This is a genomic window from Legionella sp. PATHC035, from assembly GCF_026191115.1.
GTDB lineage: Bacteria > Pseudomonadota > Gammaproteobacteria > Legionellales > Legionellaceae > Legionella.
This window is the reverse complement of record NZ_JAPHOT010000001.1, coordinates 692057-922742: the sequence shown is the minus strand read 5'-3', so window position 1 is coordinate 922742 and position 230686 is coordinate 692057. Positions and strand designations below refer to the sequence as shown.

Here is a 230686-nt window from a genome sequence, read left to right as displayed (position 1 = left end):
CTTCTAGATGGGGAATCAGTTCCTTGCAATGTCTCATCACCCGTTGTTCTTCTGGAGGTAACTGCAAATAATCACCATATTGTTGAATCAGGAACGCTTCGGCGTTACGAGGGATATTAAATTCTTTAGTTTCAAAAGAGACGCGCTGCAATGGATAAATTTCTTCTTTTTTAATTAAATTTTTGCCTACGCAATTATAACCTCGCCCTATATATGGGCTATGACTGGCATTTGCCTGATGAATGATTTTCTGCAAACCCCACTCGAGCAGAGGCTTTGGAAAAAATGAGGCGATTAATTTATAGAGGGTAGGATAGTGTCCTATTTTTACTTTACTGTATTTTGTGCTTAATAAACGGGAGAGCTTTTTGGCATAGAATTTGTAACGCTTACGTTGTTTTGGGTCTACGGGCATCCTGTCATAGACAAATACATCAATAAAGATACCTTGAACGTATGGCTCGTTACCTTTTTCGTGTTTTTCAATAAAACGACTGGCACGATCTCTGATTTTTAAAGGCGTAGCCATATTAAAATAGCCTGGGTCACTATGGATTGTTTGCAACCACATCCAGTTTGGAATCTCTGATGGAGCGACACGTAGAAATTGTTCATAGCTGGCGCGTGGCATGGCAATATCCACATCATCATCCCAGGGAATAAACCCTTGATGGCGAACAGCACCTAAAAGAGTACCCGCATCAAGCCAATAATCCAAACCATGTTTTCTGCAGATAGAGTCTATGACTTCCAGCATGGTGAGCATTTTTAGCTGCGCTTGGCGTAATCGGCCATCTTGAAATGCAGTATCTGCTGAATAGGGATTTGAATTTTTTGCTAATGTCATAAATTATTCTTCTTATAATGACAACGGCCGTTATATTAGCAAAATAATTTTGAATCATTAACCATTATGGAAAAAAAATTATAGGTAGTGGCTTAAGACATTGAATTTAAATTAAATTGTGAAAAAATCTGTTAGCAGGCTTTAATCTCACATAATTGATTAAAATTCTTTTCCATTTTGGAGGCTCCTGCAGCGGATTCTGTTTGATTAAAAAATCGAAACCGATCCGTTGCAAGATAATGAATAAAGCCGACTAAGGGGTAGAGAACAATAAGAGAACACAGGACTACCCCAATTTCTGCCCAAATGTAGTTGCAGTCTCGATGAATATTAAGCAATTCTTGATTTTGATCTAAACTTTCCTTGCATTGTATGCTGCATGCAGCGAAAGCGTCTCTTTGTTGTAAAGGAGGCATCATAGCGGCTTGATAGGTTTTCTGTCTTAAGTTGTGGGCCAGTTCACAAAGTGCATTTCCCTCATGTTCCTGATCATAGGACATCAGGAGTTTTCCTTTATTTTCGAGATGCCTGAGATAGGCATAAATTTCATTTAACTGTTTTTGTTTCTCTGCATTTTCCGTAAAAACTGGATAAGGAAAACCACAAAGATCAATATTGTGTTTGATTAGAGACTCTTTGCATTGTTCGACAGCTTGTTTCATTGGCGTCAAATTACTCGCATCAGATTGTTTTACTGCACCCATTAAACGATGTCGCAATTCGTTTGCTAATCCGTCGTCTGTTTCTGCCAATTGCCTTAGGTAGGCAAGCATGCGATCCAATGGCTTTTGGGATTTTAGTGTGGGGGCGATCACCACTTCATCAAGCAGTAAGTAATCACTGAAACGAATAGATCGCATATTGATTAACGCGTTGATAATCTCAGGTCTATCCGGTTCATTCGACCATATCGCGTAGAGGAAATCCCCTAATGCCCTAACATCATAATTGAGCCAACCGATATTTAATCTTGGGGAATAATACGCCAGGCCGTAGTCAATAACACTTACGGTAAATAGGTTTTGTGATGACAGGGGATCGTAATGTATTAAAATATTATTTCCATGAAGATCCTTATGAATGATTTTTCTATCAATAAGCTGTTCTTTGATTGCATGGGTTATTGCTTGAGTTAATTCTAATTTTTTCTTTCGGGTTAGCGTTCGATCGTATTGATGTAAAAAACTAGCCAACGTTTGCCCCGGCATTTCCCGCATTACCAGGTAAGACTGGGTCGGCGCTTTCATATGTAAATGTTCGGCATAATGTCCTACGTTATACTCGCGCAAGGCATCATTAGGATCGAGAAACTTTACAACTCGATGTTTATCTTGAACCTGGAAGGTATCTGCTTTACCACGACTGATTGTGCAGGAAATGCGGTATACTGCTCCATATTTTCCTGCGCCGAGACGCTTTGAGGATGGCATTTCATAGGCGTAGCCATGAGCAGGATTTTTTCTTTTTCTTACAAAAACAGGTTGTTGAATGGTAAACGAAGCGCCGTTATAGGTAAATTCTTCATTCGGCTTCCAAACTTCCTTTCCTTGGAGACGTTGATTTTCTAGAAAGTTCCAAATCCATTCATTTTTGGCAATATTTTGCGAATCGATAACAAAAGGCATAATAAAGGAATAAATTTATCCAGGCTGTATTATAATTTAATTCTTACACAATGTATTAATATTTTTCATTTTTGTTATAAATTGACCCTGATAAACATCTGATAAGGAACAATCCCTGTGCAATTATTTACTGATATTGGTCCAATGTTGATTCAATATAAAGGAGCGAACACCCAAGGCCGACGAGCCATGATGGTCGATAAAATGGCAGAGCTCAAAAAACTTGCGAATGAAGTAATTGATACGAGCCAAGTAAAGGCACGTTATAAAGAGTTAGCGTATGCCGCCACACTCATTAATTATGCTGATGTGTTGCAACGCATGGAAAATCAGCGCTATTTTGACATTTTATTCGATTTTTATAATATGGAGATGGATGACGCATTAAATGCCTGGTTTGAGTTTGGTAGTACCCCGGGGCAAATGCGATTGAAACTGCCAATTCCTGAGTATACCCCAGAAATCTGGGAAAAATTTCGTGATGCTCAAAAAGCCCACTTAAGGAGAACGAATAAAGCGCATCTTTTTAATTTGGATCAGCTCAATATTGCCCATCCCCCCGCCAATCAACTCTATCCAATTCAGATTCAAATGGGTGGTTCTCTTAAAAATGAAGCGGTGGATAGAATTCATGTCGATGCACAGGGGCGAATTCGTTTTGCAAATCATCACGGTTTTTATCTTTTACCTGGGGGCGGGATGATTGAAATAAACAACGCCACCAAAATGGATGATTGGGAGCGAAAAATGCTGGAGGAGCACCTGGAGGAAGAGCATGCGAATCTCTATTTAAAGGCAGCTGAACTCTATGATCGATTAACCCCAGATGATTTCAATGCTGCATTAACCAAAGTATTTTCGAGCAAGCAAACTCAATCTTTATCTGCCGAGTTATGCAGTTGGTTACACGATCAAATGGTTACCAAAGGAAAAAATTCTGTTCGTCTGCACAAGATTGTAGTTGAACTCGATAATCAAATAGAGACGATGAAAAAGGAGATACTTACTTCGCGCAATAAGACTGCAGAAAATCAAGTAAAACAACAAAATAGACTTAGATCATTGGTGGAGTTACGTGCTCTAGTTCAGGTGCAAACTTTCGAATTATGTCCATTATTTACTGAAGCCTTGGAATACATAAAGAAAAACTCAATTTGTGTTGATATTCAGCAATATTTAGATACTCGAGTACTTGGCGGTTCACAAATTTCCCATAGCTTTATTATGAGAGGAAAGCCTTTAGAAGAGTGGTTTGCCGCGAAATTTAAAGGCATTGATGGAGAATGTGGGGATGATCTATCTGGCGCTGAAATTGAGCGATTGACTTTATTTGAAGCGTTGAGCAAATTTAGAAAAATTAAATTCTCCCATTTATTAATTGGATTAGCTGCTTATCAAGAATATCTCGATATGGGAATATTACTCGTCGAAAACATTTGGGATGAGACGCAATTTATCAAAGCCCGCAAAATCATACTTAACGAATTGGCCAACTTATTTCCAACGTCATCGCAAGTGTAGGGAGAGATCTCTTATCCAATAGCACTGTTCTCAGATAGGGAGATCCCTCGATAGGCTCATGATGAGGGGATTTTTTTAATTAGGGAAGCATTGATTTATCAAAAATTAAAAACGAAAATAACCCTCCAACTTTTCTCGAGCAATTATTGTGTGAAATGAGTCTTCTATGTCAGACCCTTTAAATCGTTATTATCTACAGGCTATGGGAATCGATCTCTGGGAGCTACGAAGAGCGCATCCCTCTTGTGAACAAGGATTATCTGCTTTAGCCAAAGAGGTGGCTGCATGCACGCGATGTTCTTTACATAAAACCCGCACGCAAACTGTTTTTTTTCGTGGCAGTCCGAACGCAAAATTAATGATTATTGGTGAGGCTCCAGGCTTTTATGAGGATCAGCAAGGTTTACCTTTTGTCGGTAAAGCAGGAAATTTATTGAATCAAATGTTGCACAGCATTGAGATGCAGGAACACGATGTCTACATCGCCAATGTTTTGAAATGTAGGCCACCCGATAATAGGGATCCTCAGATCGAGGAAATTACTCAATGCAGTTCTTATCTTGCACGGCAAATTGAGCTGATTCAGCCGCATTTGATCCTGGCTTTAGGACGCTTTGCTGGTCAATTTTTACTGAATCAACCATTGCCCCTGAAACAATTGCGAAACACACTCCATCATTACAATAATATTCCTTTTATCGTCAGCTATCATCCTGCTTACCTTTTACGAAATCCAGCCGATAAGAAAAAAGCATATCGTGATTTATTAACGGTAAAACAGCTGTTAATAAAACAGTAGGCTTAAATGTTTTGTATAAAAAATTGATTATTTGGTGCGTATTTTTACGTATTGATGTAATTTGAATGCGTTTTTATACTATGAGTAGATTCAAAGCTTATTGGAAGCCACGCATGGGAGAAAAATGATGAATCAACCTAAACGTATTTTTATTGTCGGTCTACCTGGTGCAGGCAAGGGCTTATTCGCAAAGCTTCTGGCTGAAAAACTGGGCTGGGAGTTTATCGATGCGGATCTTGGAATCGAATATCATATAGGGCGTACTTTGCATGAGATTTTCGGCGCCGAGGGACAAAAAAATTTTTACCAATGCCAAAAAGAAGTATTGATGGGGTTACGCGCTAAAGAAAATATTGTAGCAACCACTGATGCCAGCATTATTGATGATGAAGCAATTCAAGAATTGTTGTCTTCGGAGTTTGTCGTATTTTTACAAGTCAGCACTGACGTACAACTAGGACGAATTTCACGAAATCCGCTGCCATTATTAACGACTGACCTCAAAACTTTTTTTGATTCGCTGCATAGCAAGCGCGATCACCTATTTGAAAAGGTAGCGAGTATCTCTCTTGATACGGATGATAATGCCTTGGAAGAACATGTATTTAATACTCTTAAGTGTGTTGCTGAAAACGAAACAGAACAAGCAAAACCAGTCTCATTAAATGAAAAGGATATGGTGCTGTTTCATAAATCGTCCCATTTACCCATGCGCTTAACGGGGCAGCAAGCCGTCTGTGTTAGATTACTTGCTCAGGGAAAAAGTTCCAAAGAAATCGCCCGAGATATCAATATCTCTTACCGAACTGTAGAAGGGACTTTAGCTAAGACAATGGAATTATTAGGTTGTTCTTCCAGTAAGGAGTTGATTGTTTTATATCATGATAAGCCATGATCATGGCTGTTAAAAATGAACTTCCAATTGTAACCTAGGTGTTTTTGTAGTCCTGACCAGCACACCCTATTCGGCAATCTTTGCATATCACTCCTAGGTTATAGTTACAGAAGACAGATTTTTTATCTCAATTTATTAGTTTAACATTAAGTCAATAAATTTATTGTCCGAACAAAAAGACAATATATATCAAATCACATAGAGCGAAATAATGGTGAGAATAATTATGACTCCACAAAGATTACAACAAAAGAAAGAAGTCACAGTTGGATTTTTTGGGGAGGTTGGGAGCGGGAAGACCCAACTTGTTTATGTGTTGATCGGGGATGGTTTAAAGGATAGTTCAGTTGGAGTTAGAGTCAGATCGACGATTAGATATTAATGAAAAGAAATGACACCCATGCAAGAGTACAACCCCAAGTTAACCACATGGATCGATTATATCTTTGAGTAAAGAAACATACCCATCCGGCAATTAAACTGACTATCAGTTCAATTGGAAACAGCATGAGCATCAATACGGCTAGAGAGCTCAGTATGCCATTACACGAAGATGGAGTATCGCAAGCCATAGGAGCTAGCATAAATCCCACTCCACCTCCTGAAAGTACGAGGACGGCTCCACCCATTACGGTAAATAAAATCAGAAACAGCAAACTAATGCCTTTATTATGTGCGTCATTTGTCATAATTGAATACGTTATAAAATCATGCCCTTTAGCTCAATCTAGCGAATTGTAGACAGATCCCTGGCATTTTTAGAATCTATATTTTGTTTTGTGACATATACTGAATGGCCTGAATGAATGCTTCATCAGAGCAATTTTTCTGAGGGGCATCCACTTCCTTACATAAACCACTATGAGGCATTAGTCCTTTACCCCGCTTCATGCTGTATAATAAATAATCCATAGCGGTTTTATATTCTGTAGGATTTTGTTTCGCCTCCAGCTCTGCGTTTTTAAAACGTACACTCCATGCTTTTTTATCAAAGGCGGCAGGAGCTTTCATTCCAACTGCAAATTCAGCTGCATGACAATTTTGACATGATATCTGATAAGTTGTTTTACCCAAATCTTCAGCAAATGACGCAGTATGAACGGCATACAATAAAATAATCCATAGTTTTTTCATTTTTTTCCCTGTTTGGTTTATTCCTTAAAGCATACTCTAATATCAGAACTACTCAAAATTTCCTTGTTGCCTTTCTCTATTTTTATAATTCACGCACGCTATTTAAAAATAATACTATAATTTATAGCAAAACCTTATTTTTCACCCAATCAATGCTGGAAAGTCCCCAAGGATATTGACCATGAAAGGAACTGAGAAAACAAACGCTTCAACTCGACACCTAAAGATTCAATCTACTTATCCAGCCGAGAGTGCGGCTAAGCCTCAGTACGAAGTATTTAAGAATCAGTTGGATGATTTTTTTTATTATATTAATAAATTATATCAGGCGAATCTTGGTAAGATTACGATGGGAATGAGCCCCGCTGTAATCGGTACTTCTCATTGTGCTTGGCTTTTACAATTAGCCCAATCACCAGGGCATTTGTTGGCACTGGCTTTTTTTCACATCACCCATTCCGATGAATTTCTGACGCATCTGTTGTGTGATAAGCAACCAGCACAAGGGGCTGACGTTCGTTTTCATAAAGAGAATTGGCAATTGATGCCTTGGCGATTTTATGCAGAAGTTTTTCTGCAGAGTGAAGAGTGGTGGCGATATGCGACACGAAAGGTTCCTGGTCTTTCAGGTCGAGCAGAGCGTACGGTTTCGTTTTATATTCGCCAGTTACATGATGCTTTATCGCCCTCCAATTTTGTATTGACCAATCCTGATCTTTTTTATGAAACGATTCGCTCCGGTGGAGTCAATTTGATTCAGGGTACAGAGCTGGCGATTGAACATAGTTTAAGAAGATTAGTCGGTCTACCTCCCCCGGGGGCTGGAAAGTTCAAACCGGGCAAGAATGTTGCAATTACCCCGGGTAAAATCGTGTTTACTAACCATTTGATTGAATTAATTCAATATGAACCCCAAACAGAAACGGTTTTTAAAGAGCCGATACTTATATTACCCGCTTGGATCATGAAATATTACATTTTAGATTTATCTCCTGGAAATTCTCTGGTTAAATGGCTTGTGGGGCAGGGACATACGGTATTCATTATCTCATGGCGTAATCCAGATGAGAAGGATCGGGATTTAGGAATGGATGATTATTATCGCCTTGGTGCAATGGCAGCAATCGATGCCGTGAGTACTATTTTAGCGAATACTAAAATTCATTTAATGGGATATTGCCTGGGCGGAACACTCGCGATGATTACTGCTGCCGCGATGGCACGAAATAAAGATCATCGCCTGAAAACCCTTTCTCTTTTGGCTGCCCAAGGTGATTTTACTAAAGCAGGCGAGTTGATGCTGTTCATTACGGAAAGTGAAATAGCATTTCTCAAAAATATGATGTGGGAAAAAGGTTATCTTGATCCCAAACATATGGCCGGTTCTTTTCAAATGTTAAGGACTTATGATCTCATTTGGTCAAAAATGATTGATGATTACATGACGGGCAAAAAACGGGGGATGATTGATTTACTGGCCTGGAATGCCGATTCAACTCGAATGCCCTATAAAATGCATACAGAATATCTTGAAAAATTGTTTTTGCATAATGATTTTGCTGAGGGACATTTTAAGGTCGAAGAGGAAGTAGTAGCGCCCAGAAATGTTCATTTACCTATTTTCGCAGTAAGCACAGAACATGACCATATTGCTCCTTGGGAATCCGTATATAAAATCCACCTGATGATGCACACGGATATTACCTTTGTGTTGACCAGCGGCGGTCACAACGCAGGAATTGTCAGTGAGCCCAATCATCCCGGACGTTATTATTCTATTCTTGAAAGCAAAAAGAAAATGCCTTATGTAGGACCGAAGAAATGGCTCAGTAAAGCAAAAAGAAGAGAGGGTTCTTGGTGGATTGCATGGCATCATTGGTTGGTAAACAACAGTTCGCAAAGACTTGTTTCACCTCCAGAACTTGACTCTTCGTTACCCCCTGCACCAGGAACTTATGTGCTGCAAAAATAAAGTCACATCAAAAACTTGCAAACAGCTCTTGGTTGTTGGAATGGAGTGTGTTAAATTTGGTTTTTAACACTTTTTATAATGCTCTATGATGAATAAAATTTCAATTGCAACAGCCTGCGTGATCGCATTTATTTCCATCAACACCTTTGCACATACCCCCAACTTCAAGATCAACTTTAAGAAAACCTATTGTGGTAATGTGGAATATTTAGGGAATGCAGGAAACAAACGACCCCATTTACATTGCGGTGAAACCTTTATTTCCTACAAAAAAGCAAATGGTGATCATTTAAATCTCACCGAATTCGGCTCTTGTGGGCGAACCAATTCAGTTTTTGACGATGTTAAGGAGAATAGGAATGCATTTGCAGATTATCAAGGAATATATAGTGCATTAGTTTCTTACCATCAATCGGGCTGCCCTAATCAATTGACTTCCAATTAGCAGGATGGCCAAGACAGTGACCCTCATCAATAATCGCCTAGCTCATTGGTGATGTTTTTGAAAAACTGGATGTCATTGCTGCCTTAGCAGCAATGACATCCAGTGTGACAATATTCTTATTCTTCCAGGCTATAACGGGACCCACTTGGGAGTTGGGTGTAATTTCCTCATAGTCCTTGTTGTGCACCTTCCTTATAGCGAGCAGGCATAAATTTAGGCTGATGGTTAAATATTACTCAAGTAATTCCAGGACTTTCTCGGGAGGGCGACCTATAACTGCTTTGTTTTTGTAAGTGACAATGGGACGTTGCATTAATATGGGTTCTTTCACCATCGCACTTAACACTTGAGTTTCATTATCCAGAGATAATCCCAGTTCTTTAAAAACGTGCTCATCGGTACGAACAAAATCCTTTAGAGCAAAGTGGCTCTTTAATGCGTTTAATTGCTGCAAACTAAGAGGGGTTTTAAGGTATTCAATAATAATCGGTTTAAACCCTTTACTTTGCAGAAGCGCTAGAGTTTGTCGTGATTTGGAGCAACGAGGATTATGATAAAGAGTCATTTCTTGCATATTTTTTTTCTCATGGTTACTGAGATTCGATTTTGCACTATAACATGTTCTCAGCACTTTATCTTTAGCTTTGGCGGTCCGTTTTACAAACTTGGGGCAATTGTTTATTGACTCAATAAAGAATCTCCTTTTTACTTATCCCATGGTTGATTATTGAATCGATTCTTATGCAATATACTATTGTTCCCATCGAAGAAAAACATATTGAGGCTTTTTGGAAGGCTGTAGATAGTGTGGCTCGTGAACGTAAATTTTTAGCTTTTTTAGAAGGGCCTCCCATCAAACTCACTCAAGATTTTGTTTTAGAGCATATTAAAGAGGGGTGGCCTCAAGTGGTCGCGATGCATGAGGATCAGGTGATTGGCTGGTGTGATATCAGCCCGCTTGATCGACCTGTTTTTGCCCATGTTGGTGCTTTGGGGATTGGTGTGCTTGCACCCTATAGAGGACAGGGAATAGGTGAGCAATTATTAAGCACGGCATTGCAAATGGCAAAATTAAAGGGGTTGACGCGGATAGAGCTTACTGTGCGGGAACATAATTACGCGGCAATCTCCTTGTATGAAAAATATGGTTTCGTCAAAGAAGGAGTCCATAAAAATGCGGTCCGTATTGATGGAGTATATGAAAATCATATTTTTATGGCATTACTCTTTGAATAACGATTGCCATTTAATGAGTTTCAGTTACAGGTCGCAAGCCTCAATGCTGTGATTTGACGTACTGTGTTACTCACTACCACGTCATCCCTCGCTAGGCTCGCAATGATGTGAGTCTAATCATCGAGTTTGTCATTATTTAAGGGAAGAGGAATTGGTTTGGTATAGTGTTTATAAATGTTCCACCTTTTCTCCGAAAACTCTTTTGGAGTCGTTTTTAATAAAAGGAACGTTAAAAACTCAGCGCACACTGTGGGAGCTATCAAGGTTTTTTCTTGATATGCTCTCTTAAATTCATCAGCTAATGGAAATAATTCTACAGGACATTCCCGTAAATTTTTTTGCATACCGGTATCTACTTCACCTGGAATAACATCAGTCGCCACTATTCCCTGGGGTAATTCAGCCTGTAAGACCTTCGTCCACATGTTGAATGCCGACTTCGAAATGCAATAAGCGCCAGCTCCTGCAACCGCCTTTTCTCCAGCAACGGAAGTGATATTTAAAATGCGGCCTCCTTGCTTGGAGAACAAGGGAAGCATACTTTGAGTAAGTAACATGGGGGCAATAAGATTGGTTTCAATGATTTTTCTTATATCAGCTGCCGTCGCCTTATGTAATAAGCCCAGCGGGGAAATAATCCCTGCATTATGAATCAAGTAATTGATATTCAATGATTGCATTTCATTGGCAATTCTTTTTAACCCTTCATCAGTAGTAATATCTGCAGGTATGGTTTTGATTTTTTCTGGGTGTTTGTCTTTTAATTGAAGCAACTCCGAATTATTTCTTGCAATCGCAATTACGGTAATGCCTTGAGAGACTAATTCTAAAGTTAATGCATGCCCGATACCACTGCTCGCTCCAGTAATCACTGCAATGTGTGACATTGAATGCTCCATCACTTGATTTGAATGAAAAAATCCTTAATACTTACCTTACAAAACCATAGTCAGATTTCTCATCATCATAGTGTGGATTTAGTTCATTTTTTAAACTGGTCAATTGGGTTTTCAAATCAATCACTATCCTTTTGACATGGGTCAGTGTTTGGTCGTAAAAGCCCTTTCTCGATAAATTATTGATTCGTGTGATTTCATTATCAAAAATCTTAACAACTTTCGTATAAAAATTATCGTTCGTAACATTGGCTTTATTTATAAGACCAATAATCCTATGCTCTCTTGGGACCATATCATCTAAGTCACAAAAACATTTATCTAGAAGCACATCACAAACTTGTACATCCATTTCAGAAATTTCATCCTCTTGAATGGCTTGAATCTTTTTTTCAAACATATCAAGACACTCTATTTGAAAGGATGGGACTTTATTTTGAAGAGAATTTCTTGTTCGATTTAAAATTTTTAATAACATTTCTCTTGAGTTGGGCATGATTTTATACCAATCCATCGGTTAATTTCGTGTGCAAAGCATAACATTGCTGAATGTAATTTTCACTGCGATAAGCAATTGATTTTTTTAGATCGTTTAACGAAGGGGAGTAAGCATCTCATTTAGCGTGTCGTGAAAATAATTTTTAAAAAAAATCTTTTTGTTAATCAATCCTTAAGCTTGCTTGTTTTACACTGATAAAAAGCGAAAAAGGAGACGACCATGTCAAACAAAAAATTAACTGAACGTTTGAACTATGAGCTTGATGAATTGGGTGTTCCTGAATTAATGACAGAGCGTGTTCAAGCATGTTCAAAGATGTTTCAGTTACCCAAGTTTAAAATTGAAGCGCTCCTGCATGGTGTTGTGGCATTCGATGACAACACGAAGCAAAGAATTGCTGATGAACTGGAGGTGAGCACGGATTGGCTGTTTGGAGACGCAGCTAAAGAAAAGACAAGGCACTAAATGAACGGATTAAAAAAGATCCCGTATCGAGCTTGATACGGGGTTTCAGGCTACGCTTCACAAGCTGTAACTAGGTCATTTATCAATCGGCGCGTCACCTCCGCAATTGCTCTTTCCATCGGAGGGGAAAGCGTGTCATCCAGCGTAATTGCATCAATTTCGATTCCATAAAATAAAAGGTTAGCAGGTAGCTCATTCAGAGCACGGGCTAGATGAAGTGTTTGGAGGATGCTGATACCATGGGTCGAGAATCTACTTTCTGAATCGAGGATCGACTCATTTTCAAATCGATGAATGGTACCAATGGCACTCCCTGATTTGACTGCATCAATGATAAAAACAGTATTAAATCCACTCATTAGCTCAATGAGTCGCACACCGGGCCGATCATGGCTTTCAATGAGTAAAAAGGGGGCAAGATGAGGATTTTTTGATAGACTTTGGTGTAACGCGTTGGCTACCTTCCAACCGACCTGATCATCACCAAAAGGAGAACCAATTCCTAGAACTTTGATGATTTTCATTCTCGATTCACTTTAATCGTTAAAAAATGAGTGGAACATGAAATACAGGGATCATAATTGCGAATGATCATTTCACTGTAAGCACGTAGTGAATCCGCATCCTGATCAAGGCCATATTGCATTAAAGAGCGATGTAAGTCCTCCTCTATACGTGCCTGATTTTGACTGGTTGGTGGCACGATACGTGCGGATTTTACTTGTCCTTGCTCATTTAGGTGAATATGTTGCCACAAAGTCCCTCTAGGGGCTTCAGTACACCCAAATCCTATTCCGGCACGTGGTTTCACTTCAGGATGCGATTCTTTGGGAATTGTGTATTGTTCCATGATACGTATCGATTCTAAAACACAAAAATAGATTTCAACGGCGCGTGCAAAAATACTGTGATACATATTTTGGGAGGGAAAGTTTATTTTTAATTCCTGTAAAAGAAGATGGATAGGCGCTGGCAGGTGACCAAAACAATGGTTCACTCGTGCTAGAGGTCCTACCAAGTAAGGCTTATTTTGTAATAAACAATGCAAGGCGGTAGAGTAGGGGACTTGGCTTTCTTTGAAATAGGCATCAAATTCTTCGATGCTGATATTTAATCCATGATTGGAGACCAGTCTGCCTTCATTGAATGGATATTCTGTAGGATGATAAAGTGATACATAGGTAAACTCATGAGAATTATCTGGAAAGGAACGTTCTGCCAGCCAGCGAATTAATGCCTCGCAATCTTCAATGCGTGCTTTTGCCTTTTCCAATAGAGCAGTGATTTGCGGCTGAGAGGGTGCTTTATAAAATCCGCCTACACAAGCGCCCACCGGATGAACCGAACGGCCACCAAATAATTTGATCAAATCATTACCAAACGATTGCAAACGAATGCCCCGTCGTACCTCTTCAGGATAACTTTTTGCCATTTCAGGTGCTGATTTAAACCCCAAAAAATCGGGTAATGCTAAAAAATGAATGTGCATGCTATGACTTTCCAGCCATTCACCGCAGTAAAAGAGGCGGCGCATCTCGCGTACCCAAGGGGAAGGTTGTATACCAAAGCACTGTTCGATTGCTTGGGTTGCGCTCATTTGATAAGCAACAGGACATATTCCACAGATCCGTGCTACAAGATCCAGAACCTCAGCATAACTTCTCCCTTCGAGAAATTTTTCAAACAATCTTGGCGGTTCATAAATTTTTAATTGGAGTTTGCTGATTTTACTGTGACGAATGTGCAGTTCAAGTGCTCCTTCACCTTCAACGCGCGCCAAAATAGGAACATTAATGGAAATGGTATTACTCATTGCTGATTTTAATTCCCTTAAAATAAGCTCCTGCCTGGTTAAATGCAGGAGCTTGATTATTAATATGCAAAAATTTTTGCGCAATGGCTTCCTTAGATAAGCCCAGTTGCTCAAACCAGTTACCCAAAGAGTGGGGATTTGGATTTTCTTTTGGGCCATAGCACGCATAACATCCTCGTCCTACTGAGGGACAAAGAGAACCGCATCCTAATTGGGTTACAGGGCCCATACAGGGTTGTTTTTTGGTAACTAAAACACAAACATTCCCTTTGCGTTTGCATTCCATACATTCAGAGTCGTGTTTGATCCGTGGTGTCGTATTGGATAATAAAAAACGAATTGCTTCTAATACTTGATTGCTGTTTACCGGGCAGCCCCATAACTCCCAATCCACTTTTACATGATGTGAAATGGGCGTGGAAGTGCTTAAGCTTTGAATGTATTTTGGTGAGGCATAAATACTGCTGACCCATTCTTTGGAATCCGCAAAATGACGTAGAGCCTGAACGCCTCCTGCGGTAGCACAAGCACCAATGGTAATGATGAATTGACTGTGTTCACGAATTTTTTTAATACGTAGTGCTTCCTCTGGAGTAGAAATGCTGCCTTCAACAAAGGCAATATCTACTTTTGCTTCAAGATCGACTGCTCCAGCTTCCGAAAAATGAACCATATCCACTAATTCAGAGAGAGTGAGTAAGGCCTCTCCGGCATTTAAAAAGGCCAATTGGCATCCATCGCAGGATGTAAATTTATGTACCGCTACTCGTGGTTTCATCATCGCTAAAACCCTGGTTCATTAAATAATTCTTTGATTTCTGAATAGGCAAATACAGGGCCATCTTTACAAATAAAAACCCCTCCATATTGGCAATGGCCGCATTGCCCGATACCACACTCCATGTTTCGTTCCATGCTTAGATAAATATCATGTTCTGAAATTCCTCGTTGTGTGAGTATCTTGACTGCATTATTCATCATCATTTCCGGTCCACACATCATCACGAGGGTATTTACTGGATTTAGATTAAGTTGATTAATCATATCCGTAACATAACCTACAGCCCAGGGCCATTTAGGTCCGGCTTGATCTGCAGCGATATGAATTACAGTATTGGGTGATTTTTGCCAAATTGCATACTGTTTTCTAAAAATAAAATCATCGCTGTGCTTCACGCCTTGCAGGATGCTTAAATGGCCGTATTGTTCTCGGCGGGCCAAAATGTATTCAATAATGGAAACCGAGGGAGCACAACCTAGTCCCCCTGTGAGTACCACAACATCTTTGCCTTCGGCTTGAGCAAGTGGCCAACCTCGTCCATAAGGTCCTCGCACTCCTATTCGATCTCCGGGTTGAAGTTTTTGTAATGCTTTGGTCACTCTGCCAATAGCGCGAATGGTATGCGTTAAACTATTCTTTTTTTCGGGATCAGAGACAATGGAAATTGCGACTTCCCCGACGCCATACAGATAGAGCATATTGAATTGACCTGGGTAAAAGAGAAATCCTTCCTGATGTAATGGGTCAAGAAAACGCAAATGCAAGGTAAAAATTGAAGCAGATTCCTCCCTTTTTTCGACAATGACCGCTTCAAGTGGAACATAGGGATCGGGAATGAGTTTAGTCACTTTCTTTAATCCTTATATTGGATTCACCAGAAATCGCTGCGAGTTCTTCGGTAATATCAATACCAACAGGACACCAGGTAACACAACGGCCGCAACCTACACAACCACTGGTATCAAACTGATCAAACCAACTACCTACCTTATGAGTCAACCATTGTCTGTAGCGTTTATGGGTATCGTCACGAATGACTTTACCGCTTAAATAGCTATGGCCTGCGGTAAAACAAGAGTCCCATTCGCGCTGATGTTCGCTGCTTGTGCCATCTAAACTGGGCTTTTCTACCTCACTATGACAAAAACAGGTAGGGCACACTGAGGTGCAATTACCACATGATAAACATCTTTCTGCTACATCGTCCCATCTTGGGTGATTTAAATTGGCAAATAATAAATCCCGTAAACCCTGCTTATTCTCTAAGGGAATTCTTTTAGTTTGCATTGCTGCCGCGTGTTCCACATGGTGACTGGCTGTTTTACATTGTTCGGCTTTCGCTTTGGGTAAATGTAAATTGGCAATTATTGCTTGGCCTCGTTCACTGCCAGTTTGGATCACGAATCCATCATCGATTTCAGTCATTAGAATATCAAAAGGATTTCTGACTTCAGGTCCAGTTCCTGCGGAAACACAAAAACAATTATTTGAAGAGTATGAACAATTGACCGCAATAATCAATAACTGCTCACGACGCTTTTTATAACGAGGATCGGGATGTGCGCTCTCAATAAACACTTTATCTTGAATACTCATTGCCGCTAAATCACAAGAACGAGCGCCAATAATCGCAATCGGTTGTTCTTCTGCTTGATGTGGTTGAAAAATTAATTTTCCCTCCTGGTTACGTTCTACTCTCCATACGGTTTCTTGGGGCTTGAATAGAAGCGGTTTAATTGATTGCGGACCATTTGCAAAGGCAAATGCTTTATGTTCCTTAATTTCTTCTAATTGATAACTACCCGGGCTTTGGTGTTCACGGATGCCCCAAGGTAATTGATCGGCATGATGTAACACATCATAAACAATCGCTCCATCGCGAACTTGAGGGCCTACACAGGAGTATCCTGCATCGCGCAGTGTGTCCAAAAACTTCTGCAATTTCAAATAAGGCATGAAATAGCTTATTTTATTTGCTGTCATAAAATTCCTTTAACCTGGGTGCAGCATAATGTCACTGCCGTTAAATCGAAGAGATCCCTTCTGCCACTTCGGGGAGAGGGTTGGGGGTGAGGGCTCATTTAATCGCAAGTAATCCTCATCCGCCCTCAAGAGCCCCTTTTCCTCTAGGAGAGAAGGGATATTCCCTACACTAATTAACATTAACAAATTCGTGGTAATTGTTCACCCGCTAACCAATCGACAATTCTCATGCCTCCAAGTTTTGTTTTAAGCTGCACAAAATGGTGCGGATCTTCAATCACTTCCCCTATGATTTCAGTATGCACTCCCAGAGGATGTGCTCGCATTACTGCTAATAATCTATCGGCATCATGGGCAGCGCAAACGGCAACTAATTTCCCTTCATTGGCGACATACAAGGCATCAAGCCCTAATAACTCGCATGCACCGGCAACTTCTGTGCGAATAGGGATTTTATTTTCCTCAATCATAAATCCAACTTTCGATTGTATCGCCAATTCATTTAGTGTGGTTGCCAGACCCCCGCGTGTAGGATCACGTAAACAATGAATGTCAGGTACTGCATCAATCATGCAGGAGACCAAATCATGAAGTGAGGCACTATCGGAGTGAATTTCGGTTTGAAATTGCAAGTTATTTCGATGGGCCATAATCGCAACTCCATGATCACCAATAAACCCGTTAAGCAATACCCGATCACCTGGTTTGGCTTTGTCTCCGGAAATATGAACTCCCTCAGGAACTATGCCTATTCCCGTAGTGGTAATAAATACACCGTCTCCTTTTCCTCGTTCGACTACTTTTGTATCGCCTGTAATGATGGCAACATTCGCTTGTTGCGCTGCGACAGCCATCGCTTCGACGATCTTTTGTAAGTCCGCTAATGGAAATCCTTCTTCGAGGATAAAACTGGCAGATAAGTACAAGGGTTTGGCGCCAGACATCACCACGTCGTTTACTGTTCCATGCACCGATAAAGAGCCAATATTGCCCCCCGGGAAAAATAAAGGAGAAATGACATGGGCATCTGTTGTCATGACCATTCGACCTGCCGATATTGAAAAACAGGCTTGATCATTTCTTGCAGCAAGCCACTGATTATCGAAAGCCGCTAAAAACATTTGCTCAATTAATTGAGTCATTGCACGTCCACCGCTCCCATGAGTTAAATTAATCACTCCTTCTCGAACATTGAGTTTCGGTGTTTTTGGTGTATTCGTTATGATTGCTTCAGTCATCCATTCATCCGTCCATAAGCATATACTGCGGCACATGCACCTTCCGAAGACACCATACAGGATCCCAGTGGATTCTCTGGGGCACATACTTTGGCAAATAATTTACATTCCTTGGGTTTTTTTACGCCGCGAAGTACGTCACCACAAATACACTGTTTGTGTTCTTGAGAGACAAAATCAGGGATATGATAACGTTGCTCCGCATCGAACTCAGCGTATTCTGCTCTGATTTTTAAAGCACTTTGAGGTATAAATCCTAAACCGCGCCACTCAAATTGATCACGTAATTCAAATACGTCAGCCATTATTTGTTGCGACAGTAAATTTCCTTCACGATTTACCGCACGAGTATATTGAATTTCTACCTCACACCTTTTTTCATTGATTTGTTGAATTAACATTAAAATGGAGTGCAGTAAATCCAGAGGTTCAAAGCCGGAAATCACGATGGGTTTATTGTATTTTTTGCACACTGATTCATAAGATTGACTGCCAATGATAATGCTGACATGAGCTGGGCCAACGAATCCATCGAGTGTGACGTCATTCGATTGCAGCAGATGATCCATTGGGACCGGTGTTAAAACATGATTACAAAAAACGCTAAAATTTTTGAGGTTCAATTGTCGCGCTTGCTGGATAATAACGGCTGTGGGGGGCGTTGTAGTTTCAAAGCCGATCGCAAAAAACACGATTTCCTTTTGCGGATTTTCTTTGGCAATTTTAAGTGCATCACTTGCCGAATAGATCATCCGCACATCAGCTCCCGTTGCCTTGGCGTGTAGTAGATTTTTTTGTCCTGAACCCGGGACTCGCAACATGTCTGCATAACTGCAGAGAATAACATGGGGTAATGATGCCAATGCCATGGCTTTGTCTGTGATTGCTATGGGTAATATGCAGACCGGACATCCTGGGCCATGGATCAGTTCCACATTTTTGGGAAGTAAACTGGGTATCCCATACCGATGAATGGCGTGGGTATGCCCCCCGCAAAACTCCATAAACTGATAATGTCGATCCGGATCAACGTGTGCAGCAATTGCTTTGGCCAATGCTTTTGCAAAATCGGCATTCCTGAATTCTTCGATATATTTCATAAGGATTCATCCTTCGCCATTTGCGCAAATAAATTTAAAGTGTTCTGAGCTTCCTGCTCATCGAGCCGTGTTAAAGCGTAGCCAACATGAATAATGACATAATCTCCTAGAACGACTTTGTCTAATAATGCAGTTGAGATTTCTTTAGTGATGCCACCTATATTCACTAGAACTTTGTCATCATCAAGAATTTGAGTAATTCGTGCAGGTAACGCCAAACACATAATTTATCCTTTTTTTATAATATCTTAACCTTCATCTTCCCGGTGGGCAGCTTCTCCCCAAGCTTCGTCATCCCGAGCGTTGCCAGGGCTCCCTTGCTGTGGCAGCGTGTTTCCGATGGAGATCCCTGGCTACGTTCGAGATGACGAGGATAAAGGAAAGGGAAAAGCTCTTAGAGCCCTGTTCGGGTTATAAATTCCCAGCAATCCACGCTTGTCCGAGGGAAATTCCTCCATCATTGGGTGGAAGAACACGTGGTAAAAAAGAGGTGATATCTGATTCACTTAACGTGGTGATTAATCCTTCGGCTAATATTGGATTTAAAAAACAACCTCCGCTTAATATTACCACATCAATTTTTCTTTCTCGACAGATTCCCTTAATCCATGCTGCAAGACCAGCAATGAGTGTTCCATGAAAAAGATTCGCACCAGTTCTCGGCTCACATCGATTAGCTAATACGTTTAGGGTAGGCATCATATCAAAAAATCCCTCGTTTATTTGCCATCCATTGGTGAGTATTTGTACTTGAGTGACCATGCTTTCTAAACGCATTGCAGCCTGACCTTCATAGTGCGAAATCAATTGAATTCCCAATAACGCACTTACTGCATCAAACAAGCGGCCACAACTGCTTGTGCTCGGGCTATTTATTCTTTTATTCAGCAGTTGATGGATAATGTGCGCTTGGGGATGATTTGAAAATCGTTCGCTTATTTCATCGCTGCGGCCTAAATGATGCAAAACGCTGGCTGCCATTCGCCAGGGCTCCCGTGCTGCAATTTCTCCACCGGGTTGTAAAAGAGGTAAAAAAGATCCCAACCGAGTACAGGTTGAATGTTCTAATAGAAAAAGTTCTCCCCCCCAAGCTTCACCATGGATACCGTATCCATAACCATCAAGCGCAAGTCCTAAGGCCTTTTGTTTCACCCCGTACTCGGCTATGACTGAGGCTAAATGCGCATGATGATGTTGAATAGCAAACGTAGGAACTCCATAATGTTGGGCAAAATGGGTGGTATAAAAATCAGGGTGTAAATCATGAGCAATTCGTTCTGGGGTTACATCGAGAAAACGCAGCAAATGCTTTAATGATTCATGAAAGAACTCAATAGTTGCTTTATTGTTTAAACTGCCAATATGTTGAGAAACAAATGCTTCATCACCACGAGTAATACAGAAGGTATTTTTTAAATGTCCGCCTACTGCCAAAGTGGGTGGAATTTCATGCGAGAGCTGGATGGGAGTTGGAACAAAACCTCGAGAACGACGAATAAATAAAGGCCCATGACTTACTACGCGAAGCACCGAGTCATCGGCACGAGTGATAATTCGGCGGTTATAGGAAATTATTTTATCGGCGATGTGATTGAGTTGCTGCTCGGCACTATCGTCTTCAATAATGAGGGGGTCGCCGCCTAAGTTGGCACTGGTAATTACTAATATGGCATTGTGATACTCATTCAACCATGCACAACCGTTTTTATTTCCAGCAAGAGCATTGAACAGTAAATAATGTAATGGAGTATATGGAAGCATAATTCCCAAGGTATTCAATCCTGGAGCAATTGCAGGACTGTACGTATTCAATACATCATTTTTTTTCAGTAATACAATGGGACGCGCAATACTCTCTAATAAATCACGTTCTTGCTGATTCATTGTGACAAGCCGTTCCGCACTCAAGCTGTTGGCGACCATGAGGGCAAAAGGTTTCTCGTCCCGGTGCTTTCTGATGCGCAGCTTGGCTACTGCTTCTTCATTACGCGCATCACAAATGAGTTGATATCCGCCTAAACCTTTGAGGGCAATGATGTCGCCTTGTGTAATACATTGGGCAATCGCCTCCACGGGTAATGAAAGTTGAGGACCACAATGCATACAGGCTGTCGGTTGGGCATGGTAGCGTCGGTTTTCAGGATTGTTGTAATCTGCTTGGCAATCCCGACATAAAGGAAACAAATCCATCGAGGTTTGATGGCGATCATAGGGAAGATTTCGCGTGATGGTGAACCGGGGGCCGCAATGCGTACAATTCAAGAAAGGGTAGCGGAAATAGCGACTTTGAGGATCAAACAGTTCCTCTAAGCATTGGGTGCAAATGCTCGCATCAGGACTAATAAGCGTATTGACTTTACCTTTTTGACTTTCAATAATTTCAAAGACTTTTTCATTGTGTTTTAAGGGAATCGTTTCAGATTGAATATGATTTACTTTAGCAAGCGGGGGGAGATTTTCTTGTAAATGAGCAATAAATTGATAGACCAATCCCCCTTGTACTTCAATCAATACGCCCTCAGCATTGTTTTGGATCCAACCTGTGAGCGCAAGTTGTTTGGCGATTCGATACACACAGGGTCTAAAGCCAACACCTTGGACTTGTCCTTGAATGATTATTCTTAAACGGTCCATTGATTCCCACGGGTATCCATTTGTTTGTTCCTGAGCCATTCGTACCAGGCTTCTAAACCATTGCCATTCACCGTTGAGAGGGTTATTGTCTCAATGGAGGGCTTAATTCGACGGGCGTACTCAATACATTGGTCCAGATCAAAATTCACATAAGGCAGTAAGTCCATTTTTGTGATGAGCATTAAGTCGGCACAACGGAACATATCGGGATATTTTAGTGGTTTATTGTCGCCTTCGGTCACTGAAAGAATAACCACTTTAAATTGTTCTCCCAAGTCAAATAAAGCAGGACAAACAAGATTGCCTATATTTTCAATAAACAAGAGTGAATTTTCTTTTAAAGGGAGATCTTCTAAGGCATGGCCCACCATATGCGCATCCAAATGACACACTTTTCCTGTATTGATTTGTAAGGCATTACCCCCACTGGCTTTAATTAATTCTGCGTCATGATTGGTTTGCTGATCACCAACCACAACGGCAATATCGACTTCATTTTTTAAATCCAGAATGGTTTTTGCTAAAAGGGTTGTTTTACCAGAACCTGGGCTTGACATAATATTCAAGGCCAAAACAGTTTTAGCGGTTAAAAAATTTTTATTGGCGCGAGCAAATTGTTGGTTCTTGGCTAAAATATTTTGCTCCACCTGGATTAGATGTTCATCATGGCTGTGATGCATCGATTCATGATGATGTTCATGATGCTCCATTTCATTATGTTCTTCAGTACAGCCGCATATTCCACACATTTTTATTCAACCACCATTGATTTAATTTGTAATTCTTCACCTTGAATGACCTTTAATGCATGACTTCCACAAATTTGGCAAGCATCGTAAAAGTGTTTCAAAGGACTTCGTTTTTGACACGATTCGCAAAGTGCTTCACCTGGAATCTCGATGATATCAAGTTCTGCATGCTCCGCGATGGTTCCTTCTGTAATCACGTTGAAACCAAAAGTCAGGGCGTCTTTCTCAATTGCTGCAAGCTGGCCAATCTCTAAAATGATTTTTTTTACACGAGTACACTGTGTTGCAGCTGCTTTTTGCTTAATAATTTCAAGAATACTTTTACATACCCACAATTCATGCATTGAACGACTCTAATGATACATTTTGATAAAATTAATCATACCAATAATCAGACTAAATGACGCAATCATAAAGCCGGCCAGACGCGAAAGTAAAAGAGATACTGAATCGGCACGTTGGATTAAAGTGGAAACAAGTAATCCATTCAATCCGTCTGAAACCATCATCCCAAACATAAAAATGAGGCCAAGCATCCCTGAGAATAACCATCCTGCCATCGCCCGAGCAGAAAGGGAAAATAAGACCACTTGACTTACGGTATCAAAGGACAGGGCAAAGAGGGCACCAATCAATACGATAATAAAAGGGTTAGCCTGCCTGCCGATTAATTTTTTTGAGAAATAGTTTTTGAAACTGGTTGGAAAAGGCGATTGGGCTGGATCTCGGAAAATATTCCAAAGATTGAGTAATCCAAAAATCAATAAAAAGGTAATGGATATACCATTGCCAAGCCCATCGAGCCATTTGGGAACGAGTACAGGCTTAACCCCATTGCCAATAATTAAGCTGATTAAAATGACCACTAAACCATGTCCGAAGGAAAATAAAAATCCTACAAATTTTGCTAGAGTGCGACGGCCACTGACTATTCGCGCGACGGAATCTATGGTTGCCAGATGATCCAAATCAAAACCATGGCGGATACCTAGCAAAAAGGCCATTGCGATTAAAAATAATTGGGTATTTTCCATGGTGTATTCTCTAGTTTGCTACTTCGAAATAAAAAAAATCCCTTCTCCCACGAGTGGGAGAAGGGTGAGGGGGTTAGTCAGTTACCCGCATCTGCCCTTATGGGCACCATCGCCCTCCCTTCAAGGGAGATGGTCAAATTTAATTTAATTACAATTCCCATTAATTACACAGTTAACCAAGCTGGTAGCAAAGTGATAGTTGTTGCTTTCGTCATGAATAACTTCCCAGTCAAACACTCCTCCAAATCCTGGATAAGTCCGTGGTGGAATGTAGGTATCACAACTGGATGCGCCGGCAACTCCAGTACGTAAACATTGTATGGCTCGTTTGATTGTACCAATAACTGCTGCAGGTGAGCCATCGCTTTGTCCTGATGCATTAGGTGCAGGATAACCTAATACCACTTGAGAAGGGGTTAGATAACTTATGTAAGGTTGGAACCCAGTTTGCTGTCCAGAACTGGTGACCGCAGGCCAATTTTCAAGTAAATCGGTGGCCATAGCCACAGAAGCGTTTGGACTGCTGGTATTGTTCGGATCATAACAAATCAGGTCTATGCCATACGTACAACCCGCATTATACATTTGAATACCGACCCATGCTAATGATTGATGGGTTTGCATCACCAAAGAGGCATAATTACCCCACGTTGCATCAAAACCTGAGGTAGCGGCGATATTCGCAGTTTGTGGTACTAAAGTAAGAAGCAAATTGGGATGATTCGCATGCATTGTATTGATAATATTCGCTAAAACAGCGATATCACCTGTAGGATTGCTAAAAGTTCCACTCGCATTTAATCCACTTTCAATATCAAAATCAAATCCATCAAAATGGTATTGAGTGAGTAGGTTTTCTAAGGAACTAATGAACGTTTGTTCAAATACTGTCGGTGAAGAGGCTGCTGATAATACTTGATGAAAATCTACCGTAGTATTCGCAATACTCGATGATGCGCCACCTAAGGACAGTAATACTTTAATGCCCGCATTGTGCAAGGACTGAATGTAACTTGCTGAGACGGTATCGAATGCAGAGGTGATTTGGCCAGGATTGGTAGTACTAAAGACTCCAAATGCTACGAGGATGTGAGTATAACCCGCATTGGCCAAAGCAGTAGCAGATGGTGGAGTCTCCCAACCAGGCAAGTAACCTATAATTCTGCCTCCGGTAGTTGTGTTTTGAGTATAAGTAATGGTTTCAGTAGCAGAGGATGATGCAGTTAAAGGTTGGGGAGCATAAGTGACTGCATAACCATTTATTGATGTTGCGCTTACAGTGTAAACCATCCCATCGGTTAAGTTTACTTGAGCTGTTCCAGTTCCGTTGCTTAATGAAATGGTTTCATTCACTGGAGTACCATTGCCGCTCGGAGTAAAGGTTACATTAATGGAGGAAAGAGACGAAGGTGCTCCTGTTATGGTTACGGGAATACTGTCTTGGGCTATTTGAACGCAATTATAAGTGAGTTGCACTGTGGGAGCAGTCACTGCAGCAACAGCTGATGTTGGTGTAAAGGTCGGAGTACAGTTGTATCCATTATAGGTGATTACTGGAGTAGAGAAAGCATAGCTGATCCCATTGGATAACTGGCTGATTACGTTAATTGTGTTCCAACTCACTTGAGCATTGGTTGCACTTTGAGTGTCCATGCGGGTTAAGGTCACAGTTGGATTGCCTGTATAACCCGATAATTGGGAAGGCAGTGCAGTTAAATTGATGTTGATGTTTCCTATTGTTTGCATTGCAGCATAGTTAATTGTGGAAGAAACAGTAGTGCCTGCTGAAACGGTTAAGCTTGCAGGATTTGCTACCCCTTGATACACGACTCCATTACTATCCGTTACATTCGTAGGCGAAACGGTATAAGTTCCGGCAGCGAGGCCAGATATCTGTTGTTGTCCAGACCAAGGAACCTGTGCGCTCACTGTTTGACCATTTAAAGTTAAATTAACCAGTGCATAAGTTTGAGCTACATTGGCGGGTTTTGCTGTAGCGTTAATTAAATTGATATTGCCTGTAGATACTGGAGAATTTAAATAAACAGAGACGCTATTGGCTATGTAATCTGCGGTTGGTTCCCCGTAAATAATGGTAAAAGAACTTCCTTTTGGAAGTTTACTGTTGGCTCCTTGATAGGTGGGAAATTGTAATGAGAGCGAGGATAAATAGGTACCGCTTTGAGGTTGTGACGTAATTTGCAATGTATTGACTGGATAAGATAAGGGAGAAAAATTTCCCCAAAAAGAGGTATTCAGATTGCTGCCATTAGAAAAAGTAATGGTCGAGTTTTGAAAATCAACAGTTTGACTGCAATTGTTGGTTATTTTCAATGAAACAGTTTGCCAGCTACTTGTACCAGTTGAGCTGAAGCTGCCTGTAATACAAGAAGTTGGTTGGGGGGCAATAATGGGCGTTTTGGCAAAGCCGTTATTTAAGAAAAACAAGAAACCAACTAATAGTCCTACTTTTTTCATAAATTCCCTTAATTTTCATTCGATTAGTGATTGGGGGTTAAACAATAAAGAGCTTTAAGATTTAATGCAAGAATTTTTTTTGTAATAAAAAAGCACAGTCCAGGTTGTGTTTTAGTTATCATTCCAGTCTAAAAAAAACTGCTGTTGCTAATGTAAATAGACGCGGTTTTATCCCTTATTTGAGACGATTGTTGATCCGCTTTTTTAATGTTGCCTGAAATATCTTTTGCCCAAATAGCCTGAATTTGTTTATTCAGATTAAATAAGCAGCACCATGATGCATGACGACTTGATTTCTACTTCCTTCTAATGGCCCACTTTTTTGTTGATAGGAGACAAGGTCATAAGCTTGCTCTCCAACCTGCTTGATTGAGTTATCTGAGAGTAAAGAGCAGCTGCTCTAGTGGAAGTCATTGTAATCCATCGCCAGTAATTGTGATTCTTTGTTGTAGTTTTCCGAAAATGAAATCAGTTCAGATAGATTTTTTTCACACCAGCGAACCGCTGTAATTGTAGGTAAAGTATCCTTATTGTTTTGCAAAGACCATTGAGCATGTTCCAACAACAGGCTGGCTGCATAAGTTTGTGTTAATGCATACGCAAGTTGTCGTGCACCAGTTTGTTGTGCTTCAATACTCATCTTAGGCATAGAATGGATGTAGTTTTTTATTTTTTGTGCGGTGTGCTGGGTGTTCACTTTAGACTGTATCAGCTCCTTATGATCGATATGACTCAGTCGTTGTTGCATGTCGTCAAGAAAAAATTCTGCTGCATTCTCTTTATGTATCGCGCGCAAGGCATCAAGACTGAGAATGTTCGTTGTTCCTTCCCAGATAGAGAGTACTTGCGCATTTCTGAGTAATTGAGGTAGACCAGTATCTTCGATATAACCGGCTCCACCAAAAGCTTCCAAGGCTTCGCTCGTCAGTGCGATTGCCTGTTTTGCTGTATACAGTTTTGCAAGAGGGGTCAAAAGCCTCAACACAGCCTGTTCGGCTTTTGTTGCTTCACCTAACTCGTCTTTTCCCAATAGTTCAATGGCATGAAACACCAGATGGAACGATGCAGTAAATTCCAGTTGCATATTCGCCAATGTTTCTAGATGGAGCACATGCTTTGACAAGGTGTGGCCAAATGCGACACGTTTTGTTGCATAATCACGGGCCAGTGCGATAGCGCGTCTCATATAACCAACGGCACAACAGGCATTGTAAATGCGGGTAATATTAAATAAAGATGAAATTTTTTTAACGCCATCACCCGCTGTACCTACCAATAAGGCAGGCGCATTATCCAGAGTTAATTCTGCAGTAGGTAGGGCACGAGTACCCAACTTGTCTTTTAAGCGATTGATGCGAATTCCATTCAGTCTACCCATTTGATCCCTAAGCTCTACGTAAAACAAACTTAAACCTTTACTTCCCTCAGGATCGCCTTCAATACGGGCAAGGGTCATGGCGATTTGGGACGTGGTGGCAGAAGTAAACCATTTGACTCCGCTAAGACGAAATCGGTTGCCATCTGGTCTGGCAATGGTTGATGTGCCACTGACATCAGAGCCTCCTGTACGTTCAGTCATCCATTGACCGGAAGTCCAGAAGTAGTTGGGATCTGCAGAAATTAAATGGGAAAGCGCGTGTTTTTTCAAAGATTCATCAGCATACAGTTCCAATGCCCGCGCGGCACCATCGGTCATGGCGAGAGGACAGGTATAAATTGCTGATGAAGGATGAAATAAATACAATTTGGCAAATTGATGTATACGCGATAAAGCGCCATGCTGGCGCTCATAACCTATGGCAATTAATTTTTCTTCCGCCGAAATTCGATCGAGTTCTTTCCATGCTTGAGAAACCTCTATGTGATCAATGCGCTTTCCCCATGGATCATAGGGTATATGTCGAGGTGGATTTGCTTCCGCTTCTTGTCCTAATTTATGAATATCTTCAACGACTCGTTGGCCGAGGTGATGCAATTCAGGTTGAATTTCGGTCAGCATGGAGGGAGGAAGCTTCCATTCTAAATATGTTTTTAAAACCCGATCTTCATCATATTGATTACCCAAACGAGGGGGAGTTTGGAAAAAGTCACTCATCAATCCAGTCCTTTAGATTGTTACATTCTATCTATAGTAACCGGACTAAAGACAGTGAGCAATCCAGGGTTATTGATGCCCCTTACCACAAAAAACTGCTCAAGAAAAATAAAAATAAATTTGAACTTTTTGCATAAATCTGACAAGGTAATTGCTGAGTTTTAAAAACGAAGCGCACTGAAATGAAGAAAGGAGTCTAAGGTGAGTAATTCACGTTTATTAAATAAGGAATTTGCGGTTGCTCTTGTAATGGGTCAATTTTTTGTTGGCTTGCCGGTATTTGCAGGTGGCTTTCAGTTAAATGAGACTAGCCCCAGCCTGCAAGGTTCGGCAATGGCCGGTTCTGCTGCGGCTAATAATGATGTTTCTGCATTATTTAACAACCCTGCAACATTATCTACATTACAGAAAAACCAGATATATGTTGGAGCGAGCGAATTTATTCCTGAAATTAGCATGTATGATGGAGCAGCTACTCATACGTTTAATGTCCCGGGCACGCCACCATCAAGCATTGTTGGTCGCGTACAAGGGGATGCATCAGAGCATAACATCAGTAATGCGGTGTTTATTCCTCAAGGTTATGTTGGTTGGCGAACTCCTATGGATAAGTTAACCTTGGGTTTAGCAGTTGTTGAACCATTCTACCTCTATAACAAATATTCGGAAGACTCCGTTTTACGCTATGCATCGGTCAAGACCGAGATTAACTCTGTTGATATTAATCCTTCTCTGTCCTACCAACTTAATGAAAAACTGTCTGTGGGCGCTGGTTTTCAAGCTCAGTATTTAAAAACAATTTTTTCTCACTTTGATGGAATTAACACTGGAGTTCCTCCCATTGATGCGTTAATTGCAGCCACAGAACCAACTCATTTAAAGAGTGATGGCTGGGGTTATGGCTATACCGTGGGTGCCTTATATCAGATGGACCAATTTACTCGTATCGGATTGAGCTATCGTTCAGAAATTTCTACCAGACTGAGTGGTCATGGCGAACAATATACGATTATTGGTGATATAGTTCCTTCGCCTGCAACGACTTTTTTGTTTAATAATGAAACCTCTGTGAGCAATACGCTGAGAACTCCTGGTGTATTAACCATTGGTCTTGCTCGTGATATCAATGAGTGGACGCTGAAAGCAACAGCACAAGTGAACTTCTGGGATTATTTGGGTGATATTGTTGTTTCAACCCCAGATGCTTTTGAGACTGTTTATGTTGTTCCAATGAAATGGCACAATACCTTTTTCGGATCGTTAGGTGCTGATTATCGTTACAACTCTGCTTTGACACTACGTGGCGGATTTGCATGGGATCAGTCGCCGATAGATTCTCAAAACCGTACGCCGCTCATTCCTGACTCCGATCAATATTGGTTAAACTTTGGATTGAGTTATTTGGTAAACGACCATTTCTCCATAGATGGAGCCTATTCGCACATTTTTATTCATAAGCAATCTGTGAACATCACTCAGGTTAATGAAGGTGTTCCTGGCTTGGTCGCACCATTAGAAATTAATCAGGTTAGTGCTGATTATAAAGGAACCAATAATATTGTATCACTGGGACTACGTTACAGTTGCTAAGGCCATATAAGGAGATAATTTAATGTTAGCCAAAATTAGAAAAATGATATTACATGCCAAAACGCAATTGATGATATTGGTTGGTATGTTTTCGTTATGCTGTACTTTACCCAATATCGCGCAGGCAGTTCCATTCAGTGAAATTAGCCAAATGGTGTTTTTTGGTGATAGTTTAACGGACAGTGGCTTCAATAATACGTTTACACTTATAAATGGGATTCCTGATAAAGCGCCTACCTTCACAACCTTTGATGGCTATACCTGGTCTCAGTATATTGCGCATGATATCTTAGGTGTTCCTCTTCTTCCTCCTGGCACCTTATTCCCATCAGCTGATGATAAGATGACCAACAATACAACGCCTATCTATGTTGATCCAACCCGTCCTCCAGCACCACCAGTCGTGCCGCTTAATGGGTTTAATTATGCGTGTGGCGGAGCTAGAACTGTAGCGGAGCCTGGCATTAATTTTTATTGGGCGCCATCCGTTCAACGACAAGTTCAAAATTATTTATCTACTGCACCAAAAGTACTGGATCCCAAAGCAATGTACTTCATTTGGTCCGGCGCAAATGACATGCTTTTTGGTATTTCGTCACAACTGAATCCAATTGCGTTTATGCAGTTGATCGACGTGACCACAACCCAGATTGTCCAACAGGTTGAAGCACTTGCCGCAAGGGGCGCAAAGAGAATTGTAGTCCTATCTTTGCCTAACATCGGTGTGACCCCATTTATCACTCGACTGGCCGTAACCATAGGGGATCCATCGCTTCCTGGAAATATAAAAAATCTCAGCTATATGTTTGATTCACTGTTAAATCAAAAGCTCGGTGCAATTGTGAAGCGTTATAAGCGTCATGAAGTCAAGATTTTATATTTTGATACTTATATGGCTTTGGATAATCTAATCCTGAATGCAGAAGCAGGGGAGCCAACAGTCGTAAGTGGTGTATCTTTCTTATTTCAGAATGTTACTGATCCAGTTTGTACTGCTCCATTGGCTATTTTATGTCAGCAAACCTCAAACAATTATCTTTTTGCTGATTCAGTTCATCCTACTGATATGGCTCACCGAGCATTATCGTTGGAAGTGGAAAATCAAATCAGACAATGGGCATAAGATAACCCTCACCCATAGCCCCTCTCCCATCGCTGGGAGAGGGGAAACTATTTTTGAATCCTTTCTCCCCATAGGGGAGAAGGTGCCCGCTAGGGCGGATGAGGGACTCCTCCATTTATCCCAAACACTAATTATAAAACGAGCTCGTTCTTAACTTCCTGCCCATCCTCTTTAATTTCTTGTTTACTGCTGGAGGCAAAAAATCCTAATTTAGTACAAGTCGCTTCATAATAAAGGCGAGCTCTTTGATATTGCCTGCATACCATTTCTTGTACGGCGGTGGGTAGCATTCCGATGGTGCCATAAACTTTAACATTTCCGGTAGGTTTTTTGTCAGCAGGATATTGTTTTACCGCAGTTATGGCCTCACCAAGATCGCTAATAAATTTCTCCTCAAAGTGCTCAACCAATGTATGCACATGGGTTAAACATAAATGAAAACCATCGGGTTTTTGTAATAGATTAAGTTTCCAACCCCGCTTTTCTAACTCATCTGCAATAAAATGGGGATTTAATGTATCACTACGGAAACCCAATATGGACCATTGAGGATTTCCAAAAATAGTGACGTCTCGCATTCCTAATTCATTAGGTGTGTATAATTCTTCAATTTTATTTTGCAGTCGTTGGCGCAGGGCTACAATATTTTCAGAAATTTCCTGATACTTTTGACGGCCGTAGTAGGACAATGTGGCATATATTTCTGCAACGCGGGCACCACTGGTTGAGCCATCTAAAATACCCGGAGTAGTATAAAGCCCGCCAGACCAGTTCAAGGCAGCGTATACGGATAAAGCTGGAGAGTCTTCGCTAAATAGACATACAGAGGTTCCTTTCGGACAGCAACCATACTTATGCAAGTCTGCTGAAATGGAGGTTACCCCTTTAACGCGAAAATCCATAGGCTTTTTTGAAGTATCTAGAAATGCAGTTAAAAATCCGCCTAAGCACGCATCGACGTGGAATGGAACCCCTTTTTCTTGAGCTAATTGTCCTAATTCTTCGATAGGATCATTAATTCCATTCATAAAGGATGGTGCTGAGCCAACTAGTACGGCCGTATTGCTGGAAATGTATTTTCTCATTTCATTTGCGGTAACTGCGCCGGTTTTAGGATCGACTGGAACTGTAATGAGTCGGGCTCCGGTCAAATCGGCTGCTTTTTTAAAAGCGGCATGGGCGGTTTCAGGTACTACGATCTCAGGTTGTTTCACTCCCTTGGCTCTGGCGTGAATGACATAAGCAGCCATTGCTTCAATAATGCTTGTCGAACCGCCATGAGTAATGAGCCCATAACCCTCTTTAGAACCACCAAATAAATCCTGGCACCAGCGGATAATTTCAGCCTGCATGGCAATAATGCGAGGCCATTTGTCATGCAATGGATTGGTTAAAGCAGTTTTGTCATATACTTCCTTGAGTAATTCTTTAAGTTCTTTAGGATGAACTGCATAAAGTGCACCTGAATCCTGACCATCTCCCTGTTGGACCGTAAATTGTCGTGCTGTATCGTTATCTGTTACGCCTGCAAAATTAAAAAGACATTCCTCGGGGTTGATGCCAAATTCTTTTAAAATGAGGCCTGGCGAAGTGCTTTCTTCAGGAATTTTATCTTGTAGCGACATCTGAGCGCGTAATTCCTTTAATTTGTCTTTGGTGCTTTGGAGGTCCTTGTTCAATTCTTTATCGAGATAGGCTTTTACTTGAGGTAAATTTTTCCCCAAACTATAGGCGACATCAATCACACTTTGTTTGTAAGTTGTATTATTTCGGGAACGATAAGCTTGAGCTATTGCGGGGTAGTGTTGCCAGAGAAGAAAAAGCGCTGCGGTAGCAAAAACGATCTGATGGGCTGGAGTGTCTTTAAACGTTTCATCAAATCCTTCAAGCCCACTGCTTAAGAGTTGAGTAATATAAGTCAACATAATGATACATCCTTTTATTTAAATCGGATGAGCATATTAAACTCTTTTAATAATTCATGTCACGATCTAAGACTTTGCTTCGAGATAACAGTCACGTTACACTGTATTTTTTAGGTAGGGAAGCATTGATGAAACTGAGAACATATAATCTTTTAACCTGGATTCCTCATCTTTTCTTGTTTTATAACGAAAAAGTTTTTCGAAAATTATTACCCATAACCATCATTATCGTTATCTATGCGGTAATAATTGCTTATTTTTTTGAAAATGCCACTCGTTATAATTTAGGCCAATTTCATCTGATTTTTAGCTTCATCCTGACTATAGTCATTGGTTTTCGAGTGAACACCAGTTATTCACGGTGGTGGGAGGGAAGAGTTTTATGGGGTTCAATTGTAAATAATTGTCGAAATTTAGGTCTAAAATTCGATACTTATCTGGGTTTGCAGGAATATCCTGAGTTTTATGAGTTGTTGAAAAAATTACCGGCTATTATTAAAGCCCATTTACGAAAAGACAGTAGTGAGGTTCAAACCGAGTTGCTTTCTTTGTGCATTCATGAATTTGAGGGAAAGCAACCGGTCCTATTAGTCACTAAAAAAATGTATCGTATGTTGAATCAGCTACGCCAAGAAAATAAATTAACACTGGAACAATATCTGGTTTTGGACAATCATTTGGCCAATTTGATTGATATGGCTGGGGGCTGTGAACGAATCGCAAATACCCATGTCCCGCCTGCCTTTGCCTTTTTTGTAAAACAAGCATTACTTTTTTATGCGATTATGTTCCCCTTTGGTTGGGTAGATACATTCGGATTTATGATTATCCCGATGATGGTGATGATTGTATATATTTTATTGGGTTTGGAAATTTTATCGGAGGACTTGGAAGAACCTTTTGGTAAGGAAGATAACGATTTACCCTTAAGCGCTATCGCAAAAAATATTGCCCGAAATATAGATCAAATCGCCGAGCGGTAGATGAGGTTAAGCGCTTACCTCTCTCAAGCAGAGAGGGTATGCTCTTGAAAAATATAAATATATGGGTTAATTTTTTAGTAAAAATAATTACCCGTACTAGGGTTCCGTTTGGTCAAGAGGGTAGAAATGCAAACTGAGCCTATAAAATTCATATAAGTTGAAGCAACAGCCGAAAGAGCAAACTTCAAATATAATTCCCCCAACCGCATATTCATCATGAAATAAGGAGATTCAAATGGTAAGTGAAAATTCATCGGTTCGAGAACATTGCCACATACACCCTAATAAACGCATTTCTTGGACAGCAGTTGTTGCTGGCGCATTAACTGCATTAGGTCTCAGTTTTTTATTGAATCTCTTCGGAATTGCTATAGGACTAAGTGCCTTTAAAACTATGAGTAATGGCTCAGTTATAGTCGTCGTTGGCGGAATGTTGGGAATTATCATAGGTGTTGTTATTTCTTCGCTTGTTGCCGGATATACTGCTGGTTATTTGGGCCGCTTGTATTGTCCTGAACGTAATTTGGGAATGATTTATGGCTTTATTACCTGGGTTATGGCATTAATTTTAGGTGCTGTATTGATAGGACTTTTAAGCCAATCCGTAGCAACCTATACCAATTCTATCTCCCGTACTGTCGTCGCAGTTCCAGTTACAGTAAATCAAATTTCAACTCCGATGGGTACTACCAAAATTTCTTCTGCAATGAAAAATGGTCAAAATGAAGCGGTGGTAGAGGTTAATGTGACTCCCGCTAATTTGACCTCAGGGGCATTTATTATGTTCACGCTCTTTTTCTTAGGGGCTATTTTTACTTGTGTAGGATCACGTTGGGGAATGCGTTGTAAGAGAGATGATGACACATTATAAATTCTTAACTCTTGCCCTAAATGAAAGTCCCCTCTCCTACTAGTGGAAGAGGGGTAGGGTGAGGGCTCATCAGCTGCCATCAATCATCGAACCAAAGAGAGCTCTGCTGATCGTGACACGAGTATAGGGCTCTCTCTTTCTTCGGAATGACGAGAACAAGGGAGAAGGAAAATTCTCTACCTTAATTGCAATTAAAATCATAAGGAAAGACTACAGAAACACTGTTATCTGAACCATTTAACATGACTGGTCCCGCTTTTAAAACACATTGACCAATGATCGGTCCATGTAACAAAGAATGAGTTGGAGTTGAGTATAAGGTGGCACTGATGGTTACAGGCGCAGGAGAACAAGGTAGTTTATCGATAAATTGAGGTGCTTTGCCTCCGAGCAGGGTAAGTGATTTGCTGAGTCCGAATTCATTAGTCACATTAAATGCTACATTTTGATCAAATTGCACTGGTGGGGTAGCAACAGCAACCTCAACTTTACAGCTCAGATCTTCATTGGCATAGGCAGGAAGAAAAACAGAGAAATTGATAATAGACAGTGTAGCTACAATCACTTTTTTCAACATAGTAAACTCCTCGTCGGTTTGGATTTAATTGAATCGAACAATGATACTCTTTAATACACCTAGAACTCTAAAATGATTTATTCACGTTACAGTGAACTGTTATCATGTACCATAATATGCACAATAAATCCACAAAATTAGCAGGGGAAAAGGATAATCCGTCGAGGAAGTTGATTTATAAATGAATACTTACTTATCCTAATTGGAAAGTTTTTTGAACCTGCTATATTAATTCACTTAAAATCATAAGGGATAATTGGGGCAGAACCCTATTAAATTAAAGAAAGGGAAATAATGGCTACCACCACCATTTTTAAAAACAACCTATTTGTGCGATACATTTTCATGATGCTCATTGGAATGATCGGTATGGTTCAAGCATATGCATTACCCAATACCAGCAAGCCCCTTCATGCAGTGCCTTCGGCAGCACAAGTTAAACCGGCACCTAATCGGGAAATCATCGTGCTAATTCATGGTTTGATGCGCACATCCCTTAGCATGTGGCCATTGAAAAATTATTTGAAAAGACAAGGCTATGAGGTTTATTCCTACAGTTATCCATCTCCAAAATACAGTATTCAAGAGCACGGAATTATTTTAAATCAATTTATTAAAAATTTATTAGAAAAAAACCCAGGGGTAAAGGTTAGTTTTATAACGCATAGTCTTGGTGGAATTATTACTCGTCAGGCATTATCTACTTGGTCGCAAGAACAATTAAAACAAATCGGTTGTCTCATCATGCTGGCTCCCCCAAATCAAGGCTCAAAACTGGCACAATTGTCTTCCAAAATATTTCCTATGTTTACTTCCCCAATAAAACCCCTGGCTGAACTGAGTTCTGAGCAAACATCGTATGTACATCGCGTCCCCGTGCCAAACATTAAAATTGGAATTATAGCAGGGCGCTATGATGCGAAAGTTCCTCCTGAATCAGCTCGTTTACAAGGACAAAAGGATCCAATTATTGTTAACTCCAATCATACATTTATTATGAATAATGCGAAAACCAGACAATTGATTATGAGCTTTCTCAAAACAGGATCATTTGCACAGGTGGTGCAGCAGTAGCTTGTGAACGTATGCCCGCAAAAGCGGGCGCTATTTTATTTAGGATTACAATGAATTTTCGGGCATGCTCATCATAAATGAGTATCATGTTGTGCATGAGTTCTAGCAAATGGTCATTGCCGCTGCTAGATCCTCTTCTTCGTTATCCCCACCCCAATCGTAATCTGTTCCTTCATCATAGCCTCGAATCATAGAACTTAAGGTACGGAGAACAAAAATAACAGGGTGAAGGGTAATACTGACCGCACTGAGCGCAAAACCCACCAAATCATCGATAAGATTCAAGGTATGACCTGGTATACTGGGCCAAGAAAAAGGATTCAAAAGATAAAATGGGGTAATTAACACGCGTAATAGAAATGCACTTAAATCATATAGTGCTCGCAGTATATGACAAAAAAAACTGGTGATCGCATCGAGATGAAAGCCAAAATTATAATAAGGGTAAAGTTTGAGCTCAGCGTAAATCGCGTAGGCTGCGATGCGTGTTGCATTAAAAAAAGTACTCAGAATAACCCTCCTGAGAAACAATGGCTACCGTTGATAATAACGCTGTTTTCAAAAAATACAGAAACAACAAAACGCCATCATATACCATCTGGTTTTAGGATTCAAACGTAAATTTTTATACATCGAAACAGCTACTTATCATAAGAAAATTGGAACATCATTTTATTTAAAGAGATGAGAGAAAAGAAGAGTGAGGTACTATTTTGATGCCCCTAAACGGTTTGACATGGTATTGGTTTTTTCAAAAATTAATTCAGTAATCGTGGTACTTAAAAGATTGCGCACTTCTTGTTTTTTTTCTGCAGTAGGAAACTTGATTTCAGAGAATAAATCTTTATATACGTCGTGCTCATCGCTCAATGAGCCTTGACAAAAGCCATTGATTTCTCGAAGTTCCTGGCATAAATAATTCATTGCCTCTCCTCGTTCATTATGCGGTAATACACTTTGAAACTCCTTTTCGAGTTCTTCGGCTTGAGCATAGGTTGCTAAAAGCAATAAAGTATCAAATACTTCAAGACGATTTTTTCTCTCAGATTCATTTTGAGTTTTCGAAAAAAAATCACGCATCCAATCAATAAAATGTTCTATTTTATTTTTCTCTCGCTCAATTTTTTTTAATAAGTGCTTCATTGTATCTTCCTTTCGATTGAGTAATGGATTACATCTATTATTTTCATATTCTATACATTGTAGATGCAAAATGTTTTTTAAAGGGACAATCCCCCGTTGCTTTCAGCGGTTTTTTTTGTTTGAGATCGGGTATCAATTATTTGTTCTACAATTAAATCAATATCTTCATGCATCAAACATTCCTTTTGAACTGCCTTCAAACTACCCAGGTGCCCGTACAATAAAAGCATTTGTAGTAGAGGTTTTTCAGCTTGATTTTCCTGAATTTTACTTTTCACCTGTTCTGGATCGAGAATCTCCATAATTACTCCATCGCCGTTCTTGCCAATGGTTAAACAGGTACTGTTCTTCTCGCCTAGCAACACAATTTTAAATCCATACTCCATTACTGAGAATAATGAATCGATTTGGAATTCGGGTTGTTTTAATTTTTCTAAAAAGAGATGTTGATCACTTTTAGCCCCTACATTGACGCGCGCTTTATTGAAAAAAGAAGCTAAATACATTAAGGAGCCTTTGTTATGATTAATTGTGAGTGTTTTTTCTCCATGAGTATCGACCCTTGCAATTAAAGGAGGAGTGACACCTCGTGGCACATTCGTATTGTAAAAATCTATTTTTGTATTCGGTGCACAATGAACTAATAAGTTGAGGCTTGCCGTTTTATGCATGTGGAGTAAGCTGGTGGTATTGACATATCGTCCTTTATCTGCTGATCCACTTTCCTCTTGTCTTGCTCTATCATAGCAACGCTTAACCACTTGGGACATATCATCCAAACAAGCACAGACTACAATAGAATTATTATTTTTTTCGACCAAAGCTTTTTGGGATGGTTTGTAGGTCACCCCATCAATGATTACATTAGGCCTTTTATCCCTCTGGGCATGCATTCGTTCTTCAACAAGCTCACTGATTAAATAGGCGCTGTCTTGGGTGCGAATAAATGCTTGATCAGTTTCTCGTTTTTCAAATTCTTCTGTAAATGGCAAATAAATGCCTCGATAATCATCGGTGGCCAAAGAAACATAATCTTTTCGTTCTTCTTTTTTAATATATTGACTGGAAATGGTGCTCTTACCACTTGCTGCTGGACCTAAAAAAACAAAATCATGATTATCAGCGAATGGATAAGCAGTTTTTTTCTCCAGTTTATATTTTTGAGCAAAAGCATCCAGATTTTTATCCAAAAACTCGGACATCGTTTTGTTGACTAATTGTCTTTGGATTTTATTCTGCTCCATCACCAAGCATGAGTTAAATTTGAAGACATACTCGCTACTGTCTTTGCTCAAGGAGGGGTACAATTGCTCCATCCGCTCATGCGCTCTTTGCATACAAGAGCGATGTACTTCTTCTTTATTCAGGGACTCATGAATTTTTGACCAAAAAGTCATTAGTTTCAAACCGCTCTCTTGTAATCCCAGGATATCATGGAATAATTTTTGAGCGAGCTCATTCACCTCTTCAGTGTCAACTCGATAATCGGTTATTAAGCGTGCTGCGATATGAAGCATTAACGCCGTTTGCAATTTGGGCACCAGTACATCAGTTAACCATTCTTCATGAGCTATATTGGCATGTGTTAATTGCTCTTGGATATCACCTTCCATAAAATTAGGCTGTAAAATACGATTATAAGTTTCCTGCAATTGTCTTTCTTGAATACTCCATCGGTTAAAATCTTTAAGCGTTAAAACATGCCGCAGGTTGAAATGAGCTACTGCTGCCTCTCGTACCTCACTTAATCTTCCAGGAACTAATTTGAATGTTCCCTCTGGAAGATCTAATTTTTCGCTGCTTGGCTCCATGGCCTCTGCTTCCGAGCGTAGGGTTTCTAATGACAGCATTTTATGGCCTTGATGAATGCCTCGGGTGATTCTGATGCTGTCTAATTTTTTTTCAGCAGACTGTGTGACAACTGCGGGAGTTAATTCTGTTTTATGAGCGTGAAGAATATCAATTAAGGGTTTCTTTTCAGGCAAATGAAGTGTTGCCATCTGTTTTTGACCGGAAGAGGGGAGCTTCACTACAGGTTTGGAAGTCAACGAGTGATCTTGTTTTTTATTATAAAACTCAATGCCTGAGGTAATGACTTCTCTGGTAAATTCACTTACCCCCTGAATTTCCCCGCTCAAATTTCCAGGGATTACATCAAGAATTTCATTATGGCGGTTATAAAGGATGGTCATGATATAATCATGAGGGTTCAGGTGGGTATAAGCTATTTCACCCAATTTTGTTTTGCCTACAATTTCTGCAAAAGGGTGTGAATGAAATGATTCCTTACCCCGAACGATATAGAGAATCTTTACCTCGTTCATTCCACCAAATTTGATTGCCACATCAAATTTGTCCGTAACAGAACGTGTTCCATCAACCCCAGTAGCGGCTAAGGTAGATGCTGTTCCGGAGCGAATTTCGTGCTTTTTAACATTATTTTCTTGCCCAGCTAATAAATGACTGTCCGCAGAATACTCACCAGTTCGCGTCATTTTTTTTGCAAACTGTATTGTTTCACCTACAGAGTCAGTAAAATGTCCACCTCTAAAAACAACAGGTGCTGGGGTCATATTTAATTTATCATTTTGATAGCTCTGTACGGTATGATAATGATGAACATCGTTTTTGAGATAGGCTGTAAGCCTCTGTTTTAGTTGTTCTCTAAAAACAATAGAAGGGTTTACAACGAATCCTGATTCATCGGTTAAAAATGACTGTTCGTTTTTATTCTTTACATCACGAACCGAAACAAAATTTCTGTTGTTCACTAATCCACTAACTAGACTCACCAAATTTAATTTCCAGGTTCGGTCTTTCTCGTGACTGTCTGGCATGTATTGAATTAATTTATCACCAGATGAGTTGAATAGAATTTTTTTGATGAACTGCTCAAAATGACCTGTTGTGGAGGGTAATGTATCTCCAGGATTTAAAAAGGGGGTGTTGCTGTAGAATTGTTTTAGGGCTTTTAAATGGAGGAGCAGTGAAGTGATTTTATTATCTAATTCTTTATCTTGTGCATGCGGATCATCATCAAGAGTCGCGATTATTGCAGTGATTTCTTTCATTAAGTCACCGACGGCATCAATCTCGTGTTGGAATTCCTCATTTATTTCAGTGGGAGCTTTCATCTCTTTTATCCAGGTGTCAAGTTCCTGGTTATAACGTTGGCAAGCCCCCAAAACCAATAGCTCGTTTAAACGCTTCAAATTTCCCTGATTTAACCACTGATACAGAATAAATTGATATCCTTCGTCTTTGACGAGATCGACTGCGGGTAAATGGGATAAAAATAAACTCGTACCCACATCGCTTTCTAAAAAATCAATTCCCTTATCTCTTAACGCTGCAGTGCTATTAAGGGCGATGTCCCCAGTGTGACCTCTTTGCGAGGTGATTTTCAACAGTTCAGGTAAATGACTTCTTAACTCTTCTTCGGTAGTTTTTTCGTCTAGGGTAAAATCAAGTTCATTCAAATTGATTGTGGCGTAAATCTCATTCCCAGAGAGATCAATGACCGCATAGTTGAGCTTGTCATGAAGTAATTCAAGGTACAAGGTATTTTTTTGTAGGGGGCTGGATTTTGGAAATTGGAAACTGAAATCATAACTAATGGACTGGAAAAATTTTAAGAGAGTTTTGCTATCCATTTCTTCAGGAACTACAACCTGATTATTTTTTTCTCTATTTTGATTAAATTCGGCGGCAAGATATTGGGTAAATGCCAAAAGGAACGATTCATACAACGGTTCATTTGCAATAAAAGTAATGAATTGATAAAAATCATCTTCCTCAGTTATTTTTTTGAAATTAGGAAAGCTCTTGGTTAATTTTTTTTGTGTGTATAAAAATTTAGTAAATACTTCATCGAATTGCTCGAGGCTGACAATTCCTGCCGATTTTAAATGCTCTAGAGTAAGCTCTGTAAATTTGTTCCCAGTACTATGTAAGGCTAATTTTTGAATAAATAAAGAGTAATTGGGATTGTTTTTTAATTTTTCTATCGCTCGTTGCAGCCGTGCCTCATTAAACGCCTCAATTCCCATGCCTTGAATCACTTCGTCTTGGATATTAATTTTTTGTTTTTGAGCATCTTGAAGAATTACCAGTGCGATTTCTGGTGCGATATTATCCCATTGATAAATCACCCCATCACTCGTTCGTTGTTGTGAATAGCTCGTAGCAGATAAATCAATTGCCTGACGTAAAGTTCGATGATACTCATAGCGAGGCAGATCCTGATCAGTCAACAAATCGAAATTTATACGCTGCTTGGAGTATGGTTTGGGCATATTTATATCAATATGTGTATTTAACGGCTAGTAATTTATAGCATAAGATTATTAAGATTTTATTAATAGGAGCCTTGATTTACCGCAGGAGACAGCAGTTTCTCCCAACAGTGGTTTGAAGAGTGAATTCGAATGAATTAAGTGAAGCAGAATAAAGTGAATTTATCAAATCAAGAGTAATTTTTAATTGATACTAAATCTTTATTTTTTAACCTCTAATTAGCAATACAGGGGTTTTGGAAATTCGAATGACCTCCTCGGCTACACTTCCTGTCAATATATGATGGATTCCGCGACGACCATGCGTCCCAATAACAATTAAGTCAGCAGAAAAGCTTGTTGCTTCATCAACGAGTTTTTCTGCAATTTGAGCCTTAGAAGGGATTAATTCAGAAAGTTTCATTTCAAACTCTACTTTTGCACGACTCAGTATTTTTTTCATTGAATTTAAAACTTCCTGTCCTTGTTTTCTGGTTAACTCAACAAATGATTCGCGATCGACATCACCTTCATACAAAGTATCAATTATGTGAATCACGCGAAGTTTGGAGTTTTGATTTTTTGCAAGTTTAATGGCCTCCTTTAACGCCAAAGTCGAGGCTTTAGTATCATCCACAGCGACCATAATTTGTTTGTACATAGATGAGACCTCCTTGCGATTAAAAATGATTTATTCAATAATCCATTAGCTTGCTTGCAACATCAAATTCTCTATATATCTGGGCGTTTAATCCAATTGATAATCCATTTATCTTCATCCATTCGCTCAAGGCAGGTGATAGTTCCCGGAACAAAAGCAACTAGCGCTCTGTCTTCATCGTTAACAACAAGTTTGCCTACCAATTTGCTCATGAAAGGCATATGCCCCACAAGCATGATATTGTGGTGTTGCTGATTTATTTCAGTTGCTACGGGGTTCACATCATCTAGAGGCGCAAGCCCTTGATGAAATTCGATCTCCCCGGAGAAGGCCAAATTGGATGTGAGTATTGACGCAGTTTGCTCAGCTCTACGTTTGCCACTGTGAAACATCCGAGCGATTTCTATTTTGTTATGACTCAGAAAATGCCCTAAATGCTCCATGTCAGCTACTCCTTGCTTACTCAGTGATTGCTGGGGATCTATTTCTTTTCCCAGACTTTGTCCATGCTGAACCAGATATATTTTCATGGTGGTTCCTTCCTAACTGAAATTATAGCCTAATGAAGGCAAACTGAGTCTATTCTAACCGATTAATTCCAAGCATTTTCAAAAGTAATTGCTTCATGCGAGCGCCAACCTTTCCCGACCCAAACGTTGGATGGAACAAATTGGAAAGAGTCAATCTCATGGGCTAAAGTGATTTTATGGGTTGTTTCAAGTTTGGCTCTGAGGGCGTTGACAGTTGAGACACCAATTCCAGCCCCTTTAACGATGATGTGAGCCATACTCATATCCTCCCTGATTCAATCTTGTCTATTTGCAACCGACACCAAATCGATTCAAAATTTTTTCTAAAGGACAAAACTGAGTAAATCCACTTTGAAATAAATTGGCACCTACAAAAACAGTAACCCAAAGAAAATAGTTACTGAGATAAAGCGGGCTTTGTGGAACACCAACTGCCAGAGAGAGTAAAATAAATGTTCCCGCAACAATGCGAACAATACGTTCAGTGTTCATCAGAGGCTCCTTGTCAGCATGCTAAGAATTACGCCATTTCCACCAACCCAAATAAATTAAAGGAATGAGGAATAATGTAAGTATAGTTGAAGCAAATGCCCCAAAAATTAATGAAATGGCAAGCCCGCCAAAAACAGGATCAGATAACATCACAGCGGATCCTAAAATAATGGCAAAAGCGGTTAACAGAATAGGCAAGAGACGAACTACGCCCGATTCTGTGACTGCAGATTCGATTGAATACCCGGCGCGCTGTTTTTCTAAAATAAAATCGATAAGTAACAGAGAGTTGCGTACAACAATTCCTGCCAGAGCAATTACCCCGATCATGGAGGTGGCTGTAAACGGTTGATGCATAATCCAGTGACCGGGGAATACGCCAATGATTGTGAGTGGAATAGCTCCCATAATAATCAGAGGGATGAAAAAGGACCGATAAAATCCTGTCAGTAAGATATAAATAAGTACGATTGCGACTATAAATGCAGAGCCCAAATCACGAAATACGTCTAATGTTAAACGCATTTCGCCAAGCCAAAGTAATTGATTTTTAGTAATATTCTGCGGTTGCTCTTCTGTAAATCCAAGATTTCCAACGGTTAAATGGATGTCATGAGGCAGTTTTTCATGGGGCAGCATCTGGGTGATGGTTGCTACCGCGTAGGCTGGGCTGGAGCGCAGCATCTCGCCTGTAACGTAAACGACTTGATGTTGATCGCGGGTGAAAAGGGGTTTTTCTTGGATTACATTTTTGAAATCAACTACCCTTGATAGGGGGATAAGTTGATTTTGCTGATTTAATAAATACAATTTTTTTAGAGATGTAATATTATTCCGCGTGATTCTGGGCAAGCGAAGGATGATATTTTCTGGTTCAAGAAGGCCTGGTCTATGTCCACTACCTACATTAACTCCTTTAAAATAACTACGTATCTCGTTAGCCAGTGCATTAGGAAGCAGACCTGAAAACACAGCAGCATTTCGATTAATCAATAGGTTGTACTCCGTTAAATCCTCAGTGACAGAATTATCAATATTGATCATCCCATAAATTTGGGGATAGAGAGTGTTGCTGATGTATTGTCCCAGTTCTCTTAGATGATTGTAATCTGGTCCATACAATCCCGCTTCCATTTGTGAACGAACCGGAGGTCCTGGAGGACTTTCAAAAAGTTTGATATGGGCCAAGGGATATGTATGACGGACTTCAGACAATGAATCATAAACCTGTTGTGCAATTTCATGAGATCCAATAGTTCGTTCATGTTTGTTGATTAAGTTAACGCGAATTTGTGCATAATGGGGGCCAGTATTCATGGCATCCCCTCGAACCATAGCTGCAAAATCTTCGGGGGCTGCTTGACCCAAAAAGAGCTGATAATTGGTTATAAAATGATTTTGGGCAAGAACGTTTGAAATATCATCTGCAATCTTTAGGGTCTGCTCTAGGGAGGAACCAGCTCCAGAGTTCACTTCAAGTAAAAAGGTATTCACATTATCATCAGGAAGCATTTTCAGTTCAACGCCTAGGGGACTCAACGGGCCATTGGTTCCTGAGGGCCGGATGAACTGCCATAAAGGTTGCAACATCACCAGAAATAAAAGCGCAAAAATAAACGCGTAAAATGAATATCTTATCCATCGAGATTTTAAAAGCGCAGTAAAAAGATAAATATAAATTTTATGGATCAAGCTTAAGTGGTGTTTTTCTTCAGAGATGGGTGTTTGATTCCCTGAGTGCAAATAAGCGCGGTGTTTTGTTTTTAGCCATTGATAAGCCAAGTAAGGAACAACGGTATAGGCAATAATCAGTGAAGTAAGCATCGCTAAAGGAGCATTAAAAGGGATAGGCGCCATAAAAGGGCCCATCATGCCTGAAACAAAAGCCATGGGAATCAAGGCAAGAATGACAGTAAAGGTAGCAATGATGGTTGGTTTGCCTATTTCATTTGCTGCATAAACAATCAAACGAGTGAGGTTATGTTGCGCTTTTTGCATCATATGACGATGGATATTTTCAATGACAACGATACTGTCATCTACCAATAGACCCAACGAAAGAATTAATGCAAATAAGGTGATTCGGTTAATTGTTTGTCCTGATATCCATCCTATCCCTAATACAATACAAAGTATCAGGGGGATGGAAAAAATCACTATGGATGCTTCACGCCAACCTAAAAACAGCATTAAAAGAAGCACTACAGAAGTGATTGCAATTCCTAAATGCTCAATCAATGTATTGACGGCATCATTCGCATCATCACCATAATTGCGGGTCACAGTAGTTGTTACATCGCTGGGTATTAGATGATTTTCTTTAACGAGTTTTAACCGCTCCAGTATGGCATTGGCGACAACGACCCCATTGCTTCCTTTTTGGCGTGCCAGCGCAAGCGTCACTGCAGGTTTGAGCACCCCTGTGGGCTGATTAGAGGTGCTTGGGCCGAAGGCTAAATAGGAACGAATTTGTTCATCCGCGGGTGCTAACTCAACTCGAGCAACTTCTTTTAATAAGACAGGCTTACCATTATCTACTCCAATAATGATTTGATTTAGATCCTCCGCGGAGATGAGATTTCCCTCGATACGTAAGGGAACTTCACGCAGGTCAGGCTCCAATTTTCCAGCATTCAGGCTGATATTATTCATCTCCAATGCTTGCTTGATTTTTTGCAATGGAATGAAATGCGCAGCCATTTTATCAGGATCTAACCATACTCGCAGTGCAGAAGGTGATGCACCCATCACCCAGCTTTTACCTACTTGAGGTACCCCGCGTAATTGCTCGAGTACTTTGGTTGCCATGCTCTGCAATTGAGTTGAGCTGTATTGAGAGGAGCTCAGTGTAATTGTCAATAGAGGGACATCATACAGACTGATTGATTGTATCAACGGCATTAATGTGCCCGAAGGCATTTTATCCATATTGCTGTTGATTTGATTGTAGACTTTAACCAGGCTGTTTTCTTCGTTCTCGTTTACTTTAAATCGTACTGTAACTAATGCATTGTCATTTATGGCCATGCCATAGGTATGATCCACTCCCGGTACAGATGCCATAAGTCCTTCCAATGGCCTGACGATTTGATGCAACATTTCTTGAGCATCACTTCCTGGGCGACTCACGGAAATTGCAACAACGGGCACTACAATTTCAGGATTATAAGTTCGTGGTGTGAGCTCTAATGCAAGTGCACCAAACAGGAGGGAACTAAGAATAATGAGCAGCGTGAGTTTTGAGTGAATAAAGGCTCTAGCCATCTGGCCAGCACTGTTTAATAGTGGTTTATGTGAGATATTTTTATTCAAAATCCATGTGCTCCGATGCATTTTTTTGTTGAAAGTGTTGTGACAACATCTTTTTATTAGCAACTCTCATTTGTCCAATAAATGACACTATTTTATTTCTCTGATGGAATTAACTCATTCGTTAGCATTAACAATCGTCCTCGGGCAAGAATTTGATTGTATTGTGATTGAATACACTGATTTTTTGCTTGAGCCCATTTCATTTGGCTTTCCAACAATTGCCCAAGTGGAACTAATCCACGCCCATATCTTTTGCTTAGATGGCCTACCACTTTTTTTGCTTGCATTGCATTAGCATGATTTGCTTCATATTGAATTGCTGCAACTTCTTCAGCGCGTCGTGCCTGGATAAGTGCAAGACGCAGTGCATTCGCAGTATCCTCTAATTGAAAGGTAGCTTGTTTCACCTCTGCAACGGCTTTTTGAACTGCTCCTGAATGTTCACCTGAGCTAAATAATTCCCAATTGACACCAAGGGCGATGAGATTTGATGGAAGTCCAGCGCCAACAGTATTCCCATTCCAATCCTGCCGCAATTGTAAGTTAACCTGCGGCTTGTTTGTTGCATTGACTGCATCAACATTGGCGCGACCCGCCTCTATAGTTGATTTAATTGCACGCAATTGTGCGTTCCGGATGAATGCCTTTTGTGTCAGAGCGGCAATTGATCTTTTTGTTGTTGGAAACTGGACGGAATTTTTTGGAACATACAAACCTTCCTGATGGCCAATTAAGCTGCGGAACTCATCGAGATGGTTTTGCAATTGTACTTGTGCTTCTATTAAAGATGTTTTTACTGTCCTCAGATAAGTATCCGCCAGTAACAAGTCACTTTCTATGACCAGCGATTGTTTGAAAAGGGTTTTTGTTGTTTTGAGATATGCGGTAGCGGCATTGAGCTCTTCTTTCGCAACAACTACGAGTTTATTGGTAGCAAGAACAGCCTCGTAAGCTTGGAGAATTTCATAAGCTAATTGCATACGCGCCACTTGATCGCCGTGTTGCGCAGCTCGCATTAGGGCATTGGTATTCCTCAATCTTGCGATGGTTTCACCCCCTGAGTAAATGGGGACGATTAATTTAAATCCTGCATTGTAATTACTGTAATACCCTGGTGAATCCAATGCCTGTGGTCTTACATTAATTGATCCGGGACCTGTGAATTGCCCCAGGCCAAAATCAGCAAATGAAACATTGCCCTGACTTAATTTATAACTAAACACGTTTAAAGGATTGTCGCTGCGAGCAGCATTCATTTCCAAACCCAGCTTGGGTAAGCCAGCTCCCCTGGTTTCGATAATGGCTGCTCTAGCTGATTCAATTTGGGCTTGGCTTGCACCAATACGAGGATTGCTACTGAGTGAAAGTCTCACTGCTTCAATATAACTGATTGGTTTTACTCTCTCAGCGCTTGCTAAAAAAGAGGCGAGCAATTGACAAAGTCCTAATACAATCAATTTTTTGGGTATAATGGTGCGAATCATCGTACTACCAATACCTTCTGATAATCATGTGCTTGAGCTGACCAACTCTCCAAATCATTTTTTTATTTCCTTAAATTTGATGTAAAACGCGTTGGAGACGGGTTTTTACTTCTTGGGCTAGCTGTTTGATTTCCGGTTTATTAACTAATTGGAGTATGGCTTCAGGGTCCATAAATTCTACGTGGACTTGTTTTTCATCATCTTGTCGGACAACTACATTGCAAGGAAGTAATAAACCAATTGAGGGATCAGTTTCAAGAGCACTCTGTGCTAAATGAGGATTACATGCCCCAAGGATACGATACGGTGGAATCTCTTTATTCAATTTTCGCTTCATGGTTGCGGAGACATCAATCTCCGTAAGAATTCCGAAGCCTTCTTTTTGTAGTTCATTAGCAATTTGCTGAAGGGCTTGCTCAAATGAATAGTTGACTTTTTTGCCAAACCCGTATGAATTTTGCATGGCCAATCCTTGGTATTCAAGATGATGTTTTTATTGTAAACGATTTGGATATCAAGTTGAAAGGTTAATATGATGCTAGCTCATATGTGCTTAAGAGAGGTTGGGGAAATTTATTGATCGATTATTGTTTGTTTATGACATCTGTAGATAATCTTGCCTGTGGCCAGTTCAATAATTTCTCCTTCCGCCCCGGAGTGTTCTAAATCACATTGTTCGCTTAGATGTACCTTTAACGCGTCGATGCTTTGTCCTGTTGTTTTAGAGATAATTTTTTTTTCAATTGTAACTCTGGCCTCATAAGGATCATTCTGTTTGAGCGAGTTCATATCCCATACCTCCAATTTTCATGTTCCTATATACATTATAGTTAAGCTAGTACAAATAAATGACCATTGGAGGGAAAATTGTTTGTCGACTGTCGACACCATTTAGCTGGCAGAAACAGGGGGTAAATCAATTTTAATTTTGCCACCCCATGCAAGCCTGAGCGCATTAACAATAGCAAGTGCATCAATTACTTCTTGAAGAATGGCACCTGTGACGGGAGTGATATAACCTATAGAGGCAAAACTCATCCCAATAACACTCAGTAGCATTCCTCCAACAGCGCTTTGTAATGCAATTTTGCGGGTACCCAAACTCAGGTGAATTAATTCATCTACTTTATTTAAAGTATTTTCCATGAGGACGACACCGGCTGCCTCGGAGGTTATATTGCTGTATTGTCCAAAGGCAATGCCAACTGTTGCTGCGGTGAGCGCTGGAGCATCATTAATACCGTCCCCCATAAATAGGGTGGGCGCTTTTTTTCGTTCTTCACGAACAATGGCAAGCTTTTGTTCCGGACTTTGTGAGGCATGAATTTCTTTCAAATTTAATTGGGAAGCTAAATATCTTACCTCAGACTCTCGATCCCCTGATACCAGCATTATTTTTTTAAATTGGTGGGAAGGGGATAAATGACTGATAAAAGATTTCCCTTCTTTACGTGGCGCATCATGAAAAACTAATGAACCTATAAATTGTTCATCATAAAGAATAATACATTCTAATCCTGGAGATTCAGGTGGAAGCTCGTTGGTGGATTCAGGTTTATTAAGCAGAAATTTATTACGACTGGTCACATGAATCTGATGATGTCCGATAATACCACTTAGCCCTTGTCCTGGTTTTTCAGAGACGTGAGAGGCCTCAAGCAATTTTAAATGGCGCTCTTCAGCAGCTTTGAGGATTGCAGGAGCAAGAGGATGCTTTGAATAACGTTCCAAACTTGCTGTGTATTGCAAAATGTGATCTGAATTCAGGATTGTGTTTTTGGCAACATGGATTTCTGATAATGCGGGTTTACCATAGGTTAATGTTCCTGTTTTATCGAAAATTGCAGTACGACAGGTTGGTAATCGCTCAAGAACTGTTGGATCACGAATAATAATACTTTGTTTTGCTGCCATAGAAATCGCACTGATCAAGGTAATTGGAATGGCAATGAGTAAAGGGCAAGGTGTTGCAATGACGACTACTGCGAGAAACCGCATCGAATCTCCAGTGAAATACCAGGCGGCACATGCGAAGATTAAGGCTAATGGGGCAAAAATGGCGCCAATCTGGTCTCCTAATCGTCGTAAAGATGGTTTTTTTTGTTCTGCTTCTTTAAGTACTTCAACAATTGCTGCATAACGTGAATCGGAGGGGAGTCTGGTTGCCTGGATAGTTAGCGGGGATTCGCCATTGATTGCGCCCGAAATTACAGAGGTTCCTGGCGCTTTGGAAATCATATAAGGTTCACCGGTCAGATAGGATTCATCCATCATGCCATGCCCCTCCACAACGTTGCCGTCGACGGGACAAATTTCATAGGGATAGATAACAAGGTCATCACCGATACCAATATCATCTAATGTGATGTCTTCAATTCGTTCTTTTGATTTTCGATGTGCTTTAGTAGGCATACGTGCGGCTAGGGCCATTAAGACAGAGGACGCTTGACGCATGGCATATAGCTCTAACGTTTGCCCGCCAGCCAACATGAGAATAATGAGCGCAACAGCTAGGTATTCGTGGAGAAGGGTACCGGTGACTAATGCAATAGCAGCTAAGGAGTCTGCCCCTAAATTACCTTGAAACAGTTTACTTACGATTTGTAAAAATAAAGGGATGCCTCCAATGATTATGATGATCACTAAAGGAACTTCAGCCAATGGGACATTCATTATTTTCATAATGAGATATAAAACAATAGCAATCAGTGATAGGAAGACCAAAATCATTTTCCATTTCGATGCTATGGGAAAAGAGAATAGATTCATTGTCTTGAGTTAGGGAGGGTAATATTTTTAATAATAGTTAAGTAGATACGGGGATTCAAGATTTATATCGAGGTTCGCGTTGTAGGTAGCCCGGATTAACGCAGCGTAATCCGGGCTACAAGGATTAGCGAAAATCCCCTCGCCCCTTTGGGGAGAGGGTTAGGGTGAGGGGGAGTACCCCACACGATCAGTTACATAAACTTTTATAAGCTGCAACCAAACTGTTGGGATTCGAAACCGGTAAGTCGGTATCAGCACTCCACATAATGGCGCCTTTAAGTTGCTTGTTTTTGATAAACCGGCATACCTCCTTAACTACCTCTGGAGATTGATAGCCAATAAATTGTTTGGCGGTTGCGTTGTAGAGATAAGAACCCGTAATCAACGGGGTATTGTTCTCATCATAGGCATGGACTCGATAGCTCTTATAATCGAGTTGATTTACCAATTTATCTACTGATTTATAAGGGAGCAGACCATCTTGTATTGAATATTCAGCAGCAAAATGACTTGCCCCCGTCCATGGTTGTTCAAAACCAGGTAGATCAGGGTTGTCACCAGCTGCTACCCCAGAAAATCCTCGGCCATAGGCCGCAAGACCCACTTGCAATTGTTCCTTGGGCATACCGTATGCAAGAACTTGTTCTGTGATGGAATCTGTTGCATAGTTAATGGCAAACTCATCTTTATGACTGGTTTCTGGTTGCTTTAAATAGGCATGAACTGCTGTATAGGGATCACTACTTTGTGACCAAGGACCATGTAAATCATAAGTCATTAAATTAACACTGTCGGCATAACTTGCAATTTGTTTAAACCAACCCCCCTCAACGGATTGATTGATTTGCTCCAAATACTCTTTATTCACGGTGATGGTTACAGAGATATAAGCATCTTTCCCTAAGGTTTGTCGGCTGGCTTTGACTAAATCAAAAAGATGTTTGTAGTCAGCCAGAGTATTTGCATCTGGAGGTAATTGGCCGCCTGTTTGCAAATCAATAGGGGGTTCAAAATCGTAGTCAATTCCCTTTAAGTTTTTAAAATGATTCATCCAGGATTTAAATTGATTTAAAAATTTATCTTGATGGGCGAAGATGGCGGCGAATGTAGCGGTGCTGATTCCCTTATTTTCAACCGTGTTGGCCCCACCAATTGCTATGATCCGTTTTGCTGTATATTTATTGGAGTGAATAAAGGCACCAAAGCTATTCAGTTGCCCCACACCTTTTTGATCTGTGTAATTGAATAATTCTTTTTGACCGGTGTTGCCATTCATTTGTATGGAACTGCATGCACCTTGATTTGCGGTACAAAAATCGAGGAAATCTCTTGTTTCTGGTGGTAAAGGTGAGATCCAGGAGCCTTCTAAAGGCAGCTCGCCCCAGAGATCTGCAAAATGCATTAAGCCATCCCAGCTGGAGGGGATTTGATATTGGGCTTGATTGGGATCTTTGCTGTTCCATACTTGTAAAAAACTCCAGGCGACTACATCCGCTTGATTGAATTGAGCGACCATGTCCGGATTATACACATAAGCTAACTGTCCATATGGCCGACCTATTTTGTAAGCTCCATCATACTCGTAAGGAATTTGGCCATACATAGACCAATTGGTTGTGTATAAAGTTAAGCTTGCATTGGCTCCTACAGGAATTAGGGAAGCAGTAATCGTAGTTAATTGAATAATTCTCTTAAAAAAATTCATTATGTATCTCCAATGAACAGGAAGATAAATTTTAATCCTGTCAATTGGTCATTAACCACTGTCAATTGTGACAGGGGGATCATAAGACTAATAATTGATATTCTAAAGCCTTAGCCAAGGATTGATATTTATTCTTAGTGCCTAATTTTTTATTGATTTTTTGGATATGGAAATTAACCGTCCGTTCACTGATTTCAAGCCGTTGAGCGATTTCTTTGACGGAGTGTTGTTCCGCGATCAGCAGCAAGCATTGAATTTCACGCTGGGTTAAATGAAAAGCTTCTTTCTCACTAATTTGATCGAGAAGATGAGTTTGGATGTAGTGATAGTAGAGATGCGCGGTAACAAAAAAATCATATTGTGCACGGTTATCCTGTAAATTACAGTGCTGATTTTGCATTTGCACCAATAACAAAATGGCAAAATTATTATGTGGACCATGGATAGGGATTGATAAGCCTGCTTCTGCGCCAAAGGCAATAGAGTCTTCACGCATTTTACGTTCTGATTCACTGGCCGCTTGTGCCAATTGCTGTTTTAAATTCCAATAAATTGGTAAATGATTGTTATAGACAAAACTCAGTGTGCTATCAATATTTTGGTATTGTTCTGCAAGGTAATGTTGATGCCAGACTTTGAAATTGGCGGAACACATATCATATTTTAAATGATTGGCTGAATTGGGGTGATAGGCATAATAAGTAAATGAAAACGTGGTAATCCCTTTTTTATTCAAATAATAACTCAAGGCAAGATCACAATCAGCAAGCGAGCGTGCCTGTACTAATTCATTCTCTAAGTTTATCAGTAAGTCAGTCATACTTATTCATCATTCTAAAAGTTATTATGACAAGCATTATGTTTGCTGTGAAAATATAAAGAAAGAAAACAGAATAACCCAGTTGTTGCTCCATCCAACCACTCAGTGCACCAAAAAACACATAACTTGAGGCCATGATGGAGGTACAAACAGTGTACATGGACATTGGGTAGGCGCTTTTGTTGGCTGCTTCCAACAGATATCCCATATAGGTACCATTGGCCAAACCTACGGTGAGTTGATTGAATAGAATAACCAGATAAAGTAGGTAATGGTTTGCATTAAAAAGAGGAAATAAAAGATAGAGCGAATGACCAAGAAGCAAGAGTACCGTTACCTTTTTGATACAGAGTTCCAGTTTATAATGAGTAATAAGCCAGCCCGACATAAAAATACCTAACATCAATAAGGTACTTCCAAAAATCCCATAGAGCTCTCCAACTTGATATAAGTTGAGTGCTAAGCCCTCTTGATCCAATAAAAATAAAGGAATGATTTTTTGCATTTGGGCTTCGGAAAAATTATATAAAAAAATAAAGAGCAATGTAGGATAGATTTTTTGATTAAAGAAAAGCGTTTTAAATATTTGGTGATAGTTGGAGTGAATCGATTCGGTTCGTGAGTCGTTTTCTGGGATTTTAACTTTATGGTAATAGGTAAGCAGAAGCCCTATGACAAATAAGCTCAGAAAAAATATTCGCCATACATTCAATTGATAGTGCAACGCAAGGCCGCCAATAAGGGCCAATAAGCCTCCTTTAATAAGTAACCTTCCCATTTGATAAAAGAAACTGCGCCAAGCAACGTATCTTTTTTGTTCCTCATTATTTAAAAGTAAGTAAATACCATCAGAAACAATATCATGAAGTGAAGAAATAATGGCAAGACTTGCAAAACCTAATGAACTCAATATAAGAAAATAGGGCGTATCGACACCAAATGCCATGAACATAAAAAGCAAACTCAAGGTGGCTTGTGCATAAAGGGTTAATTTTTTTTTGCTCGCACGATCTTCCAAAAAAGGGGTAAATAGCGGTTTAATGGTCCAAGGGATCATAAATAAACTGGTTAAAAACGCAGCTTGAGTATTGGTCATCCCATATTGTTGAAACATGATGGTTGCAATTAACGTGACGACCACATAGGGTATACTTTGAAAAAAATAGAGACTGGCTATCCATTGATAATTCTTTGGAGATGTTAAGGAAGACACGAGCTAATTCCAATCTAATGTTGCTCATATTGTAACATAATTGGTCATTAATGAAAGATAATTGTTCACACGAAGATGCATAGCCATGCGCAAAATACTGCAGTCTTTTGGTGGCTGCGTTGCGCAGAGCCTCCATTGTATCTTAAATCCTTAAGTAGGCATTCATTTGACGCGTCTTAAGAGGGCTCTGTTACAGGATAAAATTCATTATCACACGCTACTTCTATTCTCATCCTAGAAATATAGCTCTCTAACGATTCGAATTGTTCTTCAGGGTGCTGACTTACTATTTTTTCTATTCGTTTTGAAACATGGAGCATGTCTCTGGAGCTTATCGATTTGATTGTGTATTGAAAACTCATATTCTCATTAATGTATGAGACCATGTCTTTCATGTTCGCGGGAACTTTTACATCGACGATGGGTTTGGCAGAATATAACTCAAAATAGAGGCTTTCTTTCTCTAAATTAGAAACAGCAGGATTAATCAGTCGCGCTAATTTTTGCACATGTTCCGACAGATTGGTTTTACACGACTTCGCATCCATCAGCCATGCTGCAAGGGAAAAAGCATTATCTTCCATGTCATACGCTACGTTGGATTGATAAATATACCCCCAAACTCCTTCCAATTTTTTTTCACAAGCCAACATGACATAAGAATGTCCGGGTATATCAATGCGGATAATTTTGGGCAAATCGTTTTCAAGTGCCTGAATGAGCGGGGTAAGCGATAGAATGCCCTTTTTTCCAGTGATCATGATATCACCAGTCATCAGCTTACAAAATGCATTTGCAATATCACCACATCCCACTGGTGCAAAAATAGCTTCGGCTATAGGTGTCGTCAGCAGTCCCGTTTTTTCCATTGTTAAGAGTATTTTGACTGTGGATTCTAGGTCTACTCCGCATATTGCTAAATAAAGTCGAGCATCTGCCACGCTATTAAAACGCTTCGCATAGGCATCTAAGACTATTTTTCGAAAGACGTAATCAAAGTTATCTATTGAAAAATAGTAATTAGAAGCGAAAAATGCAGATTTGCTATGCATGAAAATGGAATAAAGTTGTAAGTTATTATACAATATTGCAACTTTTTGTTATGTGTTGCAAGAATCGAAAAACATTATTATGCGTGAAACTAAAAATTATAAATTTTTTACAGAAGTTAATACTTTTAAGATCCATGTTCAAGCGATACTTAATCGTCTAAGAAAGCAAAAGGATGCCAGCCATATCGTTTCTGCGATTAATCTTATTCTTGAGGGAGAACTCAATAAATCGGTATCTTCGGCAGAAATAATTACTCTAGATTCTCTTTTGCATCATCCAGAGCAATATATTAAAAATATGGAGCCAAATGCCAAAGAAGCCATCCATTCTGAAGTTGAAAACATGCTGAAAAATTTTGTCACTGAATTTAATGAAGATACAGTTTGCTCAATGACTGCACCAAGAGCTTGAGAACGGGGGGCTCAGTTCATGGTGTTGGTGGGTACAGTTTTTCTCAACTCTTTTCATCTTCTTCAATCCAGCAGTCACTAGGACCACCTGGAGGTTTTGGGCGGTTTGGTAATGGCGATGGATGAAATTTTGCTCCCTTTTCATGTTCAGTAGAGCGAATGGCTTCTTTTTTTCGATGTGAATTGATAACCCGGTTTAAGGTATCAATAAGATTTTGATTTTTAAATAGAAAAAAGAGATCGTTATCTTGTACCGTTTTATCTAATTCGCACTTATTCTCTATAAATAAATCGGCATCAATTTTCTCGCTAAAGCGAGCAATCTCACTTTTTTCCTGTACGCTTTCTGGCTTACTCAGCACCATGAATGGAAGCTGGATGATATTAAGATCTCCATTACCTTCTGCATATTTTGCATAGGCTACAGAGACATTTTCATTATTTAACACATCCAATAAATCAGAATCATCGTAGATTCTATAAATAATTTTTTGCTTTTCATGAGCTGAATTGGCGACCTTTTTTGTAAGGAATAAATTTATATTTTTTAACTCATTGAACTCAGCAATGAGTTTTTCTTCGCCGCGCGCAAATTGCTCTGTAATTTTATATCGCATCATCAAAGATCATTAGTTACACAATAAATTATATCATAAATTGCTCAAAACCAAGCCTTTCTGCCTGTGTCTAGATCATTTTACCTCAATGTACTGGAGCCTCATTACGGCGTTAAGCTTTTTTAATTATCTGCACATAACTCTTTCCATCCTCTCCAGTGACAACACCATGAATTTCAGTTGCAAAACCTGGTAGTGCCTCTCCTATATCATCCAGCATAAGGAGAAAATCAAGAATCAGTTCGCTCTCATCTGTAATTTGTTCTCCTGGCATAATTAAAGGAACCCCTGGTGGGTAAGGCAGGATCATTGTGGCAGAAATTTTATCTTTCAATTGGGATAGGGGGATCAATTGTGTTTCTTGCCGAATGAGTTTTTGGTAAGCCTGATGAGGTGTCATGACGATTTTAGGTAATGTATCAAAAGCATGATACATCACTTGCGGCAAATTATGTTTTTGCATTAAACCGTGGATGGCTTTAGCCAACGATTGAATGGGCATCTTTTCATAAAATTCAGGATGTTCTTGATGCAACTGAGGGAGTAAGATTTTGACCGGTACATTTTCATCATAAAGTTGTTTAAATTTATTTAAAGCAGCCAATAATGCCATTGATTTTGCGCGAGTAATTCCCAAACTGAATAAAAATAACATGGAGTAGGGGCCTGTTTTTTCGACAATAATTCCATGCGATGCAAGAAATTTTTCCACAATGACCGCTGGAATTCCCCAATCATCGAGCTCATCATTTTTGATTCCTGGTAAAAGCACGGTTACCTTCACTGGATCTAAAAACAAATGATCCTCATCGACGTTACGAAAACCATGCCATTTTTCATTGGGTTTTAAGGGAAAGCAGGATGATTTTTTTTCTAAGGTCGGTTGCCATACGTCAAAATACCAATCGGTACTTTGTTTTTTTAAGCGTTTTACTTCCATGCGAAAGTCCAATGCTAATTCAATCGCTTCATTGATTAAATCATATCCATGATTACCGGCCATCATTGCCGCGGAGACCTCACAACTGGCGACAAGAGGGTAAAAAGGAGAGGTACTCATATGCATCATGTAATTGGCATCAAGAGTGGCTGCATCGAAAGAACCCTTAATGTGGATCATCGATGATTGACTGAACGCTGCCAATAATTTGTGCGTTGACTGCGTTTCAAAGATCACTTGATCCTTTAGGGGCGTTAAACTAAGTCCAAATTTTTCAGCGTAAATGGGATGAAAATTGGTATAGGGGACCCACGCACTATCAAAATGCAAGTGTTTTACCTTGAGTTCGTTTTGGATGTTTTCAACTTTATAAAGTATGCCGTCATAGGTCGAGTTAGTAATGACCGCGTAAGTAGGCCACGCAGTTGCCTCTGGATGCCCAAGAATTTTATCGTGGATCGCTTGTTCTGAGTATTCTGATTTAGGGATCCCACCAAGAATACCATAAGTATTTCGCGTTGGTTTTAGATAGATGGGGATAACATCGACCATCATCAGAAAATGGGCGATCGATTTATGACAGTTACGATCAATCACTACAGTATCCCCGGAAGTCGCCGAATACATTCCCACTATTTTATTCGATGTTGATGTGCCATTGGTTACAATTAATGAGCGATCACTTTTAAAGATATTGGCGATAAACTCCTCTGCATCACGTTGGGGTCCTGAATGGTCCAGTAAACTTCCAAGTTCTTCAATTGAAATGGATAGATCGGCACGAAAAATATTTTTACCAAAAAAATCATAAAATGCGGCACTGGTAGGATTTTTTTGAAACGCCGTACCTCCTAAATGCCCGGGGGTACAAAACGCATAATTCAATTCGTGCACGTAATGCATCAACGCTTTGGTAAATGGAGGTAAAATTTCTTGTTGATATTTTTCTATGGCAAGTAATATGCGTTTAAAATCATCATGTGCTAAGTTTGCATCATATTGCAAAAAGTCGAGAGTGAGATCAAAATCACTTAGGTTTATGTCAATGGAGGCATGCTGATCCGCCATTGCAAATATAGGTAACAATTTATTATGATTTGAAAAATGATGTAAATCATCAAAGCCGAAATCATCCCAATCATAAAGAATCGTAACAATTCGTGGATTTAAGCTGCTCACAGCGTAAGCATCTTTTAATGAGGTACATACAGTGAGCTCATAATTTCTTTGCCTTAAAAAACCTTCGAGTACACTGATAAAATGTTTTTTGTATGCTTCAATTTGTTGCTGATACACAATAAGAATATGATTCATTTGTACTCCTTTACATCGATTAGATCCATGAAATGTACTTTAGCTCATAAGAAAGCAAAGAGTATTTTGTGGGGGTCTTTTATCTCATCCCCTATATTGTCCAAGACTCCAGAGCAAAACAGAAGTGCTTTAACGACTTGAGTCTCAATGCATCAGAGTTCTCTTACATCACCATTTAGTTGGGGATAAATCCAAGTTTTTTAGGCTTTGTATATCATTTGATATTATGTATAAGAATTATACTATAATTTACCGAAAATTGGTTTTAAGCCCCGTTGGGTTGAAGCCTAGTATATAAAACGAGAAGAGTTAATGCCAAGTGTCTGTGTTGTTATGTTGAAAGGGTGTTTCTGGCTTTATTTTCTATCCGATGCGATTTATTTCAGACATCGTTCATTTTATCCACAGTATCCATTTTTTTCTAATAGAGGAAATTGCCTACGCGAATAAATCATTACCGAAAAGGATTCCTTGTTTTGAATCAATTTAACATTTAAGAAAATTATATAGATTTAAGAAGGTAAGCCATGACCATTGAACTGCTTTTAACTAAAATCTGACTTAATCTGCATGAATGAACTCCCTAGAACAGGCACTGTGATTCCTTCCTTATCAAGTGCTCAAGCCGATGATGTCGCTTTTGCAATATACCTCGTCGGGTTCTACTGGGTTACCCAAAGGGGTAATAGTGACCCATAGAAATCTCCGTCAAGGCTCGACTTTCCTTTGCTATCTCTCTCTATAAATCAAGATCAACAAAAACCCATTAAACTAAACTATACTTACCATACAATTTGTATATTTGTTGATCTTGTTGAGTAAATAATTTCAAGGAGTGGTTATGCTATCAAAAAAAATTATGTTGATTATCGTGATGAGCGGCTTTATATCTAACTCTTTTGCCTGGGGATATCACCGAAGTTATACCGTCTGTCGTGGAGGCGATTGTCACCATACGAGTGTGAATAAAGGTTGTTTTAACGGTCATTGTGGTACCACACGATGGGGATCTAGCTGGCATAGATAATGATAATAAGCTGGTTGGGTCCTTTTGATCCAACCTTCTAGACTTTATACACATCCACATCATCCTTGAGCTGCTTGGCAATCTCGTCCAAATGATGAATAAAGGTCATCATTTCTTTGATGCCGCTGGAAAAAGTGGAAGTTGTGCGATTTATCTCATTCATGCTTTCAACGATTTGCTCGATTCCGACTGCTTCTTGACGAATGGCTACCTCAATGTGTTGACTTGCTATAGAGGCATCATTAATCATTTGGCTCAGTGTTTGAATGATTTTACCTGCATTCTCAATCAATTTTGCTCCTAAATCCAATGTCTTAGTCCCTTCTTCGGTAACAATAACCGCTTTTTCGGTAGCGCGACGAATGTCTTCAAGAATTTTTTGTACTTGTACTGTTGATTGTTCAGATTGTTCGGCGAGATTTCTTACTTCTTTAGCTACTGCTGCAAAGCCTTTTCCTGATTCTCCAGCTTTTGATGCTTCAATTGCAGCATTCAATGCCAACATCTTTGATTGTTGCGCCAAAGTATTGACCACTGAGGTGATGTCACCGATTTGTTGGGTGTGATTATTTAAATCCAGTATGGTTTGGGCAATGAGTTTCATTTTTTCTTCTGAAGCTCTAATACCCAGAATGCTTTGTTCTACAGATTGCGTACCTAATTTCCCTTGTTCATAAGTATTCTTAGCTACCTCCCGCAACGTTTGAGCTTTTTCCATGGTTTGTTTCGAGCTTTTATCCATTTCTTCCAGTGAAGCGCTGATTTCATTAATAGCGGAAGCTTGTGAGGTAATACCTTCTGCTTGCTCTTCTGCAGAAGTCTTCACCGTGTTTACCATAGTGACTATGTTCGTACTGACTTCGGTAATATTTTTAGTAATGAATGCCAAACCATCGGTCATGGAATTTAAATCACGGCCTAAATCGTGCAATATGTCTTCTTGATCAAGTTTAAGTCGCTCTTGAAGATCCCCTGCAGCAACTTTGCTGCTGAATTCGCTGAATTTTTTTGATGAATTGACTAGTTGTTCATATAATTCTCGAGTTTCCCATTCTTTCGCACGCAGCGCCTCATCATTTGCTGCAATTGCTTCTTGCATGGCCTTAAGTGCTATAAACAAGTTCCCAAGCCTACCTGTTGAGCGAAGTTGAATTGGAACATTACGCTCACCCGCAGCAATTCGTTTCGCAATATCAATAGCAAAATCCACGGCGGCTAATATCGATTTTTGGGTCACAAAAGGCACAATCAGAGTTAGAGCAATCGCGAAAGCAAGTAACCCATAGGCCGATTTTTTTAAAGAACTTAAGCTTTCATTTATTCTATTAGTACTTTTGGCAATTTCTGATGATATTTCATTAAAAAAGCCTCCTATTCTTTTTCCTTCCTCAGAGGAATAGGGACCATCAATAATATCAATCATTGCATTTTGAATTTGTTTTGTATTATTTCTACTGTTTTCTACATTATTAGGATTATTCGGATCTCTGGGGGCATTGATTATTTTAGATTGGATTTCATAAAGAGGCTGATACAAGTTTTGAAGTTTGTCCCATTTTTTCTGTAACTCAGTATTATCCAGCTCGCTGGAGTGCATAATCTGATTCCATTGACTTCGAGTTTCATTAATTTCTCTCCACATATGCGCAAAAGAGTCTTTATCCTTGGGATCTCCTGTCATTGCCCAATGTTCGAGAATATCTTGGGCCTGATAAATTTGGGTATCAAGAATTTGAGGTAAACTTTCGCGATTAATTAATTGGCTCAATTGCATGATGCAATTTATTTTGGGGAGCAATAGCATAATTGATATCAATAAGGGCAAACAAAGCGTTGCAAAGCCAATAACTAATCGGCTACGGATAGAAAGAATAAAACCGTCTTTGGGAAGCTTGTCCATATCTCACTCCTATTTTCTATAATTCTAGAATTTTTTTTTATAAATAGCTCTATAAAAAGAGATAGTTCCAGTGCCTCACTTATTAAAAACGTTAAGAAAATCCGGAGTAGGGTTGGGGACATGCAAACTCATGTGAATGAGTAAGATAGGTCAATTTATGAGTTTCTCCCAGAGGCAAGGTAAATCTGATGGGCAAAATGCCCGATCAGATTAAAGATTCTGCTCACTATCTAATGAGAAACAAAAACGCCGACGCTTAGCTAGGTAACCTTTTAGAGGTGCGCAGAGCAATTGCAATGAGTATATAAGTCCAACCACTCACTATCATGTCAATTGCAATAAACAGTCCGATTACCCATAATCCACTCATTGGCCAATGTAATAAAATTAGAATCCCAAGAACTAGGGAGCTCAATCCTGCAAGTAAAATCCAACCCCAGCCTGTCGTATGCCGTAATGAAATGGACATGATAATACGAGTAACGCCGATAACGATAAGCGTCCAAGCCAATAATGCTGTAATGATAGTTGAGGCTAACAACGGATCATAGAGGATGATACCTGCTCCAATGAGGTACAATATGCCAATACAGACTTTCCAAATGGCACCCTCCCATTTTCTGTATTTAAATGCATCAGCAATGTGGGATAGCCCGGAAACCATAAGTAGCACTGCAAAAAAATACATACTCACTATGGTTAATGCGATTTCCATGCCTAAACCAATAAAACCCAGGATTAACAGGAGCACTCCGAAACCAAAGAGCCAGCCGCGATGATGTTGTAACGTTTCTTTTTCATGATGATGAACAACATTATTTGTAGTAGCCATATCAGTTCCTTTTGATTGTCTCACTTTAATATAGCTTATTTTTTATGTCGGTGCGGTCAATTATATTGAATTATCCAAGAAAATTTTTTCCTGTATATTAAGAATCAGTATGCTCCTCTGTAAAGGCATGGATTTCCGGGATAATGATGTTGCGGAATTTTTTGCCGTTGAATAATCCATAATGACCTACTCCTTCAGCAAGGAAATATTTTTTCATCGTATCAGGTAGATTCTTGCACAAACTGAGCACCGATTTTGTTTGTCCTACGCCCGTGATGTCATCGCGTTCCCCTTCTATTGCCAGAATAGAAGTATTCTTTATGTCTTGTAAGCGCACATTATGTCCGCGCGATTTGTAGCGCCCGGTTGTTAGTAGTTTTTCTTGAAAAACCGTGTTGATAGTTTGCATGTAAAATTCGGCAGTCAAATCCATCGTTGAAAAATATTCAAGGTAGAACTTGATTATCTTAAAGGCTGCTTCTTTTTGGTTATCGGCATATCGATCGACTGCTTTTTGCAGTGATTCCACATGACGTTGAAAATTCATACTCATAAAACCTGCAAGTTGCATAAACCCAGGATAAACCAGACGCATTGCACCCGGAAAACGAGAGGGCACAATCGAGATGACATTTTGTTGAAACCAATCGTCTCCTCTGGAAGACGCTAATTCATTGACCGAAGTAGGTGATTGACTCGTATCAATAGGCCCCCCTAGCAATATCGCTGTGCGAGGAAGGTTCGGTGAATTATTGGTGGACATTAGAGCAACGGCAGCTAAAACCGGGACTGTCGGCTGACATACCGCCATGACGTTTAAATTGGGTGCAAGTAAATTAAAATAAGAAATGATGTAATCGATGAAATCATCCAAATCAAACGAACCTTCAATTAAGGGCACATCACGAGCATTTTTCCAGTCAGTAATATAAACATCGTACATTGGAAGTAAATTTTTGACGGTATCCCGCAACAAAGTGGCATAGTGTCCGGACATCGGTGCAACGACGAGTAATTTGGGTAAATTCAGGTGTTCAGCATTTACTTTTTTAAAACGAATCAGATTGCAAAAACTTTTTTTATTGATAATTTCTTCTTGAACATCGTAGTACTCATCATCGATTTTCACTTCGTTAATATCAAATTGGGGTTTATCGTAAACATTCGTAACAATGTGAAATATGTAGGAGTAACCAGATAACCTACGAAAATAACCTGAAGAGGAATCCAATATTCTTTTTAACACCTCTTGTCCTTCATTGGGCATATATGGAATGTTAACGGGCAAATTAATATTGTCAGACACTCTGCGAAGACGTTTTGCCAGATTGTCAAAATAATCGGAGTAAGGCTGAAGTAAACGCATATTGAAATCATAGATATTATAAAGATAACTATTATCAAGAGGGTTAAAAAGCATAGAATGCCTCACATATTTTAGAAGGATGAGAAAAAATGGTGCATCACGATATTAAATTAATACACACAAAATTCTAAAATAGCAAATTCCAATTGAGTGGATTGATGAACGATGCAGTTCCTTTAAGGTTTTACCCAATTTTGGGAATAATAGTAATAGTCTCTGATTTCCTGTTGAATCTCAGTTGCCGAGATGCCAACCTTAAATTGCATGAGAAGCATTTTGACGCTATGAAGACGTTGCGGAAGAATAGTCACTAAAGCATGTGCGTTTTTTTCTGGCTTCCCATAAAATTCAGCATTAAGATGAGATTTCAAATCTTTTGTTTGTATCGAGGAATCTAAAGTAATTGCGTTCAATGATTGGAGCAAGGCGTTTTCTAATAAATGAGGATCTTGAGTCATGTTTTTCTCCGCTGTGGTAATTGCCTCACAAAAACCTTCAAGCATGGAGCGGCTAATTTTATCTTCTTTAGACATATCGAATAAATCAGCAATTATCGTATGAGGCAAAAGAGGGGCAACCAATTTATCAAAAGGTAAGGCATAACCATGACGATAATGATCACGATATTTTTGTCCAAAAAATGAATAATTTACTTTTTTAGTTGGAGAAAAATCAGGATCATCAAAAGCAAGTGTATCTGCATGTCTTCCTTTATAACTTAGAGTACCTCCACAACCAAAATCAACAATAGCAGCTCGCTTTACATCATTTTTATCCACACAATAGCCCGAATTGAGTAATTTCGAATTCAATAAATCCCATAAATTAAACACGAGTGCTACTGCGTACAATTGACCTAGAAATCGTGCTTCTTCAGAGGTAAGTGATAAATCATCACGTCTGGGTAATTGCTCCCGTTCGAATAAGGGTTCCGATTTGACGGCTTCTTTTTGCGATAAAAATTCAGAAAAACTATTGATGAATTTTGAAATGACACCAATGGATTTGTCCTTATCGACATGGAGGTAATTTTCCGGGACTTCTAAAATCCCCTCAAACATTTTTTTGGCCATCCGAGGAATTAAAATCTCCAGAAAGGCACTTTCAAGTTTAATTGAAAAAATATGCTCCATGGTGTCAAAGGAGGGTTTTTGCAGTTCCTCATGAGAAAGATATCCTTTAAATACGTCTTCTATCGTTAAGGCATCTGGCTTTTTAATCAGATAATAGTCCCCAAATTGATCACTTAATATTCTTTTTTCAGTGATTCCCTTTGATAGAGAGGAAGCAATTTTACCAGGCAGCTTCTCTTTGGTTACTTCTTTGAGCTCAATATTATGATGAAGCTTTGGCATGATGATCTCCTCCAAAAACCCTAATGAACACCGCGCTTATTGGTGTTGATTATTGATTTCATACTCAAGTTATCATTGGATAAAAAATGCTTTATTATTTTCATCTTATTACAGAAAGAATGAAAAAGGCACTATTTTAGCTTGGCTGTGTTCAGGGATGAGGAACCAATCGATTTTAAAAAATAAAATGCTTCTTATTGAGTTTACAAGCGTCCAAACCCTGCAGTGACTTTTAAGCAACCGGAGTTGGAAGAATGGATAAATATACCCCGCGCTACATATACTGGCCCCCATTGATATCCAGGTTTGAACCGGTGATAAATCCTGCCTCTTCACTCACTAAAAAAGATACGGCGTTGGCAATTTCTTCAGGTTTTCCAAGGCGTCCTACAGGAATGCTCTTGGTAATCTTACCGATGACTTCTTTTTTCATAGTGGCCAGCATTGATGTTTCAATATAACCGGGAGAAATAGTATTCACGGTGATCCCCTTATTGGCAACTTCCAGCGCTAAACTCTTGGTGAAGCCAAATAAAGCGGATTTTGTAGCCGCATAATTGCATTGCCCTAATTGTCCTTTTCGGCCATTAACGGATGAAATACACACGATACGACCGAATTTTTTTTCAATCATGAAGGGAAGTACATGACGGGTGATATTGAATGTGCTGGTTAAATTGGCATCCACAACTTGTTGCCAATGATGTGGTTCCATTTGTTTTAGACTAACATCGCAGGTAGAACCGGCGTTATTTACTAAAATATCAATATGGCCAAAGCGTTCTATAATTGAATTTGTAATGGCTTCACAATCAGAAAAATTGACTAAATTTGCAAAGAGAATTTCAACATTATAACCTGCTTTTTTTTGTAGGGTTTGCCATTGTAATACTTCATCATGTTTGCCATTCTTAAAGTGACAAGCAACGACTTTATAATTCGCTGCGAGACGTCTACAGATTGCAGTACCTACCCCTCCAGTGCCACCGGTAACAACGGCTACTTTTTTTTCCATAAATAAATCTCCTGCTGAACAATTGGAAGTTCTTTTCTATTTGCTCAATTAAATTGTTTTGTTATTATTCAAAATGTTATCGTAATATGACTCATGGGGTTTACACAGCTGAGGTAAACCCTAATAAACGCAACAACCTCAGTACGTCACAATAGATAAAAAAAACTGCTAAAATTATAATAAGAGTGAATTTTTGTGATGAAGGAACCGGATTTATCAAGACAACGAACCCATTGTAATTGGATTCTGTTGGAGGATAGGAATATCCTGTTGTATGAATTACTTGCATTCAACTTAGTACTCATTCACTAAGGAAATAGAGATGGATTTCACCGATGCTGCAGTTTTTATCGTAGATGATGATCCTGAGCTTTGCCAAGCACTTCGATGGTTATTTGAATCAGTAAATATTCCCGTATACACCTATAGTAATGCGAAGGAATTTCTTGAAAATTATGATCTGAAGCAAAGAGGGTGCTTGATTATTGACGTGCGTATGCCAGTCATTAGTGGCTTAGAGTTACTGGAGCAACATCTGAGTGTATCAAAAACTCAACTTTTAGTGATTATGATTACGGGTTATGCTGACATTCCAATGGTTGTTCGTGCAATGAAAGCGGGAGCGTCTGATTTTATTCTTAAACCAGTGAATCATCAGCATTTACTTGAAGTCACGCAAAAATTGCTAAAAAAAACCTATAGTTATCCCCTCCAATCTCAATCTGATTTTTTTGAACGTCTTCAACGATTGACCAAGCGTGAGCGGCAAGTGATGGATTTTGTTATTGAGGGAAAATTAAATAAGCAAATTGCTCATGAGCTTGATATATCGATCTCCACTGTAGAAGTTCATCGTGCCAATGTCATGCGAAAAATGGAGGCTAAGACCTTGGCTGAGCTCATTAAAATCAATCTAATTCATACGCTTCATGGTGATAATTCTAATACATTAGGCGACATACAATAAGATAACCCTTTTTTGTAAACCAGCTCACTTAGCCCAGGTTTTCCTAATTTCCGATCAAATGAAGACTTATAAATAGCCAAAATGGTAAATTAACTTTTTATTTGAGTAACAAAAGGATATTATTTGATTTTTTGCACCTTATGGAGTAAACCATGTCAAAATTTCCAAATAAAACTGCTTTTGAACTGCAACAATATTTTAGACAACTGACCTTGGAGCAATTACTCGATATTAACCACTCATACGGACCTCATTTTGAGAAATTGGAAGAGCGAATCGATCGCTGCAATAAAGACTTAGCAAATGCGCAAGAACGTCTGGATGGGCTTAAGAACAGAAAACAAGTGCATGAAAATAATTATGGCACAGTAGAAACCTTAGAAGCAGCATATCGCGCGCAATTAAATAGCGTACTTGCCGATTACAGCAGGACTAATCGTTTTCTTGGACGACAAGCGGCAGGTGCTTCACCGATGGAGCAGTATGATTATCAAAAGTTGCATTTAGACACCGAAATTTCAAATACATCTGAAAAAATTGATCATTTGAATCAGCTGGTGACTGGCTTGGAGCAAAAGAAAACGGATGCAATTTCTGAATTAAGAATTTTGAATCGAGTTATTACCGAAAAAAGAGCAGTAATTTTAAATCAGGTTACCGCAGAACCGAGTGAATATAGATCTCAACTGACTAACAGAATGTAGATACTACCCAACTCCCTCAGCTTGAGTAATGACGAGCCACGGGTCAGAGTTCCTTCACTACCTCCGGGATGACGTGTCACGAACCCCGTCCTCCTGGGGCGTAGGACGGTGACATTTAATGTCTGGAGAATCTATCCTATAATATCTTCAGTATATATAAAATTGTCCTTTGCCTTCTTCATTAATATCTGAAACTGTTGTAAATATTTCTCCGTTGTTGTTGAGGAATGTAAAACAAACTCTGAAACGCATAACGCAAAGATAAGCCTTCGTAGATCCCAAATTGTTTCTTGAAAAATGTCGACCCTTTTTTTGGTTTCGGCGCTGATTTTTACTTCCAGTTTCAAGTTTTCAGAACTAATTGCGATAGGAGCACAATGTTTAATGACTTGGCCACGCAATTGTTCAACAAAAATAAAGGTATTAATTTTTTTAGATCGGCATTTGACGATTTGCTGCATGGTATCGTTAAAAAAATTGTATACCATCATTTGGTGAAATAAATAAAGTTTTTGCGAATAACGATAGGCTTGAAACAAAAAATAATCGCCAACCAAAACGATAAAGACGCCAATCAAAGTACATATCCCTCGATTCAATACCATTTCAAATGGCCCCTCGGGGGAGTTTGCGTCCGTTGTTTGTGCTAAAAGCAAAAAAACAACAAGAGTAATGAAAAAAACACTGATATCGTACCGTCTGGTATTTAATGCCGTGACAGCTAATCCAATGATCGCGACAATAAATACAATGGGGATTAATCGATAATTGACCTGCATGAGATAAATCAAGGGAATTAAAACTAACAACGCGGCAAAAGTACCTCCAACACGATGGATTGCTCTTCTAATAATTAACCCGGGTTCAATTCCGGCACTGACCATAATCACGGTCAGCAAAACCCACCACTTGTGAGGAATAGTCGTAAATAAATAAACCCACATGGCAACCATAAACATAATTGCCAATTGAGTAAACCGCGCGTAATCAAGCTTCTTTTTTAGTTTTTCCGCAGTGAGCATAATCTATTCCAACGGAGAAAGGCCAGTTGCAGACAGCGGGTAATATAAAACTGCAATTGGGTTTTAGGCGCTACATATAGGGTCGGTGTGCCACATGGAGTATACGTTTTCATATTATGTCTGAGGCGAGAGAGATTATTCTTGACGCCAAGCCAAAATAATTCATTCTTGGTCTCATAATATAAATTGTCCAAAGCATGTTGAATATTTCGAATGTAAACTGAAACGCGATAAGTTTGCATGACGTACTTCTTGGGAAGCAACCGCCGATAATTTCGAACCATGCCCAAATGTTGAATCTCTTCTCCTATAGGGCTCTTACGATCTTGATTTAGGGCTGAATCAATATCCTCTTCGAGGTATAAAATGAATTTTTGCAGCGCCTTATTCCATATGATCAAATACATATTGGGAAAAAATCTCAAACAAATTAAGGTCGTGGTTATTGATAACGCAGTCGATGAAATAAAACCATACGCTACTTCAAGATTGGCAGGTGGTTCCGTGCTTAGAACAACGGCTCCGGTAGCGATAAGCAGCATGGATAAACTTTTTAACGCATAGAAATATTTTAAGACGCAAAAATAGGTTACTGCGAAGACAAATATTGAGAAAAAGAAAAAGACACCACGAAATGGGTAAACAAGATAAAAAGACACGCTAATGAGGATTACAGCAATTCCGATAAAAATCAGTAACCATTCCTTTTCTTTAAAGGTCGGAAGCACGGGGGCTTCATAGAGGGATAACAAAAGAAAAGGTGAAAAAAAAGCCAGAAAACTGACGGGTCGAAATAACCAATAAACATATACTTGTACTGTCGCAACCACAAGAGACTTATAAAGAGTGATCCTTTGTAAGGCATATGGATCAACTTCATCAAGCCATTGCTCAAACTTTGATATAGACATAAGCACTTGTTCCAAGACGTAGTGGGTAATCGGGATCGGGATCAGTGATTCGGATAATTACCGGCAGTCTTTGTGGTAATAAGATCCATTGATTTTCATTGATGACATTTTGTAACTGAGTACGGTTATCCACTAACTGCCTATTAGCCGACCAATAATCGGAGTCAATGACACCATGAAACATTTTTCTTCCCAAATACATTCTAGGAAATACCAATACTTTGGAACCTTTACGTACCCGACCTAAATCGGTTTCGTTAAAGTTTGCTTGAATGTAAATATTATCCGTATCAACCAAAGAAAAAAGTGGTTGGTTCATATTCACTGGTGTTCCGACACTAAAAAACAAATTTTGAATAATGCCATTACTTTGTGCATAGACCTCTGTTTGCTCCAAGTTAACCTTGGCATTTTTTAAACGGGCATACAGGGATTTAATTTCATTTTCTTGGGCTTTTATCTGATGCTGATCAATTTCTAGTTGTTTTAAAGCCGCATCCCATCTGTCTTTAGCTGCTTTTGTTTCTTGCTGCGAATTTTGTAAGGTAATAAGTGAGACTGATTTTAATAAATAACCTTTGTGAAACTTTTGGTCATCTAGTTTGAGTTTAATGTAATTCCTTTGCTCATTTTGACTGAGCTTGAGATGGCGTTCATAGGTTGCTTTTAAAGCAGCAAGTCTTGCTTCTGCTCCTGCTAAGTCTGCACTCAGTTGCTCTAGGGCATAGATATAGGGCTTTTGAAAAACAGTGAAGAGCTTTTGGCCTTTTTTGACAAAATCACCGTTGTTTATATAAAGATTTGTGATATAACCATTGGCAAGGGCTGCGACAGGTCGCACATTATTGACGACAAATGCATTATCAGTAAAAGGAAATAAAAAAGAAAAAAGATAGATAATTGTGGTTAGAAAGCCAATAAAAATGATGACATTGGCTATAGTGAACCAGTGTTTTAATCGAGTAAAGCCTTGTTTAATGTGTATACGAGTTCGAGTAAATTTTATCATAAAATATACGGTTAGCCTTAAAATGAGTATGTAGCCCGGGATACAGCACAGCGAATGACCCGTCATCCCGAGTGACGCCAGGGATCTCCCATCGTAAAAGGGTACTACACCATGAAGATTCCTCGTACCTCTCGGGATGCCTGCCTATAGACTGCAGTGAAGCTAGGACTATTCCCAATAACTATTTACTGTGAGCATATCCTCCAGCCAGGTCTTGATACAAAATAACCAATGACATAGCAAGTTCCAATTTAGCCTGATTTGTTGAGAGTGCCAAGTTATCTAAATAGATTTTGCTTTGTAAAACTTCTTTGTAAGAAAGAAGCCCTGTTTTTAGCAGGCCTTGTTGCAATTTATATTTATGGCGATAATTTTTTTCAGCGCGCAAATAAGCCACAAATTTTTCATTCATGCGTCTATTGGCCGAGTAATCGCTATCAACTTCTCTTAAAATTCGTTTCACTGTTTTATTAAATTCGGAAACTCGAGCATTATAAGCTCCTTTGCTTGCTGCAATTTTACCAAAAGAACTTGGTGGAATAGTCCAATTAACATAGGCATCTGATGCCTGAGCAAAATGACCATCGGGTTGATGTACGTCACCAAGAAAGTCATCGAGTTGCAATCCAGGAAAAAAATCGCTGTAAGCCACTTTAATTCCTTCATGAGAAGCTTTTAATGCATAGTGTGCCATTTTCAAATCAGGACGATTATTTAATACCGTAGCAGGTAAGCTGCTCGGTTTAAAACGAGAAAAATCAATTTTTGCGAAGTGATGCTTCGTTTTAACTTTCCCCGGATTTGCATTAATCAAATAACGAAGTGCATTTTCACTGAATACGATATTATGCAAAACAGGTTTAATCTGAGCGGCAACAAGTTGTTCATCGGTTTGCAATTGGCTCAGCGTAATTTCATTTTCTAATCCAATCTTAATTTCTCCTTCGCTTAATGTAACGAGTGATTTTAAGTCATTATCTAATTGTTGTAATAATCTCAATTGTTCTAATTGAGCGATTAATGTGAAATAAGCGGATGCTATTTGAGCGATTAATGTCAGACGTGTTGCTTCAATTGCAGCGAGACGATATTGAACATTGTACGTCACTTGTTTTTGTTGCGTATAAAGCTTCATAATATTTAAAAAATAATAGGGCCATACCCCAAAAAATGCACCAGGCGCCCCCAGTGCGGGGTTTGTCGAATAACCAGCAAATATTTGTACTAGAGGTATCCAGCTCAGCTTAACTTGCTGTAATTCACCTTGTGCTTGTTGTAAGTTTCCTATAGCAATATGAATGTCCATATTGTTCTTCAAGCCAGTCTCGATCAAATGATTCAATTCGTCATCGTGAAACTGCTGCCACCAAGCAACATAGGGTAAATCATTTACCGGCTTATAATTCTTAGTACTGGAAGGAAATTGATCAGGTGGTGAGAAGATTGGCTGTTCAACCCGTTTAGTGCAGCTTAACAATCCCATTAACAATAATATCAAAAGAGTTATTTTTTTTAACATGAACCAATCATCGTGTGGTATAGGAGTATTTTTATCATTGTAATTTAAATATTTATAGCATTTAGATATTCTTATATTCCTTGAAATGATTCGCTTTAGTCAACCTTTACATTGACATCCAAAAAAGTTTTCTCTATATTCATTTGCATCCACGCAAGTTGATGATTACATCTATTCTCGAGTCCCTCCCGATTTGTAATGTCTTATTCAACTTGTAGGGCGAGGGATACTTTAATTATTTTTAAGGTATCTCTATGCTCAATAATATTCCAATGTTGAAACGTGCATCCATTTCAATCAATCTGGATGATTTTCCTGGGGGAGTCGCTGCATGGGGTGCTTTACCTGCAGTGTTTGATAGCTACGATAAGAAATTTGATCGCGGTGTTCATATTCATGCAAGAATGGCTGACTCGCGCAAAAAAATAATAGACCAATCATTCCCGGAAGTTGAGCTAATCTGGCAAGAAAAATCGATGACCCTTACGGAAGAGTGCGCTCTAAGTTACACCATGAGCTCAATTTTTGATTTTGATATCGTTAGTTTGAATTGCAGTCATTGTGGCGCAGAACTACTTGATAAAGACTTGGCTTCAGTTCTCCCTTCTTTTGAACATTATTGTACCTTTTGTGGCGGTTTAAGCTTAACCAACACGCGTTGTGTTGCAAACCCGGTGATTCGATTCAAAGAGATACTTGATGATAAATTAGTAAAGCGACCCTCGATAATGCCGCAACGTAAAATATCTTTAGATAGCACACGATATCCAGGTGGATTTCAGATTTGGGGTTCAAATCCTTCAATTATTTGGACGGCACAACGTTTGGAAGAAAGTGCAATTCATGTCCATGCGTACAATAGTGAAAAAAAGCGCGTCATTGATAACACCTATAGCGAAGTTTGGGTCAATGGAATTCTTCTGGATATTGAAATGGTGCGTGTATTGCAAATTCAAAAAGCAATTCCTCAACTCAAGCGCTATTTAACTAGCCTAAGCTGTCCGAGTTGCTATCATGCTCATTTTGATCAAGAAGTTCTTGCGGTAGTTCCTCATCAACAACACCGGTGCGAACAATGCAATACAGTATTTACTACTTCCAAAAGTATTAGTAATCCATCTATAGCCATTTTAAACCAATTAACTGACTTAACAGAGAAGGTATTAGAAAATGAATCAATTGGTGACAACTATTTTTAAAGCTGGTGCATTAATTTTTGATGCACAGCATCGAGTATTGGCCGTACATAAACGGGGGAAACCACCCAATCAGTATATTGTCCCTGGAGGTAAGATTGAATCTGGAGAAACGGATGAAGACGCATTAAGAAGGGAATTATTTGAAGAATTGCATGTCGGTGTCCTGTCCATTATTCCTTATGATGAGTTCCGGGCAAAGGCTATCTATGAAGATGCATTATTGGTGATGCGTACCTATTTTGTGCGTATTGATAGCAGTCCAGTTGCTGGCAGTGAGATTGATCATTTCGTATGGTTAGATGCTCATTTTAAAACGAGCGGATATCAATTTGCTTCAATTTTGGGGCAACAGATTTTGCCGCGTTTACTTGCTGAGGGATATCTTCGTTCGCGATAAGCAGCCCTAATTATTCATCCCAAGTTGAATCATTTAAATGTTCATCCAGGCTTTTACCTGGAGCACATTCTTTTGAGAAATAACCATCGTGACGCTTCATGTAAAAGCCATTGTAGTAGTCGAGAGCATTTTGTTTCGCAATATTGTCTGGAACCCCAAGCAGTTTTGCTGTGCGATAGTTTCTTTGTACTGCTTCACATTCAGTTTTCGCTTCATTGTACTCGCCACGTGCATGCATGCTTTCATGAGTCAGGATATCCAAACTAATCAATTCTTGCATGTTTGCGAGTTCAGGGTGGTGAAGATAATCCATTAATAGAGAGCATCTCGGATATTGGATGACAATATATCCAGTTTTAGGATCAGCATGGCCATAGACTCTGGGTTCTTCATCAAACAGTGTGTCAAATAAAGTATTGCAATGTACTTTTGCTGGGTGATTTTCAGCCAGTTGGCCAGCTATTGCTGTTAAAAAACGTTCAAAGTGCCAGTGATGATATGGAGGCCATGCAAATAACAAAGCCAAGCTCAGTACCGTAATAAGATATCCTTTGGATATGGGTAAATTACCCGTGAGCTCTCGAAAAACTAGCCAGAAGAAAAATAGAGAAATCAGTGCCCAGAGCATGATGGTCCTTTTCATACTGAGAAAGCTTTGTTAAAAAATAGTTTGGAATGATAGGCTCATTGCCAAACTGCATCCATGTAATTCCCGCCCTCGCAGAGAATGATGTACGTTTATTTTCAATAATGCTAACTGAGAAACAATACAACTGATATAACATGAATCTTAGTCGCATTGTAGGTTACACCATGCCTGTAGGGCATTGTGTAACGAATTTTTGACTCACTTTAGTCTATTTCTACCTCTCACGAACAATCCTAGGGATGTAGAGGGGCGTTATTTTTCCTTCACTTAGTCCCATTAGGGTCAGTCTGATTTATTTAGCCGATTTCCTTTTCAATGCTTCTTTTTCCAGGATTTTCTTGGCCGTTTTATAACCATTTTTCTTATGCTGCTCTATAGTCTCTCTTGAAAAATCAGAGTCCCATGAATAGGGTTCATTTTTTCCTACTTCGCGGATAATTCGCGTGATGGATTGTATGCCCGCATCACCCATTGCTTGAATGTACGCAGGAAATTGTCTGATTTCTTCAGCTACCTTAGGCTCACATAAACGCAAAATTTGTTCAATTAGCTTTTTATAGTTGTTGATAAGATCTGTAGTTCGTATGTCTTTTCTTATCTTTTCTGAGTATAAGATCTCATCTTTTCTTGAGAGAACTTCAATCATATTTTTAGGAAGAGCTCGATGCCTTGAATAGAGCTCAACGGTATAAATTTTTTTGTTTGATTGGCCGCAGACATCGAGTGTTGAATCAATTGGGGTATTGCTTATGATTCCCCCATCCCAGTAATGTTTATTATTAATGGTTGTCCATGGAAAGCCTGGAGGCAAACTGCCACTGGCAAGAATATGGTCCAGAGTGATGTTATCAGTATAACTATCAAACGTTTCAAATTCAGATGTTTCAACATTAACTGCCATGACCAGCAGACGAATGGGGCTGTCCTTTAACGTATCACAATTAATGTATTTGCGTAAAAGATCCTTAACGTAAAAAGTATCGTAAAAACTTGTCCAGTGTATTGGAGATTGATCTGCACTAAATATTGGCATGGTCCATTTGGGATGAAAGAAGTTGGGGGAGCCCCAAATCATAGCCTGCCAAGAAGAGAGAATTCGCCGAGTTTGTTCATCGGAAACCTGCAACGTATCTAAAGCAAGATCATTCCAAAAACTTTCTAAAGCCTCTGTAGCATGTTTTGGATTGCCAGCAATAATTGCGGAGTTAAATGCACCTATAGAAATTCCGGAAACAATATCTGGATAAACTCCATGCTCTTCCATCGCCTTGACCACACCACATTCAAAAGCCCCTAACGCACCGCCTCCCTGTAGCGTAAGAATTGTTTGGAGTGCAATTTTCTCCAGAGGGAAGTGTATATCAAAAAGCTTTTTTTTATGGGTCTTTATATTGACTCGATTGATAATGAGTGATTCTGCAGCTTTAATTTCTTCTATGGGGCGCCCAGAAAAAAAGGCACCTTGCAATAATCCATCCTTTAAATACAAGATGGAGCAATTTTTTTCCTTAATCGATCCTCTTACAATTCGCTCTGTAGCATCCGTCGTATCACCAATAATGACAATATAGGTATCAAAGGCATGGAGATTGAAATACGATGCGCTGTGGTAGCTTTTTCTCATGCCCATCATGTTATATGCGGCAATTTTTCCTTGTTTGATTGCATTATCCATTCCTCCATTTCGATGACATCTTCTAAATACGGGATCAAAGAAATTAGCAACATCACCCGAGGCGTAGATGTCTTTTTTATTTGTTTGCAAGTACTGATCTACAATGATGCCGTCATTGACCTTAATGCCACTGCCTTGTAGAAAATCAGTAACCGGAAAATATTTATCGCTAATGAGTACAAAGTCACATGATAAAATTTTTCCTGTGCTGGTCTCGACTGAGTGAACCTGATTTTTACCGTTAAATTTTTTTACTGTTTCATTGAGGAGTACTTCAACGCCATTTTGAGTGATAAAGGCAGCAATCTCAGCAGAGGAACTGACATTGAACAAATGAAACTCTTCGGTAACAATGGTGACCTTTATCTTTTTTTTCACCAATAAAGAGGCGATCTCAACGCCAATATAGCTTCCTCCCAAAATGACTACTTTTTTTGCATTTTTTATTTCATCAATGATGGGTTGGGCATCGAGAATTGTTTTAAGGTAGTAGATCTTGTCTAATTGGCTTCCTGGTAGATAGAGCCTTTGAGGGCTGCAACCGGTGGCAATAAGCAATTGGTTAAAGTATAGGTTTCCAGCATGATCGGTTTTGACTCTCTTTTTTTCTGTATCAACCGATAGCACTTTGGTATTGAGCAGAACCTCGATCTCATTTCTTTTATAATAGTCTTCATCGAATAAAACCATGTGTTCTTTTTTTCGTGCTCCACTCAAAAATCCTCTAGCGAGTTGCGGACGGAGGTAGGGGAGAAAACTCTCTTCCGATAGAATGGTGATTTTGCCATTGGCACCTTCCTTTCTCAAAGTGTCGGCACTAAATGCGCAGGAAAGTCCCCCGCCAACAAGTAAAAAGTCAACTGTTTTTGTCATCTATTATTTCCTTTTTATTCAATGACATATATGCGGTTTGGCCAAAGCATCTACGCTCCGCAATGTATCGCTATTATTCAATGAGTCACAGTAAGTATTACTTAAATTGTATACCTTGGGTCTATAAAGAAAGCAAATTACTGAAACTTTATTTGAGGTGATGATTGAGAGAATAGAAAAAGAGGTGCTTTAAGAGAGGACAATCCTGGGTCTGGCCATGATTGTCCTAATCAACAATTTTATGCAGGCAAAGTAAGGCTTAAAAGCAGTCCTTGGCATCTAGTCAAGATGATCTAATGGCAGCGTTGTTGTCTCGCAAATGGTTCTCAATATAAAACTGGATTGTACGCTGGTTACCCCATTGATACGTGTTAGTTTATCTAATAAAAAAGATTGATAGGCATTGAGATCAGGTACAATCACTTTCAATACGTAATCTGCTGATTGTCCGGTGATTAAATAACACTGAACTATTTCAGGAAGAAAACGCACCTCTTCTTCAAACTGATTCATCACGGAAGGCTGATGACTGTTTAATCCAACCAAAACAATCACGGATAATTTTAAACCTATTTTTTCAGGTTCAAGAAGGGCAACCTTTTTCTTGATGTACCCCTGATCTTCTAACAACTTAACTCGGCGAAGACAAGGGGAAGGAGATAAAGCCACCATGTCAGCAAGTTCTTGGTTGTTAATTTGGCAATTGGATTGCAGGATATCAAGAATTTTTTTATCTGTACGGTCCATAATTTTTAAAAATTACATAAATAATTTATATATTAGCATTTTATTCCAATAAATAATAATAAAGTGAAATTAAAATTCAAATTTATTCATTAACCGCCTATATTTGCAATAAAATTTCAAAACAAATGAATTAGAATATACTGATGCGCAGGTTATAGTCATTGTGCATCAATTGGCTACTTGTTTTTTCGAGGATTTTTATGTCTACATCACGAATTGTTGCCTGGTTTGTATGGATTGTTGCCTCCATATTCTATGCCTATCAATATGTTCTCAGAGTAATGCCCAATATCATGATGGATGATATCACATCACGATTTCACATTGATGCGACAGTCTTTGGGCAGTTTTCTGGTGTTTATTATCTTGGTTATTCTTTAATGCATTTGCCCATTGGGATTATGCTGGATCGTTATGGTCCACGAAAAGTGATGACTTTATGCATTTTGCTTCCTGTTGTTGGATTGTTACCCCTTATTTTTGCTGACCATTGGGCCTATCCTCTTATAGGAAGGGCGCTCATTGGTATTGGCTCTTCAGCTGCAATTTTGGGGACATTTAAAATAATACGGATGACGTTCAAGGAACAGCATTTTTCTCGAATGCTCAGTTTTTCTGTGATGATAGGACTGATAGGAGCTGTTTATGGTGGTGGTCCTGTGAGTTATATGTGTCATGCAGTGGGTTATAAAATGGTAGTCGAAGTATTCATTGCTGTTGGACTCATTCTTGCTTGCATCACTTATTTTATTGTACCTGACGAGAAACCTGCTTATCAGGCCTCAGCCCTTGCAAATATTAAAACCGTGTTTACCAACAAAAAAGTAATTTTGCTCTGTTTCTTTGCTGGATTGATGCTCGGTCCGCTTGAAGGTTTTTCTGATGTATGGGGTTCTGGTTTTTTAAAACAGGTCTACGGTTTGAATACATCGACAGCAAATTATTTGCCTTCAATGATTTTCATAGGAATGTGTTTTGGCTCGCCGATTTTAAGTTTAATCGCGGAAAAAACAGGGTATTACCTCGGAACGATTATTGCCGCAGGCATAACCATGTTCGTGGTCTTTAGCTTACTTATTGCTGGAATGTTAACCGTATCCAGTATTACGATATCCTTTATATTGGTTGGAATGTGTTGCGCTTATCAAATCTTGGCGATTTATAAAGTCTCAACTTTTGTGCCAGAGCACCTTGCAGGTTTGACTACGGCGATTGCGAATATGATCATCATGATTTTTGGCTATGCCTTTCATTCAGTGATTGGTTTTGTCATCAATGCAAATGGCGGTATTCGTGAAGCAAATGCCTTTGTTTACGGAGTAGGCGTTATTCCTGTTACCCTGGCAATGGGGGTTATTGGTTTCCTGTTTCTGACGTATCGGGAGAATTATGGCAGTGCAAAACTTTATCCTGTAGAGTCTCCTACTTAAAAAAATCCCGGAATGGTAATGCTTTGCCATATCCGGGTTAAACTATTTGTTATTGAATAGAATGAGACTCAAAAACTTAAAATAACCTCTGCATCAACTTTTATGATAATTAATTGTCATATGGCAAAATTTATCTTTATCAGCTACTATTTTTATGTGTAATCAATATATTGTGGATCTAATTACAATTCCTTTTAAAACGGGCCGTTAGCTCAGCTGGTAGAGCAGGAGACTCTTAATCTCTTGGTCATAGGTTCGATCCCTATACGGCCTATCAAAAAAAATCGACTTAGAGACAGAAGGATTCACCTTGATTCTGTAGTGCCATTTCGAATTCTTCTAATTCCTCTTTATTGAACGAATTATTCACTGTTGCAAAAATTGCATCAACGTCTTTTATTAGCGCTGGTTCATCCTCTAATGTCTCTTTTAATTGTCCATCAACAATTAGCTGTTGATGAAAATAACGAAGATAATTTCGAAACGAATGTTGCTTATAACTGCTGTAATTTTCAGTAGTGATTAAATCATTCATTGAAGCGACTATGGTGTCTGAGAGAAATTTCCTGATCCCAATCATTTTCTCTGCATTCATAGGATCTTTATTTTCTAATGCTTCGGTAATGACTTGATTCGTAATGGCGTACAGATGATTTATCCACTCATTCATCACCTTGCGTGCATGATTTTTACCATTATTATTATGACTAAAAAAGAGTGAGTTATCGTACTGGCTTGCTTTTGACTCATAAGCTATTTCATAATTTCTTCCTTGTTGGATGATGGCCTCCATGTTTTTTACTAAAGTTAATAATTCGTTTACTTGCGCAGTTTGGTTGTTGGTAATGCGCTTAATGAGTAATTGCGAATTATGCGCATCAAGCCTGGGGATATTTGCAATACCTGCGAGCAGCTTTAATTGTCCCTCTCTTTTTTCAATTTCGGCACCCAATGCTTTAATTTCTAGGCCTTGTTGTACAATCAACTCATCTTTTCTTTGATTGTCTTGTTGGACACTCTCATTTCTTTTTCGGGCTTCGCTTAATTCAATGCCTTGCTTTTCCAGCTGTTCTCGTAATGCATTGTATTCAAGCGAGCTCACTGAGGGGCGAGATAAATAGTTTCTGATAATTTGTAAAAAACCAGTAGTTTGTTCTTCTTCCAGTATTTTAGTTTCATGGCTATTGCTTTCAACAAGAACAAAACCTTCTTCTTCAGCAATATCAGTGGATTGTGATTCAATGGCTTCGATAATTTGCGCAATAATAGCTCGACGACGTTCAAGAATTTCGACCAGTTTTTTTGTGGTTTCATCAGAAGACAGTCGTGCTTGCAGAAGAAGTTCATCATATTCTGCCAAGATATTTTTTTGTTTTACTAAAATAAGCTCAGCTTGTCGACTTAATTCTTTTGCTTGTGCCCTTGATATATCCGATTGAAAATCACTATCTACCACCTCAAACTCGTTGCCAAATAGCGCATACCCTCGTTTTAAAATCTCATTAGCTTCCTTACTGAATTCTTTTAGTGCATCAAAGCAATCAAATGGAATGTTGGCAAATGCTGCGCTAATTTGTTGGGATGTAGTGATAAAATGATTTCGTACTCCAACTAATGGAAGTTTATTTAAGTAAAAAGGTTCCCATAAGTTTCGTGTTGCGCTTTGGGATTTACTTCGTTTTCGATAAACGCTACCGCAATCTGCTTCGAATTTTTCTAAACGAACATTTAACTCACTTTTGACATGATGAATATCCTTTAAGTAAGGTTCAGACAACTTAATAAAATCATTGAAATAACTGATTTTGTTGCCACTGGCAAAATGATGCAGTTTTTTAAGCTCATTTTGCAATACGTGTAATTTATCTCGTAATTTTAATAAATTAATCAAGTTTTTTTGTTGTTCTTCCCCAAACTGTTCCCATAAAAAATTACCATCTTTAGGGAATTGATAATCCAGTCCTTTATAAAGTGTTAGAAAGTTGTCATTATGCAAAGCTGCCGTAGGTTGGCCAAATAGTTCCGCGATAAATGGGTCATGCATTACTCTTTTTTCTATAGCAGTAAGAGTAGTTTGATTTTCTCTTTCATACAGAGCCTGCAAATGCATCACATCAATTTGATTTTGGCCACTAAACAAGGGCAGCAAGTAGTTATCAACGCCTACAAGCAATTCATTTATTTTTTGGGTTGCTTCTTCAATATGCTGATAATATGCATCAATTTTATTTTCTTGATCTGAAGAGTCGTCTTGTTGTGATGCAGAAAATATGCGCTCAAGAGCCGACTTACACGAAAGCAGTTTGTCATCCTGGCTATTTGTACTTTGAATGTCTTTATGTTTCAGTAATTCAACAGTAAAACGCTGAACTCTATCTTTGTACCGTTCTTGTTCTTCAAGGGGTCTTTCCAACGCTTGACGGCAAAGGTGGGCCAGTAAAATCATGGCTATAACTTTGCCATGTGAAATATCATTTAAATTGGCGCGACCAAAATAACGGTTTTGATTATCCGCAATGTACTGATAACACGTATTGTAAACAAAGTTGAAAAAATCACAGTTATTTTTAGTTTTTTTTGAATGATTTTGCTCTTGTATTTTCCTGGCTATGTTTGATAACCCACCAGGCTGAGGATATTCCAATCCCTCGATAACTCCTTCTTTATAGGTCAGACCAAATGTGTATCCCCAACCTTGCTGTTCTACAGGAACTTCAATAATGCTACTTTGAATGTTTTCCATGACTTTCGTTCGCAAGTCTTTGTAAATGGTTAAAATTTCACGGATTAGTGGGGTTTCTCTGAATCGAATGGTAGGCATAATGAACCCTATAACTGAATTCTACAATGAGGCATTGTAAAGAAGTTTTTATTAAGTTTTCTAGATTCACTCTGTTGTAAATTCACACATAGAGTAAATAAATTTATCCTATAGTATAACAATAATTGCTTGAAGCATAGTGGGTATCTTTATGATCACTAAAAACTTAATTTATTCAAATAGGTTTAATGGTGTGCAAAATCCCACTCTCGTATTGGCAAATAAAAGTGTTTCCTGTGACGAGTTGGAAAACATTGCAAATGGTTTTGCTCATTTTTTAACTGAGACGGGACTTGAGGGCGAACGTATTGTGTTTATGCTGCCTAATAGTGTTGAAATCATCTCTATTTATCTCGGTTGTTTTAAAGCAGGTTGTATTGCGATGCCTATAAATCGTCGTTATGCTCCTCCTGTACCTTATCTCAAAGAACTCGAAGCTCTGCATAACTCATCAGCTTCTGTCTTTTCATAGTCTACAGTACGCATATTTCTTTGATTTATATATAACTCCTGACGTATTTTTTTTTGTTTTTGAATCATCAACTCAAAGTGTTTATGTTTTGTGTCATCAATGAAATTGGCTTTGCTTTGCTGTTTGACATTTATTCTCTCGTGCGAATCTTCATCTCTACTTAGAAATAGTGTTTGGCGTACTTTGGAAGCGGGGAGCCGTTGGCCATTATGACAGGAATATTTTTTTCTATCTGTTGAAGGGCTAAAAAGGGTTCCTGCATAATAATCAATGCATGCATGAAACAAGATTAAATTCTGATGAAATTTCTCTGCTATGGATTTCTGATTGCCCTTATTATTGCAAAAATAAAGTTTGATGCTTTTTATCTTATGGTGCAGATAAAGAAAATCAGAGTTAAAGCGCTCAGCGATTTTATCAATGCCAAGAAGTGTAGTCCGATCGGTATAAGGAAAAGTACTTGCCAGATGAAACTGCTCTAGCAAATAATCAATACCGTGCGCCAGCACATAGATTGTAAGGGGCTCTTGCATCATGGATTGATAATTAATTTTTTTACCATGTTGTATGATGAGTATATTTTGGGTGTCGAGCACTTCTTGCCAATAAATTGCCTTTTCTATCAAGTCATTTTCTTCACAGAATGGAATATATAGGATAATCATACTCTTTTCTCCTGGTAATTTTTGAACCTAATTAACTGAATTAAGGAATGGTGAGTGTAGAAATTTTACAATGAATTGTTCGCAACGATGCAATTGTTCCAGTGAAACAAATTCATTGGCACGATGAGCATGTTCAATGCTCCCTGGACCACAAACAATCGTCGGTATTTTCGCATTTTGAAATAATCCTGCTTCGGTAGCATAAGCCACTTTAAGCAGCTGTTCATTGTCACAAATTAATTGAGCGGCGCGAACAATTGGTTCTGATGGGGGAGTATCTAACCCAGGAGCATTCGCAAGCCTTTCTAAAGTAATGTTGGTGTTCAATTGTTCCTTACGAAGTGTGGGTAGCAGCTGAGTTTCTATATATTCAACAATTTGTTGATGAAGTTCATCGGGATTATCTGCTACCAAGTTTCTAATTTCAAAAATAAACTCACACAAGCTAGGTATCGTATTGTACGCATTTCCACCCTGAATGAGATTTGTAGATATCGTTGTATACGGTACATCATAAGCTCCATCACGATGTCCTTGAGATTTAAGGTGATGCGCGATAGTGCGTAGATATGTAATTAATGATGCAGCATGTTCTATGGCATTACAACCCTGAGGTGTCAAAGATGAATGAGCTGCTACACCATGAATGTGACAACGATAGCATTGTATTCCCTTATGCCCGATTACCGGTTTCATCGAAGTGGGTTCACCTACAATACAGGCTTGCGGTTTATAATTGAGCTGTGTCATTCTCTCAATAAGGCTTGGTGCACCAAGGCAACCAATTTCTTCATCATAAGAAAAAGCAAAGTGTATTGGGAAATCAAGATTGAGTGTTTTAAATTGCGGGATGAGATTCATGACTACTGCAATAAAACCTTTCATATCACAAGCCCCGCGGCCGAAGACTTTTTCGTCTTTTACCGTTGCCTGAAAGGGATCGCTATCCCACGTTTGCCCATCAACAGGAACCGTATCTGTATGTCCAGATAAAATAAGTCCTCCATCGAGTCGACCATAGCGACTTGGGATCGATGCAAGTAAATTGGCTTTAACTCCTTTGTCATCATGAATTAAAATAGGATTAATCTGATGATCATTCAAGGCATTGGCCAGGGTTTCTATTAGCGATAAATTGGAATTGCGAGAAGTGGTATCCAATGCAATCAGTTTTTTTAACCAATCCAGAGTATTCATAAGATTCCTTTTTAAATTAAATGGGATGCAGTACAAAATTCAAACGCTTTTCAAGCGATTATAATCGTTCTTGCAGCACAAAACACCCCGACAACATTAGGGAATATCCTTTTTGATAATCCAAATGATTCATGAAATTTTGTGAGGATTGTCTACACTTGAGTATAGGGATTTTTTAATCAATCAATTAATTCGGTCAGTTATTGATGACATAAGGAAATGAACAATGAACAAGATGAACGGCGTACAGGTGAATAAATCCGGTGAATGGGAAGCTGTTGAACGAGACATAATGATGCCTGCAACAAATCAAGTTCGTATCAAGGTTGAGGCATGCGGAGTCTGTCATTCCGATGTATTTGTGAAGGAAAATTTATGGCCTAATCTTCAATTCCCAAGAATTCCTGGTCATGAAATCGCAGGTGTAATTGATGAGATCGGACCTAATGTTACCCAATGGCGAGCGGGTCAACGTGTTGGCGTAGGTTGGGCGGGAGCGCGTTGTGGTCAATGCCTTCCCTGTCGTCACGGAGATTTTATCTTATGTGAAAATCATCAAATTACAGGATTACATTATGACGGTGGCTATGCACAATATATGATCGCGCCGGTTGAAGCGCTTGCTGCAATCCCTGATGAACTCTCTTTTGCTGAGGCAGCGCCATTAATGTGTGCAGGAATCACTACTTTTAATGCATTAAGACATAGTGTTGCCCGTGCAGGTGATTTAGTGGCAATACAGGGTATAGGCGGATTAGGTCATTTAGCAATTCAATTTGCTAATAAAATGGGATTTAAAACCGTTGCTCTGTCTAAGGGAGCAGACAAAGGGTCCCTCGCCAAAAAGTTAGGCGCTCACATTTATATAGACTCTGACAAGCAAGATGTCACTGTTGAATTAAAAAAATTGGGTGGTGCCCGGGTAATTTTAGCAACAGCACCAAGTGGTAAATCAATTTCGCCCTTAATTGACGCGCTAAGTAATAAAGGTCAACTGGTTATTGTAGGCGCTTCTAATGATCCCATTGAGGTCATATCGACTCAGCTTATTTCTGCGAATCGCTCGATTAAAGGTTGGGCTTCTGGGAGTGCGATTGATATAGAAGAAACATTGCAGTTTTGTGCACTGACGGGAATTCGTCCAATGATTCAACAATATTCACTGACCCAAGCGGAAACAGCTTTTGCCGATATGATGGCAAATAAAGTACGATTTCGTGCCGTGATTAGGATGTAGTGAAAAAATAAATTAAGTCGGGTTTTGTTCTATAATTAAGCATAACCGCGCATCTTTTCAGGGAGTGAAATGATTATGAACAAATTATTATTAGCCTTTTTGGCGTTGATGATACTGAATGTAAGTTCCTACGCCGATAAAATTTTGATTACAGGACAACCCGTTATATTGGAAAAACAAGGCAATGTTTATTATGTCCCTGCTGATTATAAAACAACAACATCTTATTACTATGTAACCGTAGAGGGGGCGAAGCGAGTGTGTTATATAGAAAAACAACCTGCCTTAACTTCTTTAGATACTTCAACACTTGAAGTGAATTACAATGGCTCCACCTTGACTTGGGTTTGTTATCCATTTGACACGAATTATTTTGAAACGCCATAAAGTAATTCGGCTAGTGAGTGTAGGGAAGCGTTCTGGTCAGGGCTTTCACGTCATCCTGAGGAGGTTAGGCTAGGGATACGATTCATAATGTCCCTATCTCATATAGGATGACGTATCCCAGGAGAACTTATCTTAAGTGAGAACAAGTGTACTGGATCCTTGAAATCCGCTTCATTGCATTGGAAAAAATCATTTTTCCTTAGAGGATAAATCAAGTCCATTAACTACTTCTCGTAGTGCTTTTAAATGAATGGGCTTGGTCAACACTTTAGTCATTCCAATTCCTAAATATTTTGATATTATCTCATCTGAGGTGCTTGTGGTTAAGCCAATAATCGGTATGGGATGTTTCTGTGTTTGTTTTTCCAGATCGCGAATGCACTGAACCAGATTTTTATCTAAAGTACTTGATATCCCTACATCAGTAATAATTAAGTCAAAATTATTTGTTTCTAACAACTCTAGAGCATGCTCGCCATCAATCGCCGAGTAAAATTGATACCCAGCCTGTTCTACAACATTTTCAATCATATGAAGAGAAATAATATTATCTTCTACGAGAAGAATAAGTGGAGAGTCCGCTGCAGTTGCTCCTGGTAGCGCATTCGTTTGAGTCCCATCATATGAAGGATTGAACTCATCGTACCCAACTTTCATGGTCAGGGTAAAATAGAAAGTAGAACCTTTTCCAACTTCGGTTTCTAAATGTATTTCGCCACCCAATAGACTCAAGTACTTTTGTGCCACATGAAGTCCAACGCCATAACCGCAGTGCTGACTTTTATAAGAGGGGATGGCACGAAAGAACCGATCAAAGATTTTGCTCTTTAGCTCTTGCGGTATACCGATTCCTGTATCGATCACGCTAAATCGAAGTTGCGTGTAGCTGTTTTCATGGGAAAGGGTTTCTACTTTAATTGTGACTGTACCCGTGTCTGTAAACCGAATTGCATTTCCAACAAGATTTAACAAAACTCGATGTAATTTTGTCCCATCCGTAATCACTGCATTGGGTACTGTATCATCAATTTCAATGTTTAGTTGTATCTTTTTCATTTCCAGGGTTGGTTGAACGAGATGTGCGATATCTTTGATGTTCTTTCTCAATTCGAATAATTCTTCGTGGACATCTTGTTCCCGGAGATTATCTGCTTTAACGATTTCCATAACCCCATTCAGTAAATCCAATAATTTCTCACCGCTTTCATGAATCCAACGTGCATATTGTTTTCTTTCAGGATCTTCTGCTTTCTCTTCCAAAAGTCTTGACATCCCGACAATACCACTCAATGGAGTATGAATATCATGACTCATATTTTCTATAAACTCAGTTTTAGCCTGATTGGCAACTTCAGCGTTTTCTTTTGCACGACGTAAGGCAACTTCCATTTTTTTGCGTTCGGTGATGTCCAGGGAAATACCTAAAACGCCAATAGTTTCATTTTTTTGATTGCGTAAAGGAACTTTTTGCGAATAGTAAATGCCCATTCCATTCGCCATGACTGCATATTCCTCCGCAGTATGCGGTATGCCTGTTTCCATGACTAATGTATTGAGTTTATTTAATTCCTCTGCCTGATCTTTCCAAGGCATGTCATAATTAGTTTTACCTACAATATCTTTTCTTGACTGCAGCTGTGCGCTGGCAGCTTGTGCATCGTTACAACCTAAAAATACATTATTCTTATCTAACCAATAAACGTGTCCTGGCATTAAAGCAATGATATTTTCATAATAATCATGAACTGCCTGTAATTCATTTTTAAATGCTAATCTTTCTTCTTCTAGAGAACGATTTAATTGAGCAATTTCCTCATTCTTTTGATTAATGAGCTTTTGTAATTCTTGTATTTTTTCAGAATCCATTTTTCACCACTTTTAAATGAACTTAACAATGAAAATCAGGGTCATTATTAAGTAAGATTTTGTTGACCTAAGTTGCTTGGACAGATGTTCACAGACTAATTTACAACATGCTGAAAAAAAGTCCTCTAAATATTCTGTTCTTAATAAAATGTTAATGAGACTATTATAAACTATCTGCAGAAAAAATGGTTATTTTTTTTTCAAAATGAATTATACTGTGGCTATATTTTTAGTCGAATAATTCAAAGTGATTAGAGTTTAGAAAACCCTATTAATAATAGTACGCGGTAATATCAAATATACAATGTATTTGAGTCGGTTCATGAAATGGTTAGCGTACTGATGTGATAGAAACAAGCGCTAAGGAATATTTAGATGCCAAAAGTTAGAGGTCCCAAAGACGGTAACATTGTTACTGCGAGTTTTGATTCAATCGATAAAAAAAATAATAGTAAAAGTTTTTTCCCCACATTAAAGACTACAAAAAACTTGGTTCTTTTAAGTATTAGAGGAAATGAATTTTGTACAGGGGAGTATTTGGCGGCTATTGTGAATGAAGCTGTAGCGATGCATCACACGCCACATAATCAATCGGGTACACAAGGTAAGACAACGTTCTTAATTGCTGATGAAATATACTGGCATAATCTCAAGAACACGGCTGATGATGAGCGGGATGAGCTTAAAATGCAAGCCCGAGTGTTGGGTGAGTCGTATTTTGAAGCAAATTTAGGTGCTTTTTTAGCTCCTTTGAATATTACTCCAGAAGATTTTAAACGCGAATATTCGAATAAATCGGTGGATGAACAAATTAAGATTATCAATGAAATCGCGTTAAAACAAGGAAAAAATTTTGAGATTATGCGTTGGCATACCTGGGCGTCTCAAAATGACTTTAAGCAATCATTAAATGAAATCCTGCCTCTTTATAGCATTTTAGATGGTCTTAAGATACCTATTGAGCAAGCTGCGACTGACTTTGCTAAGCGTCATATCGAACAAGGAAAAAGTGATGAACTTGAACTATGGCGTGCTCGCTCTCGAAACTATCTTATTGAAGAAAGTCCATCCATCATGTTGTTAGCGGCTTCCCTAGGTTATAATTTCATCACTTACCCAGGGACTATTCTACCTCCATTTAAAGCAACAAAAGAATTCTTTGTTGTTGAAAATCATGTTCCTCATATTGAAAAGGGTCGGAATATTCAAGAAGAGTGTGACCATGATAAACACAGCATTCACGTTGCTAAGCCCTCTTTACTGGTCAATTGGCTGGAAGTGAATTTTAAAAGAAGCCATGATTTAACTGTTACAGGTGACAAAGCTGAAAAAAATGAAAAACCTAAAAAAGATAAAAAAACGAAAAATGCTGAGAAAATCAGGAACCTAGGAAAGGTTGAGAAAGCTGAAGCACTTGACAAAGTGGATGAAGTTGAGGATGTTGAGGATGTTGAGGATGTTGAGGATGTTGGGACACTAAAAGAATCTGAGGGTGTTGAAAATTCTCAGCCGATAGTAGTACCGATTAAAACCGAGAAGGCAAGTGACCTGGTTACTTTTTTTTCTTCTAGGAAACATAGCTCTACTCCCAAATCCTCGGTCTATCATTCGAAATTATCGAGCTCCAGAGATGAAGGAGTTACAGTGATGGAGCTTGCTAGTGGAAAAGAAAACCCCTTGCAACGCGTATTTCCAAAAGAAACTAGAGAAGACATCTCTTCGGCAATAAATTCAGGAGTTGGCCTCGCTCTTTATAAAGAATCTATGCCAAAGTGGAAAAAATCAGAGGCGGAATATAAATCATCCCCTCTTAGTCAAATATTTCAGGGTATTACGCAAGGAGTTATGTCAACAGATCTTCCTATGTCGGAGAAAATTGGTTTTTTGACGGAGCTTGTTGACCGGTTCATAGAGCGGGAGTGTCCTCCTTCTTCAGGCGTTACAGCGACTACTCCAACATTAACGATGTAAAAAATTCCAAGCCCATATCCATCCGACATATGGGCTTTTCTATCATGTTCAAATGATTCCACAGTTTGATCAGGGAAATTCAATTATTTAAGCAGAGCAGGGTTAAACACCTTTCCATTGACGATAAATTTTTGGTTTTCTAATTTAAACGTGAAGACATAATCAGTCCCTTCAATCTTTAGAAAACCTTGACTCACTAAATCCTGCACTATTTTATCTGCTTTTTTATCCGCATCATTATCAGGATTTGTTAAAATTTGCGTCGGGCTCGTTGAAGACACCGGTGAGGTCACGGGATTAGCTTGAGTATCATTGGGAGACGATTCGTTTTGAAGTGAGGCGATCAGAAGTGTTTTTACCGTCGCCATCGGGGCTTTAAAGGAGCCTTCACCTTGTAGTTTTTGCATGATCTGAGATAAATCATTGTCCTCATTTTTTGGCAGAGTTATTTTAAAATTGCCTGCAATTTTTCCATCCGGTACATTCAATGCCATTTCAGAAAGTTCTATGACTGCTCCTTTAGCAAGCAGCTGAGGTAATTCATTCACGAATGCAAGCGAGATCATATTGGGGTCACTATTGTTTTGCATCATGTCGAATTCTTGTTGATTGATTTTTGCCGCAACAACGGGATCTAGATTTCTGATACTTAAATGTATCTTTCCTGGTCCATAGTTTTGATTATTAGCAAATAATTTTTGTAATGACAGTTTAAAGTCAATGTCCAATGCTTCATGACTCACATCAGAGCGCGCTTGAAAGTTAAGTCTGGTGAGTTCAAATAACGGGTTGCCAGCTAGATTGATTACTATGGTAGAAATATCAAAGCGCGAATGGCCCAACCACAACCAGTCATGGTAACGTTTTAATTTAAAATCATAGGTCATTTCACCGACTTTAAAGATCACATTACTTAGTGTGTTCGCAGGGTTATTGGCGGATCCACTTAATCCTAATAATTCTAAATTACCCTCAATAAGGTCAAGATTGGAAGAAATGCTCAGTAAGGAAGTTAATCCCTCCCAAGAGAGTTGAAAATCTCCTTCATTTTGCCCAATTTTGCCTTCTATGGCTAAAGAGGGAAGAGTGTACCTGAATATGGTTCTATTTAGGTAATTAATAAAAGCTTCATAATGCGTTTCAGGTTGAGTGGTGATTATCCCCATTCCAAAACGTATTCCATAGTTTGTTACTATAAAAGGCCCGTGCTTGATGAGAATGGGTATATCGATATCAAAATCAACGGGTGGTTCTGTTTTGGCGACACCATTTTTATCCGTTGTAGTTTGCGCAGGAATATGCATCTTGATTGATATAATCGCATGAGACGAAAACCAGCCGTTGTGGTATTCGTGAAGACGTACATTCAATGCGGAAGATTTAGGTATCGAATTTATATTTTTATTTAAAGTACTTTTAATTGTGAGACCGATGGCATAATAAGCCACAAGAATAAGTACTCCCAGTAATACCAAGAAGCCAGTCCATTTTTTCATAAGTATTCTATTTAAATTCCTTTTAATATTATGTAGCCTAAAAAATTTATTTTGTAAAATGAATGGATAGGTTCCATTGAAGAAAGAGGCATTAAGAATTTTGATGATGGCCCTGTAAAAATTCTATCAGCAATAAAGACCAGGTTATTCTGGCCCGTATGTTTAATGATTAACGCGAGACGAATGACAAATTGATTCTGAAATTTCTTTAGGAATTGATTGCATCAACGGAGTTGATTGCATAAAGAATGAATGGCGCATTATCTGCCTCATATAGTGCTGATAGCCTGGGGACTCCATTATATTTTTTTGAAAATCTTTTAGATGAGGTAACTTAAATTGACGACCTTGATCTAGCATTTCATTGAATCGTGGATCCTCAATACTGGTATATAATCCTCCTAATTCGTCCCATAATTTAGGGGTAAGTTCTTTTTTTATTGCTTGCCAGATAGGTTTTAAATCCTTCTCAAGGAGTAAAAAGAGGTGCATTAACTGCTTATATTGTTCAGCTGTCTGAGGTTTAGTTAAAGGCTCCAGATAACTCATGACTACCTGCTCAATGATTTTATCTCTTCGCGCTGAGACAGCAAAAGTTGCTTTTTGTAAAGGAACAAATTCATTATATTGGGGTTCGTAAACCAGTACTTTACCAGTCTCAAACTCATAGAACCAGCCATGAATCGTGAGTTCTTTACGACTCAGTTTCTCAGCAATGAGTGGATATGATTTTAAATGGTCCATCTGAGCCAGAACATTGAGCATAGTGGCATGTCGCACTTTTAAAGCGAAATTGTCGTTATAAGATTCCTTTGAGTCATTGATTTTTTTCAATACAGAATGCGAATGATTAAGCCATGAGGCCACTGCAGGATGATATGCCTCTGGATTAGGAGCTAAAAGACCTTTCATGGCGCCACAATGAGAGTGGCCACAAATAATAATGTCTTTGATGCTATGAAGCTCATTTAGGGCAAACATCAGAGCGGCTGCTTCGCTTGAAGGAACATGAGCGGGTGGAATAATATTGCCCACATTGCGGATGAAAAATAAATCACCAGGTTGCGTTTGTGTTAAAAGATTTGGCAACAGGCGTGAATCAGAACAGGTAATAAATAGGATTTCAGGGTCTTGTCCTGAACTTAATCGCTGAAAAATATCCTGCATTTGTTTAAACGATTCGTCTTGAAATTGACGAACTCCAAGCATCAATTTGATTAGCATTGGACGCTCCTTGTAATATGGATAATAAATTGCTGTACCTACCTGAGAACGAATATTCTGCCTTTTTTAAAATAAGGTATTATTTCATAATCGTCAATTTTATATCAAAATTGTAAAGAAAGCTCGTGGATATTTTTGGATATTTTGTAAATAAATACTATTATCTTATTAATTGATAAATACTTAAGGGCAATATGGACTTCCCGGGCGTTAACAGCGATCAAATAGAGAATAAGCTTATAGCTGCGTCCTACAATAAATTTTATGTTTTAATTATTGCAGATTTTTTTGCAACCCTTTTTTTTGCTGCAATTATTTGGCAGCAAGTGAATAACAAGCATCTAATTGTGATATGGGTCTTGGTGATGTTCCTCTTTAATCACGTATCGAGAAGTTTATTTCTATATCAATATCATCGTCGAAAAAGGCAGGATGGTTTATTTAAACCAGCCTTTTGGAAAAAGTATTTTATAGTGAATAATTTTCAGTCGGGAGTGTTATGGTCTTTAGGAGGAGCCTTATTTATCTATGTTGATGATCCGCTGCATCGCATGGCGATTTTTGTTTATCTCATTGGACTTCTTGGAGCACCAGCGGCAAAGCTCCTAACCATGCATAACGCATACATGGCATTTATGATACCACTTTGGGTGCTCTTGATTTTTTTGTCGGTATCCATTGTCCCCTCACTGTCAGTGATTTTACTTTTAGCGATCTTGCTTTTTGTGATTACGCTCATTTATGCAACAGCACAATTAAGTCAATTTTTATTAAAATCACTTTATCTGGAAATATACAGTTCAAATCTTTTGTCCGATTTAAAACGTAGTGAAGAGAGTTTTCGCAATACCATCGAAAATGCACCTATCGGCATGGCCATTATTTCACCCGAAGGAAAATGTATTCATGCGAATCGTACGCTGCAAGAAACCTTGGGTTACAGTGACGAAGAGTTACGAAACAAAAGTATGCTGGAAATCACCTATCCTGATGATAGATTGATGACTCAAGATGCCATGAATAAACTTCTTCATGGTGAATTGCGTATTTCACATATGGAAAAACGTTATATTCGAAAGGACGGAAGTATTATCTGGGGGATGGTCAGCTCGAGTCTAATCCGTGATGAACAGGGAGAGCCAATTAATTTTATTATGCAAATGAAGGATGTAAGTGATCGCATACAAAATGAAGAAAAAATGCGACAGTTAAATGAAAAAACGATGGAAATGTTAAATGAATTGAAGCTGCTAGAGCATGATGAGAGTTTATTAAATAAATTGAACCGCTCACTACAAATTTGCATAACCGCAGAAGAAGCTTACCCACGAATCCATTTAATTGCTCAAGATTTATTTCCTGACCTAAGTGGGGGGTTATCAATTTACAATCAAACGATCAAGCAAATGGAAACAGTAGTTCAGTGGGGGAAAGAACCATTATTACCTGATATATTCCTGCCTATGGATTGCTTTTCAATCCGTGAGGCAGCCACTAATGTAGTAGATGATCCCAATAAATCAGTACCTTGTGCCCATTATAATACGCCCCCTCAAGGGGGATATATGGCGTTACCGCTTATGGTACAAAATGAGTTGATCGGCGTTATCCATCTCATTGCACCAAAAGACAGAAAATTAACACGACATCAACAAGACATGGCCAATTCCTTTGGAAATATTGTTAAGCTTGCCATTGCCAATATTAACTTGCGCGTATCATTGAGCGAGTTGTCATTACATGATCCATTAACCAATTTATACAATCGACGTTATTTAAATGACATTTTGTCACGGGAATTAATCCGTATTGCCCGGGAAAAAAGGACATTATGCGTAGCGATGTTGGATATCGATAACTTCAAGAAATTTAACGATACTTACAGTCATTTAGCGGGAGATGAGATACTCAAAGCCATAGGAAAGTTATTACTAGACAGTTTCCGTGAAAGTGACGTTTCCGTACGTTTCGGTGGAGAAGAGTTTGTTATCGTCTTGTTGAACACCACCTTAAACAATGCGGTGATTAAAATGGAAGAGCTTCGTGAAAAGATAAAAAACATATCAATTTACTTCAAAGGCACGCCGTTGAATCACATTACTATTTCAATCGGTGTTGCAGAAGCACTTAAACATGGTGCTTCTATTGATGAAATAATAAAGGCTGCGGATCTTGCACTCTATGCTGCAAAACTGGCAGGCAAAGATAGAGTCATCGCTTACAGCCATAATACCTAATTCGATGTGTTCCAGTTTTGAGCATAAAGTTTTAATAACTAGCGAATCCTCTTCAGATTCATAGTATTAGGTGCTGATTCTTGAAGCTCCTCGTAATAAGTTTGTATAAGAAGCTCTTTTATTTCCGGACTTGGCACTCTGGTTATTACTCCACTGGTTAATTTTTCTCCGATAAAGTGGATCAAGTTGTTTATTGCTTCTTCAATTTTATCTTTATCATTCATTAAAAGGCATTCTAGTTGAATGGTTAATTCTTCTATCGCCTGATAAAAACGAATTTTTGCTCCTGGTAATTGGAGCGATGTGGGTAAAGGGCTTGGAGGATTACTGAAGTGCTGATATGAACCAATCAAGGGTTGGTGGTTGGTGGATAATTCCTTTAATTTTTCAATAGCCCTATGATGCTCAGGATCTATTTTAATGACGTGTTGATAGAGATCGAAAGCTAATACAATCGCATTTTGTTTTTGAATTCCATCAGCCTTAAATCTACAAAAGAAATCTGCTATAAGAGACACTAGGTTTGCTAAAAATCTCGATTGGTTCGAGTGAGTGACTATTTTTTTTAATGCCAATTGCAGGGCGCGGCTCTGAGGCATTTCATCCCCTACTTGTTGAGAGGGATATGAAGAAGAAGCAAAAAATCCCTGTTGTACGACGAGACCAGAGGGTTGAGTCACACTGACCTGGCTTGTTGAATCATTTTGCATCATTACTGGATGTAAAGATCCCAAGTTGGTTGATAAAGAAGGAGGGATACCCTGAGTCTGATGAGGCTGAGAGTCAACAAGCATATCACTTGCGAGGTCTGTAAAAGAATCTTCCGTGTTAAATCCGTCTATGCTTAAATCACCCAGTGATTGATCCATGCTTGTCTCTTCATTCTCAGAGGAATTCGATTGATCATCATATTCGTTTTCCTCTTCCTCTTCCTCTTCCTCTTGAGGGATTAATTGAATTAAAGCACGCAAGTCATCCAAAATGTCATTTTCTTTTTCTTCCTCATCAAGTTTGGTATAAAGGGTTTGACACTCGAGGGCCAGGGCATCGACATTCTGGCCATTAACAAGAGCTATTCTTATAACGTAACTAAGTAGCTCGAGTTTCTCCAGGGCTGATGCAATCGTCAACTCCAAGAGTTTCTGCTTATCAATAAATTCGGACATCATGTGAAGGCTATCTCTATTTCCGGTTTTTTTATATTGACGTTCAAGTAAGTTCAAATAGCCTAAACTACTGGGCAGGTTAGGATGTCCTTCTTTTTTTATCTGAAACTCAATCGCTCTATTCATCCACTGAACCGCTTTTGATAGTGCATCTTGGGATTCAATAAGCGTTGTTTGCTCTTTTTCATCGAGTTGATCGACTAACGCATCACTAACTTCCTCGCAAACTGTTGCAAGCAATGCATTAACGCGCATGACTACTTGTTCTTTATTACTATTGGACTGAGATAGTCCTATAACATGTTCTTTATAAATCAATTCCATTTCATGCACCATACTAGGAATATCATCCCAATAACGAGCGACAGCGTCTAAGTTCAAATTGTCGGTCTCACGACGTATGATCATCAGTTTGGTATGCACTATTTCCGAGAGTACATAAACTAAAGCATCATAAAAATCGTTATGTCGAGAACTATTAGAAGCAGCATGTAATTGCAAAGTTTTTAATGCTTCTGAATAATGCTTATATGCCTCTTCATATTGTTGTTGGTTGTAAGCTGCATCGCCTTGTTGCTGTCTAAAGGTATTAAAATAAAATCCCATGATGATTGCCTGAAAAAAAAGACTATTGTAGCTAAGAGATTTTTTTATTCAATAAGTAAACATATATTGCATCTATCAATATAGGGTAGTAATACCTTACATATTTTGAAATCATGAAAAGATAAAGTAATTATTTTAGCATAGGAAACATCATGTTATTTACTGAGATATTGCATAAGAAAAGCGCACCTTCTGAGGTGCATGGACGAATTTACTTCCGTTCAGACAGCAGACCACCTGAGCTCATTTTTCAAGAAGGTTTTGTTCCAAGAATCAAAGCTTATGGTAACGATTGGTGGAAAGAGGCCATCAAGTCTCGAGGATACATTAATGATCGAGGAATTGATGATAAAGCGGTTGATGCTGATCCTGTGGTATGCATTTGTATGAGTACCAAAATTGAAAGCGCAGCTATTTTTCCGCTCAATAATGAAGAGACTTATATCTATGCCATTGCGCTACCAGATTTTACCCAAATAGAATATGTTGGATCAGGGGATGGAGAAGTCCTTTTGTTACGAACGCAAGATACTCCAACTGACAATAAAGAAATTGTGGTTGATTTAAATGAACTGCAAACGGTACAAACAAGGAATATTAATGATTTTTTTAAGTCCTCAATGACGCTGAGTGCGGGTTGGCCACTTCATGCCTATGAAGCAATCGCTTTTCAAGTATTGCCCTGCTCCATTATCTGCGCCATAAAATGCACCAGAGAAATGGCAGAGGAGCAATTGAGTAGTGCCTCTGTAGATAAAAAAATCACGTTTCATGGTGATATTATGCCGAATTTAAATTTTTGTGACGCACAATTATTGAAAGTAGGGGCAGCAAATCATCTACGTTATACGACGATTGATTACAGTTTACAAAGAACGCAGGCAATACAACAACTGACTGAATTGAAAAAAATGAATGATATTAAAACACCGAGTAGGCACTACGGATTTGGAGGCAAAACTTTTTAGTTGCTCTCGCACTCCTTGACATGAAGCTTTAGGTAGAACTTATTTTGAACCATTCATCACCTGAATAAAGATGCGCTTAGCCAGGCGTCTCAGAGGGACATGATTGGTATTGGTGAGAATGATAATACTTACCTTATCATCAAGATGACGCTCTATCCAACTGCTATATCCTCTTATCGATCCATTTTTAAAAGCAATCCGTTTGCCATCAATAGAGGCAATTTGCCATCCTAGAGACCAAGCCCAATTTTTATGACCGGCAGGTTGACCATCGTTCAAAAAAATGGGTGTCCACATTTGGCGATAGGCCGCTGGGGTTAATATTTTTCCCGCAGACATTGCATTGTCCCATTTTGCCATATCACTGATGTTCGATACGATACCACCCGAACCTCCCATTTGTTGCCATGGTTTTTGATTGGGGCTAGGAATCATTTTGCCAGCTTCTGCTTGATATCCGGTTGCTAAATTTGGAGGAAAGAGTGCATTAGGCAAGCCGGTGTCGTTCATTCCCAAAGGGTTAAAAAGTATATTGGATAAGTAATTGATTAACGTTTGATGGCTTACATTTTCAATGACCCGCCCTAATACAGCAAAGGCAAAATTATTATAGGTAATTGCTGATCCCGGTTGAAACTGCATGGGCTTTTTAGCCAGGTTGTTCCAAACTTTAATCCAGGGGAGGTGGGGGCCACGATGCTGGGGAATACCGCTAGAGTGTGACAGTAATTGTCGTATGGTGACACGGCGCCACTTCTGTGGTGCTTTGGGTACATAGTCCAAGACGGAATGATTTAGATCCACTTTCCCTTCCTGCACTAAAGTCATCAGCGCAAAAGCAGTGATCACTTTGGAAACGGATCCGATACCAAATAAGGTCTTGGTGTTAACCGGATCTTTAGTTTCGATATTGGCATAGCCATATCCTTTGATAAGAAACGGTTTACCGTCTTTGAGTACAGCTAATGCTAATCCAGGGACATGTTGATGCTGCATAAATACAGTCACTGTTTGGTTAATTTTTTGTTTTACTGCTTCTGGAGTTGCGTTGGCAAACTTTAAGGGAAAGAAGAGTGTGACACAAAGAAAAAATAGCAAATTTTTTTTAAGCATACTCAATTTGTACCTGGCTGCGTTACGAAAAACTTAATGAAAGAAACAAAACCTTCCTTGGTTTAAGAAGCACCAAAAAAATATTTTGATACTTCTCAATGATTACCGGGTACTAAACATAGGAAAATTTTGGATCATCGCTATGATCAGCTAAATAAGGTTTTTGAACAATCTCTGCAATCGTTGCGACATCATCTTGCATAATATCCGTTGCACAATAGTTAATTGTGTATTTGGTTAGCATCCTTGAGTCAATTTTATCAAGGTTAGGGTGCTCATTTCTGGCAACTTCAGAGGCTAAAGCTGTAATTTGGCTGGAACTACTTTGAGCATCTCTCAGGAACCTTCTTACAATTGGCTGACCTTTTTTAATCTCAGATTGATAATATCCTAAAATTACTCCCAGACCTTCTTTTACTTTACAAACGTCGCCATATAAAGATGGATAAGGTTTATCTTCGGCCACAGCTCTTTGCAGTCTATTGATGCGAGTCTCTAAATCCATGATAAATGCTTGATTATTGGATACTTTTGAGTTTGGAAGAGCATGAGAAGTCAAAACACTATTCCTAATATTAACTAATTGCATAAAATTAAAAAAAATACTCTTTATCTCAGCTAAATCATCCGTGGAGCTTAATATATCAAAAGCTTCTAGGCTGGTTTTAGGAAAAGGTTGTTGTTTAAAAAGTTTCATTTGCATGTTGTCATCTCACTTATAAATGCTTGTTATTTAATCAAGTGGAACAATAATACATCATTTTGCACTACTTGGTCAAGTTTGTAATCACAATGTACTGTACTTGATCATCTTGTTTGCGTAAGAAATAATGGGCGAGCACACGAAGCGATTTGAGTGATATGCCTATTAAATGAATAAATTATTAAGTTTGGTGCTTATTGGTGGGGTGTTGTCATGAAGGGTGAGTCGGGCCTTGGCCCGACACTTTTCAAATGTTTTTCCTAAATTAAATGTTTTAAATTCTCAAACCCCTATCTTAAAAAGGATTCGATAGTTGGCAACCTAAGCCAAAACACCCCATGCTGCTGGGAGGAGGATTTTGACAGGTCACTGGCCCAAAAGTAATTGAAGATGGGGATGCAGTAACGGCGGTGGCTGTAGTGGTACATGATTGTCCACTTGTCGCTGAAGAAACTGTAATTTGAGCCCCTTGATAAACCAGGAATTGCGGCCATGGAGTTACCGAACTGATATTGGGCGATAGGCCAGAATTAGCCGGTATCGTCGCCTTTATTGTTGGATGTTGTCCTGATGGATAGGTAATTTGCACCGTAAATGAGGCTTGAGTCGGAGGGGTAGTCCCAAAAATGGAGAGTAGAGTACCGTTAGTAAATCCCTGACATCCCGTAGCAGACACTATCGTATTGTTGGGAACCAGTCCTGGACCTTTTTGATTACAACTTGAGTCAAAAAGACCATAATTTTGCTCTGCTGTAGGACCTGCTTTTGCTGGTTCATCATAGGCCTCAAATGCAAGAACACCTATATTATATCCGGATGTTTGTAGAAAATTACTGGTACCGAGTTGATAAAGCGTTTGGAAATAGGCAGACGCATTAGCCACGGACGGAGCACATGGGCCTGGGGAATTACATGCATATCCCGTGGTAGTTCCTGCTGTTGCCCATCCTGTCTCTGCTGACAATAAGACTCGACCAGCAGTGTAAAATGGTTGAGGATTAGCTGCCGGTAAAGCTGGAGGTGTTGTTGAACCGACGACCTGGATGTAATCCCACGCGAGTGAATTAGTGGGTTGGACTGTTGAACTTAAAGGTGGCGTCCATACCGCAGCGGTTGCTGGGGATACCCCGAATTGAAAGGGATATGGGTCGAAGGCCAAAGGCGCATTTGGCGAATAAGAGTTAATCAGTGTTTGCATATCCGCTGAAATTGCCGGGCTCGGGGTAACTAAACTTCCACTGAGAACTGCGGAACCTACCGGAGTTGTCACTCCTTGTGCGGCCAGTGTCGTTTGCAAAGTCGACACCGCGGTGGTCAAATAAGTCACATTGGAAGTCCCCGTGCATGGTGGAACGGTATTGCCCGCATTACAATAATTTTCATGGCCAGCAAAAACAAGAATAACTGTGTTGTTGAACACGGCAGGAGTAACTGCTTGAATAACCGCATTTAATGTGGCTTGTGCACAGGGAATATAATTTTGAGCGCCTAATGGACATCCTGGGTAATTGGTGTCGCTAGGGAGTTGCGGGATCACTGCCTCATAAATGACTTTCATCCCTAAAGCATTGGCTTGATTAATAATATCTATCCAACTATAAGGCTCTGTTTGATAGGAGCGCACGGTGGTAAATCCTGCATTTTGCAATTGTTGTAGCTCTGCATACACATTAGTTGCTGCAGGGTTATTGAGCGTCCCAGTATAAAAAACATCATGAAAATTAAAGGGATAGTTATTGGTGTAGTGGTTAGGATTATAATCAACACCGATGAGTTGATTAAATGAAACGGATTGGATGTTGGTTGATGTACTGAGTGTATTGGAACTAAGGTTACCAATTAATTGAGCTGCTAGGGTAAATGAGCCATTAGTTGGTGCATTGAAAATACCCGTAATACTGCATTGCCCGCCACTTGCCAAAGTTCCAGTTGTGCCTGAGGGAATGCAACTGTTGCTCGTTATTAAGAAATTGGGGTGGTTTGGATTGTTATTTTGAGTGATGTTCTGAGTAAAACTGACTGTAGATGCATCATAATTGGTAAACGTAAAGGTTACTGTATAGTTTGTATTTGCAAATCCTTGGCTTGGCAAAGGTTGTGCTGAGGGATAGTTGGAGGTGCCCAGAAGACCGGCAGGACCGTTTGTAGCAAGGGTTGTTAAAGCAGGTTGAACGTGCACCACATTATTGTCATACCCACTGTATGCTACCATTACGGTTTTCCGGCCAATGCTATTGGGCGTTAAAGTAATGCTGTAGGTACAGCTTTCTTTAGGCTGTAATTTTTTACCAGTGCATTGATCCTGGTATTTAAATTCGGCTTCACGAGCAGTGCATTCTTGTGTTGCAGAGGCGCAAAGCATTGGTGTCACCTGAAATGGTTTTTTAAATGCAAAGGGAAGATTATTCGTAAAAGTATACGTAGCCGTCACACTGCCACCCAGAGTGGAAATTTGTGTTGGGAACGGTTTATCTAAAGAATGAAGAATAGGATTACCTGCAATGGCCTGATTCAACATCAAAAATAAAGTATTTGCCATTATGAATTGATTCATTTTACTCTAATGTCCTTTTTTAGTAGTAATAAACTCAAAATAAGAAATCACATTGAAAATATTCTTATTTATGAAACGTATTTTTTTACAAAGGTTGTTTCTTATAAATTTAATTTTCAACAGGGAAACAATACTAAATAATGTCATCCGAATTTACCACATTTATATTTTTCAAAGAGTGAATTAAAGGGAATAAAATAGTTTCTATTGACCTGTTAAATTGGGGAAGCGAAAAATTATATGCCTCTAAAATGATCTATGTGTTATTATTTGCGCCTTTTTGTTGGTGGAAGGGTGTTTTATGGGGCAAGAAAAAAAAGAAAAAAAGACGCTTTGGGATGCTTATGCTTTCAGTATGAGTTATACAGGATTTACGACGTTAATAGGGCATCCAGCGGAACGATTAAAAGTTGCAATTCAAACCAATCTTTCTCAAAGTCCTTATTCAGTCACGAAACAATTTTTAGGAGCAAATTTAAATCATTTTTCCACAGGTTTTTTATCTTGTGTTGTTCGTCAACAGGGAAAAGTAATCTATCGACCTCTCCTGATTAGTCATATGCCAAAGGAAGTTGATAAATTGCAATTTCCTATGGTGGTTGGAAGTCTAGTTAAAGCCTCCATTGCGAGTACTTTTGATACTCTGGTTGTGAGTCCGCTTGAGAATATTAAAACAGTACAAATGAAAACGATCGCGAGCCAGAATAAACCAGTAACTCCAATTCAAGCAATGAAGAGTATTTATCAACAAAGAGGATTATCCGGTTTTTTTGTCGGAGGTGGCGCTACCCAAGGAAAAGCCTTCCCAAGCTGGTTTTATTTATTCATGACGTACAATGCAATTAAAACCAGGCGTGAAAAACAAACGTTCCTGTCAACGATTTTTTGGGCAACCGCTGCCTCAGCACCGGTAACTTTTGCAACGACACCCCTTGATGTGATTAAGAGCAACCAACAGGCTTGTACGAATCAAACCAAACAAACCATAGGGGAGGTCGCATCACAAATCTATAAGAATCATGGTATCAGCGCCTTTTTTAAAGGATTCAATTGTCGACTGGTTCACAAGTCATTGTCGACAGCGGGTGCTTATATGATTTTAGATATCGCACATAAGATGTAATACGTAATTCATGATAAAAAAATGAGGACAGGTTTAACTGTCCTCAAAAAAGATAGCCCAAGATACACTCGCTGGGCTTTGTAAATAAATTACCATTGTCGAAATGACTGTCATCCCGTTGCAGGCTCCAAAAGCCCTTATGAGTTAGCTCTTGAGCAATCCTATTCGTAGTAACTTGATGCTGATAAATGTGATAGGAGCCTTTGATCGTCATATGGGAGCATACCTATCTCTCCCAAATATGGCTTTGCAGCTTAAGTAGAAATATGAAGTAAGATAGGTTGCATCGCCATAAGCAACCGGGTCAGGAACCGTGAGGGTGGCAAAATCCAACCCCACCTTTTATAGTTTCTCAATTTGATTCTTTGTTCTAGGAAAGTTTTTACTGCCGTTCATGTTCATTAGATGATGGATTTTTTATATGACTGTTCTACAATAAAACCAAAAAAGGTGATGAATTGATGAATAAAGCAAAACATGATGAAAAAGAGGCGTTTAAAGTTGTTGAACAATTTAATCATTTAAATGCTTCAAGGGCGCCAATCTCCGATTTTTTACCGTTCGTTGATCCAGAAAATTTAATTATTACTTTGCGTGGCAGTGATATCGTTTTTAAGGGGATTGCCGGTTTTGCTGATCACCAGATTGGCAAACTCATCTATTTCGATCAAAAATTTGAATGTGAGCTTATTCAAAGCGAAGCTCAAGACGATGAAATTACTTTGAGTACTAAAGGAGTTTGGTATGCACGAATTTGGCAATCTCCGGCAGCTTACAGTCAACAACTCATCGCGGATTTAACGCATACCTGGATTTTAGAAAAAACCAAACAAGGAACATATATTATTGTGATCCACATTTGTGAACATTTTAAATATAGAGAGGGTTTTTCTCCTCGTGATGTGGCTGAAGATTTCCATCTTAATTTAAAATAATAGCAACTTTTTGCTATGAATTTCATAAAAACATATCCAAGTTAGTTTATTGATATTTATAAAATTTTATGCTTAGATGCTGCAAGCTGTCTTACGAGCATGGGTGTTACAACAACCACCGACCATTCTTTAATGCAACCACTCTTTTTTACAATTGATAACTTTTTGGTGCAAGGAGCATTAATTGAAAAGATATCCTCTTTATTTCATTTTATTGTTAAATATTTTAAATTGTAGCGCCATTGCCGGTACTGATTCTGTCAATTCAGCATCGATTGTTAGCCCTTTATGGACGTTTACATCGGATGTAAATTTTCCCCCTAAGTTGACTGTGAGTCCAACAGGTACTGCTTTAGTGAAATACACCATTACCAACCAATCAAAAAAAGCACATACCCTGATCATGAATTCTATTGTCGGTATCAATCAGATCACCTCAGGTTCAGGAAATTGCAATAATCCTTTTACATTACGCTCTAAACAATCATGTACCTTGACGTTGCAAGTGAATGGCAGTGACTTATCAGGCAGCATATCTGGAGGTCCAGTCGTATGTAATCAAGGCAATCGCTTACAATGTTATCAACCCAATGCTCCAGAGATTTTGAATATTATTAAGGGAAGTGCAACGGTATTGTATGTTAACGGCAATAAAGCAACTAATGGGAATGGAAGTAACTGGGCCAATGCATTTAATAATATAGAGTCCGCACTCGAAGCTGCTGACGCAGACCCAGGTGCTGTCGAAATTTGGTTGGCGACAGGAGTTTATAAGCCTTCTCGAGTATATGCTCCACAAGGAGTAGTTGGTGGTGCTTATGGCGTTAATACCCCTAAGCTAAGAACCTTTGATTTACCGAGTGATACCGCAATATATGGGGGATTTTCCGGGATTGAATCGGAACGTGCACAAAGAAATGCAACACTTCATCCTACAATTTTATGTGGGGATATGACGTCAACCTGTCTTACACCTTATGTACCTGGTAGTAGCAATGATAGAGTGTGGCATGTGCTTATGGCCGGAAGTGATGTTCCGCCTGGCGTAGGAGTTAAAAATGTTACGCTTGACGGCCTCATTATTAGAGGCGGCTATGCAAACGGTCCAGATAATGGAGTTTTGGGAACTCATAATGTTCTTGAGAGTTTAGACTATGAGCATGCTGCGGGCGGGGGACTTTTGGCACGCTATGGCTCAACTGTTGAACTCAATCATGTGGTTTTTGAGCAAAATAGCAGTGATGGCCTTAATGCCACCGTATCGGAAATTCTTGCTGGAGAATTTATAGTACTGGCTTCAGGTGGGGGTGCTGTTGCAGCAATAGATACAGATACTGCAATTTATATCAAAAAATCCAGATTTGTTAATAACAGTGCCTTATTTCCAGGGGGTAGTGGAGGCGCTTTGGAAAATTTAATTGACGCTGCTTATACTATTACTTCAAGCGAATTCGAACAAAATATTGCTTTTCGCAATGGTGGTGCGATTCGTAGTAAAGATGCGGGTGATGTCATTATCTCAGCAAGTCAATTCAAAAATAATGTGCTAAATGGTCCAGTCCCAGATGCAAGTGGGGGTGCAGTTGGTGTGATCAATACCAATTTATCAGTCTCCGATACCACTTTTATGCAAAATTTAACGACTCTTACAGGTTTTGGGGGAGGAGCTATTTTTTTTCACATCCCTTTTGATGATGGGACCCCTTATTTTTTAAATGTTGAGAATTCCAAGTTTACGAATAATGTTGCCGCTGCATTTGGGGGAGGTGCTATTAATGTTTTTGGAATCCTTCCTAATCCAGGGTCACATGCTAAGATTATGAAGTCTGAATTTAAAAACAATACTGGAGGTGTTGGTGGGGCAATTTACTTGGATTCGATTGCAACAGCAGTAACCGGATCGACATTTCTCGATAACAAGGCACAGTTGGAAGGAGGGGGAATCTTTGCCTCAAATTATGGGAATGCCATATTTAATTCTTCAATACAGACACAAGCGCAAATTTCAAATAACAAATTTCTCAATAATGCCATTATAGGAGTTCCTACAGGGGCCGTTTCACCTTTATTTTTCTTTAACTTAGTTGCCAATATTTTTAGTGCCGGAAGTTCTACGGTAACCGCTATGGCACCTGGAGGTGGGGCGATTGCAGTGGAGTTTTCTGGGAATACTCAAATTTTTGATAATCTTTTTACCGGAAATACTGCCTTGAAAAAGCCAATGGAAGAAGATAACCGAGGAGGGGCAATATTAGTTGGAGGTAGTGTAGGAACTCCCCTCCCTGTGAACCTCGCCCATTCTTGTGTTGTTTTGAATGAATTTTTTGACAACAATGCAGATATAGGGGATAACCTTGCACTGTACAATCCAGCAAATATACCAGGGGGCGTAACTGTTGATACCTGTTTAGTTCCCATAAAAAAATAAAAAAGTACTATGCATTCAATCAATCATTTTAAGCATACAAGGAGTTGAGATGACAAAACAGTCTTATTTATTAGGATTATTTGCCTGCCTTTTAAGTAGTAGCGGCGTAGCGGGAACTATGGGTGAACCTATTTCGCGTTTTAATTACGTTGCTGCATTAAGTATTGGTCCAGTATGGCCTACTGGTGGTGAGACCCAAACCTTTTTTTTGGCCCCTGATATTGAAAAAACTTATGATGCTGACGATACCAACAACGCTCTTGCCGATTTTGAAGTGTTTTTGGGCTTGCAACGGACGATCACTCCGACGCTTTGGGGGCAATTAGGCTTCGCAGTTGCTGCAACTACCAATGCTCGTCTTTCAGGGGATATTTGGGATGATGCCGATCCAGAATTTGATAACTACACCTACAGTTATAAAATCCAGCATTCTCATATTGCATTAAAAGGAAAGTTATTGGCAGATATGGGATTTATCGTGATGCCTTGGGTGGGTGGCAGTATTGGTGTGGGTTTTAATGACGCTCATGCATTTAACAATGAGCCCAAAATTTTTGAAGCTATAGAAAATCCCGATTTTACATCCCATACCCAAACCGCATTGACTTATACAGTGGGGGCGGGAGTACAAAAAGCATTGAATCAGAATTGGCAAGTTGGTGTAGGTTATGAATTTGCTGATTGGGGTAAAAGTCGCCTGGGGCGTGCACCGGATCAAACAATGGGGGATGGTTTAAGCTTAAATCATTTCTATACGAATGGGGTCATGTTTAACCTGACTTATGTTGCATAAAATGAAACCCATCTGTTTAGGCCTTGTGCACCGAAAGGGTGTATTTGGCCCATCTTGGCCGTAATGGATACCTTAATTTACTGATAAGAAGAGTTTTAAAAGATACTCTCTCGCTTTGCCAGGACTACAACTAATTCAATTGATGCGTATTGTTTGATTCATTGCTTAAAAACTGTAATTCGATTTGTTTATAAAATGATTTATAGAGTTTGTTGTGATTTTCCCCAAGTAATGTATGAAAAATTCCTTTTTTGGGTTTAATTTTGCTGTCTAGCATCGATAGTAACAATTCTATATCATTTTTTTCTAAAGATGTTTCTTTAGTGAGGTATGCATTTAAATGAGATAACAATTTAGGATAATCCATTTTCTGGTCTAAGAGACGAGATAATCGAAAATAGTGTGTTAAGAGGCTATGGGTCTTATCAAGCGTTTCTTTTTTAAATGCCGGTTGAAAATGCACATCAGAAAGCCTGGAATCAATTTCAGATTGTATGACTTCAAGAGAAAGACGCATAAATGCCTCCTCTAATTCTGCCTCGGATTGAATCGTCGTCTCAAATTGCGGCGATAAGCTGTGTCGCTTTTCAGGATGATTTATAAAACATCGTATGAGCTCATCTAAATGATAAGGAATTCGTACGACATTGATTGTGGCGCAATCCCCAACAGTACGACTTTTTAAATCGCGCATCACTACAGCAAGTGGGATCTCGATATTTTCAAAATAAACTATCCCATCATTTAAACCTTGCTTGAACAAAATGCTCTTTAAAGCATCCGCTATTTTGGGATTACTTGTTTTATCCAAGTAAGCGAATACTTCACTGATGGTTGTTATCGATTTTTCTTGAAAGTGTTGTTCTTCGAGTTCAAGCAGTAATTCTACTAGGGTTTGTCTGCGTTGTAAGCTTTGGGACATGGCGTGACTGGTGATGATTTGAGCTATCTCGAATGAAGAAGGGTATGAAGTATCACCTAATTGGTCAAATAAGGCTTCGAATGAATGGGCAGCAATATTGATATCACGGTACTTTTCTGTTTCAGAAGTTAAATGGGAGGCTAACTCTCCCCATATGCCATCCGTCATCGAAATGACAATATCACCTTCAGTTAACTCAATTTTTTTGTGAATTAGGGCGCGATCTTTATTAGTAGGTGAGGCAAACATTTGTACTGAGGATGGAGACCATGCATTAAATCCCCGATAAACATGGCGTGCATTGAGCGTTTCCTTGATATGAAATTGCTTATCTAAAACAATAATTAATCCATCGCCAATATTTGCAAATTCACCGGAGTATTTTTTTCCTTGCTCGTATTTATAAGTAAAAGCTGCCATAGATGCATGCGCACGCTCTGTATTGGTTCTATCTCTTGCAGAAGTTAATTTGCCAATTGAGACGAGAGCTGTCTCTACATGTTCATCACTATCCAAAAATGCTTCACACGTTGCTAGTGATACTTTATGTATCTCCTCATCTTCTTGTTGATCTCCAACTCCCCCACCTAAGCCGTCGGTAACTGCAATGCGTGCACCGTTAATAACACCATTCTTATCAGTAGTGATGGATGCGCCAGAACTATCAAGAATCTTGTCATGTTCAATATCGTGATCCTGATGCGCTAAGCTTGAACCGATAAGAATTGTACTGTTATGGCTTTGATTTACGGAATAAAATCTCTCCGATAAAAAACGAGCCAGTTTTTTTGAGCGATCTTTTGCCACGGAATATGAAAAAATAACTTTCTGGTTGGTGATAACTTTATCTCTCATCGCATTACTCTATATCAATCAATATGGGTAGCTCAAACCATAATAAACCATCTTTGGAGTGAGGGGTTACTGGCATGACGGTATCTCATCAACTCGTCTCTTTATATTGCATTTAGTCTTTTTAAAACTTTGCTCCAGAAAAATGAACAAATAAAGCCAGGCATTATGACATAAAATATGAATTCATTGAATATAATTGAATCACCTTGGGCTATTATTATAAATAATAATGACACTTTATGAGTAGAATTATGCCAAATTTGCCTGGGCTGTTTTTTCTAAAATCCTACCCACCGGAACAAATATGGAGATTATTGGTTGATGGACGTTTTTGGTCAAAGGAAAAGGGTTGGCATGGTTATGAATCAAGAGAACGAGGTTCGATTAATGCGGCTTTAGAGAGTTTGTGCTCCATTGCGCTGCAAGTTTATAAACAAGGCGAGGAATTTGAATTAAGTGTCGATTTAATTAAAGAAATACATAAAAAGTGTGGACGAGAAGTAGAGGCGTTAGAGGATAAGAGCCCCGGTGAAATCAGAACAGATGAGTCTGTATCATTTGGCATTCCAGCCTGTCGTGCTTCAATTAAAGGAATAGAGGAATTTCTCCAACTATTTTTTCTTATCGATGGTGGTGCATCATTTGGTCCTGGAAGACAAGGCCCGTTTGGTCCAAGCTTTGAGTTGGATTATCTTCAAGATTTGACTCCCGAAAAAATACCTGAGCTTGCCAAAAAAATATATGAAGATATGAGTGCCTATGGCCACAGTAACACAAACCATTTCTATCGAGCAGTAAGAAAAAATGTCGATGTTTTTCTAGATGCTATTACCCAATCTTATAACAAGGAAATTAAAGCTGCAAAAACACTTGATGAAAAACTGTACGTTATTGCCAAGCATATTCGGCAGTATGAAGTATTGCATCCTTTTAAAGATGCCAATGGAAGAACCTTCGTAAACAATTTATTAAATATTCTTTTAATGCAACAGGGTTTGCCCCCAGCCACTTTTTATGAGCCTAATGTTTTTGATTTATACAGTGCTGATCAGTTAGTAGTCGTTATTAAAGAAGCGATTTTAAATACAGTGGAGATTGTTGAGCAGAATAAAAACGGTATTTCTTTATACGGGTATAGTGAAACTTTGGAAGAAAAGAAAAAGTTTATGGAGATGCTTGATAGTCCTTCTTACCAGAAGATTCGAGATATAGATTTTTCGTTTTTAGATATTAGAAGACTAAAAGACAATGCACGAGAGTGTGTCGATTCAATAAAAACGAAATATCCACTTCATCGAGGGGCAATTTATTTAAGCAATCCAGGTCATATCAAAGAGCTGGTATCCGCTTGTGATCTAGCTCAGATAAATAAACGCATCAAGCAGGGGGCGCCTCCAATTTATGTAGGTAAAGCCCCTATCCATTTAGCGGTGATGATGGGCAACATGGCAATGATCGATGAGTTAATTGCTAATAAAGCCGATTTATCAATCCCAGATTACGATGGCAAAACGGCCCTTCATTATGCTGCGGAATCTGGAAATATGCAGATAATGGGTAAAATATTAAAGGGTATAGTCTCCCAGAATAATGCTCTTGCAATACTGAACGCTAAAGACAATCAGGGAAAAACGGCGTTCCATTATGCTGCTGAGTATGGAAATCCAGAGCTGGTTGTTGCTTTAACATCCACAGATGAGATTGAAATCAATGCACCCGATAACAAAGGTTCTTCACCCATATTTTTAGCCTATAAGAATAATAAACTTGATGTGTTTGAAAAGTTATTAGAGTCTGGTGCAGAGATCAGTAAAGATCTTTTAGATGAAGTATTGGTGCGGGAAGATAGAGGCGCTTTAAAAAAAATTATTAATAAACACAAAGAACTTCTTGCAAGTAAGGACGTGTTCTATATTGCACTCAGCGTAGGAAGTAGAAGTTTAGTCGAACAATTTTTGGATGCAGAGGGTACTGGAATAGGCATCGATACTCCGATAAAGAACGAGAAGTCAACACCGTTAATGTTGGCGGTTCAAAGAGGGGATATAAGGCTGGTTAATTATTTATTAAAAAAAGGTGCTGATACCAGTAAAACCGATGAACGAAGATATACCGCCTTGCATTATGTTTTTCATACTCAAGAAAAAAACAGAGAAGAACTGATCAAAATACTATTGAAGCACGATAGGACATTGATTAATAAACTAAATGAAAACTTATGTCCTCCTCTCCATAATGCTATGGTAGGGAAGGATTTTAAATCGATGCAATTATTATTGAAGATGGGCGCAAAGATTGACTACGTCGATTTAGATGGAAATAATATTTTGCATGTAGCAATCGGTCGATCTCCTTTGCCTATGATACACGAAATTATATCCCGAGATCCCACGTTACTTCATAAAAGAAATCCTGCCGGGAGAAATCCATTGCATCATGCACTTGATGAGATATTTAACTATTGGCAAACTGCTGAAGACAAATTTATAGCTTTAACTAATTATCTTTTAAAGGAAGGAGTCGATTTAAACACAGAAGATGTGAATGGAAAAACTATGTTAGATATTGCTCTATCGAAAAAATTTTATCATTTATGCGTCAAATTGATAAAAGCAGGGGCTCAACCGAATATTACTTCTGCAACCACCTTTCTTCAGGGGGCTGATACAAATTCTATTTTAAATCATCCGAAAACATTTAAGAAAAAATTGGGGAAAACGCTCGATGAAAATCCTTTAATTGCAATGACTCAACTGAATGATTTATACCTACAAGTTAAAAAGAATCTAATCAAGACTCCTATAAATTTTGTTCCACAAAGTGGCTTTGCCTTCTTTAAAGGAAAATCAGAAGATACCCAAGCTCATGATCACGTTTTATCTGTATTAAAGGGTCTCTATGACAGTAAACTTAAAGAACTGCTTGAAAGCAAACAAGGGCAACATGTAAGTTATGAAAAAAAACATCAAGTGCTTGACGAGAATCTGAAGCTTTTAATTAAAAGTCATGAAATTTCAAAGGGAATAGAAAAACCGACTACCCAGCTCATAGAAGGGGAGTATTATCAAATTAAATGGTAGTCCTTTTATTATTTTCGTTTTTCTCATTTCATAAATCATTTTATTCATGGGAATCCGGTTTTTTCCTCAGCATTTTCGTTTCACTTTGCCTGGATTTTTCATCTAAAATTTTTTGTTTCGCTCGTCTTGAACGTCTTTTCTTTTGACGTTTTAATTGTTCCATTTTTTGCTGTTCTTTTGTTTTCTCATCACTCACTATCGAATGCAATTTGTCACAAAGCCTTATTCTGGCAAAATATCGATTATCTTCACGACTCCTTGAATCTTGGCATTTTATTTCCAATCCTGAAGGAGTATGCTTCAAATACACCGTGGAGGCAGTTTTATGGAGTTTCTGTCCCCCTTTACCACTGCCAATAATAAATTTCTCAATCAGCTCGGATTCATTGATATGAAGTTTCGTCATGAACTCAGCTAATTTCTCCCATTTTTCTTTATTAATCATCTTAAGTTCTTCTTAGGAAATACTTTTTAACTCTCAGAGAGAGCATCTGCATATTAAATGACCATATTCTATACTTAATATGATTATTACACAAAGCGAGGTCATGATGTCTTTTGATGGGAAATATTCGCCTGAGATCAATTCAAATGGTATTACTGTGACCATGGCAGTAAAAAAATTAGCTCAAGATCCTAATTATAGAAGCGCTGATTTTTTTGATAAATGTATGGTAAAGCCAGATTTTAAGGTGGAACAGGAGCAAATTACCATTCAAGCTCCGAAAAATCCCCCGCCAAAGGTCAAGGTGGAGGATTTAAACATCCCGGAACCTTTATTAAAAGATATGTCTGCTGAGGAGATAGCAAACATTGCCAACCAGTTAATGGGGTTTGCTTATGATCCCTTGAAAGTGGTAGAGCATCTCAAAGATTTAGATGGTGAACTGGGAACATTAATGCAAGAAAGTCAAGCTTTTCCATCACAAGCAACTTATAGCCCTCCTTACTTGATTGCAGGAAGAGGCAACTTCATTCCAGGTGCTCCAGATGCCTATCAACCGTTAAAAAAGGCAAGGATGTTGGATACGCTCTTACTGAAGCATGAGAATTCCCGTGATGTGAATAAAAATGGTTATGTGGTTAAATTTATTGGTTATGTCAGTAGCATGATAGCAGACCGAGTCATCTCAAGCGGCCAACTTTTTACTGAGAATAAGCAAATTGATCGTGTGCTGTTACATGGTTCTTATTCCCATCGATTATTGCTTGAAGCATTTGCGCACGCCATTGAAAAAGGTGCTATCGATTTAAATCTTAAAACAGGAAAAAAACTAAACTTTGTGCAATTACTCGAAGTGTTGGTTTCAGTAAAAACAAAATATTGTCAAAGTCTTTGGGAAATGACATTGGATTCTGTAGAGGATTCGATGCATGCTGCCAATGATCCGTTAGATTCAAAACAATTTAGTTTTAGTTGTCGTTCTCCTTTTGTTTTAAATTCCTTATTGCTCTGTTTTGGTAAAGACCTCGGATTACCTCATCTCCAAAGCTATTTGTTGGACAGTCATTACAAAGCTGCGTATGAAATGGTTTTACGATCTAAAGAAAAAATAGCCTCAATGAATAAAACGCATTATTCACGGATTGATATTCCTAATGAAATAATCTATGAGCGCTGCATGGAACATTTTTCTACGAAAGCCGAAAGTTATGGCGAAGTGGGTGGTAATAGCCCTTTTACTTTAGATGAATTGGCAATGCTCTCTGATAATAGCTATATGGAATCGATGTGGGGCGCAGGCGTCCGGATAAAAGTAACCTCTCCACAAAAACCAGGATTTTATTCTAATTGGATGGAATTTTTTCAGAGTAAAAGCAAGATGCCGGAGCCGGTATCAAGTCAATCTAAAAAACACGAACGTTCTACATCAGATGAGTCTGAGGCAGATGATGAAAAACACCATGAAAAACACAGTAAAAAACAACAATGAGATACAGAGTGGCATCCTTTAGCAATTGTGTACTACCGATTAAGTCTCACTTCAAGGGATTATTCATCGATGTGTTGCCAAAATTATTGTGTAAAAAATCGACATCCCTATCGATTTTAAAAAACTAAGCTCAAATGAGCCTGAGGAGCATTTTCCTGCTCGCTCAGAGAGTGACTGCAAGCTTAGTTTACTGATCCCTCTTGATTAAGGAACTCGTCATCATCTGATTCATCTGGACCTGCTAAAAACTTATCTTCGTAATCAATTACAAATCCGGCAAAAATACGAACAATGCGATCATCTATTTTTTCAGGATAATGAACTGAAACACTCCAGGTTTTATCGCCAAAATTGCGATTGAGTTCGGCAATAGGATGAGGATTGCTCGTTGATTCTAAAATGACGAATCGGTCAAAGCTGGGATTTGCATAAGCATAACCAATTTCAGTAGCTTTCCCTGACTCATCATAGTCATACAGGGTGAATTTTGCAGATTCAAGCGTTGCTAAATTTCCATCTATAAAACCAATTTGTACACCACGAGTATCATAAATATCAATTTCTTTAGCCCAAGGATATAGAGAACCTAAAGAAATGATTCGCGTAATACCGGTGGCTTGCCATCCATCTTTATTGGATAAATCATAGTTTGTACGGATACGAAATGCGCTCTTTTTTATTGACCCAGGATAGGTTTCTCTTTGGGGCGATTTAATTTGATAAACTTCTGAAAACTTATAAACATCCTTGGTAACGACAAAATCATAGGGATGATCCTCATGAACCCCATAACTGTTAGCAAGAGTTGCATACGACATTGACAATAGAGCAAACAAACAGGATACCAATAATTTACGCATATACGATTTTCCTTTTGGTTAAATAATATTTGAAGATGCCAATTTGGCCACCATGAAGAATAAATAAAAATATAAATAATTCAATATTCTTCACCTACCCTCTGCGAAGGCAAACTCATAGTAAAGCAAATTTATTAAGAATTTATTAAGTAATAAAAAGACATCTAATTTATTCATCAAAATAAAGAACTAGGGGAGAGTGCAGGGTGATAAGTGCCCGAAAAATTGACAAAAAACAGTGGGGAGGCCAATAAACCACTTCACACCTTAGAGAGACGTTTAGCCGTAAGAAAGCGCTCTCAAGCGATGCGCAAGCAACACTTGAGAAGATAAAGGTGAGTCTAATTGGGACCTCCTGATTTATGAGTTTGCTGATCGTCCTCAACCTTTCCTTGTAGTTTAAATGCTTCTATTGATTGAGGAACCGGAAATAATGACGTAGGTATAGTCGTGGTGTGTTGCGACTCAAAAATGCCAAATTGGACTAGACTGGAACTAAGTTCCTGTTTCCCATGCGGATCTTTCTCTGCTTTTTCTCCATTTTCAGAGAGAGACATGAGATCGATTTCTTCTTGTATTTGTTGATAGCCACGATTCAAGGTAGGAATTTTTTGGGCTAATTCAGAAACTTTCAAGTTGAGTTCGGTCTGCTCTTCTTTTAACTGCTCCAGTTCTTTATTTAATGTTTTCTTCACTTTTCTTTTAAGGGAATCATCTTTTAATTGTTTCTCAAGCGAATTGATTTGGTTTTGAAGGCTCGTTGCTTGGGTCACCAAGTTCTTCATAGAAACAAGTACCAATGTTTTAGAGGATTCTCTCATATGCTCCAATTTTTCGCGTATTGCATGGCTTGTATTTGCTAAATGCTCCAGTTTATCAGCATGACGTTCTTTAAAATCTTTATTCCACTGGTCATCGCTGATGTAATTTTCCAATACCGGAGTCAATTGACTTAAAAAACCGCTCAAACCCAAAAGATCTGTTGCTGGAAAGAGATCTAAATCTTGAGTCAATCGGGGAGCCATAATAATAGCGAGATTATGGAACGTCATACGATTAGTCTCTTGGAATGTGCCAGCCTGATGCATTAAATAGCAGTAATGATAAATAATTTCTCCTACACGCTGATGATCGATTCGATTTGAAAGTAACAGGTTACAAATGAACTCATCGAGTAATTGATTGGCTGCTTTTGTAATATCTTTTTTTAGTTGAAAACCCAGTAATAACTTTAAATTTTTAGAGAAATTGATCAGCAGAGTATCTTTTGAATCGAGTAAGGAACGGTTTTTAAGAACAGCGGGAATCATTCCTAAACTATTATGCAGATGCTCACTATTTACTTTATTCTCTTTCATCACATAGTTACTTAGAATAGCCCCATGAAATTGTTCGCTAATCAGTTGCTCAAGTAACTTTTCTGTTTCTTCCTTTGCTCCTGCAACTCGAAAAACTCCAGAAGTTTTTAACAATTCTGGGTGTTGGGATACAAGTTGTGTCAAGGAGCGCAACACATTCAGTATGATTTGGGTATTATAAGGGCCAGGCATTTAAATTCTCCGGATATTGAACGAATATTAATTTATGGCTTTGGTTTTAACTATTTTCAAATAAAAGGCAATTTGAGGTGAGTTTGTTTTGAGCTTATCTGGCATTTCAGCACAAACTCAATGGTGACATGATAAGCAAACGAAGCAAATGTAGTACTAAGCCTATCACTGATAATCCTGTATTACTATATAAAATGCTGTACGGATTTACAACGAAGGACTGTACTGAATAAATCATGGTTTGTATGAATGTCTTTTTTTAGAGACACAATAAGAGATGCACCAGATTGAATTCGTTAACAGGTGGATCAGAGGCTGCACCTGCAGAAGGTTTTTAGCCATAACTGATCCAGAACTATTTATCGATTTAAGAATAAAAGTAACGCTTTCTGAACATGCATTCTGTTTTCACTTTGAGTGAAGATGATTGAAGCGGGGCTGTCAGGCAAGGTTTCGGATACTTCTTTTCCTCGTTCCATGGGCATACAATGCATAAATACGGCTTCTGGTTTTGCATAGGACATTAAGTTTTCATTGACCTGGAATCCCTGAAACGCTTCATGATTTTTCTGCTCTTCAAAACCCATGCTAGTCCATACGTCAGTGTATACCGCATGGGCATTTTTAACCGCATCTTCAGGTTTAGAAAAATGATAAATCTTATCTGGCATAATGTCCTGCGCCTCTTGGACAATTGAAGCATTAGGTTGATGGGATGCAGGGCAACAGTAATGAATTGTTATTCCTAATTGCGGCGCAAGCAGCATCAAGCTATGCAAAATATTATTTCCATCACCAATATATGCAACAGTCAGTCCTTCCAACGAGCCAAATTGCTCCCATAGACTTAATAAATCCGCTAAAATCTGACACGGATGATGTAAGGCGGATAGGCCATTGATTACAGGAACTGTTGCATAAGTGGCCATTTCTTGTAATAGTTCATCTGCATGAGTTCTTACCATAACAAAATTTGCATAACCATTTAGCACTCTAGCCATATCCGCTGGGGTTTCCTGCTTTCTCGTAGTGCTTACACTTTCAATGGCTATGCCACCCATACTTTGAATTGCCATTGCAAAACTTAGGCGGGTTCGAAAAGAAGGTTTTTCAAAAATCATGGCCAGGCTTTGATGAGCCAGAGCCTGACTGTAGAACGAGGGGGTTTGCTTCAGGGCCTTTGCTTTCTCTAAGACATGCTTTAACTCTTCTGTACTTAGTTCGGTTCCGGTAAGAAAGTGCTTGATTTTTGCGGGAGAGGAGGTCTTCTTTACCTCTGATGGTCCTGGGTTAGGTCCTTTCTCTTGATAGGTACCGGCCTCAAGATCAAATATTGCCTGTTGTAAATTGATCACGAAGGTGTTGGTGGTTACTTCACTAATCGGTTGAGAATGAGTTTCTTCAACAAGCGTGTTTTTAACTGGGGTGTAAAGGGACATGTTGAACCTCCTAAATTAAATCAGAACATGGTTTCTGTTCATGTTCATAATGAATCCTTGAACCAGATTTTTTCTAGTTTTTGAATTGCTCCACTGGCTTGCAGTTTTTGCAGGGCTTTATTAATCTTTGACGTCAATGGGGAACCTTTTTTCAGTGCCAATGCGTATCCATAATCTGCTTTAGCAATAAGCGAAGAAGAGAGTTCCGAATGTTTTTTGCTATAGATTTGCCCTTGGGCACCATCCAGTAACACGGCATCAACATGATGTGCAAGTAAAGCTTCAATCGCTTGGTTGTTATTATCAAATGTGGTGAGATCCACCTGAGGGTAATTATCTCGTAGCCATATCTCCATCGTACTACCAAGCTGTACTGCTACTTTTTTTCCTGTAAGTTGACTGGGTGTGGTGATCGGTTGACTGGAATGATATACCGAGGCCATTCCTTCAAAGTAATAGGGGTCAGAGAAATCAAAATTGACTTTTCTCGCATCTGTAATCGTGATTGTAGCTATGGCAACATCATCTTGCCCAGAACTAATTGCAGGAAGAACAGTGCTGAATTGCATGTTGTCAAAAACAGCTTTTTTCCCAAGCTCTTTAGCAATAAGTTTCGCCAAATCAATATCAAATCCCTTTATATTTCCATGGTCGCTATATTCAAAAGGTGGATATTCTGCTGACGTGGCAAAATGCAGGCTATTCTCGCTATCTTTTGTTTTGCAGGAAGATAAAGAAATACATATTGCTAATAAGAATAGGTTTGAAAATCGGCTCATTTGAATTTGAATCCATTTATTATTCATTTAATGAATATACAGATCCTTGGTTTTATTGTCAATGAAAATGAATGTGATTTCAATTTATAGAATATGCGTTCACTCGTTTTTTTCAGGGATAATAAACTCAGCGTTCATTACAGAATCAGGTGATATAGGAACGATATGAAATAACTTCTTGAATATTCGATAGTATTGGATAATATCAGCGGAGCAGGAGTACGACATTCCATTTTTTAATCGTTTTAGTGGAGGAGTTGTGTTTAAAAAAAAAGAAGTACAGAAAATTGCTACAACTACAGGAAACTTTTCTCAGGTTCCTAATGACGTAATGTACCTGATATTTTTTTTTCTTGATGTGAAGTCGCTGAATCATCTCGCTATGACTAATTCAACTTTCAAAAAGCTGGTTTCTAATTATCCAAAGCAAATCTACGTTAAAATATGTGATAAAGAATATAAAGGAACCTACTTGCAAATACATGCCCAATTTATAAGTTATCTACAACATAAAGAAGCTGAAATTGCTCGCCAAAAGCGTCGCGAGGAAGAACACGCAATTGCGGAACTTAAAAACGTTGTTACAGCTCAAAAAAATGACATAAGAAAAACCTGGGATGTTCCACTTAAAAAGTCATGCATCACTAAGGAAGAACGACTGGCCATCGGGTGCGGTTGTACTTTCGGTTTAATTGGTGGGATTCTCGTTTCCTGTTTCACACCGATACCTTGGTACTTCGCTTATTGTTTAGGAATGGGGGCAGGAGGAACAACTCCTTTAGTTGCCTCTCGAACCATCCGCTGTTGTTGTGGTCAATGCGTGGATTGTAAAGAGCAAGAGCTCAATACCAGAGAAGAAAATCTGAAAAAAAACTATCCTTCGTCTCCAAGTATGAATATGTGAAAAAGTTATGGGTGCGGGTAACTGTATTTTAAACAGGTGCTCGCTTTCGAAACGCCTTGAGAAATGCATGGAATGAGCAGAGTATATGATGAATCTTCTGTTATTTGTTAAAATCCAATTGCCTCCAAGCTTCATACAAAATGACCGCAACAGCGTTCGAGAGATTTAAACTTCGATTGTTTTCACGCATAGGGATAGAGAGCGACGTGTATTTCTGTAAAATTTCTTGAGGCAATCCTCTGGACTCTGGACCGAATAAAAAAAGGTCATCTGCGGTATATTGAACCGTTGAGTAACATTGTGTCGCTCGAGCGCTAAGCGTGTAGATAGTTTTTTGATGGTGTTGTTGAATAAAGTTTTCCCAATTCTCATATTGGGAAATTGAGGCCCATTCATGATAATCCAGGCCAGCACGTCGCAGGGCTTTTTCTTGTAGTGAAAATCCAAGAGGATGGATTAAATGCAATTTTGCCCCAGTGTTGGCACATAACCGAATGATGTTTCCTGTATTTGGAGGGATTTCAGGTTGGTAAAGGGCAATATGAAACATAAGGTTACAGAGTTGATAAGTGGTAATCGTTCTTAGTTAAAGGACAGGTTCTTGGATATTCCAGAACATTTTTGAAATTATATCTGATCCTATGTTTTAAACAAATTCTTTTGATTAGCCGTTTATCAATTTTAAAAGGTTCATGATCATCAAGAATTGTGTTTGTAATTGGCAATGCGCAAAAAATGAAACTCCTTCACGTGTGGTTGATTCGCTAAAAACAGCATACTCCATAAGGCTATCGTTGCATTGTTGTCTACTAAAAAACGTCCATCAGCTAATAATAACGGTTTATTATTAACGGTGACGAGATAGTTGTCGGTAAACCAGTTAAAAATAATAAAATCCCTCATTAATGAAGATGAGTTTTTTACATATTCAGGTAAGTATTGATAAGAAAAAGCAGGATAACTTGCCATCAGTTGGCTTCTCGATTCTTTTAAAAGTGGGGTTGAAACATTCATGAGATACAAACGATTTTTATTTAATGCAATTCCTCTCCACTGGGTGGAGCTGAGTAACATGGGAAATACTCGTGCTCTCTCTGAACTTACTCCTAATTGGGCGAGTTCGTCACGAACCGCTGTCATTGCTCGATAATGTTGTCCTATATTGAATAGCATAAATAAACTAATTAGCGCTAAAGCTATAAGGACAGGCTTTCTTTGATCAAAGACCAAAGCCGCGAATACTCCTAAAGCCAGGGGGATGGTTATAAAGGGATCAACAATAGATACGATATCCCAACTTACCCTAGTATCAGAAAATGGCCAAAATAAAACTGTGCCATAAGTAGTACAGGCGTCCAACAGACCATGAGTGGAGTAACCAATCAAAGCGGCCAAAAAAGTAAATTTCCAATGAGTGCGAAAGCGTTTAAAAATTAGCAAAGCTAAGGTAATGATTAAAGCACCTATGGGGATAAAACTTAGGGAATGGGTGAAGTGGCGGTGATATAGGAAAAACAGCATTGGATTGCCTGATTCTCGAATGAATATATCCAAATCAGGGGCCATGGCTGCCAAGCCACCGACAAGCCAGGCATTGTGTTTGTCCTTCCTGTACAAAATTGCTTGGGAACAGGCTGCCCCTAAAACCGCATGCGTCACTGGATCCATATTTTTACCTTTATAAGGAGTTTATGTTCCTTATTTTCTAGCCTCTTTTACAGAGGGGAATAGCTCGAAGAAAGTGCTTTCTGACAATCTTGTCGGATCGAATCGTTCACAAAGCACAAGTAAATGTCAGAAAGCAAATAAAAATCTAATGAGCAATACAAGGTTCTTCTTCAAGATAGCCACTGAGTACAGCGTGTTCACTATTTTTCCAATAAAGTCTTGGTAGACCTGACTTTTCAGTGGGTCTGTATAAATGGCTTATCACATTTTCTAGATAGCTTGGATTGGTAAATAATGCGACGGCTATCTGGTTCTTCAATACTTTTGATTGTCCATTGCTGTATAGCAAATCAATTTCGCCATTTATTGTAACCATAGCCGTGGTGAATAATCCCACACCATACCCATCCTGATGCATAAAAAATAAAGAAAATGGGATTGCATATTGGGTACTCTCTTTAAAATCAATTTTCAATTGTTGAATACCAGAGTTTGTTGGCCATTGAACATGGTGCAATCCCTCTTGTTTTGTTAACGCACCGTTGGCATTAAACCTTAAGGTGCCTTCATCCAGCATGACTTTGCCAACAAAAACTTCGGCCTTCCACATGCCAACCCCAGTTTTTGTTAATTTAACCGTTAATTCATCCGTATTAGATAGAGAATCGAAAAGAATTGAACTCGCTACATAGCTATCACCCTCGATTGCCATCGCTGGAAGATTAGCCCCCATTTTTATTTTGCTAGTCGCTTTAGGCGCTAAATTTTTTGTGGGGATTTTGATTTTATTTAAATGCTTGGGGGCAGATTTTTTTGTTATTCCAAGCAGGTAGTCACCCCAATCTGTGCGAAGGTAATCATCCGCGTCTAAATAGAGTCTGCCAAAACGTGTAAACAGGAGTTCACTGTTTTTCTTGCCACTTGATACAACAAAATAGCCAGGGTTGAGCAAGGCAAGATCGAATGCATTTCCTGTAGCAGTGATCGGGCATTGATTTATCGTCAAAGGTTTTTGAGTCAATTTAAATAAATTATCTGCGTGCGCTTGAGATGAAAGGATAAGAGCAGCTGAGAATAAAATTGATTTAAGAGTCACGTTAATTCCTTTTAAAAATATGAATTGTAGAGAAAACAACAACTCCCTTTTTGTAAAACCAATCTTTTTCGATCGACAAAGCAGGGCGGGATCTAGAATAACTGGATTTGGGTTTTCTGTCATTGAGAAATAGAGCGAAATCAGCTATCTTGTCGGGCAAATTAAAGTGATTATTCATTCTCTTAGCCAGAAAGGATTTTAATTCCCTTGTTACTTTAGGGAGAAAAGGAAGATTATTTTATGTTTAAACGAACAAAAACGGATTGTTTCTCACCATTTGCCTTACGTTCTTTTTTTATAATTTATAGTTCAGTGATTATGACTGCTCATGCAGGCTATGCTGACCAAGCTAAAATAACTCACCCATCGAATCAAAGAAACTTAAATTGGTTTCATCCATTTTTTACGCTTTCGGGCGGTGTAGCGGTTGCCAAGACAGGACATGCACAAACTTTAAATATGGATGGTGATTTCACAACGTATCAATATACGCCCAGACATGACCATTCAAATCGGATGTTATGGGGAGGGTCTATTGGAACTGAAGTTCCAATGAATTTGCTGTGGTCTTTGCAGCTTGGTATAAGTTATTATAGGCCTAATAATTTTTCTAGTAACGGTATTTTAATACAAGGCATAGATGAGCAATCAGCCGATGAGTTTACCTACAATTATAAAATAAAAAGCAGCCAACTTTTTTTTGAAGGCAAGTTATTACACACTGTTAAAACGATTTTTCATCCCTATGTTTCTATAGGTCTTGGAGCTGCGTTCAATCAGGCTTCAAATTATCAAACCAGCGTGCCCCCATTTCTAACTTTTACCCCAGAATTTGAGGATCATAAAACAACGAATTTTGCATATAGTCTTGGTCTTGGCATCGATATGGACCTATGTAAAAACTGGCGCTTAGGGGTTGGCTATCGTTATGTGGGCTTAGGTAAGGCGAATTTGGATGAGGGAATGCTTGACGTAATACCTTTCACAAGTACTTTGACACTACCCCATCTTGATATGCAGGAAGCCATAGTACAAATAAGCTATTTAATTTAGGAAATAGGAAAAATGAAAAAGAATAAAAGGATGTCCTCTTTATTTCTGTTTATTGGTGCCACCTCGTTAAGCACGATGAGCTATGGAGTTGCCTACACTGTTTTACCCAAAGTAGGTACCGTCTTACCTACTCAAGTGGTTATAGGAAATACTGCAACCGCATTGTATACCGTAACGAATGCTACGCGCCGAACGCTACCTGGGGGATTTGTTAAATATTTACCACCTAACGTAAGCCAAGTGCTCAACGATACAACTTATCCTGATTTATGTGGTGCAAATTTTACCTTATTACCTGGTGGGAGCTGCACATTGGAACTTAGAGTTTCAGGTGCTGTTAATCCACATGATCCTAATCCTCATAATCATCTTTTTGTTTGTAGTCCTAATGTTCCAGCATGCGCAGGGACGAATGAACCCTTAAATGTTAGGGCCTTCGAACCGACAATCAAGGGGGTGGTGCAGTCAGGGAATGTCTCTGCAATTCCACTTGCGAATGCAAATGTGACTATTTACAGTGCCAGTTCAACGTCTGCAATACCGATTGCTAATACGACAACCAATGGAACAGGCCAATTTTTTATTTATATTCCTCCTGAACAAATACCCCAAACCTCTTCATTTTATGCAGTTGCACGCCAGGGAAATAACACCAAGCTGGTAACTATAATAGGTAAAAATCTTCTTCCAGCGATTACAATTAACGAATTGACGACGGTAGGCGCGGCTTATTCAATGGCACAATTTTTTAATAATGGCCAAATTAGTGGTAGCTCCTTAGGATTAAAAATTGCCTCAGGTATGAATGATAATTTAGTTTCACCGATTCAAGGCACTCTATCGCAAGTGATTACTGCATCACCTAATGCAGATCAAACGAATACAATGCGTTCCCTCAATAATTTATCTAACTTAATTGCATCGTGTGTTCAAAATTTGCCAGGTGCCTGTACTGTTCTTTTTGGATTAACTACAGTCAATGGTTTTGCCCCTACAAATACCTTGGATGCATTGTTAAATATAGCGCATAATCCCGCGAATAATGTACTAGGCATCTATGTCCAATCGAATCAATTTGCTACTTATCAACCTTCGTTAAAAACCAAACCTGATGCATGGACTCTAGCGGTAAAATTTAATAATTCCGGCAGTTTGTCAGCTCCTTTTGGTGGGCCTGCCAAAACAGTTTTTGATAAAAACGGGTACGCTTGGATAACGAATAATGTGATTCAAGGCACTCCCAACTCATCCAACTGGCTGATTGTTTTAAAGCCAAACGGCCAACCTGCGGACGGAATGAATGATACTCCCACTTCGCCTCTATTTGGTGGTGGTCTTTTGGGGAATGCTTTTGGAATTACCATTGATACGCGGGGCTCGATATGGACAGGCAATTTTGGATGGGGGAGTTGTGATACCTGTTTGCCTCCAGGAGGGGAGGGGAGCGTGTCTCAGTTTTCCTCAACGGGCATTCCAATTTCAGGCCCTCTAGGCTATATATCGGCTTTATATAGAGTTCAAGGTACTGTTTCAGATAAAAATAACAACATTTGGATGGCCAGCTATGGTAATGACCGGATTGTTGTTTATTTAAATGGCGATCCTAATTCTGCCATATATTATCAAGAACCTGCGAACAGTGGACCTTTTGACATAGCTATTGCTCAAGATGGTTCTGCATGGGTGAGTAACAGCAAAACTTCTGCTGGCAACCCAGGTTCGGTAATTAATAAATATGTGATTTCCGGAACCCAACTCATCAAAACTTTAGACGTTCAATTGCCAGCCGGTAGCTCAACAAGGGAGGTTTCTTTAGATTCGCAAGGTAATGCTTGGGTGGCCTCTGTAAATGACTCCACAATCTATAAAATTGCTCCCAATGGAATTTTTGTTGGATATAACGGCCAAGGTGGTGTTTCCGGACCTTGGGGGGTTACTGTGGATGGTGACGATAATATCTGGGTTGCTAATTTTGAGGGCATTGGCTTCCCTCCTCAATTTTCAATTTCCAAACTTTGTGGCATTAACACAGCGAAGTGTCCGACAGGATTAGCCACAGGTGATGCAATCTCCCCCTCAACCGGCTATACCCTACCCAGTGCGGGGAGCCAAGTATTGCTCGCCGATGGTACTCCGCTTAATGGTGCAGGTGGCCCACCCAGTTTTAATCCTTTAATGCGTCTTACTCACGCCATTTCAGATCAAGCTGGAAATGTTTGGGCTGCAAATAATTGGAAACCACTTCCTTTTAGTGATAATTACTTTAATCCAGGAGGGGATGGGATGGTCGTGTTTATAGGAATTGCAGCACCACCGCAAATGAACCAGTGATGACTTTTTTGAAATTATCTTCAAGTCTTTTCATCTGAGCATAGTAATTTTTAAACCAACGTAGAAAATGGCTCTGATCGATGTTGGTTTTTTGTTGCTCGGCAAGGTAAAAGTCCTAACTCCTAAGTTTGCTTAATAGGTAGGATTGGATCTATTATTAGCTTGTATGAATTCCAAATTATCGCTCCATATCAGGACATTAACTCATGCATTTACTTTTTGATTTTGATGGTACGCTAGTGGATAGTTTTGACTGCGTCATTGAAAAAACCAACTTATTGGCGGAACAATTCAACTTCAGAAAGATTAAAGAACATGAAATTGAATCCCTTCGCGATCTTTCATCAAGAGAATTAATCAATTTTTTAGGGATTTCTTTTTATAAATTACCTTCCTTAATACGACAGATTAGGTATCTTTTACACGAACAAATGATCAATTTGAAGCCGATTGCAAATATTCCAACAATCCTTGAGACTTTTTATAACTCGGGATATTCACTGGGCATCTTAACTTCTAATTCAGTTGAAAATGTACTTCTATGGCTAGACATGCATCAAATTCACCACTTTTTTAATTTTATCCATGATGAATCGAATTGTTTTTCTAAACGCCATTTACTGAAAAAAACGCTCAAAAAATACAAAATTGATAAAAGCAAAGTATTTTATATTGGAGATGAAACCCGAGATATTGAGGCAGCAAAGAGAAATAATATTCAATCAATCGCTGTAACCTGGGGTTACAATTCAGAGAAAACATTATTAAAGCACCAACCCACATATCTTGTGAAACACCCTGAAGAGTTGTTAACGATTTGCTCTGCAGTCCCTTTTACAGGGTCTAATGATTATTAGTTCGTCATAGCCAACCAAGTGAAGCAACCCAATACAATTTTATTCTCTGAATTAATAAACTATTTAAGCATATGGTTCATCGAGTTATCAAAATCAAATAAAGACGAAAAATAGTTTGAGTCAAGACTGTTTTTTTACTTTTTATTTGTATAAGATAGCTACGCCTAATTCCTTTTCAAAATGATCCAAGTCTGTGGATATTTATTTCAATCGATAATCAATCAGTAATCAACCGTTCATAAAAGCCCTTACAGAATCTGCTTGACTCTAATTTTAGATCCAAATAATACCCTAAAAGTTATTCACATTTTCTGTGGATAAGTCTGTTTATAGTCTGTCAAACACCGTGTACAATTGAGAGGTAAATTAGATGATTCATCCTTTTCCAAGGTGTTTTGTCAGTAAGAAAACCAAGGCCTTATTGTCTCTGTTCTTTTAACTAATCCAGGGGGCGTCTAGCTTACGCTTGCTGAATCTCTAAATCGATTTACACCCTCCATGGCCTCGTGAGGGAGTGTGCTGTCGATTTTAGAACCAAACTTATCTTTATTTTTGGCGACAAAGAAGGAGGCGTATTAAATCAGGATGGAGTTGTGACCTTAAACCTGAATGGTTAAAGAGAGAGTTACAATCACCTGTTAGGGAAGTGGATTGGTGGTGAGCGGCTCGCTTTGGAGCATATTGTTGCCTACGCCCAGCGGCTTGGCCGCGTGGGCTCGTGTTTTAATGCCGCTCTCCTTGTGCTCCCTGAACGCTGTAGCAGATGAAATTTAGGTTGCTTGAGGTTCGATTCATTTTTTTGGCAGTGCCACAAATAATGTGCCTGAGTGATTGAGCGCATTTGCTTCCACACCGGCTTGATTGCCCTCACCCTTGTACACATCAACATGAGCCCCCACAATGGCGCCGCCTGTGTCTTGGGCTACACACCATGAAGTAGACTTTTTGCAGCTGTAGATAAAACTCATTCCAACAGGAATTACGCGGTGATCTGTTGCGCATGAAGCATGGGGTGTGAGCGAAATATTTTCAGAACCATATGGGCCTCCAGCTTCTTTAGTAAAAAATACAAAGCTTTGATCGCGATTTCGCAAGTCAGCAGCTTTATCGCGGTTTAGAGGGTTATCGAGATATTGGCGTATTCGCTTTTCTGATGCGCCGCTGAGTTTAATCTCTTTAGATAGGTTACAGCGTAACTTTGCTTCATCATGACATTTAGGATCTTTAGCGCAACGTTCCATTGCATCCAGGTTACCACCACAGGTTGGGTCTTGTGCACATTGGACTATGCGTCCCAGCATGGTACGCGGCCTGCCATTGGCGCCATCGTAATTAATACGAAATACTTTGCCATCGAGAATTAATGAACCAGAGCCTTGAAGCATTAAAAAAGAAGGGTCATTTGGGTCTTTGACATAACCAATTATATATTTCGGATTTAAAGCCCCATGATCAATTTCTTCGCGGTCTGGTGCTATAGAGTAGGTGCCATCAGCATTTTTCAAACAAAATCCACGCGGTATTTTAGTAAGCGGGTCAACTCCGCAAAGAGGACCTTTCAAATTAAATTTCTTGCATTCTGAAGCTGCATTGACAACACCCGGGTTACTGTAGATAGGATATAAAAATCCTCCACCCCGTTTGGTGCGAGCCTCAACAGCGGCTGGCGCATAATAGGCTGTGAATTGAAATTCACCTTTTTTAAATCCCGCATGATTTTCAGGCCAACCATCGCTTTTATACCAATCAAATTCATTTTTGATGCTCGCTAAATATTTTTGAAAATTGCCTTGGGCAGCTTTTGCAATACTGAGCATTTTTTTGTTGGCTTCGAGGCACCATTCTTGTCTGTTAAACTGATGGCCAGCAATAGTCACTGTTTTAAATTCACCATGGTATTTAGTGCAGTTTTCAATCTGATTATTTAACGCTTGAATCACTTCATCCATATTGCCCGCAGAGTTCTCTAACGGCAGTTCTGAAGCTGAAATTTTATGAAATTTAAACCGCAACACACCGGGCTCTTTGGCAGCCATTTTCTGTCTTGAGGTAAAATCCACAAGTCTTCTCACATCTAAACAATGTTGAATTGGATCTGCAGGGAGGGTTGCATGCGTGATGATGCTAAAAGTCATTAGTGCAATTATTAAAGAGGATCGAAACATGGGTATCCTTAGCCATAGCAATGGTCAGTCTCGTTTAGCCATTGATTTTGAGTTGTGTAACAAAGATTATATAGGCTATTTGACCAGTCATCAAAGGGATGTATTGATGTAAAGCGTGAGGTGTGAATCCTTCACGCGAGTATGCGTTCGTCTAATGAGGGCTATACTTGTTTTATGAAAAACAGAATTAAAACAATGATTATGAAAGTTTATGAGAAAATTTCATTTAGTAGAAGATAAAACACCGACACATGCTAATTTAGCTCGCTTCTTGAAGGCCGAAGGATGGAGGCCAAGTAAGTTTTCTGCGCTGGCGTCAGTGAATGAGAAGTGGCTCCATTTTTCACCACTGATTAGTCAAACCTTAGAGTATAAGCATCTGCTTGCGGCATTTCTCCAAACAAATCATCTCGAATATTTGATGCCAGAGACCTTTTTCATCGATGATGAGATTTGGCCTTCTGTTTTGGATAATATCAGTAACTCACAGCCTGCCAACACACCTTGGATATTAAAACCGTCCATGCTAAATAACGGACAACATATTCATATCTTTCATGATCTTAATGCCATTGAAGCTCATTTTCTTTCCCATAAGCGAATGGGAGGGGCCCAAGTTTTGCAACGTTATATTGTTAAGCCGCAACTGATTCAAGGACCCACTTTGGGGCATAAATTTTCTATTCGCGTATTGTTGGTCTTATCGACACATGCAGGCTCAGCACTTTTTCCGAGTGGCTATGTGAATATTGCCTTAAAACCGTATCAAGAAGATAACTTCAATCAACTGGAGGCTCATCTTACCAACGAGCATCTTAGTGAGGAACGACTTAATGTGGTGCAACGCCTAAGCGATGAAATTGCCATTTTTCAACCTTATAAGATGACTATTGTTTCTATTTGCCAACTATTGATAAAGGCATTGAAAAATCAATTTACTCCGATTTGGCAAGATAGCCAACCGCGAATTGCCTGCTTCGGCTTTGATTTCATGGCTGAAGCAGAGGGCAATAAACTTTGGTTATTGGAAGCAAATCATGGACCTTGTTTTCCTGTGGATGATTCACACCCTTTATTTGATATTTTATATCGACCTTTTTGGCAACAATTAATCAAACGCTTTATTGAGAATGAACCATCTGATTTTATTGGATTGGATTAGGGTAATCATTTGCTCGTTTCATAATGGAAAAGATCATGAAGCAGCGCATTGAAGATTTTATAAGCGGTTATTACTCACACATAATCCTACTATGGGTGAATAATGATTAACGTTGAATCTCTCGACACCAAACTCATTTAACTATTTTACTGTCACTATAGATGGAACCTACTCAACGATTGCCCAGGATCCAAAGAATCCTCTTCGCTTGCGACCACTTTATTCAAGTTATCACTAATGATCGAATATAATTGACTATTAGAAGTTGTTCCCCACGAATTATATTCATTTGCAATTTGTTGCTGAGCCTCTCTTAATGCATTCAATTTTTCTAACGTACTTAAACTATCATTTTGTAATTGACTGATTAATTGGATAGCCATTCCCACTTTTTTATTTGGGTGTGATCTAAACATTGAATAATCACAACCGGACACTCTCATTCTCACAAGGTAATCTTTTAAATGAGTCACTACTTTTTGGGGATCAAGGCGTTGAGCGAACTCTTCTAACATTTTGAGTTCGAATTTGAGTTGTGTTAATGAGGCAAACTCTTCTTTAGTACAATTTAATTTCTCTGGATTGAATTGGGCAAAAATAATTTGGCGTAGTTTGTCAGATTGGAACAAATCAGCAATTTCTTGCAGTTCCGAAATTGTAGAGACAAAACAATCAAAAGGAATTTTTGATAAAAGGCGTTCGTGTGTGTTTCTGGGCATCAAAGCCAAGCATTGTTCCAATAGATTTTTTGAGATAATCAGCGAGAAAAACTTCTCGAGTACTTTTAATTTAGAGTTGTCTCCCGTTTTTTGTAATAGAGAAATTAGTGCATCGCCATCTTTAATTTCATCCTTAAACTGCAAAAAAAATTGTTCTAATAGAGCAGATTGAATTGCATCATGATTGCTCCAGGCAACATACAGTGTAGTCCATTCTTTAAAAGAGGTAATATGACTGTTTATTTCATCAGCCATCATACGATGAAGTGCTGCTGTGTCATAGCTTAGTAAAAATTGATGGAATGAAGTGTAATTATCGGGATTTAACCACTGATATAAATTAGGCCTAATAAACGCTAGAACTTTTTTTTGTTGTTTGCTGCACCAAAGTGCTTGAAGAATCTGGCATGTATTATCATAGCTGTTGAGCAGTACCGGATATTTCTCTTCTAGGAATGCAAACACTTCATCAAGTAACTCTGGGCTTGCTTTTTTATGTAATTGCAAAAAGTCCTGACAAGAGGTAATTGAAGGTGCCAGCTGTGCTGCATATTTTTTTCTCAAACTACTTTTTGCAGGCTCTACAAGTTTGCCGATTAATTTTTGAAATTTCTCCTTAGTATTATATTCTTGGATAAGTGCTTTAAATTGCGCATCAACAATCAATTGTTGCTGTTCTTTTGAGAACAGGTGGATGAACTCATGGACTTTCTCGACCGATTTGAGCTCAGCAAAACGAGGCTGAACATCATCTGCCACTTCCTTAAAAAGTGTAGGATGATCGGTCAAATAGATGAAATCCTGAAAACTTTGAATCAACGGTTCTATAAAAGTGGCTGCTGCTTCTGTAGCATCATATTCTGAATCTATATCATGGTATTCTAAACTTTTTCCAATTAACTGAATCAATTGCTCAAGCAATCCCTCATCCTCACCATCCAACATTTGGGGACGATGTGTTAAGGCTTCTAATACCTCATCCAACAATGAAGTTAGGGATGGTAAGTCTTCTTTCGCTTGAGTTGCTTGAGCATCTATGGGAACTTTATAGAGATCTGGATATTGATTCAGGAATTCAAAGAGGCAATTAGAGATTTGATGCGCGCAAGGAAAAATGTCTTCTTGTTGTTGTCGGATAAACTCTTCCTCGGTGAGTAGGCAATCTTTATGGCGAACAAATAAAGCCAATAAATAACTCTCAAGGGTCAGTTCGACACGGCCATAACTTTTCAGCCTGAGTTGTCTAATTGGCGTTTTGTGATCTAAATCTGTATTTTCGGGTAAACTGAGATCTCGGGAGAGCATGCGCCAAAGTTCATAAAAAGTTTTAATTGCTCCGGCGACAACCTCATTATCCGCCCATTCCTCCCTTCCTGAATCCGCAACGGAGGCTTTTCTAAGCTCCAAAGCTAATTCATGTAGGGCAAAACCGATAGAATTATTATCATATTTTTGACGGTGTTGTTTCTTTAATACTTGAATAAATGTTTCACTGGCCTTGCCAGCAACCTGTTCTAGATTGAGCATATCTCTACCGCCCAATTGATAGACCACTTGGTTTGCTGATGGTTGGAAATCAGCAATCACGAGATTGCTATCCACTTTTGCAGTTTGGAAGAATTCTGCTATAGGTATCAGTTTGGTATGGGCTTGATTGGTAATATAATTTTCAAGTTCAAAATGTCCCTCTTGTTCTGTTTCAAGTTTGAGATCAGCGCTTTCTCGATTCAAACCAACAACACCAGGCATTAAAATCTGACATATTGCTGCTTTAGGACCCGCAATGGCTTCTGCTATTTTAAGACAGAACTGGTTCGCAGGTAAGAAAGGGTGGCGGGTATAGGCTAGATTCGATTTTTTCAGCAATCCCCAACGTGTTTTAAGATAGTTCCTGATGATTATGGCGTCTTTATCAAGAGCAGAATTATCATCCCGCCCCTTGATTAATTGTGTAAAAAAGGAAAAGGTATAAGCAGATTCCTGCTGCATAATCCGCAGTGTTTTCGCATCCAGGTTAGGAGAAAAAATTGCTTTTTGATTTTGATAGACACTGAGCAGTTCTTTTAACTGTTTTACGGTAAGCATCGAGTCGGGTACCAAAAAATATGTTGGGCCAACTATAAATTAATCTGCTTCTTTTATTCAATAAAAAAAGTTTATTACGAGGGTATAGGGATAAATTGTTCCCTCAGTACTCTTCTATTTATATTTTAAGATGCGCTCTAGGTTTACTTCCGCCGTCACTCTGAATGATCTTTGCATCCAAAATAGATGATGAGAACGATACGTTACACAAATTAATCTCGGCTTAGATAATTAAAACCTTAGTCCCTGGATTGGCTTTTACCCAATTAGCCACATACTCGATATGGGTATTTTTGCCAACAGCAATGCATCCACGCGTTGAGTAGGGTAAGTTGTTTAACCAACTAAACCATCCAGAAGACTGGGTGGGCCCATGGATTCCTACATCTCTGCCTGTATATCCTGCAGCTGATTGCTTTGCAGTGGGATAGAGAATTGGAATAAAGACTTTAAATTGATTGGATTTTCTTGGATGAGCTAACCCATATAAACCAATGGGGGTTTTATTATCACCCGCTTTCTTTTTACCGACGCCTTTATATCCGAGAGCGACTTTAAAGCTCTTAATTACAGAGCCGTGTTTACAGATAGCTAAAGTTCGCGTTTTGGTATGTACATTGATTCCGTTTGATAAAGGACAATTCGATGAACCAGCGAATAAAGCGACAGGAAAAAAAATAGTGATCATTAAAACAATTGCTTTTATTTTCATACAATCAGACGAATATTGGTTAAATTGGGCAATTATTATCCCACAATATTGCTTTTATTCCTAGGGTTGTCAGGTTAAATCTTATTGGATCTGATACTTTTGATTTTCAAGCCAGGCATTTTCATTTAAAGTATGGCTCCAAAATAGTCGGGATGCCTGATGATTTCTCATTCGGTCTCGATATTTTTTTAAAGAGGGTGCTTTAGTTTTGTGATAAGCCTCATAACCCCTCATCACGCACTTATGGAGAAGAAATATTTTGGTCAATGACTCTTTTTATCTAAGATTCTGTAGATTTTCAATTCCATTTCTGTTGATCCTGATATGTAGCGGCAACATTACCAATAGTTTTTTTTTAAAAGTTGGATTCCATGAAAATGACACCAGAACCAATCTTATAAATATGATGAATGGAGATGCTCATAAACCTTTTGTTTATCGCTCACTTTTACCGAGAGGAATAAAATGGTTTATTGAGCAATTGAGTTTGGATAATCAAAAAAAGTTATTTCAATTAATTAATAGAAAAGATTCAGTTCGATCGCATTACTTTTCAAAACTGTCTATCGGCTCTTGGACCCCAGTGATTGCGATAACATACAATCTCATGTATTTGACTATTGTTTTAGCGACCATAGGAATTCTTTTGATTGTTTATCTCTTAGGACGCATGCATCATTTGAGTTTTGGGGAAGCTTTGGTTTTTATGATTAGCTTCAGCCTATTATATCCTTTGACCTTTCAAACTTATGGTTATTATTATGATTTTATAGAATTGCTCGGTATATTGTGTGCCTGTTATTTCGTACTGAAGCAACAGAGAATTATGTATACGATCTGTATTGCGGTTTTTTCCTTTAATAAAGAAACATTTTTTTTGGTACCACTAGCCCTTTTTTTTCTTCATCCAGAACAGGTTACTTTAAAAACACGGTTGATCGATTTGGCATTGCAGTTGCTTATTTGTTTTGCCAGTCGTTTTTATATCATGAGTGGTTATGAGGCTAATCTTGGAAATTTCGTTGAATATCACTTTCGTGAAAATATTGCGTTCTGGACGAAACCAACCAGTTTCTTCAAGTTTTATAATGTAATCGCTGAGGGTGTTCGTACTCCAAGTCTGCAAAATCCATTGATTGCAGTACCTTTATTTATTTTTTTTAAACACGTCTGGAATGAGTCGCCACAAAGATATCGTAATTACTTCTGGGCTGCTTTTTTACCTCTAATCCCATTATTTATCTGTTTTGGTTTTAAAGATGAGTTCAGGTCGTTTGCATTAGCTTTTCCAGCAATTACCTTGATTACGCTACATGGAGCCACTAAATTTAATGAAGTATTTTCTGGATTAAGCAAAACTGTACCTGTGCTTAATGAACGTAATTTGCTTTAATCATTAGGCCATCAAGCCAGAAGAGTTTAAGCGTTTAGGGTGCTTTGGAAAAGAAGTTGATTTCTTTTCGCTGCTCCTGATCCGATTGATCCTTTTTCCCAAGAAATGGAGCTACCTTAAGCTTCAAAGACTCATGTTCAAGGCGCAATTTTGAGTGTTCATCAATGGGGATGGGGGTGAAGAAGCGTTCTGTATTCATTTCAAAATGAAGGGTAAGCTGGTCACAGTTTTGTTTTAGGTTCAATACCGATTTTTGATAATCGGATAATTTTAAGAGAATTTCGCTTTTACCGATCATTATTATCCCTTACTGTGCTTTACAATTTCATTTGAGCATGGCGATGTAGGATAAAAATTAAAAAGTCACTATTTTTTGTTCATTGAAAAGACGTTTCTTGTCAAGCTAGGCTTATTTATCATTATTTTAATAAAAAAGAGAATGCATTTGATAATTTTTTATACTTGTACAATAATATACTATTGGAGCAGTAATGCAGTTAGGCTGCATGGTTAGATGCAGATTAAATCTGTCATTAGTTAGTTACTCTTCTTGATTTAATTTAAGCGGCTGCATTACAAAACTCTGACAGTAATGAGTGGAGTGTTCAAATGCTTGTGGAAATTCTATCACGTGCCCAATTTGGTTTTAGCATCGGATTTCATATTTTATTTCCAACATTGAATTTGGGGTTGGCCTTATTTTTGGTCATTATGGAATTCTTTTGGCTTAAAACTAAAAATACAGTTTACCTTGAAATTTGCAAATTTTGGACCAAGATTTTTGCACTTACCTTTGGAATGGGGGTTGTTTCAGGCATTGTCCTGGCCTATCAAATCGGAACAAATTTTGGTCCGTTTATTACCCAGTTCGGCAATGTCTTAGGTGCATTATTCGCCTATGAAACGCTAACTGCCTTTTTCCTTGAAGCAGGTTTTTTGGGCGTCATGCTCTTTGGTTGGAAAAGAGTACCACCGCTACTGCATTTTATGGCTACCTTTCTGGTTGCCATCGGCACAACTATATCTGCATTTTGGATTATGTCTGCAAATTCGTGGATGCAAACGCCTAGCGGGTATGAGTTAATCGACGGGAAGTACGTAGTCGCTAGCTGGTGGGCAGTGGTGATGAATCCTTCATTTATTTCGCGTTTTATCCATATGCTTCTGGCCTCTTATGTGACAACTTCCTTCGTCATCATGGGTGTCGCTTCTTATTATTTGCTTCGCAAAAAATCAGTGGAGACAGCAAAGAAAACAATGTCTTTTGCACTTTGGGCCGCTTTGATTCTTGTTCCTGTTCAAATTGGTGTTGGTGATGTTGTGGGCCTCAAGGTTAAAGAATATCAACCGCTTAAAACTGCGGCGATGGAGGGGCTTTGGCATACTCAAAACGGGGCTCCATTAGTATTGTTTGCTTGGCCTTCTCAGGCAGAACAAAAGAATAACTATGCTATTGAAATTCCTAAACTTGCAAGTCTTATCAATACGCATGATTGGGATGGAAAAATGGTTGGGTTAGACTCTGTGCCACCTGACCAACAACCCAGAGTTGCACCAGTATTTTTCACATTTAGAATTATGGTCGGCATTGGACTTCTGATGTTCGCAACAGCTGTTGTTGGAATGTTTCTTCGTTATAAGAACAAAATTTATGTGGCAAAATGGTTCCACTATTGGTGTTTTGTACTGACACCGCTTGGTTTTATAGCCAGCATTTCCGGATGGCTCACAGCTGAAATTGGAAGACAGCCATGGGTAGTCTATGGGTTATTAAAAACCCATGATGCCGTCTCTGCAATCAGTGTCGAAGATGTGATTATCTCTTTTGTTCTGCTTGTTCTTGCTTATGGAGTTGTCTTTGGGTTTTATCTGTATTATTTATTGAAACTCATTCGTTTAGGTCCGGAAGTCATTGAGGAAGAACGAGTCGAAGATCATGCATTTCAATACATGACTGATTTAAATGTGGAGAAAAAATAATGCTCCCACTTATATTTGCTGTATTACTTGCCTTTATTGTTGTGATGTATGTCATCTTAGATGGTTTTGACTTAGGGATCGGAATTTTATTTCCTTTTACCAGTAGTGAAGGCGAAAGGGATAAGATGATGAATTCAATTGCCCCAGTATGGGATGGGAATGAAACCTGGCTTGTTTTTGGTGGCGCCATACTTTATGGCGGATTTCCTCTGGTTTATGGGGCTCTTTTGCCCGTTCTTTATATCCCTATCATGTTCATGTTAATCGCTTTGATTTTTCGTGGAGTTAGCTTTGAATTTCGATTTAAAGCGGATAAATCGAAACCTATATGGAATTGGTTATTCACGATTGGTTCGATTGCTGCTGCCTTTTTTCAAGGAGTCATCTTAGGATGTTTTGTTCAAGGTTTTTCAATCAATCCCCAGACTATGGCAATTATTCAGTCCAGTTGGTTAACTCCTTTTAGCTTATTTACTGGTGTTGCTCTAATATGTGGTTACGGGCTTCTTGGAGCGACATGGATGATTATCAAAAGCAGGGGCAAACTTCAGAGTAAAATGGTCCACTATGCCCGAGGGTTACTGATCGCTGTGAGTTTCTTTTTAGTGTTTGTTAGTATCTGGACTCCGTTGCATAGCACTGAAGTCTTCAATCGCTGGTATCAATTTCCCAATTTTTTATTGTTAAGCCCACTTCCTTTAATTACCGCATGTGCCATTTTTCTGGCTTGGAGAAACTTATCTTTAAATACTTCTGACGAACGCAAGCCTTTTATTTACAGCATTGTCATTTTTTTGTGCTCCTATATCGGTATAGCGATTAGTGTTTATCCTTATTTGATTCCACGTCAGATTACCATTTGGGAGGCGGCAGCCCCATCTTCGACTCTAGTATTTATATTGGTCGGTGTGGCTATCATGTTACCCATATTGCTTGCATATACTTTATATGCCTATTTTCTTTTTAGAGGTAAAACAGAAGGACATTACCATTAGGTTGGTTATCAATACATCAGCAAAATTGCAGCTATAATTTAGCTAATACCCTTTTATGAGGAATAGAATCATGGTACATCATACACGCGAAGATTTTATTAATCAGGCAAATAGTGGTTCTAAAGCAATTGCTCTGATTTACTCACCCATCGAACTCCATGAATATATTGTAGAAATTATTGCTAAAAATTCTGACGAATTTATTCATAAGGGAAAAGAACTATGGCATTTCAACTCTATTGACGAGGCAATGTCGCGCGCTGCAGAATATGGGGCTGAAGAATTTTTTCTGTGTGCTGATAATACTTATGATGAATGTGGATCCGAACGTGGGCCACAGACTTTTGATTACATACCTCTTTATGCAAAGACTAAGCACGCCAAAAATAATTAGTCATTGAGTCGATGTATGTTTTCGATTAAAAAAATTAGGGATTAATTTGATGAAGTCTTTAGGAGCTTTGATACAGAATTGGCTTGTGAACCAAAATAATTACAATCCTGATGAACCATTAAGCAATACAATCGATTGGGTTCGTGCGATTCCTTTTATTATGGTTAACCTGAGCTGTTTACTGATTTTTTATGTGCATTTTAGTTGGATTGCCTTAAGTGTCGCAGTGACTCTGTATTTTTTTCGTTTGTTTACCATTGGTGCTTTTTATCATCGATATTTCTCACATAAAGCGTTCAAAACCAATCGCTTTTGGCAATTCATTTTTGCAGCTCTTGCAGGAACTTCAGCCCAACGCGGTCCTCTTTGGTGGGCAGCGCATCACAGGCAGCACCACATGGTGTCTGATACCCCTGAGGATGCACACTCCCCAGTACAACACGGGTTTTGGTGGAGTCATGTAGGTTGGTTTCTTACCAAAAAACATTACCATTATAATCCGGAACGAGTTAGAGATTTGGAGCAATATCCAGAACTCGTTTTTCTCGAACGTTATGACATTCTAATGCCCGCATTATTGTTTTTTGCTCTTTTTGTGACCGGTTGGATTCTTCAGACTTATGCACCACAATGGAACACCGGTATCGGTGAAATGTTGGTTTGGGGCTTCAGCGTTTCCTTGGTCGCCGTATTTAATACAACCGTAATCATTAATTCCCTGTGCCATGTGTATGGTACAAGACGTTATGAAACGTCGGATAACAGCAAAAACAACCTGTTTTTTGCTCTCATTACGCTTGGTGAAGGTTGGCATAATAACCACCATCATTACCCTGCATCAGCGCGTCAGGGGTTTCGATGGTGGGAGATTGATATCACTTATTACTTAATCAAACTTTTAGAACTCATGGGTATCGTCTGGGATGTTAAGCCGCTGCCCAAATCTTTATTAGAGCAGAATTTAGCTAAAAAGTAGTTATCCATAGGGGAACGACAATGAAACTTATAGGACTCTTTTTCTTAACAATGGTATGTATCTTTGTGTTGGATATGATTTGGTTGGGTATCATTGCGAAATCAGTTTATGCCCAAAACATCGGTATGTTGTTACGAAAGTCGGATACAGGCATGGCTCCTATTTGGTGGGCAGCGGCAGTCGTTTATGTGTGCATCGCATTAGGGATCGTTTATTTCGTCTTGCCCGGCGCACAAGGCAATTACATGCTGGCACTCGCTGGTGGAGTAATCCTAGGATTTGTAACCTATGGGATCTATGATTTCACCAACTACTCAATCCTTGCGAACTGGCCTTTGAAAATCACATTAATCGATTTTATTTGGGGCATGGTCTTATGTGGACTGAGTAGTTTATTTGCTGTCTTCATTGAGAACCGCTTTTTTTCTTAAACCAAGGAAAAAACATTGAAGTTTGCTTTTGGTACTCAAGATATTTTTGTCCCCGTGATTTTATGGAGCCTCTTTCGGTCATGGGGCCAGTCATACGGGTAAAAATAACATAAAGCATCAAAGGGGAAAGTAAGCTTAGGTATCCATTGTTGGACTGTACCGCAAATAAAGCGAATCCCATCCAGCTTAACCAATCAAAAAAATAATTAGGATGACGTGAATAATTCCATAGACCTTGGTTACACACTTCCCCTTTATGCCGTGTTTTAAAACGTTGCAATTGTAAATCGGCTGTAGTCTCTCCCATTATCCCCACTGTAACCATGCAAAATGCAAGGATATCTATCATGGTAATATGAGTCAGTCCTGCTTGGCTAATCAGTAAAAACACACTTGAAATGATTAGGATGAGCAGCCCCTGGAGTTGAAAGTTAAGAAAAAAACCAAGAGAGGGGCTAATTTTCCAATTGGCACTGAGTTCAATATAGCGCTTATCTACATGTCCTTTTCTGATTCGTGTGTACCACAGATAAAATGCTAGGCGTAAAGCCCATAAAATGAGAAGAGAGCCAATGATTAGAGTACGAAAACTTAATGGGGTTAAGCCTAAATAGATTAAACCTGAAACCATTAATCCTAATGACCATGAGACATCCACAACAGAGGGATTTTTTAGAAGACGATACAGACCCCACATCAAACTCATTTGTAAAAAAAGATAAATCACTACAATGCCGATAGAATACATTAATTATCACCCTTTATCTTTTGATAACCGTACACGCAAAATGGCAATACAATTGACCAAACCGCGCCGATGAAAAGGCAAGTCGTATTGCTGCCATAAGGAAAAAAAGCAGCCCCTAAGTTTGCACCAATGCGAAATGCCAAGGCAAAACCTATACATGACAAAAAGCCGAGCAAAAATAGATGATCAAATAGGTTACTTAATGTGGCATATAAAACAACTGTAAAACTTATCCATATGGTTATCATCCAAGGAGAAGTAAAATAGGGGGAAAAAGGGTTTGCTGAAAAAATGACTATTCCTTTATAAACCAGGGCACTGTCAATGAGAGTACTTATAGAGATAACTATTACTAATAAAAGCCATAGCCCTTCCAGCGCTCTGCCCGTTTGATGTTGCCAGTACAGCTGCAACAGAACACAAGCAACCACAATAAGAGCGCTTATCCATGCATAACCTTGAGCAGCGAGCGTGATGCAAGTAAACCAAGCCACATAATAAGCAGTTGTGTGAATGAGGTAATGTAATGTATTCATCGTCTTTTTCGCCATAAGGCATGAATATCGCTGATGTAATTGGTCTGAAAACCAGCAGCACAATAACAAAAATAGAACTCCCAAGTGCGAATAAAAGATTCGGTAAATCCTTGTGCTAAAATCTCGTCTTTATTGGTTAATAGGTTTTTATGCCAGTCATTCAAGGTAGAGACATAATGGTGGCCTATGTCTTCAAATGAAAGCAATTGCAGTGTTGTTTTGTCGGCAATTGATTTACTTATGGAATGCACAGAGGGCAGGCAACCTCCGGGGAAAATGTATTTCTTAATAAAATCAACCTCATTTTTTGCAGCTTCATAGGCTTGATCGTTAATAACAATGGCCTGTAAGAAAAATAAACCTCCAGGTTTTAGTAGCTGATGGCATTGCTGAAAAAATGTATCAAAATATTTATGCCCAACGGCCTCAATCATCTCGATTGAAACGACTTTATCATATTGTCCGGAAAGTTTTCTGTAGTCTTCTTTTAATAATTTAATCTGATGATTTAAGCCTAATTGATTTATTTTTTCATTGACATAGAGGTATTGTTTTTCTGAAATCGTCGTCGTCGTGACCTTACATCCATATTCTTTAGCGGCAAAACATGCAAATCCGCCCCATCCGGTACCTATTTCCAAAATATGGTCACTGGGTTTTAGTTGCAATGCATTACAAATGGCCCGAATTTTATTCTGAGATGCTTCCTCTAAACTTATATCCGATGGTTTATAAAGAGCGCATGAATACATCATAGATGGGTCGAGAATTAATTTAAAAAAATCATTTCCTAAATCGTAATGAGCTAGAATATTTTCCTTAGCGCGACGAATCGAGTTAATTTTTAATTTATAGTTTATTGTTCTCATGAAACTAAAAAAACGGGCGATAGGACTTTCAATCTGATTGAAGAGGGCGTCATTTTTAATAATCATCGTAATTAATTTTTGTAGGTCATCTGTATCCCAATAACCATCAATGTAACTTGCTCCGGCACCCACAGAGCCTTCCATGAGAATTGATTTATAGGCTTTGGGGTGGTTTATGGTGATGTTGGCAATTGAATCATTTTTCTCTTTTTCATTACCAAAAACATAGCTACCATTCACGTCATGGACTTGGATAGAACCGTGAGTGATCCCATTTAATAACTTGAAAAAAATTTTTTTCGAAAGTCTTGAACCCTGAGTAGCTAAATGATTATTTTTGTCCATTCGATGTCCTTTTGTTAGAGCCCGGATGTGCATGAAATGGAACACCCTTAATCCATAATTTTAATGCTTGCCAATAAATTGCTGCTGACACTTTATAAGTGATTAAAGGATAATGCCAAAATACTTTTTTAATCGAGCAATTATCTTGGGCTTTTAGAATTAATGTTGCATCAAAATCCTTCTTTCCTTCAATATGATTTTCCATATGAACGACAATTTTTTCTTTATTTAGTTTCAAATTAAGATGGTAGGAATAATTCATAGACATAAAGGGGGAGACATGTAGCTCTTTTTGAAATTGATATGAGTAAATTTCATTTTTAGGTTGGGCTGAATACTGCAACACATAATTATGTCGTTCTCCCCAGGGAGTATTGGTGACTTCCAAAATTAAATAATCCAAATTTTGATTGACCTCATCAAAAATAAAATAAATACTGATGGGATTAAAGCAATAACCTAAGCAACTCAGTTGGGTTAATAGATAGATTTTTCCCTTTGGGTAAGTTCCACATCGATTCATCACCAATTGACGAGCGTATTCATCAAGAGGGATAGTCGATTCATTAAGATAATTTTTGCGTTTAAATGAAAACCAATTAAACTTCTCTATTGAAACCTGTTTGATGCCTTTGAAGGTATTATTGATCTGGGCTAAATCAAAACAAAACATAAATAACTTATATGAAAACTGATGCTTTTTTGGAAAAAAGCGGCGATGTCGTACATGTCCTGTATAAATGAGATGGTTCATCATCTAGGTTCCTAACAGCTTACAGGTATTGATCGCACTATTGACACCATCCTCATGAAAGCCATAACCCCAATAACTTCCAACATAGTATGTATTATTCATCCCATTAATCAAATTAATTTGCTTTTGAGCTTTTAAGGCGGACACCGTCAAGCAGGGATGCGCATAGTTGAATGATTGGATTATTTGATTTTCCGCAATTTCACTCGAAAGATTGACTGATACAAAAAAATCATGCTTGGAATGAATGGATTGCAATCGATTCATGTAATAAGTAAGTGTAGGCGCTGCGCTTTGGTTATCGAGGTAATTCCAACTTGCCCAAGCCCTTTTATTTTTTGGCATTACATTTTTGTCTTTATGAAGAACCACTTCATTTTCAGTATATTTTATTGCTGATAAAATATTGATTTCTTCAGGAGTAGGTTTCTCGAGCATGGCTAACGCCTGATCACTATGAGTAGCGCATACGACCGCATCAAAGACATGCTCTTCAGAGTTGACGATTATCTTAATCTGATTCGCTTCTCGTATAATTCGCTCTACTTTGGAGTTTAAGTACACGTGATCTTTTAACCGCTCAAGCATCGGTGTAATGTAGTTCTTTGAGCCTTGTTTGATGACATACCACTGAGGTCGATTAAACAAATCAAGAAGTCCATGATTATTATAAAATTGTAAGATAAAGAAAGCAGAACAATTTAGAGTATCTTCTTTATTTTTAGACCAAATAGCAGCCATCATTGGAACGAGATAACATTCTTTAAATTGTTCTGAGTAGTTGTTTTCCTTGATAAAGTCATTGATGGTTATTTCGAGATCATTGGTTCGGGCCAAGAATTTTTTTGCATCCGCATTAAATGAAATGATGTCTTTGATTAGGTGATAAAAGTCTAATTTAAATAGGTTTCGACGATCTGAAAAAAGAGTGTTTAAATTATGACCACTGTACTCAAGTCCCCTATGATCGGCGCGATAACTAAAACTCATTTCACTGGTTTGAGTTGCTACGTTTAACTCTTCAAGCAATTTACAAAAGTTGGGGTATGTTCTCTTGTTAAAAACGATAAACCCGGTATCAATCGAGTAAACAGTTTCCTCGCTTTCGACCGCGAGAGTATGTGTATGACCACCAAGATAATCGTTGGCTTCAAATAAAGAAACATCATGATTTTTGCTTAAAATATAGCAACTCGTTAAACCAGAAATTCCTGAGCCAATTACTGCAATCCTTTTTTTCAAAAAAAATTCCCTTATCATCAGATTGTTTGGTAATTTATGTGAATGATGACACTTTGGCAAGGGTATTTTGCTCAAGGAGTTACAGGTCGCTCAATATGCCCCTACGCTTAATGGTGCCGCAAAGCGAAATCAGTTGCAGAAGGCCGTACTTATGGAATATTGTAACTCTTTAGGGAAGAATGATATCTCTGCATGCAGTTATGCTGAATCAGATTAGTGCAATAGCTTAAAAAAATAAAAAAGTGCACTCACAATCACAATAGTGAAAGAATAGTTAGTGTGGATTTACAATTAATATAATTAATACCGCGGACGAACGGAATAATCAGATAAGGACTTATAAATGAAAAAGCTCACTTTGACCACTACTGGTGGTAACCCGATAGGTGATAATCAAAATGCTTTAACTGCTGGAGCCAGAGGGCCTCTTTTACTTCAAGATTACCAATTAATTGAAAAATTGGCGCACCAAAATCGAGAGCGAATACCCGAGCGTGTAGTTCATGCTAAAGGGTGGGGGGCGCATGGCGTTTTAACAGTGACCCATGATATCACTGCCTACACTAAAGCTGATTTATTTTCAGAAGTAGGAAAGAAAACAGAATTAATAACACGCTTTTCAACAGTGGCTGGTGAAATGGGGGCTGCAGATGCTGAGCGAGATGTGCGTGGATTTTCAGTAAAGTTCTATACACAGCAAGGTAATTGGGATCTTGTCGGTAATAATACTCCAGTATTCTTCATTCGTGACCCTTATAAATTTCCAGATTTTATTCATACACAAAAAAGACACCCCAAAACCAATCTTCGTTCACCGACAGCAATGTGGGATTTCTGGTCCTTATCGCCTGAAAGTCTTCACCAAGTTACCATTTTATTTTCAGATAGAGGGTTACCTCAATCTGTTCGCTTTATGGATGGTTTTGGTTCTCATACTTTTAGTTTTATAAATAAAAAGAATGAGCGATTTTGGGTCAAATTTCATTGTAAAACCATGCAAGGGCATAAACATTGGACCAATGCACAAGCCGCTGAGGTGATAGGTCGTACAAGGGAGTCGACTCAGGAAGATTTATTCCAAGCCATCAGCCAGGGTGATTATCCAAGATGGCGGTTTTGTGTGCAAATTATGACTGAAGATCAGGCGAATAGTTTAGAATACAATCCCTTTGATCTTACCAAAGTTTGGTCACAGCGTGATTTTCCGTTAATTGACGTGGGGGTTTTAGAGCTGAATCGAAATCCTGAGAATTATTTTGCTGAAATCGAACAACTTGCATTTTCCCCCTCTAATATTGTTCCTGGAATTGGTTTTTCTCCAGATAAAATGTTGCAGGCACGTATTTTTTCCTATGCAGATGCACACCGTTATCGAATAGGGACCCATTACGAATCATTACCGGTAAATGCCCCCAAATGTCCTGTACATCATTATCACAAGGATGGTTCATTACGCTTTTACGATAATAATACAGAGTACTCGGAAGCTTATTACGAGCCGAACAGTTTTTCGGGGCCAAAGGAAGATCCTCAATACAACGAGCCACCTTTACCTATCAACGGAGATGTCGATCGATATGATCGACACCAGGATCCTGATGATTATAGCCAGCCAAGAAAATTATTTCATTTGTTTAATCAAGAACAAAAGCAAAGACTCTATGCAAACATCGCCGAAAGCATGGAGAGCGTTCCTGATTTTATTATTGAGCGGCAAATTAAATTATTTGATCAAGTCGATAAAGAATATGGAGCTGGTGTACGAAACGCGCTGAAGCATCGAGCGAAATGAAGATCAAATAACCGAAGCACATATGAATGTTGGGATTATGGATCCCATTCAATTTGGAGCTAACGGAAGGCTTTTTGAGATCTTGGGTGAAGCTAAAGAGTTCAAAAAGCCCCATTTACGCTGACTATTGGCAATCGTTGTGCCATTGAGTCTAACAGTACCCTAATACATTATTTAAGAAATCATCCTTAAAGGGCATAGAGTTAATTTATTTTACGTACATTAACTTTGCGTCCTTTTAATTTTCCACTTTGCAAATATTGGTACGCTTGATCTGCTTGGCTTTTGTGAATGGCAACATAGGAGTGCATAGGGGTGATGTTAATTTTGCCAATGGTGTTGCCTGCTAATCCTGCATCTTTGGTTAATGCCCCAAGGATATCACCGGGGCGAATTTTATCTTTTTTACCGGAAGCAAGACAAAGTGTGACCATTTCTGGAACGAACAGAGTAGAACTGTTATTTTTTAGTTCATCAATGTTTCCCCAATGAATAGGTTGCGGGAGATGGTCTTCAATGACGCAAATTCGTTGAGCATCTGCTGGCGTTGTTATATTTAGGGCAATACCTTTACTTCCTGCTCGTCCAGTTCGACCAATACGATGAATATGGACGTCGTGATCAAAAGCAAGATCAAAATTAATGACTGCAGAAAGTTCCTTTATATCAAGTCCTCGTGCTGCAACATCAGTGGCGACAAGAATAGAGCAACTTTGGTTGGCAAAACGCAAGACCGCAAGATCACGATCGACTTGCTCCATATCTCCATTTAAAGCGATGGCACAAAAGCCCTCGTGTATCAGTTGGTCAGTTACTTCCATTGTTTGTTGCTTGGTATTACAGAATATTAATGTTGATACGGGGCGATAGTGCAGCAGTAATGATTTTAATAAGGGATATTTCTGAGCTTGTTTTGAGACTTCGTAAAAATGTTGTTCGATATCCGTATCTTCAGGGTGGGTTTCTACATGAACCTCTTTCGGTTCTCTCATAAATTGTTTTGAAAGTTGTTTTATTTCTTCAGGATAAGTCGCAGAAAAAAGGAGCGTCTGTCGTTGTGTGGAACAAACGGAAATAATGTTTTTCATGTCATCAAAAAACCCCATATCCAGCATTCTGTCTGCCTCATCTAAAACTAAAGTTTTCACCTGGGATAAGTCTAAAGAGACGTTTTTTAAATGCTTGAGCACTCTTCCCGGTGTTCCGACAATGATATGAGCGCCATGTCGTAACGAATCAAGCTGAGGCTTCATTGGTATACCACCGGATAAATTAATAATTTTGACGTTGGGCATGAAACAGGCTAATCGACGAATCGCTTGACTGACTTGTTCGGCTAGTTCACGAGTGGGGCAAAGAACTAAGGCTTGTACTGCAAAAAATGAAATTTTTAAGTTATTTAATAAGGACAAAGCAAAAGCAGCGGTCTTTCCACTTCCTGTTTTTGCTTGAGCAATAATATCTTCATTTCTGAGAATTATGGGCAGACTTTGCATTTGGATTGAGCTCATATTTTTATAATTTAAAAAAGCAAGGCTCTTAATTAATTCTTCTCGAAGAGGAAGTTGAGTGAAAGATAGGTGTTGGGCTGTGTGTTCTGTTTGAGTCATGGAGCTTTCTCTCTGTGATGCTTAATTGACATTAGGTAGGATTTCACTGGGCGTCATGTTTTTACCAAGTAATTTTTCCCATAATTTTTTTCTCGTATGATAAATGCCGCCAGTAATCTTTGTGAATAAAATACTTTGATGTATCGAGGTAAACAATAAAAAGATGTTCTGTATGCTGGCCAAGGTTTTAAAATTAAAATAGTATAAATTATCGACGACGTCTTCGGACTATGTAATTCTCTTGGGCCATAATTACTTTTAAGGGCTTTTTCCAAAGCATTTTACCATGAATATCTAAAGAGGATTGAGCTTTTTATCGGGAGCTAGAGGTTATAAAGCAAAACCTTTCATGTAGCCGATCAAGCGATCTTTGACTAAAAAAGCGCGTCTAACTTTAGCATTTTGGAAAAGTCTTCTTATAATGAATCTTCAGTTATTCCAAAGGGTGAGTTTTCTGCATGAGTTCCATTTTTTCTCACTGTCGTTTCCTCAAAGTAACCACTACATCCACAGTGAGATATAGTGGTTAAATAATTTTAACTACTTAAATTACAATTATATTTTGTGCTTGAAGACCTTTTGGTCCTTGAGTCACAATGAATTGCACTCTCTGACCTTCTGTAAGGGTTTTAAAGCCAGAACTTAAAATTTCTTTAAAGTGAGCAAACACATCGGGTCCTGCTTCTTGCTCAATAAAACCAAATCCTTTAGATTCGTTAAACCATTTAACGACTCCATTTACTGTTTTAGACATAAGTATCCTTAAGTATTTATTTAAATGCCTTTAGAGGCGAATTTAGCCGGAAACCGGTCAAGAATTAAAAACTACCGAACGAGGGATTAAATGAATAAAACGACGATTTGGAGAGTATAAAAAGAGACACTTTCTAGCTGAGAATAGGGTACTACTATTTAAGATTATAAGTCAATCCTATTGATGAGTAGTGTGTGTTAATCTATTGCATCAACGTTTATTCTTACTTTTTGCCTTTCTCATATTGTGAAATCATCTTCTCTGTGCAATAATTCAACAAAATGAGCGCAAATATGTTTTTCCGCATGAATACTATATTTTCCCAGGCCTTAAATCCAGCTTCCACCAACTTAGGAGTTAGTACCACTAATTCTGAATTAGTGATTAGTAAGAAGCCAGAGATTGAAGCGCCAAATAGAAAAATGTATGGGCGGAACATCGATAAGCGCATTACTCTCTTTTCTCGAGAAAGGTTTTTATTTCAATTCCTATCCTTGGAAGTTATTGACATCCTTAGAATAGCAACAACTCCTCCCGACCCGCAAACCTTCGAATTGTTCCCTGGTCTGTAATGAGTTAAGTCTCACCTGGACTGTTGAGAGCACTTACATTACTTAAGTTGGCATAGCGGGTGGTCTTTTTGAAAAGGTCCCTGTTTCTTTAAGTCAACTTTCATACAGCGTGCCACACTATTGATTATCAAAATAACAAAAATATCAATAACTTGGCAAAAAAAATTAACAAATGACGTAATTTAGGTTCATAAGATAAAAAGAGAGCTCTGTTTAAAAGGCGGGCTAAATGGTCTAAATGCTTTCACAGGATTCAATTCATGGTTCTTATTTATGTTTAAAGTAACGAAATTTTTAACAAATTAATTTGCAAACTAACTATTGGCAGGATTCATATGAAAGACAAAGAGCTGAGAAAAAAGTTATTAAACAAATGTATAGAGATTAAAGATTCAATTAATCGAAAAATTCCTTTGCCAGCGAATCGATATGAAGAGTTTGAACAGATTGAGCGTAGCAAGATGAAAGCTTATGAAGAGGCCAGAAGGGCAGAAGCGCCAGAAGATGAGCAATTAGAGTCGTGCATATACGAAATGGAGTATCTGGAGCTTCATGATAAGGAGTACGAGGCGCATGAACGCTATGTAAAACAAAAGCAAATCGAGTACCATATTTTTGAGTCTATTAATGAGCGTTTTAAGGAATTTTGTCTGGATAACCAGGTAAAATCGCCGCACCATCTGACCCCTAATCAGAAGCAAAGCTTCAAGCAAATTATTCTCAAACAGTCTTCTATTCTATGTGAACAAATTGCAAGAACACTGAAACTGCTGGGAAGAGAAAGCAGTGATATTAACGTAACTGAAATCGATGACTACCTTGAAAAAAATGCTGATTCTTTCATTCAAATTTTATGTCAAGGAGAAGAGTTAACTATTAATGATAAAGAATTAGCTTATCGGTTTAAAAAAACTGTTGAATTGATTGAACATCGAGATGCTTTTCAAAAGCAACATAACCGTGAAAACGCGCTGCTTTTTCAGGGGAAGAGTGAGAAAAAAGTTAGAGAGGCAATTCAAAAATCAACTCTATTTGCCATCGCGGAATATTTTGATAGACCCGAAATCAGTACAGGCTTTTGTCAGGAGCATACCACCATTGCCCTCAAAAGATTATATGATGAACATATCATTCAAAGTGATACCACCGTTGAAAAAGTCACTATTGATTATTTTGATGATGAGGGTAATCCGGCAGATGGTCATACTTTTTTGGTCCTTGACCGTAATCCCAATAGCCCTCTCAATGACATCAGCCAATGGGAGGGGATCCTTTTAGACCCATGGAATGGGATAGCTTGTCTTACAGAGGACTATGACTCCTTACCTTATTTTTATATTTCCTACCCCAAAGGGGCAAAATGGGAAGCTATCCAATTTACAGATGATGATTATACCCTACGATCGGCAATCCGAGATGCCAATCAATACTATCAGATGACAGGGAACAGCGAGATAGAAAAGCGAAGACCACTAGTTATGGAAGAACATCAGTTGCACTCGTTGGATGAAGTAGGATTTGAAGAAACTAAAACATTTCTGACTGAGCTGATTAATAAATTACGCCCTCCTAATTTCGAAGAGTCCATTGACATTTTTATTACAACGACTGGCGATAAATTGGTTAATACGCTGGCCGGACTTACTAAACCTGCGATTGTCATTCACAGTGATTTTCTTAAGCAAATGCAAAATGGCGTGTATACAGTTGAAGAATTAGAGTTCGCTTTAGCCAATGAGTTACTATACATGAAACACGAAGGGGTTGGAATTTATTATAAAATTTCAGCCAGTGAACAATTCAAACTCGATAAACTAACGATTGAACAGTGCCATAATATACCAGCAGGTATTAGTTACTTAAGGAAAAGCATTCACTTTCAAGAGCAACATAAATGGGATGTTAGTCATGTCCATCAATCTTATTTGGTTCATGATTATCAACTTGCGGCATTGCCCGATTATCATCAACGCATTAAAAATTTGTTAACTTTGTTGGCTATCAAAGAAAATGAACGCAATGAAAAACAACACACGTCTTTGCCAAATGCTATTTTAAAAGCGGTCGCTCCGATTCAACGAGAAATTTTCTTTAAAAAAGAATGTGATGCATGTAAGAGTACGGTAGCGAAACTCAAGTTTTTAGAATCCAAATTAGCAGAGCTAACCGTTGAGTTATTACCCTATGAAATAACCTCTAGTGTTGGGATTAAGGTTCGGGATTTCTGCCATATTTTGTATGCGATGGACATTAATTTAAATGATGCGGAAGTGAAAAAAACAGCGGAAGAATTAATTCAACGGGCTTTCAACTTGCGAATCCCTGCGTTTGAACAAATTTATCTCGCTCTTGTCCATCAACATTTCACTGGTCGAAACTCTTTGACGCGTAATGTCCAACTACCTCCACTTGGACCTTTCAGGGTCTTAAACGATGCCTTTGATGCGTTTGTTAAAGCAAAAAGCTTTGCGGAAGCGAAAGAGGCAGCTGAGTCACTCAATGCGTTACTAGAAAACCTCATCAATCATCTGAAGCATCCGCACGGACGAGCAAGACTTCATACCTATCAATTTGAGGAAACCCATCAGCGCATGCCTGTCGGAAAGGAGCGATTTTTTGGTTCAGTGATTGGTGAGCATATTAAGTGGAATACTTTTGCACCGCAAAATGAGGGTACAGAGGTACCTTGGTCGAGTCATCTTGCATGGGCACAAAAAGATGAGAGTTCTCTTATTGCCGAGACCCTATGGCGCCTTGGCGTTACTGGTGATCACAACGTATGGTCTTTATTGCCTGACAAAAGACTTTTGTCTTTCGTCCTTGATTATGATGAAACCAAACCCATTACTACATTGCCCCCAGGGCTTGATTCCTATAACGGTTATTATAGTGAAGCGATATTGACCTTTTTATCGGATAAGGTGATTAAGAACTTTGACGTCAACTTCGAGATGTTTTTTAGTGGAGCCTCTTTTGAGGATAAATTGAAACAGTATTATGATTTGAATCGACTCGTATTAATCAAACCTTCAGAAGCTAAAGCTCGCAATGTTGACAATCTAGCCGTTCAATTTTTGCTGACTGAATTTACCAATATTGCCATCAATGGGACTCCAGAGGAGCAAGCCGTTGTAAAAGGCTTTTTTCTGGGACGAGAAGATAAACGCGATTTGGAGCACTTGCTGCAGGCTGCAAATGAAGTAAAATCGACCTTAGATTATAACGCTCCCTATGTTCAATTTGTTATTAATCAGGAATTTCAGGGCAAAAAATTTGATTTGTTTACCACGGAAGAACAACTTAAATTTCTGAGAGCGAGCTCAATGAGTTTGTATGAAATTCCACCTCAGGCATTTATTGCTATTTTTCGCTTGCCTTTTGACTCATTCAGCCTTGATTGTTTGGAGCAGTTACTTCCTTTAACCAATAAAACAATTGAGGATTTGACGCCGGTCTATTCTATTGCAGCTGTCTTTCTTCAGGAACATATCAAAAAATATGGAAATTATGAGGTATTAAGCAAAGAGACAATTGCCTTACTCAAACTCGCTATGCAGTTTGTACGTAATCCTGTTGAACGTGCTTCCCCATTTAAATCCTTCCTCTGGAATTTACCGCAAGAAACGAGTGGGACTAACCATTTAACAGCTCATGATTTAATCCTGATTTATCGGATGTTTGATTCACAACTGCTCTTTCCCTCACCAGAGGTGCAAGAGCATTTTGCTCGGCTCCTTATCCAACGGATAAAAGAGATATCAGATCCCGATGAGCGCATCCAGGCGTTGGAAAAACTTCTTTTTGTAGAAAATGCAATTAGCCTTCCGATAAGTTCTATTTCTCTGCGTAATGAGGCCATTGAGCAATTAGTCAAAGACCTAAGAAATAAATATGGTCAGGATGATCGATCTCAGGAATACAGAGAGAAGATGATCGCTGTGATCGATCATCTGTATGAAAATATGGCAAAACGTGATGTCACACTAATGCTTTCACGATTAGCCAATAGCATCGAGTCACAGTGGGATGTGACTGAACATTTAGGTATTTTGTTGGAGCCTGATAAATATTTATCGACTAATCAACAGGAAAAAATCGATTTTTCTATTAGTAGCCTGGCCGCAGTCTCTCGAAAACTAAGCGAAGACAAAAACGACATAAATGAATTTTTGGAATTTATTTCTTCTCCCATCAGTCGTCAAACAACAGATAGATTTTCCAGTTATTTATTAAGCCGTCAAAAAATAAACGACCTTGCAAAGCTGTTGGGCTACAGTGGTGAATTGGAAAAAAGTGAAAATGAAAAGCCAGGGACTACTGCGCTCCTGCTAAGGTCTTTTTACGCGCAGTTCTGGGATGTAAGCCTGGAAGAGCGAGCGGTTATTGTGGATCACTTGCTTATCCCGGCCAGCAAAGTAAAAACGGCTGCTGAGATGGAAGATGCCTACCAAGAAGGGTTTTCCTACGTTGCCCATAAGTTATTCCCGCATGCTGAAACAGATAAAGAAGAAAATTTTGCTTATGCCTTGCTCAAAGCTTATCTGGACTCAGCGGATAAATACATTCGCGGCCATTTGTTAGCAGGAATGTTAGTAGCCACAAATCAGTCGAGTGGGGCTAGGGAATCACCCAGTGCTGGTAAAAAACTAGCCATGCTATGTGAGCACATGGGACCTGCCTATGTGAAACTGGCTCAGGCAGTTCATAGTCATCCGAATACACCTGAGGCTATTCGCCGAGATCTGGAACACTTGAAGGGACGAGCCAATCCACCTCATCGTTGGCAATTATGGCGGCTTCTGCGTGAGGTGGTCTCCCGTGACGATCGCAAAATGATTAAACGTGTCGGAGCTCTTTTAGGCTCAGCCTCTTATAACCTAGCTCTGGAAGCAGAGTTAGAAAATGGACAGGATGTGGTGCTATTGATGTTGCGTGAACATGCAGCAAAAAATGCGCAAGACGGTTTTATACATTTGCAAAAGACCATTGAGTCTTGCGCGCATGTCGATATGGAGCCTATTCGGGAGAGCATTTTATCGATTATCCAGGAAGCTAAGGAATTGTCGAAAATTGAAATGGACAGGAATTTAAGTGAGCAGCAAAACCTGATTGCAACCAAGCTATATACGGGTTCCATTACAGTGAACGTTGATGATAAACCCCATTCGTTTACCCTAAATCCGGCTCATTTGCTCAAAAGTGGTGAAGGCTATCGATTCATCGAGCGTATTTATGGAACCGAATTCAATGAGCTACCTAACCAAACTACGGAAGACAAGGAAATTCGGCGAGCCATTGCTAAGGCAATCATTACAGTAGAGCTTATTAACATTCTTCAGGGGGGGTGTTTTGATTCCGACCGTCATGGTAATCAATTACGTCATCAGAACCATCAGTTGGGCTTATATGATTTCGGTGAAATGTCGTTGCAACCGCCCAGTGAAGTGGAGTTAAAGCAATTAGCGAAGGTTCTGTCCGACCTTCCCAGAGCGGCATTAAAAAATAGATTGTTTCATACCAATTTTGATCTGCTGTTAACAGAGCATATTCGAAAGGCACTTAAAGCGGGTGAACCCACCCGCTATTTAATGCGAATTCGTAAAGGACTTTTGGCATTACGAGATTTCCAAAAAGAATTAACGACGGAAGAACTAATCGAGGTGTTTCAGCAGGTTAATGCCAGTGAAGCCATCAATCCCAAAGTTAAAGCCGAGGTAGCCAGTGCCATTCGCATGGCTGAATACATGGAGGATAGAAGTAAGGATTATCAGCGCTTTGTTAATAAGGTGGTTTTTTTCAGGAGTAAGGTTGACTCTTTATTCAAAAGGAATATCCCCCATGAGGAGACGCATCAAGATCGAGTATCATCTGACAATGATAAGCAAATAATTTTGGCACCTGGAAATTAAAATACAAACCAACTCCCTGAGGTGGAATGCAGCAATTCTACCTCAGTAATTCAATTCTTATGAGGAATCTGAGCTACTAAGTTTCGTTTGTCCAAGTTTAACTTATTCATTAATTACGCAAAAGATTGTTGCTCATTTAAAAGGTCTTTATCGATTGGCAAATACCCTATGGAAAAGCTGAATAAAACTCCTGCTAAATCAAGTTTTCATTTGCAGTAAAGGCAATGGTTAGCCAGCGTTGTGGCGAGTCTTCTCCAATAGCCAATGCGATTTCATTACGAATTTCATCCAATGTTTCAATACTCGAAATTGGGTAATCAATAGGCACTACAATATGTATTTCAATAAATTGAGCTCGTCCTATTTTTGCAACGTAGCTTGTATAAGTTTTGAAATTACGTTGTTTGATAAGCTCATCTAAAAATTCTCTTATTTTTTCATCAAGATCCAAGGGGGCCATGCGAAATATGTCTCTTGTGGCATCCCGGACCGCAGTCATAGGTACAAAAATCAAACAAGCAGTAAGAATCGCTAAAATAAGAGGATCAATGTAGGGAGTAAAATATGCGTAGACCCCACCCTGCAACAATGCAGCGATGCCAAATGCTAATAAGAGAGATGAGGAAATCAAAGCAGACATTAACCAACTTTGAATGTCTAATCGCAGGAATTCAGACTTAATTTTGCGGTTTTTTTTAATCAAATAAAAATACATGCCGGTTGATAAAAAAAATACTAAAAGAGCAAACACAAATGCCCAATCAAAATTTAGTTCATGCCCACCAGACATTAAACTACCAATTGCGTTTATCATCGCATAGGTACAAAGAAGTATTAGGATACTACCATTCAAAACAAGAACCATAGGTTCGATATGCCAGTAACCGTATTGAAATCTCCGATTACCCTTACTGGTTACAAGACGGGCGACAAATAAGGCGAGGATTGATATAACGGTATCCACCATATTGAACATACCGTCAAAGACGATAGCCAATGAACCCGAAAATAGCCCAAATAAAATACCTACCATGGCTAAGAGAAGGGTAACAGCTATTGATATTTTAAGAGCCCCACGTTCATGAAGCTCTTCTTGTATTTTCATCTAAGTGATCCTGATATTTATAATGATTTATTTACTCTATCCAAAGGCCTGTATTATTAGGATTTTACATAATAATTGCCTCTTTTTTCCAATTGTTGTGTTAAGTTTTTCGCAGGGTTTTAAAAAATCGATTTATTTTATACACATGAACTTTGCGTTCTTTTAATTTTCCACTTTGTAAGTATCGGTACGCTTGATCTGCTTGGCTTTTGTGAATCGCAACATAGGAGTACAGGGTGGTGATGTTAACTTTACTAATTGTGTTGCCTGCTAAGCCTGAATCCTTGCTTAGTGTCCCAAGGGTGTCACTGGGACGTATTTTATCTTTTTACCGGAAGCAAGACAAGGTGCGATCATATTTGGGACGAATAGACTAAAAATGGCGCGATCGCGGGGCTCGAACCCCCGACACCTTGGTCTGGACCATGATGCTCTAGTTTTAAATTGGTTATAAATCAAACCTTGTGAAGCCTTAAATTCGTAAGGAACCTTCTAAGGCCTATTACAGCATAGTGACGCTACAGTTGAGATACGTTTTGGTCACAAAATATTTGCCTTGATGTTTGTTAGGCAAAATGGACTGATAGTTAGGCAAAGGAGTAGCAGAATAGTAAAAATAATATAAAACGATAAGCATTTGGCAGAAAATAAATGATTTATTCAACAAACTTCTTTTTTAGTATTGATCTATACTTCTAAAATATTGACTCAATTCAAGGGGTAGGTAAATGAAAAAGTTTTCAATCCTTTTAGGAATATCGCTAATGAGTTCATGTGCTTTCGCAATGGAACAATCCAATATGGGACAAATGTCTATGAAGGAAAATCATTGTCCTAAAGGCGAAAAACAAATAGTAGCACTTGAAAGAGAATTCTTACAGATGATGATTGTTCATCACGCACAAGGGATGCAAATAATGGAGTTAGCTATAAAAAAATCCCAGAATCCGAAGATAGTCGCTATTTCAAAGAAAATGCTCGCAAGGCAACATAGAGAAGTTGATAAAATGAAAATGCTACTCAGTAGATTACCCACTACCTCTGAAGCAAATTATCAAATTCCTGGAATGAAACCCATGGATATGAAGTCGTTTATGAATGTTTCAGGTAAAGAATTTGATAAAATGTATTTAAAAGAAATGAGTGATCACTTTCATGGCGGCATGCAAATGTCGGCTTACTTGTTAAAATGTAGCCATGATCCTCAGATTAAAGAAGTTGGGGAATCCATTCATAACAAACAAGCTGATCTTAAGAAAATGGAGCAGCTATTAAGTAAAGGCGGAAATAATTCCTAATCATATCTGTCATTCTTGTCAAATGCATCAACCTAATTTTGTACCTATAGGGTAAGGCATTGACTTGTGAATTATTGATTAAAAACTCACGATTCAATGCCTGGTCATAGTGCGAGTCCCTTTTATATACGAGTAAGGTTGTTTGAGAGCAGCAAAGATCCAGAATTGACTGCTTGGCAATTGTTATAAATACTCTATGCAAATAATACCAATCCTTTAAGGGCTGCGGCGATGTCAATTCTCGGTGAGCATAGGCCACCAATCTTATCCTAAATTGACCTGGATTTTGCCGATAGATTCCATGTGATTCGTTAAATTCAACATCAATGTATGAAGACTTACCGAGAGCTCTCCAGTGAAATAAAAAGAAATAGGGGGATCTTAGCTTTATTGAAACCAAGCCTGATAACCTGAGTGAAGAAAGCAAGGCTAAAAGAGAGGCATTTTTAACTCAAAATCCGGCTATCGATGAAATCTATCAATTCCAACAACAACTTCATTCTCTTTTAATGACAAGAGCTTTAACCCCAAAGGCATGTCGTAAAGCAATACCTACCTTCCTAGACATGCTTACTGAATTAAAGCAAAGTGCTTTTAAGGCTTTAGCTTCATTGGGAGGGACAATCGGTGCTTGGAAAGATGAAGTCCCTAGAGTGTTGCGGTTTGGCAAATCAAATGGAATCACAGAAGGTTTTCATCGAAAAATGAAGCTCATTCAGCGAAGGGCTTATGGTTTTAGAAATTTTGTAAATTATAGCGTACGTGTTAAGGTCTTCTGTGGGTGATTAGAGCTGCTCCCTTAAATGGGAAAGAGCCCAAATTTGCTTCATCTACTTTTTGGAAATTTGAAAAATGAACGTAAGTATTTGATTATATGGCATAGTTACAAAGTAAGAAGGTAAGGAAATGACACAAAAGAAAATATCATTAGAAAATGATGCTGTTCTGCAATTCATTGTAGATGAATTAATCTCTTTACATCATTGCCATACAATTATTTTATATGGCTCCCGCGCACGAGGAGACTTCACGGTAACCAGTGATTATGATGTTGCAGGGATTAGAGAAAAAGGAAATAAGCAACGAATTGCACGCTTTGATGAAGCACATCAAGTTTATCATGATATTTTTGTTTATCCTGAAAATGCTTTTGATTCAATTTCTGATGAACATTTATGTATGTCAGATGGCATCGTTGTTGTTGAAAAAGCCCATTTTGGCACAGAGTTATTAAAAAAAATCTTAGCTTCTTTAATATTTCCTGAGTCCCTCCCTCCTGATGAAATTACAGCACGTAGAGTGTGGTATCAAAAAATGCTGGCAAGGGCGTGTACTAGAGACTTAGAAGGAAAATATCGCCATATTTGGTCCATCTTCACAATTCTAGAGGATTATTTTGTGTTCAAAGAATTGCGTTATCAAGGTCCAAAAAAAGCATTCAAGTATTTAGAAACACACGATCCAGACACTTTATCATTATTTGATGAGGCTATAACGAATATCGATAATTTGGATGCCTTAAATAGGCTAATTACAAGAGTTATAAAGAGTGACAAAACGTAGGATAATTATGCCAGAATTAAATATTTAAACGGTCAAGGATAATCCAGAGTACTATCTTGTGAATAGGCATCTATTATTTAGAGTACATGGTAATGAAATTTAATATCTATTTAAAAATCTTGACTGCATTCTTTGTGATTTTTTTAATTCTCGTTTTAGCATTTTTTAAATATTTAAAGTCAGTTGAGGCAAAGATAGTTATTAATGCAGGCCAAACGATGTCACAAGGACTTTTGATTAGTTTAGAAAAAGAGTTAATTCATAATCCGAAATCAAACTGGGAAGCACTAATAAAGAAAAACACAGATAATGTTATTCATCTTATAGCAATCGACAGTCTAAAACTCACCCTGGCGCAGAATAATCAATTAAATCATGGTGAAATCATTTTTTTATCAGGTACAACGTATCAATTTCTAAACGAGGTAATTGTAGAACATACTGCGTATAAAAAAATTGGTAATACCCCGTATGCATTAGCTTACAATTTTTCAGATCCTGACGAAATTATTTTTAATTATATGAATCCTGTTTTAAAACAAATCGTTCAACATTTATTATCAAAATCAAAAAATACCTGGAGTAATGAACTATTACAGTTAGAAAAAATATATGGTTTCCCTATTCATGTTTATAAAACTAAAAGTAAACACCTACCAGGTAATATAATTAATTCTTTATCAACAAAGCGTTTAGTATTTGAAACAAATAAAAACTCGTCACAAATTGTTATTCTCTATTATAATTTTAGTGGTGGAGTACTCAAAATTGGCCCACTTAGCTATCTGCCAGTTATGGCAAGAATCAGTGATGTTATGTATTATTTTGTAGGATCTTTCTTTTTTATATCCATTTTTCTTATTGCCTTTTTTTCGTTGCTTTTTGTTAGAAATATGAAAAAGGTGTATCAGATAACTAAAAATTTCAGTCAAGGGAACTTTGATTTTCATCGGAAAATAGGTCCCACCTCTGTCTTATATGGACTGTATATAAATATCATCCACATGGGTGAGCAATTAAAAGAACTGATTGAATCACATAAACAAATGTGCCGGTTTGTCGCGCATGAAATTAGGACCCCTTTATCAACCATACAAATGGCGACAGATAGTATTAGAAGGAAAAACACTGAAGATGAACTACTCAATAAACAGCTGAACAGCATCCAAGAAGATATTGCAGAGATGAATGGGCTTGTCAGCACTTTTTTGATTTACTCAAAAATGCATTCAAGCGAATTGAAATTAAAACGGTCTGAGACCGATATAATACAATGGTTAAGAAATTTATTGAAATCTTATTCTTCCTCGACATTTGAAATTACATTTCATTCTAATGAGTTAAATTCTTTGAAAGCATACATAGATGAAAATATTTTAAAACATGCTGTTACCAATTTGATTACAAATGCCATGAAATTTGCAGCACACACTATTTCTTTAACTATTTCGCTGGATAACAGTCATATTTTAATTCACGTAGACGATGATGGTCCAGGCGTGCCGGATGATGGTGCGGATTACATTTTTTCTGAATATACGATTGCCGAAGACGCCGAAATTGGAGATAAACATATTGGGATAGGATTAGCTATTGTTAAAAAAGTTGTTAATCTCCACGGAGGGAAGGTCATGGCTTCACAATCACCGTCATTAAAAGGTGCTCGATTCACCATAGTGCTTCCAATATATTCTTAGCGATTAGGATATTAGTTTTAGAAGTTGGTCCCCAACTTTAGCATCTTGTGACGTATCCATCTCTTGTTTCATCTCAACCAGTGCGTCCATAACCGCTGTTAACTTGAGTTTTGCATTTTCAAAACGTTTAGGAATAAATTCATCTTCCTCGCCATCAACTACTTCTCCAGTTCCAATGCCTTTTTCAAGAGCACTGATTACCATACTAAGCTCGGATTCAAACGCCGATAATTGCTCAGTATCCCCCTTTGCAGATTGCAAGATTGCATGCAATTTTTCCACTGCATCTCCAGGAATATAAAGAGTGCCTTCACTACATTTGCTGTATTCACGTTTCGCAATGGGCAATGAAAGTAGTTCATCAGCCTTGTGTTGACTCATCTGAAATATTTGTCTAACAGATTGTTTTAGTTCTATGGGAGTTGGTGGCGAATTGCTAGATTTCAAAGATGCGAGAAGTTTATCACTAGCAGTTACTCGTCCATCTTTGCTATGTTCTTGCGCTGTCTCGATAGGAGTCTGTCCTTTTTCATTTCGCACTTCAAGACTAGCACCACACTCTAATAACTGTTTAATGAGATGTAAGGGCTCTTTTCTATAATTATAAAAATTCTGTACCGCATAGTGCAAAGCCGTCATGCTTATTTTATCAGCACTATTAATGTCAGCGCCATGTTTTAATAATAAAGCAATGATACTGTCATTACTTGGGCCACCAATTAGGACTTTTCCACAACTTACCATTGCCAGGTTTAACAAAGCTTTATTAGCCAGAATTGACTCTAGCAAGTCCTCATCACTTTTAAATACAGAAGGTTCTTTTAAACCTAAGAGAAGTTCTAGTACATCTCTATCTGTCAGTTGTGCTATAGGGGTCGCCCGATCCAAGATATCACGGACACGGTTTAAATAATTTTCTTGTTCTTTGCCTAATATTTGCTTTTCCTGTTCAACAAACTTTGCAATATCTTCTCCTACAAATCGCAATTCTGGAAAACCATCAATTTTCTTTAAATCTTGAATGTTTAGAATCTCTCGATTTAAAGCGATTTTTGCTATCAGTTCATCGGCTTCGTCTTTACCTAGAATTGCACGGGCATATTCTATAGTGTTAACTTTTAATTCTTTAGCTGTTTCTGTTGAGGCAAATAAAGATTTACGAACGGCAACTTGATATTGACCATAATGAAAAATAACACTATTTCCAGCCTTCCAAATATTACCTGCCATCGATGTGATAGGGGATGTGGGCGAAAGGGATCGGAAGCCGGTCTGTACATCTTGCGCATTCCATGGTCCAGTTCCACCAAACGTGATTTCTGGATATTTCATTGATACTCTTTCTAAAAATGTTTTTTCCTGTGAGTTTGCTGCAGCATTAAGTTGATTGTCTGTGTTACAACCTTCTAAAGTCACAAAAACTTCACCATGATATGCGGGCAATGCTCGTTTAAAACCATGTAACAAATTATCAAAATTATCATCATATAACTGCTCACTTGGGCCATGGCAATTACCCATACCATACTCGCCACCACCAGCATGGCCCATAATAAATAATTTTGGGTTTTTCTCAAATATATTGTCTAGTTCTTCCGGTAAGTCTCGTTTGAGTTCATCCAAACTACTGTAGATTTTTGGTGAATTATCACACTGATCGAAAAAATAATACTTCAAATCAGAGCCTTCTAAATAGACGCCAATTGGAAGAAATTGCTTGAATCGTTGTTTTAAGTGAGGATTTATCACCACACCTCTCTGATTTTCAGGCAGTGGATGATCTGGATCAGGTTTATATATTAAGATTTCTATTGCAGCGTCTTTCATGGGTCATCTCGACTATTACTTAAAATGATAGGTTGATTTTATCAAAAACACTCGGCTCAAATGTATATATATTGTACGAGCGTTCTAAAGTGATACTTTTGCCGAGGGTAAATGATTATAGATTTGTGATATATTTGGTGAAGACTTCATAACTGGACGAAAAACCCAAAGGTCGAGGCAAAAGAATTTTTTACTATTTTTGATAAGTCTTACATTAGATTGGTGGCTGTTCTGTATTTATTCCCAAGCCGCTGATACAAATATATATCCTTTTTTATGGATTGTTTTTATACGATAGGGCTTTTTATTACTATCATTCAATGCTTTTCTTAAACGTGATATTTTTAAATCGATACCTCTATCAACCCCATCATACTCATGCCCAGAAAGAGCATACATAATGCTATCTCGACTCAGCAACCTATCATGGTTCTTAACCAACAAAGCAAGCATTTCAAAGTCACTGGTACTTATTGAAATTTCTTTATCAAAGAGATGAACACTCTTAGTACTAAAATTGATAGAAAAATTGCCAAAGTGAAATTGATTTTGATTATTAACTAAATTGGGTCGACGTAACAATGCCTCTATTCTTGCTTTCAAAACTTCGTCTGCAACAGGTTTAGTTAAGTAGTCATCTGCTCCTAAATTTAAAGAAGATACTTCACTTTCAGTATCATTAATTGCTGTTAGCATGAGTATTTTCCCCAAATACTCATCTCTAATGGTATGGCATATTTGATCTCCATTCATGCCAGGAAGCATTATATCCAATATTACTAGGCAAGGTTGCTCACGAATGATGCGATAGACCGCTCTATCACCACGTTTTTCAATAGAAACATCATAACCTGCTTCTTGTAAGCTTTCTTTGAGGTAATTTGCTAACTTAACGTTATCTTCTACAAGCAATATTGATTTATCTTTCATTCGTTCTGTCTAAGCCTCTTTAAATAAGAAAACTCTCTAAACAAATTTAGTCTGAATTGATTTTTAAGTTCAGTGTTACATAGATATCAGTGGGTAAGCAAACACACGATGCATCCGTACATTTTATATACAATTGGTTTTTTTTAACTCGATATAATAACAGATAACTAAATCTTTATTCGGATTAAACCATTATGAACTTGCACTGGAGTATTCTCATGAAAAAAGACAAAGAAAAGAATCAGCCTGTACCTGAATCCATAACGGCAGATGAACCCCGAACCTCCTCTATAGCATTAGCTTTACAACAATTTAGAAAGGAAGCAGAAAAAAAAGAGGCTGCTGAGGAAGGTGCAAAAGTACGCTGCGGGACTTGTTTTAGAGAAATCGCACCAAAGCGCCTTTGTTCCGGACATGGCGCAGGTGGTGGCGAAGATGATAGTGCCACTTCTGATAAGAAGACATCTGAGGAAAAAGCGAGTCCTGGTGCAGAACAATTCCTAACTAAATCAGGTAAAGTAGTTGGGTCTGAAGATGAATTGGCAGGCGTGTTTGGTACAGAAGAACTTGATTTAGAGTCTGGTTTTGACCCAGAAATAATTGAAAAATTGATTGCTGATGGGAAATTGTTGGTTGATAGTGATCGTGAATCAATGACTCTTAAGCTTGAATTACACTATGATCCTAATGAATTAACTCCAAAGCAACGGCATGAATTAAAAAAATTCATGGAAGCGATTATCAAAGAATTCAATGATTTTAAAGAAGAAAATAATCTTTCCGATGATTGCATACATATTACTCAGGATGAAAAAGGAAATATACGTTCTCTTCGTATGACCACGCCCACACTAGCCTTATACGATAGATTTATCCAAAGGCTAGCAGATAATTTGGTGCCCGTACCCAGTCCGAAAGCACAAGAAAAGGATGAGGTCACAAAAGAACATAGTATTGCTCCAAATCCACTTTCAATGGAACCCAAGCTGTATAATACAGCCTCTAAACAAGGGGCAATTGAGCGAAATAAGGATATAGAGCCTAAAACGACGGAAAAAGGGGAGGAGGAACAAGTGAATTTTCACCCATCTCCTTTTAATATGAAACCTTGGTAAAAAGCTACAAATGAACCTTCCTGCGGCAAGCCGCGGGAAAGGTCTTACTCATACTGCCAATATAGCCTTTGCTCGTTAATAAGTTACGTTATTGATAGCTTGCATATTGAGTTCCCCCAGTCTGTCGGATATGTACGCTTTATTTGCTTTAACATCAAACTGTCTATTTAAAACGGTTTTATAAACCGGTTGTTTATGGTTGCTATGGGTTGTCACTTTGTATTTCCTTCGATAGCGAACAAAAACTTGAGCTTCTTTCATTAAGCTTTGAGTTCGTCTTTGGCCGACTGGATAGCCTAATGTATCTAAAGCATTCTTTATCCTGCGGCTTTCATAACAATACTGGCTCGCATAAGCTAAGTTCTTTACCCAATAATCTCCTGATCCTCCGGGACATCAGGTTTATTTCTTTGGAGTTGCTGATAACTGTAATATCCATGCCGTGTAATGTCTCATAGTTGGCACATTACGCCAACTGGCCAGTTCTTCTTATTTTGGGCAACAAATCTTGATCAAAGAAGAGCGCCGCCGTCTTTAAGATTTCCTTTTAAGGCATTTATTTTCTTCGTGACTCCATAACCCTGCTCTAATAACAAGCGAATACATCAAGTTTAAACTCTTTTGGGTATTTCTTTCTTACCGGCATTACTTTCTCTAGTTAACTAAATTATCCCTTAACTGGGGCGTACAGATTTATTAGACCACTTCATTTTGAAATGGTACTGCGCTATGCACACCTTTCAAGTGCACACCTGAGAGCTGCGGCTGAACGTGTTTAGACACGTTTTGGTCACAGAATAAAGTTAATCATTTTGTATTAAATAAACCCAAATTGAGATTTTTAATAGTTCAATTTATAAGACGCTAATTTTTTCTATTGCACCTAAAACAATACTTCTAGAGCGTTCAAGCCGAGCGATTGTTTTTATCGCCTCTAACCATTTAGGATCTTCAATGAGCTTTTTAAAGTATCCTGAAATAAATTGGACAACATCTTTTGGTGAGTTCATTATTTCTACTAATAATTCAGGTCTGCCATTAATAACATTGATGATATCTTCTAAATCCTTACAATCCCAATAATCATTATTCTTATAGGCTCTATCGGTGAATGCCTCAAGTTTTGTGGCGATGAAATAGACTGCATTGAGTATTTTAATTTTTTTGTCTTTAATCTGAATCTCAATTGCATTGTCAAAACCCGCCTGATACCAATTTGAATTGATTCCTTGTAAAACACCATCGGTATACATGACATCAATCATAAAATCCTCTAATATATATCTGCAATTGATATTCCTATCCGGTCAAAAACCTAAGCTTTCCAGTTTTTTCTGTAAAGAGTAATGGGCAACAATATCAGTTCTTCCTAAGTCCAGAGCGACATCAATATCATACGTTGGTCGTACATCATCTTCTATTACATCAGTGATTAATAGTCCAACGATTCTGCCACCGACATAAACAACGTGCTCATTTAGATCTTTTAAAAGGGTTGCTGCCTTATAAAGTGCTTCATTATTTTGTTTAACTCTTATTGATTCCATACGAAATGTTCCAATAGTTCTTTTGCAATTTTATTTTCTCGTTTGCCACCTAATCGGATCAGGTCAAGCGCACTAATAATGGCATAAAAATTTTCATCAGGGTTTCTATACAACGCGTTGGGTAATGTTTTGTATATAGGGGTTAGAGCTAGTCCTTTTGTATCACCATTCATATAAGGCCATACATAGGATTCCTCACTCAAAATTAATTTTTTAAAATAAGGAGAGCTATAAGCTGCTGGCATGCCTCGTGTTGCTATATTAATTTCCGCTGGAAAATGATACTTCACACTATGGACAAAAAACTCCATAAGCTCATGCTTATGTAATTCAATGCTATTATCCGAATAACGCGTTAAAAGCTTTGTAATCTCTAGTCTTTTAATACTTTTGGTTACTTCAGATTGGCTGATGTAAAGTTCATGAGCTATGCTTTTAAATTCAATTTTTTCTTTAGTGTTATTTTTTAAAAGCAATTTAATGAGAATAGCTATGTCTTGACCTTTAAGCATGAAAAGCTCCAGTCTATTTTAATGGGATTATAGCATGTAAGTTTCCGATTTCCAAATTGGAAACTGGAAATCTTAAATACAATTTAAGGTTAAATTTAATATTCATTATCCTTTTTGTCTGGAAGTGAGAAGGGTATAAGTTTTATATTATTGTAAATCTATATGGCCATGCTTCCTTTTATCAATTATACGACCTTTGTTTTTATTCATAGAAATGACTAGCGCCATAAACACAAAAAATTATAGGATCATTAAGAGTTGATCAAGAGGCTTACAATGCATATACAGGAATAAGTCCTTTAAGCATGAAAAGATACAATTTATTTTTGTGAAATCATTAGTATTTTAGTTTCCGATTTTCAAGTTGGAAACTGAAAATTAAAAGAACGAAGAGAGTACAGCGCAGGGATTTTGGGCACTTACCAATCCGTTTCCATCATTAGCAGCATTAAAGGAATGCTCCTATTGAAGTTGGTTTTGATAAAACAATTCCCTACGATTATAGAAAAAGAGCTCCTGGGCTAGCAACTAAATACTAATTTATCTTTAGGACTGTAGATTGATATAGTACTAAAAGAAGAAAATTGTATAATTTCAACTGCCGCATCGAGGGTAATGTCTGTAGAAGTATTTATGACCGCACGAGGAATGCAAGAGAGATAAACGAGTGGTGGGATGATGAAACAATTACAGAGGAGCTGTGATTGCATTAATAAAAAACTTCGGATATAGGAACATAGCCAATTGAAGGGTGAGTCAAAGGTCCACAAGAGTTTTATAAAAAACGGCATTCTTAATGATTAAAACTTGTTAAAATTGTAATTATAAAATACAATTCCCATATGTTATCAATAAAACTACTGCCATGGGAAAGAAAAAGAAACTTTCTTATATTGTTGATGCAAGTGACCTAAAGGTTCGGTTTGTCGAGTTAAAAAAATCTATCGAGGCCATAACTGATCCCGCTGCATTTATACCGAGCTCTCTGTATAGTTATTTGATGCAAAAAAACATCTATGAAAAAACCATCCAAGATCTAAAGACATCAAGTAATCAAGACTATTTTAAAAATGAAAGAATGAATAACTATGCCAAACTATGCCTTGGTACCGATCAATTAACAGAATCAGCGTTCACGGAATACAACCATCGCTTAAGAGATTATTTTTTTGAGCTACCTCAAAAAATACAGGAGCTTAAACAAGTTAAACGGGATTTAAAAGCCTTGATTAAAGCAGCTGATAATCGAGCTCCCTCTCTTTTTAAAACCGGGAATGTAAAAGAGTCAATTCGAGAAGTGATTGATTTAAATGAGATTAATCAATTATTGGCATTTGCAGAAGAGACACGTGATAACATGGCAACTCATCGCGATCTTTTTATATATAAAGACAGCCAATATTATTTGTAAGCTTGGAAGTGGGATAATATTTGCATCATATAGCAACCCAATTAGCCTGTAATTGTTACAGTTTGGGCAATTCACATTGAATATGTATGGTGAGAAATTCCTGGCGACCGTTTATTATTGGAAAAAATAATCTAATAATTTTTCTCTATAGCATATCTAGTAAGCCTAGCAAGCGTAGCCTGTATTAGACGAAGTCGTAATACAGGTGATGGTCAGATTGCCTTTCTAATCAAGTTAATGTGGGAAAATAGGTGGTACCGGGTGAATAATCTGGCTCTACCCCAAAAAAGGGGGCATTTTAATCAAGTTAGTCTAGAGTAACCCTTTGATTTGACGGTCAAAAGGAAGATTAAAATGCCTAAGAAGGATTGTATCCTAAATTTACCTGGATATTCTATAAAAAGAGTAAGTGGAGAAAACCCGGTATACATAGAGGTAAGCTATCGCTGGGTAGTTCGCTGTATTCATTGCGGTAATAAGAAGCTCCGTAAAAAGGACAGTTTTATGAGACGAATCCGTCATGAATCGATTGGATTGCGTCGTAGTTATTTGTGCATAAGGGCGCATAAGCATTATTGTCCATCTTGTGGTCGATATTTTAATCAGAGATTTCCTGGGATAGGGAAACATCAAAGAGCGACGGAAAGCTTACGTAAACAAGTATTTCACTATCACAGCAAAGGAGTGAGCAAGCGTAGCCTGTATTACGACTTCGTCTAATACAGGCTACGCTTGCTAATCATGAAATGGTGTTGCGTTATGCCCATCTTTCAAGTGCACATTTCAGAGATGCGGCTGATCGTGTTTAGACAGGTTTTGGTCACAGTAACTTGGTTTTGGGATACAAACTAGAGCTAAGTGCTTGATTTTAAATGGCGCGCTCGGAGGGACTCGAACCCCCGACACCTTGGTTCGAAGCCAAGTACTCTATCCAGCTGAGCTACGAGCGCAATGGGGTATTAATTTAATGAATTTTGTCCTATGAGTTTCTGGTTTATTGTGAAGGTTAGTCACCAGAATTGGTGGGCCGTATAGGATTCGAACCTATGACACAGAGGTTAAAAGCCTCCTGCTCTACCACCTGAGCTAACGGCCCGCAGGACAAAATATTTTTTAAAACTGTACTCTAAAACTGGTGGGCCGTATAGGATTCGAACCTATGACACAGAGGTTAAAAGCCTCCTGCTCTACCACCTGAGCTAACGGCCCTAAAGAGGCTGGAATAATACCGGATTAGCACAGAATTTCAAGTCTTTTTATGATGTTTCTCATAATTTTGTTGTTTTTATGAGGCACAAATACATTTTTTAAGCAAAAATAGCTTAATAAAAAAAAGGATCTTTAATAAGTGAGGCTTGAAAACAAATGTTTTTTTCTGTGGCCAGGATGGTCCAGTTCTGCAATTTTAGCTTCTCAGCAAGAATCGAAGCCTTATCCATGGGGGTAACAAGTAATAAAACATCAGCACCTAAGGCGCCGCAGCCTTTGATTGCTTGTACCTCAGGATATTTTTTAAATTCATTAATAAATTTCAAACTATGTTCTGCCACCAAATTTAATTCACTCAATTTTTGATGGTACTCATTGATAGTCTTAACCAATTTTTGGGAGTCTTCTTGCTCGAATGCTTGCTGGGCTGTATCTACTAGACCGGATAAATAATCAATGTGATCGGGCAGGGTAGTATCTTGCAAATGATGGTGGGTAGCCAGCTTCACTCCGGTGTGAATGAGAAAAAAAGACAGATCATGAAAGGGCCAACCATAGGATTTCACTATTTTTCGTTGTTTATTAATATAAACACACCCTTGTTGTGATTGTGCTATTACATCATATCCGCTTGGTTTTAAACCTTTTCCAGCCCATGAGGATTCATAATAGGCATCTAGCATCTGATTTAAATCAGCTAAGGAGTCATTCAAGAAACAACCCGCCAAATAGCTTGCCAAAAATTGGGCGCTGGAGGCACCTAAACCGCCTCGACCTGCATATGGATCATTCCATAAAAGGCCTGATTCGAAATTTTGTTTTAGCCACCAAAGCCCAGCTGGAGATTCGGGGTGGATTCCCAATAAATCATTCTGCGATAGGAGCATCAGTTCAAAACAGGGGGAAGTCGTTATAACAAATGCAGAGGCTTCCGCTAAAGCAGCATATTCACCTATTAAAAAGGTTTTTGCAGGAATTAGCCATTTCATACAGCAATTGGGGTTTGTCTGATTTTAGCCAGTAAATCATGAGCATTGTTTAGGCTAATTCTTTTGTGCAAAGCCAACCATTTTTGCAAATGCTCTTTGAGTACGGGCATTTCATTTTCATTGGCTCCGGCAGCCAAGAGCAGGTTATCAATATGTAATTTCATGTGGCCTTGAATAATCCCTTCGGTGCATAAGGCTTTGATTGCCCCTAAATTTTGTACTAGACCTACTGCAGCAATGATTTGAGATAATTGATTTGCTGAAGAAATATTCATCATTCGCAAACACATTTTTGCAGTCGGATGCAACGAAGTAACACCACCAATGGTCCCTACAATAATGGGTGCAGTAAGTTGTCCTGTCAGTACTCCATCGTGATAGCGCCAACGAGTAATTGCTCGGTATTGGCCATCGCGTGCTGCATAGGCGTGGACACCTGCTTCAACCGCACGCCAATCATTACCAGTCGCAATTAAGACGGGATCAATACCATTCATTACCCCTTTGTTATGAGTGGCTGCTCTGTAAGGATCCATTTCTGCAAAAAGCGATGCTTCTTGCAGTTTTTGACCGAGTAGGGGGTCGATGGTGTGAATAGTTACTTCAGCCGTTGTTAGCTTTTGATCGTTCAAATTAGATAAAATACACATGGTGACTTCTTCACCAGTTAACTGCTCTATGGGCGTTTTCAAGTACTCAAGTACTTGATTAATAATGTTAGCTCCCATCGCGTCACAGCTATTCATGGTTAAATGAATTACCGCCATATCCTGATTATCTTCTCTTTTGAGCTGACGTAATTGAAGATCGATAACACCGCCGCCACGTTTCACCATGTTGTCCGCTACATCTTTATTCGCTTTATTGATTAAGTACGTGCGGTTTTCATGAAAAATCTGAGAGAATTTAGAAAAATCGTTCACTTTTGCCAATTGAATTTGGCCTAAAATGCATTCACCATGAACCCAGGTTTTTATTTCGCCACATTGTCTGATCCATTTGGCGGATTTAGATAAAGCCGCGATGATTGATGTTTCTTCTACAGCCATGGGAATGACATAGTCTTGTCCATTGATATTGAAATTAGTGGCTACGCCTAGAGGAAGTTGAAAATAACCGATGACGTTTTCAATGAGTTTATCGGCTAAATTCAAATCTTTGATGCCGCCATTTATAAGAAATGCGATGTCTTCAGATGTTATTGCCCCTAAGGCTAACAAGCGTTTAAAACGTTCTTCTCGTGTTAGTTTGGAAAATCCGCGAAAAAGCTCATCAGTATTAGAAGTTAAAGGCATGCTTTCTCCTTTGAATAGCCGGCATTAACGCAAGTTTTTATAATGCCTTGTTTGCGTTGTTCAAATAGGCTGTAGTTGTCTTGCATACCCGATTTTACTGTCTTGAGAAAAATAAAGCCAATTTTATCATAAAAGGGAACAGCAAACTACTTCAAAATCGCGTTAGTTGTAGGATTTTATGAAACTTACCTATATCAGAAGTGCGGATACAAAAGAATCGTTCTCCTCGGCCCCCATTCAATCCCATTACCGAATAATTCTTCCGTTGTAGAATGATATCTTTTCTCTTTTTGGATTCCGATTTGATTGTTGGGTTAAAAAAAGATCATTCTATGCTTTTTTATATCAAATCATTGTTTTTTAATTTATTTTTCCTAGTAATTATTTGTCATTAAGAGTAAATTGCACGCATTTGATTGGATTAAATTGTTGGGAGATGTTATGGGAAAGAGTAGAAAAGAAGAAAATGCTTTTAACACAGCTCAAAACATGAGGAATATACTCATTGGACAATTGAAAAGGTGTAAATCTTTAGAAGAGTTAAATGGCTTTTTAGAAAAATATAAAGAGAAAAAAATAAAAAACCCTCTGACAATTAATTTAACTGAACATCATCGAAAGATTATCAGTAATTTGGATGTTCAAATTAACGAATTAATTCAAAATCTAAAGCAACGATATACGCCACAAATTGCAAATGAACACGTGTCGAGCGCTCATGAGCAAGGTGAAAAAGCAGACGAAAGCATAACTGAGGTGACTACTGAAATATCATCGGTAGATTCGGCTCGAAAAAGCGAAGATAAGCAGGATGCCGTGATTGAAGTAAAGCAGGTTGGAAGTGAACAAAGTGTACCTTTCCAAATCCAGACTAAAGCTTCAGATCATGGAGACAAGAGGGATGAAGCAGACAGAACGCAGCAAAGAATAAGCAAAAAAGTTCCTGCGGATGAGCAACAAAAAACTGGACCGGTTGTTAAGCATGACAAAAAACTTCAAGAAGATCAAAGTGAGGTGAGAAACAGGAGACGCCGTACCATACAAGTCCATGATGTAACAGTAAAATTAAAAACACTTCATGCGAAGTACAAAAAATATGAAGAGAAAGCCAAACTATATAAGAAAAATCCAGATAAGGTAACGCAATATAAACAAGCTGCTGCTGCTGCAAAAAATATTTATGATCAAATAACGGCATTTGCTAATCAATTCATTGCTGATGGAGATTTACAATCTTTTAAATCAAAAAGCCAAGTCTTTCTGAGTAACGACAACGAAGATGTGAAAACGCTTAAGTCACATCGTGGCTGGTGGGAAGAGTTCCTGGACGATCTGGTCAAGCTGATTAATAAAGGATTAGTCTGCACTGGTTCTTCAATTCGTGTAGGGAACCTTTCAATATTTAAACCCGCAACTGATGGAGGCAAGAAAATTGATGAGCTCAGTAACTCAATTAGTGCTGTTTCGCTCACCAAGCCTTTAATTTCTTAACCGTGTTGAACTAATCGATGTCATTCCCTGAGCATTATCGAGAACTAATTCTCAACATGGGAATGACAAAAAGTTGTTTGAAAATCCAGAGTTCTTCCTAATTATTTTTTCAGTAAGAAACCAGCGAAGTCTGGCTTTGGCCAGCTCAACCTGTCTGTATTTTTTTACCCTATCCGAATAACTTGTTCTTGTGGTACCATCTTCAATTGTTTTTGCTCTTCTAGAACATTAATATTACTCTTGAGCTTATTTTTCAAAAAAATGACTATGGTACAAAGCAACGCGCAAATCACTTTTGATAAGGAACTTGCCAGATTTCACTGTACGGGTGCATGGTCTGTTTTGCAAATTGGGAATTTATTAAAAAGATTTAGTGACGGTGAGTTGCCCAAAAAGGAAAAAATAATCATTAGTGGAAAAGGAGTGAGTCATTTTGATAGTGCAGGGGGGTTGGCTCTGATTAAATGCATTGATGCACTTGAGCAACAAGAAAATAAGGTGGAATTGGCAGATTTTACCGAAGCCCAACAGCAACTGATTGATTTAATTAAATCAAAAAAAGACCTTTTAGGTTATCAAATTCCCCCGGAACCCAAAGAAAATTTATTTTATCAATTAGGCAAAGAATCAGAAAATAAACTACGTCAAGTAGATGGACTTCTTAATCTAGTTGGCGATTTAACCACTAAAATTATCGAAGCATTTGGCAATTTGCGTCGATTTCAATTACCAAGCATTATGTCAAACATACATGCTACCGGTGTCACTGCTTTACCAATTCTTGCCTTACTCTCTTTTTTAATCGGTGTGGTCTTGGCTTATCAAATGGGATTGCAATTGCAAACCTATGGCGCCAACATCTTCATTGCCTATTTATCGGGCATGGCCATTTTTCGTGAATTTGCACCACTTATTACCGCAATCATTGTTGCTGGACGAACCAGTTCTGCGTTTACAGCCCAAATTGGCAGTATGAAACTCAATGAAGAGGTCGATGCGCTGCTCACTATGGGACTTTCTCCTACTGAATTATTGGTGCTTCCAAAAGTAATCGGATTATTGATTGCATTTCCTTTATTGATTTTTTGGTCTGATATTTTTAGTATTTTAGGTGCAATGATTATGTCCAAGAATCAACTGGGTATAAGTTTTGTTGATTTTTTACAACGATTAAGAGACTCTGTTGGGCTCTCACAGTTAAATTTAGGTCTTTATAAAGCGCCGGCATTTGCATTGTTAATTGCTTTGGTTGGTTGCTACCAAGGGTTTAGAGTTGAGGCAGGCACGGAAAAAAATATCGGGAGCCAAACTACTAAAAGTGTAGTGCAGGCATTATTTCTGATTATTATTGCGGATGCAATTTATTCAGTTATTTATAGCCGGATGCATCTATAGATGAGCGAACCCATTATCGAAATTAAAGGTTTAAAAAATTACCTCGGGGGGCAATGGGTACACTCGGATGTGAATTTGACCGTAGAAAAAGGGGAAATTCTAGCGATTATTGGTGGTTCTGGAAGCGGAAAAACAACAATATTACGCAGCTTGTTAATGTTGATGAAGCCTACAGCAGGCGTTATTAAAGTTTTTGGCCAAGACATTCGTCATCTTGATCTGCAACAATCATTCTCGCTTCGACGTCGTTGGGGAATGCTTTTCCAGCACAGTGCACTATTTTCATCAATGAATGTGCTGGAAAATATCATGTTTCCCATGCAAGAATTTACTAATTTGGATTACGAATTCATGTATGAATTAGCGTTGCTAAAAATCGCTTTAGTAGGGTTACCCAAAGAGGCGGCGGGAAAGTTGCCTTCGGAATTAAGTGGAGGGATGCAACGAAGAGCAGCAGCGGCACGAGCCATTGCTATGGATCCGGAATTATTGTTTTTGGATGAGCCAACCACAGGCTTGGATCCATTAAGTGCAAGACTTTTCGATGAGTTGGTTGTTTTTTTAAGAGACTCTTTAAAACTGACTATAGTCATGGTGAGTCATGATATAGAATCTTTAAAACGAACTACAGATCGCGTAGCCTTTATTGGGGATGGAAAAATTTTAAGTGTTGAGCCAATTAATGATTTAATGAAAAATAAGAATAAAACCATTGCGGGTTATTTTAGTAAAATGTAAGCATAACTGGAGACAGAATACTTGGAATCGAAAACCAATTACACCATTGTAGGTATATTTGTACTCATATTGCTCGTGGGGCTTGTTGCTACCATGTTGTGGTTGTCTGTTGGTTTTAATCAAAAAAAGTATACAACGTACACTGTTTTCATGCATGAAGCAGCTTCCGGTCTCACTCAAGATGCTCCTGTAAAATTCAATGGAGTGCAAGTTGGATATGTAAAAGAAATAAAATTAAATCAAAGCGATCCAAGACAAGTGGAAATTTTATTGGATATTGAAGAAGATACGCCAATTACTACAAGTACTTATGCAACATTAAATTCCCAAGGTATTACTGGTGTTACTTATATTGGTTTGAGTGCCAGCACTTCCGATTTGACTCCAATTCAAAAAATGCCCGGCGAACCTTTCCCTGTTATTCCCTCAAAACCTTCTGTTTTCAATCAATTAGATAGCATTTTGAAAAAGGTTTCTGAAGATGTAGGTATTGTAAGTTCCGAAGCACAACGTATCTTTAATGAAGAGAATGCAAAACACATTACTCATATATTGACTAATATTGATCATTTTTCTAAAGATCTTGAGCGTAATGGCAAAAATCTTAATATTTTTATGGATAATCTGGCTAAAGCGAGTCGCGATCTTCCCCATATACTCGATGAGTTAAAACTAGGAATCTCTAAGTTTGATACCATGGCAGAAAGTTTAAGTAAGGCCGGGAATAGTGTATCAAAAACGATGGGCTCAGGAAGAAACACGTTAGATAAAATTTCCCAAGAAGCTCTTCCACCAGCCGTAATTTTATTACGCCGATTGAATGCCATTTCTGCAAATTTAGAAAAAGTGAGCAGTGAAATGCGTCAGAACCCTGCTGTGGTTATTCGTGGAAGTAAACCGCCACAACCTGGGCCTGGAGAATAAATGATGAAAAAGTTGACTGTTTTTCTTGTGAGTTTTAGCGTGGTATTGCTTAGTTCATGCTCACCCGTGAAAGTCTCTGTAAAAAATCAATATCAATTGAGTGCATACAGCACGAGACAGTTAGCTAAAAATCCAATGCCCATCACTTTGTTGGTTACCGCAACTGAGGCTGCCGCAGGGTATCAAACCGAGCAAATGCTTTATATTAAAAAACCTTATGCGCTTGAGCCTTTTGCAAACAACGCATGGGTAAATCCGCCGGCTGATATGATCTATCCTTTAGTGCTACAAAGTTTACAACGAACCAATCTTTTTAAAGCAGTGACATCCAATGCGTATACCTTGGGAGTAGATTATCGATTGGATACCCAATTGCTTGCACTAGAACAAAATTTCCTTAAAAAACCAAGTGTCCTCGAATTTTCAGGCAAAATGGTTTTGACCCATGTTAATGATAATAAAGTGCTTGCTTCGCGGATTATCAACTTACAGATCCCCTGCCCTAGTGATACACCCTATGGCGGTGTCATTGCAGCCAATAAGGCAACGCAACAGTTTACTGCAATTCTCGCACAGTTTGTGGTATCTCATATACAACATTAGAGCAGTGTCATCGCGAGTCTAGCGAGGAGGCTCTTATCGAAACATGGTGCTACAGCATGGAGGTCCTTCTCGGGATTGCCAAAACCATCCGAACGCGTGGCACTTCACCAATACTACAATTTGGTTAATTATGATCACATAGTACTGTAGCCAAAAAATAAAAAGAATTGTACAATGTGCCCCCATGAGCCCTATATGGGATTTTGAAATTTATCAATAATAAGAAGAACGAAGGAGATTGAGGATGAAAGCCGGATCATTTTGTAAATTAGGTCTGCTTGTAGCGAGTGCTGTTTTAGTTGCTGCTTGTTCTAAAGCACCAGGTAGTGCTGAAGGAGTAGGTGTGAACGAAGCTGAGGCTTCTGCTCAAGGTCTAGGACAATTTACTCATTTTGCTGGTCAAGAACCAGGTGAGTCTTATACAACTCAGGCACCCCATAATCAATTGTATTTGTTCTCCTATGATGACAGTAATTTGGCTCCCAAATATTTACCGTCAGTTAATGCTCAGGCAGAATACTTGAAGACGCATCCTGGTGCTCGAGTGTTAGTTGCTGGGCATACTGATGAGCGTGGTAGCCGTGAATATAACGTAGCTCTTGGTGAGCGTCGAGCAAATACCGTAGCTGATATTTTACGTATGGCCGGTGTGAGCAGACAACAAGTTCGTGTCGTTAGCTATGGTAAAGAGCGTCCAATTAACTTAGGACATGATGAAGCATCACACGCACAAAACCGACGTGTTGAATTTACTTATGAGGCAACAAGATGATTAATTGCAAAAAACACATTATCGCTGCTGGCTTTATGTTAATCCTTCCTTTGACCTGTTGGTCAGAGGCGCCTGTGGTTGATGATAGTGAAAATTTTGCAATTAGTGAGGAACAACAGGCGTATGATGCGCCTGTTGGCTCAAAGTACGGTGCTGAAAGTAGACAGTATGATGTAGCTCGGAATGAGAGTTACACCATCGATAACTCCCAAACGGATGATGAACCTGCGCTTGCTAAAGATGATCAAGCAAATGAATCGAATAATAATATTACCGATAATGCAAAGCTGATTGATAAAATCCAAAGCTTACAACAAGAAGTACAAGAACTCCGTGGCCAATTAGAAGTACAAGCTCACGATTTAAAATTGTTGCAGCAACAGCAAGTTGCTTTTTATAAAGATTTAGATGCTCGTTTGAGCGGAACCAGTTCTGCGAAAGTATCGCCAAATAAAGCATCGGCTAATAAGCCGGCAATGGATCTTTCCGTTGGTTCTAAAGAACCAGCTCCCAAAACAGTTACCCCCACGTCTGATGTCCAAGCGAGTAAATCGGCTTCCATACCAGCCCCTGCTGCTGTTTCTACTTCGAGAGCGAATCCCGCTGACGAACAAATTAGCTATTTAGCAGCTTATGAGTTAGTAAAAAACAAGCGATATGACGACGCTATCATTTCTATGAATGGATTTGTGCAAAAATATCCTAGGGGTGGTTATACTGCTAATGCTCAATATTGGCTTGGAGAGCTTTATTTAGCTAAAAAAGATTATTCTAAGGCTATTGAACATTTTAATGTCGTTTTACAACAATTCCCTACCTCAAGTAAGTCTGCAGCAAGCATGCTCAAGACTGGTTATGCCTATGCTGCACAAGGTAATAAGCAAGAGGCTCAGAAATTCCTGCAACAAGTAGTAAGAGCTTATCCTGGTACACCTACTGCTCAATTGGCTAATTCAAGATTACGTACGATTTAATTAATAAATTTTTTATGCGTAACTCTGAAGTTCTGGGTTACGGCTTTGCCTTCACCCAGGCTGCATTGAACTAATTTATGGATTCCAAGGAGAAAAATATGTATTGGCTAGCCCATGCCCCAGCTAATATTGCTTTGATCAAATATATGGGAAAAAAGGATAATGCAAATACTCCTGATAACCCGTCGCTATCCTATACTTTAAATGAACTCAAAAGTACGGTAAGGCTTGAAAAAATAAGCTCAAAAAAAGATATTTGGGAACCGCTTATAATACCTGCTGGAATTGAACATTTTGTACTTTCCTCAGAGGGTCAAAAAAGATTTCTTGATCATTTAGCCCGCATAAAAACATACTTTGGCTATGAGGGTGGTTTTTTAGTGCAATCGTGCAATAACTTTCCTCACAGTAGTGGTATGGCAAGTTCTGCTTCAAGTTTTGCGGCATTAACGCGCTGTGCTGTTGTTGCTTTGAGTGAGCTAACCAATAAACCCATGCCTTCCATTGATGAACAAGCCCAGCTCAGCCGTTTGGGATCAGGTTCGTCGTGTCGATCTTTTTATTCTCCTTGGGCTTTATGGGATGACAATGAAGTTAAAGAAGTGGATTTGCCTTATCAAGAATTAATTTACCAAGGTGTCGTGATTAGTAATAAAAAGAAAGAAGTCCCCTCCAGTGAAGCCCATCAACGAGTCAAGAGTAGTCCTTTTTATGAAACACGCAGCCAAAGAGCAAGAGAGAACCTAAAGCTTTTATTAGATGCTTTAATGACGGAAGATTGGACTGCGGCATATCAAACCTGCTGGAAAGAATTTCAAGATATGCATCGTCTGTTTACTACTTGTGAACAACCCTTTACTTACATGACGGAAAGTTGTACTGACCTACTGCATCACTTGGAAAATTTTTGGAATAAAAAAGGGGATGGTCCCATAGTCACTATGGATGCTGGACCAAACATTCATTTATTATATCGTCCCAACCAGGCAGACTTAGCACGTGAATTTAAACGTGATTATTTAGTAGGGAATTATGACGTTCTTTGATTTTGAGACTACAACTTTTGGTAAGTGGATTTTAGCAGGTGAACATGCTGTAGTACGAGGACATCCAGCCTTAGTATTTCCAATTAAGGAAAAGAAATTAACGCTCAATTATTCTGCGGCAGGGTCTTCTTTAGGAGCTGATTATACTGGGAGCAGCGGTGCTGATATGCAACTGTTGTTTTGGAGCGTGCTGGAACATGGAATGCACTTGTTAGGACGCTCTCTAAACCAAATAGGTGGCTATTTTCATTTAGACAGTTCGATCCCTGTGGGCGCTGGTATGGGCGCTTCAGCAGCTCTTTGTGTGGCAATGAGTCGTTGGTTTTGTGCGCAAAAAATGATAGAGCACGATCAGTGTAATGCTTTTGCAAAAGAACTAGAACATTTATTCCATGGAAAAAGCAGCGGACTTGATGTTGCTGGAGTCGCTACTGAGAAAGGGGTTTATTTTAAAGAGGGATCTATTATGCCCCTGCAGCAAAAAATTTTCCCACAGTTTTTTTTGTCTTCATGCAAACAAATTGGCATTACATCGCATTGTATTCATCAAGTTCAGAATTTATGGACTAATAATCCCATTTTGGCTCAACAAATTGATGAGCAAATGGTTGATGCGGTTGAAGAAGCAAGAGCTGCTTTAGAGCAAGGTGGTGCAGATGCAATAAGCTCTTTAGCCCAAGCAATTAATAAGGCCGCTGATTGCTTTTATCAATGGAATCTAGTTAGTGAAAGTTTGCAACAACATATGAATTGGTTGAGCGCAGAAGGGGCACTCGCCGTAAAACCGACAGGATCTGGTGGAGGCGGCTTTGTATTGAGTCTATGGAATAAGCAACCCCCTGACTATCTCGAATTATTGACTGCTTGATGTCAATACAGGACCATCATGATCGATTTATTCTGTGTTCAGTATCCATGGAGAATGGTTCGATTTAAGCGCAGGATGTGAGTAAGTGTAAACGGTTGAATCAATGTTAGAATAAAGCTTGAGCGATTACTTCTAATCTACGAATTGGTAATAGACTTCATTAACTTTTACCATTCCGAGCTCATAGCGTGCTTGCTCCTCTAGGGCTTGATCGCCACTTTTTAACTCCCTGATATCCGCTTCAAGTACCCGATTACGGGTTGTTAATTTATTATTTTCCTGCTCGTGAGCAGCGAGTTTTTTTTCAAGATTATGCCATTGAATTAAATTTCCATCGCCCAGCCACAACTTATGTTGTAAAACAACTAGAGAAACAATCAAAATGATAAACAAAGGGCGCATAGGTTTTGCTTCGTTAAAAGATTATCCTTTAACCATTCTATTACCATTTCGCAATGTCTAGCAATATCTGCTTGCGTAATTTTTATAAGAATTTAGCTTGTGATTTGTCGTAGGGATGAAGCGCAGTGGAATGCATTCTTATCAAAAGTGCAGGAGGTAATCCCAAGATGGAACTCTTGTATTTACGATGGGAGAAACCTCGCTACCCTCGGAATAAGGCAAGGCGGGGGTAAAAGTGCCTGAGGGCTTGGGAATTTCCCGTCTCCCATAAGTGGGAGAGGGTATGCTATTTTGCTGGATTGCATCTATGCGAATTACTTTTCGAGTCAAAAATGTTTTCGTAAAATATTAAGCTCTTCATTTAATAAATCTATTTTTTCCAAGAGTTCTAATGCGAGTGCTACCCCTGGAAGATTGATTCCTAAATCTTGGTGTAAGCGAAAGGCAGACTCAATTTTACGTAGATCTTTTTGGTTTAATTTTAGATGTTCTGTTTTTGTTGTTTTGCTTGAAAAAATGCCATATTCTACCATTTCGATCAATAATTCTTTGGGTATATGATATTTTTGGCATACCTCATTGAATGAAATAGTCGTGGTTTCTTCAATAAGCACGCCAATTATTGTATTGTCTTGCTTCATGCTTATACTCCCATCGTGTCGCGTGGATTAAAAGGCATTACCTGTGCCATCTTTTTGTAGACTTCTTTTGCCTCTTCAGTTGTTGGCGGCGGAGTAATAATTTTTAAAAGGACATATTGATGTCCAGTGGTTGTACCCGGTAAGCCACGATTTTTCAATCTTAATTTTTGTCCTCCTTGAGATCCCGGCGGAATTTTCAAATCGATTTTTCCCCCTAAAGTGGGAACCACTATTGTTGCTCCTAAAGCCGCTTCCCAAGGCGTTACGGGTAGGGTAAGGTAGATATCACCATCCATAACGTCAAAAAGGGGATGCTTATCAACCTCTATCGTTAAATAAATATCGCCACGAGGACCTCCATGTATGCCAGGTGCACCTTGGCCAGCCAAACGAATTTGTTGACCTGATTTAACTCCTGCGGGTATTTTCACTTTCAATGTTTGCATAGAGACTTGAGCGTCGTGCGTAGTCGGAATCTGAATGTTTTTAACCGTTCCTGTAAATGCTTCCTCGAGGCCAATATTAATTTTACCATGATAGTCATGACCGGCCATTGGTTGCTGCCGATAACGGGAGTGTCCGAATAATGTCTCGAATAAGTCCTCATTTAATGGACCGCGATACACCTGTTCCGAGTCTTCGGGGCGCCAATGGCTCTGTGCTCCTTGTTGATGGAATGCTTTATTTTTCCGAAACGCATCATATTCCGCTCTTTTTACGGGGTCCCTTAAAACCTCATAAGCTTCTCCCATTTCTTTAAATTGCTCTTCGGCATTAGGTTCTTTACTGATATCAGGATGGTATTTTCGAGCCAGTTTTCGATAGGCCATCTTAATGTCTTTTTCAGTGGCATCTTCACTAACTCCCATTATTTTGTAATAGTCTTTATCCATGTTTTTATACTCAATTTAAAAATCATTTTTTATTTTAGTAACACCTATTATCCTGGGACATCAGCTGAACTGTTATTAAGTTTAGGGGATGATACCATCTTACCTGACCAACCCAGAGCCAGGCAATCCGCCATAATCCCTTTTCGATGTGCGTCAATAGGTAACCACTATTTGGGGAAATACAGGGTTCCTCTTTTATTGGTGATGATTCCTTTTATTTTGATTGATATGATCCATTTTTTCATGAGCTTCGTCTTATCCTCATTAATATCATAAAATAGTATAGTCTCTTAGATATTTATTTGTATATTAATCAGTTAAAGTACATACTATTCACTTTACTTGTTTGTTTTTACCATACTACGGCTTCACTCTTCCTTAGGCTGTAGAATAAAAATAAAGCGTTACCCTAAGTATGAAAGGGCTGTTTATAATTCGTCATTATGGCCAAGACAGTAGAATCGAAAACAGACCCTAGATTGTTTGAATCGATATTGGAGACATTTATGCAAAAGTATTTATTGAATACGTTGGTTGTTTTTTTCTTTTTTTCTTTGGCGGGTTGCCAGTCCAATCAGGCAACTTCCAATATTTTTAGACCGTTTACTCCTTCAATTGCTCAAGGGGCAGATTTGGCGCAAACAGTGCAAGAAGCCTTGATGCGTAATGATGAGTTAGCGATAGCCCATGTGCAGGTTCAAACCAGGCAAGATGTTGTGATTCTTACAGGATATGTAAAGAAAATTCGTCAAAGTGATATCGCCGAACAAATAGCGCGTCAGGTTCCAGGTGTACGAGCAGTTGAAAATAACATAATTATCCGTCCCTAGCTTAAATATTCTCCATTTGTACTATATTTATAAGATAGGTTAAGTGTGTTCAAATGGAGAATAAAATGGCTGACCTAATTCATAATGCATTGCCAATGCCAAGACGAAAAATTATCTATATCCATCCAGAAGATTCAGTTAAAAAAAGTATTGATATGATGACGGAATATGATATCGGGGCATTAGTTGTAGTCGATAATGACAACCAATTAATAGGTATCGTGAGTGAGCGCGACATAGTCCGATCCTGTTTACACAAGTGCATTAACCTCGAAAAAGGAAAAGTTTCAGATGTAGTCAATAAGGACATCACTATTCTTAGTACTAATGATGTTGTAGAAAAAGCAATGCAAGCAATGACTGCAACAAAAAGAAGACATGTACTCGTTCGTGATGAAGGCGGTGAACTTGTAGCTATTTTATCCATAGGTGATGTGCTTTATCATTTATTGGAGGATAAGGCTCGAGTTATTGAGCAATTAGAAAATTACATTCATTCCTATTAACAGATTTTTTTTTAGGATGATATAGTATCTTTTTTAATGTACTTATGACTCATATGAAAATAGTTTTCAGATTGCTGCTCACTCTATTGATATTCAATGCGCCTGTTTGGGCCACTGAATTATCAACCAATTGGTATTCCAAAAGCCCTGATAACAAGGTTGTTATTAACATAGAATTATTTTTGTCCACCACCTGTCCCCATTGTCACAAGGCCGATGCATTTTTTCGCGATATCGAATCAAAACATCCTGATTTCCATATTCAGCGGTATTATATTAATCAGGATAAAAATGCTTTAGGCCGTTTTTATCAATTATTGAGCGAACAGCAAATGGATGATTTTTCTGTTCCATCAATCTATTTTTGCAATTCACGATGGGTGGGCTTTACATCAGCAGAAACCACTGGCAAAGATTTATTGCATGCCATTAATCATTGTAAGCAACAAATTGAAAAAAAGGGTACGTTAACCCCAGCCACTGTGAATGCATTGCGACATTTGGCGAATGCAAATCAGTTTATTACTGGATTGGTGGAAAAACCGTCAAGGATGCGGTTTACGATTACTCTGGCTTTTATGGACTCCTTTAGCCCTTGTGCATTTTTTTGCTTCGCAGGATTTCTTGCTTTTCTTTTAATCGAAGCCCAGAAGAAAAAACAGCTTATCGCGAGCCTCCTGTTTATTTTTTCAGTAGCAACAGTCCATTATTTTCAACAGGTTTATACCAATGCGTTTTTTGAATTGTTGCCATGGCTGCGTATTCCTGCTGCATTACTAGGAATAGTCACTCTTTATTTTGTGCTGCAATATCTGAAAAAACAGGCTTCAGGAACTTTATATTTTTCATTGGCTTTTTTATTAGGATTGATTACTACCATTTATCAACAAACTTGTGTCATGAACTGGTCCACTATATTTGAACAATGGTTAAATGATCAGCAGTTAACGAATTGGCAAACAAACATGTATCAACTGCTTTATCAAGGGGTGTATCTACTTCCTTTAATTGTGATTTTATTGGTTTACTTGCTCTTACTTAAGACAGCGCGTTTTGCTGCATTAAGTCCAAAATTAGCCAACATTGGCTTGTTGTTCCTGATCGCGATTGCTGTCAGTTTAATCGCATATCCTTATGTATTGTCTTACTTTGCAATATCGCTTGCGACATTACTGATCTTGATGATTTGCGGTTACTTTTTAAAATTGACTTGATCTTATTTTGATGATTTGGGATTATCATCTCTCTTTGTTTGTAATCGCTTAGGCTTTATTTAATGTTTATGCAAAAGGCCCCGGCATTACCTTTGTTTTTTCAGGTGATAACATGAGTAAGCTCATTGATATTCCCGTTGTTGTAGAGAGCGGACAAAAATATAAAACATCTCATGGCGTGACAGCAATTAAAGATGGTGTAAAAGCTACTGGAGATGCTTATGAGCGCTTACCTAAGCCTAAATGGCTACGCGTGGTGAATCATACTACTCCCGCATATCACCAGGTAAAAGAGCAAGTGCAAAAACATCGTCTGTCTACTGTTTGTGAAGAAGCAAAATGCCCTAATATTTCTGAGTGTTGGTCTCATGGTACCGCAACAATCATGCTAATGGGTTCTGTTTGCACGCGTGCATGTCGTTTTTGTGCAGTAGACACTGGAAATCCTCATGGTTGGTTGGACCCACAAGAGCCAGAAAATACAGCAAATACCGTAGCATTAATGAATCTGGATTATGTGGTGTTAACCTCAGTGAACAGGGATGACCTGCCTGATGGTGGTGCAAATCATTACGCGCGCACGATACGAGCAATTAAGCAAAGATCTCCAAAAACTAAAGTAGAAGCATTAACTCCTGATTTCCAAGGTGTAGAAAGAGATATTGCCTTGTTGCTGGATAGTGGTGTTGATGTATTTGCACAAAATGTAGAGACGGTAGAGCGGTTGACTCATCCTGTTCGTGATAACAGAGCGGGTTACGCACAGACATTAAAAGTGCTTGCTTACGCGAAACGTTATCGACCTGATGTGTTGACAAAAACCAGCTTGATGTTAGGTTTAGGTGAAACAGATGAAGAAATTGTGCAAACAATGGATGACTTACGAGCACATAATGTAGATATTCTTACTCTAGGGCAATACTTACAACCGACAAAAAACCATTTACCTATTGCGCGCTATGTGACTCCTGAGGCTTTTGCTGAGTTAAGACAGATCGGATTACAGAAAGGATTTTTCGAGGTAGCTTCTGGTCCTTTGGTTCGTTCAAGCTATCGTGCGGATAGGATCTTTAAGCAAGATAATTTGGGTTTAGATAATTAATTTTATATTTTCGTTTAAGGCTCTGAATGTGATGTAGGTTGAGTCTTGGCCCGATCTACATTACATTCAACACATAGTATCACTCTTCAAATTTACATAGTCATAGATGCCGTTGCTCCCTCGTCGAGAGTGGGAGTATATTCGTGCAATTGGGTCTGTAAGAAACTAACCACCTTATCTGCTATCGCATGGCTATAGGCAAGTACTTTTTTCTCCTCCTTAGGATGTTTTAGTATAATTTCTTCCAATTCAACAGCTAATTGTTCAGCCCATTCCTTGCACAAGTAAAAATCGCTATCCACTATATTGGATAATTGAGCGATATATTGGCCATGCGACTTCCCAATTGTTTTATTTATTTGAATGATCGTTTCTTTAGCCGTCTTAGCAGCAATATCAGGGATTAACTCTTTTTTATTACTGCTTAGTTGCTTGTCTAATTGAAGGTGTAATAATGCTTGAAATGAATGAAAATCCATGATTACAGGAGCATTACTGCTTAACTCATGATTGAGTTGCGTACTTAATTTTAGGTTCGATTCTTCGACAATGCCGGATTGAATAATTAAATCAGCCATATCCTTGAGACTTTGTTTGATATCTTCAATGACTTCTATAGGCTGTTTGAGTACAAATTGGCGAAAAGAAGTAATTTCAGACAGTACTTTTTTTGCTTCTTTTTCGTTAAGTGCGAGCTCGGGGAATAATTCGGGGTTAATTAAGATATTGAATTTCATTAACATTAACTCAGCACGTAAAGCACGGGCTTTATCGATTGCATATTGTTTCAATTTAGGATGTGATTTCTCTAGTTCAGGAGTGTCAAATTCTGTTGGCTTATCATTAAATGTTCCATTAAGCATGGCTTCCAATACTGCATTTTGAAAATAAAGAAAAATTGATTTTCTATTGGATGTAATTTCTTGAGCACACCAATTCATATATATCGGATCCAAAATATCCAATAGTTTTCGAATTTCTTTAATGAGTTGTGATTTTAAAGGATAAAGGTGATGGTTCTTTTCATACTGAACCATGATATAAAAGGAGGACACGGATTTTAGAAAAATGGCACCACGTGCTTTGGCGTCACTCTTCGTTTTTTCCTCGAAATAGCTCTCATAGGCAACAGTATCTCCCCATAAGGATGAGTTGGCATGATCATCTTTTTTAATTAACTCATCTAAACTGATGCGGCCATACAAAGGAAGGTCGGCCATTGATGCGCTGCGTCTGCGTTTATCAGCTTGATTTTTAGAGGAGGTACTCATTTCGAGGGCATTATCCTTTCTATATTGGAAAAAAGTACTCTGTTTTTTTAATATAGGGGGCTTGGATCGAACAATTTTGTCTTTTAACTCATTAAGGTGGTCTAAAGTTTGATAAGCGACGGGAAAAATTCTGACGTCTTTTATAATAATTGCCCCATCGTCAATAGTGACGCCAGGATATTCATGAAACATGTCGAGACTTATTTTAGGTTCAAATCGAGAATGAGTCTCTTTTTTAATACAATATAATAAGCAAGTAGCTTGATGGGTACTTTCATTCAATTCCCAAACTAAGGGGCTACCGTGGAAGGTAATATTTTGAAAATAAATTTTCATATAATAATAACACTCTGATCAAAAAATACATAGTACGAATTATGTCATGTTCAAGCAAGTACCTTGATTCATTGACGATCAAAAAATCCCTTTGTGCTTGTTCAATCACTAAATGATAAAATTTATACAGCCTAAAGCCTGGTCTATTTAATTTAACCTAAAATTATCCCTCTTTTTCCCATTAATTTTTGTAAAATATACGCGAAAAGATACATGAGGGTGCCAAGCACTATGGCGGTTATCCCTAAGGCTAAATAATAATTTTTATAGTAAGGAAGGCTTTCTATGGCAGAGTGGACTGTGTTTGGAATTGCGACCCAACCAGCAATTCTTCCTGATATGGCATGTGCCAAAGAACTTGCCAAATACCATACACCCATGGCAAAGGCGATTGAACTTTTGTCGCAATACAAGCCTACCATACTTAAGCCAATGGCACTCACCCATAATTCCGCAATTGAAATAAGAATATAGGTTAACGCAATATAATTGCCGTTAATTATTCCATCTGTAGTCGTCGAGGCAGCACATGCCATAACCAAAAGAGCAATTCCCGCAAGTGCGGTGCCCGCCGCAAATTGGTAGGGAATAGTGAAATGAGGGAACAGTTTATAAAAACGAGGTAGCTGACTGCCTATAGCTAAGATAAGTAATGGATTCAGTATTTGATAATGAGCGGGGGAAACAGTGAGGCCAAATAAATTATGATCTGAATTATTTTCGGCAAATAAAATTAGGGTGCTGTTCATTTGGTTATAGATAACAAAAAATACAACTGCTTCAATGATGAGTAGAAGAGCAATCATTTGCTTTACTCGTACCCTTCCTTTAAGGGTTAATGTTTTTTTTAAAAACCAGGCAATTCCTATCCCGCAACCGGAAGCTATGATTGTGCTCGCGGCATAAACATGAGAATAGGCAAATAAAGTCAGTACATAAATGGTAGCGATGTAAGCAATCAAACGAAAAATGCCTGACTTAGAGAGTTTGGATTGATCTTTTCCCCAAATAACATTCTCATAAATAGGGTAGCGTTTGGCAAAATTCAATGCAGCAATGGATTTACCAACAAAAGCCAAGGTAAGGATAGAAAGCGGGCCATAACGGCTTTCAAAGAGTAATGGCGCTATTAAAGTTGCTAGTAATGCACCGACATTAATTGCGATGTAATAGTAAGTCATCGCAGATTTTGCTTTAACCGCATCATCGGAATAAATATGCGAGACCATGCTCGAAGACGTACCCATTAAAAGAGAATTGGTCGCGGGAACAAAAGCATAGGCCGCAATAAAAAAAGTGTCTCCCAGACTACTTACAGTATATCCACTGATCATGATGAGCAAATAAGCAGTGGCCAACATAATACTGCCAAGAAGTATGGATCGCCTAATTCCGACAACAGTATCCGCCATATAGCCACCAAGCATAGGCATGAGATAACCCATTGCATGAGCCACCCCTATAAAAGCATATGCTTTGGCTTGACTGTACCCTAAACCTTGAGACCATACGGGACGAGTTAAAAATAAAACCAATATGGTATTCAGTGCATATACAGAAAATTGGCTCCAAAAGGTAATATATATGATGTTATTGGCTTGTTTTTGTCGCAGGGCCAATTCAGGTAAATAATTTTTCACTTCTTGAGAAATCATTTTTCCTACCTCATCATCTTAAGATAAATATCAGATTATCATTTTCTGGCAAGAACGACATCAATTATATGAGTATCATGATAGGGGAAGGTGAATATTTTGCTAAAAAGTCTCTTTAGTCTTTGAATTAAAAATATTTTTGGGAGCATTCTGATGGATAATGTATTGAGAAACCAGGTACCTTCAATTCCGAAAAGCGCTAATTCATCAATAGTATTCAGAGTTATGGGAATTTCCAAGCGTTGATGTGCTATGACTTCAAATTGATGCTGTTGGAATGCCTGCATCAATTCATTGTTGTTTGCCGCAACCGTAGTATTTTTTACAATGGATTTATAATAATGACCAACAACACTGCTTAAGATGGAGTCTTCGGTAATAAATTCAGCAAGGCGCTGTTGTGCTACCGGAAATGAATCATAAGTAGTGGTAATCATTGAAAAGTGACCATTCGCTCGGGTCAGTAATTTAGCCTCATGAAATAAAACTTTAATCGGGATATAAGCATTAATAAAATGGGCCAGGATTAAATCTTGACTATGAGGGGGTAAGAACTTATTGGCTTGTGCGGCACTACCCTCTATAGTAATCACTGGCAATGTTTCACGAGCTCGTTTTAACATTTCAGAAGAAACATCAATGCCTGTAAACTCTGCTTGCGGCATTATCTGTTGTAGCTTTTTTAGAAAAGCACCATCACCAACACCCAAATCAAGAACTTTATAATGAGGTTTCATGCCCAAATAAAAGCGCTTCATTTGTTCAATGGCTACTTCATGACTCTGGCTAATTGCTCCAAAACGATTTGCCATAGCATAGTGTTCCGCGATGTCGTTATACATGGCCTTCAAGGACATGCAAAAATTCCGGTTTAAAAGGGTTTGGTAAGTATATCCTTAAATGGAGGAAATTTGCGACTGGTGACAAAGGAAAAATTTATTGATAATGTATCGATTTTAGTTTTTAATACGTTAAATAGTTTTATGTTTTTATTTATTATTTGATTGAAAAAATGTTTCCAATGTAACCAACAACACTTACCTATTAACTCGTTATAATAAGATTTTTCTTACAAATAAATAAAATTAATTATTTTCTTAATACTCCGTTAATAATCACAGTGTAAAATTAAATTCGAATAGCAAATATAAATATAAATTTGTTTTTAGTCGTTTTTGGCTATCAAGAACACCATGGATTGCGTTCTGTGGAGGAATAGGTAGCTGCTTAGTTAGGGAGATTTTTATGTTAATTTTAACTCGGCGTATTGGTGAAACTTTAATTATAGGTGATGATGTTAACATTACCGTGCTCGGTGTAAAAGGTAACCAAGTTCGTCTCGGTATTAATGCACCAAAAGATGTATCTGTCCATCGTGAAGAAATTTATTTGCGCATTCAACAAGAAAAGCAATCAGACGAATCTGAAGAAGCAGTATAAATCGATTTCCTCGCAGTCATCCAGTTCCGAGCACTTAACCATGCTCGGGACAAACCTCATTTTTTCTTGTTCCCACAATGATCCCTTTTTATGAGTCATGAAGCGAAGTATCTCCTGACGAGAGAAAATGCTTAATACCGTCATCATCCTCTACAATTAATTGCCCTGAGTCATTGATTCCATATGCAAGCCCAGATAAGGTATTGGAAGATTGAGTCACTTTAATTTTTTTTCCAAATAAATAATCCGATTTACTCCATTCATCCATAAAGAAATTAAGATCATGATGAATGAATTTGATTAAGTAATATTCCAAATGAGTAATCAGTTTTGCAATAAGAACATTTCGATCAAAATGCTTTTGGGTCATCTCATATAAGGAGCACCATGGCTTATCCGGAAGAGGGTTGTTTTGAGTATCCGTATTGACGTTTAAGCCAACACCTATGATGACTTGGACATTACCATTTGATTCAGCCATTATTTCAATCAAACTGCCGCATAATTTTTTGTTATCCCATAAAATATCATTAGGCCATTTAATCTTGATATTAGAGGATAGATCTAATTCATTTAAAGTGGCCACAATGGCTAGGCTGGTCACTAAACTTAATCCGGAGAGCTTGGCGAGATCACAGTTGAGGTTCCAACGACTTGAGCAGTATATATTTTCTCCAAAAGGCGAGTGCCAGTGTCTTCCAAACCGACCTCTACCCTGAGTTTGAATTTCGGCACAACAAATATCAACGGAATTTGAAAGCGGTAAATCCTTAAGATAGCGATTTGTTGAATCAATGGTTGTCAATAGATGTAACTTAACAGGCGATATGAGTTTTTCTGCGATAAGATATTGTTTAATTTTCTGTTGATTTAACAAAATCAACTGGTTAGGAAGTTGATAACCCTGGTGTCTCATGCGGTTTATAGGAATTCCTGATTCAATTAAATGATTAATTTGTTTCCAAATCGCTGAACGGGTAATGCCTAGCGCTGCTCCTAATTCGGAACCACTGTGACATTCACCATCGCCAAGTAATTGTAATAATGTAAGTTGTGAATGGGTAAGATGCATTGGCAGAAACCTAAAAAATCAAGCGAGTATTTTGTTGTAGATGAATCAATCCATGTCTAATTTCCCTTACTGTGGGGTGATGACATAGAGCGCCACTACAAGCTACTTCAGGCATAAAGGAGCGTAATTGCCAAGTCATGTTATGTAATGGATCATTCACTAATTGCTTCGTTGGTATCGATACAGGGACGCTAAAATGTTTGGTGGGGTAAGAGAGACCTAAGCCACAGGCTTTAATAAATGCTTCCTTTTGCGCCCAAACATGAAAGAAAACAGCCGGTTTTAAAGCGAGAGGCACTTTAATAAACTCTTCATACTCAAGATCGGAAAATAAGTTTTTGGCAATGCCCTCATAAGGCCTGGCGGAATATTTCTCGATATCAACCCCTAAAGGAAATCCTTTTCCAACTGCCAGTAGCGCTAGGTCGCCCGTGTGGCTTATATTAAATTGCAATTTTGCTGAATTGATGACCTCTGGTTTTCCATGCTCGTTATAAGTAAATTCCAGCTGCTCAGGAGGAATATTGAGGTAATTGGCTAAGATGATTCTCAACGTGGCTCTAGCAGTAGAAAAACGGCGTTTATGTCTACTGAAGTAGAATCGCTCCGCACGAGCTCGCTCTTCATGATTTAATAGCTCATAGGCATGATTCAATTCATGCACTAAAGAAAATTGCCAAAGATCAATTCGAGCTTCATTTAAGATGCAGTTTTGTGTATTTAAAGGGTTAAATCCTGTAATGATCATATACTTTGTTTGAATCTGGCATCAATTGTCGGTTAAGGTTATCATATACCATGATATTTAATTCACCAAAGAGTATTCAATGAGCAGACAATTTTTGGATTTTGAGCAACCCATCGAAGAGTTGAATCAAAAAATTGAAGCACTTCGCATGTTGGGACATGATAACGAAGTGAATTTAAGTGATGAAATCGCACGACTTCAAGCAAAATGTTCTGATTTAACAGCTCAAGTTTTTTCAAACTTGGAGCCTTGGCAAGTAGCGCAAATGGCGAGACATCCACTAAGGCCACAGACTACAGATTATATCGAACGTATTTTTACAGATTTTCAGGAGTTACATGGTGACCGAAGTTGCTCTTCAGCTCCTGCAATTATTGGGGGTTTGGCACGTTTAAATGGTGAGCCAGTCATGGTGCTTGGCCATCAGAAAGGTAAACGTACTAAAGAAAAAGTCTATCGAAACTTTGGGATGGCTCGTCCTGAAGAGTATCGAAAAGCTTTGCGTTTGATGAATATGGCTGAAAAATTCAAATTACCCATTTTCACTTTTATTGATACCGCAGGAGCGTATCCAGGGATTGGTGCCGAAGAACGCAACCAATCTGAAGCAATTGCGCGAAATCTTTTTGTGATGTCAAATCTTAAAACTCCAATTATCTGTGTGGTAACAGGAGAAGCAGGTTCTGGAGGAGCGCTGGCAATTGGCGTCGGAGACCGTGTGCTCATGCTGCAATTTGGTATTTATTCAGTAATTTCTCCAGAGGGTTGTGCCTCGATTCTGTGGAAAGATGCGTCTAAAGCAAGTGAAGCTGCTCGAGCGATGAGAATTACAGCAGATAAGATTTTGGAAAATAAGTTAATTGATATGGTAGTGCCTGAACCATTAGGGGGGGCACACCGTAATGTTGATGAAATGGCTGCGCGTTTAAAAGATGTTTTGGTTAGCGAATTACGTGCTTTAAAGAAATTGCCATTGGATCAACTGGTCGAGAACAGATACCAAAAATTTATGGCTATGGGTGCATGTGATTAAAGCTTTATTCAATCTCTTTCCAAATTCAACCGAGGACGTGAATTGCATGACCGATGAGGTGCTCGAATCCTCAATTACTTGCTTGTACGATCCAGTCGTATGCTCCGCGCCTTATCTCGCCTCGACTCCCTCTACGAGTTTGGAAAGCGATCTAATGAATTCCGAGTGGCTTTCTCGCCTAAGCCAATTCAAGAAGCTCATTGTAGGCTTTAGTGGTGGGCTTGATTCAACGGTGCTTTTGCATGTGCTCGCATCCCACCCCGCCTTGTTTACTAAATTAGTTGCTGTGCATGTCAATCATGGTATTAGTGCTCGTGCATCTTATTGGCAAGCACATTGCGAGCAGTTTTGTCATCATTTGGGCATTCCTTTAACCACCCAATCCGTCCAATTTGATCGCTCAGCGAATATTGAAGAGAGGGCGCGCATTGCTCGATATGCCGTTTTTTCTTCTTTGATGACCGAACAAAGTTGCTTGATTTTAGGACATCATTTGGATGATCAAGCGGAAACAGTACTTTTGCAACTATTTCGAGGTGCTGGGGTAGATGGTTTGGCTGCAATCTGTGATTGGGGCAAATTGGGTCTGGGAGGAGTGGCTCGTCCCTTTTTAAATCATTCCCGTGCACAACTTGAGCATTATGCTGTGTTACAGCAATTAAGATGGATTGAGGATGAGAGCAATCAGGACATCAATTATTCACGCAATTACCTGCGTCATCAAATTATGCCTTTGTTGAAAAAAAAATGGCCTGGAGTGGTGGGTAATATTGCAAGAACAGCCATTCATTGCCAGCAAGCTAAAAGAAATTTAGATGGCTTGGCAGAAGGAGATAGTCGACTTATTTCCAAGCAGGCTAAGGAGAGAAAAGGTCAGGGGGATATGGAAGGCAGAACCCCAAAGTACGCACCAGTTGATGAGAATTTGAACACCTTATCGACGCAGCAATTTTCTACCCTAGATGCGGTTGGAAATAAAGCGACTGCATTGGAAGAATATTCAGACGTTCTTTCAAACAATTTTTTGTTGATAACACCATTAAAAGAACTCAGTCGTGATCGTCTTGTGAATTTGCTCAGGGTTTGGTTGAAAAATAATCGAGTTCAAATGCCTTCGACAGCCACTTTTGAGCGTTTGATTGATGAAGTGATCTTTGCACGTTCCGATGCGATTCCCGAGGTGAGTTGGGCAGAGGTGATTGTGCGTCGCCACCAAAGGCATTTATATCTGGATAGGAACAATACAAATAAATTACCCTCTTGCATTGAATGGTCGGCATTTCCCTTACCTCTAGTCATCGCTGATCTGGAAATTAATTTATTGGCAAAAAAAAGCATTCAAGGACTAGTAGTTCCTCCCAATACAAAAATATGCGTCCGATTCAGACAAGGCGGAGAAGAATTTTTCTGGCATGGCCAAACCAAGCGTTTAAAAAAATTATTCCAAGAGTGGGGCGTTCCACCATGGTTAAGGGAACGCATTCCTTTAGTTTATTTTAATGAAGCGCTTGCAGCAGTAGTGGGTTATGCAATGAGTGATCTATTTTTTTCTAAAGAAAGTGCAGACGCTTGGATTTTCGCTAAGGGTTTCTGAATTTCCCTTCTCCCCTGATCCACTCATCCCGAGCATCGCGAGGGATCTCCATACTATGGGACTGTGTCACGATGAGGGGCTCCCACGTTGTCTCGGGATGACGTAGATAGGGAAAGAGGATTTTATATCTTAGTAACCAAAGTTGTTGTGTGGAAGATCCACGTGCTCATTCGGACCGAATCCAACATCTCGTTCATAGGCGATTTCCATCGCATGATTCACATTTTTTCTAATCTGTTGCGCACCAGTTAAGTCATGTTGTTTAAAGAAAAGATATTGTGAGACTAAAGCTTGTGATTGGGGAGATTGCGCTAATTTCTTTTGAGTACCTGTAACGAGATTAAGTTCTCCATCTTCATTCATCCACTCATGGCGTTTCATTTTCATTATTATTATTACCTCTGGTTTAAAAAGAAGCGCCATAGTACACGAGAAAACATAAAATTCAAGTTTTATTCAAATTGAAAATAAAAAATGTATTTTGATTAATTCAATAAAAATTATTTTTCATTTTTATCAAACTCATTTAGATTAATAAAAAAATAATTAAATATCAGATCATTTCAACCATGAAGAATATTTCGGAGATCAAATCATTACTCGCACTTAGTGGAAAGCCTGACAGTATCCCTGAAGACCTTATGGCATTTTTTTTACATTTAAAAAACCGGTTGAAAAAAAGGAGCAATCAATTTAACGCATTCGCAATAAGCTATGATGAAATGGATGTTTTAGCAGGGATTATTGAGCAAATGATTGAGTCTTGTGTCAAAGATTTGCGGTTTGAAATTGCTTTTTCAAAATGGGACGGAAGTGCGCAATTAAATCATTGGTCTTTTTTAGAATTCAATTTTAAAGGAACAGAAACCCCTCCTGGTTTAGATATTTTAATTTGTGATCCGCTTGGTTTCAAACAATCGCTCGTTTTAACGAATTTATTAAGCAGTAGGATGAGGTTTGGTAGTTTAAGTAAGTTGTGCACATTGATGATTTATATTCCCATAGACACATTACAAATGAAAGGGCGTGCATGTGCTTATTTTGTGACCGATAATGTTTCAATGTTATCAAATCAAGATCAGTACAACCCAGTTTATGATTATATGAGGGCTCATCAACAGGAAATAAAAATAGATGAGGCAATAAGGACCTTGACGCAATTTCGTGAATCGCTCACGAATTGTTATACGGAGGAGGAACTCAATGAGATCTATGATTTTAAACTCGTTGCGAGCTCTCTACCTGTCAGGCTCTTAAGAACAAAACACGCTGTACCTGAACTAGAAAAAGAAGTTCGTGATTCGGAAAACCTCAAAGATGAGATTGTGAACTCCAAGGGTGAAACCGCATGGCATTCGATAAGTAAGAATTTATTTTTTGTTAAAGATAGAGGCGGAGAGGAGCAGTATAGGAATATGCGAGTCAATAAAAAGATGGAAAAACTTAAGGGGATTGTAACTGAACTATCCTCTTCATGTTTAGAAGAGGAAATTCAGTCATTTTATAAGGAGATGCATGAGCATAGGATAATTGGCTTAGAGAAATTTATTATACAAAACATCAAATCAGCCGATACACCGTTCTTAACACTCCGGTAAATTAACTGCTAAGCCGCCCATAGATGTTTCTTTATAAATACTTTGCATGTCCATTCCTGTTTGCTTCATTGTTTTAATCACTTTATCTAACGAAATTTGATGTTGACCATCACCAATAAGTGCCATTCGTGTTGCATTAACTGCTTTTACTGCACCCATAGCGTTACGTTCTATGCATGGTATTTGTACTAAACCCAATACAGGATCACAGGTCATTCCTAAATGGTGTTCCATTGCGATTTCTGCTGCGTTTTCAACTTGAGCTACAGTGCCCCCAAGAACTGCTGTAAGACCAGCTGCAGCCATAGAAGAGGCAACACCTACTTCACCTTGGCATCCTACTTCAGCCCCAGAAATAGAAGCTCCTTTTTTGTAAAGTATGCCTATCGCTGCTGCAGTAAGAAAATAAGTGTATATGTCCTCATTACTCATTCTATCATGTGCGTGCTGGCAATATTTGAGCACAGCAGGAATAATACCTGCAGCCCCATTAGTCGGTGCCGTAACGATACGTCCACCCGCTGCATTCTCTTCATTGACAGCCATGGCATAAAGATTGAGCCAGTTCATGATATCTGATTGTTCGAAAATGCTTTTTACCCCTTTTTCATTCATGAGCTTTTTATATAAATCAGGAGCGCGTCTTTTTAAGTTAAGGCCGCCTGGTAAAATGCCATCATGCTTGCATCCATTAGCGATGCAATCATCCATAACTTTGGCAATTGCCAAAATTCCATGATGGATTTCCTCAGTACTGCGCCATGTTTTTTCATTAATAAGCATTAATTCCGCAATACTTAAATTATTATTCTCACATAATTCCAAGAGTTGGGCTGCGGTTGCAAACGGATATGGAGGTGGGTTGGTCTCTTCAGTGGCTTTGGAAAAATCTTCTTCGGTAGTAATAAAACCACCGCCAATTGAGTAATAAACTTGAGCAATTAATAAATTATCTTGGCTATCAAAAGCGGAAAAACGCATTCCATTAGAATGTTTTGGCAAAAGCTCTTTTTGCAAAAACAGAAAGTCTGTTGATTCGTTAAAGTGAATATTTTTCTTGCCGGCTAAATTGAGCGTATGGGAGCCGAGAATCTCATGCATACGCGGAACCATCGATTCAGGAGCAACAGTCTCAGGTGCTTTGTTTTCTAATCCATTTAAAATCGCTTTATCTGTTCCATGACCTTTGCCTGTTAAAGCAAGTGAACCATAAAGTTCGGTTTTAACGCGTTGTACCTGATTCAGGAGCTGCATCTCGTCCAATAATTTTAAAAAAGCATTAGCAGCAAGCATAGGGCCAACAGTATGGGAGCTTGAAGGACCAATTCCAATGGAGAATAAATCAAAAACACTGATGTTCATGTGGGTTAATCTCTAGTTACAATTAGTGCAAAGTGTAGAGGGATCTTAGTTATTTGTCTATTTTAATTATAGTGAACCTATTGACTTTCAGTTCGCCGTGGCTTCGCTGTTACTCAGTGCTACCAGGGATAGGCATTTGAGGACAGTCATGAATTCAATAAACTTTGTAATATAATTACAATTAATCGCATTTAAATACTGGTAATTTCACGTGAATTTAGGCAGAATTATGATGCATTTTAGAATGCAATATCTTCCATAAGAAATTGAGAGGATATGCACAACAGAAAGACTACAAGGGGATTCTTTATGAAGATGAAATTGGTCACTGCGGCCATTATGGGGCTGGCAATGTCTACTGCAATGGCTGCTACTGATGCTACATCGCTTGTTACGGATAAAGATAAATTATCTTATAGTATTGGTGCTGATTTAGGAAAAAACTTCAAAAATCAAGGTATTGATATTAATCCGGACGCATTAGCTAAGGGAATGCAAGATGGAATGTCTGGTGCCCAATTGATTTTGACCGAACAACAAATGAAAGATGTTCTGAATAAATTTCAGAAAGATTTGATGGCAAAGCGCAGCGCCGAGTTCAATAAAAAGGCTGAAGAGAACAAAGCTAAAGGTGAAGCGTTCTTATCAACAAACAAATCCAAATCAGGTGTAGTTGTATTGCCAAGTGGTTTGCAATATAAAGTTATTGAAGCCGGTACAGGAGCTAAGCCAGGCAAATCTGATACAGTAACCGTTGAATATACTGGTACTTTAATTGACGGTACTGTATTTGACAGCACTGAAAAAGCAGGTAAACCAGCGACATTCCAAGTATCGCAAGTAATACCTGGTTGGACCGAAGCATTACAATTGATGCCTGCTGGTTCTACTTGGGAAATTTTCGTACCTTCAGACTTAGCTTATGGCCCACGTAGCGTTGGTGGTCCTATCGGTCCAAATGAAACTTTAATTTTCAAAATTCATTTGATTTCCGTTAAAAAAGCTGCCTAATCAATGAGAAGGGAATTTCCCTCCTTATCGTACCTCACTCCTAAAAGTCGGAGTGAGGTTTTCTTTCAAGATCATTTTTTCCGCCTTTGAGAGATCCGCAAAATGAATAAACGACTCTTTATTGTGTTCATTTTAGGTTTTTCCTCTGGCTTGCCTATGGCTTTAATCAGCAGTACCTTACAGGCATGGTTTGCATACAGCGGGATGTCCGTTTTTGCTACCGGAACTTTAAGTTTAGTTAGTTTGCCCTATGCTTACCGAATTTTCTGGGGACCTATTTTAGACCGATACTCGCTCTTTAGTATGGGAAAAAGACGGAGTTGGATTTTAAGTATGCAATTTTTATTGCTCCTTGGATTTAACTTGATGGCGTGGTTTACTCCAGAGCAATATCCTAAATTAATGGCTTTTTTGGCTCTGATTTTAGCGTGTTTTTCTGCCACCCAAGATGTAGCGATTGATGCGCACAGAGCAGAATATTTACCCGTCGGCGAACATGCTTTGGGAGCTTCTTTAGCAGTATTAGGCTATCGAATCGCGTTATTATTGTCTGGTGGTTTGGCTTTAGTTATGGCACAAAAATTAGGTTGGGCTTATACCTACCGTTTTATGGGGCTCATGATGATCGCGGGCATGTTTGCTGTGTTCTTTAGTGAGGAACCCAGTGTTGACATTAAAGAGAGGAGTAATTTTGCTTTATCTTTTATCGCTCCCGTTAAGGAATTGATATTTCGTCCAGGCATTATCCCACTGCTACTTTTTATTTTTTGTTATAAGTTAGGTGAAGCTTTTACAACAACTACCAGTGGTATTGTTATGCCTTTCTTAATTCAAGGGCTTGGTTTTTCTTTAGAGACCATCGGTTACATCAATAAAATGCTAGGAGTCGGTTCCATTTTACTTGGCGGCGTGTGTGCAGGATTTATATTGATGCGTTACTCGTTGTATCGCTCGTTACTGATCTTTGGATTATTGCAAGCATTGACCAATGTTTTATTTGTTGCTTTAGCCATAATTGGAAAAAATATTCCCTTGTTGGCAATTTCAGTATTTTTTGATAATTTTGCAGCGGGAATGGGCTCTACAGCGCTTGTTGCGTTATTCATGCGTTTAGTTGACAAACAGTATACCGGAACCCAATTTTCGATGCTTGTTGCACTATCTACATTACCGCGTATTCTCTCTGGACCTGTTGCAGCAACGATTCAAATCGCCATAGGCTGGGTCGGTTTGTATCAACTCTCCGTTGTATTTGCTCTACTGTTCATTCCTTTTTTAATTATGATTAAAGAACAAACAAAAGAAAATCGACAAAACCTCAATGCAGTAGAAAAAGAGGGTGAATTGAATCCCATTAGGTAAACCGTCACCCTGCATCAAAGAATGGGGGTACATCTTAAATGAAATCTTTACCAAAATGTTCACCTAGTTCGTCTACCCTCCGCAATTTCAAAAGATTTTCGTTCAACCTGTACTGAAATTCGACCTTTCTTCAAGAGTTTGATATACCTGCTACATATATTTTTTATTTAGTTTAATAACAATACCACTGACTCCTACTAAGAGTATTCCAGTGATAATCAATGTAATCGGCCACCCTATAGTGTGGGGGAAGTGTTGGCTTGAAAAATACAAAATAAAGCACAGGGTGGCCGAACTTGCGATGAAGAGTAAGACGCGGCTGCTTTCCATAATTGCCATGTAAATTAATCCACAAGCCAAACCCAGATAGAGGATTTCATAAGGTTTATCTCTAACGATATCGAATGTTACAGAGAGTAGCACGACTGATGATATGAAAAAGAGTAAACCAGCAATGCTTTGGTATTTTGAATGATTTATAAATGAACTGACTGTTAGTAATGAACTACTGAGTACAAACCATTGTAAACGCTCTGGTACCCCCAGTAATTCAAATGTTGCGAGGAAAAAAGAGTAGAGGAAAACCAGCGTCATAAAAGCCAGTACTGTCAGTCTTGTGCTTACAAATGTTATGCCATACTGTAAAAAGAGGATAAAGCTTACAAACAATACCCCCCATGTCGGCATTAGTATGGAAGTATATTGTGATAAAAAAGTAAGCAATCCACCGGCTTCAAGAACTGCGGCAACAAGAAACAAAGGGGCGCTCATTTTGGATGATTTGTCTCGATAGTAAAGACCCAAAGTAAAAGTTAAAAATCCAAAACCTAAACTTAAAAAAATTCGATTAGTCCCTGTTGTAGAGGAAAAAACGATACATCCAAATACCACTGTGGTGATTGTAAGAATGAATGACTTATCCCATATAATTGCAAGATGTTGATGCGTAAAATAGATAATGACTATGATGAATAACCACCCCATTGGGAGGATCGTAGGATACTCTTGCAACAAGATGACTAGTCCCGTTGGTTCAAGGAATAAGGCAATCAGCAATAATGGTGTCGCAGCTTTTTGATAATTAGGGTGTTTGAAGCATACAAATGCCAAAATATAAGACGAGAAGCCAAAGCCTAAAGTCAAGGTCACACGTTCGTAGATGTTGAATTCTTCCCATTTCATCACAATCAGTGCGCAAATACCTGCAAGGATTAGGATGCCACCTAGATAACTGTACAGTTTGTTTAGCCAGCTGTTTTGATCTGTCGGGGTTGGCGATTGATTCGGTTTCAAGGCGATGGCAATTTCTTTAATTTCTATGTGATATTGTTTGGCAAGATCAACGATTTTTTCTAACGCTTGCTCTTTATTCATGGTTTAATCCAGCCAACAAATTGAACATTACTCGAAGTAAAATAGCGTCCTAAACTAGGGTTGGATAATTTAAAGCAGGTAGCATTTTTTTTAAGACAAATATAATTATTTTTATAGTTATTACCAATAAGAAGATCGGACAACAATCCAGTATTCAAATTATTATTGTCGGTATACAAAACATAGCCATCAGGAGACTCCAGTGATGTATCCAGTTTAAATTGTTGTGCTGATTGCACCGCTTCCTCTTTAAAACTTGAGTTATCTTTAAAATTAGGGAAATCTAAAGGAAGTTCACGTACTTTTTGTGTTTTTGCATCAAAGAAGTAGAGTTTTTTTATTCCCCAATAATTATTTTGAGTTTTTGAGTATTGGGCCACCAACTTATCATTTTTAACGATTAGATTCACTTGCACCGGAAAGGAGCCCGTTGAGGAGTCTAAGACAGAGAAGAGCAGACTATAACGTGGTGGATCAGTTTTTAAAAATGAAAAATTAGAAATCAAAAATACAAGCATGAGTAGAATGGGTAATGAAAGTCCTGCTATCAAAGTCAGATGACTCTTAATCCACTTGGTCGACATCTTAATTCCTTAAGTTTCGTAAAGCATATGTCCTATTTCTTTATAGTATAGGCCGGTTTTATTTTTTAGTTTAAAAAGTAGTTTGGCCAAGGCGCAACCTGCATCAGCACCGTGCAAAAATGGGCGAAAACGTTTAATAAGGTTCATTTGGAATTTAGAGGTCTTCAATTATTTTTATAAAAAGGTTGCTTATGAATTTTTGAGAAGGGATGTAACGTGAAGAAAATAAATAACTTAATGGTACCTAGGGTGGGACTCGAACCCACACGGTGTCACCACCACCGGATTTTGAATCCGGCGCGTCTACCAATTCCGCCACCCAGGCATTTGAGCGGCCATTATAACAAAGAAAAAAATTCTCACAATGGGTTTTAGTATATTATTATTTAAAAAATAGCTAATTATCAAAGTGGGTTTTATGAGGCAATATCATTTTATTCGATTTAGTTTTTTTCTTGCGCAATTTGTTGGTGTTGCTTATGCGATGAATTGTCCTGATCCGCAAACGACTTCATTAAAATGGGGCGTTCCACCCGCTCCGTGGACTGTCAATCCTTATTCGCCTAATCCTCCACAAGGGGATGAGAATACCTATTTTGTTCGGGCAAATATTTTAGTTGCAGGTTATGGACAAGGAGTGGTTTGTACTTATAAGAACTCCGCGGGTGAATACTCCATCTGGTGGCAGACCCTAACTAAAATCCCATCGCGTCAGGATTACAGTTGGATTGAGACATTAAATGGTTTTGTTTGTACTCGAGGATTGGATCAATGTCAATTTGATACAGCATAATTTAAAACACGGGTATGGTGTGAACATTATCGATAGAATTGATTAATTTATGTACTAAAATAACTATATGTTAGGTTAAGTCATCTAAGGAGTCATGATTATGGATTTCAGTACACTTACAAGCCAAAGCCCCAAAGTGATGGCGGTAATGGAAGCGATTAAAAACGATCCTAACTTTTTTAGTGAATTAAAAGATGATCCGCAGCAAGCATTAAGTAAAATTGGTGTGGAACTTAACGAAGAGGAAATGGGTATCGTTCAAAAATTGGGCGACTTACGAGAGCTCGAAGCTGAAGCTGAAGGTTTTTTTGCCAAGATTAAAGGATTTTTTGGGTTTAAAGAAGGCAATTAAGTTTAAAGCAAATCGGCGTGTTACTTATTTGTGGAAATTAATTTTGTAGGTCCATGTTTAGGGGTATCAGCCTTTGTGTCGTTTAAATAAATATGGTCTATATTATTAATGTCATAGACGAAAATGGAGTTTCAAATGAAAAATACGAATAGGGCTTCTAGATGGACAAACCAGTTTGTTGCTGTACTTTTTTTACTGAGTAGTCCGTTAGCGGTATATGCGGCATGTTGTTCAGGGCATGGCGGGGTGGCCTCCTGTAATAAAACGACTGGCTTTCAAATGTGTAAGGATGGTACGGCGTCACCAACATGCAAGTGTAAGAAAGAAAAGACGGCAACAACGACCAAGCAAAAAACTACCAAAACAACAACTGCGACTCCTCCAACTACTTCAACTACCACGACAACTCCAACCAAGCCTAAAACTCACTGGTGGAGTGGAAAATCGACTACTACTAAACCTACAACCAGTACAACAAGTACTACAACCAGCGGTACAAGTAATAAAGGTTGTTGTTCGAAACACGGTGGGGTAGGTCAATGCAATAAATCTACTGGTTTTCTAACGTGTAAAGATGGCTCCCAATCACCTAGTTGTGCATGTCATTAAGATTGCTGGTAATTTCTACTCAAGTACAGCCAAGCGTAATTCAGGTTACGCTTGGCTATAAGGTATGGGGTTTTTCGGGTTTGCTATGCCAGCCAGGCTACAATTTTTTAAATCCATTTAAGTGAAAGAATTAAATACGATCTTCCGTTATATCAATCATCATTTGCAAAGATTTCTTGGCATTATCGATAACCCATTGCTGATCATGCTCAGGTAATCTATGTCGGCTTCCAGTGAATTCATTGACCACATCTCCAGCTTTAACCTCATTATAAGCCATGGTTTTTCCTTGTCTTAGCAAATCGACAAGGGCGACCAGATGCGGAGGATCATTGCGTGACATGGTCGCGCAACCACAGCCAATACCTTTTTCATTTTCTGTTTTAGGTGCTTCAGCCAAATTGACTACTTCTATATTTAAGCCTTTACAATGTTGTTTGAGGTTTTCTACCATATGATTCTCAGTACCAATAGCATACCGTTTGGTCTTGGCACGATCATGAACCACATAATCCCAGATGAAGGCGGTAGAACCTGAGTGCTGTGCTACTTTGATTACTGAATTGCGGCATTCAGGATGAACAATCGTAGTATATCCTTGATGATGCCAATAATCGCACATTTCCGGTTGATAATGCGTATGCACGGCACATTGGCTGGCAAATAGAATGAGTTGAGCGTCATCAAACTGCTTCAGTGTTTTTGCATCTTGACCTGCAAGACAATATTGGGCTCCTGCAGTTCCACCTGGCCAGTAGGCACGATTTTTTATGCCTAACCAATAGGCGACATTCTCGCCCATATGTTGATCGGGAATGAAGAGAATCTTTTTATTTTGCTTCAGTGCCCATTGAAATATTTTTTTTACGTTGGAGCTGGTACATACTGCACCACCTTGGGCTCCAGTAAGCGCCTTCACTCGGCCTGAAGTATTCATATAGCAAACAGGTAAAATATTCTCGGCACCATAACGTTCATTCAAATCAAGAAAAGCAGGTTCAACCATGAAGTCTTTAGCAAGCATCTCCATCGTGCAACCGGATTTAGGATTAGTAATGTACACTTGTTGGTTCTTATTCGCTAAAATACTAATTGATTCAGCCATGAAATGTACTGCTGATTCAATAATAACGGATTTTTCAGGATGCTCGGCTGCCATCAAGGCTAATTGATAGGAATCACCAATAAGGCCACCAAATTGCTCGACTAAGCGGACAATATCACCACCCATATAATAATGTGCCAAGAGTAATAAACGCTCTCCAAAATGATCCTGTGCTTTTTTGAGATAAGGAGTCATCCATGCTAAAACGGTGGTGAGTTTACGATCTGGCAATGCTTGGTATTCTTGGGCATATGGGATAAAGTCTTCCTGATACCAGTCTATCGGGTAGTCACTTTGACAAATGCTCATATCGTTGCGGATATGCATTAATGTTGTTTCAGGGGTGTAAATGGTGGGATTTTTAAACATCTATTTTTGCCTCAAATCATTTTAATGTGTCGTTTGGAATATTGAGCCTGGGTGCAATAGAATCCCGCCATCCCTAGCTACGCCCGGGATGAAGGTAGCTGTACCCAACCTACATTAAATTTATTATTCAGGTGCAGTATCCATTAATCCCAGTTTGGCAATACTTTCTTGTGCCTCAGCTTTTTTATTAGGATAATCTTCACGGAAGTGACCACCACGTGATTCTCGCCTTGCGAGAGCAGCTCTTACAATTAATTCAGCATTAAGAATAATGTTTCTCAGCTCAATAAAATCTCGGGTGATGCAATGCCTCCAATAATACTCTTCAATTATTTTTTTTCGTTTTATTATTAATTGTAGTAGATCTTCAAGCCCTGCCTCAGTCCGGACTATCCCAGCATAAGAAGTCATTTCTCCTCTTAATCCCCGCCACTGGGCATTAATTTGGCTGGCACGTCGTGCATTGACTTCACTTGGAGCACTCCAGTTCGGAATATGTTCGGTATATTTCCAAGGGGAAGAAATATCTTTTAAAGTACATCGTGCGGCATTGGAACCCATAACTAAAGCTTCAAGTAAGGAGTTACTCGCCAGGCGATTGGCACCATGTAAACCAGTAAACGCCACTTCACCTATGGCATAGAGGCGTTTTAAATCCGTACGGCCATCAATATCGGTAAGTATTCCCCCACATTGATAATGTGCTGCCGGCACAACAGGAATCATATCCTGACTCATATCAATGCCAATGGATAAGAGCGTTGTATAAATTTGCGGGAAGCGTTTTTTCAAAAATTCTTTGGATTGATGGGTAATGTCCAGATAGACATATCCCATTTGACTGCGTTCAATTTCACTAAAAATGGCGCGTGCAACCACATCACGTGTTGCCAACTCCATTTGTTCTGGCGCGTACTGTTTCATGAACCGTTCACCGGTCTCGGCATTTTTAAGTAATGCCCCTTCACCACGTACTGCTTCCGAAATGAGAAAATTATTTAAAGAATGATGATGCAGCAGGGTGGGGTGAAACTGGTAAAATTCCATGTTACCGACACGAGCTCCAGCACGATAAGCCATGGCCACCCCATCTCCGGTGGCAACCATGGGGTTGGTGGTGTATCTGTATGTTTTACCTGCCCCTCCTGTAGCCAGTATCACGCAATTTGCTAAAAAAGTATGAATACGGTTGGCGGAGCAATCTAAAACATAGGCCCCTAAAACTTCACCTTGAATATCGGTGCGATGGGGATGGTAATGAGTAATGAGGTTTACCGCAACATGATGTTCAAAAAGACTAATCTGTTCACTTTGCAAAGCACGTTGATTCATTATTTGTGTGATGGATAAACCGGTTTGATCGCCACAATTAAAGATACGCCGGTGAGAGTGTCCGCCTTCTTGTGCTAAATTGAAATTGCCTTTGCTGTCTTGTTTAAAGTGAACATTATATTCATTCAGTTGTTTTATTGCGTCTGGACCTTGCCGAATAATGAATTCAACAGCTGGCGGATAGCACAGACCATCGCCTGCAACCAGAGTGTCCGAAATATGTGATTCTAGGGAGTCTTCTGCTGAAAAAACAGCAGCGATTCCGCCCTGAGCGTAACGACTATTGCATTCAATAGACTCTGCCTTGCTAATTAAGGCGATCTTTAGACGTGGCTGCAGACTAATGAGCTGCAAACAATATTGCAAACCCGCTAGTCCTGTACCAATCACAAGCACATCAAACTCAAAAGTTTGTCCTTGTTGTGTGAGTGTATCACTCATAAAAAGGCCTTTACTAACTGAGTTGCTAGCCCCGTATAGTTTTCTGGTGTCAGTTTAAGCAGTTGCGCTTTCGCTTCTTCGGGTATAGAGAGTTCCTTAATAAATGACTTGAGGCTTTGCTCATCTATTCCTTGTCCCCGGGTTAATGCTTTTAATTGTTCATATGCATTAGGGACATTATATCGGCGCATCACCGTTTGCACCGCTTCCGCAAGTACTTCCCAGTTCGATTTTAAATCTTCTTGTAAAGCACGTTTATTGATTTGTAATTTATCATTACCTTTAGTCAGAGAGAGATAGGCGATCAAGCTGTAAGAAAATCCCATCCCTATATTGCGTAAAACAGTAGAGTCAGATAAATCGCGTTGCAGTCTTGATTGTGTGAGTTTATTAGCAAAATGAATGAATAGTGCGTTGGCTACCCCCAGATTTCCTTCTGCATTCTCAAAATCAATAGGATTTACCTTATGAGGCATGGTGGAGGAACCAACTTCTTCAGCTACAGTTTTTTGTTTAAAGTAGCCTAGAGAAATATAACTCCAGATGTCCTGAGTATAATCCAGTAAAATATTGTTAATACGGATCATGATTTGTGATACTTCTGCCAAACCATCATGTGGCTCAATTTGCGTAGTATAGGCATTAAAAGACAGCCCCAGAGAGGTGACAAAGTTAGCACAGTGTTTACGCCAGTCTACTTCTGGATAAGCTACAACATGGGCATTATAATTACCAACAGCACCGTTGAATTTACCTGGGATCAAGACTTCACATAGTTGTTGTTGTGGCCTTTTGAGACGAGCAACAAAATTGACAAGCTCTTTCCCCATGGTTGTGGGCGTTGCTGGCTGGCCATGGGTTCTGGATAACATAGGGACATCAGCATGTTGTTTCCCAAGGAGCGTAATGCCGCCCATGATTTCAGCAAGCGTAGGTTGAATGACCTGTGCAATTGCTTGTTTTACCATTAACGCATAAGCTAAATTGTTGATGTCCTCTGAGGTACAAGCAAAATGTATGAATGGAGTAACTGCTTTCAAGCTGTCATTTTGCTGGAATTTATCTTTTAGATAATATTCTATTGCTTTAACATCATGATTTGTTTTCTTTTCAAATTCTTTAATTTTGATCGCCTCAGTTTCATCAAAATTGGCAATCAGATCATTGAGAAAATCTTTAGCTTTTTGATTCAATTGCGGAACCTCTGTAATCGAGTTATTCGCAGCTAAAGATTCGAGCCAGCGAATTTCTACAGTGAGGCGATAATAAATTAAGGCGAACTCACTAAAATAAGGACTCAGAGCCCGTGTTTTATTGATATAACGTCCATCGATTGGAGAGATCGCATTTAAAGCAGTAAGAGTCATAAGTAGCTAGCCCTAATGATAAAGCACATATAATATTAGATGCGCGACCAGATGTGAATTAAAGTAAGGAATTTTATCTCAAATTTGATATCTTTTTAATATGTTTGTGTATAATGATTTCATTTTTAAAAATAAGTCACATCATTTTATGAAAACCATAATCGAATCCTATCAAGCAGGTCTGTTCCACAAAAAATATTGGTTACAAAATATTATCTCGGGAATTATTGTAGGAGTTGTCGCTTTGCCTCTTGCGATGGCATTTGCTATTGCTTCGGGCGTGAGGCCGGAACAAGGGATTTATACAGCAATTATCGCTGGGATAATTGTTTCAGTGATGGGTGGAAGTCGTTTACAAATTGCAGGTCCTACAGGCGCATTTATTGTAGTCCTTTCAGGTATCACTGCAAAATACGGGGTTTCTGGTTTGCAAATTTCCACCTTGATTGCGGGGTTCATGTTATTATTTTTTGGCCTGGCTCGTTTAGGCGGCATTATTAAATTTATACCTGCCCCCGTAATTATTGGTTTTACAGCAGGAATCGGTGTGGTCATTTGGGTTGGACAATGGCATTACTTTTTTGGTCTTCCCTCTGGAGGTAGCGGCCATTTTCACGAAAAATTATGGTACTTATTGCATACCCTTCCTCAGCTCAATGTACCTACAACTATTTTGGGCTTTTTCTCGTTATTCCTAGTCATTTGTTCAAACAGAATTCCTGGATTAAAACGTGTCCCAGGCCCACTTGTTGCTTTATTAACCGTTTCCATATTACAGTCTTTTTATCATTTTTCTGGGGTGGCAACCATAGGTTCCTTATTTGGAGGAATACCTCAAGGTTTACCCGAATTTAAACTCCCTGATCTGACCATAGATAGAGTGCTCGAATTGATAGGACCTGCGTTTACTATTGCCATGCTTGGTGCGATAGAGTCTCTCTTATCTGCAGTAGTCGCTGATGGAATGGCGGGCACAAAACATAATTCCAATCAGGAGCTCATTGGTCAAGGAATCGCGAATATTTTTGCACCCTTATTTGGAGGGTTTGCGGCAACAGGGGCGATTGCCCGAACTGCGACCAACATTCGCAATGGGGGAAATAGCCCTTTAGCAGGGATAATTCACGCACTCACATTAGTACTCATTATTCTTTTCTTAGCTCCTTTGGCCGTAAATATACCTCTAACCGTATTGGCCGCAATTTTATTTGTTGTCGCTTGGAATATGAGTGAAGTAAAACATTTTGTTAAACTAATACAACGTGCCCCCAAAGCTGATGTGGTGATTTTATTAGTCACTTTTTTCCTTACGGTGTTTGTTGATTTGGTGGTTGCAGTAAATATAGGTGTAATTATTGCAGTGTTGCACTTTATACGGCGTATGGCTTCTAGCGTTGAAGTACAACAAATGTCTCAGGAAGAATTGGCGCATGAGTTGGCACGACAAAATATGGACAATTTGCCAAATGGTGTATTGGTTTATGCTGTCGAAGGCCCTTTTTTCTTTGCAGCCGCTGAAGCATTTCAACATGCTTTAGCAGTGACTCATTCTGATCCCAAGACTTTAATCATCAGATTGCGTTGGGTTCCTTTTATGGATGTAACCGGTTTGCAAACTTTGGAAGAAGTTATTGAAGAGTTACACGAACGAAAAGTGAGAGTGATTTTGAGTGGAGCTAATTCACGAGTAGAGGAAAAACTACGCAAAGGGGGGATCATTGAACTTCTGGGCGCCGCGAATTTCCATAAGGATTTTTCTCAGGCTTTGGCTGCAAGTAACGCATAATCAAGTGAATCGTAAACAGACCCAAGTATTGGTACTCATATCCAGAATTAAGAAAACACTCTGATGAATTTAAGGTATGAGTACGAATATTGTCTGACAATAAAGTTTCAATTCCCATAGCCGGACATTTTCAGTAAAATGACAACTTATCATTTTATGGGCTTGGGGTATCTATGACGGTCAAAACACATATTATTGATTTAGCACATCTTGGCATGCACGACCTGGAGCAGGTTGGTGGAAAAAATGCCTCTCTTGGAGAGATGATCAGTCATTTATCCTCAGCAGGGGTTGCTGTTCCTGGTGGCTTTGCGACGACCGCAGATTCATTCCGGGAGTTTTTGTCTCAGGATAATTTAGATAAAAAAATCTATGCAAAATTAGCAAACCTGGATGCAGAAAATGTGCAGCAATTAGCTGTGGTAGGGAAAGAAATCAGACAAATGATTGTCAACACGCCATTTACCCCTGAGTTTGAACGCTCAGTGCGAGTTGCCTACGAACAGCTGGCAAAAACGATTGGCCATGATAACTTTAGTGTGGCAGTTCGTTCATCAGCAACAGCAGAAGACTTACCTGATGCCTCCTTTGCCGGTCAGCAAGAAACTTTTTTAAATGTAAAAGGGATTGATGAGGTTCTACTTTCCATAAAGCATGTTTTTGCATCATTATTCAATGACAGAGCCATTACTTATCGTACACATCATCAGTTTGAACATCATGAGGTCGCTTTATCTGCAGGTATTCAACAGATGATTCGTAGTGATTTGGCGGTAAGTGGAGTGATGTTTACTATGGATACTGAGTCAGGTTTTGATCAGGTAGTATTCATTACTTCATCCTATGGTTTGGGTGAGATGGTTGTTCAGGGAGCCGTAAACCCTGATGAATATTACGTCCATAAACCTGGGATAAAAGCAGGTAAACCCGCAGTAATTCGCAGAAATCTGGGTAGTAAAGCATTAAAGATGGTTTATTGTGATGATCCCAGCAAGAAAGAACGCGTTAAAACGGTGGAAGTTGATCCGAAAGAGCGATTATTATTTTCTTTAACCCCAGATGAGGTGGAACGTTTGGCTCATCAAGCGATGATTATTGAGGAGCATTATGGACGGCCTATGGATATAGAGTGGGCAAAAGATGGCTTGAATGGTCAACTATACATATTACAAGCTCGTCCAGAAACAGTAAAAAGCCGTGACAATAAACAAATATTGGAACGATATACCCTTAAAAAGAAGGGCGAAGTACTGGCCGAAGGCCGCAGTATCGGACAACGTATAGGCCAAGGTAAAGCACGAATTATTAAAGACGTAGGTGAAATGGACCGAGTCCAACCCGGTGATGTATTGATTTCTGATATGACTGACCCTGATTGGGAACCGGTTATGAAGCGTGCTTCTGCTATTGTGACCAACCGTGGTGGTAGAACATGTCACGCTGCTATTATCGCGCGTGAGTTGGGTATTCCTGCAGTGGTCGGATGTGGGGATGCGACGAAAACCATACGTGATGGTGATGAAGTGACGGTGAGCTGTGCGGAAGGGGATAACGGTTATGTTTACGCAGGTTTATTACCTTATGAGCAAGAGCGTCTTGATGTAGAAACGATGCCTGAGCTACCAATGAAAGTCATGTTGAATGTGGGGAATCCGGAAAGAGCCTTTACATTCCAATCCATTCCTAACTCAGGGGTTGGTTTAGCGCGCTTAGAATTTTTAATTTCCAATACGATTGGTATTCATCCACGCGCATTGCTCGATTTTGATAACCTAAAAGATAAAGAGTTAAAACAATTTATTATCGAAAAAACAGCGGCCTATGCTTCTCCAGTTGAATATTATATCGAACGATTAAAAGAGGGAATTGCGACAATTGCTGCTGCGTTTTATCCTAAGCCTGTCATTGTGCGATTATCAGATTTCAAATCCAATGAATATGCTAATCTTGTTGGCGGTAATTTATATGAGCCACATGAAGAAAATCCGATGTTGGGTTTTAGAGGCGCATCACGTTATGTTTCAGAATCTTTTGCCGACTGCTTTGCTTTGGAGTGTAAAGCAGTTCGTCGAGTTCGAGAGGAAATGGGCTTGAACAATGTAGAAGTGATGATCCCCTTCGTCAGGACTGTCTCTGAAGCAAGTAATGTTATTCAAGTTTTAAAACAACACGGGCTAGAGCGAGGCAAAAATGGACTGCGTGTTATCATGATGTGTGAAGTACCCTCCAATGCCTTGTTGGCAGAAAAATTTTTAGAATATTTTGATGGTTTTTCGATAGGTTCTAATGACTTGACTCAGTTAACCTTAGGTTTAGATAGAGATTCAGGATTGATTGCTGCTCAATTTGATGAGCGTAATGACGCAGTCAAAGCGTTGTTACATATGGCCATTTCTGCATGTAAAAAGGCGAATAAATATATAGGTATTTGTGGCCAGGGACCTTCAGACCATCAGGATTTTGCACTATGGTTAATGAAAGAGGGCATAGAGAGTGTGTCACTTAACCCAGACTCTGTATTGGAAACCTGTTTATTTTTGGCAAAACAATAGCCTATATGAGACTGATGTAACCGTGCAAGCAATGTTTTCAGGGTAGCCTGGGAGAAAGCTAGGAGGTGCCGTAACCGGGGTTCACTCCGTTTCACCAGGTTACGAGTACATTGACGAAGAGAGTATTTTAGCAAAGTATGGAACTGTAATGCAGCGTTTAAAATGGTGGCTTTTTATTGTAGGAATATGCCCTGCGATGGCTTTTGCCTCGGCTGAGCCTGATCATGTTGATCCGGTTGCGTTTGTATTGCTTGGTGTGACTACTATTTTTTTCTTTGCAATTATTGGCCGTTATACCGCAAGACGCTTAAATCAGCCTAGCGTTCTTGGTGAGTTAGTGATGGGAATTCTTGTCGGTAATCTATTTTATTATTACGGGTTTCCATTGGCAATTTTACTCAGAGAAGGTTCTTCCATTTTTGATATAGTCAGAGAAATACTCAAAGGAGTTCCGTTAAATCAAGCAGTTACATCGATAATCCCAAACACCAATTATGCACAACAAATTGTTGGCGCTTTAAGCGGGCCGCACGGCTCTGATTTTCTGAAAATAGCTTATATTGTGGATATTTTTTCTCGATATGGGGTTATTTTTCTTCTCTTTATGGTCGGTTTGGAAGGCTCAATAGCAGAAATGAAACATACAGGCCGTGATTCATTTTTTGTTGCTTTGATTGGGGTGATCGCACCGATGCTCCTGGGTTTTGGTGTCGCTTACCTATTAATGCCTAATGGTTCCTATCAATCTGATTTATTTATCGCAGCTACGCTGAGTGCGACCAGTATAGGTATTACAGCCAGAGTACTGACTGAAATGAAAAAATTACGTACTCGGGAAGCAAAAATCATTTTGGGTGCAGCAATGTTAGATGATGTATTGGGCCTAATCATTTTAGCTGTGGTTAGTTCCTTAGTCATTAGTGGTGCAGTCGATATAATGGTTGTATTACGCATCATCGTGAGTGCGACATTATTTTTTGCAGGAACTTTGTTCTTAGGTCCGATTGTTTTACGTAAGGCAATTCATTTTTTTCGTTTTCTTGAACCATGGGAAGCAAAGTTATTTATTTCCTTCCTGTTTATTATGATTCTCTCTTGGTTGGCCTCAGTGCTTCAACTTGCCACAATTATTGGTGCGTTTACTGCGGGGATAATTCTTCATGATGACTACTTTGATGGTATCCCTTTGAGCCAACAAGAAAATCGCAGTATCTATCATTTACTATCTCCTTTGGAATCCATATTAGCGCCTATGTTTTTTATCGTGATTGGTATTCAGGTTAAATTAGAAAGTTTTTACCATTGGAATGTCATCATTTTGGCTAGTGGTTTAATCGTCGCCGCGGTAGTAGGTAAATTAATCAGTGGCTATGGGGCGCGCCCCTCAGATGATCGCTTGCTGATTGGTATGGGTATGTTACCACGAGGTGAAGTGGGTCTAGTGTTTGCTTCAATTGGTCGGACTCTGGGTGTTATTTCCGATGATTTATTTTCCGCGATCGTTTTGATGGTTATGATTACCACTTTTATTGCCCCTATGTTACTCAAAGCACGTTATGCGGCAAAAGATAGGAAACTAGCCCATGAATAACCCCTCTTTAGACGTAAAAGCCGATGTATCCCGTGCATTATATGAGGATGTAGGTGATGGCGATGTTACTGCGATTTTGTTGTCTCCCCAGCTTCAGGTTGAGGCTGAAATTATTTCCCGGGAGCCTATGGTAGTATGTGGTCAAGCTTGGGTCAAAGAGGTATTTAATCAACTGGATGACCAAATTAAAGTGGAGTGGCATGTTGTTGAGGGGGAATGGTTAGCAGAACCATATGCTCTATGTACTCTATACGGCTCAGGAAGAAGTATTTTAACAGGTGAACGTACGGCATTAAATTTCTTACAAACTCTTTCTGCCACAGCAACGCAAACATATCGATATGCCCAAAAGCTGCAGGGCACGCCGACTCGATTACTGGATACGCGTAAAACGATTCCAGGATTAAGAGCGGCCCAAAAATATGCTGTGACTTGTGGGGGTGGTGTTAATCACCGTATGGGGCTTTACGATGCTGTTTTAATTAAAGAAAATCATATTGCAGCCTGTGGCTCCGTAGCTAAAGCGGTTGCTTTGGCAAGACAAAGTCATAAAGAAATGTTAGTTGAGGTAGAGGTGGAAACTCTGGATGAGTTGCGCGAAGCCATTTGTGCTCATCCAGATCGAATTATGCTGGATAATTTTAGTCAGGGTATGCTTGAAGAAGCAGTGAGATTGAATCAACCAAAACATTGCACCTTAGAGGTATCCGGAGGGGTTACTCTGGAAAATATTGCTGCAATAGGGCGGTTAGGTGTTGATTTCATCTCCGTTGGTGCGATTACCAAGTCGATTCAAGCTATAGACTTAAGTTTACTTATTAGGAAGATTTTATGATGCCCATGATTGTTTTTACGGGAGGAGGTACCGCAGGACATGTAGCGCCTAATATGGCATTGATACGTGAATTAAGTCAAAAAGGTTGGGACATTGCCTATATTGGTTCGACGAATGGAATTGAAAAGCAGATGATAGAACCACTTAAAATCCCATTTTATGGGATCAGCAGCGGTAAATTACGACGGTATTTGAGTGTAAAAAACTTATTGGATCCTTTTAAAATTATATTGGGCATCGTTCAATCATTTTTCCTGCTTAATAAGATGAAACCCGATGTCGTCTTTTCCAAGGGAGGGTTTGTTGCATTTCCAGTGGTAGTGGGGGCTTGGTTAAATCGGATTCCTGTTGTTGCTCATGAATCGGATATGAGTCCTGGACTTGCTAATCGGCTTTGTTTTCCTTTTGTTAATAAAATTTGCCTGACTTTTGAGGCGGGAAAAAAGCACTTTAAAAGACAAAATAAAATAGAAGTGACGGGTACGCCTATCCGTGAACAGTTGTTTGAAGGTAATAGTGAACGCGGTCATGAGTTCTGTGGATTTAATTCTAAAAAACCTTGTCTTTTAGTGATAGGGGGTAGTTTGGGGGCCGGCTCTATCAATCGCAGTATTCGTGATGCACTAGAGCAATTAACCAAGAACTATCAAATTATTCATATTTGTGGGAAAGGGAAATTAGAACCTTCTTTAATTGATTATGTAGGGTACAAACAATTTGAATATGTTCATGAAGAATTAGCTGATTTGTTTGCTGCAGCGTCAATCATTATTTCTCGGGCTGGAGCAAATTCCCTTTATGAGATTTTGGCTCTAGGCAAGCCCCATATTTTAATTCCTTTACCGGCTGAGGTCAGTCGAGGAGATCAAATCCAAAATGCACGATATTTCCAAGGATTGGGTATTAGCCTCGTGATTGAAGATCGCTCTTTAAATACAGACACTTTGCTGCAAAGCTTGCATGAACTGGAGAAAAATAAAAAGGATATTCATAATAAAATCAATGCACTAAATATTAAGTCGGCTACGGACCAAATTGTAGCTATAATTGAGGAGCAAGTTCATGTTCAATCCGCAAGCACTGTATGATTTTGTATGTGGTCAATGGGAAAAGGAAATTATCCCCAGCTTATGTGAGTACATAAAAATTCCGAATAAATCACCTCATTTTGATCCAAAATGGCAGGAACATGGATTAATGGAGCAGGCGGTTAGTCATATTGCTAATTGGTGTAAAGCCCATGCACCTAAAGGGATGATGCTGGAAATTATGAGATTGGAAGGGCGTACCCCTTTAATTTTTATCGAAGTTCCAGGTCAAATTGACGAAACGGTTTTGTTGTATGGCCACCTCGATAAACAACCTGAAATGTCAGGATGGAACGAAGATTTGCATCCTTGGAAACCGGTATTAAAAGATGGGCGCTTGTATGGCAGGGGAGCTGCCGATGATGGCTATTCTGCATATGCTTCGTTAACTGCGATTTCCGCTTTACAAAAACAAGGCTTAGCTATTCCACGTTGCGTTTTAATTATTGAAGCGTGTGAAGAAAGTGGCAGTTACGATCTGCCTTATTACATTGAATTGCTTAATGAACGAATTGGCAAACCCAACTTGGTTATTTGTCTTGATTCTGGAGCAGGTAATTACGAACAATTATGGATGACTACTTCATTGCGCGGTAATTTGGTAGGTGAACTATCTGTTGAACTCATTCGTGAGGGAGTTCATTCTGGTGCGGCAAGTGGTATTGTTGCAGACAGTTTTAGGGTTGCTCGACAATTGATTAGCCGAATCGAAGATGAAGTTTCTGGAGAAGTGAAATTACCTGAATTATATTGTGATATTCCTGAAGAGAGAACGCAGCAAGCCGAGAAATGTGCTCAGGTTCTAGGAGATTCGGTTTATGCGGAATTTCCATTGTATGCAGGGGTTGAGCCAGTAACCAAGGACAGAAAACAATTAATTTTAAATCGAACCTGGAAACCAGCATTAACAGTGACTGGAGCTAATGGATTTCCTGCCATAGCGGACGCAGGAAATGTTTTACGCCCTCAAACCGCATTAAAACTGTCTATGCGTTTGCCACCTCTACTTGACCCTAAAGTGGCTGCAACCGCAATGCATGATGCCTTAACCACCAATCCTCCTTATCATGCCAAAGTAAGTTTTAAGGTCGGTGATGGATCACAAGGATGGAATGCACCTGAACTTGCTTCATGGCTGGAAAAAGCTGCTGATGAAGCATCAATGGCTTATTATGGTAAACCAGCTGCTTACTTTGGCGAGGGAGGAACCATACCTTTTATGGGCATGTTAGGAAAGAAATTTCCGGAGGCACAATTTATGATTACCGGAGTTTTAGGACCTCAATCGAATGCGCATGGTCCTAATGAATTTTTGCACTTGGACATGGTGAAAAAATTAACTGCATGTGTTGCTTACGTGCTGTATAAGGTCACCGCCGTTTGATTTCATTGTGTCTCTCCTTTTTCTCGTCATTCTGAGCCACGACGTCAGCCTTCGTGATGCTCGGAATGACGAGGCCCTTAGATAATGGCAGAAGGGGAAGTATGCATCCGTTAAGACTCAGGACAAATCCTTCGTTACTCATTGAACTTAAAACAAAAAATTAAAAAAAACACTCGACAGTGCACTAAAATCTTGGGATACTTCTGCCGGCTCTGGAACGAGCCACTTAGTCCAACAATTAGGAGAAAATTATGAGAGCAAAATTTATTGCTACCGCATTGTCATTATCTGTAATCACTCTTTCTGCTCATGCAGTCATCCCTAAAGACTCTTCAGTGAAGAAAAAGCCGCCTCTAGTTATTCATAAAATCGATCTGAACACCGCAGATTTATCGACGCTTACTGGTTCTGTAAAGGGTATAGGCAAAAAACGCGCTGAGGCAATTATTGCCTATCGGAAAAGTCATCATGGATTTAAATCATTGGAAGAACTTGCTGATGTGAAGGGATTGGGGCAGCGATTTATGACTACAAATCGAGATAAATTAAATCAAGTATTTGTTATTGGTAAAATAGAATAAATCACAAACAAGTTATTATTTAGGTCGCTGATGTAAGTGTTACGACCGACCTATAAAAAATACAAACTGTATCCCGGGTTCCGCTGCATTGCACTTAGACTATTGAGGTTATCAAACGTCAATCAGCTTGAGTGAGGGCAGCCGCAACTCGGGGATCGGGTTAAAATCAAGCGGGCACGCCCAAAAATGAACCGAGGGAACGGGCAAGGTTGAGTGTTTCATTTTTCATAAACAGTATCTGAAACTATTTTTTTGCATTCGTGTGTTCAGGTCAAAAACTCAAAATAATCTTCATGTATAAAAATTCACTCTTTAATTTAAAATTGTTGTCTAAGAACTGTCGATTTTTATCCAAATTTAGGATAAAGTAGCGCACAAAAAAAAGAACAGGAAATTGCGGCTTATGTTCAGAAAATTAAGGGGTGTGTTTTCCAATGACTTATCGATTGATTTGGGAACAGCCAATACATTGATTTATGTAAGAGATAAAGGGATTGTTTTAAATGAACCCTCCGTGGTTGCTTTGCGTAATGAATCAGGACAAAAACGAGTTGCAGCTGTTGGTCTTGAAGCGAAGCGAATGCTGGGAAGGACTCCAGGCAACATTAATGCCATCAGACCAATGAAAGATGGTGTGATTGCTGACTTTTTTGTTACTGAGAAAATGTTGCAGCACTTTATACATAAAGTACATGAAAATAAATTCTTAAGACCAAGCCCACGTGTTCTGGTTTGTGTTCCCTGTGGCTCTACGCAAGTTGAACGTCGCGCAATTCGTGAGTCCGCAATGGGTGCTGGAGCGCGTGAAGTATTTCTTATTGAAGAACCTATGGCGGCTGCTTTAGGATCTGGAATGCCCGTGGAAGAGGCCAGTGGTTCCATGGTTGTGGATATAGGTGGTGGTACCACTGAAGTGGCTATTATTTCCTTAAGTGGAATTGTCTATCACCAGTCTGTTCGCATAGGCGGCGACAAGTTTGATGATGCTATTGTATCCTATGTTCGTCGTAACTACGGAACACTTATCGGTGAGACTACTGCGGAACGTATTAAACACGAAATTGGTTCTGCGTTCCCAAGCCGTGATTTATTTGAGATCGAAGTTCGTGGAAGAAATCTCGCTGAAGGCGTTCCTCGTAGTTTCATTCTAACTAGTGCAGAAATTTTAGAAGCACTGCAAGAGCCTTTATCTGGTATTGTTGGTGCTGTAAGAGCAGCCTTAGAATTGGCTCCACCTGAATTAGCAGCTGATATTGCTGAACGTGGTATGGTTCTAACTGGAGGCGGAGCTCTGTTGAAAAACATAGATACTCTGCTGATGGAAGAAACGGGCTTACCTGTATTAATTGCTGAAGATCCGCTAACCTGTGTTGCACGTGGTGGTGGTAAAGCTTTAGAAACCATGGATTTACGTGGCGGTGATTTCCTCTCAACAGAATAGTACATATAACAGATTGTTTAGTCGGGGCGGGTACAGTTCTATAGGATTTGTACTCGCTCTTGTCTTTTCTGTTTTCTTAATGTTCTCTGATTATCATTATCGTTATTTAGATAGTGTGCGAAGCGGCTTTTCCTTTATTGTTGCCCCCTTACAATATGCGGTAGATTATCCTGTACGCGTCATTGGCTGGGTACAGTCACTTGTCAGTGCCAAAAAAGCATTAATTGCCGAAAATATGCAATTGCGATATCAACAAACAATGCTGGAAGCAGAATTACAAAAATTAACGGTAATCCAAAAAGAAAATTCACAACTAAAAGAATTACTCCTTACCTCGTCACAGGCGGATATGCGTGCAATGGCTGCACAAATTCTTGCTGTGGATACCAGCAATTCACGTCAAGTAGTTGTTTTAAATAAAGGAAAACGTGATGGGGCATATGTAGGCCAGCCTGTTTTGGATGCTAAAGGTGTTATGGGGCAGATTGTTGATGTTGGTCCTATAACCAGTACCGTTTTACTTATTTCTGACTCTAAAAGTGCCGTGCCTGTACGAAACAATCGTACTGGGGAGCGGGCAATTCTTGTTGGAACCAATGATATAGAGAAGTTATCCCTAATTAATTTGCCAAAAACCTCCTCAATTCATCCTGGTGATGTATTAGTCACCTCCGGTTTGGACAGACATTATCCAGAAGGTTATCCTGTAGGATTCGTGGAAGAAGTGAATAGTATTCCTGGCGAAGATTTTGTAAAAGTGAAAGTAAAATCTGTCGCACTGCTCAATCGTAATCGACTTGTATTACTGATCTGGCCCGATGCCGAACAAGAGCAATTGAATGAACAAATTAATGAGCGATTAAATGCCAAGGAGACGATGTGATGAGAAATCTTCGCATACGGTTGTGCTTGGGATTTATTATAGCTCTTCTTTTATCCATATTACCTATGCCGGAATTGATTTCTGCTTTTCGACCTCCTTGGGTTTTGTTGCTTGTACTTTATATCGAATATTTTTTGCCAGGTAATTTTAGACTGACTACATTATTGTTCGTGGGACTGTTATTAGATGTGTTACTCGCCACAGTGATTGGTGAACATTCATTTGCTTTACTTTTGGTCACCTGGCTTGCGTCCAGCAAATCGCGGCGGTTTCAGTTTTTTTCAATGATGCAACAAATTTTTTTAATTGGTTTCTTTTGTCTTTTATATCAATCCATTATTTCTTTAATCACCGCGCTACTTGGTTACAATTACAGCTTATTTACACCCGTAGCGAGTGCTTTGGTGGGTATGTTTCTCTGGCCATGGATTCGCTTACTTGGAGAAGATACTTTGTTGAAGCGATTGGTTTATCGCTGAGACCTCATTCCCGGACTGAGTCAGGAATCTCGATCCTTTAGTACCAGATTACGCTGGAAATCCCCGTTGCACTCGTGGTGGGGTTGGGTTATTTGAAATGGTGCTGTATTGTTCGGTATTCACCAGGTTGTAAATCCTCTAATTTCCAACTACCAATTTGGTGTCGTACTAATCTTAGAGTGGGAAAGCCAATTGCTGCGGTCATTTTGCGAACCTGATGATTTTTACCCTCTTTTAAAATGATTTCTAGCCAGCAGGTAGGGATATTTTGTCTGAAGCGAATTGGTGGATTACGAGGCCATAACTGGGGTTCATCTATAAATTTAACTTCGGCAGGTAAAAAGGTAATGTCTTTAAGGACCAAGCCTTTTTTAAGTGGTTCCAAATCTGCTTGTGAGGGTATGCCTTCTACTTGAACCCAATAATATTTTCTTTTTTCAAATTTGGGATGAGTTAATCGGTGCTGCAATGAGCCATCGTTTGTTAATAATAACAATCCTTCACTATTTTTATCTAATCGGCCTGCGGCGTAAAAATGGGGCTTATTAATAAAAGAGGCTAAGGTATGTTCTGGATTATCTCCAGAAAACTGGCTGACGATACCATAGGGTTTATTGAACAATATGATTTCAGGCATTTGATATTATCAAAAAGTTCGGGTGGGCTTATAGTAGGTGTTTTCTATATTGCGAGCAATTCCTTTACCCAATTCATTGTTTTTATAGGTTAATTATTGTACAATGGCCGGCATTGTACAATTTATGCCAGGGTTTATAAAGTAGATGAAATACTCGATACTTGTTTCGCTTTTCTTTTGCCAGTTTGCCTATGCGATGAATCACATTGTAATGGTTGGGGATGAAAAAGTAGAAATTAAGCATTTAGTAGGCAGAGGCAAAACGTATATCCATTTGCATCATAATGAACAAACGGCTTTAAAAGCAGCTCAAACAGTGATTCAAAAGGAGGGGGGGAGTCTTATTGCTTTGGTCCATTCTGGAGGTCGTAACATCGTATTTCATTTAAACAACCAGCGTTATGAGTTTGATCCCAATCGTATTTTTACAGATAACGGGATTAAAAAAACCTTATCGCAGTTTGGCCAATATAATCCCCAGGCGCATCGAGAAGTAAATAAACTGGCAACTAAAATCAAACAATTGCTGCCAAAAGGCAAAGTCGTCGCCGTTCATAACAATTCAACTTATTCACTTAAGGATTATCTACCAGGGAAGACATTAGAAAATGATGCCCAGGCAATTCATATGACTCCTGAAAATTATTTTCGTAATTTTTATTTAGTTACCAAAATCAATGATTTTCTTCGTTTAAAAAGCAAAGGGTATAATGGCGTTTTACAAAAACCTTCTGCAACAGATGATGGATCTTTGTCTATATATTTATCAAAAAATGATTATATCAACGTAGAAGCAGGATATGATCAGCTGATCGAGCAAATTAAAATGTTGCAACATGCCTAAGCTGGCAGGATTAAATAGTTGGCATTTCTTCTTCATCTTTCAATGTCGCTCAGTCAGAACATGGCATATGTAGCTAAGCTGAGCATGCATTTTTCATCTTAAATTTTTAATCTGATATCCGATTGACGCATAAAATGCTAGGTATTTAATTCAGTCTGCTTAGTAAGCATCCAAGTCAAGTAATTAAATAAAAATGATACTTGGGATTCCAACTTATCACATGCTATCATTGCCTTTTCTCTAATTTTACGGAGTTGTCAATGACATACGATAAAATCAAAGTGCCTTCACAAGGTGAAGCTATTACTGTTGCTCAGGATCTGTCACTTCGTGTCCCTAATAATCCCATTATTCCTTTTATTGAGGGGGATGGTATTGGTGTTGATGTAACACCTCCCATGATTCGAGTCGTTGATGCTGCAGTCGCTAAAGCATACGGCGATAAGAGAAAAATTGCTTGGATGGAAGTTTATGCCGGTGAAAAAGCAACTAAAGTGTATGGTCCCGATCAGTGGTTGCCTAAAGAAACCCTAGATGCGATGAAAAAATACGTTGTTTCAATTAAAGGTCCATTAACGACCCCAGTTGGTGGTGGGATTCGTTCACTCAATGTGGCAATTCGCCAAGAAATGGATCTCTATACCTGTTTACGACCAATTCGTTATTTCGAGGGTGTTCCAAGTCCACTCAAAGAACCAGAAAAAACAGACATGGTTATTTTTAGGGAAAATTCAGAAGACATTTATGCCGGTATTGAATGGCAAGCGGATACTCCTGAAGCGAAAAAAGTGATTGAATTCTTAATGAAGGATATGGGCGTTAAAAAAATCCGTTTTCCTGAGCACTGCGGAATAGGGATTAAACCCGTTTCTAAAGCTGGGACTACACGTTTAGTAAGAGCTGCAATCCAATATGCGATTGATAATGACCGCCATACGGTAACTTTGGTTCATAAAGGCAACATTATGAAATTTACCGAAGGTGCGTTTAAAGACTGGGGTTATCAAGTGGCACGTGATGTTTTTGGTGCTAAAGAATATGAAGGCGGCCCCTGGTTGGAAATCAAGAATCCTAAAACAGGTAAGCAAATCATCATTAATGATGTAATTGCTGATGCGTTCCTGCAACAAATTCTTTTAAGACCAGAAGATTACAGTGTAATCGCGACACTTAATTTAAACGGTGATTATATTTCTGATGCTTTGGCTGCTCAAGTAGGCGGTATTGGTATTGCTCCAGGAGCAAATATTAGTGATGACGTTGCTGTATTTGAAGCAACGCATGGAACAGCACCGAAATATGCAGGCAAGAATAAAGTAAATCCAGGTTCAATTATTCTTTCTGCTGAAATGATGCTCCGTCATATGGGATGGAATGAAGCTGCGGATTTAATTATCAAAGGCATGCAAGGTGCTATAGCAGCCAAAACTGTAACTTATGACTTCGAGCGTGGTATGATCGGAGCTACTTTGGTTAGCAGCTCTGGTTTTGGAGATGAGATAATTAAGCATATGTAAATTGAGTGGATATCCATTAGCCGAGGTGAAGTGCAGAGTAATTTAAGGAAAGACGAAGATGGTCTCCTAAGATGCACTGTGCTTTACCTAGGCCACAATGTGTATCTTTTTTAGTTTATCGCTTAATGAATGCTATCTAACCAATATGTTTTTGATTATTTCAAAGACTAATTTTTTCATTAAAAATAACTGATTTTACTGGCCAAAAGTGCATAGTGAGTCTATAAAAATAATATAGAGGTTGTATATTATGACTGGGCAAAATCTAGAGGAAATTGTAAGGCATAAAGTCGCTGAGCCGGAACAGAGCACAGAGATTAGAGTGCCTAGAAAGTACAAAGTGGTGTTGCTCAATGATGATTATACACCTATGGATTTTGTAGTTGATGTACTGAAGCATTTTTTTCACCTTAATGAAGAAATTGCAATTCAGGTGATGTTACAGGTTCATATCCAAGGAAAAGGCGTGTGTGGGGTATTTACACGAGATATAGCAGAAACAAAAGTAGCTCTGGTAAATGAGTACGCCAGAATGAATCAGCACCCATTGCTATCGAGCATGGAACCCGAGTAAATTGCTATGGGCTGAAGAGGAGCAACGACAATGTTAAATAAAGAACTTGAATTCACCTTGAATTTAGCTTTCAAGGAAGCCAAAGAGAAACGTCATGAATTTATGACCGTTGAGCATTTGTTGTTGTCATTGCTTGATAACCCAGCGGCAGGAAGTGTATTGCAAGCATGTGATGCAAATATTGAAGCCCTACGCCGTGATTTAATTGAATTCATCGATGAGACCACTCCTAGAATTCCTGAGGATGAATTAGACCGGGAAACTCAACCTACTTTAGGTTTTCAACGTGTATTGCAACGCGCAGTCTTTCATGTTCAATCTGCAGGAAAAACAGAGGTCACAGGGGCGAACGTTTTAGCTGCGATTTTTAGTGAACAAGAAAGTCAGGCAGTTTATTTCTTACGCCGTGAAAATATCACACGACTCGATGTGATTAACTATATTTCTCATGGTGTTTCCAAGTATCAAAACAATGATATGCATGAGAACATGAACTCTATGGAAGATGATATGAGTTCATCAGAAGGGAATGAATCACCTTTAGAAAGTTATTGTACAAACCTCAATCGACGTGCGAAACAAGGAAAAATTGATCCTTTAATCGGACGTCATGAAGAAATACAACGTACCATTCAGGTCTTGTGTCGGCGAAGAAAGAATAATCCTTTGCTCGTTGGTGAGGCTGGCGTGGGTAAAACCGCCATTGCGGAGGGATTAGCACGACGCATCGTGGATGGTGAAATACCTGATGCCATCCGTGATTGTATTGTCTATTCACTGGATCTGGGGGCCTTACTTGCCGGTACTAAGTATCGTGGCGATTTTGAAAAGCGATTAAAGGCAGTGTTAAAGCAATTAGGACAACAGGAAGGGGCTGTTCTGTTTATTGATGAAATTCACACTATTATTGGTGCTGGTGCCGCATCAGGTGGTGTCATGGATGCATCAAACCTTATTAAACCCTTGCTGGCAAACGGCGAGCTAAAATGCATTGGTTCAACAACTTATCAGGAATACCGAGGTATCTTTGAGAAAGATAGAGCCTTGGCGAGACGTTTCCAAAAAATAGATATTCCTGAGCCCACAGTGGACGAAACTTTTGAAATATTGAAAGGATTAAAAGGCCGATTGGAAGAGCACCATGGTGTGAAATTCACCATTCCTGCCTTAAAAGCTGCTGCTGAACTGTCTGCAAAATACATTAACGATCGATTTTTGCCCGATAAAGCGATTGATGTTGTTGATGAGGCTGGTGCTTACCAAAATTTACTCACCGCAAGCAAACGCAAAAAAATAATTAGTGTTACTGAAATTGAAAGTGTTGTTGCAAAAATTGCACGTATACCTATTAAGAAGGTATCTGCTCGTGATAAAGATACCTTACGTAATTTGGAACGTGATTTGAAGCTTCTGGTATATGGACAAGATCAAGCAATTACTGCATTAGCATCTGCGATTAAATTAGGCCGCTCAGGTCTGCGAGACCCACAAAAACCAGTAGGGTGTTTCTTATTCGCTGGGCCAACAGGTGTTGGAAAAACAGAGGTAACGCGACAATTGGCCAATGTTTTAGGCATCGAATTACTTCGTTTCGACATGTCGGAATACATGGAAAAACACACCGTCTCACGTTTAATCGGAGCTCCCCCAGGATATGTTGGTTATGATCAAGGAGGGTTGTTGACAGAAGCCGTGACTAAAAATCCTCATGCTGTACTGTTGCTTGATGAAATCGAAAAGGCCCATCCAGATGTATTTAACTTGCTGTTACAGATCATGGACCATGGGACTTTAACTGATACGAATGGACGTCAAGCCGATTTTAGGCATATCATCTTGGTAATGACATCAAATGCAGGTGCAGGAGAATTAGTACGAAATTCTATCGGTTTTTCACAACAAGACAACAGCAATGATGGTCTAGAGGTGATTAAAAAACAATTTAGTCCTGAATTTAGAAACAGACTCGATGCCATCATTAACTTTGCTCCATTGGATGCAATTACGATTGGTCTTGTAGTTGATAAGTTTATTATGGAGTTGGATGAACAGTTAAGTCATAAAGGGGTTACCTTTAACGTGGATAAAATGGCTCGTGAATGGCTTATTGAACATGGCTATGACAAAGTCATGGGCGCGCGCCCAATGGCCAGATTGATTCAAGAAAATGTTAAAAAACCTCTGGCTGATGAGCTTTTATTCGGTAAGTTGATGCATGGCGGTCATGTCACCTTAAAAGTTAAAGATGGGAAATTACATTTTGATAGTCATGATCATAGAGAGGGCGTTTTTTAAATGACGTTGACTGTAACAATAATAACCAAAAATGAAGAGAGGAATATAAGAAGGTGTCTCGAATCCGTTCGTTTTGCTGATGAAATAATTGTCCTGGATTCGGGAAGCACCGATAATACAGTAGCCATTGCCAGAGAATATACTGAGCATGTTTTCTCTACTGACTGGCCTGGTTATGGCGCTCAAAAACAGCGAGCCTTATCAAAAGCTCGAGGCGACTGGGTATTGAATCTTGATGCTGATGAATCAGTCAGCGAGGAATTGCAACGAGAAATCATGGAGTCCATGGCGTCTGATTCAGCAGATGCCTTTAGAATAGCAATTCAAATGCATTTTTATAATAAACCTCTAAAGTATTCTTCTAGCCCCAAGCGTCATATTCGTCTTTTTAAACGAGCAAATGCCTATTTTAGTGATGATATTGTCCATGAAAAAATAGTACTTCCTGAGGGTGCACGAATTGGTAAAATTAAAAGCGCCATTAAGCACCACTCATTTAAAGACGTCAGTCATGTCTTATATAAAATGAATAAGTATTCATCGTATAGTGCAAAAACCTATATCCAAAAGAAAAGAACCCCCAGTTTTATAAAAACGATGGCCAGCACTTCATGGATGTTCCTCCGGTGTTATATCTTGCAATGTGGATTTTTGGATGGCAGAATAGGTTTTTTATTTGCAGTATTTAATGCACAGGGAACTTTTTATCGTGGCATTAAGCAATTGTATCAAGATATTGATATGGAACAATTGCCATCTTTGGCAAAAAGTACAGAGGAATTAGTTTGATACGAAGCTTCTTAGAGGGAAAAATTAATTTAATTGCACCCACCTTTCTTGTTTTATTGGTCTTTTTTATTCCTATAAGCACCAGTATTAAATCAATTTTATTGATATTAAGTTTGATTGCTTTGCTGCTAACTCCTTATTACAGACAATTTTTGCCTTACGCTTTTAACACCTTATGGGCTCGTTCCGCACTTGTTTTGTTTTTGTTTGTTCTTATAGCTTGTTTCTGGTCTCAAGCTCCATTTTCCTTAAAATATAATGTTATTGATAAATATTCTAAACTCCTTTTCCTACCCATTCTTGCTGTGGGGTTTGTTAAACCAAAGACAAGGCTATGGGTTTTGAATTCTTATATATTGGCGATGTTGCTCACTAGCATTCTTTCATGCCTCAAGGCGAAACAACTTTTTGCGATAAACACTGAAGATCCCGGATATATTTTTTATAATCATATCGTTACGGGTTTTATGATTGCTTTAGGAGTTTATTTTGCCCTAATTTTAGCATTGCAGAATAATAAAAGCGGTTGGATGCGGTTTCTTTACTTACTTATGACCTTAGTGGGAAGTTATCAAATATTATTTATTAATACTGGAAGAACAGGCTATGTGACTTACGGCATTTTAATGTCCTTGGTCATTGTACAAAAATGTACACCCAAAAAAGCCCTATTAGGGATGGTGGCATTTCTTGGAGCACTTGGTTTGGTTTATGTGCTAAGTCCCGTGATGCAAGATAGAACTTTATCAATGATTAATGAAATCAAGCTCTTGCAAAACAATCAAGCGAACACCTCTTTAGGTTTTAGAATCCAGTTTCATCAATATGCCCAATCCTTATTTGAAAAGCATCCAATTTTAGGAGTGGGTACTGGAGGATTTCAATATAATTTTGTTAAAGATCAACCCATTCCTTCTTGGGGGCATAAGCTGAATGAGCCCCATAGTCAATATTGGCTGACCCTTTCAGAACTTGGTTTGGTAGGGATTGTTCTGTTCCTGTTTTTTATTGGCACATTGTTGACAACTGCGTTGCAGTTAAATGAAATGAAACCTTTTCTTTTAGGCTTGCTGGTTTCTTTTTGTATCTTATCTTTCTCAGACACTGTATTTTGTTATTCAACAATAGGTTATCTATTAATCCTTTTCAGCGCTTTGAGCTTTGGTGAATTAATTGAAAAAAATGAAGAGGGTGCAGTTCATACTATGTCACCATTTGAGATCCCTCCTTGTACTCGCGATGATGTGGGTTCATTGACCTAATCCTCGCTATCAATCACAAGCTATGTTCCTACATATCTTCTAACTGTACCGGCCAAAGATGATAAAAATGATGTACAGGACCATGTCCCAGGCCAACACTTTCTTCTTTTGCCGCGTTTATGGCATGGAATAAATAATTCTTGGCGATGCGGCATGATGTAAGTAAATCTATGTTCTGAGCAAGACAGGCGGTTATTGCTGCGGAAAGGGTACAGCCAGTACCATGTGTGTTTTTGGAATCAATCCTCGGGCTTTTAAACCAATGAACTTCTCCATTTGTTCCTATTAATAAATCATTCGACTCCTGAGATGACAGATGTCCCCCTTTGAGTAAAACATATTTAGGACCCAAATCGAGTAATTTGTTTCCAACATCCATCATTTCATCTTCATTGATTGCGTGCAGCTTCGTAAATGTAGCTGCCTCCGGAAGATTCGGTGTAATTAATGTGGCAAGTGGCATCAGCTCAGTCATTAATGAACTTACCGCTTCAGGTAATAATAAAGGATCACCACTTTTGGCAACAGTTACAGGATCAATAACAATAGGAATATCTATCGCTCTTTTTTTAAGGAATGAAGAAACCAGTTCGATGATTTCGCTGTTAAAGAGCATGCCAATTTTTATGCTATCAGGTTTAATGTCATCAAATAAAGCATGAAGCTGATCGTCTATGGCTTGTAATGGGATATTGTAGCAGCGTCTAACACCAAGGGTGTTTTGTACTGGTAAGGCAGTAAGAACGGTCATCCCATAACATCCAAATGCCGAAAAGGTTTTGAGATCCGCTTGAATCCCTGCACCTCCAGAACCATCAAAGCCTGCTATTGATAAGGCTTTATAGTGCATCATGCGATACTCTCTCCATTGTTTGTGACATTAAGGACCAGTCAGGTTGAAATAAATGATCAATCAATGCCTGTTTGAATGCGGCAGGCCCTTTTACTTGTTCATGAGCCAATTGTCCGCATAAGCCAAAATATGCAGTTGCTTGCAGTGCGGCTTGAAAATGATCGGAATGACAGGCAGTGAATGCGCTAAGAACGGCAGTCATCGTGCAACCCATTCCAGTAATAAGTGGCATAAGGCTAGAACCAAAGGGCAGTATTTTGTGATCCACGCCATTGGTTATAAAATCTTCGGGGCCGCTAATTACAACTGTTTTTTGTGATTGCGCCAGCACTTGGGCACTGTTGATTGCGTCAGTAACAGGGTCTGCGCTTTCAACTCCTTTTGTCGCCCCATTTGAACCCGCTAATGAGATGATTTCACTAGCATTGCCTCTAACGACTT

At 38.8% G+C, this 230686-nt stretch carries 198 protein-coding genes, 5 tRNA genes and 3 pseudogenes (2 of these 206 cut by a window edge); 91 read left to right on the top strand and 115 right to left on the bottom strand.

Features of this window, described 5'->3' with window-relative positions; genetic code table 11:
• A protein-coding gene (locus OQJ13_RS04110) for a LicD family protein (protein WP_265709376.1) crosses the window boundary here: on the bottom strand, positions 1-847 show its 5' portion. The gene continues 38 nt to the left of window position 1, outside the view; 847 of the gene's 885 nt are visible here — the first part of the coding sequence; its start codon is at positions 845-847; its stop codon lies off the left edge, out of view.
• A 131-nt stretch (positions 848-978) separates the two neighbouring features.
• Positions 979-2472 carry a protein kinase gene (locus tag OQJ13_RS04105; protein WP_265709374.1) on the bottom strand — a complete coding sequence of 498 codons (1494 nt, stop codon included), beginning with the start codon at positions 2470-2472 and terminating at the stop codon, positions 979-981.
• Positions 2473-2589: 117 nt separating this feature from the next.
• On the opposite strand from OQJ13_RS04105, the gene OQJ13_RS04100 reads away from it, so the two are divergent.
• The 3 genes from OQJ13_RS04100 to OQJ13_RS04090 all read left to right on the top strand — a co-directional run bounded on the left by OQJ13_RS04100 (position 2590) and on the right by OQJ13_RS04090 (position 5687).
• Positions 2590-3993 carry a hypothetical protein gene (locus OQJ13_RS04100; protein ID WP_265709372.1) on the top strand — a complete coding sequence of 468 codons (1404 nt, stop codon included), beginning with the start codon at positions 2590-2592 and terminating at the stop codon, positions 3991-3993.
• A 166-nt stretch (positions 3994-4159) separates the two neighbouring features.
• Positions 4160-4792, top strand: a complete 633-nt coding sequence (locus OQJ13_RS04095) for a uracil-DNA glycosylase (protein WP_265709370.1) — start codon at positions 4160-4162, stop codon at positions 4790-4792.
• A gap of 127 nt (positions 4793-4919) precedes the next feature.
• On the top strand, positions 4920-5687 hold the full coding sequence (locus OQJ13_RS04090; protein WP_265711882.1) for a shikimate kinase: 768 nt from the start codon (positions 4920-4922) through the stop codon (positions 5685-5687).
• Positions 5688-6058: 371 nt separating this feature from the next.
• Here the strand turns inward: OQJ13_RS04090 and OQJ13_RS04085 are convergent, their stop codons facing one another.
• Positions 6059-6376, bottom strand: coding sequence for a hypothetical protein (locus OQJ13_RS04085; RefSeq protein WP_028379932.1), 318 nt, complete (start codon positions 6374-6376; stop codon positions 6059-6061).
• 76 nt (positions 6377-6452) lie between these two features.
• Positions 6453-6821 (bottom strand): c-type cytochrome, encoded by a 369-nt coding sequence (locus tag OQJ13_RS04080; RefSeq protein ID WP_265709368.1) that lies wholly within the window; start codon positions 6819-6821, stop codon positions 6453-6455.
• 181 nt (positions 6822-7002) lie between these two features.
• On the opposite strand from OQJ13_RS04080, the gene OQJ13_RS04075 reads away from it, so the two are divergent.
• Positions 7003-8793, top strand: coding sequence for a PHA/PHB synthase family protein (locus OQJ13_RS04075; RefSeq protein WP_265709366.1), 1791 nt, complete (start codon positions 7003-7005; stop codon positions 8791-8793).
• A gap of 85 nt (positions 8794-8878) precedes the next feature.
• Positions 8879-9238, top strand: coding sequence for a hypothetical protein (locus OQJ13_RS04070; RefSeq protein ID WP_265709364.1), 360 nt, complete (start codon positions 8879-8881; stop codon positions 9236-9238).
• A gap of 232 nt (positions 9239-9470) precedes the next feature.
• Here the strand turns inward: OQJ13_RS04070 and arsC are convergent, their stop codons facing one another.
• A complete protein-coding gene (gene arsC / locus OQJ13_RS04065) occupies positions 9471-9812 on the bottom strand; it encodes an arsenate reductase (glutaredoxin) (protein WP_265709362.1) in 342 nt (113 codons plus the stop codon).
• A 167-nt stretch (positions 9813-9979) separates the two neighbouring features.
• Here arsC and OQJ13_RS04060 point away from each other — a divergent pair, with 167 nt between their 5' ends.
• Entirely contained in the window at positions 9980-10474 is a 495-nt protein-coding gene (locus OQJ13_RS04060) for a GNAT family N-acetyltransferase (protein ID WP_265709359.1), read from the top strand.
• Positions 10475-10587: 113 nt separating this feature from the next.
• On the opposite strand, the gene OQJ13_RS04055 is transcribed toward OQJ13_RS04060, so the two are convergent.
• The gene (locus OQJ13_RS04055) at positions 10588-11361 is read right to left on the bottom strand and encodes an SDR family NAD(P)-dependent oxidoreductase (protein ID WP_265709357.1); all 774 of its coding nucleotides are present in this window, start codon (positions 11359-11361) and stop codon (positions 10588-10590) included.
• 43 nt (positions 11362-11404) lie between these two features.
• Positions 11405-11884 (bottom strand): hypothetical protein, encoded by a 480-nt coding sequence (locus OQJ13_RS04050; protein ID WP_265709356.1) that lies wholly within the window; start codon positions 11882-11884, stop codon positions 11405-11407.
• A gap of 204 nt (positions 11885-12088) precedes the next feature.
• On the opposite strand from OQJ13_RS04050, the gene OQJ13_RS04045 reads away from it, so the two are divergent.
• The gene (locus tag OQJ13_RS04045) at positions 12089-12334 is read left to right on the top strand and encodes a hypothetical protein (protein WP_265709355.1); all 246 of its coding nucleotides are present in this window, start codon (positions 12089-12091) and stop codon (positions 12332-12334) included.
• Positions 12335-12384: 50 nt separating this feature from the next.
• Here OQJ13_RS04045 and OQJ13_RS04040 read toward each other — a convergent pair whose 3' ends face one another.
• From OQJ13_RS04040 to OQJ13_RS03975, 14 genes are all read right to left on the bottom strand, one after another.
• Positions 12385-12858, bottom strand: coding sequence for a hydrogenase maturation protease (locus tag OQJ13_RS04040; protein WP_265709354.1), 474 nt, complete (start codon positions 12856-12858; stop codon positions 12385-12387).
• Positions 12855-14147: a Ni/Fe hydrogenase subunit alpha gene (locus tag OQJ13_RS04035; RefSeq protein WP_265709352.1), complete on the bottom strand. Its 1293-nt coding sequence runs from the start codon at positions 14145-14147 to the stop codon at positions 12855-12857. Before OQJ13_RS04035 ends, OQJ13_RS04040 begins: the two co-directional genes overlap by 4 nt.
• Positions 14140-14925, bottom strand: coding sequence for a sulfhydrogenase subunit delta (locus tag OQJ13_RS04030; RefSeq protein WP_322783753.1), 786 nt, complete (start codon positions 14923-14925; stop codon positions 14140-14142). The genes OQJ13_RS04035 and OQJ13_RS04030 overlap by 8 nt, the downstream gene beginning before the upstream one ends.
• A 5-nt stretch (positions 14926-14930) precedes the next feature.
• Entirely contained in the window at positions 14931-15776 is an 846-nt protein-coding gene (locus tag OQJ13_RS04025) for an FAD/NAD(P)-binding protein (protein WP_265709349.1), read from the bottom strand.
• On the bottom strand, positions 15769-16911 hold the full coding sequence (locus tag OQJ13_RS04020) for a 4Fe-4S dicluster domain-containing protein (RefSeq protein WP_265709348.1): 1143 nt from the start codon (positions 16909-16911) through the stop codon (positions 15769-15771). Before OQJ13_RS04020 ends, OQJ13_RS04025 begins: the two co-directional genes overlap by 8 nt.
• 179 nt (positions 16912-17090) lie before the next feature.
• Entirely contained in the window at positions 17091-18149 is a 1059-nt protein-coding gene (gene hypE, locus OQJ13_RS04015; protein ID WP_265709346.1) for a hydrogenase expression/formation protein HypE, read from the bottom strand.
• Positions 18146-19249 carry a hydrogenase formation protein HypD gene (gene hypD, locus OQJ13_RS04010; protein WP_265709345.1) on the bottom strand — a complete coding sequence of 368 codons (1104 nt, stop codon included), beginning with the start codon at positions 19247-19249 and terminating at the stop codon, positions 18146-18148. The genes hypE and hypD overlap by 4 nt, the downstream gene beginning before the upstream one ends.
• A complete protein-coding gene (locus OQJ13_RS04005) occupies positions 19246-19473 on the bottom strand; it encodes a HypC/HybG/HupF family hydrogenase formation chaperone (RefSeq protein WP_265709343.1) in 228 nt (75 codons plus the stop codon). The genes hypD and OQJ13_RS04005 overlap by 4 nt, the downstream gene beginning before the upstream one ends.
• Before the next feature lie 187 nt (positions 19474-19660).
• A complete protein-coding gene (gene hypF / locus OQJ13_RS04000; RefSeq protein WP_265709342.1) occupies positions 19661-21883 on the bottom strand; it encodes a carbamoyltransferase HypF in 2223 nt (740 codons plus the stop codon).
• Positions 21871-22632, bottom strand: coding sequence for a hydrogenase nickel incorporation protein HypB (hypB, locus tag OQJ13_RS03995; protein WP_265709341.1), 762 nt, complete (start codon positions 22630-22632; stop codon positions 21871-21873). Before hypB ends, hypF begins: the two co-directional genes overlap by 13 nt.
• 2 nt (positions 22633-22634) lie before the next feature.
• On the bottom strand, positions 22635-22976 hold the full coding sequence (gene hypA / locus OQJ13_RS03990) for a hydrogenase maturation nickel metallochaperone HypA (protein ID WP_265709339.1): 342 nt from the start codon (positions 22974-22976) through the stop codon (positions 22635-22637).
• Between the two features lie 9 nt (positions 22977-22985).
• Positions 22986-23666, bottom strand: coding sequence for a DNA repair protein (locus OQJ13_RS03985; RefSeq protein WP_265709337.1), 681 nt, complete (start codon positions 23664-23666; stop codon positions 22986-22988).
• A gap of 144 nt (positions 23667-23810) precedes the next feature.
• Positions 23811-26144 carry a glycosyl hydrolase family 18 protein gene (locus OQJ13_RS03980; RefSeq protein WP_265709335.1) on the bottom strand — a complete coding sequence of 778 codons (2334 nt, stop codon included), beginning with the start codon at positions 26142-26144 and terminating at the stop codon, positions 23811-23813.
• A 400-nt stretch (positions 26145-26544) separates the two neighbouring features.
• Positions 26545-28239: an acyl-CoA dehydrogenase family protein gene (locus OQJ13_RS03975; RefSeq protein ID WP_265709334.1), complete on the bottom strand. Its 1695-nt coding sequence runs from the start codon at positions 28237-28239 to the stop codon at positions 26545-26547.
• Positions 28240-28440: 201 nt separating this feature from the next.
• On the opposite strand from OQJ13_RS03975, the gene OQJ13_RS03970 reads away from it, so the two are divergent.
• The gene (locus OQJ13_RS03970) at positions 28441-29829 is read left to right on the top strand and encodes an OmpP1/FadL family transporter (RefSeq protein ID WP_265709333.1); all 1389 of its coding nucleotides are present in this window, start codon (positions 28441-28443) and stop codon (positions 29827-29829) included.
• Positions 29830-29851: 22 nt separating this feature from the next.
• On the top strand, positions 29852-30952 hold the full coding sequence (locus OQJ13_RS03965; RefSeq protein WP_265709332.1) for an SGNH/GDSL hydrolase family protein: 1101 nt from the start codon (positions 29852-29854) through the stop codon (positions 30950-30952).
• A gap of 131 nt (positions 30953-31083) precedes the next feature.
• Here OQJ13_RS03965 and OQJ13_RS03960 read toward each other — a convergent pair whose 3' ends face one another.
• The gene (locus OQJ13_RS03960; RefSeq protein WP_265709331.1) at positions 31084-32877 is read right to left on the bottom strand and encodes a pyridoxal phosphate-dependent decarboxylase family protein; all 1794 of its coding nucleotides are present in this window, start codon (positions 32875-32877) and stop codon (positions 31084-31086) included.
• A gap of 128 nt (positions 32878-33005) precedes the next feature.
• Between OQJ13_RS03960 and OQJ13_RS03955 the strand changes: the two genes are divergently transcribed.
• Positions 33006-33860: a bestrophin family protein gene (locus OQJ13_RS03955; RefSeq protein ID WP_265709330.1), complete on the top strand. Its 855-nt coding sequence runs from the start codon at positions 33006-33008 to the stop codon at positions 33858-33860.
• 235 nt (positions 33861-34095) lie between these two features.
• Positions 34096-34731 (top strand): hypothetical protein, encoded by a 636-nt coding sequence (locus OQJ13_RS03950; protein ID WP_265709329.1) that lies wholly within the window; start codon positions 34096-34098, stop codon positions 34729-34731.
• 181 nt (positions 34732-34912) lie between these two features.
• On the opposite strand, the gene OQJ13_RS03945 is transcribed toward OQJ13_RS03950, so the two are convergent.
• A complete protein-coding gene (locus tag OQJ13_RS03945) occupies positions 34913-35308 on the bottom strand; it encodes a hypothetical protein (protein WP_265709328.1) in 396 nt (131 codons plus the stop codon).
• Between the two features lie 294 nt (positions 35309-35602).
• On the opposite strand from OQJ13_RS03945, the gene OQJ13_RS03940 reads away from it, so the two are divergent.
• The gene (locus OQJ13_RS03940) at positions 35603-36382 is read left to right on the top strand and encodes an esterase/lipase family protein (protein WP_265709327.1); all 780 of its coding nucleotides are present in this window, start codon (positions 35603-35605) and stop codon (positions 36380-36382) included.
• A gap of 102 nt (positions 36383-36484) precedes the next feature.
• Here OQJ13_RS03940 and OQJ13_RS03935 read toward each other — a convergent pair whose 3' ends face one another.
• The 16 genes from OQJ13_RS03935 to OQJ13_RS03860 form a co-directional block, all read right to left on the bottom strand.
• A complete protein-coding gene (locus OQJ13_RS03935; protein ID WP_265709326.1) occupies positions 36485-36913 on the bottom strand; it encodes a hypothetical protein in 429 nt (142 codons plus the stop codon).
• Between the two features lie 177 nt (positions 36914-37090).
• Positions 37091-37525: a hypothetical protein gene (locus OQJ13_RS03930; protein WP_265709325.1), complete on the bottom strand. Its 435-nt coding sequence runs from the start codon at positions 37523-37525 to the stop codon at positions 37091-37093.
• A 77-nt stretch (positions 37526-37602) separates the two neighbouring features.
• A complete protein-coding gene (locus OQJ13_RS03925) occupies positions 37603-41820 on the bottom strand; it encodes a zeta toxin family protein (RefSeq protein ID WP_265709324.1) in 4218 nt (1405 codons plus the stop codon).
• A gap of 208 nt (positions 41821-42028) precedes the next feature.
• Entirely contained in the window at positions 42029-42460 is a 432-nt protein-coding gene (locus OQJ13_RS03920) for a universal stress protein (RefSeq protein ID WP_265709323.1), read from the bottom strand.
• A 71-nt stretch (positions 42461-42531) separates the two neighbouring features.
• Positions 42532-42990, bottom strand: coding sequence for a phosphohistidine phosphatase SixA (gene sixA / locus OQJ13_RS03915; protein WP_265709322.1), 459 nt, complete (start codon positions 42988-42990; stop codon positions 42532-42534).
• A 62-nt stretch (positions 42991-43052) separates the two neighbouring features.
• On the bottom strand, positions 43053-43247 hold the full coding sequence (locus OQJ13_RS03910; RefSeq protein ID WP_265709321.1) for a hypothetical protein: 195 nt from the start codon (positions 43245-43247) through the stop codon (positions 43053-43055).
• A gap of 28 nt (positions 43248-43275) precedes the next feature.
• Positions 43276-43482 carry a DUF2892 domain-containing protein gene (locus OQJ13_RS03905; RefSeq protein ID WP_028379968.1) on the bottom strand — a complete coding sequence of 69 codons (207 nt, stop codon included), beginning with the start codon at positions 43480-43482 and terminating at the stop codon, positions 43276-43278.
• A 21-nt stretch (positions 43483-43503) separates the two neighbouring features.
• Positions 43504-46794 carry an efflux RND transporter permease subunit gene (locus OQJ13_RS03900; RefSeq protein ID WP_265709320.1) on the bottom strand — a complete coding sequence of 1097 codons (3291 nt, stop codon included), beginning with the start codon at positions 46792-46794 and terminating at the stop codon, positions 43504-43506.
• Positions 46795-46886: 92 nt separating this feature from the next.
• Positions 46887-48278 carry a TolC family protein gene (locus tag OQJ13_RS03895; RefSeq protein ID WP_265709319.1) on the bottom strand — a complete coding sequence of 464 codons (1392 nt, stop codon included), beginning with the start codon at positions 48276-48278 and terminating at the stop codon, positions 46887-46889.
• Positions 48279-48348: 70 nt separating this feature from the next.
• Positions 48349-48741: a DUF302 domain-containing protein gene (locus OQJ13_RS03890; RefSeq protein WP_265709318.1), complete on the bottom strand. Its 393-nt coding sequence runs from the start codon at positions 48739-48741 to the stop codon at positions 48349-48351.
• A gap of 110 nt (positions 48742-48851) precedes the next feature.
• Entirely contained in the window at positions 48852-49067 is a 216-nt protein-coding gene (locus tag OQJ13_RS03885) for a hypothetical protein (RefSeq protein ID WP_265709316.1), read from the bottom strand.
• A 102-nt stretch (positions 49068-49169) separates the two neighbouring features.
• The gene (locus OQJ13_RS03880) at positions 49170-51047 is read right to left on the bottom strand and encodes a heavy metal translocating P-type ATPase (protein WP_416209902.1); all 1878 of its coding nucleotides are present in this window, start codon (positions 51045-51047) and stop codon (positions 49170-49172) included.
• A gap of 187 nt (positions 51048-51234) precedes the next feature.
• The gene (locus OQJ13_RS03875) at positions 51235-52752 is read right to left on the bottom strand and encodes a glycoside hydrolase family 18 protein (protein ID WP_265709312.1); all 1518 of its coding nucleotides are present in this window, start codon (positions 52750-52752) and stop codon (positions 51235-51237) included.
• A gap of 79 nt (positions 52753-52831) precedes the next feature.
• Complete coding sequence (locus tag OQJ13_RS03870) at positions 52832-53572, bottom strand: helix-turn-helix transcriptional regulator (protein WP_265709310.1); 741 nt, start codon at positions 53570-53572, stop codon at positions 52832-52834.
• Positions 53565-54785, bottom strand: coding sequence for an MFS transporter (locus tag OQJ13_RS03865; protein ID WP_265709308.1), 1221 nt, complete (start codon positions 54783-54785; stop codon positions 53565-53567). Before OQJ13_RS03865 ends, OQJ13_RS03870 begins: the two co-directional genes overlap by 8 nt.
• 176 nt (positions 54786-54961) lie before the next feature.
• Positions 54962-55870 carry a hypothetical protein gene (locus OQJ13_RS03860; protein WP_265709307.1) on the bottom strand — a complete coding sequence of 303 codons (909 nt, stop codon included), beginning with the start codon at positions 55868-55870 and terminating at the stop codon, positions 54962-54964.
• A 46-nt stretch (positions 55871-55916) separates the two neighbouring features.
• Between OQJ13_RS03860 and OQJ13_RS03855 the strand changes: the two genes are divergently transcribed.
• Positions 55917-56249: a hypothetical protein gene (locus OQJ13_RS03855; protein ID WP_265709305.1), complete on the top strand. Its 333-nt coding sequence runs from the start codon at positions 55917-55919 to the stop codon at positions 56247-56249.
• Between the two features lie 43 nt (positions 56250-56292).
• Here the strand turns inward: OQJ13_RS03855 and OQJ13_RS03850 are convergent, their stop codons facing one another.
• Both OQJ13_RS03850 and ldcC read right to left on the bottom strand, forming a co-directional pair.
• Positions 56293-56868: a hypothetical protein gene (locus OQJ13_RS03850; protein ID WP_265709304.1), complete on the bottom strand. Its 576-nt coding sequence runs from the start codon at positions 56866-56868 to the stop codon at positions 56293-56295.
• Between the two features lie 109 nt (positions 56869-56977).
• Positions 56978-59119, bottom strand: a complete 2142-nt coding sequence (gene ldcC, locus OQJ13_RS03845; protein ID WP_265709302.1) for a lysine decarboxylase LdcC — start codon at positions 59117-59119, stop codon at positions 56978-56980.
• 628 nt (positions 59120-59747) lie between these two features.
• Between ldcC and OQJ13_RS17060 the strand changes: the two genes are divergently transcribed.
• Together OQJ13_RS17060 and OQJ13_RS03840 are read left to right on the top strand one after the other, a co-directional pair.
• Complete coding sequence (locus OQJ13_RS17060; RefSeq protein WP_416209901.1) at positions 59748-59864, top strand: AMP-binding protein; 117 nt, start codon at positions 59748-59750, stop codon at positions 59862-59864.
• Positions 59865-59960: 96 nt separating this feature from the next.
• Entirely contained in the window at positions 59961-60146 is a 186-nt protein-coding gene (locus OQJ13_RS03840; protein ID WP_265709301.1) for a hypothetical protein, read from the top strand.
• Between the two features lie 37 nt (positions 60147-60183).
• Here the strand turns inward: OQJ13_RS03840 and OQJ13_RS03835 are convergent, their stop codons facing one another.
• The 5 genes from OQJ13_RS03835 to phbB form a co-directional block, all read right to left on the bottom strand.
• A complete protein-coding gene (locus OQJ13_RS03835; protein WP_265709300.1) occupies positions 60184-62046 on the bottom strand; it encodes a methyl-accepting chemotaxis protein in 1863 nt (620 codons plus the stop codon).
• 256 nt (positions 62047-62302) lie between these two features.
• A complete protein-coding gene (locus OQJ13_RS03830; RefSeq protein WP_265709299.1) occupies positions 62303-62878 on the bottom strand; it encodes an HdeD family acid-resistance protein in 576 nt (191 codons plus the stop codon).
• 97 nt (positions 62879-62975) lie between these two features.
• Complete coding sequence (gene phaZ, locus OQJ13_RS03825; protein WP_265709298.1) at positions 62976-64298, bottom strand: polyhydroxyalkanoate depolymerase; 1323 nt, start codon at positions 64296-64298, stop codon at positions 62976-62978.
• Between the two features lie 122 nt (positions 64299-64420).
• Positions 64421-65599: a hypothetical protein gene (locus tag OQJ13_RS03820; protein WP_265709297.1), complete on the bottom strand. Its 1179-nt coding sequence runs from the start codon at positions 65597-65599 to the stop codon at positions 64421-64423.
• Between the two features lie 274 nt (positions 65600-65873).
• Positions 65874-66614 carry an acetoacetyl-CoA reductase gene (phbB, locus tag OQJ13_RS03815; protein WP_265709296.1) on the bottom strand — a complete coding sequence of 247 codons (741 nt, stop codon included), beginning with the start codon at positions 66612-66614 and terminating at the stop codon, positions 65874-65876.
• 322 nt (positions 66615-66936) lie between these two features.
• On the opposite strand from phbB, the gene OQJ13_RS03810 reads away from it, so the two are divergent.
• Entirely contained in the window at positions 66937-67581 is a 645-nt protein-coding gene (locus OQJ13_RS03810; protein WP_265709295.1) for a response regulator transcription factor, read from the top strand.
• 152 nt (positions 67582-67733) lie between these two features.
• The gene (locus OQJ13_RS03805) at positions 67734-68285 is read left to right on the top strand and encodes a hypothetical protein (RefSeq protein WP_265709294.1); all 552 of its coding nucleotides are present in this window, start codon (positions 67734-67736) and stop codon (positions 68283-68285) included.
• 131 nt (positions 68286-68416) lie between these two features.
• On the opposite strand, the gene OQJ13_RS03800 is transcribed toward OQJ13_RS03805, so the two are convergent.
• The 4 genes from OQJ13_RS03800 to OQJ13_RS03785 all read right to left on the bottom strand — a co-directional run bounded on the left by OQJ13_RS03800 (position 68417) and on the right by OQJ13_RS03785 (position 72746).
• Positions 68417-69307: an FUSC family protein gene (locus OQJ13_RS03800; protein WP_265709291.1), complete on the bottom strand. Its 891-nt coding sequence runs from the start codon at positions 69305-69307 to the stop codon at positions 68417-68419.
• Complete coding sequence (locus OQJ13_RS03795; protein ID WP_265709290.1) at positions 69286-70218, bottom strand: hypothetical protein; 933 nt, start codon at positions 70216-70218, stop codon at positions 69286-69288. The genes OQJ13_RS03800 and OQJ13_RS03795 overlap by 22 nt, the downstream gene beginning before the upstream one ends.
• On the bottom strand, positions 70199-71227 hold the full coding sequence (locus tag OQJ13_RS03790) for an HlyD family secretion protein (RefSeq protein ID WP_265709288.1): 1029 nt from the start codon (positions 71225-71227) through the stop codon (positions 70199-70201). Before OQJ13_RS03790 ends, OQJ13_RS03795 begins: the two co-directional genes overlap by 20 nt.
• 181 nt (positions 71228-71408) lie before the next feature.
• On the bottom strand, positions 71409-72746 hold the full coding sequence (locus OQJ13_RS03785; protein WP_265709286.1) for a TolC family protein: 1338 nt from the start codon (positions 72744-72746) through the stop codon (positions 71409-71411).
• 254 nt (positions 72747-73000) lie between these two features.
• Between OQJ13_RS03785 and OQJ13_RS03780 the strand changes: the two genes are divergently transcribed.
• Positions 73001-73945, top strand: coding sequence for a hypothetical protein (locus tag OQJ13_RS03780; RefSeq protein ID WP_265709284.1), 945 nt, complete (start codon positions 73001-73003; stop codon positions 73943-73945).
• The gene (locus OQJ13_RS03775; protein ID WP_265709282.1) at positions 73917-74342 is read left to right on the top strand and encodes an NUDIX hydrolase; all 426 of its coding nucleotides are present in this window, start codon (positions 73917-73919) and stop codon (positions 74340-74342) included. The genes OQJ13_RS03780 and OQJ13_RS03775 overlap by 29 nt, the downstream gene beginning before the upstream one ends.
• Positions 74343-74352: 10 nt before the next feature.
• On the opposite strand, the gene OQJ13_RS03770 is transcribed toward OQJ13_RS03775, so the two are convergent.
• The 3 genes from OQJ13_RS03770 to OQJ13_RS03760 all read right to left on the bottom strand — a co-directional run bounded on the left by OQJ13_RS03770 (position 74353) and on the right by OQJ13_RS03760 (position 78286).
• Complete coding sequence (locus OQJ13_RS03770) at positions 74353-74970, bottom strand: hypothetical protein (protein ID WP_265709281.1); 618 nt, start codon at positions 74968-74970, stop codon at positions 74353-74355.
• A gap of 313 nt (positions 74971-75283) precedes the next feature.
• Positions 75284-77539: an FAD-dependent oxidoreductase gene (locus OQJ13_RS03765; protein ID WP_265709279.1), complete on the bottom strand. Its 2256-nt coding sequence runs from the start codon at positions 77537-77539 to the stop codon at positions 75284-75286.
• A 279-nt stretch (positions 77540-77818) separates the two neighbouring features.
• The gene (locus tag OQJ13_RS03760) at positions 77819-78286 is read right to left on the bottom strand and encodes an Lrp/AsnC family transcriptional regulator (RefSeq protein WP_265709278.1); all 468 of its coding nucleotides are present in this window, start codon (positions 78284-78286) and stop codon (positions 77819-77821) included.
• A gap of 200 nt (positions 78287-78486) precedes the next feature.
• On the opposite strand from OQJ13_RS03760, the gene OQJ13_RS03755 reads away from it, so the two are divergent.
• Both OQJ13_RS03755 and OQJ13_RS03750 read left to right on the top strand, forming a co-directional pair.
• A complete protein-coding gene (locus tag OQJ13_RS03755) occupies positions 78487-79716 on the top strand; it encodes an MFS transporter (RefSeq protein ID WP_265709277.1) in 1230 nt (409 codons plus the stop codon).
• Positions 79717-79917: 201 nt separating this feature from the next.
• Positions 79918-79990, top strand: a tRNA-Lys gene (locus tag OQJ13_RS03750).
• 15 nt (positions 79991-80005) lie between these two features.
• On the opposite strand, the gene OQJ13_RS03745 is transcribed toward OQJ13_RS03750, so the two are convergent.
• A complete protein-coding gene (locus OQJ13_RS03745; RefSeq protein ID WP_265709275.1) occupies positions 80006-82537 on the bottom strand; it encodes a hypothetical protein in 2532 nt (843 codons plus the stop codon).
• Between the two features lie 151 nt (positions 82538-82688).
• On the opposite strand from OQJ13_RS03745, the gene OQJ13_RS03740 reads away from it, so the two are divergent.
• Positions 82689-83009 (top strand): AMP-binding protein, encoded by a 321-nt coding sequence (locus tag OQJ13_RS03740; RefSeq protein ID WP_265709273.1) that lies wholly within the window; start codon positions 82689-82691, stop codon positions 83007-83009.
• Here the strand turns inward: OQJ13_RS03740 and OQJ13_RS03735 are convergent.
• Positions 82955-83674, bottom strand: coding sequence for a hypothetical protein (locus OQJ13_RS03735; RefSeq protein ID WP_265709272.1), 720 nt, complete (start codon positions 83672-83674; stop codon positions 82955-82957). The genes OQJ13_RS03740 and OQJ13_RS03735 overlap by 55 nt on opposite strands.
• Before the next feature lie 27 nt (positions 83675-83701).
• Positions 83702-84871 (bottom strand): acetylornithine deacetylase, encoded by a 1170-nt coding sequence (gene argE / locus OQJ13_RS03730; protein ID WP_265709271.1) that lies wholly within the window; start codon positions 84869-84871, stop codon positions 83702-83704.
• Positions 84872-85097: 226 nt separating this feature from the next.
• Between argE and OQJ13_RS03725 the strand changes: the two genes are divergently transcribed.
• A complete protein-coding gene (locus OQJ13_RS03725) occupies positions 85098-86108 on the top strand; it encodes an alcohol dehydrogenase (RefSeq protein ID WP_265709269.1) in 1011 nt (336 codons plus the stop codon).
• A 75-nt stretch (positions 86109-86183) separates the two neighbouring features.
• Positions 86184-86495 (top strand): hypothetical protein, encoded by a 312-nt coding sequence (locus OQJ13_RS03720; protein WP_265709268.1) that lies wholly within the window; start codon positions 86184-86186, stop codon positions 86493-86495.
• A 189-nt stretch (positions 86496-86684) separates the two neighbouring features.
• Here OQJ13_RS03720 and OQJ13_RS03715 read toward each other — a convergent pair whose 3' ends face one another.
• A complete protein-coding gene (locus tag OQJ13_RS03715) occupies positions 86685-88361 on the bottom strand; it encodes an ATP-binding protein (protein ID WP_265709267.1) in 1677 nt (558 codons plus the stop codon).
• A 375-nt stretch (positions 88362-88736) separates the two neighbouring features.
• On the opposite strand from OQJ13_RS03715, the gene OQJ13_RS03710 reads away from it, so the two are divergent.
• A complete protein-coding gene (locus OQJ13_RS03710; RefSeq protein WP_265709266.1) occupies positions 88737-90332 on the top strand; it encodes a hypothetical protein in 1596 nt (531 codons plus the stop codon).
• Between the two features lie 83 nt (positions 90333-90415).
• Here OQJ13_RS03710 and OQJ13_RS03705 read toward each other — a convergent pair whose 3' ends face one another.
• Together OQJ13_RS03705 and OQJ13_RS03700 are read right to left on the bottom strand one after the other, a co-directional pair.
• Positions 90416-91828 (bottom strand): YdgA family protein, encoded by a 1413-nt coding sequence (locus OQJ13_RS03705; RefSeq protein WP_265709265.1) that lies wholly within the window; start codon positions 91826-91828, stop codon positions 90416-90418.
• A gap of 162 nt (positions 91829-91990) precedes the next feature.
• On the bottom strand, positions 91991-93052 hold the full coding sequence (locus tag OQJ13_RS03700; protein WP_265709264.1) for a carbonic anhydrase: 1062 nt from the start codon (positions 93050-93052) through the stop codon (positions 91991-91993).
• A 194-nt stretch (positions 93053-93246) separates the two neighbouring features.
• Between OQJ13_RS03700 and OQJ13_RS03695 the strand changes: the two genes are divergently transcribed.
• Complete coding sequence (locus tag OQJ13_RS03695; RefSeq protein ID WP_265709262.1) at positions 93247-95289, top strand: diguanylate cyclase; 2043 nt, start codon at positions 93247-93249, stop codon at positions 95287-95289.
• A gap of 38 nt (positions 95290-95327) precedes the next feature.
• Here OQJ13_RS03695 and OQJ13_RS03690 read toward each other — a convergent pair whose 3' ends face one another.
• Positions 95328-97061, bottom strand: coding sequence for a hypothetical protein (locus tag OQJ13_RS03690; protein ID WP_265709260.1), 1734 nt, complete (start codon positions 97059-97061; stop codon positions 95328-95330).
• A gap of 152 nt (positions 97062-97213) precedes the next feature.
• Between OQJ13_RS03690 and OQJ13_RS03685 the strand changes: the two genes are divergently transcribed.
• Entirely contained in the window at positions 97214-98029 is an 816-nt protein-coding gene (locus OQJ13_RS03685) for a hypothetical protein (RefSeq protein WP_265709259.1), read from the top strand.
• A 39-nt stretch (positions 98030-98068) separates the two neighbouring features.
• On the opposite strand, the gene OQJ13_RS03680 is transcribed toward OQJ13_RS03685, so the two are convergent.
• The 3 genes from OQJ13_RS03680 to OQJ13_RS03670 form a co-directional block, all read right to left on the bottom strand.
• Positions 98069-99142, bottom strand: a complete 1074-nt coding sequence (locus OQJ13_RS03680; RefSeq protein ID WP_265709257.1) for a serine hydrolase domain-containing protein — start codon at positions 99140-99142, stop codon at positions 98069-98071.
• 112 nt (positions 99143-99254) lie between these two features.
• Complete coding sequence (locus OQJ13_RS03675) at positions 99255-99845, bottom strand: hypothetical protein (protein WP_265709256.1); 591 nt, start codon at positions 99843-99845, stop codon at positions 99255-99257.
• 295 nt (positions 99846-100140) lie between these two features.
• Positions 100141-102399: a hypothetical protein gene (locus OQJ13_RS03670; protein WP_265709254.1), complete on the bottom strand. Its 2259-nt coding sequence runs from the start codon at positions 102397-102399 to the stop codon at positions 100141-100143.
• Positions 102400-102700: 301 nt separating this feature from the next.
• On the opposite strand from OQJ13_RS03670, the gene OQJ13_RS03665 reads away from it, so the two are divergent.
• From OQJ13_RS03665 to OQJ13_RS03650, 4 genes are all read left to right on the top strand, one after another.
• Complete coding sequence (locus tag OQJ13_RS03665; RefSeq protein WP_265709252.1) at positions 102701-103522, top strand: MC/SLC25 family protein; 822 nt, start codon at positions 102701-102703, stop codon at positions 103520-103522.
• A 461-nt stretch (positions 103523-103983) separates the two neighbouring features.
• Entirely contained in the window at positions 103984-104457 is a 474-nt protein-coding gene (locus OQJ13_RS03660) for a hypothetical protein (protein WP_265709251.1), read from the top strand.
• Between the two features lie 184 nt (positions 104458-104641).
• Positions 104642-106885, top strand: a complete 2244-nt coding sequence (locus OQJ13_RS03655) for a hypothetical protein (RefSeq protein ID WP_265709250.1) — start codon at positions 104642-104644, stop codon at positions 106883-106885.
• Between the two features lie 49 nt (positions 106886-106934).
• A complete protein-coding gene (locus OQJ13_RS03650; protein WP_265709248.1) occupies positions 106935-107678 on the top strand; it encodes an outer membrane protein in 744 nt (247 codons plus the stop codon).
• A 130-nt stretch (positions 107679-107808) separates the two neighbouring features.
• On the opposite strand, the gene OQJ13_RS03645 is transcribed toward OQJ13_RS03650, so the two are convergent.
• On the bottom strand, positions 107809-109455 hold the full coding sequence (locus OQJ13_RS03645) for a phosphocholine hydrolase Lem3 (RefSeq protein WP_265709247.1): 1647 nt from the start codon (positions 109453-109455) through the stop codon (positions 107809-107811).
• Positions 109456-109694: 239 nt separating this feature from the next.
• On the opposite strand from OQJ13_RS03645, the gene ankX reads away from it, so the two are divergent.
• The gene (gene ankX / locus OQJ13_RS03640) at positions 109695-112535 is read left to right on the top strand and encodes a Dot/Icm T4SS effector AnkN/AnkX/LegA8 (RefSeq protein WP_265709246.1); all 2841 of its coding nucleotides are present in this window, start codon (positions 109695-109697) and stop codon (positions 112533-112535) included.
• Positions 112536-112575: 40 nt separating this feature from the next.
• On the opposite strand, the gene OQJ13_RS03635 is transcribed toward ankX, so the two are convergent.
• Entirely contained in the window at positions 112576-112980 is a 405-nt protein-coding gene (locus tag OQJ13_RS03635; protein ID WP_265709244.1) for a peptide chain release factor family protein, read from the bottom strand.
• A 103-nt stretch (positions 112981-113083) separates the two neighbouring features.
• Between OQJ13_RS03635 and OQJ13_RS03630 the strand changes: the two genes are divergently transcribed.
• Positions 113084-114469: a hypothetical protein gene (locus OQJ13_RS03630; protein ID WP_265709243.1), complete on the top strand. Its 1386-nt coding sequence runs from the start codon at positions 113084-113086 to the stop codon at positions 114467-114469.
• A gap of 182 nt (positions 114470-114651) precedes the next feature.
• Here the strand turns inward: OQJ13_RS03630 and OQJ13_RS03625 are convergent, their stop codons facing one another.
• The 4 genes from OQJ13_RS03625 to OQJ13_RS03610 form a co-directional block, all read right to left on the bottom strand.
• Complete coding sequence (locus OQJ13_RS03625) at positions 114652-115329, bottom strand: hypothetical protein (protein WP_265709241.1); 678 nt, start codon at positions 115327-115329, stop codon at positions 114652-114654.
• Between the two features lie 341 nt (positions 115330-115670).
• Positions 115671-116879 carry a RhoGAP domain-containing protein gene (locus OQJ13_RS03620; protein ID WP_265709240.1) on the bottom strand — a complete coding sequence of 403 codons (1209 nt, stop codon included), beginning with the start codon at positions 116877-116879 and terminating at the stop codon, positions 115671-115673.
• Positions 116880-117238: 359 nt separating this feature from the next.
• Positions 117239-118318: an ornithine carbamoyltransferase gene (gene argF / locus OQJ13_RS03615; protein ID WP_265709239.1), complete on the bottom strand. Its 1080-nt coding sequence runs from the start codon at positions 118316-118318 to the stop codon at positions 117239-117241.
• Positions 118319-118362: 44 nt separating this feature from the next.
• Complete coding sequence (locus OQJ13_RS03610) at positions 118363-119097, bottom strand: substrate-binding periplasmic protein (protein ID WP_265709238.1); 735 nt, start codon at positions 119095-119097, stop codon at positions 118363-118365.
• A gap of 259 nt (positions 119098-119356) precedes the next feature.
• Here OQJ13_RS03610 and OQJ13_RS03605 point away from each other — a divergent pair, with 259 nt between their 5' ends.
• A complete protein-coding gene (locus tag OQJ13_RS03605; protein ID WP_265709236.1) occupies positions 119357-120001 on the top strand; it encodes an F-box protein in 645 nt (214 codons plus the stop codon).
• Between the two features lie 100 nt (positions 120002-120101).
• Here OQJ13_RS03605 and trmL read toward each other — a convergent pair whose 3' ends face one another.
• The 3 genes from trmL to OQJ13_RS03590 all read right to left on the bottom strand — a co-directional run bounded on the left by trmL (position 120102) and on the right by OQJ13_RS03590 (position 122765).
• Positions 120102-120551 (bottom strand): tRNA (uridine(34)/cytosine(34)/5-carboxymethylaminomethyluridine(34)-2'-O)-methyltransferase TrmL, encoded by a 450-nt coding sequence (gene trmL, locus OQJ13_RS03600; protein ID WP_265709234.1) that lies wholly within the window; start codon positions 120549-120551, stop codon positions 120102-120104.
• A 149-nt stretch (positions 120552-120700) separates the two neighbouring features.
• A complete protein-coding gene (locus tag OQJ13_RS03595) occupies positions 120701-121669 on the bottom strand; it encodes a metal-dependent hydrolase (RefSeq protein ID WP_265709232.1) in 969 nt (322 codons plus the stop codon).
• Between the two features lie 145 nt (positions 121670-121814).
• Positions 121815-122765 carry a flagellar hook-basal body complex protein gene (locus tag OQJ13_RS03590; RefSeq protein ID WP_265709231.1) on the bottom strand — a complete coding sequence of 317 codons (951 nt, stop codon included), beginning with the start codon at positions 122763-122765 and terminating at the stop codon, positions 121815-121817.
• Positions 122766-123005: 240 nt separating this feature from the next.
• On the opposite strand from OQJ13_RS03590, the gene OQJ13_RS03585 reads away from it, so the two are divergent.
• The 3 genes from OQJ13_RS03585 (at position 123006) to OQJ13_RS03575 (ending at position 127006) form a co-directional block, all read left to right on the top strand.
• Positions 123006-123818 carry an outer membrane protein gene (locus OQJ13_RS03585; protein WP_265709230.1) on the top strand — a complete coding sequence of 271 codons (813 nt, stop codon included), beginning with the start codon at positions 123006-123008 and terminating at the stop codon, positions 123816-123818.
• Positions 123819-123830: 12 nt separating this feature from the next.
• Positions 123831-126149 (top strand): hypothetical protein, encoded by a 2319-nt coding sequence (locus OQJ13_RS03580; RefSeq protein ID WP_265709228.1) that lies wholly within the window; start codon positions 123831-123833, stop codon positions 126147-126149.
• 206 nt (positions 126150-126355) lie between these two features.
• A complete protein-coding gene (locus OQJ13_RS03575; protein WP_265709227.1) occupies positions 126356-127006 on the top strand; it encodes an HAD-IA family hydrolase in 651 nt (216 codons plus the stop codon).
• Positions 127007-127797: 791 nt separating this feature from the next.
• On the opposite strand, the gene OQJ13_RS03570 is transcribed toward OQJ13_RS03575, so the two are convergent.
• Positions 127798-129171: an MltA domain-containing protein gene (locus tag OQJ13_RS03570; protein WP_265709226.1), complete on the bottom strand. Its 1374-nt coding sequence runs from the start codon at positions 129169-129171 to the stop codon at positions 127798-127800.
• A gap of 211 nt (positions 129172-129382) precedes the next feature.
• Between OQJ13_RS03570 and OQJ13_RS03565 the strand changes: the two genes are divergently transcribed.
• The gene (locus OQJ13_RS03565; RefSeq protein ID WP_265709225.1) at positions 129383-130333 is read left to right on the top strand and encodes a tubulin-tyrosine ligase; all 951 of its coding nucleotides are present in this window, start codon (positions 129383-129385) and stop codon (positions 130331-130333) included.
• A 155-nt stretch (positions 130334-130488) separates the two neighbouring features.
• On the opposite strand, the gene OQJ13_RS03560 is transcribed toward OQJ13_RS03565, so the two are convergent.
• Entirely contained in the window at positions 130489-133137 is a 2649-nt protein-coding gene (locus tag OQJ13_RS03560; RefSeq protein WP_265709224.1) for a hypothetical protein, read from the bottom strand.
• Between the two features lie 223 nt (positions 133138-133360).
• Positions 133361-133849: a L,D-transpeptidase family protein gene (locus tag OQJ13_RS03555; RefSeq protein ID WP_265709223.1), complete on the bottom strand. Its 489-nt coding sequence runs from the start codon at positions 133847-133849 to the stop codon at positions 133361-133363.
• Between the two features lie 403 nt (positions 133850-134252).
• On the opposite strand from OQJ13_RS03555, the gene OQJ13_RS03550 reads away from it, so the two are divergent.
• Positions 134253-135242, top strand: coding sequence for a hypothetical protein (locus OQJ13_RS03550; RefSeq protein WP_265709221.1), 990 nt, complete (start codon positions 134253-134255; stop codon positions 135240-135242).
• Between the two features lie 34 nt (positions 135243-135276).
• On the opposite strand, the gene OQJ13_RS03545 is transcribed toward OQJ13_RS03550, so the two are convergent.
• A complete protein-coding gene (locus tag OQJ13_RS03545) occupies positions 135277-135540 on the bottom strand; it encodes a hypothetical protein (RefSeq protein ID WP_265709219.1) in 264 nt (87 codons plus the stop codon).
• Positions 135541-135851: 311 nt separating this feature from the next.
• Here OQJ13_RS03545 and OQJ13_RS03540 point away from each other — a divergent pair, with 311 nt between their 5' ends.
• From OQJ13_RS03540 to OQJ13_RS03520, 5 genes are all read left to right on the top strand, one after another.
• Positions 135852-137222 carry a cytochrome ubiquinol oxidase subunit I gene (locus OQJ13_RS03540; RefSeq protein ID WP_265709217.1) on the top strand — a complete coding sequence of 457 codons (1371 nt, stop codon included), beginning with the start codon at positions 135852-135854 and terminating at the stop codon, positions 137220-137222.
• Positions 137222-138217: a cytochrome d ubiquinol oxidase subunit II gene (gene cydB, locus OQJ13_RS03535; protein WP_265709215.1), complete on the top strand. Its 996-nt coding sequence runs from the start codon at positions 137222-137224 to the stop codon at positions 138215-138217. The genes OQJ13_RS03540 and cydB overlap by 1 nt, the downstream gene beginning before the upstream one ends.
• Before the next feature lie 70 nt (positions 138218-138287).
• A complete protein-coding gene (locus tag OQJ13_RS03530; protein WP_265702807.1) occupies positions 138288-138611 on the top strand; it encodes a hypothetical protein in 324 nt (107 codons plus the stop codon).
• Between the two features lie 49 nt (positions 138612-138660).
• A complete protein-coding gene (locus OQJ13_RS03525; RefSeq protein ID WP_265709213.1) occupies positions 138661-139587 on the top strand; it encodes an acyl-CoA desaturase in 927 nt (308 codons plus the stop codon).
• Positions 139588-139607: 20 nt separating this feature from the next.
• The gene (locus tag OQJ13_RS03520) at positions 139608-140018 is read left to right on the top strand and encodes a DUF2177 family protein (protein ID WP_265709211.1); all 411 of its coding nucleotides are present in this window, start codon (positions 139608-139610) and stop codon (positions 140016-140018) included.
• Here OQJ13_RS03520 and OQJ13_RS03515 read toward each other — a convergent pair.
• The 5 genes from OQJ13_RS03515 to OQJ13_RS03495 are packed head-to-tail and all read right to left on the bottom strand — an operon-like array spanning position 139993 to position 144512.
• The gene (locus OQJ13_RS03515) at positions 139993-140766 is read right to left on the bottom strand and encodes a DUF1295 domain-containing protein (protein ID WP_265709209.1); all 774 of its coding nucleotides are present in this window, start codon (positions 140764-140766) and stop codon (positions 139993-139995) included. The genes OQJ13_RS03520 and OQJ13_RS03515 overlap by 26 nt on opposite strands.
• Positions 140766-141302, bottom strand: a complete 537-nt coding sequence (locus OQJ13_RS03510; RefSeq protein ID WP_265709208.1) for a DUF2878 domain-containing protein — start codon at positions 141300-141302, stop codon at positions 140766-140768. Before OQJ13_RS03510 ends, OQJ13_RS03515 begins: the two co-directional genes overlap by 1 nt.
• Positions 141299-142516 carry an SAM-dependent methyltransferase gene (locus tag OQJ13_RS03505; RefSeq protein WP_265709207.1) on the bottom strand — a complete coding sequence of 406 codons (1218 nt, stop codon included), beginning with the start codon at positions 142514-142516 and terminating at the stop codon, positions 141299-141301. Before OQJ13_RS03505 ends, OQJ13_RS03510 begins: the two co-directional genes overlap by 4 nt.
• Entirely contained in the window at positions 142503-143273 is a 771-nt protein-coding gene (locus OQJ13_RS03500) for a DUF1365 domain-containing protein (protein WP_265709206.1), read from the bottom strand. Before OQJ13_RS03500 ends, OQJ13_RS03505 begins: the two co-directional genes overlap by 14 nt.
• The gene (locus OQJ13_RS03495) at positions 143274-144512 is read right to left on the bottom strand and encodes an NAD(P)/FAD-dependent oxidoreductase (RefSeq protein WP_265709205.1); all 1239 of its coding nucleotides are present in this window, start codon (positions 144510-144512) and stop codon (positions 143274-143276) included. It lies immediately after the preceding gene.
• A 343-nt stretch (positions 144513-144855) separates the two neighbouring features.
• Between OQJ13_RS03495 and OQJ13_RS03490 the strand changes: the two genes are divergently transcribed.
• Positions 144856-146304 carry a catalase gene (locus OQJ13_RS03490; RefSeq protein WP_265709204.1) on the top strand — a complete coding sequence of 483 codons (1449 nt, stop codon included), beginning with the start codon at positions 144856-144858 and terminating at the stop codon, positions 146302-146304.
• 203 nt (positions 146305-146507) lie between these two features.
• Here OQJ13_RS03490 and dbpA read toward each other — a convergent pair whose 3' ends face one another.
• Together dbpA and OQJ13_RS03480 are read right to left on the bottom strand one after the other, a co-directional pair.
• Positions 146508-147914, bottom strand: coding sequence for an ATP-dependent RNA helicase DbpA (gene dbpA, locus OQJ13_RS03485; protein WP_265709202.1), 1407 nt, complete (start codon positions 147912-147914; stop codon positions 146508-146510).
• A gap of 544 nt (positions 147915-148458) precedes the next feature.
• Positions 148459-148668, bottom strand: a complete 210-nt coding sequence (locus OQJ13_RS03480) for a cold-shock protein (protein WP_265709200.1) — start codon at positions 148666-148668, stop codon at positions 148459-148461.
• Between the two features lie 907 nt (positions 148669-149575).
• Here OQJ13_RS03480 and OQJ13_RS03475 point away from each other — a divergent pair.
• Entirely contained in the window at positions 149576-155149 is a 5574-nt protein-coding gene (locus tag OQJ13_RS03475) for an ABC transporter (protein ID WP_265709198.1), read from the top strand.
• A gap of 193 nt (positions 155150-155342) precedes the next feature.
• Here the strand turns inward: OQJ13_RS03475 and OQJ13_RS03470 are convergent, their stop codons facing one another.
• Positions 155343-156254: a cation diffusion facilitator family transporter gene (locus tag OQJ13_RS03470; RefSeq protein WP_265709196.1), complete on the bottom strand. Its 912-nt coding sequence runs from the start codon at positions 156252-156254 to the stop codon at positions 155343-155345.
• Positions 156255-156354: 100 nt separating this feature from the next.
• Positions 156355-156620: pseudogene (locus OQJ13_RS03465) on the bottom strand (DbpA RNA binding domain-containing protein); the annotation flags it as partial.
• 362 nt (positions 156621-156982) lie between these two features.
• Here OQJ13_RS03465 and OQJ13_RS03460 point away from each other — a divergent pair.
• The 4 genes from OQJ13_RS03460 (at position 156983) to OQJ13_RS03445 (ending at position 160812) form a co-directional block, all read left to right on the top strand.
• Positions 156983-157552 (top strand): DUF305 domain-containing protein, encoded by a 570-nt coding sequence (locus OQJ13_RS03460; protein WP_265709194.1) that lies wholly within the window; start codon positions 156983-156985, stop codon positions 157550-157552.
• Positions 157553-157941: 389 nt separating this feature from the next.
• Positions 157942-158337, top strand: coding sequence for a transposase (locus OQJ13_RS03455; RefSeq protein ID WP_322783752.1), 396 nt, complete (start codon positions 157942-157944; stop codon positions 158335-158337).
• A 121-nt stretch (positions 158338-158458) separates the two neighbouring features.
• Positions 158459-159115, top strand: coding sequence for a nucleotidyltransferase domain-containing protein (locus OQJ13_RS03450; RefSeq protein ID WP_265709193.1), 657 nt, complete (start codon positions 158459-158461; stop codon positions 159113-159115).
• A gap of 92 nt (positions 159116-159207) precedes the next feature.
• Entirely contained in the window at positions 159208-160812 is a 1605-nt protein-coding gene (locus tag OQJ13_RS03445) for a sensor histidine kinase (protein WP_265709191.1), read from the top strand.
• 3 nt (positions 160813-160815) lie between these two features.
• On the opposite strand, the gene OQJ13_RS03440 is transcribed toward OQJ13_RS03445, so the two are convergent.
• Positions 160816-162639 carry an ankyrin repeat domain-containing protein gene (locus OQJ13_RS03440; protein WP_265709190.1) on the bottom strand — a complete coding sequence of 608 codons (1824 nt, stop codon included), beginning with the start codon at positions 162637-162639 and terminating at the stop codon, positions 160816-160818.
• A 237-nt stretch (positions 162640-162876) separates the two neighbouring features.
• Positions 162877-163569, bottom strand: coding sequence for a response regulator (locus tag OQJ13_RS03435; RefSeq protein WP_265709189.1), 693 nt, complete (start codon positions 163567-163569; stop codon positions 162877-162879).
• A gap of 218 nt (positions 163570-163787) precedes the next feature.
• Here OQJ13_RS03435 and OQJ13_RS03430 point away from each other — a divergent pair, with 218 nt between their 5' ends.
• The gene (locus OQJ13_RS03430) at positions 163788-164684 is read left to right on the top strand and encodes a hypothetical protein (protein ID WP_265709188.1); all 897 of its coding nucleotides are present in this window, start codon (positions 163788-163790) and stop codon (positions 164682-164684) included.
• Positions 164685-164759: 75 nt separating this feature from the next.
• On the opposite strand, the pseudogene OQJ13_RS17055 reads toward OQJ13_RS03430, so the two are convergent.
• From OQJ13_RS17055 to OQJ13_RS03415, 4 genes and pseudogenes are all read right to left on the bottom strand, one after another.
• Positions 164760-165041, bottom strand: a pseudogene (locus OQJ13_RS17055) (IS3 family transposase); the annotation flags it as partial.
• A gap of 497 nt (positions 165042-165538) precedes the next feature.
• Positions 165539-165949: a hypothetical protein gene (locus OQJ13_RS03425; RefSeq protein WP_265709186.1), complete on the bottom strand. Its 411-nt coding sequence runs from the start codon at positions 165947-165949 to the stop codon at positions 165539-165541.
• Between the two features lie 42 nt (positions 165950-165991).
• Positions 165992-166231 carry a hypothetical protein gene (locus tag OQJ13_RS03420; RefSeq protein WP_265709185.1) on the bottom strand — a complete coding sequence of 80 codons (240 nt, stop codon included), beginning with the start codon at positions 166229-166231 and terminating at the stop codon, positions 165992-165994.
• Complete coding sequence (locus OQJ13_RS03415) at positions 166219-166743, bottom strand: LysR family transcriptional regulator (RefSeq protein ID WP_265709183.1); 525 nt, start codon at positions 166741-166743, stop codon at positions 166219-166221. The genes OQJ13_RS03420 and OQJ13_RS03415 overlap by 13 nt, the downstream gene beginning before the upstream one ends.
• Positions 166744-167608: 865 nt before the next feature.
• On the opposite strand from OQJ13_RS03415, the gene OQJ13_RS03410 reads away from it, so the two are divergent.
• Both OQJ13_RS03410 and OQJ13_RS03405 read left to right on the top strand, forming a co-directional pair.
• Positions 167609-168154, top strand: a complete 546-nt coding sequence (locus OQJ13_RS03410; RefSeq protein WP_265709181.1) for a hypothetical protein — start codon at positions 167609-167611, stop codon at positions 168152-168154.
• Positions 168155-168508: 354 nt separating this feature from the next.
• A pseudogene (locus OQJ13_RS03405) lies at positions 168509-168865 on the top strand (transposase family protein); the annotation flags it as partial.
• Positions 168866-169027: 162 nt separating this feature from the next.
• Here OQJ13_RS03405 and OQJ13_RS03400 read toward each other — a convergent pair.
• The 5 genes from OQJ13_RS03400 to OQJ13_RS03380 all read right to left on the bottom strand — a co-directional run bounded on the left by OQJ13_RS03400 (position 169028) and on the right by OQJ13_RS03380 (position 171647).
• A tRNA-Arg gene (locus OQJ13_RS03400) sits at positions 169028-169104 on the bottom strand.
• Positions 169105-169174: 70 nt separating this feature from the next.
• Positions 169175-169250: transfer RNA gene (locus OQJ13_RS03395), tRNA-Lys, on the bottom strand.
• A 37-nt stretch (positions 169251-169287) separates the two neighbouring features.
• Positions 169288-169363 (bottom strand) — tRNA-Lys (locus tag OQJ13_RS03390).
• Between the two features lie 113 nt (positions 169364-169476).
• The gene (locus OQJ13_RS03385) at positions 169477-170352 is read right to left on the bottom strand and encodes a hypothetical protein (RefSeq protein WP_265709180.1); all 876 of its coding nucleotides are present in this window, start codon (positions 170350-170352) and stop codon (positions 169477-169479) included.
• Positions 170349-171647 carry a hydroxymethylglutaryl-CoA reductase, degradative gene (locus tag OQJ13_RS03380; RefSeq protein WP_265709179.1) on the bottom strand — a complete coding sequence of 433 codons (1299 nt, stop codon included), beginning with the start codon at positions 171645-171647 and terminating at the stop codon, positions 170349-170351. Before OQJ13_RS03380 ends, OQJ13_RS03385 begins: the two co-directional genes overlap by 4 nt.
• Positions 171648-172088: 441 nt before the next feature.
• On the opposite strand from OQJ13_RS03380, the gene OQJ13_RS03375 reads away from it, so the two are divergent.
• The 9 genes from OQJ13_RS03375 to OQJ13_RS03335 all read left to right on the top strand — a co-directional run bounded on the left by OQJ13_RS03375 (position 172089) and on the right by OQJ13_RS03335 (position 180458).
• The gene (locus OQJ13_RS03375; protein ID WP_265709178.1) at positions 172089-173138 is read left to right on the top strand and encodes a hypothetical protein; all 1050 of its coding nucleotides are present in this window, start codon (positions 172089-172091) and stop codon (positions 173136-173138) included.
• 267 nt (positions 173139-173405) lie between these two features.
• Positions 173406-174533, top strand: coding sequence for an ABC transporter permease (locus tag OQJ13_RS03370; RefSeq protein ID WP_265709177.1), 1128 nt, complete (start codon positions 173406-173408; stop codon positions 174531-174533).
• Positions 174534-175271 (top strand): ABC transporter ATP-binding protein, encoded by a 738-nt coding sequence (locus OQJ13_RS03365; protein WP_265709176.1) that lies wholly within the window; start codon positions 174534-174536, stop codon positions 175269-175271.
• Between the two features lie 21 nt (positions 175272-175292).
• The gene (locus OQJ13_RS03360; RefSeq protein WP_265709174.1) at positions 175293-176195 is read left to right on the top strand and encodes an MlaD family protein; all 903 of its coding nucleotides are present in this window, start codon (positions 175293-175295) and stop codon (positions 176193-176195) included.
• 3 nt (positions 176196-176198) lie between these two features.
• Positions 176199-176798 (top strand): ABC-type transport auxiliary lipoprotein family protein, encoded by a 600-nt coding sequence (locus tag OQJ13_RS03355; RefSeq protein WP_265711879.1) that lies wholly within the window; start codon positions 176199-176201, stop codon positions 176796-176798.
• A gap of 244 nt (positions 176799-177042) precedes the next feature.
• Positions 177043-177570, top strand: coding sequence for a peptidoglycan-associated lipoprotein Pal (gene pal / locus OQJ13_RS03350; protein WP_265709173.1), 528 nt, complete (start codon positions 177043-177045; stop codon positions 177568-177570).
• Entirely contained in the window at positions 177567-178544 is a 978-nt protein-coding gene (ybgF, locus tag OQJ13_RS03345; RefSeq protein ID WP_265709172.1) for a tol-pal system protein YbgF, read from the top strand. Before pal ends, ybgF begins: the two co-directional genes overlap by 4 nt.
• 98 nt (positions 178545-178642) lie before the next feature.
• On the top strand, positions 178643-179590 hold the full coding sequence (locus OQJ13_RS03340) for a diphosphomevalonate decarboxylase (protein ID WP_265709170.1): 948 nt from the start codon (positions 178643-178645) through the stop codon (positions 179588-179590).
• Positions 179577-180458, top strand: a complete 882-nt coding sequence (locus OQJ13_RS03335) for a mevalonate kinase (RefSeq protein WP_265709169.1) — start codon at positions 179577-179579, stop codon at positions 180456-180458. The genes OQJ13_RS03340 and OQJ13_RS03335 overlap by 14 nt, the downstream gene beginning before the upstream one ends.
• Before the next feature lie 132 nt (positions 180459-180590).
• On the opposite strand, the gene ftsB is transcribed toward OQJ13_RS03335, so the two are convergent.
• The 3 genes from ftsB to OQJ13_RS03320 form a co-directional block, all read right to left on the bottom strand.
• A complete protein-coding gene (gene ftsB, locus OQJ13_RS03330; RefSeq protein WP_028380069.1) occupies positions 180591-180860 on the bottom strand; it encodes a cell division protein FtsB in 270 nt (89 codons plus the stop codon).
• A gap of 326 nt (positions 180861-181186) precedes the next feature.
• Positions 181187-181501 (bottom strand): chaperone modulator CbpM, encoded by a 315-nt coding sequence (locus OQJ13_RS03325; protein WP_028380070.1) that lies wholly within the window; start codon positions 181499-181501, stop codon positions 181187-181189.
• A 2-nt stretch (positions 181502-181503) separates the two neighbouring features.
• On the bottom strand, positions 181504-182394 hold the full coding sequence (locus tag OQJ13_RS03320; RefSeq protein WP_265709167.1) for a DnaJ C-terminal domain-containing protein: 891 nt from the start codon (positions 182392-182394) through the stop codon (positions 181504-181506).
• A gap of 506 nt (positions 182395-182900) precedes the next feature.
• Here OQJ13_RS03320 and OQJ13_RS03315 point away from each other — a divergent pair.
• The 4 genes from OQJ13_RS03315 (at position 182901) to lipA (ending at position 186046) form a co-directional block, all read left to right on the top strand.
• Positions 182901-183224 carry a BON domain-containing protein gene (locus OQJ13_RS03315; RefSeq protein ID WP_265709166.1) on the top strand — a complete coding sequence of 108 codons (324 nt, stop codon included), beginning with the start codon at positions 182901-182903 and terminating at the stop codon, positions 183222-183224.
• Positions 183225-183289: 65 nt separating this feature from the next.
• On the top strand, positions 183290-183730 hold the full coding sequence (locus OQJ13_RS03310) for a CBS domain-containing protein (RefSeq protein WP_265709164.1): 441 nt from the start codon (positions 183290-183292) through the stop codon (positions 183728-183730).
• A 53-nt stretch (positions 183731-183783) separates the two neighbouring features.
• Entirely contained in the window at positions 183784-184944 is a 1161-nt protein-coding gene (locus tag OQJ13_RS03305) for a hypothetical protein (protein WP_265709163.1), read from the top strand.
• Positions 184945-185056: 112 nt separating this feature from the next.
• On the top strand, positions 185057-186046 hold the full coding sequence (gene lipA, locus OQJ13_RS03300; protein WP_265709161.1) for a lipoyl synthase: 990 nt from the start codon (positions 185057-185059) through the stop codon (positions 186044-186046).
• 92 nt (positions 186047-186138) lie between these two features.
• On the opposite strand, the gene OQJ13_RS03295 is transcribed toward lipA, so the two are convergent.
• The 3 genes from OQJ13_RS03295 to OQJ13_RS03285 form a co-directional block, all read right to left on the bottom strand.
• Positions 186139-187653 carry a hypothetical protein gene (locus OQJ13_RS03295; RefSeq protein ID WP_265709160.1) on the bottom strand — a complete coding sequence of 505 codons (1515 nt, stop codon included), beginning with the start codon at positions 187651-187653 and terminating at the stop codon, positions 186139-186141.
• A gap of 152 nt (positions 187654-187805) precedes the next feature.
• Entirely contained in the window at positions 187806-189308 is a 1503-nt protein-coding gene (locus OQJ13_RS03290) for a peptide MFS transporter (RefSeq protein WP_265709159.1), read from the bottom strand.
• Between the two features lie 38 nt (positions 189309-189346).
• Positions 189347-190165, bottom strand: coding sequence for a class I SAM-dependent methyltransferase (locus OQJ13_RS03285; protein WP_265709157.1), 819 nt, complete (start codon positions 190163-190165; stop codon positions 189347-189349).
• A 388-nt stretch (positions 190166-190553) separates the two neighbouring features.
• Here OQJ13_RS03285 and csrA point away from each other — a divergent pair, with 388 nt between their 5' ends.
• On the top strand, positions 190554-190748 hold the full coding sequence (csrA, locus tag OQJ13_RS03280) for a carbon storage regulator CsrA (protein ID WP_010654169.1): 195 nt from the start codon (positions 190554-190556) through the stop codon (positions 190746-190748).
• An 88-nt stretch (positions 190749-190836) separates the two neighbouring features.
• Here the strand turns inward: csrA and birA are convergent, their stop codons facing one another.
• Positions 190837-191820 (bottom strand): bifunctional biotin--[acetyl-CoA-carboxylase] ligase/biotin operon repressor BirA, encoded by a 984-nt coding sequence (birA, locus tag OQJ13_RS03275; RefSeq protein ID WP_265709155.1) that lies wholly within the window; start codon positions 191818-191820, stop codon positions 190837-190839.
• Positions 191821-191830: 10 nt separating this feature from the next.
• Entirely contained in the window at positions 191831-192568 is a 738-nt protein-coding gene (locus OQJ13_RS03270; protein ID WP_265709154.1) for a 4'-phosphopantetheinyl transferase family protein, read from the bottom strand.
• A 79-nt stretch (positions 192569-192647) separates the two neighbouring features.
• Here OQJ13_RS03270 and OQJ13_RS03265 point away from each other — a divergent pair, with 79 nt between their 5' ends.
• Together OQJ13_RS03265 and tilS are read left to right on the top strand one after the other, a co-directional pair.
• Positions 192648-193601: an acetyl-CoA carboxylase carboxyltransferase subunit alpha gene (locus tag OQJ13_RS03265; protein ID WP_265705272.1), complete on the top strand. Its 954-nt coding sequence runs from the start codon at positions 192648-192650 to the stop codon at positions 193599-193601.
• 139 nt (positions 193602-193740) lie between these two features.
• Complete coding sequence (gene tilS, locus OQJ13_RS03260; RefSeq protein WP_265711878.1) at positions 193741-195195, top strand: tRNA lysidine(34) synthetase TilS; 1455 nt, start codon at positions 193741-193743, stop codon at positions 195193-195195.
• A 129-nt stretch (positions 195196-195324) separates the two neighbouring features.
• Here tilS and OQJ13_RS03255 read toward each other — a convergent pair whose 3' ends face one another.
• Positions 195325-195582, bottom strand: a complete 258-nt coding sequence (locus tag OQJ13_RS03255; RefSeq protein WP_265709153.1) for a hypothetical protein — start codon at positions 195580-195582, stop codon at positions 195325-195327.
• A 182-nt stretch (positions 195583-195764) separates the two neighbouring features.
• Between OQJ13_RS03255 and OQJ13_RS03250 the strand changes: the two genes are divergently transcribed.
• Complete coding sequence (locus OQJ13_RS03250; protein ID WP_265709152.1) at positions 195765-196793, top strand: hypothetical protein; 1029 nt, start codon at positions 195765-195767, stop codon at positions 196791-196793.
• Here OQJ13_RS03250 and OQJ13_RS03245 read toward each other — a convergent pair.
• The gene (locus OQJ13_RS03245) at positions 196779-198155 is read right to left on the bottom strand and encodes an L-serine ammonia-lyase (protein ID WP_265709151.1); all 1377 of its coding nucleotides are present in this window, start codon (positions 198153-198155) and stop codon (positions 196779-196781) included. The genes OQJ13_RS03250 and OQJ13_RS03245 overlap by 15 nt on opposite strands.
• 309 nt (positions 198156-198464) lie before the next feature.
• On the opposite strand from OQJ13_RS03245, the gene OQJ13_RS03240 reads away from it, so the two are divergent.
• Entirely contained in the window at positions 198465-199166 is a 702-nt protein-coding gene (locus OQJ13_RS03240) for an FKBP-type peptidyl-prolyl cis-trans isomerase (RefSeq protein WP_265709149.1), read from the top strand.
• A 102-nt stretch (positions 199167-199268) separates the two neighbouring features.
• On the top strand, positions 199269-200528 hold the full coding sequence (locus OQJ13_RS03235; protein ID WP_265709148.1) for an AmpG family muropeptide MFS transporter: 1260 nt from the start codon (positions 199269-199271) through the stop codon (positions 200526-200528).
• 150 nt (positions 200529-200678) lie between these two features.
• Here the strand turns inward: OQJ13_RS03235 and OQJ13_RS03230 are convergent, their stop codons facing one another.
• The 3 genes from OQJ13_RS03230 to OQJ13_RS03220 form a co-directional block, all read right to left on the bottom strand.
• Positions 200679-201902, bottom strand: coding sequence for a DUF2157 domain-containing protein (locus OQJ13_RS03230; protein WP_265709146.1), 1224 nt, complete (start codon positions 201900-201902; stop codon positions 200679-200681).
• Complete coding sequence (locus OQJ13_RS03225) at positions 201899-202486, bottom strand: hypothetical protein (RefSeq protein WP_265709144.1); 588 nt, start codon at positions 202484-202486, stop codon at positions 201899-201901. The genes OQJ13_RS03230 and OQJ13_RS03225 overlap by 4 nt, the downstream gene beginning before the upstream one ends.
• Positions 202487-202724: 238 nt before the next feature.
• Positions 202725-202811, bottom strand: a tRNA-Leu gene (locus OQJ13_RS03220).
• A gap of 93 nt (positions 202812-202904) precedes the next feature.
• Between OQJ13_RS03220 and OQJ13_RS03215 the strand changes: the two genes are divergently transcribed.
• The 3 genes from OQJ13_RS03215 (at position 202905) to OQJ13_RS03205 (ending at position 204240) form a co-directional block, all read left to right on the top strand.
• Positions 202905-203279: a DUF3757 domain-containing protein gene (locus OQJ13_RS03215; RefSeq protein WP_265709143.1), complete on the top strand. Its 375-nt coding sequence runs from the start codon at positions 202905-202907 to the stop codon at positions 203277-203279.
• A 100-nt stretch (positions 203280-203379) separates the two neighbouring features.
• Complete coding sequence (locus tag OQJ13_RS03210) at positions 203380-203631, top strand: hypothetical protein (protein ID WP_265709142.1); 252 nt, start codon at positions 203380-203382, stop codon at positions 203629-203631.
• A gap of 135 nt (positions 203632-203766) precedes the next feature.
• A complete protein-coding gene (locus OQJ13_RS03205; protein ID WP_265709141.1) occupies positions 203767-204240 on the top strand; it encodes a hypothetical protein in 474 nt (157 codons plus the stop codon).
• Between the two features lie 130 nt (positions 204241-204370).
• Here OQJ13_RS03205 and nadA read toward each other — a convergent pair whose 3' ends face one another.
• From nadA to purB, 3 genes are all read right to left on the bottom strand, one after another.
• Complete coding sequence (gene nadA, locus OQJ13_RS03200) at positions 204371-205714, bottom strand: quinolinate synthase NadA (protein ID WP_265709140.1); 1344 nt, start codon at positions 205712-205714, stop codon at positions 204371-204373.
• 123 nt (positions 205715-205837) lie between these two features.
• Positions 205838-207487 carry an L-aspartate oxidase gene (gene nadB / locus OQJ13_RS03195; protein ID WP_265709138.1) on the bottom strand — a complete coding sequence of 550 codons (1650 nt, stop codon included), beginning with the start codon at positions 207485-207487 and terminating at the stop codon, positions 205838-205840.
• Entirely contained in the window at positions 207484-208854 is a 1371-nt protein-coding gene (gene purB, locus OQJ13_RS03190; RefSeq protein WP_265709137.1) for an adenylosuccinate lyase, read from the bottom strand. Before purB ends, nadB begins: the two co-directional genes overlap by 4 nt.
• A 148-nt stretch (positions 208855-209002) precedes the next feature.
• Between purB and OQJ13_RS03185 the strand changes: the two genes are divergently transcribed.
• The 10 genes from OQJ13_RS03185 to mreD all read left to right on the top strand — a co-directional run bounded on the left by OQJ13_RS03185 (position 209003) and on the right by mreD (position 221474).
• Positions 209003-210640 carry a SulP family inorganic anion transporter gene (locus tag OQJ13_RS03185; RefSeq protein WP_265709136.1) on the top strand — a complete coding sequence of 546 codons (1638 nt, stop codon included), beginning with the start codon at positions 209003-209005 and terminating at the stop codon, positions 210638-210640.
• 173 nt (positions 210641-210813) lie between these two features.
• Positions 210814-213192 (top strand): phosphoenolpyruvate synthase, encoded by a 2379-nt coding sequence (gene ppsA / locus OQJ13_RS03180; RefSeq protein WP_265709135.1) that lies wholly within the window; start codon positions 210814-210816, stop codon positions 213190-213192.
• 148 nt (positions 213193-213340) lie between these two features.
• Positions 213341-214783, top strand: a complete 1443-nt coding sequence (locus tag OQJ13_RS03175) for a cation:proton antiporter (protein ID WP_265709134.1) — start codon at positions 213341-213343, stop codon at positions 214781-214783.
• Positions 214776-215618, top strand: a complete 843-nt coding sequence (nadC, locus tag OQJ13_RS03170; RefSeq protein ID WP_265709133.1) for a carboxylating nicotinate-nucleotide diphosphorylase — start codon at positions 214776-214778, stop codon at positions 215616-215618. Before OQJ13_RS03175 ends, nadC begins: the two co-directional genes overlap by 8 nt.
• The gene (locus OQJ13_RS03165) at positions 215615-216706 is read left to right on the top strand and encodes an undecaprenyldiphospho-muramoylpentapeptide beta-N-acetylglucosaminyltransferase (protein ID WP_265709132.1); all 1092 of its coding nucleotides are present in this window, start codon (positions 215615-215617) and stop codon (positions 216704-216706) included. Before nadC ends, OQJ13_RS03165 begins: the two co-directional genes overlap by 4 nt.
• Positions 216681-218090: a M20 family metallopeptidase gene (locus tag OQJ13_RS03160; RefSeq protein ID WP_265709131.1), complete on the top strand. Its 1410-nt coding sequence runs from the start codon at positions 216681-216683 to the stop codon at positions 218088-218090. Before OQJ13_RS03165 ends, OQJ13_RS03160 begins: the two co-directional genes overlap by 26 nt.
• A 251-nt stretch (positions 218091-218341) precedes the next feature.
• On the top strand, positions 218342-218671 hold the full coding sequence (locus OQJ13_RS03155; protein ID WP_265709130.1) for a ComEA family DNA-binding protein: 330 nt from the start codon (positions 218342-218344) through the stop codon (positions 218669-218671).
• A 403-nt stretch (positions 218672-219074) separates the two neighbouring features.
• Positions 219075-220112, top strand: coding sequence for a rod shape-determining protein (locus tag OQJ13_RS03150; protein WP_003636696.1), 1038 nt, complete (start codon positions 219075-219077; stop codon positions 220110-220112).
• Positions 220090-220995 (top strand): rod shape-determining protein MreC, encoded by a 906-nt coding sequence (mreC, locus tag OQJ13_RS03145; protein WP_265709129.1) that lies wholly within the window; start codon positions 220090-220092, stop codon positions 220993-220995. Before OQJ13_RS03150 ends, mreC begins: the two co-directional genes overlap by 23 nt.
• On the top strand, positions 220995-221474 hold the full coding sequence (mreD, locus tag OQJ13_RS03140; RefSeq protein WP_265711877.1) for a rod shape-determining protein MreD: 480 nt from the start codon (positions 220995-220997) through the stop codon (positions 221472-221474). Before mreC ends, mreD begins: the two co-directional genes overlap by 1 nt.
• An 88-nt stretch (positions 221475-221562) precedes the next feature.
• On the opposite strand, the gene OQJ13_RS03135 is transcribed toward mreD, so the two are convergent.
• Positions 221563-222111 carry a pseudouridine synthase gene (locus OQJ13_RS03135; RefSeq protein WP_265709128.1) on the bottom strand — a complete coding sequence of 183 codons (549 nt, stop codon included), beginning with the start codon at positions 222109-222111 and terminating at the stop codon, positions 221563-221565.
• 145 nt (positions 222112-222256) lie between these two features.
• Between OQJ13_RS03135 and OQJ13_RS03130 the strand changes: the two genes are divergently transcribed.
• The 6 genes from OQJ13_RS03130 (at position 222257) to OQJ13_RS03105 (ending at position 229392) form a co-directional block, all read left to right on the top strand.
• A complete protein-coding gene (locus tag OQJ13_RS03130) occupies positions 222257-222955 on the top strand; it encodes a protein tyrosine phosphatase (protein ID WP_265709127.1) in 699 nt (232 codons plus the stop codon).
• Between the two features lie 260 nt (positions 222956-223215).
• On the top strand, positions 223216-224472 hold the full coding sequence (gene icd, locus OQJ13_RS03125; protein WP_265709126.1) for an NADP-dependent isocitrate dehydrogenase: 1257 nt from the start codon (positions 223216-223218) through the stop codon (positions 224470-224472).
• A gap of 250 nt (positions 224473-224722) precedes the next feature.
• Positions 224723-225046: an ATP-dependent Clp protease adapter ClpS gene (gene clpS / locus OQJ13_RS03120; protein WP_028380106.1), complete on the top strand. Its 324-nt coding sequence runs from the start codon at positions 224723-224725 to the stop codon at positions 225044-225046.
• Between the two features lie 30 nt (positions 225047-225076).
• Positions 225077-227341 (top strand): ATP-dependent Clp protease ATP-binding subunit ClpA, encoded by a 2265-nt coding sequence (gene clpA, locus OQJ13_RS03115; protein WP_265704600.1) that lies wholly within the window; start codon positions 225077-225079, stop codon positions 227339-227341.
• Complete coding sequence (locus OQJ13_RS03110) at positions 227342-228130, top strand: glycosyltransferase family 2 protein (RefSeq protein WP_265709123.1); 789 nt, start codon at positions 227342-227344, stop codon at positions 228128-228130.
• Positions 228127-229392: an O-antigen ligase family protein gene (locus OQJ13_RS03105; RefSeq protein ID WP_265709121.1), complete on the top strand. Its 1266-nt coding sequence runs from the start codon at positions 228127-228129 to the stop codon at positions 229390-229392. The genes OQJ13_RS03110 and OQJ13_RS03105 overlap by 4 nt, the downstream gene beginning before the upstream one ends.
• A 28-nt stretch (positions 229393-229420) precedes the next feature.
• On the opposite strand, the gene thiD is transcribed toward OQJ13_RS03105, so the two are convergent.
• The gene (thiD, locus tag OQJ13_RS03100) at positions 229421-230242 is read right to left on the bottom strand and encodes a bifunctional hydroxymethylpyrimidine kinase/phosphomethylpyrimidine kinase (protein WP_265711876.1); all 822 of its coding nucleotides are present in this window, start codon (positions 230240-230242) and stop codon (positions 229421-229423) included.
• Positions 230232-230686 carry the 3' portion of a hydroxyethylthiazole kinase gene (gene thiM, locus OQJ13_RS03095; protein ID WP_265709119.1) on the bottom strand. It continues 343 nt past the right edge of the window, so the window shows 455 of its 798 coding nt (coding positions 344-798); the start codon falls outside the window, past its right edge; the stop codon is at positions 230232-230234. The genes thiD and thiM overlap by 11 nt, the downstream gene beginning before the upstream one ends.

What these genes read in the sequence shown, in the direction of transcription:
- OQJ13_RS04105 (WP_265709374.1), bottom strand. Translation starts at nt 2,472, where the DNA reads ATGCCTTTTGTTATCGATTCGCAAAATATTGCCAAAAATGAATGGATT.
- OQJ13_RS04095 (WP_265709370.1), top strand. Translation starts at nt 4,160, where the DNA reads ATGTCAGACCCTTTAAATCGTTATTATCTACAGGCTATGGGAATCGAT.
- OQJ13_RS04090 (WP_265711882.1), top strand. Translation starts at nt 4,920, where the DNA reads ATGAATCAACCTAAACGTATTTTTATTGTCGGTCTACCTGGTGCAGGC.
- OQJ13_RS04085 (WP_028379932.1), bottom strand. Translation starts at nt 6,376, where the DNA reads ATGACAAATGACGCACATAATAAAGGCATTAGTTTGCTGTTTCTGATT.
- OQJ13_RS04080 (WP_265709368.1), bottom strand. Translation starts at nt 6,821, where the DNA reads ATGAAAAAACTATGGATTATTTTATTGTATGCCGTTCATACTGCGTCA.
- OQJ13_RS04075 (WP_265709366.1), top strand. Translation starts at nt 7,003, where the DNA reads ATGAAAGGAACTGAGAAAACAAACGCTTCAACTCGACACCTAAAGATT.
- OQJ13_RS04070 (WP_265709364.1), top strand. Translation starts at nt 8,879, where the DNA reads ATGATGAATAAAATTTCAATTGCAACAGCCTGCGTGATCGCATTTATT.
- arsC (WP_265709362.1), bottom strand. Translation starts at nt 9,812, where the DNA reads ATGCAAGAAATGACTCTTTATCATAATCCTCGTTGCTCCAAATCACGA.
- OQJ13_RS04060 (WP_265709359.1), top strand. Translation starts at nt 9,980, where the DNA reads ATGCAATATACTATTGTTCCCATCGAAGAAAAACATATTGAGGCTTTT.
- OQJ13_RS04055 (WP_265709357.1), bottom strand. Translation starts at nt 11,361, where the DNA reads ATGTCACACATTGCAGTGATTACTGGAGCGAGCAGTGGTATCGGGCAT.
- OQJ13_RS04050 (WP_265709356.1), bottom strand. Translation starts at nt 11,884, where the DNA reads ATGGATTGGTATAAAATCATGCCCAACTCAAGAGAAATGTTATTAAAA.
- OQJ13_RS04045 (WP_265709355.1), top strand. Translation starts at nt 12,089, where the DNA reads ATGTCAAACAAAAAATTAACTGAACGTTTGAACTATGAGCTTGATGAA.
- OQJ13_RS04040 (WP_265709354.1), bottom strand. Translation starts at nt 12,858, where the DNA reads ATGAAAATCATCAAAGTTCTAGGAATTGGTTCTCCTTTTGGTGATGAT.
- OQJ13_RS04035 (WP_265709352.1), bottom strand. Translation starts at nt 14,147, where the DNA reads ATGAGTAATACCATTTCCATTAATGTTCCTATTTTGGCGCGCGTTGAA.
- OQJ13_RS04030 (WP_322783753.1), bottom strand. Translation starts at nt 14,925, where the DNA reads ATGAAACCACGAGTAGCGGTACATAAATTTACATCCTGCGATGGATGC.
- OQJ13_RS04020 (WP_265709348.1), bottom strand. Translation starts at nt 16,911, where the DNA reads ATGACAGCAAATAAAATAAGCTATTTCATGCCTTATTTGAAATTGCAG.
- hypE (WP_265709346.1), bottom strand. Translation starts at nt 18,149, where the DNA reads ATGACTGAAGCAATCATAACGAATACACCAAAAACACCGAAACTCAAT.
- hypD (WP_265709345.1), bottom strand. Translation starts at nt 19,249, where the DNA reads ATGAAATATATCGAAGAATTCAGGAATGCCGATTTTGCAAAAGCATTG.
- OQJ13_RS04005 (WP_265709343.1), bottom strand. Translation starts at nt 19,473, where the DNA reads ATGTGTTTGGCGTTACCTGCACGAATTACTCAAATTCTTGATGATGAC.
- hypF (WP_265709342.1), bottom strand. Translation starts at nt 21,883, where the DNA reads ATGGACCGTTTAAGAATAATCATTCAAGGACAAGTCCAAGGTGTTGGC.
- hypB (WP_265709341.1), bottom strand. Translation starts at nt 22,632, where the DNA reads ATGTGTGGAATATGCGGCTGTACTGAAGAACATAATGAAATGGAGCAT.
- hypA (WP_265709339.1), bottom strand. Translation starts at nt 22,976, where the DNA reads ATGCATGAATTGTGGGTATGTAAAAGTATTCTTGAAATTATTAAGCAA.
- OQJ13_RS03985 (WP_265709337.1), bottom strand. Translation starts at nt 23,666, where the DNA reads ATGGAAAATACCCAATTATTTTTAATCGCAATGGCCTTTTTGCTAGGT.
- OQJ13_RS03980 (WP_265709335.1), bottom strand. Translation starts at nt 26,144, where the DNA reads ATGAAAAAAGTAGGACTATTAGTTGGTTTCTTGTTTTTCTTAAATAAC.
- OQJ13_RS03975 (WP_265709334.1), bottom strand. Translation starts at nt 28,239, where the DNA reads ATGAGTGACTTTTTCCAAACTCCCCCTCGTTTGGGTAATCAATATGAT.
- OQJ13_RS03965 (WP_265709332.1), top strand. Translation starts at nt 29,852, where the DNA reads ATGTTAGCCAAAATTAGAAAAATGATATTACATGCCAAAACGCAATTG.
- OQJ13_RS03960 (WP_265709331.1), bottom strand. Translation starts at nt 32,877, where the DNA reads ATGTTGACTTATATTACTCAACTCTTAAGCAGTGGGCTTGAAGGATTT.
- OQJ13_RS03955 (WP_265709330.1), top strand. Translation starts at nt 33,006, where the DNA reads ATGAAACTGAGAACATATAATCTTTTAACCTGGATTCCTCATCTTTTC.
- OQJ13_RS03950 (WP_265709329.1), top strand. Translation starts at nt 34,096, where the DNA reads ATGGTAAGTGAAAATTCATCGGTTCGAGAACATTGCCACATACACCCT.
- OQJ13_RS03945 (WP_265709328.1), bottom strand. Translation starts at nt 35,308, where the DNA reads ATGTTGAAAAAAGTGATTGTAGCTACACTGTCTATTATCAATTTCTCT.
- OQJ13_RS03940 (WP_265709327.1), top strand. Translation starts at nt 35,603, where the DNA reads ATGGCTACCACCACCATTTTTAAAAACAACCTATTTGTGCGATACATT.
- OQJ13_RS03930 (WP_265709325.1), bottom strand. Translation starts at nt 37,525, where the DNA reads ATGAAGCACTTATTAAAAAAAATTGAGCGAGAGAAAAATAAAATAGAA.
- OQJ13_RS03925 (WP_265709324.1), bottom strand. Translation starts at nt 41,820, where the DNA reads ATGCCCAAACCATACTCCAAGCAGCGTATAAATTTCGATTTGTTGACT.
- OQJ13_RS03920 (WP_265709323.1), bottom strand. Translation starts at nt 42,460, where the DNA reads ATGTACAAACAAATTATGGTCGCTGTGGATGATACTAAAGCCTCGACT.
- sixA (WP_265709322.1), bottom strand. Translation starts at nt 42,990, where the DNA reads ATGAAAATATATCTGGTTCAGCATGGACAAAGTCTGGGAAAAGAAATA.
- OQJ13_RS03910 (WP_265709321.1), bottom strand. Translation starts at nt 43,247, where the DNA reads ATGGCTCACATCATCGTTAAAGGGGCTGGAATTGGTGTCTCAACTGTC.
- OQJ13_RS03905 (WP_028379968.1), bottom strand. Translation starts at nt 43,482, where the DNA reads ATGAACACTGAACGTATTGTTCGCATTGTTGCGGGAACATTTATTTTA.
- OQJ13_RS03895 (WP_265709319.1), bottom strand. Translation starts at nt 48,278, where the DNA reads ATGATTCGCACCATTATACCCAAAAAATTGATTGTATTAGGACTTTGT.
- OQJ13_RS03890 (WP_265709318.1), bottom strand. Translation starts at nt 48,741, where the DNA reads ATGCAAAATTCATACGGGTTTGGCAAAAAAGTCAACTATTCATTTGAG.
- OQJ13_RS03885 (WP_265709316.1), bottom strand. Translation starts at nt 49,067, where the DNA reads ATGAACTCGCTCAAACAGAATGATCCTTATGAGGCCAGAGTTACAATT.
- OQJ13_RS03880 (WP_416209902.1), bottom strand. Translation starts at nt 51,047, where the DNA reads ATGAATCTATTCTCTTTTCCCATAGCATCGAAATGGAAAATGATTTTG.
- OQJ13_RS03875 (WP_265709312.1), bottom strand. Translation starts at nt 52,752, where the DNA reads ATGAATTTTTTTAAGAGAATTATTCAATTAACTACGATTACTGCTTCC.
- OQJ13_RS03870 (WP_265709310.1), bottom strand. Translation starts at nt 53,572, where the DNA reads ATGACTGACTTACTGATAAACTTAGAGAATGAATTAGTACAGGCACGC.
- OQJ13_RS03855 (WP_265709305.1), top strand. Translation starts at nt 55,917, where the DNA reads ATGCGTGAAACTAAAAATTATAAATTTTTTACAGAAGTTAATACTTTT.
- OQJ13_RS03850 (WP_265709304.1), bottom strand. Translation starts at nt 56,868, where the DNA reads ATGATGCGATATAAAATTACAGAGCAATTTGCGCGCGGCGAAGAAAAA.
- ldcC (WP_265709302.1), bottom strand. Translation starts at nt 59,119, where the DNA reads ATGAATCATATTCTTATTGTGTATCAGCAACAAATTGAAGCATACAAA.
- OQJ13_RS17060 (WP_416209901.1), top strand. Translation starts at nt 59,748, where the DNA reads ATGATGTCGCTTTTGCAATATACCTCGTCGGGTTCTACTGGGTTACCC.
- OQJ13_RS03840 (WP_265709301.1), top strand. Translation starts at nt 59,961, where the DNA reads ATGCTATCAAAAAAAATTATGTTGATTATCGTGATGAGCGGCTTTATA.
- OQJ13_RS03835 (WP_265709300.1), bottom strand. Translation starts at nt 62,046, where the DNA reads ATGGACAAGCTTCCCAAAGACGGTTTTATTCTTTCTATCCGTAGCCGA.
- OQJ13_RS03830 (WP_265709299.1), bottom strand. Translation starts at nt 62,878, where the DNA reads ATGGCTACTACAAATAATGTTGTTCATCATCATGAAAAAGAAACGTTA.
- phaZ (WP_265709298.1), bottom strand. Translation starts at nt 64,298, where the DNA reads ATGCTTTTTAACCCTCTTGATAATAGTTATCTTTATAATATCTATGAT.
- OQJ13_RS03820 (WP_265709297.1), bottom strand. Translation starts at nt 65,599, where the DNA reads ATGCCAAAGCTTCATCATAATATTGAGCTCAAAGAAGTAACCAAAGAG.
- phbB (WP_265709296.1), bottom strand. Translation starts at nt 66,614, where the DNA reads ATGGAAAAAAAAGTAGCCGTTGTTACCGGTGGCACTGGAGGGGTAGGT.
- OQJ13_RS03810 (WP_265709295.1), top strand. Translation starts at nt 66,937, where the DNA reads ATGGATTTCACCGATGCTGCAGTTTTTATCGTAGATGATGATCCTGAG.
- OQJ13_RS03805 (WP_265709294.1), top strand. Translation starts at nt 67,734, where the DNA reads ATGTCAAAATTTCCAAATAAAACTGCTTTTGAACTGCAACAATATTTT.
- OQJ13_RS03800 (WP_265709291.1), bottom strand. Translation starts at nt 69,307, where the DNA reads ATGCTCACTGCGGAAAAACTAAAAAAGAAGCTTGATTACGCGCGGTTT.
- OQJ13_RS03795 (WP_265709290.1), bottom strand. Translation starts at nt 70,218, where the DNA reads ATGTCTATATCAAAGTTTGAGCAATGGCTTGATGAAGTTGATCCATAT.
- OQJ13_RS03790 (WP_265709288.1), bottom strand. Translation starts at nt 71,227, where the DNA reads ATGATAAAATTTACTCGAACTCGTATACACATTAAACAAGGCTTTACT.
- OQJ13_RS03785 (WP_265709286.1), bottom strand. Translation starts at nt 72,746, where the DNA reads ATGTTAAAAAAAATAACTCTTTTGATATTATTGTTAATGGGATTGTTA.
- OQJ13_RS03780 (WP_265709284.1), top strand. Translation starts at nt 73,001, where the DNA reads ATGCTCAATAATATTCCAATGTTGAAACGTGCATCCATTTCAATCAAT.
- OQJ13_RS03775 (WP_265709282.1), top strand. Translation starts at nt 73,917, where the DNA reads ATGAATCAATTGGTGACAACTATTTTTAAAGCTGGTGCATTAATTTTT.
- OQJ13_RS03770 (WP_265709281.1), bottom strand. Translation starts at nt 74,970, where the DNA reads ATGCTCTGGGCACTGATTTCTCTATTTTTCTTCTGGCTAGTTTTTCGA.
- OQJ13_RS03765 (WP_265709279.1), bottom strand. Translation starts at nt 77,539, where the DNA reads ATGACAAAAACAGTTGACTTTTTACTTGTTGGCGGGGGACTTTCCTGC.
- OQJ13_RS03760 (WP_265709278.1), bottom strand. Translation starts at nt 78,286, where the DNA reads ATGGACCGTACAGATAAAAAAATTCTTGATATCCTGCAATCCAATTGC.
- OQJ13_RS03755 (WP_265709277.1), top strand. Translation starts at nt 78,487, where the DNA reads ATGTCTACATCACGAATTGTTGCCTGGTTTGTATGGATTGTTGCCTCC.
- OQJ13_RS03745 (WP_265709275.1), bottom strand. Translation starts at nt 82,537, where the DNA reads ATGCCTACCATTCGATTCAGAGAAACCCCACTAATCCGTGAAATTTTA.
- OQJ13_RS03740 (WP_265709273.1), top strand. Translation starts at nt 82,689, where the DNA reads ATGATCACTAAAAACTTAATTTATTCAAATAGGTTTAATGGTGTGCAA.
- OQJ13_RS03735 (WP_265709272.1), bottom strand. Translation starts at nt 83,674, where the DNA reads ATGATTATCCTATATATTCCATTCTGTGAAGAAAATGACTTGATAGAA.
- argE (WP_265709271.1), bottom strand. Translation starts at nt 84,871, where the DNA reads ATGAATACTCTGGATTGGTTAAAAAAACTGATTGCATTGGATACCACT.
- OQJ13_RS03725 (WP_265709269.1), top strand. Translation starts at nt 85,098, where the DNA reads ATGAACAAGATGAACGGCGTACAGGTGAATAAATCCGGTGAATGGGAA.
- OQJ13_RS03720 (WP_265709268.1), top strand. Translation starts at nt 86,184, where the DNA reads ATGAACAAATTATTATTAGCCTTTTTGGCGTTGATGATACTGAATGTA.
- OQJ13_RS03715 (WP_265709267.1), bottom strand. Translation starts at nt 88,361, where the DNA reads ATGGATTCTGAAAAAATACAAGAATTACAAAAGCTCATTAATCAAAAG.
- OQJ13_RS03710 (WP_265709266.1), top strand. Translation starts at nt 88,737, where the DNA reads ATGCCAAAAGTTAGAGGTCCCAAAGACGGTAACATTGTTACTGCGAGT.
- OQJ13_RS03705 (WP_265709265.1), bottom strand. Translation starts at nt 91,828, where the DNA reads ATGAAAAAATGGACTGGCTTCTTGGTATTACTGGGAGTACTTATTCTT.
- OQJ13_RS03700 (WP_265709264.1), bottom strand. Translation starts at nt 93,052, where the DNA reads ATGCTAATCAAATTGATGCTTGGAGTTCGTCAATTTCAAGACGAATCG.
- OQJ13_RS03695 (WP_265709262.1), top strand. Translation starts at nt 93,247, where the DNA reads ATGGACTTCCCGGGCGTTAACAGCGATCAAATAGAGAATAAGCTTATA.
- OQJ13_RS03690 (WP_265709260.1), bottom strand. Translation starts at nt 97,061, where the DNA reads ATGGGATTTTATTTTAATACCTTTAGACAGCAACAAGGCGATGCAGCT.
- OQJ13_RS03685 (WP_265709259.1), top strand. Translation starts at nt 97,214, where the DNA reads ATGTTATTTACTGAGATATTGCATAAGAAAAGCGCACCTTCTGAGGTG.
- OQJ13_RS03680 (WP_265709257.1), bottom strand. Translation starts at nt 99,142, where the DNA reads ATGCTTAAAAAAAATTTGCTATTTTTTCTTTGTGTCACACTCTTCTTT.
- OQJ13_RS03675 (WP_265709256.1), bottom strand. Translation starts at nt 99,845, where the DNA reads ATGCAAATGAAACTTTTTAAACAACAACCTTTTCCTAAAACCAGCCTA.
- OQJ13_RS03670 (WP_265709254.1), bottom strand. Translation starts at nt 102,399, where the DNA reads ATGAATCAATTCATAATGGCAAATACTTTATTTTTGATGTTGAATCAG.
- OQJ13_RS03665 (WP_265709252.1), top strand. Translation starts at nt 102,701, where the DNA reads ATGGGGCAAGAAAAAAAAGAAAAAAAGACGCTTTGGGATGCTTATGCT.
- OQJ13_RS03660 (WP_265709251.1), top strand. Translation starts at nt 103,984, where the DNA reads ATGAATAAAGCAAAACATGATGAAAAAGAGGCGTTTAAAGTTGTTGAA.
- OQJ13_RS03650 (WP_265709248.1), top strand. Translation starts at nt 106,935, where the DNA reads ATGACAAAACAGTCTTATTTATTAGGATTATTTGCCTGCCTTTTAAGT.
- OQJ13_RS03645 (WP_265709247.1), bottom strand. Translation starts at nt 109,455, where the DNA reads ATGAGAGATAAAGTTATCACCAACCAGAAAGTTATTTTTTCATATTCC.
- ankX (WP_265709246.1), top strand. Translation starts at nt 109,695, where the DNA reads ATGAGTAGAATTATGCCAAATTTGCCTGGGCTGTTTTTTCTAAAATCC.
- OQJ13_RS03635 (WP_265709244.1), bottom strand. Translation starts at nt 112,980, where the DNA reads ATGATTAATAAAGAAAAATGGGAGAAATTAGCTGAGTTCATGACGAAA.
- OQJ13_RS03630 (WP_265709243.1), top strand. Translation starts at nt 113,084, where the DNA reads ATGATGTCTTTTGATGGGAAATATTCGCCTGAGATCAATTCAAATGGT.
- OQJ13_RS03625 (WP_265709241.1), bottom strand. Translation starts at nt 115,329, where the DNA reads ATGCGTAAATTATTGGTATCCTGTTTGTTTGCTCTATTGTCAATGTCG.
- OQJ13_RS03620 (WP_265709240.1), bottom strand. Translation starts at nt 116,879, where the DNA reads ATGCCTGGCCCTTATAATACCCAAATCATACTGAATGTGTTGCGCTCC.
- argF (WP_265709239.1), bottom strand. Translation starts at nt 118,318, where the DNA reads ATGTCCCTTTACACCCCAGTTAAAAACACGCTTGTTGAAGAAACTCAT.
- OQJ13_RS03610 (WP_265709238.1), bottom strand. Translation starts at nt 119,097, where the DNA reads ATGAGCCGATTTTCAAACCTATTCTTATTAGCAATATGTATTTCTTTA.
- trmL (WP_265709234.1), bottom strand. Translation starts at nt 120,551, where the DNA reads ATGTTTCATATTGCCCTTTACCAACCTGAAATCCCTCCAAATACAGGA.
- OQJ13_RS03595 (WP_265709232.1), bottom strand. Translation starts at nt 121,669, where the DNA reads ATGGATCCAGTGACGCATGCGGTTTTAGGGGCAGCCTGTTCCCAAGCA.
- OQJ13_RS03585 (WP_265709230.1), top strand. Translation starts at nt 123,006, where the DNA reads ATGTTTAAACGAACAAAAACGGATTGTTTCTCACCATTTGCCTTACGT.
- OQJ13_RS03580 (WP_265709228.1), top strand. Translation starts at nt 123,831, where the DNA reads ATGAAAAAGAATAAAAGGATGTCCTCTTTATTTCTGTTTATTGGTGCC.
- OQJ13_RS03575 (WP_265709227.1), top strand. Translation starts at nt 126,356, where the DNA reads ATGCATTTACTTTTTGATTTTGATGGTACGCTAGTGGATAGTTTTGAC.
- OQJ13_RS03570 (WP_265709226.1), bottom strand. Translation starts at nt 129,171, where the DNA reads ATGTTTCGATCCTCTTTAATAATTGCACTAATGACTTTTAGCATCATC.
- OQJ13_RS03565 (WP_265709225.1), top strand. Translation starts at nt 129,383, where the DNA reads ATGAGAAAATTTCATTTAGTAGAAGATAAAACACCGACACATGCTAAT.
- OQJ13_RS03560 (WP_265709224.1), bottom strand. Translation starts at nt 133,137, where the DNA reads ATGCTTACCGTAAAACAGTTAAAAGAACTGCTCAGTGTCTATCAAAAT.
- OQJ13_RS03555 (WP_265709223.1), bottom strand. Translation starts at nt 133,849, where the DNA reads ATGAAAATAAAAGCAATTGTTTTAATGATCACTATTTTTTTTCCTGTC.
- OQJ13_RS03550 (WP_265709221.1), top strand. Translation starts at nt 134,253, where the DNA reads ATGATGAATGGAGATGCTCATAAACCTTTTGTTTATCGCTCACTTTTA.
- OQJ13_RS03545 (WP_265709219.1), bottom strand. Translation starts at nt 135,540, where the DNA reads ATGATCGGTAAAAGCGAAATTCTCTTAAAATTATCCGATTATCAAAAA.
- OQJ13_RS03540 (WP_265709217.1), top strand. Translation starts at nt 135,852, where the DNA reads ATGCTTGTGGAAATTCTATCACGTGCCCAATTTGGTTTTAGCATCGGA.
- cydB (WP_265709215.1), top strand. Translation starts at nt 137,222, where the DNA reads ATGCTCCCACTTATATTTGCTGTATTACTTGCCTTTATTGTTGTGATG.
- OQJ13_RS03530 (WP_265702807.1), top strand. Translation starts at nt 138,288, where the DNA reads ATGGTACATCATACACGCGAAGATTTTATTAATCAGGCAAATAGTGGT.
- OQJ13_RS03525 (WP_265709213.1), top strand. Translation starts at nt 138,661, where the DNA reads ATGAAGTCTTTAGGAGCTTTGATACAGAATTGGCTTGTGAACCAAAAT.
- OQJ13_RS03520 (WP_265709211.1), top strand. Translation starts at nt 139,608, where the DNA reads ATGAAACTTATAGGACTCTTTTTCTTAACAATGGTATGTATCTTTGTG.
- OQJ13_RS03515 (WP_265709209.1), bottom strand. Translation starts at nt 140,766, where the DNA reads ATGTATTCTATCGGCATTGTAGTGATTTATCTTTTTTTACAAATGAGT.
- OQJ13_RS03510 (WP_265709208.1), bottom strand. Translation starts at nt 141,302, where the DNA reads ATGAATACATTACATTACCTCATTCACACAACTGCTTATTATGTGGCT.
- OQJ13_RS03505 (WP_265709207.1), bottom strand. Translation starts at nt 142,516, where the DNA reads ATGGACAAAAATAATCATTTAGCTACTCAGGGTTCAAGACTTTCGAAA.
- OQJ13_RS03500 (WP_265709206.1), bottom strand. Translation starts at nt 143,273, where the DNA reads ATGATGAACCATCTCATTTATACAGGACATGTACGACATCGCCGCTTT.
- OQJ13_RS03490 (WP_265709204.1), top strand. Translation starts at nt 144,856, where the DNA reads ATGAAAAAGCTCACTTTGACCACTACTGGTGGTAACCCGATAGGTGAT.
- dbpA (WP_265709202.1), bottom strand. Translation starts at nt 147,914, where the DNA reads ATGACTCAAACAGAACACACAGCCCAACACCTATCTTTCACTCAACTT.
- OQJ13_RS03480 (WP_265709200.1), bottom strand. Translation starts at nt 148,668, where the DNA reads ATGTCTAAAACAGTAAATGGAGTCGTTAAATGGTTTAACGAATCTAAA.
- OQJ13_RS03475 (WP_265709198.1), top strand. Translation starts at nt 149,576, where the DNA reads ATGAAAGACAAAGAGCTGAGAAAAAAGTTATTAAACAAATGTATAGAG.
- OQJ13_RS03470 (WP_265709196.1), bottom strand. Translation starts at nt 156,254, where the DNA reads ATGAAAATACAAGAAGAGCTTCATGAACGTGGGGCTCTTAAAATATCA.
- OQJ13_RS03460 (WP_265709194.1), top strand. Translation starts at nt 156,983, where the DNA reads ATGAAAAAGTTTTCAATCCTTTTAGGAATATCGCTAATGAGTTCATGT.
- OQJ13_RS03450 (WP_265709193.1), top strand. Translation starts at nt 158,459, where the DNA reads ATGACACAAAAGAAAATATCATTAGAAAATGATGCTGTTCTGCAATTC.
- OQJ13_RS03445 (WP_265709191.1), top strand. Translation starts at nt 159,208, where the DNA reads ATGAAATTTAATATCTATTTAAAAATCTTGACTGCATTCTTTGTGATT.
- OQJ13_RS03440 (WP_265709190.1), bottom strand. Translation starts at nt 162,639, where the DNA reads ATGAAAGACGCTGCAATAGAAATCTTAATATATAAACCTGATCCAGAT.
- OQJ13_RS03435 (WP_265709189.1), bottom strand. Translation starts at nt 163,569, where the DNA reads ATGAAAGATAAATCAATATTGCTTGTAGAAGATAACGTTAAGTTAGCA.
- OQJ13_RS03430 (WP_265709188.1), top strand. Translation starts at nt 163,788, where the DNA reads ATGAAAAAAGACAAAGAAAAGAATCAGCCTGTACCTGAATCCATAACG.
- OQJ13_RS03425 (WP_265709186.1), bottom strand. Translation starts at nt 165,949, where the DNA reads ATGATTGATGTCATGTATACCGATGGTGTTTTACAAGGAATCAATTCA.
- OQJ13_RS03420 (WP_265709185.1), bottom strand. Translation starts at nt 166,231, where the DNA reads ATGGAATCAATAAGAGTTAAACAAAATAATGAAGCACTTTATAAGGCA.
- OQJ13_RS03415 (WP_265709183.1), bottom strand. Translation starts at nt 166,743, where the DNA reads ATGCTTAAAGGTCAAGACATAGCTATTCTCATTAAATTGCTTTTAAAA.
- OQJ13_RS03410 (WP_265709181.1), top strand. Translation starts at nt 167,609, where the DNA reads ATGGGAAAGAAAAAGAAACTTTCTTATATTGTTGATGCAAGTGACCTA.
- OQJ13_RS03385 (WP_265709180.1), bottom strand. Translation starts at nt 170,352, where the DNA reads ATGAAATGGCTAATTCCTGCAAAAACCTTTTTAATAGGTGAATATGCT.
- OQJ13_RS03380 (WP_265709179.1), bottom strand. Translation starts at nt 171,647, where the DNA reads ATGCCTTTAACTTCTAATACTGATGAGCTTTTTCGCGGATTTTCCAAA.
- OQJ13_RS03375 (WP_265709178.1), top strand. Translation starts at nt 172,089, where the DNA reads ATGGGAAAGAGTAGAAAAGAAGAAAATGCTTTTAACACAGCTCAAAAC.
- OQJ13_RS03370 (WP_265709177.1), top strand. Translation starts at nt 173,406, where the DNA reads ATGGTACAAAGCAACGCGCAAATCACTTTTGATAAGGAACTTGCCAGA.
- OQJ13_RS03365 (WP_265709176.1), top strand. Translation starts at nt 174,534, where the DNA reads ATGAGCGAACCCATTATCGAAATTAAAGGTTTAAAAAATTACCTCGGG.
- OQJ13_RS03355 (WP_265711879.1), top strand. Translation starts at nt 176,199, where the DNA reads ATGAAAAAGTTGACTGTTTTTCTTGTGAGTTTTAGCGTGGTATTGCTT.
- pal (WP_265709173.1), top strand. Translation starts at nt 177,043, where the DNA reads ATGAAAGCCGGATCATTTTGTAAATTAGGTCTGCTTGTAGCGAGTGCT.
- ybgF (WP_265709172.1), top strand. Translation starts at nt 177,567, where the DNA reads ATGATTAATTGCAAAAAACACATTATCGCTGCTGGCTTTATGTTAATC.
- OQJ13_RS03340 (WP_265709170.1), top strand. Translation starts at nt 178,643, where the DNA reads ATGTATTGGCTAGCCCATGCCCCAGCTAATATTGCTTTGATCAAATAT.
- OQJ13_RS03335 (WP_265709169.1), top strand. Translation starts at nt 179,577, where the DNA reads ATGACGTTCTTTGATTTTGAGACTACAACTTTTGGTAAGTGGATTTTA.
- ftsB (WP_028380069.1), bottom strand. Translation starts at nt 180,860, where the DNA reads ATGCGCCCTTTGTTTATCATTTTGATTGTTTCTCTAGTTGTTTTACAA.
- OQJ13_RS03325 (WP_028380070.1), bottom strand. Translation starts at nt 181,501, where the DNA reads ATGAAGCAAGACAATACAATAATTGGCGTGCTTATTGAAGAAACCACG.
- OQJ13_RS03320 (WP_265709167.1), bottom strand. Translation starts at nt 182,394, where the DNA reads ATGGATAAAGACTATTACAAAATAATGGGAGTTAGTGAAGATGCCACT.
- OQJ13_RS03315 (WP_265709166.1), top strand. Translation starts at nt 182,901, where the DNA reads ATGCAAAAGTATTTATTGAATACGTTGGTTGTTTTTTTCTTTTTTTCT.
- OQJ13_RS03310 (WP_265709164.1), top strand. Translation starts at nt 183,290, where the DNA reads ATGGCTGACCTAATTCATAATGCATTGCCAATGCCAAGACGAAAAATT.
- OQJ13_RS03305 (WP_265709163.1), top strand. Translation starts at nt 183,784, where the DNA reads ATGAAAATAGTTTTCAGATTGCTGCTCACTCTATTGATATTCAATGCG.
- lipA (WP_265709161.1), top strand. Translation starts at nt 185,057, where the DNA reads ATGAGTAAGCTCATTGATATTCCCGTTGTTGTAGAGAGCGGACAAAAA.
- OQJ13_RS03295 (WP_265709160.1), bottom strand. Translation starts at nt 187,653, where the DNA reads ATGAAAATTTATTTTCAAAATATTACCTTCCACGGTAGCCCCTTAGTT.
- OQJ13_RS03290 (WP_265709159.1), bottom strand. Translation starts at nt 189,308, where the DNA reads ATGATTTCTCAAGAAGTGAAAAATTATTTACCTGAATTGGCCCTGCGA.
- OQJ13_RS03285 (WP_265709157.1), bottom strand. Translation starts at nt 190,165, where the DNA reads ATGTCCTTGAAGGCCATGTATAACGACATCGCGGAACACTATGCTATG.
- csrA (WP_010654169.1), top strand. Translation starts at nt 190,554, where the DNA reads ATGTTAATTTTAACTCGGCGTATTGGTGAAACTTTAATTATAGGTGAT.
- birA (WP_265709155.1), bottom strand. Translation starts at nt 191,820, where the DNA reads ATGCATCTTACCCATTCACAACTTACATTATTACAATTACTTGGCGAT.
- OQJ13_RS03270 (WP_265709154.1), bottom strand. Translation starts at nt 192,568, where the DNA reads ATGATCATTACAGGATTTAACCCTTTAAATACACAAAACTGCATCTTA.
- OQJ13_RS03265 (WP_265705272.1), top strand. Translation starts at nt 192,648, where the DNA reads ATGAGCAGACAATTTTTGGATTTTGAGCAACCCATCGAAGAGTTGAAT.
- OQJ13_RS03255 (WP_265709153.1), bottom strand. Translation starts at nt 195,582, where the DNA reads ATGAAAATGAAACGCCATGAGTGGATGAATGAAGATGGAGAACTTAAT.
- OQJ13_RS03250 (WP_265709152.1), top strand. Translation starts at nt 195,765, where the DNA reads ATGAAGAATATTTCGGAGATCAAATCATTACTCGCACTTAGTGGAAAG.
- OQJ13_RS03245 (WP_265709151.1), bottom strand. Translation starts at nt 198,155, where the DNA reads ATGAACATCAGTGTTTTTGATTTATTCTCCATTGGAATTGGTCCTTCA.
- OQJ13_RS03240 (WP_265709149.1), top strand. Translation starts at nt 198,465, where the DNA reads ATGAAGATGAAATTGGTCACTGCGGCCATTATGGGGCTGGCAATGTCT.
- OQJ13_RS03235 (WP_265709148.1), top strand. Translation starts at nt 199,269, where the DNA reads ATGAATAAACGACTCTTTATTGTGTTCATTTTAGGTTTTTCCTCTGGC.
- OQJ13_RS03230 (WP_265709146.1), bottom strand. Translation starts at nt 201,902, where the DNA reads ATGAATAAAGAGCAAGCGTTAGAAAAAATCGTTGATCTTGCCAAACAA.
- OQJ13_RS03225 (WP_265709144.1), bottom strand. Translation starts at nt 202,486, where the DNA reads ATGTCGACCAAGTGGATTAAGAGTCATCTGACTTTGATAGCAGGACTT.
- OQJ13_RS03215 (WP_265709143.1), top strand. Translation starts at nt 202,905, where the DNA reads ATGAGGCAATATCATTTTATTCGATTTAGTTTTTTTCTTGCGCAATTT.
- OQJ13_RS03210 (WP_265709142.1), top strand. Translation starts at nt 203,380, where the DNA reads ATGGATTTCAGTACACTTACAAGCCAAAGCCCCAAAGTGATGGCGGTA.
- OQJ13_RS03205 (WP_265709141.1), top strand. Translation starts at nt 203,767, where the DNA reads ATGAAAAATACGAATAGGGCTTCTAGATGGACAAACCAGTTTGTTGCT.
- nadA (WP_265709140.1), bottom strand. Translation starts at nt 205,714, where the DNA reads ATGTTTAAAAATCCCACCATTTACACCCCTGAAACAACATTAATGCAT.
- nadB (WP_265709138.1), bottom strand. Translation starts at nt 207,487, where the DNA reads ATGAGTGATACACTCACACAACAAGGACAAACTTTTGAGTTTGATGTG.
- purB (WP_265709137.1), bottom strand. Translation starts at nt 208,854, where the DNA reads ATGACTCTTACTGCTTTAAATGCGATCTCTCCAATCGATGGACGTTAT.
- OQJ13_RS03185 (WP_265709136.1), top strand. Translation starts at nt 209,003, where the DNA reads ATGAAAACCATAATCGAATCCTATCAAGCAGGTCTGTTCCACAAAAAA.
- ppsA (WP_265709135.1), top strand. Translation starts at nt 210,814, where the DNA reads ATGACGGTCAAAACACATATTATTGATTTAGCACATCTTGGCATGCAC.
- OQJ13_RS03175 (WP_265709134.1), top strand. Translation starts at nt 213,341, where the DNA reads ATGCAGCGTTTAAAATGGTGGCTTTTTATTGTAGGAATATGCCCTGCG.
- nadC (WP_265709133.1), top strand. Translation starts at nt 214,776, where the DNA reads ATGAATAACCCCTCTTTAGACGTAAAAGCCGATGTATCCCGTGCATTA.
- OQJ13_RS03165 (WP_265709132.1), top strand. Translation starts at nt 215,615, where the DNA reads ATGATGCCCATGATTGTTTTTACGGGAGGAGGTACCGCAGGACATGTA.
- OQJ13_RS03160 (WP_265709131.1), top strand. Translation starts at nt 216,681, where the DNA reads ATGTTCAATCCGCAAGCACTGTATGATTTTGTATGTGGTCAATGGGAA.
- OQJ13_RS03155 (WP_265709130.1), top strand. Translation starts at nt 218,342, where the DNA reads ATGAGAGCAAAATTTATTGCTACCGCATTGTCATTATCTGTAATCACT.
- OQJ13_RS03150 (WP_003636696.1), top strand. Translation starts at nt 219,075, where the DNA reads ATGTTCAGAAAATTAAGGGGTGTGTTTTCCAATGACTTATCGATTGAT.
- mreD (WP_265711877.1), top strand. Translation starts at nt 220,995, where the DNA reads ATGAGAAATCTTCGCATACGGTTGTGCTTGGGATTTATTATAGCTCTT.
- OQJ13_RS03135 (WP_265709128.1), bottom strand. Translation starts at nt 222,111, where the DNA reads ATGCCTGAAATCATATTGTTCAATAAACCCTATGGTATCGTCAGCCAG.
- OQJ13_RS03130 (WP_265709127.1), top strand. Translation starts at nt 222,257, where the DNA reads ATGAAATACTCGATACTTGTTTCGCTTTTCTTTTGCCAGTTTGCCTAT.
- icd (WP_265709126.1), top strand. Translation starts at nt 223,216, where the DNA reads ATGACATACGATAAAATCAAAGTGCCTTCACAAGGTGAAGCTATTACT.
- clpS (WP_028380106.1), top strand. Translation starts at nt 224,723, where the DNA reads ATGACTGGGCAAAATCTAGAGGAAATTGTAAGGCATAAAGTCGCTGAG.
- clpA (WP_265704600.1), top strand. Translation starts at nt 225,077, where the DNA reads ATGTTAAATAAAGAACTTGAATTCACCTTGAATTTAGCTTTCAAGGAA.
- OQJ13_RS03110 (WP_265709123.1), top strand. Translation starts at nt 227,342, where the DNA reads ATGACGTTGACTGTAACAATAATAACCAAAAATGAAGAGAGGAATATA.
- thiD (WP_265711876.1), bottom strand. Translation starts at nt 230,242, where the DNA reads ATGCACTATAAAGCCTTATCAATAGCAGGCTTTGATGGTTCTGGAGGT.